This is a genomic window from Halostella litorea (assembly GCF_004785955.1).
Lineage (GTDB): Archaea > Halobacteriota > Halobacteria > Halobacteriales > Natronoarchaeaceae > Halostella > Halostella litorea.
This window is the reverse complement of sequence record NZ_SJER01000001.1, coordinates 876,969-1,092,044: the sequence shown is the minus strand read 5'-3', so window position 1 is coordinate 1,092,044 and position 215,076 is coordinate 876,969. Positions and strand designations below refer to the sequence as shown.

The window sequence follows — 215,076 nt, the reverse complement described above, 5'->3', positions numbered from 1 at the left end:
CGACCGGCGGCCGGTCGGCGCTGACGGTGCCGTACTCCGGGATCGACACCTGGAAGTCCGACAGCAGCTCCAGCAGGAACGCCTCGAACGCCTCGTCGGCGCGGTCGATCTCGTCGACGAGCAACACCGGCGGCCGGTCGCCATCGGACCGGAGCGCCCGCAGCAGCGGCCGTTCGAGGAGGTACTCCTCGCCGAACACCGAGCCGACGCCGGAGCCGGCCGCGCCCTCGTCCACGGCGGCCTCGCGCCCGCCGCCCCGCCCCCCGTCGCCCTGCACCGCGAGGAGCTGCTTCGTGTAGTTCCACTCGTACAGCGCGTTCTCGGCGGTCAGCCCCTCGTAGCACTGCAGCCGGATCAGCTCCGTGTCGAACCCCTTGGCAAGCGCCTTGCCGAGTTCCGTCTTCCCGCTGCCCGGCGGCCCCTCGACGAGCAGGGGTTGACCTAACTGCAGGGCAAGCGAGACGGTCGTCACGGTGCGGTCGTCGGCGACGTAGTCGGTCCGGTCGAACCGCTCCCGGAGGTCTTCCTCGGTCACGTCCCCGAACGACGCCGCGGCGAGCCGCTCGCTCACGCGTTCACCTCCTCCACGTACGCGGACGGCTCGGACTCGAAGGAGTCGGCACAGCCGTGACAGCAGAAGTGGTACGTCCGCCCGCCGTGCTCGACGGACGCCGCGGCGTCGTCCGGGTCGACCGTCATCCCGCAGACCGGGTCGACGGCTGGTTCAGAGCCGCCCGCGTCGTCCCCGTCATCTGCGGCCGCATCCGCGTCGCTGTCTGCGGTCTCGTCGTCGGTCGTCTCGGCCCCATCGGCTGCACTACCGACGGCCGCGCCGCCCGACACGCCCGCCCGCACGTCGACGACTTCCGCGAGCAGGCCGGCGGCGAGTTCGGCCGGCGTGCGGGCCTCGATGTTGACGCCCGCTGGGTTGGTGACCGCCGCGCGGACGCTCTCGGGGTCGGAGTCGAGCAGGTCCGCGGCGCGTGCGACCTCCTCCTCGGCCCGCGCGTCGCTGGCGATCAGCCCGACGTAGGGCGCGTCCGCGGCGACGCCGGCGGCGATCCCGCGGGCGTCGTACTTCCCCATCGACGCGACGACGACGAGCGGCGACGGGCCGACCGCGGCGGCGATCCCGTCCGGGTCGACCGTGTCGACCACGTCGGTCCCGTCGGGCACGTCGCCGGCGTCGGCCGCGTCCGCGACGACGCGGGTCACGTCCAGCGCCAACTCGTCCGCGAGCCGGGTCAGCGACCCCGCGACCGGCGAGTCACCGACGACGACGAGTTCGGTCGTCGGCGTCACCGGTTCGAGGAATATCTCCAGGACGCCGTCGCTGTGACACGTCATCGGGAACGCGTCGAGGCCGGGCCGGTCGACCGTCTCCGGGTCCGGCGCGATCCCGACCAGGCGCGGCGCGTCGGCCTCTATCGCCTCTCGGCCCTGCGTCGCGACGATGGACTGGGCGCAGGCCGCGCCGCCGACCCAGCCGTGCAGTTCGCCGTCGGCGGTGACGACCGCGCGGTCGCCGACGTTCGACGACACCGGCGGCTCCCGCCGGACGACCGTCGCCCGGGCGTACGGCTCGCCGCGCGCCCGCAGTTCCTCTTCCAGCGTCGATACGTCACCGTCGTCGATCCGGCTCCGGTCGCCGTTCGGTTCGCCGTCTGCTGTGTCGTCGGTGGTCATCGTGTGGTGGTGTCGAACGCCCGGCGGGGGCGGTGCCCCGGCCGGCGTGCTCCGTCAGTCGTCGGCCGGTTCCCCGTCGTCCTCGACGCTGAACTCGACGTTGTGGACGGGCTGGTGGCTCAGCCCGACCTCGTCCAGTTTCTCCCAGACCACGTCGGGCGTCATCGGCATCTCGACGTGGCTGATCCCCTCGTGGGCCATCGCGTCGACGACGGCGTTGACGATCGCCGGCGGCGAGCCGACGGTCGGCGACTCGCCGACGCCTTTCGCCCCGATCGGGTGGTGGGGCGACGGCGTGACGGTGTGGCCCGTCTCGAAGTTCGGGATCTCGTTTGCGGTCGGCAGCAGGTAGTTCATGAAGTCGCCGCCCGTGACGTTGCCGTTGTCGTCGTAGGTGACGTGTTCCAGGAGCGCCGTGCCGATCCCCTGTGCGAGGCCGCCGTGGATCTGCCCCTCGATGATCATGGGGTTGATCCGGTTGCCGCAGTCGTCGACGGCGACGAACTTCTCGAACTCGATCTCCCCGGTCTCGCGGTCTATCTCCACGACCACGATGTACGACCCGAACGGGTACGTCATCTCCGGCGGGTCGTAGTAGTTCACCGCCTCCAGCCCCGGCTCCTCGTCGCTGGGGTGGTTCATGTACGCGCCCGCTGCGATCTCGGTGATGGTGATCGACCGGTCGGGCGCGCCGGCGACGTGGAACTCGCCGGACTCGCGGTCCCACTCGATGTCCTCCTCGGCGGCCTCCAGTTCGTTGGCCGCGATGGACTTGGCCTTGTCCCGCACCTTGCGCGCGGCGACGGCGGCGGCCGCGCCGGCGACCGGCGTCGACCGCGAGCCGTAGGTGCCCAGCCCGTACGGCTCGGTGTCGGTGTCGCCGTGTTCGACGGTGATGTCGTCGACGTCCATGCCCAGTTCCTCGGCGACGATCTGTGCGAACGTCGTCTCGTGGCCCTGCCCCTGCGTCTGGACGCCGACGCGCAGGACGGCGTTGCCGGTCGGGTTCACCCGGAGGTCGGCGGAGTCGAACATCTCGATGCCGGCGATGTCACACTGCTTGCCGGGGCCGGCCCCGACCACCTCGGTGAACGAGGAGATGCCGATGCCGAGCAGTTTGTCGGCGTCCTCCTCGATGCGGCGCTGCTGTTCCTCGCGGTAGTGCTCGTAGTCGGCCATCTCCAGGGCCTTGTCCAGCGCCTTCCCGTAGTTCCCGGAGTCGTAGTTCCATCCCGTCGCGGACTCGTAGGGGAACGCGTCCGAGGGGATGAAGTTCCTCCGCCGGATCTCCGCGGGGTCGACGTCGAGTTCGTCGGCGAGCACCTTCACCATCCGCTCGATGAGGTACACCGCCTCGGTGACGCGGAACGAACACCGGTAGGCGACGCCGCCCGGCGCGGTGTTCGTGTACACCCCCGTCAGCGAGCCGTGGGCCGCCTCGATGTCGTACGACCCGGTGAAGATGTTGAAGAAGCCGGCCGGGAACTTCGAGGGCTGGGCCGCCGCGTTGTACGCGCCGTGGTTGGCGAGCACGTCGACCTTGACGCCCTCGATCACGCCGTCCTCGGTGGCGGCGAGTTCGCCCGTCATGTCGTAGTCGCGGGCAAAGCCCGTCGTCTGGATGTTCTCCGAGCGCTCCTCGATCCACTTGACCGGCTCCTCCAGCACGTACGACGCCGCCGCGGCGACGACGTACCCGGGGTAGATCGGCACCTTGTTGCCGAACCCGCCGCCGACGTCCGGGCTGACGATCCGGACCTTGTGCTCCGGGATGCCCGACACCTGCGAGAACAGGGTGCGGTGGGCGTGGGGTGCCTGCGAGGTCATGTGGACCGTCATCTTGTCCTTGCCGGGGTCCCAGTCGGCGACCGCGCCGCAGGTCTCGATGGGCGCGGGGTGGAGCCGCTGGTACAGCATGTCCTCCTCGACGGTCACGTCGGCCTCGTCGAAGACGCGGTCGGTCTCCTCCCGGTCGCCCGTCTCCCAGTCGAAGATGTGGTTGTCCTCCTGGTCCTCCAGTTCCTCGCGGACGAGCGGCGCGTCGTCCTCCAGGGCCTCCTCGGCGTCGACGACCGGGTCGAGCACGTCGTACTCGACCTCGACCTTCTGTGCGCCGTCCTTCGCCGCGTAGCGGTCCTCGGCGATGACCGCGGCGACCTCCTGGGACTGGAACTTCACCTTCTCGTTGACCAGCACGTCCTGCGTGTCGTCCATCAGCGTCGGCATCGTCGCCAGGTCGTGGGCCAGCAGGTCCTCCGCCGTGAGGACGGCGACGACCTCGTCCATCGCCTCGGCGCGGGAGCCGTCTATCTCCTCGATCCGGGCGTGGGCGTGGGGGCTCCGGACGATCTCGCAGTGGAGCATCCCCGGCTTCTTGATGTCGTCGACGTAGTCGCCCCGGCCGGTGATGAAGCGCTTGTCCTCCTTGCGGCTGACCTCCTCGCCCATCCCGCCGCGGCCGTGGCCGCAGTGTTTCTCCGGCTCCGGCCCGTCGTCCTCGGGGTGCTGGTACTCCGTGTCGGCCTCGGGCGCGCCCTCGCGGTCGCTGCTCATTCGCCGTCACCCCCGAGGTAGTCGCGGTCGAACTGGTCGTCGAACGACTCGCCCTCCGGCCCGCCACAGCAATCTTCCAAGCCGCAGAACGTGTCGGCGTCGCCGGCGGGGGCGTCCGCGCTCCCCGCCGAGGCGTCCGCGCCGCCGTCCGCGGCGACCGTGCCGCCGTCCGCCGCGGCGCGCGCGTCGAGTTCGTCGGCCGCGTACTCGATGGAGCGGACGATGTTCTGGTAGCCGGTACAGCGACAGAGGTTGCCGCTTATCGCGTCGCGGATCTCCCCCTCCTCCGGGTCGGGGTTCTCGTCCAGCAGCGCCTTGCCGGCTATGAGCATCCCCGGCGTGCAGTAGCCACACTGGAGGCCGTGCTCCTCGCGGAACCCCTCCTGGAGCGGGTGGAGGTCGTCGGCCGCCGGCAGGTCCTCCATCCCCTCGACGGTGAGTATCTCCGCGCCGTCGGCCTGCGCCGCGAACATCAGGCAGGACTTGATCGGCTCGCCGTCCTTCAACACGGTGCAGGCCCCGCAGTTGCCGGTGTCGCAGCCGATGTGCGTGCCCGTCAGGTCCAGGTCCTCCCGGATCGTGTGGACGAGGAGCCGCCGCGGCTCCACCTCGACCGTGTGCTCGGTACCGTTGACCGTCAGCGTGATCTCCGTTTCGTCGGTCACTGTGTAACCCTCCGTTTCACCGTCCCGGCGCGCTCGGCGGCGTCGCCGAGCGCGCGCTGGGTCAGGACGTTCACCATCCGCTCCTTGTACGCCGCGCCGCCGTGCTCGTCGGACTCGGGGTTGGACTGCTCGGCGGCGAGTTCGCCGGCCGCCTCGAACAGGTCCGCGCTCGGCCGCTCGCCCTCGAGGCGCTCCTCGGCGTCGGTCGCCCGGGCGTTGGTGATGTCGACCGCCGTCATCCCGATCCCCGCCGTCTCGATCCGGCCGTCGTCGTCGAAGACGAGTCGGGCGGCGACGCCGGCCATCGCGTAGTCGCCGGTCTTGCGCTTCAGCTTGTGGTACGCGCTCCCCTCGTTCGGCTCGGGGGTCGGGACGCGCACCTCGGTTATCAGCTCCTCCGGCTCCAGCGTCGTGTCGTACGGCAGGAGGAAGAACTCGTCGGCGGGGATCGTCCGCTCCCCGTCCGGCCCCGCGGCGACGACGTCGCCCTCGTGGGCGAGGAGGACGCTCCCCCAGTCGCCCTTCGGGTCGGCCTGCGCGACGGAGCCGACGACCGTCCCGCGGTTGCGGATCTGGGGGTCCGCGACCAGCGGGGCGGTGTCGGCGAAGCTCCCGTAGCGCTCGTCGATCAGGTCCGAGTCCGCCACGTCGGCGTGGCGGGCCAGCGCCCCGAGCCGCAGGTACCCCTCTGACTCCTCGAGGTAGTCGAGCGAGTCGATGCCGTTGATGTCGACGACGACGTCCGGGTTCGCCAGCCGGAACCGGAGCATGGGCACGAGGCTCTGCCCGCCCGAGAGGATCGTCGGCTCGTCGAGGCTCTCCAGCAGGCTCGTCGCCTCGTTGACCGTCGTCGGCTCGTAGTGTTCGAACGGTGCCGACTTCATCAGAACATCCCCCGGATCCTGTCGGTGACGCCCGAGTCGGTCTCCTCGACCTCGGTCATCTCCGACTCGATAGCGCCGAAGAAGTTGTTCACGATCTTGTTGGCGACCGGGTTGATGACGCGGCCGCCGAGCTGTGCGATGCGGCCCGAGATGTCGGCCTCCGTCCACCACTCGATGCGGGAGCCGTCGCCGTCCTCCAGTTCGTGGATGCGCATCCCCGACTCCATGCTGAAGCCGCTGCTGCTCGCGGAGCCGGAGCCGACGGCCGTCATCTCGAAGTTCTCCTCGTCGCGGTCCTCGATGGTGACCGTCGTCTCGAACTTGGGCTTCACGCTGCCGACGCCGACCTGCATCAGCGCCGCGTACTGCTGGCCCTCCTTGAACGCCCGGGCGGCGACGACCTCGGGGTCGGCCTCCGGGAGCGTCTCGACGTCCTCCTCGGGTTCGTAGCTGTCCCACTCGAAGTCGTCGTCCATCGGCGTGATGTACTTGCAGCCTTTCAGCGCGTTCCGGACCGCTATCGGGTCCGAGAGGACGACCCACGCCTTGTCCGGCGGGACGTCCTCGAGTTCGAACTCCCCGTCGAACTCCATCACCGACCGCCCCCGTTCGTTCCTGTCCGCCCGACCTGTGCCGCCGTCATCTTTTATAACCCTCCACTATGAGCATACTATTACCACGCTCCATGTTATACGGTACCACCGTAATAAGGTTACTGAAAGATAAGGACAGTTTCATCGGGCCGCGGCGGTTCAGGGCTACTACATGACCGACGGACACGACCACGGCGGGATGCGCACCTGGCGCGAGGGGGCCGAGGCCGTCCGGGACCTCCGCGCCCGCCGGCTCGACGACCGCGGCACGGAGACGGTGCCGATAGACCGGATCGCCGGCCGTGAACTGGCCGGACCGGTCAGCGCCCCCGAAGCGGTGCCCGCCCGGAGCCACGCGACGATGGACGGGTACGCCTTCGACGCGACCGGGGAGTACCCGTACGACCTCGTCGACGCCGAGGTGTTCCCGGACGACGAGCCGCCGTCGCTGGCCGCGGGCGAGGCCGTCCGGATCTTCACGGGCGCGCCCCTCCCACCCGCCGCCAACGCCGTGTTGAAACAGGAGGAGGCGACCGTCGAGGACGGGCGGCTCTCCGGGACGCCGACCGAACCGGGGACGTACGTGTACGAGCGCGGGAGCAACGTCGCCGAGGGCGAGCGGCTGTTCGACGCGGGCGAGCGCCTCGGGCCGAAGGACGCCCTGTTGCTCGGCGACTTGGGCCTCGACGAGGTGCCGGTGTACGAACGGCTCTCGGCGGGCCTCCTGGCGACCGGGACGGAGATCCACGAGGGGAAACACCGCGACCTTGACTCGCCGATGCTTGCGGGGCTCGTCCGCTCGTGGGGCCACGAGGCGACCTACGAGGGCACCGTCCCGGACGAGTACGAACGCGTCCGCGACCGGATCGCCGCCCTCGCCGCCGAGTACGACGTCGTCGTGACGACCGGCGGGACCAGCGTCGGCGACGCGGACTACGTCGTCCGCGCGCTGGAGGAACTGGGCGACGTGCTGTTCCACCGCGTCCGCCTGCGGCCGGGCAAGCCCATCGCCGTCGCCGAACTCCCGGACGCGGTCGTCTTCGCCATCCCCGGCAAGCCGGTCGGTGCCCACGCCGTCACGTCGCTGGTCGCCCGGCCGTACTTCGCCGACGCCGGCGACCTGCCGACCGTCTCTGCGACGATGGCCGCCGACGTGGGCATCTCGGTCCCCGGGTTCGCGTACGCCGTGCCGGTGACGCTCGCGGACGGCACGGCGACGCCGCTGGGGCACGCGGACTCGCCGCTCTCCGTCTACGAGGACGAGTTCGACCCGAGCGTGCTCTCCTCCAGCACGCGCGCCACGCGGGCGGACGGCTTCGTGCTCACCGAGTCGGCGCTGTCGGCCGGCGAATCGGTCGACGTCGTCCCCTACCCCGTCGTCGAGCGCTGACCGGCGGCGTTGGGGCCGTCGCTACTCCTCGCCGTCCGGCGCTTTCCGCACCACGATGTCGCCGTTCTCGACGTGCCACTCGACGCGGTCGCCCGCGCCGACGTCGAGGAAGTTCCGGACCGGCTTCGGCACCGTCGTGAGGTTCTTCTCCGAGACTTTGGTGTCCGTGAGGTTTCCCATCGGCCCGTGGTACGACCGTAGCGTACACATAGCTTGTGCTACGGCGGCCCGTAGTCGACCCCCTCTGCACGACTCGCCGGGACGCTGCGGCGGGTGCCCGCCGGACTCGCCGCCGGTCCCGCGTTCCGCCCCTTCCGGTCCGAAATTTTACGTCCGCTCCGCGATACGTGCGACCATGATCCTCTGTGTCGACCCGGACGACCGCGAGCGCGAGCGGACCGCCGAGGCGCTGGCCGCGGCGGGGTTCGATACCCGGACGGCCGGGTCCGTCGCGGAAGCCCGGGAAGTACTCGCCGACGGGCCCGCGCTCGACTGCCTCGTCGTCGAGCATGCGCTCCCCGACGGCACCGGGCTGGAACTCGTGCGGGCGGCCCGCGAGACGGCACCCGACGCCGCGTGTATCGTCTTCACCGACCGCGGGATCGAGGAGATCGACACCGCCGCCTTCGGCGACGTCGTCGCGGAGTACCTCCCGAAGGACGGGCCGGACGCGCGGGACGAACTCGTCGCGCTCGTCGAGGGGAGCCTCGCGTTCCACAGCCAGACCGCCTACCCGGTCCCGGAGAACGAGGACGCGCGGGTCGCCGCCCTCGAACGGTACGCGAGCGACCCCGACGCGCTCGGGGCGTCGTTCGACCGGCTGGCGGAGCTGGCGACCGCGCTGTTCGACCTCGACGCGGCCGCGGTCGGGCTCGTCGACGCACACGAACAGCGGTTCCTGGCCTGCCACGGCGTCTCGTTCGACCCGATCCCCCGCGAGGAGACGGTCTGTACGTACGCCATCCTCGACGGGGACGTGACGGTCTTCGAGGACGTCCGGGACGACCCGCGGTTCGAGGACAACGAGGGGCTGGCGGCCGCGAGCATCCGGTTCTACGCGAGCGCGCCGCTGGTGACGCCGGACGGGGAGGCGATCGGCACCTTCTGCGTCTACGACGACGCCCCGCGGGAGTTCTCCGACCGGGACCGCGAACTCCTGACGATGCTCGCCGACGAGGCGCTGGACCAACTGGAGCTGCGCCGGCGGCTGCGCGAGCGTGGGGGTGAGGGCGATGCCTGAGGCCCCGTACGAGTTCGACGGGCTCCCGGTGGAACCGGTCCGTCCCGGGACGACGCTGCTCGTCTCGGGGCCGATGCACGCCGGCTCCCGCCGCCTCGCGTTGCGACTGCTCGCGGGGTCGGCCGACGAGGGGCGGGTCGTCATCACCACCAACAGCCGGGCCGAGCGGATCGCCGACGACTGCGCGGGCGTCGGCGTCGACCTCGACCCGGACCGGGCCGCGATACTGGACTGCGTCGGCGGGGAGGACACGGACGTGTCCGCGCGGGTGTTTCCGGTGTCCGGCCCCTCGGACCTGACCGGGATCGGGATGCGCTTTTCCGACGTCTACCGGGACTTCGACCGCGATGGGGTCGAGCGCGTCCGAACGGCGCTTTGCTCCCTGTCGACGCTGCTCTCGTTCGGGGAGCTCAGGGCCGTCTCCCGGTTCGTCCACACCCTCGCCGGCCGCATCGACAGCGTCGACGGGCTCGGGGTGCTCCTCATCGACCCGGTCGTCCACGACGACCGGACGCTCAGCACGCTGGGGCAGTTCTGCACCGGCCGCATCGAGGTCCGTGACGGCGACGACGCCCCGGAACTGCGGGTCCGCGGGCTCCCGAACCAGCCCCGCGACTGGACGCCGTTCGACCTCTCGCCGGACTGACCGACCGCGGCGGCCGGCGGGCACGCGGACGGCGCCGCCGCTCGCGGGCGTGGTCTTCGCGCGTATCGAGCGCCGGCCTACACCGCCGAGTTCCAGCGGTGCGCGCCGCCGTCCGACGCCTTCTCGAAGTCGAGGTCGAAGCGGTCGGAGTCGAGCAACACCGGCCCCGGGACGTACGCGTCGTCCCCGTCGACGGGGGCGAGGAGGTCACGGCTCGCCATCGTCGACAGCACGTCCCTGACCGTCCGCTCGCGGCCCGCAGCGAGATTGGCCTCCGCCATCACGCCGTCCACGTCGACGCGCCCCTCCAACATCGCCAGCCGGATCGCGGCCACCCACGCCGGCTCGCGCTTCGTCTCCCGACACATCGGTGTCTCATGGCATGGCGGGCGCGGTAATATAACTTGGTACGGTCACGTCCCCGACTCGCCGGCGGTCGCGTCGGCCGGTCCGTCCCGTGTAACGGAAGGCTTAACAACATTCTTGGCCTCGGTTAATACATGACCGTCGCAAGCGTCTCGATGCCCGAGGAACTCCTCGACCGCATCGACGAGTTCGCGGAGGACCACGGCTACACCGGCCGGAGCGAGGTCGTCCGCGAGGCCGCCCGCAACCTGCTGGGCGAGTTCGAGGACAAGCGTCTGGAGGGCCGCGAACTGATGGGGATCATCACGGTGATGTTCGACTACGAGACGACCGCCGTCGAGGAGAAGATGATGCACCTCCGCCACGAGCACGAGGACCTCGTCGCCTCGAACTTCCACAGCCACGTCGGCGAGCACCACTGCATGGAGCTTTTCATCCTCGAGGGCTCGCTGGAGGAGATATCGACGTTCGTCGGCAAGATCCGCGCGACGAAGGACACGCTGAACGTCGACTACTCCGTCATGCCGGTCGACGAGTTCAGCCCGCTCTCCCCCGAGTAGCCCGGCCCCGTAGCTTCATTGCGTCCCGGTCCGTTGGCCGACGCGATGAGCGACTCCGAGGGCGACCGCTCGGCGGACGCCGTGTTCGGGCTGCTCGCGGACGACACCCGCGTCGACATCCTCCGGGCGGTCGCGGTCAAGCAGGCGGAACTGACCGGCGTCGGGTCGGGGCCGATGCGGCTGTCGTTCTCCGAGATATACGAGGCGGTCGACGTCGACAACACGTCCAAGCTGTCGTACCACCTGGGGGAGCTGACCGGCACCTTCCTCCGCAAGGACGAGGACGGGTACGCCTTCAGCCACGCCGGGGAGGAACTCGTCCGCTTCGTCCTCTCTGGCAACTACGACCGGCCGCCGGAGTTCGGCCCCGTCGAGACGTCCGGGACGTGCCTGTTCTGCGGGGCGGAGACGCTGGAGGCCCGGTTCCAGCACGAGATGTTCTTCATCGTCTGTACCGACTGTGAGGAGCCAGCGATGGGCTACTTCCTCAAGCCCGCGCAGGCGAAGGCCTTGGACGGCCAGGAACTCGTCCGGATGGCGATCCGGAAACAGACGTTCGACTACCGGCAGGTCAGGCGCGGGGTCTGCCCCACCTGTGCCGGGCCGCTGTCGACCGAGGTGATGGACGCAAGCGACTCGCCGCTGCCCGACGCGGACACGTTCCTCGCGGTGGACCGCTGCGAGGCGTGCCTGCGGCGCTACTCGGGGCCGCTGACCTACGGCGTCGCGCACCACCCGGCGTCGGTCGCGTTCCACTGGGACCACGGCATCGACGTGATGACCGAGGGGATCCGGCTGTTCAACGACCGCCTCCGCGACGGCCGCTGGACCTCGGAGCGCGTGGCGACCGACCCGGCCGAGTACGCGGTCGAACTGCGCGAGGGCGACGACGTGCTCCGCGCCCGCCTCGACGACACGGCGACGGTGACCCGCACCGAGCGCGTGCGCCGCCGCGGCGGCGCGGACGCCGATACCTGACGGGTTCGTTACAAAACCGTCGTTGAGCCAGTTCGGCCGCTGTGCGGACGCCACCCGCCCAGCGGCGCGTATCGGCCCGTATCCGCCCCGCGTGGCTCAAACGCGATTTTGAAACCATTCCGGTAATATATCAAAAACTCGATAATACTTATGGGCGTGTCGGCCGCCCTCACGAACGAGGAATGCCCATGAACTCGACCGAACGACCCGACCGCACGGCTGAGCGCTCCGCCGCGGCCGACCCGGTGCGGGACCGCCCGATGACGACCGACGAGATACGGGCCGCCTACGCCGACCAGGCCGACCGGCTGTACCGCTTCGACTTCGCCGACCGCCTCCTCGCGGGGCGGTACCGACGGCGGCAGTTCGGGGACGCCGAGGGCCGCGTCCTCGACGTCGCCTGCGGCACCGGCACGAACTTCCCGTACCTGCCCGCCTCCGTCGACCTCGTCGGCGTCGACGTCAGCCCGGAGATGCTGGCGAAGGCCGGCGACAGGCTCGACGGCCTCGCTCTCGACGGCACGCTGCGCCGGATGGATGCGCAGGACCTGGAGTTCCCGGACGACAGCTTCGACACGGTGATATCGGCGCTCTCGACCTGCACGTTCCCCGACCCCGTCGCCGCGCTCCGGGAGATGGAGCGCGTCTGCGACCCGGACGGCCGGATCCTGCTCGTCGAGCACGGCCGGAGCGACGTCGGCCCCGTCGCCCGATTCCAGGAGTGGCGCGAGGACGCCCACTACGCCTCGGCCGGCTGCCGCTGGACCCAGGAGCCGCTCGCGGTCGCCGCCGAGGCGGGCCTGTCGGTCCGCGAGGCCGAGACGAGCTTCCTCGGCATGATCACGACCATCGAGGCCCGGCCCGAGTGAGGCCGCCTCCCGACCGTGCTACCCACAATGCTCCGAACTTTCATCGACGACTGCATCGACGCCGTCACGACCCACAGCTGGCTCGTCGTGTTCCTGATGCTCCTGTTGACCGCCGGGATGGCCGTCGGCGCGACGGACCTGAACACGGGCAGCAACGCGAGCGGGAACGACATGCTCCCGTCGACGACGCCCGACGAGAAGGCGGAGTACGTCCAGCAGCAGTACGGCGCGGCCGACGGGAGCGACGGGACGGTCCGCGCCGCCGTGTACGTGCGCGCCGCGGACGGGAACGCGCTCTCGAAGGCCGCGCTGCTGGACGCCCTGCGCTACCAGCGGACCGTGACCCGCAACGAGTCGGTCGCGGCCGCGACGCCCGACGGCCGGTCCGTCGCCGGCGTCCCCAACGCCGTCGCCCGCCGGCTGGCGAACGACTCGGACGCGGACCTCGACGCACAGATCGCCGCCCTCGAAGCGGCGAGCCCGGAGGAGGTAAACGCCACCGTCCGCGGGACGCTCACTCGGGATTCCGAACTGCTCCGACTCCTCCCGAACGGCTACGAGCCGGGCACCGCGACGGCCGAGAGCCACCGGATGCTGTTCCCCCTCGCGGCGACCGAGGGCGGCGAGCCGCCGAGCGACGCGACCCGGGCGCTGTTCGCGGCCGCCGACGACCGGGAGGACCCCGAGTACTTCACGCTGGGCGAGCACGCGATGGCCCGGAACAGCGAGCGGCTGAACCAGAACACCGTCGCGTTCGTCCTCCCCATCGCCCTGACGCTCATCGTCGGCGTGCTCGCGTTCACCTACCGCGACCCGGTCGACGTGGTCGTCGGGCTGACCGGCGTCGTCGTCTCGGTCGTCTGGATGTTCGGGATCCTCGGCTGGCTCGGCGTCTCGGCCGGGGTCACGATGATCGTCGGGCCGGTCCTGATCGCGGGGCTGAGCATCGACTACGGCTTCCACGTGTTCACGCGCTACCGCGAGCAGTGCGGCCCCGACGAGGGCGTCCGGCCGCCGATGCGCCGCGCCGTCCGCTCGGTCGCGTTCGCGCTCGGCCTCGTCACGCTGACGACGGGCATCGGTTTCCTGTCGAACCTCGTCAACCCCGTCCCCGACATCCGCGCGCTCGGGGTCGGGATCACGCTCGGCGTCCTCTCGGCGCTCGTCGTGTTCCTGACGCTCGTCCCGGCGCTGAAGGTCGGGGTCGACGACCTGCTCGAACGGGCCGGGCTGGACCGCCGGAAGCGCCCGCTCGGGGAGAGCGCCCTCCTCCGGCCCCTGCTGCGGTCCAGCGTCGCCCTGGCGAAGCGGGCCGCGCCGGTCGTGGTCGCCGTCGCGCTCGTCGCCGGAAGCGCCGGCGCGGTCGCCTGGACGGCGCTGGACGAGCAGCCGTTCGACCGGCAGACCGAGCCCGCGGCGGAGTGGAAGACCGAACTCCCCGGACCGATGGCCTGGGAGGACGGCGAGTACGGCATGAACGACCTCTACGTGCAGGAGCGGTACCGCGCGGTCGCGGACGAGGAGACCGACCGCGTCCAGTTGCTCGTGGAGGGCGACGTGACCGACGACGCCGCGCTGGCGAGCGTCCGGCGCGGGGCCGAAGCGACCGCCGCCGACGCCCGGACGCCGGGCGCCCGCGTCGTCTCGCCGCTCTCGGTGATGCGCTCGGTCACGGACCGCAACGACGCGTTCGCGAAGACGTTCGCGGCGGCGGACACCGACGGCGACGGCGTGCCCGACCGGAACCTCGAAGCGGTGTACGACCACCTCTACGCGGTCGCGCCCGACGCGGCGAGTCGGGTGATCGAGCGGACGGACGGGGAGTACCGCTCGCTGCGCGTCGTCGGCCCCGCGGACGGCGGCGGGACGCTGGACGAGCGGGCGACCGCACAGCGCGACGCCGCGGCCGCCGTCGAGGCCGGCGACGCCGACCTGACCGCGACGGCGGTGAGCCGGTCGACGATCCGCCGGGCGGGCATCGCGGCGATCACCGACGGCGTCCTCCGGGTGATGGCGCTGGCGCTGGCGGCCGTCCTGCTCACGCTCGTCGCCGTCTCGTGGCGCGTCCACGGCAGCGCGTCGCTCGGCGTCGTCGCGGGCGTGCCGGTCACGCTGGTCGCCGGGCTGGTCATCGGCGGCATGTACGTCCTCGACGTCCCCCTGACGCTGCTGACGGCCCTCCTGATGAGCCTGGTGGTCGGCCTCGGCATCGACTACAACATCCACGTCGCCGACCGGTTCGCGGCGGAACTCCGCCGCGGCCGGGACGCGTTCGCCGCGCTGGAGACGGCCGTCGTCGGAACCGGCGGCGCGCTCCTGGGCAGCGCGCTGACCACGGCCGTCGCGTTCGTCTCGCTGCTGCTCCACCCCTCGCCCCAGTTACGGAACTTCGGAACGCTGGTCGTGCTCGCGCTGCTGGCCGCCCTCGTCGTGAGCGTGGTCGTCCTCCCGAGCATGCTCGCGCTCTGGGCGCGCGCCGGCAGGGCCGAGGCGGTCCGCGAGCCGTCGGAGGCCCCGGCGGCGCCGGCGACCGACGACTGACCGGCGCGGGTCGCGCGGCCCGGTTTCCTAGAGAAACGGCACGGCGAACGACGCCGTCGCGGCGCTGACGACCACCCACCCGGCGTAGTTCCACCACGGGACGCCCCGGCGGCGCGGCCCGGGCAGGTCGTCGGTATAGGTCCAGTGGCCCTCCTCGACGCCGCGGTGGTCGACGAGCAGGTCGTACGTCGCCGCCAGCGCCGCGGCGACTGCGACCGCGGGCCAGCCGTCGACCGCGAGCAGCGCGGCCCGGAACGCGGCGTACACCGCGCCCGTCCACCCGAACAGGACGTAGAGCGGGACGCCGACGACCTTCGGGCCGACGTGGTGGTCGAGCCACCCGGCGTTTATCACCGCTGCCTCGGCGACGAACGCGACGAGCGCCCCGCCGCCGAAGAACGCGGCCGTCGCGGCGGGCGGCCACGTGAACGCGGCGTGTGCGAGCGCGACGAGGCCGACCGCGGTCGTCGTGCCGGCGAAGGCTCGGTTGCTGGGCATGCGTCGACCTGCCGGGCCGCGCTACATAAATGTCAGTCGGCCGCGGAGGCGGCCGGCGCGTCGTAGCCCGACTTGACCGGCGGCGACAGCGCGAACAGGAGCACGGCCCCGACGATGAACACGCCCCCCAGCAGCGCCACCGCGTCGAGCGTCGACCACCACGTGGCGAGGACGCCGCTCCCCACGCGGAACGGGATGCCGGCGACCGAACGCAGCATCGCGACCGACGACAGCAGCGTCGCCCGGCCGACCGACTGCACCTGGTCGTTGATGTACCCCTGGTAGATCGGCCGGAGCACCGAACTGCCGCCCTTCATCGCGAAGAACATGGGGAACGCGAGCACGGGGACCAGCCCCGCCGCGACGTACGTCGCCGCGATGCCGACGGGGACGAGGAACATCGTCTTGCGCACGCCCAGCAGCGATTCGAGGTCGCTGGCGTAGTCGCTGCTCACCGCCGAGACGACGGTGAACGAGGCGTACAGGAACCCGATAGTCGTCGGCTCGGCCAGCCCCCAGCGTTCGAGCGTCGGCCCGACGCTGGCCTCCAGGGAGGTCTGTGCGATGGGCTGGATCCACATGTCCATCGTGAGGATCGCGCCGCTGAACAGCGAGAGGTAGACGACGAACGACCGGAGGCTCGGCGCGGCGAGTTGCTCGCGGATGACCGGGAGCGCGTCGACGATGGTCAGCACCTCCTCGTCGGTGTCCTCGTCGTCGTCGTAGGCCCGGTTCTGGGGGAGGCGGAGGACGAGCACGAGGTTCAAAAGCGCCACCGCGACGCCCGCGTAGAACGGGTAGAAGCGGTTCGTCGCGTAGAGGCCCCCGCCGGCGATCAGGGTGACGACGCTCACCCACTGGCCGATCGCCCGGCCGCGGCCCTGGACGCGGGTGAACTCGTCCTCGACGTCGTGCTCCGCGAGGGTGTCGTACAGCCACGCGGTCCCGCTCCCCGAGATGAACGTGCCGCCGAACGACAGCATCACGAACGTGAACGTGAAGCCGACGAAGTCGGTGGCCACGAGGTAGCTGGCGTTCGAGACGACCATCAGCGCGGAGCCGACCGCGAGGCTGTTCCGGCGACCGATGCGGTCGCCGACGTACCCCGTCGGCACCTCGCCGGTCACGACGACGACGGCCTGAATCGTCGCGATCAGGCCGATCTGGGCGAAGCTGAGGCCGTTCCACAGCAGGAACAGCGTGTACACGGGGTAGTGGAAGCCGGGGCGGGCGGTCGCACGGTAGAGGTAGTAGCGGGTGATGACCGCGGACTTGGAGAGGCGCGACATCGGCTGACTTCCGGACGGTTATTTCGAACCGATATAATGTTGGTGTGGATTTGGTTCGCACGCCCACGGTCGGCCGTCGCGGCGGCCCCGCTTCGAGCGCCACGCCTTATCCTCCGGGAAACGTACGTCTCCCCCATGGAAGCCGCGATCCAGCAGATCGGCGTCGAGTTCACGTCCCGGACGGTGACGTACGGCGGTGCAGCCACGATCGCCGTCCTCATCGCGCTGTCGGGCTTTTTCTCCTCCTCTGAGATCGCGCTGTTCTCGCTCCCCGAGTACAGGGTGGAGGCGATGGTCGACGAGGGCCGCCCCGGGGCGACGCTCGTCCGCGACCTCAAGGCCGACCCGAACCGGTTGCTGGTGACGATCCTCGTCGGGAACAACGTGGTCAACATCGCCATGGCCTCCATCTCGACGACGGTGCTCGCGATCCACTTCTCGCCGGCCGAGTCGGTGCTGCTCTCGACGTTCGGCATCACGGCGCTCGTGTTGCTGTTCGGCGAGAGCGTCCCGAAGTCCTACGCCGTCGAGCACACGGAGGGCTGGGCTCGGCGCATCGCGCGGCCCCTGCAGGTCTCGGAGTACGTCATGTACCCCCTGGTGGTGTTTTTCGACGCGCTCACCCGGGCGGTCAACCGCCTGGTCGGGACCGCCGGGGACCTCGAATCGCCGTACGTCACCCGCGCGGAGCTCCAGCAGCTGATCGAGTCCGGCGAGCGCGAGGGGGTCATCGAGCCGCAGGAACGGGAGGTGCTGCTCGGGATCTTCGAGTTCAGAAACCGGATCGCGAAGGAGGTGATGCGGTCCCGCCTCGACGTCACGGCGGTCGAGGCCGACGCGACCGTCGACGAGGCGATCGACGTCTGCGTCGACGAGGGCCACGACAGGATCCCCGTGTACCGCGACACGCTCGACACCGTCGTGGGAACCGTCGACCTGCCGACGCTCGTGCGCGCTCGACGCGACGGCGACGCGACCGCGGTCGGCGACGTCGCGTCCCCGGCCCTGCAGGTGCCCGAGACGAAGGACATCGACGAACTGCTGGCCGAGATGCGCGCGGCGGGCCACGACATGGCGATCGTCGTCGACGAGTTCGGCGCGACACAGGGGCTGGTCACGCTCGACGACGTCATCGAGGAGATCGTCGGAGAGGTCCTCGCGGGGGCCGAACGCCCGGCGATAGAGCCCCTCGGCGACCGACGGGCGCGGGTCCGGGGCACCGTCAACGTCCACGAGCTAAACGAGACGCTGGGGGTGGAACTCCCGGAAAAACCCGAGTACGAGACGGTCGCGGGGTTCGTCATCGACCGGCTCGGCCGGCTCCCCGAGGCCGGCGAGGTCGTCGAGCACGAGGGGGTCCGCGTCGAAGTCGAACGGATGGACCGGACGCGCGTCCGGTCGCTTCTGGTGACCGCGCCGCGGGCGGACGGCGACGGCGACTGACGCTCCCCGAGCGCGACGACGCCCGTGACCGACACCGCGTCGCCGAGGACCTACGCCGCCACGGCCAGCGGGAGGACCCGCAGGTCGCTCACGGCGGCCCTCAAAAGCGACCGCCGTCGCGGCCGAGGGCGCCGCCAGCCGAAGGTATATCCTTTCCATCGCCCTAGCGGCGTCCATGGATTCCCCGTTCGAGGTCCTCCGGGTCGACCCGACCGCGGACGAGGAGGAGGTCGAGCGAGCGTACCGCCGGCGGGTGCTGGAGACCCACCCCGACCAGAACGGCTCCGCGCGGGAGTTCCGCCGGGTGCAGGCGGCCTACGAGGCGATCCAGTCCGAGCGCCGGCTGCCCGACGCGCCGTCGATGGACGACGGCGGCGACGCGGACGACGAGCCGGCCCGGCCCGAGGGGACGCGCGTCGAGTACCTGAACTACGAGGTGCTCGACGACTACGGCTGGTCGCTCGACGACGACGACCTCTTCGAGAAGGCGGCCGCGGAGGGGCTCACCGACACGGAGCGGGGCCGGTTCCTGAACGACCCGCACGTGCCGCTCCTGGAGGGCGCGGAGAACTGCGGGTTCTCCTGGCCGTACTCCTGTCGCGGCGGGGCCTGCGCGAACTGCGCGGTCGCGGTCACCGAGGGCGAACTGGAGATGCCGGTCGACCACATCCTCTCCGACGAACTGGTCGACCGGGGGATCCGGCTCTCCTGTGTCGGGACGCCGGTCACGGACGAACTGAACGTCGTCTACAACGTCAAGCACCTGCCGGCGCTCGACGACCTCCTCCTGCCGGCGCGCTCGTTCGACGGCGCGGCGGGCAGCGACTGACGGGGCCGCCCGCCGAGGCCGGTCCTCCGGGGTCCGAGGTAGGCCTCCCGGATTGCCGGAAGGGGTACTCCGAAGCCGGCGACCCGAGAGGGGCCACCAATGAACGGACGCGGCTGGGACCTGCTCGGCGTGACGACGGCGGCGTTCTTCGCGACGATGGTCGCGCGCCTGTCGCTCTCGCCGCTCGTCCCCGACATCATCGACGCCTTCGCCGTCTCGAAGAGCACCGTCGGCCTCGCGCTGTCGGGGATGTGGGCGGCCTACGCCCTCTTCCAGTTCCCCGGCGGGATCCTCGCGGACCGTATCGGCGAACGGCGCGTCGTCCTGCTGGCGATGGGGGCGACCGGGACCGCGTGTGCCGTGCTCGCGGCCGCGCCGACGTTTCCGCTGTTTGCCCTCTTCGCCGTGGTGCTCGGGGCGTCGGCGGGGCTGTACTTCACCGCCGGGGTCGCGTTTCTCACGGGCCAGTTCGAGGACACCGGCCGCGCGCTCGGCGTCCACGAGATCGGCGCGTCCTCGGCCGGCCTCGTCGCGCCAGTCGCCAGCGCGTACGCCGCGACGCGTGTCGGCTGGTGGGGGGCCGGCCCCCTCGTCCCGGCGGCCGTCGCGGGCGTCGTGTTCGTCCTGTTCGCGTGGCGGGTGCCGGCGACGCCGCCGTCCGCGCCCGAGCAGTCGCTGTCCGACCAGGTCGACGTGAGCCGGCTGCTCGCCCTGCTCGGCCGGCCCAGCGTCCTCTTTACGACCGTGATCGCGATGGTCGGGTTCTTCACGTGGCAGTCGTTTTCCTCCTTCTTCCCGACCTTCTTGGAGGAGTACGCCGGCCTCTCGACGCCGCGTGCGAGCCTGGTGTTCGGCGTGACCTTCGCGATCACCATCGGGGCCGCGCCGGCGCTGGGCTGGGCGTCGGACGCCACCGGCCGGGACGCGGCGATCGCCGTGTCGCTGGTCAGCGGCGTCGCCGGCTACGCGCTGTTCCTGTTCCTCGACGGCCCCCTCGCCGTCGCGGCCGGGACCGTCCTCGTCGCGGTCGGGCTGAGCTGGCCCGGCGTCGTCAACTCGCGGTTCATGGACCACCTCGGCCCCGAGGAGCGGGGGACCGGGTTCGGGATGGTCCGGACGGTGGTGATGCTCGTCAGTTCGCTCGGCAGCGTCGTGACCGGCACCCTCGCCGAGCGCGTGAGCTGGCTCGCGGCCTACGGGCTGGTCGCGGCGTTGCTCGGGCTGCTCGTCGCGCTCCTCGTCTGCAATCGGGTGCTCGGGATCGACGCCTAATGTGGGTGGGCCGCGCCCGCCGGCGGCCGCTTCGGCGGCGGCTCAGACGGTCTCCGCTATCTCCCCGTCGATGAACCCGTCCTCCCACTCCCGGCGGTCGGCTATCTCCCGGCGGCCGCGGCCGGTCAGGCGGTACTCGTTTGTCCGGCGGTCCTTCTCGCTTTTCTCGACGAGGCCCTTCTCGACGAGCGTGTCGAGGTTCGGGTAGAGCCGCCCGTGGTGGATCTCGGACTCGTAGTACTCCTCCAGGACCTCCTTGATCGCGAGGCCGTGGGGCTCTTCCTCGCCTGCGATGGCGTACAGCAGGTCGCGCTGAAACCCGGTTAGATCGAACATTCTGTCCCCAGTATTCCAGTGGCGACATGTCTGCACTTAAACATAGGGGGTGAACGCACCCGCGAACGTCCGGCCCCGCGTTGTCGCGTTCAGTACGCATAAACCCGCGGCGGCCCCATCGCCGGGTATGACCGAGGATATCGTCGTCTCGCCGGAGTGGCTGGCGACCCACCGCGACGAGGTCCGGATCGTGGACGTGCGCGACGCCTGGGAGTACGACGGGATCGGCCACATCCCGGGGGCCGTCAACGTCCCGTTCGATCAGTTCCGGAGCGAGGGCGACGAGTCCGAGGGAATGTTGCCGGGCGCGGCGGCGTTCGCCGACCTGCTGGGCGAGGCCGGCATCGCGCCCGGGGACACGATCGTCGCCTACGACGACACCCACGGCGTGTTCGCCGCGCGCTTCCTGGTCACCGCGCAGGTGTACGGCCACGACGACGTGCGCCTGCTCGACGGCGACTACAGCGCCTGGAACCTCGACCACGCCACGACGACCGACGCCCCGGACGTGGAACCGACCGACTACGCCGTCGACCCGCCCGAGGACACGATCCTCGTCGACCACGAGGCCGTCGAGGCGGCGATCGACGGCGACGCCGTCATCGTCGACACCCGAGACGACTGGGAGTACGAGGAGGGCCACATCCCCGGCGCGGTGAACCTGGACTGGAAGGAACTCGTCGACGACGAGACGCGGGGGTTGAAACCGCGCGCGGAACTGGAGGCCGTCCTCGAATCGCACGGGATCACCCCCGACCGGCGCGTGGTGCTGTACTGCAACACCGCCCGGCGGATCAGCCACACGTACGTCGTCCTGCGGCACCTCGGCTACGGGGACGTCGCGTTCTACGAGGGGAGCCTCACCGAGTGGACCGACGTCGGCGGGCCGGTCGAAACCGGGTCGTAGGCGCCCGCGACCCATCGTGACGGCGAGGAAAACGGTGATATTTGTCCCGCGCCGTCGTTGGCCGTGTGACGGATGCCCCTCCAGAACACCCTCCGCCACGCGGGCGCCGCCGCCCGTCGGTGGGTCAGCCGCCGCCGCCTCCGCGTCTGCTTCGCGGTCGTCGTCGCGCTGTGCTCCGGCGTCCTCGGCTTCGCGGCGCTCACCGGGTCGACGACGGCGACGGCCGAGGCGGTCCCCGAGGCCCCGCCGACGGAGCACCACACCGTCGTCACCGAGTCCGCGCGGTACGGCACGATAATCGCGTACGCGCCGGACGGGAGCGTCGACTACTACAACAACAGCCACGCGAAGTACTTCGACGTCGACCCCGTCGAGAATGCGTCGATGACAGTCGAGTACACCGCCGTCGAGACGCTCGTGACCGAGAGCGAGCGCTGTGGCGACCCGCCCTGCACCCGGAACGTCATCGAGCGGGCGAACCTCTCGACCGGCGAGGTGACGGAGGTCGTCGCCCGGTACGACTACCGCGAGATCGCGGGCGAGTGGCACGACCACGTCCGGGTCAACGGGACGCACGTCGTCGTCGCCGACATGGCCGACGACCAGGTGTTCATGCTCGACACCGAGACGGGCGTCCGGGAGTGGGCCTGGAACGCCCAGAGCGAGTTCCCCGTCGAGGGCGGCGGCCACTACCCCGGCGACTGGACCCACCTGAACGACGTAAGCGTGCTGGACGACGGGCGGGTGATGGTGAGCCTGCGCAACCAGGACCAGGTCGCCTTCATCGACCCGGAGACGGGGCTGAACGCGTCGTGGACGCTCGGGGGCGACGGGAACCACGCCACGATGTACGAGCAGCACAACCCGGACTACATCCCCGAGGAGAGCGGCGGGCCGGCGGTCGTCGTGGCCGACTCGGAGAACGGCCGGGTCGAGGAGTTCCAGCGCGAGGCCGGTGAGTGGGTTCGCACCTGGGAGTGGTCGGATGCCCGGATGCAGTGGCCCCGCGACGCCGACCGCCTCCCCGGCGGCAACACGCTCGTCACCGACACGAACGGCGGCCGCGTCCTCGAAGTCGACCGCGGGGGCGAGGTCGTCTGGTCGGTCGAACTCTCGCATCCCTACGACGCCGAGCGCCTGGAGACGGGCGACGAGAGCGCCGGCGGCGAGAGCGCCCGGTCGCTCGGCCTCAAATCGCAGTCCCGCGGGAGCGGCGGCGGGCAGGGGTACGACTTCCGCGGGTTCGGCCCGGTCGTGAGCCTCCTGCGGGACCTGACGCCGCCCCGGGTCGTCAACGCCGTCATCTACGTCAGCCCGACGTGGATCGGCCCGGCGGAGATCGGTCCGACCGTGGTCGGCGTCGCGACCGGGGTGACCTGGGCCGGGCTTGAGGGCTGGTGGTTCGTCCGGTCGCGGGACGTCGGCGTCCGGTCGCCGGTGTACCGGAAGGAGGAGTGACCGGCCCGCGGCGGGCGTCGGCCCGCCCGGTATGACGGCGGCTACAGCGCGTCGTACACGGGGTAGACGAGCGTCCACAGCGACGCGAACGCCGCGCCGACGACGACCACCGCGGCGAGCACCGCCGTGTCCGGCCGCGGCCCGGATACGAGCGCCCACAGGGTAGCGACGGGGAGCCCGAGCGCCACCGCGAGGCTGCCGACCTCGACCGCGGCGAGCCGCGGGTTCGCGCGCAACTCCGCGAGCAGGCCCGGCTCCGCGTCCGCGTCGCCGACGTCCGGCCCCGCAACCGTCTCGTCGGCCCCGTCCCCGCCGCCCCCGGTCGCGTCGTCCATGCGCGCCCCTGCGGGTCCGACCCACAAAACGCTCCCGGCGTCCCAGCGAACAAAAGACCTACCTGCGATACGAGCGTTCGCTCCGACATGACCGAGGCCACCGCGGTGGATCTCGACTTCGGCGACGACGGCCTGATCCCCGCCGTCGCGCAGGACGCCGACTCCGGCGAGGTGCTGATGCTCGCCTACGTCTCGCCCGAGGCGTTCGAACGCACCCGCGAAACCGGGCGGGCACACTACTACTCGCGGAGCCGGGACGAACTCTGGGAGAAGGGGGCGACCAGCGGGCACGTCCAGCGCGTCGAGGAGGTGCGCGTCGACTGCGACGGCGACAGCGTGCTCTACCTCGTCGAGCAGGAGGGCGGGGCCTGCCACACCGGCTACGAATCGTGTTTCTACCGGACCGCCGACGGCGACGTCGTCGGCGAGCGCGCCTTCGACCCGGACGACGTGTATGAGTGACCCTGCCGACGACCTCGCGGCGGCCGACCGGGCGGTCCGCGACGCCGAGGCGGCCGTCGAGGAGGTGGGGACCGACGCGGTCGAGGCGGTCGCCGACGCCCACGGCGAACTGGTCGACCTGCTGGAGCGGTACGCCGACAGCGCGACCGGCACCGGCGACTTCAAGGCGTACGTGGAGTTTCAGGACGCCGTCGCCGACCTCGTCGAGGGGCTGCCGGAGGACCTGCCCGAGCGGGACGCCTTCGAGGCGGCGCTCGACGTCCTCGACCAGCGCCGCCTGAGCGAGGACGACTTCGCCGCCGCCCGCGAGGCGCTGGCCCCCGCGGCGGCGACGGCCCGCCTGCTGACGGAGCGCGAGGAGGCCGTCGCCGAGTACCGCGAGGCGCGGAAGGCCGCCGCCCGCCGCAAGCGGACCGTCGAGGGGCGCATCGACCACCTCGAACGCCTCGTCGAACTCGGGGAGGCCGACCTCGACGCGCCCGTCGAGCGCCTGCGGGAGCCGGTCGAGGCCTACGACGACGCCGTCCGCGAGGCGTTCGACGAGTTCCGGGCCGAGGCGAGCGCCCGCGAACTGCTCGAACTGGCCGTCGCCGCCGAGCGCTACCCGCTGGTGGACCTCGGCGCGCCGCCCGAGGACCTGCTCGGCTACGTCCGCGAGTCGCCGGCCGGCGAGGAGCCGGTGCCGACGCTGCTCGAGTACGCCGACTACTCGAAGTCGAAGCTCGACCACTACGTCGACGACGCTGCCGAACTCAAGCGCCGGGTCGCCACCCGGCAGACGTACCTCGAACGGCTGGACGCCGAGCCGCTGACGGTCGGGTGGCCGCCGCCGGCGGCCGACGACCTCTGGTGGCGCTCCCGGGAACTCGTCTCGCTGGTCTCCCGGTTCGCGCCGGAGCCGGTCGTCGCGAAGCTCCGCGACGTGCGGGCGCTGACCCGCGAGGACGACTACGAGCGCCTGCGGACCGCCGCCGTCGCCCGGGACCGGCTGGGGCCGGACGAGCGCGAGCGCCTCGCGGCCGGCGACGTGGCCGACGAACTCGCCGACCTCCGCGCGGAGCGCGACGCGCTGGCCGCGGCGCTGTCCGAGTATCCGGACCGCTGAGAACGGGTCGTTCGTTCGGCGCGCCGGGAGAACCGGCCGGTCAGGCCTCCGCCTTCGCGTCCTCCAGCCGCTCGGCCATCCCGTCGGCCAGGTCCGCGGCGCGGCGCCGGTCGCCGGCCTCCGCGTAGATCCGGACGAGCGGCTCGGTGCCGCTGGGGCGGGCGAGCACCCAGGCGTCGCCGTAGTCAAGCCGGTAGCCGTCGGTCGCGTTCAGTTCGGCGTCGGCGTCGGCGGCGCGGGCCTCGGCGGCCGACAGCATCGCCCGCCGCTCGGCGTCGCCCTCGTACTCGATGTTCCGCCGGACGTTGTAGTAGTCGTCGTACGGCGCGACGACTTCGCTGGCGGGGCGGTCGGCGACCAGTTCGAGGAAGCGGGCGGCGATGTACGCGCCGTCGCGGGACAGGCGGTAGTTCGGGAAGAAGACGCCGCCGTTGCCCTCGCCGGCGACCGGCACCGACGCCCCCTCGGCGCGGAGCTCCCGGATGCGGGAGATGATGTTCGTGCTGCCGATGGGGGTGAGTTCGAGCGACGCGCCGGCGTCGTCGACCACGTCGACGAGCCGCTGGGAGACGTTGACCGCGGAGACGGTCGTGTCGCCGGCTTCCAGTTCGGCGGCCGCCAGCGCGGCGAACGTAGCGTCGCCCTCGACGTACTCGCCGCGCTCGTCGTAGAAGATGGCGCGGTCGGCATCGCCGTCGTGTGCGACCCCCAGGTCGGCGTCCGTCGCGGCGACGAGCCGCCCCAGGTCGCCGAGGTTCTCCGGGACCGGCTCCGGGTCGCGGCCGGGGAAGTGGCCGTCGGGCTGTGCGTTGACGGTGACGACGCGACAGCCAAGCTCCCGGAAGAACTCGGGACTGGTGAGCGAGCCGGCCCCGTGGCCCGGGTCGACCGCGACGGTGAGGTCCGCGTCGGCGATCCGCTCGCGGTCGACGGCGGCGTGGAGCTCCTCGACGTACCGCCGCCGCGCCCCCTCGATCCGGCGGGCCTCGCCGGTCGCGTGCCACGGCACCGACGCCGCCTCCTCGGCCAGCAGGACCCCCTCGACGCGCTCCAGTTCGTCGACCGAGAGCTCGACGCCGTCGGCCCCGAACAGCTTCATCCCGTTGAACGCCGGCGGGTTGTGCGAGGCCGTGATCATCAGGGCCGGCACCCCCTCGGCCTCGGCGTACGCCTGCAGCCCCGGCGTCGGCAGGACGCCGAGCCGGTCGACGTCGGCCCCGACGCTCGCGAGGCCGCTCGCCGCGGCGTCCGCGAGCATCCGCCCGGTCTTTCGCGTGTCCCGTGCGACCGCCACCCGGTCCGCGCTCCAACGCGTCCCGGCCGCCTTCGCCACCCGGAGGAGGAACTCGGGGGTGACCGTCTCGTTGACCACGCCCCGGGTTCCGCTCGACCCGAACACTTCCATTACGTACCTGTCCGGATGCGTCCCTCAAAGTGGTTCCGAAGCGAATGCGGCCCGCGCCGACGCGTCGCCGGCGGTCCGGCCGAGGGCGGAACGCTTTCCGTGGTGGCCCGCGACGCTCCCGGCATGGTCAGCATCGACGAGAAGCGCGTGTACGGGGACCGGGACGGCGAGACGACGGCCTACGTCGCGAGCGGGCAGGGCGTCGCCGCCGTCTCCGTCTCCGACGACCTCGTCGGCGAGTACGGGATCGACCGGGCCTGCACGGCGCTCGACGTCGCCGCCGCGGACGGCCGGCTCGCCGTCGCGACGCCGACGGACGTGCTCGTCAAGGACGGCGAGGCCTACGACGCGGTCGGCTTCGGGCCGGCCGTGGCGGTCGGGATCGACGGCGACGCGCTGGTCGCGGTCGGCCCGGACTGGTCGGTCGCCCGCGCCACCGAGCCCGACGAGTGGGAGGCCGTCGGCGCGGTCGACAGCCCCGTCCGCGCCGTCGCCGGCGACCTGATCGCTGCGGAAAACGGCGTCTACCGCGTCCGGGACGGCGAAGTCGCCCACGCCGGGCTGGACGACGCCCGCGACGTCTCGGTCGCCGGGACGCCGCTGGCCGCGACGGGCGAGGGGCTCTACCGGCTCGGGGCGGGCTGGATGTCGCAGGCCGGGGGCGAGTTCAGGCTCGCCGCCGCGGACCGGGCGGCCGCACCCGGCGACCTCGACCGCGCCCACGCCGCCACGCGGGACCACCTGTACGCCCACGCGGACGGCGAGTGGGCGTCGGTCGACGTGCCAGTCCCCGACCCCGTCGCCGGCGTCGCGTACGCGCCCGGCGCGACGTACGCAGTCGCCACCGACGGCACCTTTCTCGCGGACGCCGGCGACGGCTGGCGGACCCAGCCGCTCGGCCTGACGGAGATCGGCGGCGTGGCGGTGCCGTAGCCGCGGCTGTCGACCTGCGTCGTCACCGCCAGAACGCGCTCACTTGAGTTCGATCTCCCCTTCGCCACAGACGACGACCGTGTGGCCCAGATACTCGAAGCCGACCGAGACCGGCGTCTCCGCGGTGTCGATCAGTTGCTCCAGTACTTCCGCGTCGAGAGCGTCGGCAAGCGGCGGCAGTTCGAGGGGACTGACCCCCTCCTCGTCGGCGACTCGCTCGGCGATTTCGACGACGAGTTCGCCCGTCCCCCGTGTTTCATCCGCCGGCGGTAAGCAGTTCATAAAATCGGTTCAATCCACCCTCAAATAAGGCTACTGGCCAATCGTTGAGGGTCGATCGGGTCACACCAGACCGGCCAGTTCGAACAGCCCGAACAGCACGTCGCCGTACGTCAGCGCGACCGCGAGGCCGGCGAACGTCGGCACGAGAAACGGGACGCCCGGCGAGACCCACACCGTCTCCGCGGCCGTGAGCACGTCGAGGCCCTCGCGGACGTCCCGCGCCGACGCGCCGTACGCGCCGTCGACGTCGGCCAGGAACGCCCGCGCCCCCCACGGGTCGTCGAACTCGTCGGCCGCGTCGGTCGAGTCTCCGCCGGCGGCGACCGCGTCGGGCACCGTCGGTTCGGGGGTCGCCGCGGTCACCGCGCCGTCGGTCGGCGGGTTCGGATCGTCCGGGAGCGTCGCCGGGTCGCGCAGGGCGTCGGGGTTCGCCCGGAGCGTCGCCAGGTCGACCCCGCGCCACCGGAGGTACATCCTGAGCGCGTCGAGGTCGACGCCGCGGCGGGTGCCGCCGTCCGGCGCGGAGAGCAGGCGGCCGTGGGTCTCCGGGACCGCCTCGACCGGCACGGGGCGGCCGAGGAACATGGTCGTCGACAGCCGGCCGGCGGCGGCGTTCCGTGCGGCCAGCACGAGGGGGGCCGCGGCCCCGAACAGCACCGTGTTCGTCAGGACGGTAAAGGAGAGCACGCCGACGTTCGTCCCCTGGACCGGAAGCGTCGCCCACGGCAGGTCGTAGGTCGGGTACGCCGGCAGGAGCAGGGCGACCGTCATCAGCGCCTTCGCGTCCGCGCCGCCGAAGCCGCCGGTCCACCAGAACAGGTAGGCGAGCGGGATCACGAGGCCGACGCTCACCGCCGTCGGCACGAGAAAGCCCCGCCAGGCGAACTCCCCGGCGGTCCAGGCCGTCCAGGCGTCCCACGAAAGCAAGGCGAGCGCGAACGCGGCAAGCGGCGCCCAGACGGCGTTCGACACCCGTCTGGTCGCGATGTCGCGGTACGCGGCCCACGCGAACACGGGGACGGCGAGCAGCCGCAACAGGTCCGTCGGGGCGGCGTCGACGAGGGGCCCGGGCACGTTCGGGTGGGTGGGGCCCGCCCTGTTAGTCGTTGCGCTTGGCGGCCGGACGGCTACTCGGCGGGTCGGAACGCGGAGAAAGGTCGAGAACTACGGCGCGGCCTCAGATGACGCGGTTCTGCAGGTAGTCGAGGTGCTTCGCGTTGTAGACGATCTTGACCTCCTCGGCGGCCGGGGAGCCGATGCAGGTCAGGCGGACGTTCTTCTCCTCGACCTCCTCGTCGGAGAGGATCTGCTGCATGTCCATGTCGATGTCGCCCTCCTTGACGATGGACGCGCAGTTCGCACACGCGCCGGCGCGACACGAGAACGGCCAGTCGTACCCCTGGGCCTCGGCGGCCTCGAGGATGTACTCGCCCTCGTTGACGTCGAGCGACCCGTAGTCCTCGTCGTCGAGGCCGGCGTCGGCCGCCTTCTCGAAGAGGTCGTCGTCGTCCATGTCCCAGCCCTGGTCGTCCAGCACTTCGTAGTTGAGGTATTCTACCGTGGGCATCACCCTGTGGGTTCGACCCCCTAAGTGTTAGAAGTTGCTGTTTTCGAGCCGGTTTCACGGGGCCGACTGGCACAGTCGTTCGCGGCGGCGACGGCCGCGGCTTCGGTTCGACGGGGCGAGATGCGGCCAGCGGTCACCCGACGATCCCGGGGACGAACTGGAACACGAGGAAGGCGGCGATGGTCGCGATGGCGGGCACGAGGTTCTGGAGGGCGATCACGCGCGCGGTCGTCGCCGGTTCGAAGAGGTCCGACGCCCGGGGGATGTCGTCGGCCTCCTCGTCGCCGATCGGCGGCACATCCCTCGGTTCGTCGGTCTCGTCGGGGTCCGGGGTCGGGTCGCCGACCGTCGCCGCCCCCTCGTCGGCCTCCGCGGCGAGCGCGCCGACGGAGATGCGTTCCGGCCCCTCGCCCCGCACCGTGTCGGCGACGGTCGCGGTGCGGGTCGCCCGGCCCCAGCCGAGGCCGAGGATGCTCATCGTCGCCACGACGACGAAACTCGCCGGGATGCCGAGCGCGGAGAGGACGGTGATCAGCGTCGCGCTCACCACCTCGACGACGAGCGCCGCCAGGAGGGGGAGTTCGGTGAGGTCGTTGCCCATCGTGTCGAGCGTGCGCCGGGCGATGGTGACCGCGCCGAGGCCGATCGCGCCGCCGGCCAGCAGGATGCCGGCGTCCATCGAGACCGAGCCGTTGCCGACCAGCGGCGCGACCGCGTTGGCGACGTTCGACGCCCCGGCCGAGAAGGCCATGTAACAGCCGATCACGATCACCAGCGCCGTCCCGACGAACTCCCGTGGGGTCGTGTTCGGCCCCAGCACGGGGCGGGGGACCCCGCCAGAGCGGTCGAGCGCGAGGAGGCTCCCCTCCGTCTGTGTCACCTCGAAGCGCCGGACCAGCGCGGGGTAGAAGTACCGGCCGATGACGCCGCTGACCCAGAAGGCGATGACGGGGGCGACGATCCACCACGAGACGATCTCGAGCATCACCGCCGCGTTCAGCTTCCCGGTGGCGACGCCGAGGCCGGCGATGGCACCGACCGCGGTCATCGACGTCGAGGCCGGGACGCCGACGACGTTCGAGAGGAACAGCGCGAAGCCGATGAAAAAGAGGACGGTGATGCTCACCGTCATCGAGAACAGGCCCGAGGGGACGATCTGACCGCCCATCGTCTCGACGACGTTGCGGCCGACGGTCCAGCCGCCAAGCAGGGCGAACCCCGCCATCAGGACGCCCGCGCCGAGCTTCGAGACCACGCCGCTGCCGACCGCCGGGCCGAAGGCGACGCCCGTGGAGGAGCCGCCGATGTTGAACCCGACGAAGGCGGCGACCGCGATGCCGACTGCGAGAAGTATCTCGGACACGGACGAACTAACGAGAGTGATAGGTATAACTCTTGCAGACCCGGACCGCCGTGGGCACGCGGTCGGCGCGGGGCGCGGCCCGGACACGGGGACGACGGCGTCCCGGTGGCTTTACCGCCCTCCCGCGCCGACGGGGACGCATGACTCCGTTCCCCGAGTTCGAGGTCGTGCCCGCTGTCGACGTGCAGGACGGCGAGGTGGTCCAGCTCGTCCAGGGCGAGCGCGGCACCGAGAAGCGGTACGGCGACCCCGTCGAGTCGGCCGAGCGCTGGGTCGACCAGGGCGCGTCGACGCTCCACCTGGTCGACCTGGACGGCGCGTTCGAGGGCGAGCGCGCGAACGCCGACGCGATCGGGCGGGTGATCGATGCGGTCGACGTCGACGTGCAACTGGGCGGCGGCATCCGCACCGCCGCGGACGCCCGGTCGCTGCTGGACCGGGGCGTCGACCGGGTCATCCTGGGTACCGCGGCCGTCGAGAACCCCGACGTCGTCGCGGAGATAAGCGAGACACACCCCGGATCGGTGACGGTGAGCCTCGACGCGAAGGACGGCGAGGTCGTCGTCTCGGGCTGGACCGAGGGCACCGGCCTCGACCCCGCGGCGGCCGCCGAGCGGTACGAGGAACTGGGCGCGGGCGCGATCCTGTTCACCGACGTGGACGTGGAGGGGCGGCTTGAGGGCGTCCAGACCGGCCCCGTCGAGCGGGTCGTCGACGCGGTCGACATCCCGGTCGTCGCCAGCGGCGGCGTGGCGACGCTCGACGACGTGCGTGCGCTGCGGGACGCCGGCGCGGCCGCGGTCGTGGTGGGGAGCGCGCTGTACGAGGGCCGGTTCAGCCTGCGGGAGGCCGCGGCCGCCGTGGAGTAGCCGCGGCGGGGGCTCCGGTCACTCGAACCGCGGGACGTACCACGAGCGGACCGCGAGCGCCGACACCGGGAGGCCGTCCGCGACGGTCGCGGGGGCGGCGTCGCTCGCGACGACGACCGCGGCCGCCGCGAGCCCAAGCGGGTCGTCGGACTCGTGCAGGTCGAGGGCGTCGAGGCGGTCGCGTGCGCGCCCCTCGACGGGCGCGGGCAGGTCGCAGGCGTCGACGACGCGCCCGACGAACCGCTTCGGCCCCGTCGCGGAGAGACAGAGGCCGAACGCCCGCACGAGGTCGTCGTACGCGCGGTTCACGAGGTGGTGGGGGAGGTCGCTGGCCTCGACGACCTCGCCTTTCGTCCGCGGGAGTTCGGCGAGCCTGATCGCCGCGTACGTCGCCGCCGCGCCCAGCGTCTCCGGGTCCCGCTCCGGGCAGGCGTCGGCGACGAACGCGCCGTGGAGCAGCCGGTTCGCGTCCTCGCGGGCCTCCGCCGGGAGCGAGAGCGCGTCGCAGACCCGGCTGACGGCGTACTCGCCGCGGAGCGTCGTTCCGTTGCGCGGCCGCTCGGCGCTTGGCACCTCGAAGTCGGTCGGCGCGGTCGCGGTCACGCGGCTCCCCTCCCGGCGACTGCCGCCGACGGCACGTCCAGTTCTGAATGGTTTTCAATCATGTTCGTCCACCGATGTCGCATGTTTCGGGTCGTATGAGTTGATATATGCTCTCTTGGTTTAGTTATTTCGGACGAAACGCGCGAACGGTGATCGACTGGCCGCCGTGTGCCGCGGCGGGTGGACGAACGCAATCACCTTGTACGGTCGGCGTCATGGACCGGTATGAGCGACCGCACGGCCGCCGTCACGCGCGAGACGGCCGAAACCGACATCGAGGTGACCCTGGCTGTCGACGGCGACGGCGAGTCGACCGTCGACACCGGGATCGGCTTTTTCGACCACGTGCTCGGGTCGTTCGCCAAGCACGGCCTGTTCGACCTGACCGTCCGCTGCGACGGCGACCTGGAGATCGACGACCACCACACCGTCGAGGACGTCGCCATCGTGCTCGGCGAGGCGTTCGACGAGGCGCTCGGCGACCGCGCGCGCATCGAGCGGTTCGCCGACCGCCGGGTGCCACTCGACGAGGCTGTCGCCGGCGTGGTCGTCGACGTGAGCGGCCGCCCCGTGTTTCGCTTCGACGGCGAGTTCTCGCAGGCGTCGGTCGGCGGGATGACCAGCCACATGGCGAAGCACTTCCTGCGCTCGCTGGCCGTGAACGCGGGGCTGACGCTCCACGCCGAGGTGACCGGCGAGAACGCCCACCACGAGATAGAGGCGCTGTTCAAATCGACCGCCCGGGCGCTCGACGACGCGACGCGGGTCGACGAGCGCCGCTCCGGCGTCGCCTCGACGAAGGGCGACCTCTGAGGCGGCCGGTTTCCGCAGTTCTCCCGCGAGTACCCGGCCGATAGCGCCCCGCTTCGCTCCCCGCGACGCGTCACCGCGGGACCAGATTTAAGTGGGTGTGTAAAGCACGCTTTACTGTAAAGGGTGTTTTACGACAAACGCCCTTTACGTCCACCGATGACGCACGCACGACGGCCCTCCGATCCGACGCATCGATCCGAGACCAGCGCGGGAGGCGACCGTGCCGGGGATGCGACCCCGGGCGGCTCCGACCAGCAGTCGTCCCGCAGCGGGGCGCGCTCCCGCCGGAGCCTGCTCGCCGCGCTCGCCGCCGCCGGCACCGCCGCGGTCGCGGGCTGTAGCGGCGGCGACGGGACGACGACGGACGCCGACACCACGACCGCGGGGACGACCGCGACGACGGCGAACCCGACGTCGGCCGAGACGACCGCCGGGGACTCGGAGCCGGCCATGCCGGCGACCGGCGACCTCCCCGACGAACTGGCCGGCGTCGACGAGGCGGTCCGCTCGTTCGTCGCCGACCGCGGGGTCACGGCGGCGGCGCTCGGCGTCTCGAACGACGGCGAAGTCGTGCTCGAACGCGGGTACGGCTGGGCCGGCGGCGAGGGGTCCGCGCCGCTGTCGCCGGACGCGCCGTTCCGGATCGCCAGCCTCACCAAGTCCATGACGGCGGCGGCGGTCCGCTCGCTGTTCGGCGACGGCCTCTCGCGGGACACGCCGGTCCTCTCGGTCCTCGACCTCGAACCGCCCTCCGGCGAACTCGGGGACGAGCGCCTGCGCGACGTGACCGTCGACCACCTCCTGTCCCACGCCGGCGGGTGGGACGCGAACGCGACGTTCGACCCCGTGTTCCACCACTTCGCCATCGCCGACGCGCTCGGCCTGTCCGGGCCGCCGGACACGTGCGACATCGCCCGCTACATGCTCGGCCAGCCGCTTCAGTTCGAGCCGGGGTCGCGCCACGTCTACTCGAACTTCGGCTACGCCTTGCTCGGCCTCGTCGTCGAGGCGGTGAGCGACACGCCGTACCCCGAGTACGTCCGCGGGACCCTGTTCGACGGGTCGCCGCCCGGCCCGCTGTACGAGGGCCGGACCCTGCCCGACGAGCGCCGCGACGCGGAACCGCCCTACGAGAGCGCCGCCCAGTGCCCGAACGCGATGGCGCTCGACCCGGCGGAGCGAGTGCCCTGCGCAGACGGCGGGTTCTACCTGCAGGGCGTCGGCGGCGCGGGCGAACTCGTGACGAACACGCGGACGCTGCTTGCCCTCCTCCGGGACCACCCCGTCGACGGGTTCGCCGCCGCCGAGGAGTACCCCCACGAACCGGCGTTTGGCTCCCTCCCCGGCACGTTCACGATGCTCCACGAGCGCGAGGACGGCGTCGCCGTGGCGGTCCTCCTGAACCGGCGCGGCCGGGGGTACGGTTCGATCGCCGACGTCGTGGGGAGCGCGCTTGACGACGTCGACGCGTGGCCGTGACGGTCAGCCGGTTCCGTCCCGTTCCACGGCCGTAAGCCGGGCTTTCCGGCCAGTAACGGCGGAATACCTCGCCCGCGCCGGCCCGATCCGCCCGGGTTCGACCCCCGCGCCGCGGAAACCCGTGGACTGCGGCCGGAAATGCCGTTCGCTGTCCCGTCCCATAGCTATACTCCTAGCCCCGACCGGTGCGTCCGTGGCTACGATAGTAGCCGCGCAGCGTAAGCCCCGAAGGCCGCTACGGTAAGGTACGATGAAACCCACGCTCACAACGGTACGTTCGACCTACGACGGGAAAGCGCAGATTAGCCCGGGGGTGCTACGGTCGTGATGTGGCAGGACCTCGTGTTCATGACAGGTAGCTCCCTCTCTATCGTCTTCCTCGCGCCGACGCTCCGCGACGCCGACGCGCGGGTGCCGCTCGGCACCAGCCTCCCCTCGATGGCGATCGGGCTGGTGTACGGCATGACGTTCGCGACGCTCGGCATGACGTTCTCCGCGCTCGGGGCGTTCGCCGCGGGATCGATGTGGTCGCTCATCGCCGTCTGCCGGTCCCCGACCGACGCGACGACGCTGACGCGCCGCGACGGCCTGCGGCTGTTCGGCCATGACCTCCGGCGCTGGGTCGACCGCCGCCTCCCCGAGGCGACGCCGACCGACTACTTCTGACCGCGCCGCCGGCCCAACCCCACACCACTAAGGGCCGTTCGGCCGACGGGCGAGACATGTTCGACGACATCATGGAGAAGTTCGAGGGCTCCCCGAGCCAGCAGGCGGTGATCCGCCTGCTCCTGGAGCGGGGCTTCTCCGTCAACGACGAGGGGCGGGTCGTCTCCGGGGGGATCGAGATCCCCAACACCGGGATCGCCCGGGAGATAGACGTCGACCGCCGGGTCGTCGACTCGACGACCGACGCCATCCTCGCCGACGACGAACTGCGGCGGATCTTCCAGAACATCTCCGCCATCCCGAGCCTGATGGACCTGGCCCCGGTGCTCGACCTGACGGTGCTGACGGTCGCGGTCACCGACGCCGAGCAGGAGGGGATCGTCGCGGAGATCACGGGGATGCTCGCCGACAGCGGCATCTCGATCCGCCAGACCATAAGCGAGGACCCCGAGTTCACCGACGAGCCGCGGCTCTACGTCATCACGGACGAGGAACTCCCGGGCGACCTCATCAACGACATCCGCTCGCTCACGTTCGTCCGCAAGATCGAACTGCAGTGACGCGCCCGCAGCGCCGGGGACGCGTCCGTCGCGGCCGCGCCTCGCTACGCTTTTGAACGCGCCGCCGGTAACGGGGGTATGGACCAGGGGACGCGCGGAGCGCTCGAATCCGCGGGCGTGTTGCTCGCGGCGCTGACCGGCGGGTTGCACCTGATGATCGGCCTCCCGCGGTTCACCCTCTACCTGATGGCCGGACAGCCGTTCCTCGACGTCCGGCAGGTGCTGTTCGTGCTCTCGGGGGTCGCCGTCTTCCTCGGCGTCACGCTGTGGTACATGGGGCTTCGCCGCGACGTGGTGTACGGGGCCGGTATCCTGTTGATGCTGGGCTACCTCGTCGGCTGGCTGGTGCTTGGCGGCCACGGCAACCAGTTCGCCTGGCAGGGCGGCCACCACGCCGGCAGCCCCCTCGTCACGCTGTTCGAACACCTCGTCTCGGAGTGGCAACTGCTCCTCACGAAACTCACGGAGTCCACGCTGCTCGTCGTCCTCGTCGCCCTGCTGTACGACGAACTGACCCGCGACGACGCCCGGGCGACGGACGCGCCCGCGAGCGGCGACGGGACGAACTCGGGCGACGCGGACGCGAACTGAGATGGCGGCCGACACGTACCGCACCGTCGCCGAGCGCGCGACCGCGGCGTTCGAGGTGCGCGGCTCGGAGTTCCTCGGCCACGTCGCGCCCGTCGGGGGCGTCGACGACGCGGAGGCGTTCGTCGAGGAGGTGCGCGCGGAGTACGACGACGCGACCCACAACGTACCCGCCTACCGCGTCCGCGCCGACCCGTTCCGCGAGTACTCGAACGACGACGGCGAGCCGTCGGGGTCGGCCGGCAAGCCGGCGCTGAACGTGTTGCAGGGCCGCGAACTGGAGAACGTCGCGGTCGTCGTCACGCGCTACTACGGCGGGACGAACCTCGGCGTCGGCGGGCTGGTGAGCGCGTACGGTCGGGCGGTCAAGGACGCCGTCGACGCGGCCGGGGTCGTCGAGCGCCGCCCGCACGAGACGGTGGTCGTGACCGTCGGCTACGACGACTCCGGCACCGTCCGGTCGACGCTGGAGAGCGCGGGCGTCGAGTTCGACGCGGCCTACGAGGCCGACGTGACCTTCGAGGTCCGCGTCCCGGTCGCGGCGGCCGACGACCTGCGCGACCGGCTCCGGAGCGCGACGAGCGGGCGGGCGCGCATCGAGTGACCGACGGAGAACGTAGTTTCGGGAGCGCTCCGGAGCCGTCCGGGGGTGCGTTTCGGGAGGAGATCGATACCGCCGACCTCGCCGCCCGCCCCGGGGTTCGACCCGAAACGCGGGGGTTCGACGCGCGTCGAATCAGTCGACGATGATCTCGTCGTCGCCGTCGTCGAGCGCGTCGCGGCCGGCCCCCATCTCGCGCTCGTAGCGGTCGATCCAGTCGGCGAAACACTCCGGGCAGAGCCGCTGGGAGTCGATCTGTGAGCGGTCGACGGTCAGCCGGACCGTCCGGGCGAGCGCGTCGGTGACGGAGTCGCCACAGCCGTCGCAGGCGTCTGTCATGGGAAGGCCGTGGGACCCCGTGACAATAGCCTTTTACGTCGTCCGGAACGCGCGGTCGCCGGCGTCGCCGAGGCCGGGGACGATGAAGCCGTCGTCGTCGAGGTGGTCGTCGATACTGACGGTGAGCAGGTCGGCCTCGGGGTACTGGTCGCCGACACGCAGGAGGCCGTCGGGCGCGCTCACGGCCGAGAGGACGATGAGGTGTTCCGGGTCCGGGGAGTTCTCGACGACGTGGTCGAGGACGGCACACATCGTGCTCCCGGTCGCGAGCATCGGGTCGGCGATGATGACGGTGTCCTCCTCGCGGATCTCGGGGAGCTTCACGTAGTCGATGGTGATCGGGAACTCGCCGTCGTCCATGCCGGCGTGCTCGTCGCGCGAGGCGCTGATGACGCCCTGTCGGGCGCGCGGGAACGCCTTGAGCAGCCCCTCGACGAACGGCGTCGCCGCGCGGAGCACGTTGATGATGACGACGTCGTCCAGCCCCTTCACGCGCTCGCCCATCGTCTCCTCCAGGGGCGTCCGGATCGAGACGTACTCCGTCTCCATGCGGCCGTCGATGATCTCGTACCCGCAGAGGCGGCCGAGCTTCACCAGCCCCTTGCGGAACGCCACCTGCTCGGTGTCGACGTCCCGGAGCTGCGAGAGGGTGTCCTTGGCGAGCGCGTGGTCGACGACGTACGCTTCGTCGCGGTCTTCGATGGTCATTGGACGGAACAGCGTCCGCCGAGGATTATAAGGTAACGGTTCGAAGCCCCTCGCCATGCGCACTGTCGAGGTCTCGCGGTTCGTCCGGGCGCTCCCCGCGGAGGTCGAGCGCGCGCTGACGCCGGCCGCGGTGGTCGAGTACGAGGGGAGCTTCGAGGCGCGGTCGGTCGAGGAGACCGACGACGGCTGGGTGGTCGACGTCGGCGGGGCGGGCGTCGCGTTCCCGCTCCGCTTCGAGGCCCGCGAGGACGGCCTGCACTACGAGCAGGCCGGCGACGGCGGGCCGCTGGCGCGGATGGAGACGACCCTCTCGCTCGCGCCCGAGAACGAGGGGACGCGGGTCACCGCCACCTCCACCGTCGCGGCCGGGATGCCGCTGGCGGCCGTCACCGACCGGATCGCCGCGTGGAAGCGCAAGGGGGAGCTACGGCGGGCGCTCCGCGCGCTGGACGAGGACCTGTCCTGACGGGTCCGCGGGCCGGTGCTGTGCGCCGCGGCCGCACGACTCCGCCGCCTACAAGCCGCTCCGCGAGGACTGCTGCGTATGGGGTTCATTGACACGGTCCGGGACGTGCTCGCCGCGTCGAACGCGTCCCCCGCACGGGGCGGCGCGGGCGACGAGTCCGCCGGCGCGTACTGGTGTCACGACTGCGACGAGCGGATCCGCGACGTGGACGCCCCCGGCGACGGGACGCCGGACTGTCCGGCCTGCGGCGACGCGATGGAGTTCGAGCGCTCGGCCGCCTCGACGGGGTGTGCCTGCTAGCGGACCACGATGAAGGTAAGCGCCATCAGCGCGAGCGTCAGCAGCGCGAAGTTGCGCCACGAAAACGCCGCCCCGCCGGCGAACTCGTAGCCGCGGAGGAGGACGTAGCTGAAAAACCCCGAGAGTATCGCGTTCATCGCCAGGTGCACGCGCGGGTCGCCGTCCGACGCCATACTCGGCGTGCCGTTCCGAGCGCCTTTTCTCTTCCGGCCGCGTTGCACGCACATGCAACTCCGGAACCGCCAGGGCCGCGCGGTCGACCCCGTTCCGTTCCTCGTGGTGACGCTGCTCGGCTTCCTGATCGTCTACTCCTTCGGCCCGCCGTACCTCGGCGCGCTCGGCCTCGCCATCGACCACGGCGTCGCGCTCTCGACCGGCGTCTTCCTCGCCATCGCGGCGGCCGCGTACCACCGCCTCGTCTGGTCGTACCGGCCCGACCGCCGGCGCGCCGTCCCCGGCGGCGTGCGCTTTGGCACGCTGTACTACGGCATCCTCGTCCTCGGCGCGCTCTGCGTGTTGCTCTCGCTGCCGCTGCTCGTCCGGTAGCCGGGACATGGGCCGGCGGAGCCGTCACCCTTTTAGCCACCCTCCGCGTCACGCGTCAACATGTCCCTGAACGAGCGCATCGCGGCGTACCGGGAGTGGCTCGCCGAGGTGTTACACGGTCTCTATCACGGGATGATCGAACACCCGGCGTACGAACTCATCGAGAAAGAGGCCGAGGACACGGACGACGCGCTCATGTTCGCCTGCTTCGCGGACGCCTTCGGCATCCCGAGCCCGGTGTCCTACTACACGGCCGAACTGCTCCCGTACCTCGGCGAGGAGTTCGCCCAGTGGGAGCGCCGGATGTGGGACCGCGAGTCGCTCGTCGAGCGCAAGGGCCAGCAGTACCACTTCTGAGATGGAGAAGTTCGTCTTCTTCGGCGGCAAGGGCGGCGTGGGGAAAACGACGGTATCGAGCGCGTACGCGACCCGCTGTGCGGACGCCGGGCTGAAAACGCTCGTTGTCTCGACGGACCCCGCCCACAGCACATCCGACGTGTTCGACCAGGCGTTCGACGACGACCCCAACCCCGTCGACGGCTACGAGAACCTGTGGGCGATGGAGATAGACCCCGACGAGGAGGTCGAGGCCCACATGCAGGAGATAAAGCGGACGATGAGCGACCAGGTCAGCCCCGCCGTCGTCAACGAGATAGACCGCCAGATCGAACTCGCCCACCGGACGCCGGGGGCCTACGAGGCGGCGCTGTTCGACCGCTTCATCGACGTGATGCGGTCCGCCGACGAGTACGACCGCGTCGTCTTCGACACCTCGCCGACCGGCGGAACGCTGCGCCTGCTCGCGCTCCCGGAGTTCCTCGAATCGTGGATCGAGCGCCTCGTCGACAAGCGGGCAAAGAGCATCGACCTCTACGAGAAGGCGGCGATCGGCGACCGGGACGCCCGCCGCAAGGCCGAGGAGGACCCGATCATCCGCCGGCTCACCGAGCGCAAGGAACTGTTCGAATTCGCGGGGGAGACGCTCCGCGAGGACGCCGCCTTCTTCCTCGTGTTGAACCCCGACGAGCTGTCGATCCGGGAGACGGAGCGGTCCCTCGACGACCTCGCGGAGTTCGACCTCCGGGTCCGCGGGCTGGTGGTCAACCGGATCGCGCCCCCGCCGGACGACGACGAGCAGGGTCGCGGCGCGCAGTTCCTGCGGCAGCGCCACCGGACCGACCGCGAGCGCCTCGCCACGATCCGCGAGACGTTCGACGAACCGGTCGTCGCCGAGATAGAGACGCGGATCGAGGAGGTCAAAGGCGACCTGCTGGCCGACGTCGCCGCGGAACTCGACATCGACGTCGCGCCGACGCCGACCTGACCACAAAGCATTTGCCCGCAGTTACTACCGCGTAACAGACACTTACGTCGCGTCGCCGGCCCCGAAAGCCCGGCCAGCCGCCAATTTTCGACCCGCGGGACGCGTATAACAGCAACAAAAGTTTAAATCATTGTTCATCATACACCGCCACGGGGCAGTATACCATGGTACAAGTCATCTGGCTGGTGCTCGGCGTGTTGACGATGTTCAGCGTGGGGTATCTGGGCTACTCCAGATACCTCGCGAACTTCGTCGAACTCGACGAGGGCAACGAGACACCGGCACACAAGTACGAGGACGGGCAGGAGTACGTACCGTCGAAAAAGCCCGTCTTGCTGGGGCATCACTATTCGAGCATCGCGGGCGGCGCGCCCATCGTCGGCCCGATCACCGCGGGCGTCGTGTGGGGGTGGGTTCCCGCGCTCCTGTGGATCGCCATCGGCAACCCGCTGATGGGGGCGGTCCATGACTTCGTGTCGCTGTCGGGCAGCCTGCGTCACGAGGGGAAGTCGATCGGCTACATCATCGGCGAGTACGTCGGCGAGCGCGGCAAGAACATGCTGTTGTGGTTCGCATTCCTGACGATCATCCTCGTCGTCGCGGTGTTCGCGCTGGTGGTCGCCATCGTGTTCAACGCCTACCCGCAGGCCGCGACTGCGAGCTTCATCTACATCGCGCTGGCGCTGGTGTTCGGGGTCTGGCTCTACCAGCTGGACCTGCCGTTCCTCGTCGGGACGGCGATCTTCGTCGCCGGCGTGTTCGGCGGCGTGTTCGTCGGGATCGAGTTCCCGCTCGCGCTGTTCCCGGCGGGTCCCGACGCCAGCTATCCCGCCGGAACTACCGTGCTGTTCTCGGGCGGCTCCGCCGTTCCGGGGTCGGGGCTGTTCGGCGCGAACGTCGCCGCGTGGATCCCGGTGATCCTCGTGTACGCGTTCATCGCCAGCGTCCTGCCGGTGTGGACGCTGCTCCAGCCGCGGGACTACCTCTCGTCGTTCCTGCTGTACACGGGCGTCGGCGGCGCGCTGCTGGCCATCATCGTCGGCACCGTCATGGGGTCGGCGAGCGAGCCGCTGACGGTCAACATCGACGCCTACTACGGCTTCATGGGGACGACGAGCCTGCCGCTGTTCCCGATGCTGTTCGTCACCATCGCCTGCGGGACCATCAGCGGATTCCACTCGCTGGTGTCGTCGGGGACGACGGCCAAACAGCTCGACAAGGAGACCGACGCCCGCCTGATCGGCTACGGCGGCATGCTCGGCGAGGGACTGCTCGCGACGGTCGCGCTCTCGACGGTCGCGCTCGTCGGCATCACGGTCGAGGGCGGCGGCATCGGCCAGGCGCTGCCCAACTTCGCGACCGGCGGCGGGATCATCCTCACGAGCTTCGGCATCCCCACGGACATCGGCGCGCCGTTCATGGCGCTCGTCCTGGTGAGTTTCCTCCTGACGAGCACCGACACGGCGATGCGGCTCGGCCGGTACATGATGGAGGAGATCGTCGGGACGCCCGAAACCGACGTGCAGACGTACGCCTCCAACCGCTACGTGAACTCCGGCCTTCAGGGCGTGCTCGCGTACCTGCTTGTCGCCAGCGGGCGCTGGCAGGACCTGTGGCCGCTGTTCGGCGGCGCGAACCAGCTGCTCGCCGCGCTGGCGCTGCTGACGGCGACGGTGTGGCTCGCCAACTGGTCCGACACAAAGCAGCTGATTAGCACCGGGGTCCCGATGGCGATCATGACGACGATCACCGTGCTGGCGCTGCTGTATCTGGCGTTCGTCCAGAACTTCCAGCAGAAGTTCCTCGACAGCGAGTGGATGGCCGAGGCGACGACGCTCAACATGGTGTCAAGCGCGATCCAGATCGTCATCGCGCTCGTCCTCGTGGGGCTTGCGTTATCGCTGGTGAAGATGGGGTACGAGAACGTCAGGGAGGCGAGATCCGGCCCCGCGCCCACCAGCACCGAACCGTCCGACGACTGACGCCGTAACCGACGCCGGTTTTTTTTTTCGCGCCGTCGCCGTCAGATCTGCAGGCGGCGAGCGATCAGGTCGAGCAGCCCCGGCTCCTCCCGCTCGATCGCTTCCCACGTCGTCAGCGCCTCGCGCACGTCCGCGACCTCGCTGGTGACGACCTCTCGCTCCTCGGGCGCGACCACGGCGAGGTTGACCTCGTAGTGGCCGTAGTAGCCGTACTTCAGGAGCGTCCGGTCGCGGAACCCGTCGACGTAGTCGCGAACGTCGTCGGGAACCTCCGGGACGACGGTCACGAACGTGAACTCCGTCCCGTAGTGCTCCTCGTCGGCCTCGACCCGCTCGTCGGCCAGGTCGTGCCCCAGGTCGACCAGCGACTCCAGGTCGCCGACCGACAGCGACTCCCGCCGGCCGAGGTACAGGTGCTCGTTGGCCTCGTGGTGGGCGTAGGAGAGCAACGGCGTGAAGAAGTGCTTCTGGCTCTCCATCCGCAGGCGGCCGTAGAGGTCGAACCGCCGGCCCCGCTCGCGCACGCCCTTCTCGAGGTCGTAGTTGAACATCAGGCGGTCGCTCACGCGGTCGACGTACTCGTCGTCCCAGTTGGGCACCTCCGACTCCGGCGGCGCGCCGTCCGGGGTCCCGTCGGACGCCTCGCTCATGGCTCGTAGGCGGCGACGTCGTCGACGGCCGGCGCGCCGACCGCGACCACGCGGGCCGGGCCGTCGGCGTCCTCGGCGACGTGCGCTCGCTGCGGGCTCTCCGGCTCGACGACGAACGCCTCGTTGGCCCCGATGACGTACGTCCCCTCGGGCGTCTCGACGCTCAACTCGCCCGAGACGACGTAGAACACCTCCTCCTGCTCGTCGTGGACGTGGTACGCGAGCGGGATCGCCTCGCCGGGCGCGGGTTCGTACACGTTGACGGCGACGTTCTCCAGGCCCGCCGCCTCGCTGATCGACCGCCGTACGCAGGGCCGGTCCGGGGTCGGATCGACCTCGTTCAGCGCCACGTGGTGATATCCCATGCGATCCCCTGTCGGGATACGCCCCTAATACGTCTTCGGCGGCGGCCGCCCGCGACCCCGGGAAAGGTTTAACCCCATCCTTCACGGACGATCCGGACGAAAGCCATGGACGACGACAGGACCGAGGCCTGCGGCCGCTGCAGCATGACGGCGGTCGTCGACGCCACCGACGGCGAGACGGGCGGGGACCCGTTCGAGGGCGACCGGATCGAGGTCGACCCGGACGAGATGCGAACCGCAGCGAAGCCCGCCGTCCTGCTCGGCCGGGTCAAGCGCCGGGTCGACGAACTCGCGACGAAGTTGACCTACGGCCGGTAGCGTCGCGGCCGCGCCGGTCGGCTCGCCCGCAAAGCGTTTAACCGTTGCCGCGCGTACGGTCGCCAAGCGCATGGAAGAGAGCATCTCGGGGTTCAAAGTCCGAGGTTCGTGGGGGGACGTCGTCGAGCACGGCGAGCGGCTCACCCGCGCGCTCCGGGACATGGACGTCAACGACTCCGGCCACGAGTACGCCGACGCCTTCGAGGAGTGGAACGAGTGGCGGCCCAAGTCCCACGAGCGCATCGAGGGCGACGTCAGCGAGAAGACCGCCGAACAGGCGAGCGTCGCCGAGGGCAAGGGGGAGAAGGCCGGCAAGAACCCGGACGAGGACATCCAGACCGCGGGCGAGAAGCTCACCGAGTCCTACGAGAAACTGGAGGACGACGACACCGAGGGCGCGGTGGGCAAGTGGGGCGAGTCCCTGGAGTACGTCGCCCGCGCCGCCGACTCCGCCGGGCGCAAGGCGCTGCGCGCGGTCGAGGACACCGTCTACCAGCGCGTGATGACACAGATCGCGCCGTACTACTTCGACAACGAACTCATAAGCGCCAACCTCCAGAACTCGACGAACGGCGACGAGGAAGTGTTTACCTTCGAGATAAACGTCAACGACGACGACCTGAAGGCGGCCGTCTCGGACCGCCTCGCCGAGTACGAGGACACCGTCGACCGCTGGCACGTCGACACCGAGAAGGAGACCGAGAACGTCGAGGCCGTCGAGGGCGTGGAGGCGCCGGAGGACGAGGAGCGGTCGAAGCCATCCTCGAACTGAACGGCGTTTCATCGCCGCGACCGTGAAGTGGTTTTGAAGAAGCCGTCTTCGAACTGAGCGCCGCCTGTCAGCAGCACCTTCGGTTTTCGCGGTGCCGCAGACGGTAGGCACTTGTAGGGCCCCCGAGTAGCCGAACGTCAATGGTAGCTGCCGGGACGCTCGCCACGGTCGTCGTAGCCGGGCTGGCCAGCCTCTTCATGGCGTGGGCGATCGGTGCCGGGTCGAGCGGCTCGACCCCCTTTGCCCCCGCGGTCGGCGCGAACGCCATCTCCGTGATGCGCGCGGGCTTTTTCGTCGGCATCCTCGGGTTCGCCGGCGCGGTGTTGCAGGGCGCGAACGTCTCCGAGGCGGTCGGCCGCGAACTGATCGGCGGCGTGACGCTGTCGCCGGTCGCGGCGGTCGTCGGGCTGACCATCGCCGCGGTGCTCGTGGCGTTCGGCGTGTTCGCGGGCTACCCCATCGCCACCGCCTTCACCGTCACCGGCGCGGTGATCGGCGTCGGGCTGGCGATGGGCGGCGACCCGGCGTGGGCGAAGTACCGCGAGATCGGCACGCTGTGGGTGCTGACGCCCTTCGTCGGCGGCGGGATCGCCTACGGGACCGCGAAGACGCTGCGCGACGAGCGCGTGCCCGAACGGGTCGCCATCCCGCTGCTCGCGGGGGTCGTCGCCGCCATCGTCGTCAACGTCAACTTCGTGGTGCTCGGCCCGGCCGGCGAGGCCGCAAGCGTGGCCGGGTCGATCGCGGGGTCGGTCGCCGACGGCGGCCTCGCCGCGCGCGTCGGGATCACGGTCGGCCTCGCGCTCGTCGCCGCCGGGGCGCTCGCCCGCGACATCGACGCCGACCCGGACGCCGGCCAGCGCCACTTCCTCCTCGTGCTCGGCGGCCTCGTCGCCTTCTCGGCCGGCGGGAGCCAGGTCGGCCTGGCGATCGGCCCGCTGTTGCCGCTCGTCTCCCCCGGCTCCGCCGTGGTGGTGCCCCTGACCGCGGTGCTGGTGTTCGGTGGCGTCGGCCTGCTGATCGGCTCGTGGACGGGCGCGCCGCGGATGATCAAGGCGCTGTCCCAGGACTACTCCTCGCTCGGCCCGCGGCGCTCGATCGCGGCGCTCATTCCCTCCTTCGCGATCGCACAGGCCGCCGTCCTGTTCGGCATCCCCGTCTCGTTCAACGAGATCATCGTCTCGGCGATCATCGGGAGCGGCTACGCCGCGGGCGGCAGCGGCGTCAGCGGCCGGAAGATGCTGTTTACCGTGCTGGCGTGGGTCGCCTCGCTGACGATCGCCGTCGTCGCCGGTTACGTGGGCTTTCTGGCGGTCGATACGGTCATCTGACCGGCGTCAGCGACGGTCGAACCCTTCGAACCGGGCCAGCCGGAACGGCTCGATGTCGTGGTCCGTCGTCCCGTCGACCGCGAGGTCGGCGAGTATCTCCCCGACGACGCTGGCGAACTTGAACCCGTGCCCCGAGAAGCCCGCGCCGACGGTGACCTGCGGGTGGTCCGGATGCCGGTCGAGGACGAAGTCGCCGTCGGGCGTGTTGGTGAATAGGCAGGTGGCCATCCGCATCGTCGGCCCCGCGCCGTCCGGGAAGTATCGCTCGGCGTACGCCCGGAGCAGTTCCTCGTCGGCGGGCGTGGGCTCGCGGGCCATCCGGTCGGGGTCGACGACCTCCTCGCGGTGGTTGAACTTGCCGAACTTGAACCCGGGCACGTCGTACCGGGGGAACCCGTAGTAGTGGCCGTCGTCGGTCGCGTGGACGAACACCGGGAACCGGGACGGGTCGAACCGCCCGGGCGCGGTCGGCCGGAGCCACGCGAGCACCTGCCGCTCGGGCACCGCGAGGTCCCCGAGTTCCGGGAGGAGTTTCCGCGTCCACGCCCCCGCCGTGACGACCAGGTGGTCCGCCTCGTACGTTCCCTTCCGCGTCGTCACCCGGACGCCGTCGTCCCCGAGCACCACGAAGTCGTCGACCGCCTCCCGCGCCCGGACGGTCGCGCCGTCAGCGTGTGCGGCCTCGACGTGGGCGACGATGCACTGCTCGGGGACGAGAAAGCCGCCGTCGGGCTGATACACCGCCCGGTGGCCCTCGGGGAGGCCGTACCCCGGGAACCGCTCGTTGACCGCGTCGGCGGCCAGCACCTCGTGGTCGATGCCGTGGCGCTCACAGGACTCTCTGGACCCCTCGAACACCCGGCTTCCGGGCGGGCCGGCGTCCAGGCCGCCCGTGACGTGCAGCAGGTCGCGGCCGGTGCGTTCCTCCAGTTCCCGCCAGCGGTCGTACGCGCTGCTGACGAGGGGGACGTACGCCGGGTCCTCGTACTGTGCCTTCCGAATGATGCGGGTGACCCCGTGTGACGACCCCATCTCGTGGGGGACGTCGTACCGCTCCAGACCGAGGACGTCGACCCCGCGGGCCGCCAGGGCGGCAACGGTCGCGCTTCCCATGCCGCCGACGCCGACGACGATCACCTCGTGGCGACTCGACATACGCCCCCGTCCGAACGCCGAAGGAAAACCCTTACTCAGGTGGGTGGTTCGGTACCGACCCGCGTGCTACGACTCCTCGGGCGAGAGCTCGTCGGGTTCGGTGTCGAGGTCCTCGTCCGCCGACTCGAGTTCCCGGATGCGGGCGTTGAGTATCCGGGTGTTCTCGACGCGCTCGACGGTGATCTCGACGCCGTCGTACTCGATGGACTCGCCCTCCTCGACGAGGCGGCCGGCGCGGTTGAAGATGAAGCCGGCGATCGTCTCGAACTCCTCGCCCTCCGGGAGGTCGATCTCCAGGGCCTCGTTTATCTCGTCGATGTTGACCTCGCCGCGGACGCGGACGGTCTCGTCGTCGAGGTAGTCGATCGGCTCCTCCTCGCCGCCCTCGAGGATCTCGCCGACGATCTCCTCTATCATGTCCTCCATCGTCACCAGCCCCTCCGTGGTGCCGAACTCGTCGATGACGATCACCATGTGCATGCGGTTCTCCCGCATCTCGGTGAGCAGTTCGTCGACGTTTTTCGACTCGGGGACGTGGAGGGTCGGCTTGATGAAGTCGTCGAGTTCGAGGTCGTCGGCGTCGGCCGCGCCGTAGTTCAGGTCCCGGACCAGGTCGCGGATGTGGGCGACGCCGATGATGTTGTCGAGGCTGCTCTCGTACACCGGCAGGCGGGCGTGGCCGCTCCGGACGCAGGTCTGGATCGCCTCCTCGACGCTGGCGTCCTTCGGGATCCCGGTCACGTCGAGCCGCGGCGTCATCACCTCCTTGGCGATGGTGTTGTTGAACCGGAAGATGCGCTGGAGCATCTCGCGTTCGTCCTCCTCGATGACGCCCTCGCGCTCGCCGGTCTCTATCATGTTCTGGATCTCGTCGCGGGTGACGTAGGACGTCTCGATCGCCGAGCGGCCGCCGGTCACCTTGTTGACGATCCGGGTGAGGTAGTCGAACGTGACGATGAGCGGCAGGAGGAGGTACTCCGAGAACTTCAGCGGCTTCGCGATCCGGAGCGCCCACGACTCCGTGTTCTCGACGGCGTAGGACTTGGGCGCGCTCTCGCCGAACAGCAACACCAGGGCGGTGACCCCGAACGTGGCCGCGAGCACGGCCTGCCCGCGCGAGACGTAGTAGCCCAGCAGCCCCGTGGCTATCGAGGACATCGCGATGTTGACGATGTTGTTCCCCACGAGGATCGTCACCAGCAGCCTGTGGGGGTCGTCCTTGAGCTCCTTGAGCGTCCCCGACCCCGGTTTCCCCTCCTCGACGAGCGCGTCGATCCGGTGGGCCGCCAGCGAGAACATGGCGATTTCCGAGGAGGAGAAAAACGCGGACAGCCCCATGAGCACGACCATCACGACGATCCCGACTGTCACCACGGTCGTCTGGTCGACCGGGACGCCGAGCGAGTCGAACGTCTGCAGCAGTCGCACCGTTGCGAGCCCAGATATACCCATCACCCCCGACCTAACTCTGCCCGGAAATTAACTCTTGTCACCTCTCCGGTCGAATTCGGGTGGCCTGTCCGGGCCGTCCCCCCGGCAACGCCCCTGCCGCGGGCGAAGGTCTTACGGCCGAACCGTCCCCATGGATCGGTATGAGCGACCCGACGATCACGTTCTACCGGCTGCAGGCGTGCCCGTTCTGCGAGCGCGTCACGCGCACGCTGGACGAACTCGGCCTCGACTACCGGTCGCGGTTCATCGAGCCGATGCACTCTGACCGCGACGTCGTCAAGCGGATCAGCGGGAAACGAACCGTTCCGGCCATCGTCGACGAGTCCACCGGCGTCACGATGAGCGAGAGCGCCAACATCGTGGAGTACCTCGAACGGACGTACGGCGACGGGGGTGGGGCCTGATGGACTTCGATGTCGTCGACCTGCCTGAGACGGACCACGTCGACGAGGGCGACGTCGCTCCCGACTTCGTCCGGCCGCTCGTCAACGACGAGTACTGGGAGGACGCGGCGCTGTCGGACGTCACCGACGACGGCCCCACCCTGCTCGTGTTCCACCCCATGGACGGCGCGTTCCCGGCGACCTACGTGTGGAACGAGGTCCGCGACCGCGGGTGGACCGACGACCTGACCGTCGTCGGCCTCTCCATCTCGTCGCCGTACGAGCATAAGGCGTTCATCGAGGACCGCGGGATCGACGCCCGCCTGTTCAGCGACCCCAAGGCGACCGTCGCCGTCGAGTACGGCATCGCCCACGACCTCGACGGCATGACCGGGGTCACCGAGCCCCGCCCGGCGGTGTACCTGCTGGACGCGGACCGCACCGTCGAGTACGCCTGGGTCGCCGCTGAGTGGCCCGACTTCCCGCCGTACGACGAGGTCGAGGACGCCATCGAGGGGATCTGAGGCGGCGACCGTCCGACCGCGTCGCCCCGTGACGACACGCTTTTCTGCCGACCGCGGCGACGTGCCGCCATGACCGACGTGTCGAGTGCCGCCGAGGCGATCGGGGACGGCGACCTCGTCGTCTACCCGACCGAGACGGTGTACGGGCTGGGCGCGGACGCGCTCGACCCCGACGCCGTCGAGCGCGCGTTCGCGGCGAAAGGACGGGACCGCTCGAAGCCGCTGTCGCTCGGCGTCCCCGACGTGGACGCCGCGCTGTCGTACGTCCGGCCGAGCGAGCGCGCGGAGCGGTTCATGCGCGAGTTCCTGCCCGGGCCGGTGACGGTGGTGTGCGAGCGGACCGACGACGTGCCGGACGCGCTCACCGCCGGCCGCGACCGGGTCGGGGTCCGCGTCCCCGACCACGACCTGGCGCGCGAACTCCTCGCCGCAGCCGGACCGCTGACGGCGACGAGCGCGAACGTGAGCGGACGGGGGAGCGTCACGCGCGTCGCGGACTTAGACGACGACCTGCTCGATGCGGTCGCCGTCGTGCTCGACGGCGGCGAGACGCCGGGCACGGAGAGCACCGTCGTCGACGTCGACCGGGACGAGGTGATCCGCCGCGGCGCGGACGCCGACCGGATCGAGGCGTGGCTGGAGCGGTAGCGGGGCCCGACCGTCCGTGCGGCCGTCGTGCGTGGCGACCGTCGCGCGCCCCGACCCCGCCGCGGCTACGACAGCAGCGAGCGGAGCGTTCGCGTCCTGACGCCGCAGTCGTCGCTGTACTCGCAGGGGTTGCACTTGTCGTGGTTCTCCAGGCGCGGCGGCGGGCCGTCGAGCGACTCGACGGTCCGGACCGCCGTGCGGTACGCCGCCTTCCGCCGTGTCGTCAGGCGCACCTCGCGGACGACGCCGTAGGCGGGGTACTCCACGTACGCCCGCTCGACCGGCCGCTCGCGCTCCCAGGCGAGCGCCTTGGCCGCGGCGACGGCGTGGACCGCGTGGGGCTCCCAGACCCCCTCGTCGGGCGGCGCTCCGGGCGAGACGACCGACGGGCAGGGCGGCCCCTCGATCACCTTGTGCGCGACGCCGCGACACTCCCGGCCGGAGAGCAACACGTCCCGCCGCGGCGGGTCCGCGAGCGCGGCCCAGTCGTCGGTCCGGTCGCGGGCGCGCCGGAGGTTGCGCCGGTAGCGCGCCGGCGGGGCTTCGGTGGGCAGGCCCGCGAACGCGGCGTCGGGCGCGTCGACCAGTTCCGGGTAGCGGTGGGCCAGATCCCGGCGCTCGGCGACGACCGCCGGCGGGTCGCGGTCGCTCCGGCGCGCGTAGTACAGTTTCCGCGGGCAGTAGGTCGCCGTCCGCAGGTCGCTGAAGGGGATCACGGCCCGTGGTGGCCGCGGGATGGTACAAAAAGGTGTGGCGGGCCGTCGCCGCGGCCGGTTGCCGACCGCCTCAGTCGTCGTCTTCCTCGGTGGTCGTCCTGTCGATGTCCTTCTCGCCGAGGTAGATCTCCGCGCCGTCCTGTGCGACCTTCTCGGCGAGGACGGCGCATTTCACCCGCATCGGGCTGATGTCGACGCCGAGCATGTCGATCACGTCGTCCCGATCCATCCCGTCGAGTTCCTCCAGCGTCTTTCCGCGGAGTTCGCCCGACAGCATGCTCGCGGACGCCTGGCTGATGGCACAGCCGTCGCCCCGGAACGCGACCGCCTCGATCGTCTCGTCGTCGTCCGCCAGTTTCACGTCCATCCGGATCTCGTCGCCGCACATCGGGTTCTCGCCGACGTGGGTGTACGTGGCGTCCTCGATCTCCCCGTAGTTGCGGGGGTTCTTGTAGTGGTCGAGGATCTGCTGCCGGTACATGTCCGAGCCCATTCCCATTGTTGTCGCCAGATACGGGCGGGCCGCGGAAAAGGATTCCGAGGGAGCGGGCCGCACGCGGGCCGCGCCGGGCGGAGCGGGGTCGCCGTTCGTCGACGCCGTCGGGCCTACACGTCCGCGAACGGGCCCTCTTTCGCCGCAGCGAGGCGGCGGAACTGGTCGTCCGACAGCGAGACGGCGGCCGCGCCGAGGTTCTCCTCCAGTTGCTCGCGGGTGCGCGCGCCGACGATGGGCGCGGTGACCGCGTCGTGGTGCGTGAGGTAGGCGATAGACACCTGCGCCGGGGTCGCGCCGACCTCGTCGGCGACCGTCCGGACGACGTCCAGCGCGTCGAAGTGCTCGGCGGTCAGGTAGTGGTCGCGCCAGCGGTCGCCGTCGGAGGCCGTCGAGTCCTCGGGCAGGTCCGCGTCGCGCTCGTACTTGCCGGTGAGAAAGCCCTGCGCGAGCGGGCTCCACGGGACGACGCCGATCCCGTAGTCCCGGCACATGTCGAGGTACGACCCCTCCGTCTCCCGGTCGATCAGGTTGTAGCGCGGCTGGGCGACCTTGAACGGCTCGTACCCCTTCCGGCGGGCGATCTCGTTTGCCTTCGCCACCTTCCAGGCGTTCGGTTCGAGCGTCGAGGTGCCGAGGTAGTTCACCTTCCCGTCCTCGACGAACCCGTTCAGCGTGCGCATGAACTCCTCGACCAGCGTGTCGTCGTCGAACCGGTGGGTGTACAGCAGGTCGACGTAGTCGGTGTCGAGTCGCTCCAGGATGCGGTCTATCTGCCGCCGGAGGTGCTTGCGGCCGAGGCCGCCGCCGTTGGGGTCGCCCTCGCGGGTCGGCCAGTACACCTTCGAGGCGATGACGAAGTCCTCGCGGTCGCGGTCGGCCATCCAGTTGCCGATCCAGCGCTCGCTCTTCCCGTCGCCGTACACGTCCGCGGTGTCGATGAACCGGCCGCCGCGGGCCGCGTAGGCGTTCAGCAGTTCGTACGCCCGCTCCTCGCCGATCTCGATCGCCCCGCTCGGCGTCTCGCGGCCGAACCGCCAGGTGCCGAAGGCGAGTTCGCTGACCCGCGTGCCGGTCGACCCGAGGGGTACGTAGTCGAGTTCCATCGCCCGCGTCTTCCGGGGCCGGCACAAGAAGTCCGTCGATGTCCGCCCGCGGCATCGCCGCCACGCTCCGGGCCCGTGGTCGCCGCGCGGACACGTAACTCCGAAAACGTTTTCACCCGGGTGGTCGGTAGGGGTTCGCATGGCACGGCTGCCCTCCACCGTTAGCCGTCGTACCGTCCTGTCAGGTCTCGCCGCCGCCCCGGTCGTCGGGTCGATCGCCGCGAGCGACCGCACCGCGGCCGTCGGCGCCGACCGGGCCGCCGCCCCGCGGATCGAACCCGCGGCGACGGTCGGCCTCGACGGCGTCGCCGAGGCCGTCGTCGGCGCGGACGGCGAAACCGTCTACTGCTCGCTGGCCGACGGGTTCGGGGTCGTGGACGCGAGCGACCCGGCCGCGCCCGAGGTGCTGTACGAGGAGCGCGGGATGGAACACGACGGCGACGGGCCGATGGCCGACGTGATGGACGTGAAGGTATCGGGCGACCGCCTCGCGGTCGCCGGGCCGAACGGTGGGTTCGGGAACGACTTCTCGGGCGTGTTCCTGTACGACGTGTCGGACCCGGCGAACCCGGAGCGGGTCGCCTTCCAGCCGACCGACCACGGGATCCACAACTGCTCGCTCGACGGCGACCGGCTCTACCTCACGGGAACCGGCCTGCCGAACTCGCCGGTCGTGATCTACGACGTGAGCGACGATAACCCGGAGAAGCTCACGGAGTGGTCCGCGGCCGACGCCGACGACGTCTGGGCCGACGTGTCCTCGAACTACGCGCAGTGTCACGACCTGTACGGCCGCGGCGACACGCTGTACATCGCCTACTGGGACGCGGGCACGTGGGTCGTCGACGTGTCGGACCCGGCGAACCCCCAGTTCCGGTTCCGCGTCGGCGGCCACGACCCCGAGTACCTCGCGTCGCTCGGGCGCAACCCCACGCCGGAGTTCTTCGAACTCCCGGGCAACAGCCACTACGTCCAGCCAGACGGCGACGGCTCCGCGCTGTTCGTCGGCAAGGAGGCCTGGAACCGCGGGGACAGCGACACCGTCGGCGGCCCCGGCGGCATCGAACTGTGGGACGGCACGGAGGACCCGTCGCTCAGAACCGTCCTCGCGCCGCCCCAGCCCTCCCCCGAGGTCGACGGGAGCGGCTGGACCTCCCACAACTTCGGCGTCGACGGCGACCGGCTGTACACGTCGTGGTACGACGGCGGCGTCCGCGTGTTCGACGTGAGCGACCTCGGCGCGCCGAAGGTGCTCGGCGAGTGGCGCGACCCGTCGAGCACCTCCTTCTGGAGCGCGAAGCCGCTGGCCGAGGGCTTCGTCGCCGGGAGCTACCAGAACCCGAGCAACTCCCGCGAGGAGCGCGCGGACGGCGTCGGCGCGACGCTGTACCTGTTCCCGGAGCCGGACGGCGAGGGCGCGACCGAGGCGCGGACGATGGAGCGCCGCGAGTTCCCGGAACCGGACCAGGGGACGACGACGGACCCCGGGACGACCACGACGGCCGGGACGACGACTACGACCGACCCGCCGACCACGACGACCGGGGGCACGACCACCGCCACCGACGGGACGACCGCCGGCGGCGGCACGACGCCCGACGACGGCTCCGGCGACGGCGGCGGTGACGGCGACAGCGACAGCGGCGGCCAGCCGGGCTTCGGGCTCCTGACGGCGCTGCTCGGCGGCGGCCTCGGGCTGCGGCGGTACGCGAAGCGGCGAGAGGAGTAGAACGGGTCGCCGGGTCGGCGACGCGGTTACGCGAACAGTTCGCGCGCGGCGTCGATGGCCTCGACCAGCCGGTCGACCTCCTCGCGGGTGTTGTACACGTAGAAGGAGGCCCGGACGGACGCCGGGATGCCCATCTCGTCGTGGAGCGGCTGGGTGCAGTGGTCGCCCGCACGGACGGCGACGGCGAAGTCGTTGCAGATGCTCGCGAGGTCGTGGGCGTGGACCCCCTCCAGGTTAAAGGAGACGAGGCCGCCCCGCTCCGCCCCCGGCTCCGGGCCGTACAGGTCGACGTCGTCGTACTCCGCGAGGCGGTCGTACGCGTACTCGGCCAGCGCCGCCTCGTGGCGCTCGATCCGCTCCATCCCGATGTCTTCGAGGTAGTCGACGGCCTCCGCGAGTGCGACGCCCTGCGCGATGACCGGCGTCCCGGCCTCGAACTTCCAGGGCACGTCCGCCCACGTCGAGTCCTCGAAGGTGACCTTCCGGATCATCCCGCCGCCGTAGTAGTGGGGCTCCATCTCCGCGAGCAGTTCCTTCTTGCCGTACAGGCAGCCGATCCCGGTCGGCCCGGCCATCTTGTGGCCGGAGAAGGCGTAGAAGTCGGCGTCGATCGCCTCCACGTCGACCGGGCGGTTCGGCACGGCCTGCGCGCCGTCGACGAAGGCGTAGGCGTCGTGGTCGTGGGCGATGTCGGCGATGTCGGCGACCGGGTTGACGGTGCCGAGCGTGTTCGAGACGTGGACGACGCTGACGAGTTCGGTGTCGTCGGTGATCAGCTCCCTCGCGTGGTCCATGTCGAGGCGGCCGTCGTCGTCGACCCGGACGTACTTCACGTCCGCGCCGGTGCGCTTGCCGATCTGCTGCCACGTCACCAGCGACGCGTGGTGCTCCATCTCGGTGGTGACGATCTCGTCGCCCGGGCCGAGTTCGTTCAGGCCCCAGGCGAAGGCAACGAGGTTCTCGGCCTCGGTGGTGTTTTTCGTGAACACCAGCTCCTCGCGGCCGCCGTTTGCCCCGACGAACTCGGCGACGCGGTCGTGGGCCTCCTCGTAGGCGAGCGAGGCCTCCTGGCTCAGGTGGTGGATGCCGCGGTGGACGTTGGCGTTCGTCGTCCGGTAGTAGTCGGCGATGGCGTCGACGACCCGGTCGGGGGTCTGGGTCGTCGCGGCGTTGTCCAGGTAGGCCACCTGCTCCCCGTCGAACTCCCGCTGGAGGATCGGGTACTCCTCCCGTATCGACGCGACGTCGAGCGGCGCGGACTCGCTGGTTTCCATTGCCGGATCGGAGGGGCTGGAGGCAGAACACTCCTTCGATCCCGTGGGTCGCGGTCCGGACGTGGATAAATATCTTTCCCCGCGTTGCGGGGCCAGCGACCGTCGTTTCCCCACTAAGGGGGACGCCCGCCACGTACGAATCGAGATGACTGCGATCGAAACCGACGGCCTGACGAAACGGTTCGGCGACCTCGTCGCCGTCGACGACGTGAGCCTCACCGTCGAGGAGGGCGAGGTGTTCGGCTTCCTCGGCCCGAACGGCGCGGGGAAGTCGACGACGATCAACATGCTACTGGACTTCGTCCGGCCCACCGAGGGCACGGCGACGGTGCTCGGCCACGACGCGCAGTCCGAGTCCCAGCGCGTCCACGAGCGCGTCGGCGTCCTCCCGGAGGGGTTCGACCTGTACGGCCGCCTGACCGGGCGCAAGCACGTCCGGTTCACCATGCGGGCGAAGGGCGTCGACGGCGACCCCGACGCGATCCTCGACCGGGTCGGCCTCGCCGAGGCGGCCGACAGGCCGGCCGGCGGCTACTCGAAGGGGATGCGCCAGCGCCTCGCGTTCGGCATGGCGCTGGTCGACGACCCCGACCTCCTGATCATGGACGAGCCGTCCTCGGGGCTGGACCCGACCGGGATCAACGAGATGCAGGAACTGGTCCGGGCGGAGGCCGAGCGCGGGACGACCGTGTTCTTCTCCAGCCACATCCTCGAACACGTCGAGGAGGTCTGTGACCGCGTCGGCGTCATGAGCGACGGCGAACTCGTCGCCGTCGGGACGCTGGCGGAGCTCAACGACCGGTTCGGCGGCGACGCCCGGCTGGACCTGACGCTCGATCCGATCCCCGAGCGGGCGGTCGAGCGGCTCCCCGACCTCGACGGCGTCAGCGGCGTCGACCGCGACGGGAGCGTCGTCTCCGTGCGCTGTACCGACCCGGCCGCGAAGGCGGCCGCGATAAACCGCATCGAGGACGCCGGCGCGACGGTGCGCGACATCGACGTCGAGGACCACGACATCGACGAACTGTTCGCGCGGCTCACCGGCGACGACCCGGCCGCGCTCGCCGACGCGGAGTCGGACGACGCTCCCGACGCCGACGCCCCGGAGGTGATGGCATGAGCGTCGGCGTCGTCGCCCGGAAGGACTTCGAGGACGCCCTCCGGTCGCGGATGCTCTGGTCGCTGACGGGCCTGCTCGTCCTGCTGGTCGGGATCGCCTACGTCGCGGTGTGGAACTGGGGCCACGACACCGCCGCCGAGGAGATGGTTGGGCTGCTCGCCCTGCCGCTGCAGGTGCTCGTCCCCATCTCCGCGCTGATCGTCGGCTACATGTCCGTCGTCGGCGAGCGCCGCTCGGGCAGCATCAAGCTCCTGCTCGGCCTGCCGCCGACGCGGGGCGACGTGGTGCTGGGGAAGCTGGTCGGCCGGAGCGGCGTCCTCGCCGCCGCGGTCCTGACCGCCTTCGCCGTCGCCGTCGCGCTCTCGCTGGCGCTGTTCGGCGCCCTCCCGCTCGCCGCGCTCGGCGGCCTGCTGCTGGCGACGCTGCTGCTCGGCTTCGCGTTCGTCGGCATCGCGGTCGGCGTCTCCGCGGCGAGCGCCTCCCGCGGCCGCGCCATGGCGGCGACCGTCGGGACCTACATCGTGTTCATCGGCTTCTGGAAGCTGCTGACCGCCGGCGTCTACTACCTGCTGAACGACAGCGCCCCGACGCTGCCCATCGAGGGCGGCTACCTGCTTCTGGAGCGGCTCAACCCGATGCAGGCGTTCGCCGTCGTCGCGACGGAGCTGTCCGGCGTCGACGTGTTCCCGGTGCTGTTCCAGTACGGCGTCGGCATCCCGTCGGTGGCCTCCAGCGACCTGTCGGCGGCCGTCGCCGGCGACCTGCCGTTCTACCTCGAACCCTGGTCGGCCGTCGCGGTGCTGGTCGCGTGGTTCGCCGTCCCGATGACGGTCGGCTACCTGCGGTTCCGCACGGCCGACCTCGGGTGAGGTTTATTCCGCTCCCGTCCCGAGGGGGCGTATGGCGACGAAACGCTCGCTCGGCGTGAGCCTCCTGTTGCTCGGCGTCGCGTTCGCGGGCGCGTTCCACGCCGTCGCGGCGCTGGCGTTCGACAGCGGCCTCTTCGTGGTCGGGCTCGGCGTGGCCGCCGCGGCGCTGCTCGGCATCGTCCTGTTGAACGTCTCGATCACCGGCCCGCCGAAGGAAGACGCCTGACGGGCGCTCAGACCAGCGACAGCATCTGGGCGTGCAGCGTCGACTCGACTTCGAGGACGTTCCCCTCCTCGACGAACCCCTCGTCGATCGCCAGTTCGACGGCCTCGCGGCCGACGATGTTTGCCACCGTCGCGCGGGCGAGGCTGTCGACGACGGCCGCCTCGTCGACGCGCTCGCCGCCGTAGAACTCCTCGGAGACGGTGATCGACACGTCGCCCTCCGCGAACGTCTCGCCGATCAGGCCGTCGTCACACACCGCGACGAGCAGCCCCTCCTCCGTGTCGCGCTCGTTGACGATCACTCTACCAGCTCCTGCTCGGCCTCCTTCCGGATCTCCTCGGCCTCCTCTGCGATCTCCTCGGCGCGCTCCCACTCGCCCAGTTCCTCCAGCGCGCGGGCCTTCTCCTCTAGGATGGTCGAGTTGCGCATCCCCAGCCGGATCGCGTTGTCGAGGCTGTTGAGCGCGTCCTCGGCCAGCCCGCGCTCCAGCAGGAAGAAGCCGCGGTTGTACCACGCCTGCGCGAACCGCTCGTCGATCTCGACGGCGCGCTCGGCGTGCTCTAAGGCCTGCTCGCTCTGCCCGGACTCCCACAGCGCGTACGCGAGGTTCGTCTCCGCGCTCGCGGCGTGCTCGCTGGAGTCGTCGATCGACAGCGCCTCGCGGTACGCGCCGATGGCGGCGTCCCACTCCTCCAGTTCGGCGTGGGCCGCGCCCTTGTTCGTCCAGGCTTCCTGCTCGACTAGGTCGTCGTCGGCGAAGCGGGCCGCGCGCTCGAACGCGTCGGTCGCCTGCTCGTAGCGGTTGATGCGGGTGTACTCCAGTCCGACGTCCACCAGCGAGTCCGCGTCGACCTGCTCGTCGGCGATGGCCGACTCGTCGAGCAGGTCCGATACGACCCGCGAGTCGACGGGGTCGACCTTGTCCGGGTCGACGTCGAGTTCCGGCGGGTCGAGGTCGAACTCGTCGTAGGGGTCGCTGAAGCCCTGCCCCTCGGAGAACTGATGGTCGTCGTGGTCCTCAGTCATGGCCAGCGTTAGGCCGGGAGCGCGGTTAAGCCCTACGAAGAAAGCCCTCGGCGCTCCCTGGCGGTCGCGCCTCGCCCTTTCAATGTCCGCCGCCAGAATCGCTGCGCGATTCTCGCTAAGGAACCGCCAGTCTGCGCGAGTCGCGGCGGTCGCCGCGACACGCTTCGAGCGCCTGCCCTCCCCCGGACGCTCGCACGCGGCGCGTCGGAGCGCCGCGTGCTCGCGCTGGCCGCCCGGCGAGTCGGCCGAGCTATGAAGCCCGGGCAGTTTTGTCACCAATACGGTCACCGATCCGATCACCACATCGGTTGCGACCAAAACAGTCAGCCCTGACCGATTGCCACGATCCGTGGGTGTGGTTTCAAGCTTCGCGCTGTCGTCGATCCACTATGCGACTGTTCGTCAGCGTCGACCTGCCGGACGAACTGGCCGACTCGGTCCGGGAGGTCCAGGAACTGTTCGAGGGGGCGGGCGGGCTGAACGTCACCGACCCCGAGCAGGCCCACGTGACGATGAAGTTCCTCGGCGAAGTCGACGAGAGCCGGCTGGACGAGGTGACCGCCGCCGTCGAGCGCGGGGTCGAGCGGGGCGTCGACGCCGCCGGGATCGACGGCGCGTTCCCGGCGCGTTTCGCCGGGCTAGGGGTGTTTCCGAGCCTCGACTACATCAGCGTCGTGTGGCTCGGCGTCGAGGTCGGAAGCGACGAACTGGCCGCGCTCCACGAGGGGATCGAGGCCGAGACGACGGCGGTCGGGTTCGACCCCGAGGACCACGACTTCACGCCCCACGTCACGCTCGCCCGGATGGAACACGCCGGCGGGAAGGAGCGGGTGCAGGACGTCGTCGAGAACCGCCACCCGACCGTCGGCGAGATGGCCGTCGACGAGGTGCGCCTGACCGAGAGCGTCCTGACCGACGACGGCCCGACGTACTCGACGGTCGAGTCGTTCCCGCTGTGATGGGGTTTCGCCGCCGGCCCGGCGGCCGCGGCCCCAAAGGAACAAGATTTTAAGCGGGCGTGGGGTAGTTGGGGCCACTATGGGTAAGAAATCGAAGGCCAAGAAAAAGCGGCTCGCGAAGCTCGAGAACCAGAACAGCCGGGTGCCGGCGTGGGTCATGATGAAGACGGACATGGAGGTCCAGCGAAACCCCAAGCGGCGCAACTGGCGGCGTAACGACACCGACGAATAATGAGCGCCAGCGACTTCGAGGAGCGGGTCGTCACCGTTCCGCTGCGCGACGCGAAGGCCGAGGCAAAGCACAAGCGCGCCGACAAGGCGATGACGCTCGTCCGCGAGCACCTCGCCCAGCACTTCTCCGTCGAGGAGGACGCCGTGCGACTGGACCCCTCGATCAACGAGGCCGTCTGGTCGCAGGGCCGCAAGAACCCGCCGAGCAAGCTCCGCGTCCGCGCCGCCCGCTTCGACGAGGAGGGGCGGGGCGTCGTCGAAGCAGAGTACGCAGAGTAACTTTGCTCCGCGCCGCGTTCTCCGGGTCGTCGTACGTCGGTGTGTTCGCACGCGCGACAGACCGGTGTCTGCTGATCCGCCCCGACGTCCCCGACGACCTGGTGGCCGACATCGAGGACGAACTCGACGTCCCGGCCGTCGAGACGACCGTCGGCGGCTCCAGTACGGTCGGCGCGCTCGCCACCGGCAACGAGAACGGGCTGCTCGTCAGCCGCCAGCTCCGCGACGTCGAGCGCGAGCGCATCGAAGCGGCCGTCGACGTGCCCGTCACGGAGCTGCCGGCCCGCATCAACTCCGTCGGCAACGTCGTGCTGGCCAACGACGCCGGCGCGTACGTCCACCCCGACCTGCCCCAGGAGGCGGTCCAGGTCGTCGAGGACGCGCTCGACGTGCCGGTCGAGCGCGGCGAACTCGCCGGCGTCCGCACCGTCGGCACCGCCGCGGTCGCGACGAACGACGGCGTGCTCTGTCACCCCAAGACGACCGACGGGGAGCTGGACTTCCTGGAGGACCTGCTCGACGTGCACGCCGACATCGGCACGATAAACTACGGCGCACCGCTGGTCGGCTCCGGCCTCGTCGCCAACACCCACGGCTACGTCGCCGGGCAGGACACCACCGGTCCCGAACTCGGGCGCATCGAGGACGCGCTCGGCTACATCGACTGAGGCGGACCGCTGTTTTTCGGACGGGCCACGCTATTGTCGACCGATCCGGAACTGTTCAGGGCAGTCCGCCCGGGGATCTTCTCGCCGCCGCCGGGCGACGCAGGTAGGAAGATACTTCCGGCGCAAGGTCGGAGGGAGAGGCATGAGCGAGTTTACTGTCAACGGCAAGTTCCAGAGTCGGGACGGCTGGTCCCGGTTCGAGAAGACGGTCGACGCCGAAAACGAGAACGTCGCCGAGGAGTACGTCTACTCCCGGCTCGGCAGCCACCACGGGCTCAAGCGCACCCAGATCGAGGTCTCGGAGGTCGAGGCACAATGATGGGCGGTGGCCAGCAGGAGCTCCAGCAGATCTCCCAGGAGATCCAGGAGATCCAGGAGGAGGTCGAGGCGCTCGAAGGCGAGGTCGAGGAGCTCCAGACCGAGAAGACCGAGATCGACGAGGCCATCGAGGCCATCGAGACGCTGGAGACGGGGTCGACGGTGCAGGTGCCGCTGGGCGGCGACGCGTACCTCCGCGCGGAAGTACAGGACATCGACGAGGTCATCGTCGGCCTCGGCGGCGGCTACGCCGCTGAGCGCGAGCAGGACGACGCCGTCGACACGCTGGAGAACAAGAAGGAACACGTCGACGACCGGATCGACGACGTGAACTCGGAGATCGCCGAGCTGGAGGCCGAAAGCGAGGAACTGGAGCAGCAGGCCCAGCAGATGCAACAGCAGCAGATGCAACAGCAGATGCAGCAGATGCAGGGCGAGGAAGACGGCGAGTAACGGGCGATGTTCGACAGCCTGAAGGACAAGCTCGGGAGCTTCCGCGACGACGCCGAGGAGGTCGCCGAGGAGAAGGCCGAGGAGGCCGACGCGGACGAGGTCGACCCCGAGGCGGACGCCGAGACGACCGCCGACGGCGAGCCGGCTCCCGACGACGTCGGCGATCCGGAGTCGGACGCGGCCGTCGAGGAGGCCGAGGAGGCGGTCGCCGAGGCCGAGTCCCCCGAGACGGCCACCGCCGCGGAGGCGGTCCCGCGCGAGGACGACGCGCCGCTGCCCGAGGACGACGGCGGCCCCGCCGAAGGATCCGACGACGCCGACGCGGACGACGCCGAGGGATCGGACGACTCCGGCGGCACCGGCTTCGCCCGCAAGGCGAAGGCGGTCGCGACCGGGAAGTTCGTCATCGAGGAGGAGGACCTCGAGGACCCCCTCTGGGAGCTGGAGATGGCGCTGCTGGAGAGCGACGTCGAGATGAGCGTCGCGGAGGAGATACTCGACACCCTCCGCGAGGAACTCGTCGGCGAGACCCGCGGGTTCACCGAGAGCACGGGGTCGGTCGTCGAGGACGCGCTGCGCGAGGCGCTTCTGGAGGTCATCAGCGTCGGCCAGTTCGACTTCGACGAGCGGGTCGCCGAGGCCGACAAGCCGCTGGTGATCATCTTCACCGGCGTCAACGGCGTCGGCAAGACGACGACCATCGCGAAGCTCTCGCGCTACCTCGAAGACCGGGGCTACTCCTCCGTGCTGGCGAACGGCGACACGTACCGCGCCGGCGCGAACGAGCAGATACAGGAGCACGCCGACGCCCTGGACCGGAAGCTCATCGCCCACCAGCAGGGCGGCGACCCGGCGGCCGTCATCTACGACGCCGTCGAGTACGCCGAGGCCAACGACGTGGACGTGGTGCTGGGCGACACGGCCGGCCGGCTCCACACCGACGAGGGGCTGATGGACCAACTGGAGAAGATCGGCCGCGTCGTCGGTCCGGACATGACGCTGTTCGTCGACGAGGCCGTCGCCGGACAGGACGCGGTCCAGCGCGCGAAGCAGTTCGACGAGGCCGCGGCCATCGACGGCTCGGTGCTCACGAAGGCCGACGCCGACCCGCAGGGCGGCGCGGCCATCTCCATCGCCCACGTCACGGGCAAGCCGATCCTCTTCCTGGGGACCGGCCAGGAGTACGACGACATCGAGCGGTTCGACCCGGACGAGATGGTCGAGCGCTTGGTCGGCGGGGAGTAGGTCCCCAGCGGGACCGCGGCGCGCGCCCGCGTACCGTTATCTTTTTGATACGTTGTCGCCGACTAGATCGGCAATCAACGGGGCGAGCGCCACTCATGCCAGAGAACCCGACCGTCCTCGTGGTCGACGACGAGGAGAAACTCGCCGACATGTACTCGCTGTGGCTGCGCAGCGACTACGACGTACGGACCGCAAACGACGCCCGCGACGCGGTGGGCGTGCTCGACGAGTCGGTCGACGTCGTGTTGTTGGACCGCCGGATGCCGGGGCTGTCCGGCGACCGGTTGCTCGACGAACTGCCCGCGGACCGGCCGTTCGGGGTGATCATGGTCTCGGCCGTCGACCCGGACTTCGACATCGTCGACATGGAGTTCGACGACTACCTCCCCAAGCCGGTACAACACGACGACCTGCGGGCGGCGATCGACCACCAGGTCGACGCGCTGGACCGCGACCGACGGCTCCGTCAGTACCTCGCCGCCCGCGCGAAACTCGGCGCGCTGGAGGCCCGGAAGCCGTCCCACGTCCTCGCCGAACACGCCGCCTACGACGACCTCCGGTCGACGGCCGACCGGCTGGAGTCGGGGCTGCGCGACTCGGTGCCCGAGTTCGACGACCTTGTCGACGGGTTCGCCGCCATCGACCGCGGGTCGTAGCCCGAGAAAAAGGCTTTAACGCGGTGGTGCCGTACGTCGGGGTAATAATGGTACTCGACGATCTCGGGAGTTCCCTGCGGGGCACCCTCGACAAGCTCCGCGGCAAGTCCCGAATCAGCGAGGAGGACGTCGAGGAGGTCGTCAAGGAGATCCAGCGCTCGCTCCTGCAGGCCGACGTCGACGTCTCGCTCGTGATGGACCTGTCGGACGGCATCAAGGAGCGCGCCCTGGAGGAGGAACCCCCCGCCGGCACCACCGCCCGCGAGCACGTCCTCCGCATCGTCTACGAGGAGATGGTCGACCTCGTCGGCGAGAGCACGGAACTGCCCTTAGAGGAGCAGACGATCCTGCTCGCCGGCCTCTACGGCTCGGGGAAGACGACCACCGCCGCCAAGATGGCGTGGTGGTTCTCGAAGAAGGGCCTCCGCCCCGCGGTCATCCAGACCGACACGGACCGCCCCGGCGCGTACGACCAGGCCAAGCAGATGGCCGAGCGCGCGGAGGTCGACTTCTACGGCGACCCCGACGAGGACGACCCCGTTGCGATCGCCGAGGCGGGCCTCGACGCCACCGAGGACGCCGACGTCCGCATCGTCGACACGGCCGGCCGCGACGGCCTCAACGAGGAGCTCATCGACCAGATCGAGGAGATCGAGGCCGCCGCCGACCCCGACCGCAACCTGCTCGTCATCGACGCCGCGATGGGCCAGAGCGCGAAGGATCAGGCCCAGGAGTTCGAGGAGTCGATCGGCATCGACGGCGTCGCCATCACCAAGTTAGACGGGACGGCGAAGGGTGGCGGCGCGCTCGCGGCGGTCAACGAGACCGGCTCCTCCATCGCCTTCCTCGGCACCGGCGAGGAGGTCAAGGACGTCGAGCGGTTCGAGCCGGACGGCTTCATCTCCCGCCTGCTCGGGATGGGCGACCTCAAGCAACTCACCGAGCGCGTCGAGCGCGCGATGGCGGAGAGCCGCGAGGAGGACGACGACGACTGGGACCCCGAGGACATGCTCCAGGGCCAGTTCACCCTCCGGGACATGAAAAAGCAGATGGACGCGATGAACCGCATGGGGCCGCTCGACCAGGTGATGGACATGATCCCCGGCCTCGGCGGCGGCATCAAGGACCAGTTGCCCGACGACGCGATGGACGTTACCCAGGAGCGCATGCGGAGCTTCGAGGTCATCATGGACTCGATGACCGAGGACGAACTGGAGAACCCCCGCAAGATCGGCCAGAGCCGCACCGAGCGCATCGCCCGCGGCAGCGGCCAGCCCGAGGACCGCGTCCGCGAACTGCTCCAGCAACATAAGATGATGGAACGCACCATCAAGCAGTTCCAGGGCATGGGCCAGGGCGACATGGACATGCAGCGCATGATGAAACAGATGCAAAACCAGGGCGGCGGCGGTGGCGGCGGCATGGGCGGCGGGGACTTTCCCTTCTGAGACGACCTTTTTCCCGCTCGGGTGCGCTCCGCGCACCGCTCGCGGCAAAAAGCTCGACCAAAAAGGCCGCGCTCGCCACGCTCGCGCGGTGAAACGCCGCCTTCGGCGGCGTATGCTTTCCAACGACGATCCGTATGACTCCGCGCCGGCCTGCCCTTCCCCGTCGGCGGACACGCGCCGCGGCCGTCGGGTCATGTCGGTGCAGCACTCCCGCGCGCCGGAGACGAAACTGTAATCCGGTTCGTGGGAGATTTCACGATAGAATGGTCGAAAACAAGACGATCAACGTCCTGACCCTGTGGTTCGTCGTTGCGACGTTCCTCCGAACGTCCTCCGGGTCGGCCGACAACCCGCTGCTGACCGGTTTCAGTTACCTCGCGCTCGTTCTCCTCTGGGCGATACCGGTGTACTTCCTCGGCCTGCTCTTCGTCGCCATCGGCTCCGACGACTGACCGCTACCGCGCGTTCAGCGTCTCGACGATGGCGTCCAGTTTCTCGTGGTGGGTGGCCGTTCGCGGCGCGGACAGCGGCGAGACGCTCACCTCGCCGTCGACGACGGCGCGGCGGTCCGACCCCTCGTCGTAGCGGTCACGCACCTCCTCGACGTTCGGGAACGGGTTCTCGTAGCCGACGGTGTGGGGCCAGAACTTGTCGCGGAGTTCGACGTAGCGCTCGCCGTCTGCGACTTCCACGTCGTCGGGCACCTCGGGGTCGTGGTCGACGAGCACGTCGAAGTCGCCGTCCGGATGCGTGACGCGGATGCGTGGGTCGGTCGCGCCGATGGGCGCATTAACGTTGAGCAGGTCGACCGACTCGAACACGTTCGCCTCCAGCGACCGCTCGACCAGTTCGCGGGCGACGCGGGCCGGTTCGTCGAAGTCGTAGTCGGCCGGCGGGTGCGGGAAGAACTCGACGTTGTGGTAGGCCGACACCGCGACGGCGGGCGTGCCGAGGAACGCCGCCTCCATCGCCGCGCCGACGGTGCCCGAGCGCCCGAGGACGTACGCGCCCATGTTCGGGCCGTGGTTACAGCCCGACACGACGAGGTCGAACTCCCGGTCCAGCCCGCGGAGGCCGTAGGCGACGCAGTCCGCCGGTGTGCCGGCGAGCGCGTAGCCGAACTCGTGGTCCGCCCGGGTGGCCGCGGAGGTGCGCTTGCGTCCGACGCCGGACTGGTTGTCGGCGGGCCCGACCACCGTCACGTCGCCGACGGCGGCGAGTTCGTCGCGGAGGACGGCCAGCCCGTCGCCGTCGATCCCGTCGTCGTTGGTGAGGAGGATATCGGTCACGGTGCAGTCGGATCCGCTCGCGCGCCCCTAAGGCTGCCGATACGTCGCGCCCGCGGGCCGGAGTCGCCCCGTTTTATCCACCCCCGGGCCGTGGAGCCGTCCATGAGCGTCCGCGAGGTGGCCGTCGACGCCTACCGGGAGGCGCTGCCGGTGCTGGCCGCGAGCGCGGTCGGGGGGCTGTTCGCGGGGGTCGTCCTCGGCGGGATGCGGGCGGAACTGCGCTCGGTCGCCGGCCTGCTCGTGATCGTGCCCGCCCTGCTGGCCACCCGCGGCAACGTGTACGGCGCGCTCGGCGCGAAGCTCTCGTCGGCGCTCCACCAGGGGCTCGTCGCCCCCACCTTCGACCCCGACGACGAGCGGCTGGTCGCGGCGGTCACCGCCGCGATGGCCAACGGCGTGCTCGTCAGCGCCTTCGCCGCGGTCGTCGCATATGCGGTTCTCCTGTCGCTGGGCCGGCCGAGCGCGTCGCTGCTCACGCTCGCGGCGATCGCCACGGCCGCGGGGCTGCTGTCGGGGGTCGCGCTGACCGTCGTCGTCGTCTCGGCCGTGTTCGTCGGCTACCGCCGCGGGCTGAACCCGGACACGCTCGTCGGCCCCGTCGTGACGACGACGGGCGACGTGTTCGGTATGGCGATGCTCCTGGTCGCGACAAGAACGGTTCTGGCGCTGGGGGGTGGCTGAATGCGGGCCGCGGGGGGTGGCTGAATGGCCGGCGACCGAAGCTCGACGTGGACGGTCCGGGGGATCGCCAGGGCGATGCTCCCGCTGCTTGCGGTCCTGACCGTCGTGGAGGTCGGCAGCGGCCTCGTGCTCGACACGTTCGAGAACCAGCTGCTGCGCTACCCCGCCCTGCTCGTGCTGGTGCCGGTCATCATCGGCACCGCGGGCAACCTCGGGAGCATCCTCGCGGCGCGGCTCTCGACGGCGTTTCACCTCGGCACGCTCTCCTTCGCGCCGGACGACGACCGGCTGCTCGGCAACGCCGTCGCCACGGTCGCGCTCGCGCTGACGACCTTCCCGGCGGTCGGCGCGAGCGCCTGGCTCGTCACCCTGGTCGTCGGCGGGACCGAACTCGGCTTCGGGACGGTCGTCCTCGTCGCCACGCTGTCGGGCGCCGTCCTCGCCGTGCTGGCCGTGGTCGTCACGCTGGTCGCCACCTACGCCGCCTACCGGCTGCAGCTCGATCCCGACGACGTGGTGATCCCGGTCGTGACGAACGTCTGTGACGTGCTCGGCGTGCTCGTGCTGTTCGGGGTCGTTCGCGTGCTGGTGTGAGCGCCCCGAGCCAGAAGGGTCAAGTCCACGGACTGCCCGAGTGCGGGTATGCGACGCCGCAGCTACCTGCGAGGGCTGTCGACGGCCGCCGTCGGCCTCGTCCTCGCGGGCTGTTCGAGCGGGGGAAGCGACGGCGACGACGGGGCGACCGACGGCGATGCGGCCGGCGGCGGTGGGGGCGCCACCGACACCACGGCGTCGGGCGGGAACCGGGAAGTCGACAGGGCCATCGCGGCCGCCATCGGCGAACTCAACACCGCGCTCGCCGAACTCTCCGGGGCACAGGACCGCTTTGCGGCCGACGAGTCGTTCGAGTTCGCGGGCGTCGCCGACCGGGCCGACGCCGCGCGCTCGGAACTCGACGGCATCGAGAGCGAACCGTCCGACGAGCAGGCGACCGCCGTCGCCCAGGTCCGGGCGTACGTGCGCGTCGTCGAGGCGATGAACGGGGCGTTCCTGACGCTCGTCGACGTCGAACCCGACGCCGCCGACGCCGAGACCGCGATCCGGGACGAGGAGTACGACCGCGCCGAGGGACTCGTGACGAACGTCGAGAACGCGACGGGCGAGGCCCAGACGCGGCTCGAAGCCGTCCGCGGGGACGTCGAGAACCTGCGCGCCGACGTGCTGGAGTCGCGCGACAGCGTCGAGGTATCCCGGATCCGGGAGGCGTACGCCCAGTTGCTGTCGCTGACGAACGGCTTCCACGCCCTCGCGGGGGCCAACGGCGACCTGATCGCCGGCCGGACCGCCATGTCGGCCGGCCGGGACCGCGCCGACGCCAACGAGTACGCGGCCGCGGAGACGGAGTTCGAGCGCGCCGGCGACCGGTTCGGGGCGGCCGGCGAGACGGCGACCGCCGCGCTCGACGCCCGCCCGCCGGAGCGCGTCACCGGGCCGCTCCAGCGCACGGCGTGTCGCAGCGGCCACCTCGTGACCGCCACCGAGCACTTCGTGGCGAGCGCGCGGGCCGCGGCCGACGGCGACCGGAGCGAAGCGGCCGACGAACAGGAGGCCGCCGAGGAGGCGGTGAACGCCGCCGAGGACTGCTGATCGACGGGCATTAGTCCGCGCCGGAACCACTTCCTTTCGTGCAGTGGATCGTCGAACTGCTGGCCGGGACAGTCGTCCCCCGGGTCGCCAAGATCACGCTTTTCATCGCCGTCGGCGTCGGACTCGCCAACCTCGCGGTGGAGTTCGGGGCCGTTCGCTACATCGCGGGGCTGGCCGCGCCGCTGACCGGCCCGGCGAACCTCCCGCGCGAGGTCGGCACCGCGATCCTCACGACCACGGCCTCGACGACCGCCGGCTACGGCATGCTCGCGGAGTTCCGCGAGTCCGGCACGCTCGACGACCGCGCGACGCTCGTCGCCGTCACCATCAACACCTTCTTCGGGTTCGTCCAGCACATCTTCACCTTCTACGCGCCCGTGCTGATCCCGATCCTCGGGACGGAGGTCGGCCTGCTGTACGTCGGCACCCGCGCCGCCATCGCCCTGGGCATCACCGTCGTCGGCGTGCTCGCCGGCGCGCTTTTCCTCTCCGAGGAGAACGTCGACCCCGTCGCCGTCCCGGACGACGTCGAGGGGCCCGACCCCGACGAGAGCACGCTCAGCGAGAAGGTCCGGGGCGCGGCCGCGAGCACGAAGGACAAGGTGCTCGACATCCTGCCCCGCCTGCTGGTCGTCTACCTCCTCGTCAGCGTGCTGGTGGCGAGGGTCGACCTCCGGGAGGCCACCGCGGTCGCCGAACCGCTGACCGACCTGCTGGGGCTCCCCGGGGCGGCGGTCCCCGTGATCGCCGTCTTCGCGTTCGACACGACCAGCGGGGCCGTCGCCATCGCGCCGTTCCTCGACGACCCGTTCACCCCGCGGACCGCGGTCGCGACGATGCTCGTCGGCGGCATCGTCTCCTTCACCGTCTCGACGTTCAAGCGGTCGATCCCGTTCCAGTACGGGATCTGGGGGGCCGAGTTCGGCTCGAAGGTGATCGCCGTGAACACGGCGCTGAAAGTCGCGTTCATCGCCGCCGCCCTCGTGGTGCTTCTGGTCCCGTGACCGCCTCGGCGAGCGCCCGGAACCGCTCGGCGGCCGTGCAACCGGGCGCAACCTCGCCGACGGGCGTCCCGGCCCGCTGTGCGCGCTCGACGACTGCGGCGTCCGGGATCGCCGTCACCGGCGCGCCGAGCGCCCGCGCCACGTCGTCGGTCGGCGGCGACGGCCCGGCCCGGTTCAGCGCGACGCGGGCCACGCCGGCGGCGAGTTCGCGGGCCAGTTCCCGCGTCCGGACCAGGTCGGCGACGGCGAACGCGTCCGGGCGGGCGACGAGCACCGAGCGGTCCGCCGCGAACAGCGGCAGGCCGGCGTCGGCCGTCATCCCCGCCGGGCAGTCGACCACGACGGTCCCGTAGGCGGCGGCAACGGCGTCGACGGCGTCGACCAGTTCGGTCGGGTCGGCGGCCCGCGCCCCCGCCAGCGTCCGCCCGCAGGGCAGCAGGTCGACGGCTCCGCCCTCCCGAACCGCCTCGACGGGGTCCGCCCGCCCCGCCAGCACGTCGTGGAGGTCCGGGCCGGTCGACTCGGGGAGGTCCGCCATCCCCAGGTCGGCGTCGACGACGACGGCGTCCAGTTCCGCGCCGAGGTTCAGCGCGACGGTCGACTTCCCGACGCCGCCCTTCCCGCCCGCGACGGCGAGGATCACGACAGCGTCCGGAGCGCCCCGACGGGGGCCGCGTCGGCGCTCGCCGCCGCCCGCTCGGCCAGCGCCGCGGCGCGTCGTTCGACGGCGCGGAGCGTCGCCGCGTCGTCGTCGACCCGTTCGACCGCCGTCTCGACGGCGTCGACCCCGCCCGCGTCGCCGACCGCCGCCGTCGCGTCCGCGAGCGTCTCGGCGTCGGCACAGGCCTCCGCGACGGTCACGCGCTCCTCGACCGCGGCGAGCCACTCGGCGACGGGCGGCGGCACGTCGGCGTCGGAGCCGCTTCCGGCGGGGTCGTCCCGGCCCGGGCCGTTCACCGCCGTCGCCGGCACGGTGTCCCGCGGCGGCGCGGCGCGACCGAGCCGGCGGACCAGCGCGTCGGCGTCCTCGCCACCGTCGCTCGCCGGTTCGTCCGGCAACACGCGCTCGTCCGTGACCACCTCGACCGGCGGCGACGCGGGCGGCGCGGTGGCGGCGAAGCCGACGCCCTCGCGCTCGCCGGCCGCGAGCACCAGTTCGACACCGCCGTCGTCCCACCCCTCGGCGGGCACGCCGCGTCGCCGCGGCGGCAGGACGGGGCCCTCGAGCGCGCTCTCCAGGCGCACCCGCCGCCGTACCTCCGTCCTGTTCGCCACGACCGCCGCGACGAGCGTCACGTCGCCCTCGCGTCGCGTCCGGCACTCGACCTCGACCATGGCGACGCTGGCCGCGCTCTCCTACTTAAACCGTGAGGACGGGCGCGTCGAGCGTGTCGGCCGCCGCGGCCGCGGAGTCGAAGCGGTCGCAGGCGAGGACGACAGGCGCGTCGACCGCCGCGACGCGGACGACGGCGAGCGCCGCGGTCACGGGGTCGCCCTCGAACCCAGCCGGCTCGTCGGCGACCCGTCCCTCGCCCGGGACGGCGGCCACGGCGTCGGCAAACGGCTCGGCGACGGCCGCCGAGAGGTGTTCGCGGGCGGCGCTCCGGAGGTTCCGCACCCGGTCCTCCAGCCGGAGCCGGCGGTCGCGGGCGTCCCGTGCCGCCCGCGCGGCCTCCCGGGCGTCACGGAGCGCCTGCTCGGCGGCGACGCGTTCGGTCCGCACCTCCGAGAGCTCGCGGATCGCCGCGGCCCGCTCGTCCGTGGCGTCGCCGGGCTCGCCGTCACGGCCGGCGAGCGCGTCGATCCGGCCGCGGAGTTCGGCGACGCGCTCGTCGAGCGCCGCCTCGCGTTCGCCCGCCTCGGCGACCCGCTTCCGGGCGGCCTCGTGATCGATCGGCGGCGGGTCGATGGCGGCCAGTTCCGCCCGGGCGTCGGCGAGCGCGTCGTCGACCGGGCTGGTCAGCCCCCGCGACCGCGCCGCGGCGGCCAACGCCGGCCGCACCGACGGCGACGCGTCGGCCGTCACCGGGGACACCCGCTCGTGGACCGCGCCCGGCTCGGGGCAGTCGATCCATTCGCCCTCGCGCACGGCCGCCGCGACCGTTTCGGGCGAGACGTCGCGGTCCCGGAGGGCTACCGCTCGGCCCTCCCGGACCTCGTCGGCCAGTTCGACCCTCACAGCTCCCGGTCGCGAAGCCGCTCCGGCGACGGGTGCTCCGTCCCGGCGGCGAACTTCGGGTACGGCGTGCTCGGCGCGTCCCGGGCCTCGTAGGCGGCCGCCGCCTCCCGGACGGCCGCCGGCGCGTCGGCGAACTCGTTGAACGGCTCCGTTCGCTCGACCTGCACGTCCCCACCGTGTTTCTCCCGGAGCCGAAGCGCGAGCAGCGCACCCAGCTCCGTCTCCTCGAACAGCGCCGCGCGGCCGAACCGCCGGACGACCGTCCCCTCGTGGCTCGAACAGGCGTTCCGCAGCGTCTGTCGCGCCGCCTGCGAGTAGGTGACGACGAGTAGCACACCCGGTGGATCGGGTGCATAAATTTAGTATTTTTCTACTGCAATCTACTGCCGGCGGACGGTGACGCCGCCGCCGTTGACGGTCACCACGGCGTCGAACAGCGTCTGCATCTGCGCGACGGTCGTCGCGTCGTGTGCGTCCGGGTCCAGGTGGAAGTGGCCCGTCGCGCCGAACGCGTAGAGCCGGCCGGTCAGCACGTGGAGGAACTCGTAGGCGGTCCGGACGTCGACGTACTGGAGCAACGCGGTGACGGAGTCGAAACAGACCGCGCTCCGGGCCTCGGAGCCGTCCCACTCGTTTAGCACCTCGCTCACGCGGATGCTGAGCCCCGTCAGGTCGTTCGGCGAGCCGACGTGGTCGACGTCGTCGGGCCTCGGCCCGTCGGGGTCGAGCCGCTCCGCGACGTCCCGCGAGGCGACGAGGTGCGACGACGCCGGCCGGCCGCCCGCCCGTGCTATCCACCGGCCGAGGCGGTCCTGTGGCCGGCCGGTAAACGAGACGAAAAGCAGGTTCGTCGACGCCGGGTCGGAGGGTGACAGCAGGTCGATACACGTGTCCCCGTCGTCGCCGCCGGTCGGCGAGAGGACGAGCACGGACGACGCTCCCTCGAGCGAGTCGATACGATCACTCATTAGCGAACCGAACTGATCGTTGAAATCGGTCGTCGGGGCAAAACCCTTCCGGTCACTCGTCGACGCGTTCGACGGTCACGTCGCGGTCCACGTCGGCGAGTTCGCGCACGCGGTCGCGGGCCTCGCGCCGGGACTCGGCGACGACGACCAGCCCCGCGGCCGGCCCGTCGCCCCGCGCCCGGTACGGCGCGAGGCCGCCCTCGAACTCGGTCGCGTACGTCCGAACCACGCCGACCACTTCGCGTTCGAGGCTCTCCAGGTCGGTCTCGCCGCGCTCGTACTCGGCGAGCGCGTCCTCGACGTTCCGGAGTGCGGCGATCCGGTCCATCTACGTCGTCCGGAGGTGGTCGGTCTGGGGCTCGTACACCTCGCCCTGCTGTTTCAGCTTCTCTATCTCGTGTTCGGCCTTGGAGTGGTCCATGCCGATCTCGTCGGTGCGCTCCAGCACCACGTCGATCGGCGCGCCCTCGTCGTACTCCTCCTCGATGTCGCCGATGAGCTGTTTGATGTTGCGGATGCGGTCGCGCTGGGTCTTGGAGGTGCCCGTCTCGACCACGTCGGCGTCGAACTGCCCCGTCTCCGGGTCGACGCCGATGTCCTGCAGGCAGGACCGGACGATCTCGATGACGCGCTCGGCGTCGGATTCCTCGACCGTGTCCGAGAGCCGGACCCGGGCGCTGGCCTCCGCGAGGCGGACGAGCGCCTCCAGCTTCCGGGCCGTGACGGGGACGGGGGCGTCCTCGTCCTGTCCCTTCGCCCGGAGGTCGACGTAGAAGTCCCGTATCGCCTCGCGGGCCGCGTCGGTCATCCGCGGGTGGCAGTTCTGCTTCGCGTAGGCGACGTACTTCCGGAGGAGTTCGGCCTCGATCTCGGGGTCGACCTCCTCGGTCACCTCCGCGACCTCGTCGCGGGTCACGTCCGGCGACGCCATCTCCGTGCGCTGGGTGTTCAGCTCCCCCGCGTAGTTCGTCGTCAGGATGTGCTCGGCGAGGTTGCGGTCCTCCTCCTCGTCGGGCTGGTCGGTGACGGTGAAGATCAGGTCGAACCGCGAGATGAGCGCCGGTTCGAGGTCTATCTGCTCGCCGATCGACTCGTACTGGTCGAAGCGGCCGTACTTGGGGTTGGCCGCGCCAAGCAGCGAGCAGCGGGACTTGAGCGTGGCGTTGATCCCGGCCTTCGAGACGCTGATCTTCTGCTGTTCGAGCGCCTCGTGCATCGCCGAGCGGTCGTCGGCGGCCATCTTGTCGAGTTCGTCGACCGCGGCGACGCCCTTGTCCGCGAGCACGAGGGCGCCGGCCTCCAGCGTCCACTGCTGGCCGTCGCCGAAGTCGTCGCGGACGGCGGCGGCGGTGAGGCCGGCCGAGGACGACCCCTTGCCCGAGGTGTAGACGGACCGCGGGGCGATGTTTTGGATATATGACAGCATTTGCGACTTGCCGGTCCCCGGGTCGCCGATCAACAGCATGTGCAGGTCGCCGCGGATCCGGGTCTCGTCGGGGAGGTGCTTGGTGACGCCGGAGAACAACTGGAGGATCATCGCGAGCTTCTCCTGCTCGTAGCCGTAGATGGAGGGGGCGATGGAGCCGACCATCCGCTCGTAGATGTCCGGCTCGTTGGAGAGGGAGACGATGGCCTGCTTGTCCTCCTCGGTGATGTTCATGTCCTCGAAGTCCTCCTCCTCGATCGTGACGGAGACGCCGTCCATGTACACGTCGAAGATCGGCGACTTCTCCTGCTGGTTTCCCTGCTGTTCGAGGTTGAGGACGCCCGTCGCCGCGACGTGGTCGCCCGGCGTCACCTCGCCGGTGATGTCGTCCTCGACGTGGACGTCGATGGCCTGGGGCGTCTCGCCGCCGCGCAGCCCCTCGGGGCTCTCCTGGATGCGGACCTTCTGTGCGTCGACGAACTCGGACTGGTCGAAGTTGATCTGGAAGGGGCCCTGCCGCTCGCAGCCCTGGCACTCGTGGGGCTCCTGGAAGTTACCGCTGGACTGGGGGACCCGCGTCAGCGTGCCACAGCGCTGGCACTCGAAGGCGGCCTCCTCTATCTTCGGCCGGACGTCGGTCGCCTTCCGGACGATGCCGCGGACGGCGACCAGCTTGTTGACGTGCCGGGACCGGATCTCCCGTATCTCCGTCGTCTCGGGGAGGTTCCGGATGCGGACGTGGGCCTGCCCGAGGCTCACGTCGACCGGGAGGTCGTACAGCCGGAGCGCCTCCTCGGCGTACTCCCGGAGCTGTTCGGGCTTCGAGAGGTAGTCGTCGGCCAGGTCGGGGTCGTAGCGGTACAGGTCCTGCCAGTCGACGTACAGCGAGCGCTGTTCGTTCGGGTAGCGCTGGGCGAGCGCGCCGATCTCGTCGCGGTAGTACGACCGGTAGAACTGCTCGAACGAGTCGACGAGTTCCGTGTTCTCCGCCTGGGCCATTCACCACCCCTTAGTTCGTTATCCCCTATGAAGGTTGGCAAACCCCGGAGCGGAAGTGATTCGACGGGGCGCCCGCGGCGGGCGGCGGTCGCCGTCACACCCCCCAGAAGTGGACGATCCCGCCGACCGTGACCACCGAGAGCAACATCTGGAGCGGCGCGCCGATCCGGAAGTAGTCGGTGAAGCGGTAGCCGCCGGGCCCGTAGACGAACAGGTTCGTCTGGTAGCCGATGGGGCCGAGAAACGCCGTCGAGGCGGCGAACGTGACCGCGAGGACGAACGCGAACGGGTTCGCGCCGATCCGCGCCGCCGTGTCGACGGCGACGGGGATCATCAACACGACGCTCGCGTTGTTGCTCACCACCTCCGTTATCAGCCCCGTCCCCATGTAGAACACCCACAGCACGCCGACCGCCGGCAGGTACTGGCCGGTCGCAGCCAGCGACGCGCCGAGCAGGGCAGCGCCGCCGCTTTGCTCCAGTGCGATCCCCAGCGGGATGACGCCGGCCAGCAGGAAGATCACGTCCCACTCGACGGACTCGTAGATCTCGTTTGGCCGCAGGACGCCCGTCGCCACCATCGCCACGACGCCCGCGAGCGCCGTCACGAGGATGGGGAACCCGCCGGCGAGGAACCGCTCGACCGCGGCGACGCCGGTCGCCCCGGCGACCCCGTCCCACGGCGTCGCCGCGACGCCGACGACGCCCGCCATGATCGCGACGGCGTGGGGGATCTTCTCGGTCCGGTAGTCCGGCCGCTCGGGCTCGTGGGCGACGATCAGTTCGTCGGTGCTCGCCAGCCGGTCGATCCTGCTCGGGTCGGCCTGGACGAGCAGCGTGTCGCCGACCCGGATCGGCCGCCCGTCCATCCCCTCGTGGACCGTCTCCCCGCGGCTCCGGAACGCGAGCACGCTCGCGTCGAACCGCTCGCGGAACGCCGCGCTGGCGAGCGTCTCGCCCAGCAGGGTCGACCCGCGGGGCACGACCACCTCGACGAGCGTCCGCGCGGTCGCCGCGTCCGGCTCCGGTGTCGGCTCCCCGTCCGGCGCGCCCGTCACGGTCACCCGCTTCCGCCCGGCGATCGCTTCGACGGCGTCCCGCCCCGCCCGGAGCCGGAGCCGGTCGCCCGCCCGGATCTCCTTCGGCCCGAGCGGCTGGAGGTACCGCTCGCCGTCGCGGACGACCTGGACGATCTCCGCGTCGAACTCCCCCGTCTCCGTCTCCTCGACCGTGTTCCCGACGAGCTGTGACCCCTCCTCGACGACCACCTCCGTCAGGTACTCGCCGACGCTGTACTCCCGGACGACGCTCTCCTCGGGCGGCACCCGCTCGGGCAGGAGCCGGTGGCCGACCGTGAGCAGGTACAGCCCCCCGACGAACAACACCAGGGCCCCGAGCTTCGTGAACTCGAACATCCCGAACGGGTGGCCGATGAGCCGCGCCGACACGTCGCTGGCGAGAATGTTCGTCGACGTGCCGATCAGCGTCAGCGTCCCGCCGAGCATCGACGCGTACGACAGCGGGATCAGCAGCTTCGACGGCGACGTGTGCCCCCGGTTTGCGACGTCCGAGACGACGGGCACCAGCACCGCCACGACGGGCGTGTTGTTGACGAACCCCGACGCCGGCCCGGCGACCCCGACGGTCGCCAGCAGTTGCCTGTCGAGGCTGTCGCCTGCGAAGGCGGCCATCTTCCGCCCGAGGATCTGGACGAGCCCGGTCCGGGCGACCCCGGAGCTCAGGATCAGCATCGCCAGCACCGTCACCGTCGCCGGGTTCGAGAAGCCGGAGATACCCAGTTCCGGCGTGATACCCGTCCACGGTTCGAGGACGATGAGCAGGACCATCACGAGGATGGCGGTCACGTCGACCGGCAGGGCCTCCGTGAGGAACAGCGCGAGCGTGAGGACGAGGACCGCAAACACCACCACGACGTCGACCGTCACGGTCGGGGACGGCTGGCTAACGAGGGGACCCGCCGCCCGCGGAACGGCCGGAGTCGTCACGGTACCTACGAACAACCCCGTCGACACGGATAAGCGCCGACTGCGTGCCGGGACGGACAGAGCCAAGGGCGCGCCGCGGCAACGTGGAGCCATGCCGATCGACGCGCTCCCCCGGATCGGGCTCGGGACCTACTCGGACGACAACCGCGACCAGTGGGACGACACCGTCGAGCGCGCGCTCGACGTGGGCTACCGCTACGTCGACACCGCGCAGGTGTACGAGAACGAGCGGTACGTCGGCGACGGGATCGCCGCGTCGGGGGTCGACCGCGACGAGCTATTCCTCGCGACCAAGACCGTCCACGTCGACGTCCCGCCGGAGGCGGAGGCGGTGCCCGAGGCCATCGACGGCTGTCTGGACCGCCTCGGCGTCGACGCCGTCGACCTGCTGTACGTCCACTGGCCCGCCGGCGTCTACGACCCCGACGTCGTCCTGCCGGCGTTCGACGAGGCGGTCGCCGACGGGCGGGTCCGCAACGTGGGGCTGTCGAACTTCGCGCCCGACCTGCTGGACGAGGCCCGCGAGGTCCTCGACGCGCCGCTCGCGGCCCACCAGGTCGAGATGCATCCGCTCCTCCAGCAGGACGAACTCGTCGACTACGCGCAGCGCCACGACCACTGGCTCGTCGCCTACTCCCCGCTCGCGCAGGGCGAGGTGGTCGACGTCCCCGTGCTACGCGACATCGCCGAGAAACACGACGCGACGCCCGCGCAGGTCAGCCTCGCGTGGCTGCTCTCGAAGGACAACGTCGCCGCCATCCCGAAGGCCAGCAGCGAGGCCCACCTCCGCGAGAACCTCGCCGCGCGGGACCTGGAACTCGACGACGAGGACGTGGCGCGGATCGAGGCCATCGACCGCGAGAAGCGGCTGATCGACCCCGACCACGGGCCCTGGAACCGGTAGCCGACGCTCGTCGCCTCAGTTTCCTACAGAACGAATGGGACCGCGCGGATTTGAACCGGAGGGAGACGGACCGCTCGCGGCGCTCACGGTTGCGACTCCCAGGGTTCGAATCCGGCGGACGTACCGTTCGCTCGTCACGTTCGTTCGCCGGAGCGGGGACCGCTCCGAGGGTTCGCTCACGCTGTTCGCGAACCCCTCGCAGAATCGGGATGGGACCGCGCGGATTTGAACCGCGGTCACGGGCACCCAAGGCCCGAAGTATACCAGGCTAACCCACGGTCCCGCACGACGTAGTTCGCCCGTCGCGGTGTAAAGGGTTTCGTTCACCGGCGGGGGTCACACGCCCCAGAGCGCCGCGATGCCGAGCGTCGTCGTCACGGCAAAGAGCAACTGGAGCGGGCCGCCGACGCGGACGTAGTCCGAGAAGCGGTAGCCGCCGGGGCCGTAGACGAACAGGTTCGTCTGGTAGCCCACGGGCGTCATGAACGCCGTCGAGGCGGCGAACGTGACCGCGAGGATGAACGAGAACGCGTCCGCGCCGATCCGGGTCGCGGCCTCGAAGGCGACGGGCACCATGAGCACGACGCTGGCGTTGTTGCTGACGACGTTGGTCAGTAAGGCGGTGACGACGTACAGCAGCCCGAGCACGGCGATCGGCGGCAAGGCGGCGGCGCTGTCGACCACCGCGTCGGCAAGCAGCGCGGCCGCGCCGGAGTTCTCCATCGCAAGCCCGAGCGGGATGACGCCGGCCAGCAGGACGATCACGTCCCACTGGACGGCGTCGTAGATCTCGCCGGGCTTCAGACAGCCCGACACCACCATCGCCAGCGCCCCGGCGAGGGCCGCCACCATGATCGGCAGGAAGTCCAGCGCGGCGACGCCGACGACGGCGGCGACGATCCCCAGCGCGACGGGGATCTTCGACTCGCGGAACGTCCGGCGCTCGATCTCGCCGGCCACGGTGAAATCGCGGTTGCGGTCCAGCCGCTCCAGGCTGTCGGGGGTCGCCTGCACGAGCAGCGTGTCGCCGATCCGGAGCGGGACGTGGTCCATGCGCTTGCGGACCACGTCGCCGCCGCGGCGGAGCGCGAGCACCGTCGCATCGTAGCGCTGCCGGAAGTTCGCCGAGACGAGCGTCTCGCCCAGCAGCGCCGACCCCGGCGGGATCACCACCTCGACGAGCGTCTGGGCAGCGGCGGGGGTCTCCAGTTCCGACTCGTCGACCTCGACCTCGGGCAGTAGGTCCAGCCCCTCCGAGTCGCTTATCTCCAGCAGCGTGTCGCGGTCCGTGCGGACGGCGAACACGTCGCCGGCCCGGATCGTCTTCGGCCCGAGCGGTTCGATGAACACGCGGTCGCCCCGGACGAGCTGGACGAGGTCGACGTCGTAGTCCAGTTCCCGCATCGTCGTCCGGACGGTCTGGCCGACGAGCGGGGAATCCTCGCGGACGACGACCTCCGTGAGGTAGTCGCCCATCTCGAACTCCGCGGTGAGGTCGGCCGCCGGCGGGATGCGCTCGGGAGTGAGCCACCGCCCGACGGTGAGCAGGTAGGCGGTGCCGACGACGCTCAACAGCAGGCCGAGCGCGGTGAACTCGAACATCCCGAACCCGCGGCCGAGGAACTCCGGGCGAGCCATGATGTCGCTGGCGAGGATGTTCGTCGACGTGCCGATCAGCGTCAGCGTCCCGCCGAACATCGACGCGTACGACAGCGGGATCAGCAGCTTCGACGGCGACGTCTTCCCCTCGTGGGCGAGGTCGGTGACCATCGGGAGCAGGATGGCGACGGCGGCGGTGTTGTTGATGAACCCGGAGATGGGGCCGACGACGCCGATGGTCGCGCCGAGCTGTTTCCCCTCGTCGTCGCCGGTGTAGGCCGCTATCTTCCGCCCGAGGATCTGGACGATCCCGGTCCGCTGGACGCCCTCGCTCAGGATGAACATGGCCAGCACGGTGATCGTCGCCGTGCTGGCGAAGCCGGAGACGCCCTGCTGGGGGGAGTCGAGCACGGCGACGGGCGCGTCGAGCAGGCCGACGCGGACGAACGCTCCGCTGACCGGTTCGACCAGCAGGAGCGCGACCATCACGCCGAGCGCCGTCACGTCGACCGGCACCGCCTCCGTCGCGAACAGGACGAGCGCGCCGAGGATGACGGCGAACACGACGGCGACGGCGGGGGTGATGGCTGCCACATCGGGGAGACGCGGGGTGGCGGAAAAAAGCCTGCGACGCGGACACGTCCGGTTTCGGAGCGGGACGCGGGATTGGATTTAACCCGGGCGGCCGCGAACACGCCGGCATGGTCCCCTCCCCCCGCGCCCTGCTGGTCGGCCGGCCCGCGCACCGCCGCCGGCTGTTCCTCGCGCTCGCCTGCGCCCCGGCCCTGCTCGTCGCGACGTACGCGGCGTACGCCGCCGGCCTCTTCGCGGTGTCGGGCTGCGTCGTGTTCATCCCCGGGCAGGCCCTGCTCGTCGGCGTCGCCGCCGCCGCCGTCGCCGGCTACGGCGGGGTCGGGCTGGTCGCCGCGTGGCTCGGGGCGTACGGCTCGCTGCTCGGATACAACGCGTACCACGCGTTCGTGGGGCTCCCCTCACGGACGCGCGGGGAACAGCTCGCGTACTTCCTCGAACTCGACGGGTTGGCGTTCCAGGGCGTCGTCGCGCTCCTGTTCGGCACGGTGGCGTTCGCCGCCGGCTACCTGCTCCGGACGTGCGTCGCGGTGCTGTGGGGGGACAGAACGGTCGGCGACCTCGGCTGACCGGTCGGCCCGGCGTTCAGAGGTCGTCCTCGTCCAGTTCGGCGTCGGCGACGAGCTCGTAGGGGTGTTTCTCCTTCCGGATCCCGTCCAGCAGGAGGAACGCCTGCCGGGGGTTCAGGAAGTGGCTCGTCACCGCCCGGCCGAGCGGCGTCGGCTCGAACCCGTCGATGAACTCGTACTCCAGCAGCTTGCCGACGGCGTGTTTCGTCGGCACCTCGCCGATCATGCGGTCGTTGAGCCGCTTTGCGCCCTTGCCCGCGACGGTGACGTTCGCCAGCGTCTCCTCGACGGCCGAGCTCTCGTCGTAGCGGGTGCGGACCGCCTCCATCTCGCCTTTGAGGAGCTTGAACGCCACCTCGTCCTCCGTCATCTCCATGCTCCCGTGGTAGCTCTCGTCGGGTTCGACCAGCACGTACACCTTCCCGGTGTCGTGGTAGTCGGGGCGGCCGGCGCGGCCGAGCATCTGGTGGAACTCTTGGACGGTGAGCCACTCGATGCCCATCGCCAGCCGGTCGAAGATCACCTGCGAGGCGGGGAAGTCGACGCCGGCGGCCAGCGCGGCGGTGGTGACGACCGCCGCCAGGTCCTGGTCGGCGAACTTCCGCTCGACTTTCTTCCGGCGGCCGTAGTCCAGTCCGGCGTGGTACGGCGCGGAGTCGTACTCCAGCTTCCGGCTGATCTCGTGGCAGCGCCGCCGCGAGTTGGTGAAGATGATCGTCTGCCCGCGGTACCCCTTCGAGGACTTCGAGTCGAACTCCCGGCGGACCAGCTTGTTCTCGATGCGGGGCTTCTCGCGGCCGTCGGCGAACGTCACGTGGCGCTCGATGGGGACCGGCCGCTCCTCGAACTCCACGAGGTTCGCCCGCAACTTGTCGGCGAGTTCGCTGGGGTTGCCGACCGTCGCGGAGAGGTACACCCACTGCGCGCCGCCGTAGTCCGCCCGCTCGTCGGCGCGCGTCTCGCAGTAGTGTTTGAGCCGGGAGATCAGGCCGTCGAGGCGGTGGCCCCGGTCCTCCTCCTGGAGCGTGTGGACCTCGTCGATGACGACGGTCCCGATGTCGCCCAGGTCCCGCCCCGTCCGGAGTGCGTGGTCTATCCCCTCGTAGGTGCCGACGATCACGTCGGCGTTGGGGTCGAAGCGGTTGCCGTCGTCCCGGACCCGGCTCGCGCCGACGCGGATGGAGACGTTCACCAGGTCGCCGTACTCGTCGCGGAAGTCCTCGTGTTTCTGGTTGGCCAGCGCGACCAGCGGGACGAGAAACAGCATCTTCCCCTTCCCGTTCAGCGCGCGGTCCAGCCCGGTCATCTCGCCGACCAGCGTCTTCCCGGTCGCCGTCGCGCTGACGACCAGCTGGTCGCGCCCGTCGAACAGGCCGTTCTCGACGGCGAGGCTCTGGACGGGCAACAGCTCCTCGAAGCGGTCCTCAAGCAGGCCCTGGACGCCGGGGTGGAGGTTCAGCTCGTCGACGCGGACGCTCTCTATCTCGTCGGTCGTCGCGCTGATCTCGTCGAACTTCGTCAGGTCCGGGTCGAGGTGGCCCTTCAGCAGGTTCGTGATCCGGTCCAGGTCCTGCACGTCGAGCAGCAGCTCCTCCAGCCGGTCGCGGGCCGCGCCGGTCATCTCGCCCTGGTAGGAGAGTTCGCGCTCCAGTTCGCGCTTGGCGCAGTCCGGGCAGATGTGCTCGCCGTCGGCCTCGATGGCGGTGTCGGCGGTTATCGGCGAGTACCGCCCGTTCGAGGCGCAGTAGCGGCAGGTCCGGACGGCCTTCGCGTCCAGCTGGTAGCCGTCGAGCATCGCCCGCAGGCGCTTTCGCGCGCCGGGCGAGGTCTGCTCGGAGATGCGGATGCGTTCCGCCCGGCGTGCGATCTCCACGAACTCGTCGGGGTCGCGGGGCTCCTCGCTGGAGCCCTGCTTGATCCGGAACTTCCCCGGGCGGGGGCCCGCTCCGGTCTCCTTCAGTTCGAGTTTGGCGCGGAACACCCTGTTCCCGTCGCGGGTGACCGCGACGACGAAGTCGTCGCCGGACTCGTGGAGGAACAGCGTGTCCACCTGCTGGACCTGCCGTGACACGGGATTCGGTAGGAGATGCGGGTATTTCAGGTGTTCGGAACGCTACGCGGTCGCGAAGCGCGGTCGGGTCGTGACGGTCGCGTCGCAGTCCGGACAGCGGTACACGTCGTGGGGGCGGTCGTCGCGTCGCTGTTCGACGACCCAGTCGCCGTCGGTCGGGTTCTCGTGGCCGCAGTCGGGACAGGCGAGGAGGGCCTTCCGCGAACGTTGCCCGCCGCTGATGGCGGTGGCCGGTTCGGTTTGATTCATCGGTAGTTCGTACGCGCTGAGCGGGTAAAAACCCCGTGACGGCGTAGGATCGATCCTGATGATCCGCCGGCGACCGGACGGCTCCATCGGCCAACAGGCTAACGTTGCGTGACGTGTTCTGAACCGGTAATGCCTGACTCGGGGGACGGGTGCGGGGCCGTATCCTTCGCGACCGAGGGCGACGACGTGCTCGTCCGCGACGGGGACGGGGAGCGGGCGCTCCGCCTGACCGCCGCCGGCCGGTCGAAACTGCGGCCCGCGGTGACCGACATGTTCGTCTTCCCTGTCGACGACGCGGTGGCGTTTACCGCCTCGGAGCTCCGGATCGGCCCGCACAGGAGCGTCCGCCTTCGCGACGGGGAGGGGACCGACCGCGGCCAGTTCGACACGACGCCCCGGACGGTGCCCGAGGGCACGCACTTCCTGGCGGTCGATGGCCCGGTCAAACTGTACGTCCGCGTCGCCGGCGCGTCGTTCTCGGCGTCGTACGCCCACGGGGAGACGCGGGACGCGCCGCTCGACGTCGCCTTCGACGGCCCGACCGAGGTCGCGGTCGGCGCGCGGGCGGAGCAGGCCCGTCCGGCGGCGACGATCACCGTCCCGGAGTCGCCGAAGGCGCTGCTCTCGGCGCTTTCCTACATGGGATCCTCGATGAAGGAGTTCTCGGCCGAGCGGTCGTGGCCGTCGCTGCGGGGCCACCCGCCCGCGCTCGCGGTCGGCGACGCCCTCGACGTCCCCGCCTGCCTGTCGGAGCCCGAGACGGGGGTGACGATCACCGTCCCGCCGACGTACGCGAACGCGTACCGGGTCGCGCCGCTGGCGTTCTACCTCGGCGCTTCGGTCGAGTCCGGCGACCGCGCCGAGTTGCGGCTCGACAACGGCTACGTCGAACCGCTCCGGACCGATGACCGCTCGCTCTCGGCGACCGTCGAGGCGCTGCTCGGCCGGTGTCTCCTGCTCGACTCGCTGGTGCGCGTCGGCGGCTACTACTCGCTCCCGCGACACGAGTACGACGAACTCGCGGGGCATCTCCCCTTCTACCCGCCGAACCTCTACGACGAGCCGATCGCCGACCAGCTCGTCGAATACCTGGAGGTGTCGGACGCGCTGATCGAGGCCCACCGCCCGCGGTGGCCGACGACCGCGGTGGTGCGCCCCCGGGCGGCGGACGCGGAACTGCTCCCGTCGCTGCTCGACTCGCTCGCGCCGGTCCGGGTCTCCGCGTCCGCTCCCGACGGGTCGGGCGACCCGTCTCCGAGGACGGCGTACGTCCACGGCGACCCGCCCGCCGGCTCCTGCCGGCTCGTGCCGGCGTCGTTCGAGCACGCGCGCGAGACGCCCCCGCCGACCCCCGACGAGGCGTCGGTGGCCGTCCTGACGGCCGACGCCGCCCGCGCGGCGCGGCTCCGCGCGCTCCTCGACGCCGAGCCGCTTGGGGCGCCGGCGGTCACCGTCCGCGCCCGGACCGACGGGCGCGCGCCGGCCGCGCTCGCGGCGGGCCACGACGTGCTCTACTGCGACCTCGGGGACGCGCCCGGCGACGTTCCGCGGGCGGCCGACGCGGCGGTCGACGCCCGGACCGTCCTCTTCGCCGGCGACGGGGCGCTGCCGGCGGCGGTCGACGCGGTCGAGGCCGGCGGCGTCGGCGGCGTCGCGGTCGAGCGCCCGTCCTCGCCCCGCTGCCTTCGGGCGCTGCTCGACGCGCTGGTCGCGGGCGTCCCGCTGTCCGAGAGCGTCGAACTCGCGGGCCTCGGCGACGACGCCCCGTTTCGGCTCGTCGGCCGGCCGTCGGTCGCGGCCGTCGGGCTCGACGGCGCGAACGTCCCGGCCCGTGTCGACGTCGACCCGGTCGGCCCGGACGAGCACGAGGTCACCGTCCGCCAACCCGTGACGGCGGACCAGCGGATCGGCACCTGCGCGCGGACCGACGGCTCGTGGTCGGCCGGGACCTACCAGCTCAACGGCGCGGCCGCGACGCAGCCGTTCCGGGTCTCGGCCGCCGAGGTTGCCGAACTGCTCCGGACCCCGGAGCTCGTCGTCCGGTTCAACGGCCGGACGTACGTGGGCGAACGCGACGCGTCGGCGGCGTTCGTCCGCGACGAGACCCGGCGGTATCTGCGGGCCCGGGGCTGATCCCGGTCACTCGGTCAGCCGGATCTCGTCGTCGCCGTTCGGGACCGCACAGAGGAACGCGCCCGGCTCGTCGCCCTCGTTGCGGTACCAGTGGACGACGCCCGCCGGGATCAGCAGGCTGTCGCCCGCACCGACGACCCGTTCCTCGTCGCCGACGCCGACGACGTACTCGCCGGCCAGCACGTGCTGCTCGTGTTCGACGGCGTTGGTGTGTTTCGGCACCTCCGCGCCCGGGTCGAGGGTGAACCGCCTGAGGGCGAAGTTCGGCGCGCCGTCGTCCGGGCCGACGAGCACGCCCTTCGAGAGGCCGTCGGCCGCGTCGACCGGCTCGTACGTCACGTCGTCCGCGCGGCGGATCAGCGGGTCGGGGGACATACCCGGAGGTACGCGCCGAGCGCCGTAGTCCTGTCGGCGACGCGCCGGGGCCGCTCGCCGGCCGGGTTCTGGATGGACCGCGTCCGTCCCGCGGGGACCGTTTTAATAGCCAGCCCGCGAATACCTTCCCGTATGCGAAGCTTTCGCATCGGGTCCCTGTTCGGGATACCGATCAAACTGGATCTGACTTTCCTGATCGTGTTGCCGCTGTTCGCCTACCTCATCGGCTCGCAGGTCGGGTCGACCGTCGAGGTGTTGAACACCGTCTGGAGCGCGGGCATCACGACGGCGCCGCTCACCGAGGGCACGACGCCGTGGGTGCTCGGGACGGCGGCCGCACTCGGACTGTTCGTCGGCGTCGTCCTCCACGAACTGGGCCACTCGCTCGTCGCGATGCGGTACGGCTTCCCGATCGACTCGATCACGCTGTGGATCTTCGGCGGGATCGCCTCCTTTAGCGAGATGCCCGAGGACTGGAAGCAGGAGCTACAGATCGCCATCGCCGGCCCGGTCGTCAGCGTGGCGGTGGGCGCGGTCTGTTACGTCGCCCTCGTCTCGCTGCCCGCGTCGCTGGACACCGTCAAGTTCGTCGTCGGCTACCTCGCGCTGCTGAACTTCGTCCTCGCGGCGTTCAACATGCTCCCCGGCTTCCCGATGGACGGCGGGCGCGTCCTGCGGGCCCTGCTCGCCCGTACCCGGCCGTACGCCCGGGCGACCCAGATCGCCGCGGAGGTCGGGAAGGGCTTTGCCCTCCTGCTGGGCCTCTGGGGCCTGCTCAACTTCCAGATCCTGCTCGTCGGCATCGCCTTCTTCATCTACATCGGCGCGTCCAGCGAGTCCCAGCAGGTGACGATGAAGGCGGCGTTCCAGAACGTCACGGTCCGGGACCTGATGACGCCCCGCGACGACCTCCACGTCGTCTCGCCCGACACCTCGATCGCGGAACTGATGCAGCGGATGTTCACCGAACGCCACACCGGCTACCCCGTGGTCAGGGGCGACGAACTCGTCGGCCTCGTCACGCTCGACGACGCCCGCGAGGTCCGGGAGGTCGAGCGGGACGCCTACACCGTCTCCGAGGTGATGACCCGCGACCTGCGCACCGTCTCGCCGGACACCGACGCGATGACGGCCATCGAGACGATCCAGCGCAACGGGATCGGCCGCCTGCCGGTCCTCGACGAGCGGGGCGAACTGGTCGGCCTCGTCTCCCGGACCGACGTGATGACCGCGTTCAACATCATCCAGTCGACGGGGTCGCTGGAGCCCGCCCGCGAGACGGGGACGGCCGACCGCGCGGATATATAGCGCTCCCGAGGGCTCATAGCAACCGCTTTTCCCCGGGAGGCGAGAGGCTGTGCCATGACCGACGACACGGTTCGCCTCGGGTTCGTCTGCGTCCAGAACGCCGGCCGCAGCCAGATGTCGACCGCCTTCGCCGAGCGGGAGCGGGACCGCCGCGGCCTCGGCGACCGCGTGGAGATAGTCACCGGCGGCACCCGCCCCGCCGACGCGGTCCACGACGAGGTGGTCGAGACGATGCGCGAGGTCGACGTCGACCTCTCGGACCGGACGCCCCGCGAGGTGTCGACCGAGGAACTGGACGCCTGCGACGTGGTGGCGACGATGGGCTGCTCGACGCTCTCGCTCGACGCCGACGTGGACGTCCGCGACTGGGCGCTGACCGACCCCGACGGGAAAAGTCCCGAGGAGGTCCGCGAGATCCGCGACGAGGTCCAGCGGCGGGTGCGGGCGCTGTTCGACGAGCAGTTCGGCGACGCGGCGTAGTTTCAAGTCCGCTACGGTCGTGTTCCCGGCCGTGCGCGACTACCACGTCCACTCCAACTACTCGGACGGCCGGTTCATCCCGGCGATGGTCGGGGCCGCGAGCGAGGCGGGCCTCGACGCGGTCGGGATCGCCGACCACTGCAACGTCTCGGCCCGCGAGGGGCCGCGGGCGGCCCGCGCGAAACTGGGGTTCAACCTCGACCGCACGTACGAGCGCCGCCGCCGCGGCATCGAGCAGGTCCGCGAGGCGGCCGACGTCGCCGTGTACGACGCCGTCGAGATGGACTACGCCCCGGCCGACGAGGGGCGGATCGCCGACTTCCTCGCCGAGGCGGACTTCGACTACGCCGTCGGGAGCGTCCACGAGGTCCGGGGGCTGAACGTCCAGCGCCCGTCGAACTTCGCGGGGATGGCCGACGCCGAACTGGACGCCGTCGTCGACGAGTACTTCGACGCGCTCGTCGCCCTGGCGGAGTCGGAGTTGTTCGACGTGGCTGCCCACCCGGACCTGATCGAGCGCGTGCCGCCGCTGCGGGGCCGGGCGACAGCGGCCCACTACCGGCGGGCGGCCGCCGCGTTCGCGGACTCCCGGACCGTCCCCGAGATAAACGCCGGGCGCGCCCTGCGGGAGGAGGCGCTCGTCCACCCCTCGCCGGCGTTCCTCGACGCGCTGTGCGACCGCGGCGTCGGCCTCACCGTCGGGACGGACTCCCACGCGCCCGGGGAGATCGGGGAGCGGGCGGCGTTCCTCGACGGCTTCCTCGCGGACCGCGGGATCGAACCGGTCGCGCCGCCCGCGCTCCAGTGACGGGCGGGTCGCCGGCGACGTCCGCCGACGCCTGCGTCGCCCCGCGGCTCCGATAACACTCGTGTCACCTGGTGTCGCGCCCGTCCGAGAAGCCGTATAAGCGCCGGCACCCTACGATCGGTATCGTGACTGCGACACCCGACAGCGGGGACCGAACCGCCGGTCTCCACCACGTGACGGCGATAGCGGGCGACCCCGGGGGGAACGTCGCGTTCTACGCGGACGTCCTCGGGCTGCGCCTCGTGAAGCGGACGGTGAACTTCGACGACGTCGAGACGTACCACCTGTACTACGGCGACGAGACCGGCACCCCCGGGACGGCGATGACCTTCTTCCCGTTCGAGCGCGGGACGCCCGGCAGCGTCGGCCGCGGGCAGGCGAGCGCGACGGCGTTCGCCGTCCCGTCGGGGTCGATCGACTACTGGCTCGACCGCTTCGAGGCCGAGGGCGTCGACGCCGACGAGCCGGTCGAGCGCTTCGGCGAGACGGTCGTCCCGTTCCGCGACCCGGACGGCCAGCCGCTCGAACTCGTCGCCGCCGAGAGCGACGTCGAGCCGTGGCCGACGGCCCGGTGCCGGCCGAGCACGCCGTCCGCGGGTTCCACGGCGTGACGCTGGACTCGCTCGACCCCGAGGCCACCGCAGGGGCGCTGTCGGCGCTCGGCTACGAGGCCGTCGCCGAGGACGGCGACCGAACGCGCTACCGCGCCGCCGGCGACCGCGCGGCCGTCGTCGACGTGCTCGACCGCCCGGACGCCCGGCGGGGCCAGCAGGGCGCCGGCACCGTCCACCACGTCGCCTTCCGCGCCCCGGACGAGGAGACGCAACTGGCGTGGCGCGAGCGTCTGGTCGAGGCCGGCTACCGCGTCACCGAGCAGAAAGACAGGCAGTACTTCAAGTCGGTCTACTTCCGGGAGCCGGGCGGAATCCTCTTTGAGATCGCGACCGACGGCCCCGGTTTCACCCGCGACGAGTCGGTCGACGAACTCGGTTCGGACCTCAAGCTCCCGCCGTGGCTGGCGGACTCGCGCGAGTCGATCGAGGCGGCGCTGCCGCCGCTGGGGAGGGCGGAGCGATGACCGGTCCGCACCAGGACCAGCCGCTCGTCTCGGCCGGCGCGGAACTCGACGAGGCGGACGCGGCGGTCGTGATGGTCCACGGCCGCGGCGCGACCGCCCGGAGCATCGTCGCGATGGCCGCCGAGTTCGACGCCGACGGCGTCGCCTACCTCGCGCCCCAGGCCGCGCGCAACACCTGGTACCCCAACTCCTTCCTCGCGCCGGTCGAGCGGAACGAACCCGGGCGCACCTCCGGCCTGCAGGCGGTCGAGGACGCGGTCGGGCGAGCGACCGACGCGGGGATCCCGGTCGAGCGCGTCGGCGTGATGGGGTTCTCACAGGGGGCCTGCCTCGCCAGCGAGTTCGTCGCGCGCAACCCGCGGCGCTACGGCTTCCTCGCCGCGCTCTCGGGCGGACTCATCGGCGAGACCGTCGACCCCGACGCGTACGAGGGCTCCGTCGAGGGGACGCCCGTCTTCCTCGGCTGCAGCGACGTCGACCCGCACATCCCGCTGGAGCGCGTCGAGGCGACGACGGCCGCCTTCGAGCGCCTCGACGGCGACGTGACCGAGCGCATCTACGAGGGGATGGGCCACGGCGTCAACGAGGACGAGATAGAGTTCGTCGGCGGGCTGGTCGCGGACATCGCCGACTGAGTTCGGCCTGCCCCGCCGCCCGGTGAAGCTATTTCCGCCGCGCCGTCCAAGGACTACGCATGACGTACTCCCACGTCAACTACGACGACGTCGACCCGGTCGCCGGCGGACTGCACTTCCTGCGCGACCCGCTGGGCTGTGAGAACCTCGGCGTGTCGGTCCTGAACTGCGAGCCGGGCTGGGAGGGGAAAGCCCACGACCATGCCGACGAGGGCCATGAGGAGGTGTACGTGCTCGTCGACGGCGCGGCGACGGTGACCGTCGACGGCGAGGACGTGGCGATGGAACCGGGCGACGCGGTCCGCATCCCGCCGGGGGCGGAGCGACAGGTCAGCAACGGCGACGCGGAGAGCACGTTCGTGCTGGCGGGTGCACCGTAGCGCGTCACACCGCCTCCCTACCGACACGCGACCTTCACAGTAGCTGGCGAGGCTATTTCTCCGGTCGGAGTAGCGTGATACTCCTGGTTAGTGCAGAGGGAGGACTTACCACCTGCTAAAGTCTCGGGATAGTACATGAGCGAGGAAAGCGAGACAGAGCCGAGCAAGAGAGACACGGGGGTAGGGATGGCGATTGGACTTGCAATCGGCGTCGCTATCGGTTCTGCTACGGATAATCTCGGACTGTGGCTCGCTATCGGAGTGGCACTTGGTGCTGCAATCGGAGCTGGACTGAGTAACCGGGAATAGAGGTATATGACTTTGAGCGATGAGTAGGCCCACTCAGTAACCGATCTTCGGGACCGGAGCCGACGACCAACGGGAAAGTATAGCGACCGCTAGAACTCCGTCACGACCTCGACGCCGACGGCGTCGAACTCGCTCATCGCGGCGAGGCGGTCCGAGACGTCGCCCAGCGCGACGGTGTCGGTGACCAGGGCCTCGGGGTCGACCCGGCCGTTCGCGATCAGGCGGAACAGTTCCTCGTAGCGGGCCGGCGGCATCCCGCGGGACCCCTCGACCGTCAGGTCGCGCTGGACCACGTCGTCGACGGGGAGCGGGATCTCGCCGCGGTCGTCGTCGCCGGTGAGGCCGACCTGCACGTGCGTCCCGCCGCGGGCCAGCGAGTCGACCGCCGTCCGGCAGGTGTCGGCGGTGCCGAGCGCGTCGACGGAGACGTCCGCGCCGCCGACCAGGTCCCGGACGCGGGTGGGCACGTCGTCGACGGCGTCGGCGTTTATCGTCTCGGCCGCGCCGACGTCGGCCGCCAGTTCCAGCGGCGCGTCGCGCACGTCGACGGCGACGGGCGTGCCGCCCAGCGCCGCCGCGACCTGCACGGCCGAGAGGCCGACGCCGCCGCAACCGACGACGACGACGCGGTCGCCGCCGCCCACGTCCGCGACCGCGTCGAGCGCCTCGAACGCCGTGACGAACCGGCAGCCGAGGCTGGCCGCGGCCGTCGCGGACACCTCGTCGGGGAGCGGGACGGCGTTGACGTCGGCCTCCGGGACGTGAAACGCCTCGGCGAACGCCCCCGGCGCGTCCGGGCCGAAGCCGAGCGCGGTGGCCCCCTCGCAGTAGTTCGTCCGGCCGCGCCGGCAGGCCGGGCAGGTGCCGTCGGCGAGGTTGAACGGGACGACGACGCGGTCGCCGGGTTCGACCGACTCGACGTCCTCGCCGACCGCGCGGACGACGCCCGCCGGTTCGTGGCCGAGCACCTGCCCCGTCGGGACGCGGTCGTCGACCCAGTCGCCGTGGCCCTGCCAGGCGTGCCAGTCGCTCCGGCAGATGCCACAGGCCTCCGTCTCGACGACCGCGCCGTCCGGGTCCGGGGTCGGCTCGGGCAGGTCGCGCTCCGCGAGCGGTTCGCCGTACGATTCGAGGACGAGCGCGCGCATGGCGGAGGGTGGTCCGCCCGCGGGATTAGTCGTTTGGGTGGCGGCGAATGGGACGGCCTGCCCCTGGCCGGCCCGCAACCGGCGTCACGGCGGTGTGAGGGTTAAGTCGCGCCGGGTCGAACCCCCGCTATGACCGCGGCCACCGGCGACGACCGCGAAACGGTGCTCGGGGACCTCGAACTGACGCGGGGCCTCGCGATCCAGATGAGCGCGCTGGGGACGCTCGGGTTCGTCGCCGCGGCGGCCGGGTTCAGCGCCCTCTTTCAGGCCGTCGCCGGCCATCCGGCGTCGTTTCAGTTCGCGCCGGCGGGCGTCGCCTGGTGGACCGACGCGCTGAACCTGCTGGTGCTGGCTGTTCTGGCGACGGCGTTTGTCGTCCCCCACGAACTGTTGCACGGGCTCGCGATCCGGTACTACGGCGGCCGGGCACGGTACGGCGTCGGGGTCGCCCACTTCATCCTCCCCTACGCCTACGCGACGACGGACCACGAGTTCAGCCGGAACCAGTTCATCGTCGTCCTGCTGACGCCGCTCGTCGTGCTGACCGCCGTCGGGGTGCCCGCGATGCTGGCCCTCGACTGGGGGTGGCTTATCGTCCCGCTGGCGGCCAACGCGGCCGGCGCGGTGGCGGATCTGTGGATGACGCTGACGCTGCTTGGCTACCCCGCCCACGTCCGCCTCGAGGACCACGCGACCGGCGTCAGGATCCTCGGCCGCCCGGCCGACCGCCCGGGGTCGCTGTCCGTCACGGCGCTCGTCTGGGACGCGCTCTCAGGGGCCGCCGTCGCGGCGGTCGGCGCGCTGTTCCTGCTCGCGGTCGCCGGCCCGTTCGTGCTGACGTCGCTCGGCGTCGGTTCGTTCACCGTCGGGACGCCAGGCACCCTCACGCACCTGTTTTCCTTCGTGAACAGGCCGTACGAGATATCCCTCACCATCGGCCCGGGGGTGCTCGCGCTCGGCGCGGCGGCCGGCGTGGCCTACGCGTTTGCCCGGAGCTATCGGCGGCGGGGCCGCGCGTCCGACGCCGCGGCGGCCGACGCGCCCGCCGACAGGTAACCCGCCGCGGGGGAGGGGCCGACCGCGCGTTGAGGCTGCCACTTTCTCAAGACCTTTCCCGCCGAGCGGCCGAGTCCGGATCGTGTTCCGCCCCCCTCGCCCGCCGAACCCGTTCCGGCTGGCGCTGCTGTGGATCGGCCTCGCGCTCGCACGCGTCGGCCTGCTCGACGCCCGCCGAGCGGAGCGGACGACCGACCTCGCGTGGCCGCGGATCGTCACCGGCGTCGCGCGGATGTCGAAGTCCGCGGCCGACGTGGCGATGGTCGGGATCGCCTTGGGGCCGGCGGCCATCGCCGGCGTCGGCTTCGCCACGCCGTTCTGGGGGCTCGCGTTCGGTCTCGGTGCGGGCGTCGCCGGCGCGACGATCGGCCTCGTCTCCCAGCGCTACGGGGCCGACGCCGACGACCGCCTGTCGTTGGCGGTGACGACCAGCGCGCTCGTCGTCCTCGCCATCGCGGTGCCCGTCGCCGCGCTGTACCTGGCCGTCCCCCACGAACTCGTCGCGCTGCTGGGCGCGGACCCCGCCGCCGCTGCCTACGGCGCGGACTACCTCGCTGTCGTCGCGCTCGGGGTGCCGGTCGCGGGGCTGAACCTGATCGGCAGCCGGACGCTCGTCGGGGCCGACGACGCGTGGACGCCCATGGTGCTCCGGACCGGCGGGGCCGCGATAAACGTCGCCGTCAACGCGGTGCTCGTCTTCGGCCTCGACATGGGCGTCGTCGGGGCCGCGGTCGGCACGGTCGCCGCGAACGTCCTCGTGTTGACCGCGTTCGCGGTCGGCTTCGCGGGCGGCCGCCTCCCGCTCGTCGGCGCGTTCCCGGTGACCGTCTCGCTCGCCGGCCCGTTCGTCACGGCGGCCGAGGTCCGCGACGTGATTTCGATCGGCATGCCGCTCGTGTTCACGAACGTCGCCCGGCGCGCCGCGCAGTTCCCGATGCTCGCCATCGTCGCGCTGTTCGGGTCGGACGTGGTCGCCGCCTTCGTCGTCGCCCGGCGGGTCCGGGACCTGCTCGACACGCCGGGCTGGGGGTTCTCGCTGGCCTCCAGCAGCCTCGTGGGGCAGGCGCTCGGCACCGGCGACGAGGCCGACGCCGAGACGTACGGCCGCGAGGTGCTCCGGTTCGGCGTCGCCGTCTACGTCGTCGGCGCGGCGGGCGTGTTGCTGTTCGCCGAGCAGGTCGGCCGGCTGTTCGTCGACGACCCGGCGATACTCCCGCTCGTGGCGACGTTCGTCGCCGTGGCCTGCGTCAGCGTCGTGTTCCGCGGCGTCAGCGGCGGCGCGACCGGCCCGCTCCGGGCCAGCGGCGACACGCGCTGGCCGTTCTACGGGCAGGCACTCGGCCTCTACGCGTTCTCGCTGCCGGTCGCCTACCTCGGCGCGGCGTCGGTGCCGGTCCCGACGGTCGGCACGCTGCCGGCGCTCGGCATCGGCGCGCTGTACGTCGCACTGGTGCTGGAGACGCTCGTCCCCGCCGTCGTCACGTACTACCGCTTCGCTGGCGGCCGCTGGAAGGCGGTCAGCCGGTCGTACCGCCCCGAGGGTTCGGCCGGGGATTAGCGCCGCGCCCCGCCGCCCGCGCGGCGTTCCGCGTTCGTCGGACTTTTGCCGCGCCCGCCGATACGTTCCGCCACCCACATGCGAGCCGCCGCCCCAGCCGTCCCCCGATCGCATGCCGCCCGTGCCGACCCGCGCGCCGCCCCGACGGTGATCTACGGATGACCCGCGGCGACGGCCCCGTCTCGCGCCTGGTCGGCGGGGTCCGCCGGCGCGTCGGGCGGGTGTTCAAGACCCGCGACGAGTTCGACCTCACCTCCGGCAGCATCGGCCGGCCGCTGTTCTACCTCTCCCTGCCGATCGTCGTCACGAACCTGCTCCAGACCGCCTACAACCTCGTCGACACGATCTGGCTCGGCCGGTACAGCACGGACGCGCTGGCGGCGATCAGCGTCGCCTTCCCGGTCGTCTTCTTCCTCATCTCGCTCGGCCTCGGCATCTCCATCGCCGGGAGCATCCTCGTCGCCCAGAACGTCGGCGCGGGCGACGAGGGCCGCGCGGAGTTCGCGGCCTCCCAGACGGTGACGTTCGCCGTCATCGCGTCGGTCGTGCTCGGTGCGGTCGGCTACTTCGCGGTCGGTGACATCCTCCGACTGCTCGGCACCGACGCCGACGTGTTGCCGGGCGCGACCGCCTACCTCGAGATCATCTCGCTCGGGATGGTGTTCATGTTCGCCTTCTTCGTGTTCATGTCGCTGATGCGGGGGTACGGCGACACCGTGACGCCGATGCTGGTGATGTTCGTGACGGTCGTGTTCAACATGGTGCTCGACCCGTTCCTCATCTTCGGCTGGGGGCCGTTCCCCCGCCTCGGCGTCGAGGGCGCGGCGTACGCCACCGTCACCTCGCGGGCGCTGGCAACCGGCATCGGGATGGCGATCATGCTCCGCGGCACGCGCGGCGTGCAGATACACCCCGCCCAGATGAAGCCGGACCTGGCCTACCTCCGCAAACTGCTTCGCGTCGGCGTCCCGGCCTCGGTCGAGGGGACCGGCAACGCCGTCGCGGTGAACCTGATGCTCGTCATCGTCAACACGTTCCCGACGGTCGTCGTCGCCGCCTACGGCGTCGGCGTGCGGATGTTCTCGGTGATCTTCCTGCCGGCCATCGCCGTCGGCAGGGGCGTCGAGACGATGGCCGGGCAGAACATCGGCGCGGACGAGGAGGACCGCGCGGAGACCGCCTCCCACTTCGCCGCCCGCGCGATGTTTTTCGTCCTCGCCGGGGCCGGCGTGCTGGTCTGGCTCGGGGCCGGCAACATCGTCGCCGTGTTCTCCGACGACCCGGAGGTGGTCGAGGTCGGCCGGCTGTTCCTGCGCTACGTCGCGCCGACCTTCGGCTTCACCGGCATCTTCCACGCCTACAAGGGCGCGTTCCGCGGGGCCGGGAAGACCCTCACGGCCGCGGCCGTCTCCATCGCCATGCTCGGCGGGATCCGCCTGCCGGTCGCGTGGTTCGCCTCCGGCCCGTACGGTCCCGAGGGCATCTGGCTCGCCTTCGCGGTGTCGAACGTCTGCGGCGCGGCCCTTGGCTACGCGTGGTACCGCCGGGGCACCTGGCGCGACGCCGACCTCACCGACGACCCCGTCGCCGCCGACACGGCCGACGCTGGGGACGCAGAACCGGAGGTCGAGGCGGAGGCGTAGCCGGGCATCACCGGTCCCGGTCCGCGTCGAGCAGCCGCGCTATCTCGTCCTCGTCCAGCAGGTCGACCAGCGACGCCTCCTCGGCCCGGTAGGCGTCCCACTCCTCGTCGTCGAGCCGTTCGCGGAGCCCTGACTCGCCCAGCCGCGATTCGAGCGCGTCGTCGACGTCCTCGGGGTCGTAGCCGGAGACTGGCATGGGTGCTACTCGTTCCCACAGTCACTTATCGCTCGGCGCGCGTTCGCTGACACGTCTGCAATCCGGCCGCACACCGAACTAGCCGCTCGCCGTGCGTTCGTCGGAAGAAGGTCCAGGTGCGAGAATTGAACCCGCGTCTCAGCCTCCACAAGGCTGAAGGATAGTCCACTACCCCAACCCGGACACATCTACGAGTAGCGGACGAGGAATTAAAATACGTTACGACTCCGGGCCGACGCGTGGTACGCGGCCACGGGCCTCGGTCGCCGCTAGCCCCGGACCTATGAACGAGGCGTCCGATCGTCCGGTATGCGCGCCGCAGCCTTCGCGGAACTGACCGGCCCGGATGGCGTGTCGATCGTCGAACAGCCGACGCCGGAGCCGGGGCCGGGCGAGGCGGTCGTCGACGTCGAAGCGTGCTCGATCAACCGCCACGACCTCTGGATACTGGAGGGGGACTCGGCGATGGTCGACGCCGACGACCTGCCGTTCGTGAGCGGGCTGGACGTGGCCGGGACGGTGCGCGACGTGGGCGACGGCGTCACGGGCGTCGCGCCCGGCGACCGCGTTTTGCTCTGTCCCAACCAGACCTGCGGGCACTGCCGGTTCTGCCGCGAGGGGCCGGAGAACCGCTGTGCGTCGTTCTCGCTGTACCACGGCGGGCTCGCGGAGTCGGCGCTCGTGACCGCCGACCGCCTGATCGCGCTCCCCGACGACGTCGACGCGACGGCGGCCGCGGCCCTGCCGACGGCGTACGTGACCGCCTACCACATGCTCAAGCTGGCCGACGTCGAGCCGGACGACCTGGTGTTCGTTCCCGGCGCGACGGGCGGCGTCGGCGTCGCGAGCGTCCAGCTCGCCGACGTGCTGGGCGTCCGCACGGTCGGCACCTCCTCGTCGGCGGCGAAGCTCGACCGGGTCGCGGCGCTGGGTGCCGACCACACGGTGCGGGGGACCGACCCCGACGACCTGCGCGAGGCGGTCGGCGACGTCGGCGAGCCCGACGCCGTCGTCAACCACCTCGGGGGCCCCTACACCGACCTCGGCCTCGACCTCCTCCGGCGCGGCGGGCGGATGGTCGTCTGCGGGCGCACCGCGGGCGGGCGATCCGAGATAGACATCCCGGACCTCTTCCTCGGCCACAAGCGGGTGATCGGCAGCACGATGGGCACCCAGGCCGACCTGCAGCGCCTCGTCGACCTGGTCGCGGCCGGGGACCTCTCGCCGGCGGTCGACGAGACGTACCCGCTGGCCGAGACCGGCGCGGCGTTCGCCGCGATGCGGGACCGCGAGACGGTCGGCAAGATCGTCGTCACGGACTGAGGCGGGGCGGCGGTCGACACCCGCCGCTGTGGCCCCGCTGGCGACCGCGGTACCTGTTGGCGAATCTTGATTACGGCCCCGGTCGTCGGTATCTAGTGCCATGCACTTCGACCGCGAGGAGTCGCTCTCGCGACTCAGGGAGACGGCGGAATCGGGCGAGCCGATCATCGGTGCGGGCGCGGGCACGGGGATGTCGGCGAAGTTCGCCGAGCGCGGCGGGGTCGACCTGCTCATCATCTACAACTCCGGGCGCTACCGGATGAACGGCCGCGGGTCGCTGGCCGGGCTGTTGCCGTACGGCGACGCCAACGAGATCGTCGTCGACATGGGCCGGCAGGTGCTGCCCGTCGTCGAGGACACGCCCGTACTCGCGGGCGTCAACGGGACCGACCCCTTCCGGGAGATGGACGTGTTCATCGAGGACCTCAAGCGCCGCGGGTTCTCGGGCGTCCAGAACTTCCCGACGGTCGGGCTGATCGACGAGGACAGCGGGTTCCGGCAGAACCTGGAGGAGACGGGGATGGGGTACGACAAGGAGGTCGAGATGATCAGCGAGGCCGCCGACCGGGGGATGCTCACCTGCCCGTACGTGTTCACCGAGGAGCAGGCCCGGACGATGGCCGAGGCCGGGGCCGACGTGGTCGTCTCGCACATGGGGCTGACGACCTCCGGCGACATCGGGGCCGAGACGGCGCTCGACCTGGAAACCGCCGCCGAGCGCGTGCAGGCCCACCACGACGCCGCGAAGGCGGTCAACGAGGACGTCATGGTGATCTGCCACGGCGGGCCGATCGCCTGGCCGGACGACGCCGAGTACGTCCTGCAGAACACCGAAGGCGTGGTCGGCTTCTTCGGCGCGTCCAGCATCGAGCGCCTCCCGACGGAGGAGGCCATCGAGAACCAGACGCGGGAGTTCAAGGAGATCGATCTCGGATGAGCGACGCCGAGACCGGGCGCCTCGTCGCGCCCGACGACGTCGAGAGCCAGGCGTTCGACTGGGGCGTCCTGAAGTGGCTGAGCACGCCCGAGGTGACCGGCGGCGAGCGGTTCAGCGCCGGCGTCGTGCGGCTCGAACCGGGCAAGGGTCACGAGCGTCACACCCACCCGGACAGCGACGAGATCCTCTACGTCATCAGCGGGACGGGCGAGCAGGAACTCGGCGACGAGCGGCGGGAGATCACGGCCGGCGAACTGGTGTTCGTCCCCGAGGGCGTCGAGCACGGCACCGAGAACACCGGCTGGGAACCCCTCGTGCTGCTGGCGGTGTACGCGCCGCCCGGCCCCGAGGCGGAGCTCCGGGACCTCCCGGGCTGTGAAGTCGTCCCGCCGGGCGAACTGCCCGCGGCGAACCGCGGCGAGGCGACGGGTGGTGAGCCGTGAGCGTCGTCATCGTCGGCACGTTAGATACGAAGGGCGAGGAGATCGGCTTCGCCCGCGACGTGATCACGGCCCAGGGCGTCGACGTGCACGTGGTCGACACGGGCGTCATGGGCGACCCCGTCTTCGAACCGGACACGAGCGCCGCCGAGGTGGCCGAGGCCGGCGGCGGGAGCCTCGCGGACCTGCGTGACAGCGGCGAACGCGGGGAGGCGATGGACGTCATGGGCCGGGGCGCGGCCGAAGTCGCCACGCGACTGTACGAGGCGGGCGACCTCGACGGGATCCTCGGGCTCGGCGGCTCGGGGAACACGTCCATCGCGACGGCCGCGATGCGGGACCTGCCGGTCGGGGTCCCGAAGGTGATGGTGTCGACGATGGCGTCGGGCGACGTGGAGCCGTACGTCGGCGCGACGGACGTGACGATGATGTACTCCGTCGCCGACATCGAGGGCCTGAACCAGCTCTCCCGGCGGATCATCGCCAACGCAGCCCTGGCGGTCGTCGGGATGGTCACGCACGAGGCCGACGTCGAGGTCGAGGAGAAGCCGACCGTCGGGCTCACGATGTTCGGCGTCACGACCCCCTGCGTCCAGACCGCCCGCGAGTACCTCGAATCGGAGGGCTACGAGACGATCGTCTTCCACGCCACCGGCACCGGCGGGCGGGCGATGGAGGACCTCGTCCGCCAGGGGATCATCGACGGCGTCCTCGACGTGACGACCACGGAGTGGGCCGACGAACACGTCGGCGGCGTGCTCAACGCCGGGCCGGAGCGGCTGGACGCGCCCGGCGAGGTCGGGATCCCGCACGTCGTCTCCGTCGGCGCGCTCGACATGGTGAACTTCGGGCCGCGCGACTCGGTCCCCGAGGCGTTCGCGGACCGGACGTTCCACGAGCACAACCCGCAGGTGACGCTGATGCGGACGACGCCCGAGGAGACGGCGGCGATCGGCGAGATCATCGCGGGGAAGCTCAACGACGCCGACGGTCCGGTCGCGGTGTATCTCCCGCTCGCGGGCGTCTCGATGCTGGACGTCGAGGGCGAGGACTTCCACGACCCGGAGGCCGACGAGGCGCTGTTCGACGCGCTCCGGGAGCACCTGACCGACGACGTGGACCTCGTCGAGATGGAGACCGACGTCAACGACGACGAGTTCGCGCTGGCGATGGCCCGCCGGCTCGACGAACTCATGCGGGAGTCTGGGCGGGCCTGAGCGGCAGCGCCCGCCGGCCATCGCGGCTCAGTCGTCGCCGGGGACGCCCTCCGGACCGCTCGCGCTCCCCCAGTCGAGGAAGCCGTCGACGGTCGCGCGCTCGGCGATCCGCGGGCGGTACACCCATGCGTTGAGCAGGACGATCGGCACCATGATCGCGGCGACGACGGCGTACCCGACGTGGAGGTTCGGGAGGTCGAGCACCGCCCCGGAGTAGATGAGCGGGAAGGCGATCCCGCCGACGGTGCCCACGCCGCCGACGATGCCCGCGACCGACCCGGAGCTGTTCGGGAACATCGCGGGCACCTGCGCGAAGATGGCTCCCTCGGCGAACGCACAGGACATGCCGACGAGGAAGCCGGCGACGACCGTCACCAGCACCACGCCCGACAGGCCCGCGGCGGTCATGACCAGCAGCGCGACGACGATGAAACACAGCGAAAGGAAGGTCCACTGCTCGCGGTAGCGCCCCGTGAACACGGGCAGGATGTTCATCTCCTTCCGGGCAAGCACGTCGCTGACGTAGCCGCCGATGGGGCGCAGGAGCCCGGCGGCGATCGAGAACGTCCCCGCGAACGTGCTCGCGAGCACCAGGTCCCCCGTCGAGAACGCCCGCTGGTAGTACGTCGTCAGCCAGCTCGCCATCGACAGTTCGAGGCCGAAGCTCATCACGTACGCCAGCGCGGCCACGACCGTCCCGTAGCGGGTGGCGGTGTGAACCCACTGCTTCAGCGTCGCGCTGTCGGCGGTCGCCTGCCGGCGCTCCTCGCTTTTCGCGGCCTCGCCCAGCGCGTAGTAGACGACCGCCAGCAGGACCGCGACGACCCCCGTGTAGAAGAACGCCGCCCGCCAGTTCGACTGGAAGATCGGCCCGCTCCACTCCGGGCCGAAGGCGCGGGGCAGGACCAGCGCGCCGCCCGCGGCCCCGGCGTTGCCGACCCCCGCGTAGATCCCCTCCGCGGTGCCGAGCTGTTCCTCCGGGAACCACTCCGCGACGTGCTGGATGCCGACGACGAACGTGATCCCGGCCGTGGCGACGATCAGCCGCTCGACGAAGAAGACGGCGTAGGACTGCGCGAACGCGCTCGCCATCGAGAAGACGCCGACGTACGCGAGCACGATGGCGAACACCGTCGGCGCGCCGTACTTGTCCGAGAGCCACCCCGTCAGCATCCGGCCAAACGGCGCGAGCCAGATGGCGGCGCTCGCGAGGATCCCGATCTCCGCGGTCGACAGCCCGAACTCCGCGGCCATCGGCCCGGTGAAGGGGGCAAACGAGAACCAGATGAGAAACGAGAAGTTGAACCCGACGGTGGCGAGCACGAGCGTCCGCCACTTCGTCATCGGTATCAGCCCCACGCTCACCACCCCGCGGGCCGCCGTGCCGGCGGCCGCCGCGGCGGGTCGGTACCGTTCGTCGAGACACACGAATTGTGCACGATCGGGCTCATTTTGGCTATATCGGTAGATAATCGGGGAATACAAAACAGTAACCGTTGACAAACGTCCCGAAATACCGCTCTCTCCGCGGGTGCGGTCGATCCTCCATCGGATATGGCCACCTTAAGGACGTATTCCCGGCCGCGCGTCGCCGGCCGCCGGTATCCGGGAGGCTTTTGCTCGCGTCGCCCCTACGACGGTCCAACTGTGGCCATCACGGACAAGATCTACGTCAAGAACCACCGGCAGCTGAGCTCCCAGCTCGACACGAACATCCCGAAGGGGGCGTTCAAGGGGGCGACGCTGGACGTGCTGTTTACCGGCGACGGGCTGGAGAAGTTGAACGAGGCGACCCGCGACAAGGTGCTCGACTTCGCGGAGGACTTCCTCGACTGTAGCTGCGACAACAACCCCTACTGCGGCCACCCCGAGGAGAAGTTCGTCCGCTACCTGCTCGAACTGCGCGCCCAGGGGCTGGGCCCCTCCGCCATCGTCGACGTGATGGGTGACGACTACATGCTGTACGCCTACGAGGGCGACGTGCTCTCCTTCCTCGACAACGGCGTGCGGACGCTGGAGGCGGCCGAGGAACTCGCCGAGGTGGAGGGCAACGACGAGATGCGGCGGCGGATCCGCGAGGAGAAGAAGACGCTGTCCGGCTAGGTGAACCGGTAGGACTGCTCGTCCTCGTCGTCCCCGCCGTCTAACTCCTCCAACTGGATCACGTCCTCCTCGTCGCTCTGTTCCTCTAACCGCTGGCGGAGCTCCGTGACGTAGCGTTTGTGTTCCTCCAGTTGCTCGCGGAGGTGTTCGGCCTCCAGTTCGAGCCGTTCGTGCTCGCGGACGAAGCTCTTCGGCACCTCGACTTTCGGCGGGAACGTCGAATCGTCCTCCTCGCCCTCGTTTAGCTCGTGCTCCGGGACGACCCGTACCTGGCCGTCGTGGGCAACGAGCGTGTCCACGTAGTCGCGGAACACCGCCGACAGCGAGAGGTCGCGCTCCTCTGCGATCTCCCGCAGCGTCTCGAAGGCGTCCTCGTTGACGCGAAAGGAGATCGTCTTGTTCTTGTTGCCCATCTCTCCCCGAGGATCAAATCTCAATCCACTTAATCGTTTGTCAGACGTTCGCATCAGCGGCGGGGCGGCCGGCCGCGCCCCTACAGGTAGCCGGCGAACGCCTCGACCACCTTCCGCTCGGCGCGCCGGAGGTGGTCCTCGGCCGTCCGTCGCTCGACGCCGACCGACTCGGCGACCGCCGCCGTCGTGGTCTCCCGCGGGAGATCGTAGTAGCCCCCCTCGACGGCGGTCAGTAGCACCTCGCGCTGGCGTGCGGTCAGTTGGGGCACCACGCCGCCGGGGTCGAGCAGCGGCCCCTCCCCGGTGACGGCGTCGACCCCGCGTTTCGACTCGACGGCGACCTCGTGGCCGTCGTCGACGAGGTCGCGGTACACGCGGCCCAGCGCGTCGCCCGAGAGCGCCAGCACCCGGGAGACGCGTTCGCCGTCGGCGTACCGCAGCGGCGGGAGGAGCAGGCAGCCGTGCCGCCCGACGTAGCGCTCGACGTTGTCCGACCGCCGGGCGGCGAGACACTCCTCGGTCACGGCGACGTGTTCGCCGCCGTCCCGCACCCGGTCGGCGACTCCCACCGTCGCCGCGACGTCCGCGAGCGCGGCGTCGGCGTCGTCGCCGACCGCCCGGACGAGGTCGCAGTGGTCGTTGCACCACAGGTCGACGCGGACCTCGCGGCCGGCGGTCGGGATCGGCTGTTCGGTGTCGCCGACGCGGAAGGTGGCCTCGTACACGTGCGGGGGTCGCCGCCGCGATCATATAAAACCCACTCCGCATGGAGTCCCGTAGCTTTCTCCGTGGGACCGCGTACCAGCGTGCATGGGAGACCAACGACAGCGCGGGGCAAACGGCGTCGGCGCGCCGAGCGAGCAGTGGCGGGAGTACCAGGGCGCACCGACGGGCACGGACGTCGAGTGCGAGGGCTGGCGACAGGAGGCGGCCCTGCGCGTTCTGAACAACAACTTGGACCCCGAGGTCGCGGAGAAGCCGGAGGAGCTGGTCGTCTACGGCGGCACGGGCCGGGCTGCCCGGAGCTGGGACGCCTACGACGCGATACTGGCCGAACTCCGCGACCTGGGCGACGAGGAGACGCTGCTGGTCCAGAGCGGCAAGCCGGTCGGGCGGTTCCGGACCCACGAGATGGCCCCGCGGGTGCTGATCGCCAACTCGAACCTCGTCGGGAAGTGGGACGACTGGGAGCACTTCCACGAACTGGAGGCGAAGGGGCTGATCATGTACGGCCAGATGACCGCGGGGTCGTGGGCGTACATCGGAACCCAGGGGATCATCCAGGGCACCTACGAGACGCTCGCGGAACTCGCCCGCGACGAGTACGACGGCGACCTCGGCGGCCGGATCGTCGCCACGGGCGGCCTCGGCGGCATGGGCGGCGCACAGCCCCTCGCGGTGACGATGAACGGGGGCGTCTGCATCGCCGCCGAAGTCGACGAGGCCCGCATCGACCGCCGGATCGAGACGGGCTACTGCATGGAGAAGGCGACGGACCTGGACGACGCCATCGCCCGCGCCCGCGACGCGGCCGAGGCCGGCGAGCCCTACAGCGTCGGCGTCCACGTCAACGCCGCGGACATGCTGGAGGCGATGCTGGAGCGGGACTTCGTCCCGGACGTGGTCACCGACCAGACGAGCGCCCACGACGAACTCGAGGGGTACTACCCGAGCGGCTACACGGTCGCGGAGGCCGACGACCTGCGCGAGCGCGACCCCGAGCGCTACCGCGCGGAGAGCCTCGACACGATGGCGCGCCACGTCGACGCGATCCTCGACCTGCAGGAGCGGGGCGCGACGGCGTTCGAGTACGGCAACAACATCCGCGGGCAGGTGCAGGAGCACCGCGGCGCGGCGGACGCGTTCGACTTCCCCGGGTTCGTCCCGGCGTACATCCGCCCGCAGTTCTGCCGGGGCCGCGGCCCGTTCCGCTGGATGGCGCTGTCGGGCGACCCCGCCGACATTCACCGCACCGACGAGGCGGTCAAGGAACTGTTCCCCGAGAAGGAGTCGCTGCACCGCTGGATCGACCTGGCACAGGAGCGAGTCGAGTTCCAGGGGCTCCCGGCGCGGGTGTGCTGGCTGGGCTATCAGACCGGCGACGCGACCGGCCCCGACGGCGAACCCCTCACCGAGCGCGCCCGCTTCGCTCTGCGGATCAACGACCTGGTCCGGGAGGGGGAGATCGGCGCGCCGGTCGTCGTCACCCGTGACCACCTCGACGCGGGCAGCGTCGCCAGCCCGAACCGCGAGACGGAGGCCATGCGGGACGGCTCGGACGCGGTCGCGGACTGGCCGATCCTGAACGCCCTGCTGAACTGCGCGGCGGGGGCCGACATCGTCGCGGTCCACGACGGCGGCGGCGTCGGCATCGGCAACGCGCTCCACGCGAACAACCACGTCGTGCTGGACGGCACGGATCTGGCCGAGCGCAAGGCCCGCCGGGTGTTCACCACGGACCCCGGGACGGGCGTGATCCGCCACGCCGACGCGGGGTACGACGAGGCCGTCGAGGAGGCCCAGGAATCGAACGTCGCGGTGCCGATGCGGGACCGATGAGCCTCGACGCACCCCCTGACTGGCGGGGTCCCTCGACCGACCCGGCCGACGAGCAGTTCGGCGACGTCGTCGAGCCGACGACGCTCGCCGCGGCGGACGAGTACGACGCCGTTCTCCTGGGCGAGCCGTACGACGGCGCGGTGATCGGCCGCCGCGGTGCGGCCGAGGGCCCGGCGGGGCTCCGGGACGCGCTGGCGGGCGTGAAGACCCATCACTTCGACGCCGGGCCGGTCGGCTCGGTCGGCGACCTCGGGGACGTGGCGGTTCCGGACGGGCCGGACGCCGGCGACGTGGCCGCCGTCCAAGAGGCCGTCGCCGAGACGACGCGGACCGTCCACGAGGCCGACGCGCTCCCCGTCTTCCTCGGCGGCGACAACTCCCTGACCGTCCCGAACGCCGCGCCGCTGCTGGACCGGGGGAGCGTCGGCGTCCTCAACTTCGACGCCCACCTCGACTGCCGCGAGGTCCGTGACGGGCCGACCAGCGGGACGCCGTACCGCCAGCTGTTCGACCGCGGCCTCGACGCCTACGCCGCCGTCGGCGCGCGCCACTTCGAGACGTCGACGGCCTACGCCGAGTTCGTCCGCGAGCGGGGCGGCGAGGTCGTCACCGCGGAGGAGGTCGGCGACGGCGTCGTCGACGCGGTCGACCGCGCGCTGGAGGCGGTCCGGGGCGTGGACGCGCTGTACGTCAGCGTGGACCTCGACGTGCTCGACGCCGCCGCCGCGCCGGGCGTGAGCGCGCCGACGCCGGGCGGCCTGACGACGCGGGAACTGTTCCGCGCGCTCCGCCTCGTCGCGGCGGACGACCGCGTCGCCGGGTTCGAGGTGGTCGAGTGCGCGCCGCCGCTGGACGTCGGGACGCTGACCGCGGACGCCGGCGCGCGCGCCGTCGCGCACTTCCTCGCGGCCGCGGGGGTGGGCCGATGACCGACCTCGTGGTCCACGACGCGGCGGCGGTCGTGGTCGGCCCGGACGGCGACGGCGGCCTCGACGCCCGCGAGAACGCGGCGGTCGCCGTCGACGACGGCGAGGTGGTCGCAGTCGGCGACACGGATGCCGTGACCCGCGAGCACCCGCCGGAGAACGCCGACCGCGCCGTCGACGCCGCGGGGCGGGCGGTCGTCCCCGGCTTCGTCGACCCGCACACGCACGCCGTCTTCGCCGGCGACCGGGCCGACGAGTTCGCCGCGAAGCTCCGCGGGAAGTCGTATCAGGCGATCCTCGCCGAGGGCGGCGGCATCCTGCGGTCTGTCCGCGCGACCCGCGAGGCGAGCGACGAAACGCTGCTCGCGAACCTCCGCGCGCACCTCGACGCGATGCTCGCACACGGCACGACGACGGTCGAGGTGAAGTCGGGCTACGGGCTCGACACGGAGACCGAACTGCGGCTGCTGGACACGATCGGCAGGGCCGCCGAGGGGCACCCGGTCGACGTGGTGCCGACGTTCATGGGCGCACACGCCGTGCCCGAGGGCCGCGACGCGGACGACTACGTCGACGAGGTGGTCGACGAACAGATCCCCGCCGCGGCGGAGCAGGGCGTCGCCGAGTTCTGCGACGTCTTCTGCGAGGCCGACGCCTTCTCGGTCGCGCAGTCCCGCCGCGTGCTCGACGCGGGCCGCGACGCGGGGCTGACGCCGAAGGTCCACGCCGAGGAGTTCACCCGCCTCGGCGGCGCACAACTGGCCGCCGAGGCGGGCGCGGCCAGCGCCGACCACCTGCTCCACGCGACCGTCGAGGACGCCCGGGCCCTCGCCGACGCCGGCGTCGTCCCGACCTTGCTCCCCGCGACGGCGTTCGGCCTCGGCGCGGAGTACGCCGACCCCGGACCGTTCCGCGAGGCCGGGTCGCCGGTCGCGCTCGCCACGGACTTCAACCCGAACTGCTTCTCGCGGAGCCAGGCGTTTACCGCGACGCTGGCCTGCGTCGAGATGGCCATGACGCCCGCCGACGCCCTGCGCGGGATCACCCGCGACGCCGCGCTCGCCGTCGACCGGACGGACGGGACCGGCACGCTCCGCGAGGGCGCGCCCGGCGACCTCGTCGTCCTCGACGCGCCGTCGCACCTGCACGTCCCCTACCGCTTCGACGGGTCGGTCGCCGACCTCGTCGTCAAGTCGGGGGTGGTCGCGCATGAGTGAGGTCGTCCTCGACGGCGAATCGCTGACGCCCGAGGACGTGGCGGCGGTCGCCCGGGACGGCGCGACCGTCCGGGTCGCCGACGACGCCCGGGAGGCGGTCCGCGAGTCCCGCGAGCGCGTGGCGGACGTGCTCGACAGCGGCGAGACGGTGTACGGCATCAACACCGGCTTCGGCGAACTCGTCGACGAGCGCATCCCGCCCGAGGACGTCGAGCAACTCCAGACGAACCTCGTCCGCAGCCACGCCGCCGGCGCGGGCCGCGACCTGGAGCGCGCGGAGGTCCGGGCGATGCTTCTCACCCGGGTCAACGCCCTCGTCAAGGGATACTCGGGGATCAGGGAGGTCGTGATCGACCACCTCGTGACGATGCTGAACGAGGGGGTCCACCCCGTCGTGAAGTCCCGCGGCAGCCTCGGCGCGAGCGGCGACCTCGCGCCGCTCGCCCACATGGCGCTGACCCTGATCGGCGAGGGCGAGGCCCGCGTCGAGGGCGACGACGGCGCGGTCGAACGGCTCGCCGGCGACGCCGCGCTCGCCCGCGCGGGGCTGGAGCCGCTGACGCTGCGGGCCAAGGAGGGGCTGGCGCTCATCAACGGCACGCAGTTGACGGTCGGCCTCGCCGCGCTGGCCGTCGTCGACGCCGAGCGGGCCGTCCGGGCGGCAGACGCAGCGGGCGCGCTGACGACCGAGGTGACGCTGGGCACGACCGCGGCCTGCGACGAAGCGATCCAGGCCGTCCGCCCGCACCGCGGCCAGCGGGTGAGCGCCCGGAACGTGAAACGGCTCACGGAGGGGTCGGGCATCGTCGAGTCCCACCGCAACTGCGACCGCGTGCAGGACGCCTACTCGATCCGCTGTCTCCCGCAGGTCCACGGGGCGGTTCGGGACGCCGTTTCCCACCTCCGAAGCGCGGTCGAGACCGAACTGAACAGCGCGACGGACAACCCGCTCGTCTTCCCGCCCGAGGCCGTCGACGACCGCGCGAGCGGCACGGACCGCGCCGCCGTGCTCTCGGGCGGGAACTTCCACGGCGAACCGCTGGCGCTCCGGCTGGACTACCTCACGAGCGCCGTCACCGAACTGGCGGCGATCTGCGAGCGCCGCGTCGACCGGCTGCTCAACCCGAACCTGCAGGAGCCACACCTCCCGGCGTTCCTCGCGCCCGAGAGCGGCCTCCAGTCCGGCTACATGATCGCCCAGTACACCGCCGCCGCGCTCGTCAACGAGTGCCGCTCGATCGGCCGTCCCTCGACCGGCAACACGCCGGTCAGCGGCGGCCAGGAGGACCACGTCAGCATGAGCGGCCAGTCCGCGCTCGACGCGCGCCGGGCGGTGGAGAACGCGACGACCGTCGTCGCCGTCGAACTGCTGTGTGCGGCCCAGGCCGCGGAGTTCGTCACGCCCGAGGCCGTGCGGGCGGCGACGCCCGGCAGCGACGGCCCGGACCCGGACGCCGACCTCGACCACGGCGTCGGCACTGCGCGCGTCTACGAGGCGGTCCGGGAGGTCGTCCCGCCGCTCGACCAGGACCGCCCGCTCCACGAGGACATGGACCTCGCGCGGGCCGTGGTCGGGGCCGGCGCGCTCGACGCGGCGCTCGGCGATCTGGTCGAGTGAGGGCCTCGCGGCGATGAAAGGCGACGCCGCGGCTTCGGGACCGACCGCGGCGACGGACGGGGCGGAAACCGCCCCCACGATTACAGGTCGCGGTCGGTCGTCGACGCGTGGGCCGGGATATCGGCCTGGCAGCTCGGACAGCGACGGTTCACGGTGTTGTTCACCAGCCGACCGCAGTCGGGGCATTCCGCGACGTTCGAGTCAACCATCCAATACCACTCGGCACGACGTATTGTTTGATAAATTATTCGGTTCCGAGTAGTGTTTGGCGGCAGTTACTCCGCCTCGACCTGCGAGTCGTCGGCCTCGCCGGCCTCGTCTAAGCTCTCCAGGGCGGTGACGACGTCCCGGCGGTAGTTCTCGACCGGGAGGTCGTACTGCTCCTCGGCCATGCCGGCGTACTCGTTGGTCTCGGCGTCGAACGCGTCGACCCGGTCCATCGTGCGCTCGGCCGTCTCGACGACCCAGCGGTCACGCGTCGCGGCGTCGACGACGGTGATGGACTCGGGGCGGACGGAGACGTTGACCGTCCCGTCGTCGGTCTCGTAGGTCCGGGGCTTGCCGACGACGGCGACGTACTCCGGCGGTTCGAGGTCCCGCAGCATGCCCGCGGCGTCGGGCTGGTACTGGCCGGCGTACATGAAGAACGTCCCGGTGGGGTCGACCACGCGGCCGCGCCAGTACTCGCTGTCCTCGCCGACGTCCTCCTTCTCGGTGAGGGTGCCGACCACGAACACGCGGTTGGCGCGCTCGCCCGTCGGCAGGAGCGCGTAGTTGGGGGCGCGCTCGTCGTCGGACTCCTTGAACGTGAAGCCGGCGTCGTTGAACTCGCTGGCGAAGACGCGGCGCGCGACCTCGCGGGTGGGTGCGTCGCTCATCTCAGATCGACCTCGCTTTGATGAGGGCGTCCTCGTGGTCGACCGGCCCGTCGAGTTCCTCGACGTCGTCGGCCAGGACGTAGCGGCCGAACACCGGCCCGGCGACGCGGTAGTACCGGCCGAGCACGTCCTCGGCCATCTCGTCCGCGACGACGGTGGTGTCGAGCGCGTCCATCGCCATGTCCTTGGCCTCCGCCAGGCTCATGCCGGTGAGGTCCTCGGTGGCTTCCTTGTCGAAGATGACCTCGTGGGCGTCCTCGCCGTCGTCCAGCACGCCCTTGATCCGGAGGTCGAACTCGCCCTCGACCTCGCCGTGTTCCTGGCACCGGCCGTTCTGGAGGACGCGGGTGCAGTCCTCCTCGGGACAGCGCTTGATGAGGCCGCTGCCGCTCTGGATGTCGACCAGCGCGCCCGCGACCTCCTCGGTGTCGTCGCCGACCTCGATGTCCTCGTCCAGTTCCTCGATGAGCGTCGTGCTGTTTAGCTTCACCGAGAACTGGCCCTGGTACTCGTCGGTGACGACGTTCTCCAGGCGGTACACCTTGCCCTCCTCCAGTTCGGGGAGGTCCGATTTGGCCCACTTGGTGAACTTGATCGTGCCGGTCGGGTCGCCGATGAGCCCGACCTGCGCGACCGCGTCGCTCCGGGGGTCCCAGAGGTCGACGACCTTCGCGGTCACGTCGATCCACTCCTCCGGGGCGTCGACGTCCGCGAGGCCGATCTCCGCGTTGCTCCCGCCGCTTCCGAGCGCGTCGCGGTCCATGTCGGCCTCGTCGAGGTAGTGGTTCGTCACGCTGCGGCGCGCCTCGTCGACGGGTACTTTGTACTCGTCGACCAGCGTCGAGAGGCGGTCCTCGACGTCGTCGACGTCGATGTCCAAGTGGTCCGAGAACTGTTCGTGTACGTCTTCCGCGTGTTCGCGTAGCGTCATTGTTGCCTCGTGTCTCCGCCTGTTTTCGTCGGGAGACGGTCGACGGTTGGTCGCCTTCGCATAAAAACCCTCGCAGAGCGCGGCGGAAGTGAAACCGGCGGCACCAGCCCGTGAACCCGGTGCGTGCGAGGTAGTTCCGGGAACATACCGAGTGGCCGTCTTCGGATGCCGGACGGCGACGAGTGGTGACCGGTCGGTTACCGAATGCCGAGCCTAACCGCGGTAAGGGCGTCAGAACAAAACCCGTCAGCGACGTCGCTACGCCCGATCCGAGGGTGGGGGAGACACACGACGTCGACGCGATAGAGGTCGCACTGCCGACCGCAGACAGCGCGAGCACGCTGGACGGGACGCTGGCGAGGCTCCGGGAGTCCGTCGCGGCGGCGGACGTGGCGGTGGCGCGCCTGCTGCTGGTCGACGACGAGAGCGACGACGACACCCGCGCCATCGCCCGGCGGCACGGGGACGAGGCGGGGTGGCCGGTCGAGGTCCGGTCGCTTCCCTGTTCGCTCCCGCGTGCCCGGGAGCTAGCTATCGACGCCGTCGGGACGGACTGGTTCCTCTTCCTCGACGACGACGTCCGCGTGAGCGAGTCGTACGTCGGCGACCTGCTCGACGCGACGGCCCCGTCGGTCGGCGGCGTGCAGGGGCGGAAGGCAACGCGGACCGAGAGCCCGTCCGACTGGGTCCGCCGCCGCTCGCGGCGCGCGGGCACCCACGCCACCCTGCTCCGCCGCGCGGCGGTGCGGGACGTCTCGTTCCCGCCGGACCTCCACGTGCTGGAGGACGAGTACCTCCGCCGGCACGTCGAGACCCGGGGCTACCTGTGGGTGTTCAACCACCGCGCCCGCTTCGAACACGCCAACCAGGGCCGTCACCCGATCGGCTGGCAGGAGGGGTATCTCGGCGCGAAGTACGGCCTCTCGCGGTTCCACGACGTCGCGCTGAACGTCCCCTTCGCGGCCGCGACGGGGCGGAACCCGCTCCCGTACGCGAAACGCGCCGCCGGCTGGGTCGCCGGCAGGGTCGCCCGTTCCGCCGGAGGTGAGACCGGTGTCGACCCCGCGAACGCTTGACGTCGGCTGCGGCGACAACAAGCGCGACCCCGACGCCGTCGGGCTGGACGTGCGGCCGTACGACGCCGTCGACGTGGTGTACGACGTGACCGTCACGCCATGGCCGTTTCCCGACGGCACGTTCGACCGGGTGAACGCCTACTCGGTCCTCGAACACCTGCCGAACCTCCCGGCGGTGATGGCCGAGATCCACCGTGTCTGCCGCGACGGGGCCGTCGTCGCGGGGAAGGTCCCGCACTGGTCGGACCGCAACGCGTACGTCGATCCCACGCACGTCGCCCACCCGCGCGCACCCGCCGCCGACGGCGGCGACCCCGTGACCCACCCGCGAGCGAGCGGCGAGGACGGGGACACCCTTCCCGGCGCGCCGCCGGTGACCATGGTCGCCGGCTTCGACGAGCGGACGTTCGAGTTCTGGGACCCGACGACCGAACTCGGGTCGCGGGGGTACTTCGACCCCGAGTTCCGCGTCCGCCGCGCCCGCCGCGTCCGCCGGCTGCAGTTCTGGAAGTCCCGCCCGGTCGAGTTCGAACTGGAGGTGGTGAAGTGACCACGGTCGTCCTCGGCTGGGACGGGCTGGACGCCGAACTCGTCGAGGCGTTCGGCCTGGGCGGCGCGTTCGGCGCGCACGGGCACCGCATCGACACATTCGACAACCCGGTGCTCGGGAAACCCCACACCTACGAGCTATGGCCCTCGATTGTCACGGGCGCGCCGCCCGCCGAGCACGGCGTCCATGCGGCCACTGACGACGAGGGCGTCGCCTGGGGCAACCCGGCCATCGCGGCGACCGCCCGCCTCGCGCGCCGCGTCGTGCCAGAGCAGTTGCGGACCCGGGTCGGCGCGGCGCTCCGCCAGCGCGGGGCCGGACTCGACTTCAAGACGGCCGACTGGTACCGCGAGCGCGGCGTCGACACGGTGTTCGACGGCCGGACCGCGCGGGCCGTCACGGTGCCGAACTACGTGACCGAACGCGACCGGCGGCTCGGCCTCGACGCGGACCGGGGCGCGGCGCTCGGCGACTTCCTCGCCGTCGGCGAGGGCGACGACGAGGGGACGGTCCACGCCCCACGCGTCTCCGTCCCCGAACTGGAGGAGCGGCTGGTCGGCGAGGCGACCGAGAAGCTCGGCGTCGTCCGGGCCTGCGCGCAGCGCGAGTACGACATCGTCTTCGTCTGGCTGGGCTATCTGGACACGGTGGGCCACCTCGCGCCGGTCGTCGACGAGTCGGGCTGGCAGGAACGCGGGTACCGCCTCGCCGCCGCGCTAACGGGGGAGGTCGCCGACGCGCTCGCGCCGGACGACGCCCTCGTCTGCGTCTCCGACCACGGCCTCCGCGACGGCGACCACACGCACGACGCGTACCTCGCCGCCGACGACCCGGCGGCCGTCCGGGGCGTGGAGTCGGTGCTCGACGTGCGCGAGGGGATCGAACGCGTCACGCCGGCCTCTGGAGAGCGGACCGACCCGCCGGTTCGTGAGCGGTTCCGCGGCGAGGGGTCCGCCGCCTCGCAGGACGCCGCGGAGGTCCGCGACCAACTGGAGGATCTGGGCTACCTCTGACCCAGCGACCCACGGGTACGGCGTGGCGCCCCGGCGGGAAACCTATGTGGCTCGCCGCCGACCGTTCGGGTATGTTCGGATCCCCGGAGGGATCGCCGTGAGCGACGACGGCCGCGTCTCGCGGTTCATCAGGTCGACCGCCCGCAAGGCCGGCGAGCAGTACGGCGAGGCGAAGCGGGCGTACCGCTCGGCGCGCCTCCAGCACGGCCTGCCGACCGACGACGCCGGGCGCGCGCGGATCGTCTGCCGGCGCTACGCGGAGAAGCGGACCGCGAAGATAGACGACCGCGGCCGCCCGGCCTGCTACGAGGCCGGCCACCCCGACTGCGAGGGCTGTGCGGAGGACGTCCGCGAGGGGCGGGTCGAGACGTGGTGACGGCGCTCGCCGACCGCACGCTCGTCGCGGTGGTTCTGGCTGGCGGCACGGGCACGCGGCTCTACCCCGCCAGCAGGAGCGACCGCCCCAAGCAGTTCCGGTCGTTCGGCGGCGACCGGTCGCTGCTCGCCCGGACCGCCGACCGCGTCGCGTTCGCCGACGAGACAGTCGTCCTCACCCGCGAGGCGTTCGCCGACGACGTGCCCGACCACGCGCCCGACGCCGACGTGCTGGTCGAACCCGCCCCGCGGGACACCGGGCCCGCGCTCGCCTACGCCGCGGCCCGCCTCCGCGAGCGCTTCGACGACGCCGTCCTGCTGTGCGTCCCGAGCGACCACCACGTCCGGGGTGACTTCGCCGGGGCCGCGCGCCGCGCCGCCCGCGTCGCCGACGACACGGACGGCCTCGTCGCCATGGGCGTCGAGCCGACCCGTCCCGCCACCGGGTACGGTTACGTCGAGCCCGGTCCCGAGCGCGAGACGGCGACCGGCGACGCGTACGCGCCGGTCGCGCGGTTCCGGGAGAAGCCCGACCGTGGGACTGCGGCGGATCTCGTCGCCGACTGCTACTGGAACGCCGGCGTCTTCGCGTGGACGCCAGACGCCTTCCTCCGGGAGTGCCGGGACACGCCGCTCGGCCCGATAGCGGCGGCCGCCGACGGGGACGCTGCCGACCCGGCCGCGCTCCGGGACGCCGTCGAGGCGGTCGACCCGGTCAGCGTCGACTACGCCGTCATGGAGCGAACCGACGACGCGTACGTGGTCCCGGCGTCGGTGGAGTGGGACGACCTCGGGTCGTGGGACGCGCTGTCGCGGGTGCTGGAGACGGACGCGGCCGGCAACGCGGTGCTTGGCGACGCGCTGACGGTCGACGCCGCGGACAACGTGGTCGCGACCGACGGCGAGACACACGTCGCGGTGGTCGGGGCAGAGGGCCTCGTCGTCGCGGCGTACGGGGACCGCGTGCTGGTCGCCCCGACGGACGAGGCCCAGCGCGTCCGAGAGGTCGTCGAGCGCCTCCGCGAGGAGGGCGCGTTCTGACGCCCGGGGGCCCACGACCGCCCGCAGTCGGCTACCGCCGCACCACGAACACGACGATCCCGAACACCAGCAGCCCGACGCCCCACCACGTCGATTGGCCCGGCAGGTACGCGAGCAGCAGCGTGACGAGTCCGGAACTGATCAGCGACCACCCGATAGTGGTTCGGTAGCTCACGGTCGGACTTCCACGGCGAGAAGGTCGTTCGTTTGGCCGCAATCGGTCCGTTCGCCGTCCGCTCTCAGGAGCGCAGGCGGCCGCCGTCGACCGGCACCGCCGCGCCGGTGACGAAGCTCGCGCGGTCGCTGGAGAGGAAGGCGACGGCGTCGCCCAGTTCCATCGGGTCGCCGACGCGCCCGAGCGGGATGTCCGACGACCAGTCCTGCAACCCCTCCTCGTAGCTGTCGTACTCGCCGCGGTCGAGCGACTGCTCGACGAGTTCCTGGATGCGCGGCGTCTCGTGTGCGCCCGGCAGGACGGCGTTTGCCCGCACGTCCGGCGCGAACTCCCGGGCGACGGTCTTGACGGTGCCGATGACCGCCCGCCGGACGGCGTTCGAGAGGATCAGGCCGTCGATCGCCTCGCGGACGCTCGTGGAGGTGATCGAGACGACGCTCCCGGCGTTGCTGGCCTCGAGGTACGGGTGTGCCTCCTGCAGCGTCCAGACGTGGCTCATCACGAGCATGTCGTAGGCGTCGTACCAGTCCGCCTGGTCCATGTCGAGGAAGGCCCCGCTCGGGACGCCCCCGGCGGAGGTGACGACGTGGTCCAGCCCGCCGAACGCGTCGACCGTCTCCTCGACCAGGGCGGCGACCTCGTCGCGGTTCGTGATGTCGGCCGGGAGCGCGCGCACCTCGCCGTCGGCGACCGATTCGACGTCCGCCTTCGCCGAGTCGAGGCGGTCCTCGCTCCGGCCGCAGATGGTCACGTTCGCGCCCTCGCGGGCGAGCGCCTTCGCGCTTGCGAGCCCGAGGCCGCTCGAACTCGCGGTGACGAGCGCCGCGTTGCCGTCGACGTTCAGGTCCATACCCGGCCCAACGCGGCCCGGTCACTAATCTCTCCGGGCTCCGGCAGGTCGCGGCCGGCCCCTCCTCGTCCGGCGGGCCGGCTCACTCCGGCTGGCGGACGCGGACGCTGCCGTCGCTCGTGACCCCGACGAGCAGCGCCGTGCTCACCTCGCGGCCGGTGACCGCGTCGCCGGCGGCGTCGCTGACTATCTTCATCAGGTCCGGGGCGGTGTAGCTCACCTTCACGCCGGCCTCGTCGCAGGCGTCGTAGACGCGCTGGGGCACGTCGTACAGGTCCGTCCCGGGGGCGACCTCGATCTGGACGGGCGCTTTCAGCGCCTCCGCGAACGCGACCGTCTCCCGGGCCTTCTCGACGTTTCGCCGCGCGCTCGCCTCGACGCTGGAGACGTTCGCCCGCGAGGTGCCCAGCAGGTCGGCGATCGCGGACTGCGCCGCGCCGCGCTGTCGCAGCGCCAGCACCTCCGCTTGCCGGCGGGTCAGCACGCTCTCGGCCGGGTCGAAGCCGACCCGGTCCAGCAGGTCGTCGACGTCGCCCTCGATCGCGTCCACGGCGTCGTCACCCTCGCTCATCGCCCGTCGATTACGGCCGCAGCGCGAAAAACGGTCGGGACTGTCCACGCGGCCGGCGACGGGGCGGCAGGGGCCCTCACGAGCCCCAGAAGTTGTCCCGGCTCCCGAGCTGTTCGCGGGGGCCGCCACGGTCGTCCTCGTCGTCCGTCTCGGCGGCGTCGGTTGCGTCCGCGTCGTCCTCGTCCTCCTCGTCGGGCTCCTCCATCGGGAGCCGTTCGACCTCCTCGGCGCGGGCGTGGTTCGAGTGCACCTCCGTGATGCGCACGCGGGCCCGGGCCTCCGGGAGGACGCCGTCGACGAGGACGATGAAGCCGTCCTCGGTCCGGCCGACGCCGGCCCCGCTCTCGTGGATGTCCTCGACGTCGACGACGAGTTCCTCCTTCTGTTTCACCGGCTGGGTCTTCAGGTCCTCTATCGGCTGGCTGTAGTGGTTGCACCACTCCTTGCCGCCGCGGTCGCCGTAGTGTTGACATCCCATCCCCTCGATCCGCTCGGAGAAACTGGGGCAGTCGTCGGCGAGTGGACAGTCCGCCATGGAGTACGGTATTTCACCGGACGGTTAAACGCTTGCGGCTTCTCCGACCCCGATCCGCGGCGTCTCCGGCGGGAGCGGCGGTCGGACCGTCCGGTCGGGACCGACCGCGCGCCCGCGAGTCGCGGTCGGCGTCAGCCGTTCAGCAGGTCGCGCGTCGCCGCCTCCAGCACTTCGAGGCCGGTCTCGACCGCGTCGAGTTCCACGAACTCGTCGCGGGTGTGTGCCCGCGCGAGGCTGCCCGGCCCCCAGGTGACCGCTTCCATCCCGGCGTCGTTGACGAAGTTGCGCACGTCCGTCGCGGCCCGGATGCCGTACGGGTCCGGGGCGACCCCCGCGATCTCGGCTGAGTGGGCCCGGAACGTCTCGGCCAGCGGGCTGTCGACCGGGACCGCCGCCGACTCGTAGGTCGTGTCCCGCTCCCACGTCACCTCGACGCCGTGCTCACGCTCGACCGCGGCGAGCAGGTCCGCGACCTCGCGGTCGACGGCCTCGATCGATTCGTCGGGCAGCACCCGGCGGTCGAGCGTGATGTGCGCCGCGCCCGGGAGGATGCCGCGGTTCGACCCGACGCCGGCCTCGAACGCCGTCACGGTGGCGTATGCCGGCCCGACGAGGTCGTCCACCCGCTCGCGCAGTTCGGCGTCGTACTCCGCGATCGCGTCGAGCACCGGCTCGGCGTTGCGGACCGCGTTCGACCCCTGGTCCGGGCGGCTCGCGTGGGACGCCTCGCCGCCGACGGTGACCTCGTACCAGCCCAGCCCCTTCGCGCTCGTCGCCGTCCGCATCCCCGTCGGTTCGAGGACGACGCCGTAGTCGCCGTCGTAGCCCGCGTCGAGGAGGCTCTTCGTCCCCGGGTCGCCGGTCTCCTCGCCCATGGCCGCGTGCACGACGACGCTGCCGTCGAGGGACCCGCTCTCCAGTTCGTCCCGAAGCCGCTCCGCGGTGAGCATCGCGATCGCGATCCCGGCCTTCATGTCGACGGTCCCGCGGCCGTACATCCGGCCGTCCTCGACGGTCGGGTCGTACGGGTCGTGTGCCCACTCCCCCGGCTCGTCGGCCGGCACCACGTCGAGGTGGCCGTTCAGCACCACCGTCGGGTCGCCGTCGCCGACCGTCGCGACCGCCTGCGGCCGGTCCTCGTCCGGTTCGAACACCAGCGATGCGTCGATGCCGCGCTCCTCGAACCAGTCGGCGACGAACCGGGCACACGGCCCCTCGTTGCCCGGCGGGTTCTCGGTCTCTATCGCCACCAGTTCCGCGATCAACCGTTCGAGCCGCTCCCGCGGCGGTGTCTCGGCCATGCTATCCCCGATTTCGGGGGACGTGAAAAGTCTGTCCGCCGCGGCGTCGCAACCCTTTTTCCCCGCCACACCAACCCGTCGACATGACCCGCCGCGTCCCCGAACTCGCCCTCGTCGTGGGGCTGGTGCTCTCCGGCTCGTTCGTGGCGGCCGTCGTCGCGCTCGAACCCGGGTTCCTCGCCGACCCGGCGAGCCTGCTGGTGACGGTCGCCATCGCCGTCGCCGTCCTCTACCCCTTCGCCGGCTTCGCCGCCGTCCGGATGGACGACCCGACGTGGCTCCTGCCGCCGGACCCCCTGCTCGCGCTGTCGCTCGTCGCCGCCGCCGGCGTCGCGCTCCTCGGCGCAGTGGGCGCGAGCGCGTCGGTGGCGCTGGCCGTGGCGGTGCTGGTCGCCGGGCCGCCCGCGGCCTACAACGCGTCCCACGGCGGCCGCCTGCGGTCGCTCCGGCCCGCCCGGGCGCTCGGCGGGGGGACCGTCGCCGGCGTCGCGGTGTTCGGCCTGGGCGCGGCGACCGGCGCGAACCCGCTGGTGTACGGGCTCGTCGCCGCCGCCTTGCTGTTGCTCGGCGGCGCGTACTACACCGACCGCGTGCCGGGTCGGCGCGCCGAGCGCCGGGCCGGAGCCGTCGTGTCGGCCGGGTTCGCCGCCTGCGCCGCCGAGTACGCGCTGTTCGCGCTGTGAGCCGCCGCGACCCCGGTGACTCAAACGGCCACTGTGCTCTCTGTGACCTTTTTCCCCGCCGGGGCCGACGGTCCATCCCGTGAACGAACTCCCCGAACGGGTCCGGGCGGTCGTCGACCGCCGCGCCGGCCCCATAGTCGCCGCCCTCGTCGCGCTCGGAGTCCTGTTGCTCGCGGCCAACGGGCCGTTCTCGTCGGTCCGGAGCCTGCGGCTCGTGCAGTTCGTCGACCGCGCCCTCGTCGCGGCCGTCGCGGCCGTCGCGTACGTCCGCGCCCGCTCGACCCCTCCGTCCTGGGACGCGGTCGCCGTCGCCGCCTGGGTGTTTCTCGCGGTTCCCGTCGCCGGCACGCTGGGGTACTTCGCGTTCGGCGGCGGGCCGGGGTCCTACCCCGGTCCGATGGGCGAACTGGTAAACGACGTCCTTCGATTTCTCCTGAGCGTCGCCGCGGTCGGCGGGCTCTGTGCGGCCGCCGGCGCGGCCCTGCGCCGTGACCGGCGGGCGGCGGCCGCCCTGGCGCTGCTCGCCGTGCCGGTCGGGCAGTTCCTCGTCTACGGCGCGGTGGTGCTCGCCGGGGCGTGAGCGGTCCGGTCGGCCGGCGCGGCTCCTACTCCCCGACCGCGTCCTCGAACACGACGACGATCCGCGGCTCCGACACGCTCGACTCCGGTGGACACGAGTCGGCGCGCTCGACGGGGATCGTCCCGTTCCCGACAGCGGCCCGCTCCTCCTCGCCCAGCCACGTCCACAGTTCCACCTCGGCGCTGCCGCCGCCGCCGACGCTGTCGGGCGTCCCCCAGTAGTCGGCACCGCTGCGCAGCTCCACCGGGCGGTCCTGCCGGTCGGGCGCGTACACGCAGGCCGTCGCCCGCGGGAAGTCGGTCGTCTCGCGGAAGACGAACCGGTTCTCGGCCGTCACCGTACCGAGCATGACCCCGTCGCGGTCGTCGACGGCCGCCTCGTCGGCGACGGCGGCGCTGTAGACGACCCCGCCGACGGCCAGGTCGACTGCGACGAGCACCACCGCGACGACGACCACGGCGGCGACGACGGTCCGCGCCGTCCCGGCCTCGATCCGCAGGCCGCGCTCGCGATGGAGGTAGCCGAGGGCGACGAACAGCGCGGAGGACGCGGCCAGCGCGACGAACACGCCCGTGTCGCCGAAGTCGAACCGCCCGAGCGTGTAGGCGACGAAGGCGACGTACGCCGCGGCCGAAAGCACGTACAGCACGGCGTCGAGGCCCGCCCGCCGGACGGCGCTCGCCGCGGCGAACAGCGCGAGGAAGCCAAAGAGGAACAGCAGCGCCTTCACCGTCAGCGAGAGGTCGAACACGAGGTCCCGCGCGAAGTACGCCAGCGCGGCGACGCCGAAGACGATCCCGACGGCGTACAGCACTTTCGAGCTGTCGAACTCGAACCTCACGACGTCGACACCCCGATTTCGATGGATCGCATCGTCCGGGGGAACGCTCCGGATTCGGATAAAACGGTGGGCTTAGGTGTCCAAGAACGGATACTTCCCGCCCCTACGCCAGCGGCGTCCGCTCGACGACGGTCCCAGTACGACCTTTTCCTTCGTCGGGTGGCCTCGCGGGCTCGGCCACCGCTCCTCGCAAAAGCTCGACCAAAACATCCGCTCGCTCCCTGCGGTCGCTCCCGGCCTACGCCAGCGGCGTCCGCTCGACGACCGTCCCGTCGACGCTCGGGTACTGCTCGACGATCTCGCCCTCCTCCAGATCGCCCTCCTCGACCATCTCCTCCAAGAGCCACCACGCCAGTTCGACGTGGTCGGACTTCACCGAGTAGAACTCCTCGGGCACGCCGAGTTCCGCCAGCCGTTCCTCGGTCTCCCAGGTCTTGCCGTAGACGAGGGTGCCGTCGTCGGTCACCTCGTCGAACTCCCGGCGGATGTTCCGGGCCATCCGCTTCATGCGGTTGCGGTGCTGGGCGGCGTCCTTGAACACGCTGGTACAGAAGTAGACGCGCTCGTGGTCGCCCATGGCGTCCAGTATCTCCTTCGAGCCGTCGACGGCGCTCATGTGGCCGTCCTGCAGTTCGTACCCCTTCTCCTGCATCCGGCGGTAGTTGCCGTCGGACATCTCGAACTCGTTGATGTTGCAGAACTCGGCCGCGCCCTCGTCGAGGAAGTCGAGGAACTCCTGCTCGGCGCGGATGCCGGGTATCTCGAACGCGGGGGTCAGCCCCTCCTCGCGGGCGATGTAGAGGATCTCCTCCCACTCGGTGCCGTGCATGTCTCCCCACAGTTCCAGCGGCGGGTGGAACCGTATCTCGTCCAATCCGGCCTCAGAGAGGCGGCGCATGTTCTCGCGGCCGCCGGTGATGCCGGTGTAGAGGTGGGTGTGGTGGTCCTCGCCGAACTCGTCTTTCAGCAGCGAGAGGTAGTGACAGGTCCGGTCCAGCGCCTCCTGGGGCTCGCCGCCGGTGATCGAGGTGCCCAGGGCGTCCATCCGTTTGGCCTCCGTAATGACGTCCTCGTCGGACTCGACCTTCCGCTCGTTGGCGTACACGTCGGTGACGTTCTTGCGGTTCTCGCCGAGCGGGCAGTAAAAGCAGTCGCGCTGGTCGCAGTAGCCGTAGACGAACATGACCATCTTCCCGCCTTTGGCGCACTGCTCGCAGCCCTTCGAGATCATTCGTTGAACACGGATACCGGCCGCAGCGCTAAAAGCGGACCGGAACGCCACCGTTCGGGCGGCCGCCCGGCGGTCCCGGGCTGACCCCCAAAGGCAGATAAACGATACCCGCCAACTGTCAGGCGATGCTGCTGGTGCTCTGTGTCGACCTCGACGACGACCTCGGCCGGAAGACCGACGTTGAGACGCCGGTCGTCGGCCGCGACGCCGTCGAGGACGCCGCCGTGGCGCTGGCGACGGCCGACCCGGAGGACAGCGACGTGAACGTGCTGTTCCAGGGGGTCCACGTCGCCGACGAGGTGACCGACGAGGCGGTCGAGGTCGCCGCGGTCACCGGCAACGACGGCGGCGACGTGAGCGCCAACCGCGAGGTCGGCGAGGAGGTCGACGAAGTGCTCGCCGGCCTCTCGACCGGCGAGGGCGTCACCGCGCTGATCGTCACCGACGGCGCGCAGGACGAGAGCGTCGTACCGGTGATCCGCTCGCGGGTCACCGTCGACGGCGTCAGGCGGGTCGTCGTCCGGCAGGCCCAGGACCTGGAGTCGGTGTACTACACGATGAAGCAGGTGCTGAACGACCCCGAGACCCGCGGGACGATCCTCGTCCCGATGGGGATCCTGCTGCTCATCTACCCGCTCGCGGTCATCGCGAGCATGCTCGAACTGCCCGGCGGCGTGGTGTTCGGGGTGGTCTCCGCGCTGCTCGGCTTCTACCTCCTCTCGCGGGGGCTGGGCCTGATGCAGGCCGTGGACACGCTCATCGGGCGGGCGCGAAACAGCCTCTACGCCGGCCGCGTGACGATCATCACGTACCTCGTCGCCGCCGCGCTGCTCGTTATCGGCGGGGTCAGCGGGCTGAACCAGTTGGAGTCGGTCCGGGCGGGCACCGCGGACACGCTGGGCGCGCTGGAGGTGCTCGCCGCGCTCGTCCACGGCGCGGTCCAGTGGTTCGCGGCCGCCGGGATCACGACCAGCCTCGGCCAGATCACCGACGAGTACCTCGCGGACCGGCTGGAGTGGCGCTACCTGAACGCGCCCTTCTACGTCGTCGCCATCGCGGTCGTGCTGGAGGCGGTCAGCGCCTACTTCCTGAGCCTGACGAACCTCTCGTATCTCGCGGCGGCGCTGACCGGCGGCACCCTGCTGGGGCTGGTGAGCACGCTGGCCTTCGCCGTCGCCGAGTCGCGGTTCCCCAGGGACGCCGAGCGCGACCGGGACCCGGCCTGACGCGCCGACGGCCAGCGCGGGCCGCCGCTCGCTCTGTCGTCACCGCTCCCGGACGACGACGAACCTCGCCAGGTCCCGCAGGTACTCCCGGGCCTGCGTGTCCTCGGTGTCGACCCGGTCCAGCGCCGCCAGCGCGCGGTCGGCCTCCTCGCGGGCGCGCTCGTTTGCCTCCTCGGGCGTCAGGTCGGTCACCTGCACGACCGACGGGCGGTCCATCTCCGCGTCCAGCCCGGTCGGCTTCCCGAGGTCCTCCGCGTCGGCGGTCGCGTCCAGCACGTCGTCGCGGATCTGGAAGGCGACGCCGACGCGCTCGGCGTACTCGCCGAACGCCTCGACGGCGAAGGGGTCGGCGTCGGCGGCGATAGCCCCGAGTTCGGCGGCCGCCCGGAACAGCGCCCCCGTCTTCCGGCGGGCTAGCTCCATGTACTCCGCCTCGTTGGTCGGCTTCGCGACGAGTTCGGTCGCCTCGCCCTCGCCGAGTTCGACCATCGCCTCGGCGACCACCTGCATCGCGGCCGGGCTGGCCGAGAACAGCGCGAACGCCTCGCCGAGCAGGCCGTCGCTGGAGACGATCGCGGGCCCGTAGCCGTACTTCGCCCACGAGCTGTCGACGCCGCGGCGGACGTCCGACCGGTCGATGATGTCGTCGATCACGAGCGAGGCGTTGTGCACCAGTTCGACGCCGACGCCGAAGTCGACGGCGTCCTCGGCGTCGCCGCCCGCGGCCTCGCAGGCGAGCAGCGTCACCATCGGCCGCACGCGCTTGCCCCCCGACAGCGCGACGTGGCGGACCTCGTCTTCGAGCTCCGACGGCTCGACCCCGTCGACGACCGCGCCGAGGCGGTCCTCGACGAGCGACTGCCGGCGTTCGAGGAACTCCATTGTCGTGGTGTCAGGCCCGGTGCCGCAAGTACGTGACGGATCCGCCCGTCCGACAGTGAACTCAAGCCGCTGGCGTCCCTAGCGCGTCCATGAGTTCCACCGACGTGCTCGTCGTGGGCGGCGGCGCTACTGGGGTCGGGATCGCTCGCGACCTCGCGATGCGGGGCGTCGACGCGACGCTGGTCGAGCGGAACGGCCTGAACGGCGGGACGACCGGGCGCTCGCACGGCCTGCTCCACAGCGGCGCGCGCTACGCCGAGAACGACCCCGAGGGCGCACGCGAGTGCATCCGTGAGAACCGGGTGCTCCGGGAGATAGCGCCCCACTGCCTCGGCGGCGACGGCGGCTACTTCGTCTCGCTGGCCGACGACGACCCGGACTACTTCGACGAGAAGGTCGCGGCGTGCCGGGACCTGGATATCCCAGTCGACGTGCTCGGCGCCGACGCCGCGCGGGAGGCGGTTCCCGACCTGGCGGCCGACGCCGAGCGCGTCGCGGCGGTGCCCGACCGGGTGATCCACCCCTCCGCGCTCGTCGCCGCGACGGCGGCCGACGCCCGGGAGCACGGCGCGACGATCCGACCGCACGCGCCGGTGACGGACCTGCTCGTCGAGGGCGGCGCGGTCGCGGGCGCGACCGTCGAGACCGGAGCCGGCACGGAGACGGTCCGCGCGGACCACGTCGTCAACGCCACGGGCGCGTGGGCCGGCGAACTCGCGGCGATGGCGGGGGTCGAGGTGGCGATGCGGCCCGCCCGCGGCGTGATGGTCGCCGTCGACTACCCGGGCCTGCCGGTCGTCCTCAATCGCTGCCGGCCGCCCGCGGACGGCGACATCGTCGTCCCCCACGACGGCCAGGCCGTGCTCGGGACGACCAGCGTCGACGTGGCCGACCCGGACGACTACCCCCGGGAGGACTGGGAGGTCGAGCGCTGCGTCGAGGAGTGCGCCCGTCTGCTCCCGCCGGTCGCCGACGCCGCCGTCGAGCGCACCTGGTGGGGCGTCCGCCCGCTGTACGGCCCCGACGAGGACGAGCGGCCGGGCGGCCGCGGCATCTCGCGGGGCTTTTTCGTCTTGGACCACGCCGACCGCGACGGCGTCCCCGGCTTCACCACCGTCGTCGGCGGAAAGCTCACCACCCACCGCGAGATGGCCGAGGCGGTGGCCGACCGCGTCTGCGGCCGCCTCGGCGTCGACGCCGCCTGTCGAACCGCCGACGAGCCGTTGCCGTTCCGCGACGACCCCGCGGAACTGGCCGCCGCGGTCGACGAGTTCGACGCGGCTGCGCCGTCGGACGCGGACGTCGTGGGACGATAGCGGCCGGTACGAGTCGGACGGTCGTCGAGCGGCGGCGAAAAGAGACGGTGGGATGATCCGCCGAACCCGGGTCTCGGGATCGGGCCGTCGCGTCAGTAGCCTTGGAACTGCCGCTGCTCGTCGCGCTGCTGGCGCCGGGCCGAGTGTCGCCCGCCCGCGTTGCGACCCTGCTGGCGGCCGTGTTCTTCCTGCTGGCTCCCCTGACGGCCTCGCTGTGAGTGGCGACCCCGCTGCTGCCCTCCCTGTTGCTCCTGCCGTCGTCCGCCCTGCTGCCCGAACTGCTGGCCACCCTGCTGCCCTCGCTGGCCGCGGTTCATCTGCGACTGGCGGCCGCCCTGTCGCTGACCGCCCGACTGCTGTCCCATCTGCGCTCCCTGCTGCCGGCGCTGCTGTCCGCCGTGGTCGCCCTGTTGCCGCTGCTGGCTCTGCTGGCCCATCCGGCGCTGTCCGCCCTGCTGGCTCCCGTGTCGCTGTCCCTGCTGGTGACGCTGCCCGCCTCGGTGCTGTTGGCCGCCTTGCTGATGCTGTTGGCCGCCTTGCTGGCTCCCTCGGCCGGACTGCTGTGCGCGCTGGCGGGCGTGTTGCTGCCCCTCCTGCCCGCGGCCGCCGCCCTGCTGGCCACGGTGGTGCTGGCCCTGCTGGATCTGTCTCGACTGCCCCTGTTGACCCTGCTGCTGACTCCGGTGCTGTTGCTGACCGCGTCCCTGCTGTTGCTGCTGTCGATGCTGTCGGCCTCCCTGCTCCTGTCGCCCGCTCTGCTGGCGCTGGCTGCGTCGCTGGTGTTGCTGACCGCCCTGCTGATGCTGCTGACTGCCCTGCTGGTGCTGACCCTGACCTGTGCTTTGCTCCCGTCGCCGGGACTGTCGACCGCGCCCGCGGCCGCTGTGCTGTCGTGCCATTGCGATCCGGTCGAACGGCGGACGGCCGGATTAACCGGGCCGGTCGTTCGCCGCTGTTTCCGCGAAAGTACCAGTCCGCGTGGACGGTAAGCCGTCCCGCTCCGCGAGTAACGCGAGCCACCGTGGGGTAAGCTGAGTCAAACCCCGTCGAGCCGACCGTTTCCGACTCGGGTCGCTGAGGCGACCGCTCGTCGCAAAACGTGGGTGAAAAGACCGCCGAACGCTACTCGAACTCTTCGATCAGCGCCGGCACGACGTCGAACAGGTCGTCGACGATGCCGTAGTCCGCGAGGTCGAAGATGGGGGCGTTCGGGTCCGTGTTGATGGCGACGATGGTGTCGCTGCCTTTCATCCCGGCGACGTGCTGGACCGCGCCGGAGATGCCGATGGCGATGTACACGTCGGGGGTGACGACCTTGCCGGACTGGCCGACCTGCCGGTTCTTCGGCAGCCAGCCGTTGTCGACGATCGGCCGGGACGAGGAGAGCGTCGCGTCGAGCGCGTCCGCCAGTTCCTGAACGAGTTCGATGTTCTCCTCCTCCTCGATGCCGCGGCCGACGCTGACGAGCACGTCCGCCTCGCTGATGTCGACGTCGCCGCCGCCGGCCTCCTCGAAGCCGGTGACCGTCGAGCGGACCGCCGACTCGTCGATGTCGGCGTCGAAGGCCGTCACCTCGGCGTCGCCGGCGCCCTCGGCGGGGGGCCACTCCGCGCCGCGGATCGTGACGACCGCGCGGTCGGCGTCGAGTTCGACCGTCGTCTCGACCTTCGAGCCGTACATCTCGCGGGTGGCGACGAGGCCGTCGCCCGAGGCGTCCAGGTCGATGACGTCCGTGACGACGGGGAGGTCGAGGCCGTTCGCCACGGCCGGCGCGTAGTCGAGGCCGTTGACGCTGTTGGGCGTCACGACGTAGCCCGCGTCGGTCGCGTCGTACAGCTGTTCGACGGCCTGGGCGTACACGCCGTGGTTGAACTCCTCGCCGTGGTCGACGGTGTGGAGTTGGTCGACGCCCTCGCGGTTCAGGTCCTCGGCGAACGCGTCGACGTCGCCGCCGATGACGGCCACGTGGAGGTCGCCGCCGGTCTCGTCGGCGAGTTCGCGCCCGGCGGTGACGACCTCGTAGCTCACGTCGCGCAGGTCGCCGCGGCGGTGCTCGGAGACGGCGAGGACGTCCGTCATTCCGCCACCCCCTTGTCGCGGAGCATGTCGGCGAGCTGTCCGGCCTCCTCCTCGGGGCTGCCCTCGAAGTACGTCGCGTCGCTCTCCGTTTCGGGCTCGTACATCCCCGTCAGCTCGAGCTCGCTCTCCACGTCGGCCGCCGAGAGGCCCAAGTCGTCGAGGTCCTTGGGCGCTATCTCCTTGCTCTGGGCCTGTCGGATGCCCCGCAGGCTGGCGTAGCGCGGCTCGTTGATCCCCGTCTGGATCGTCAGGACGGCGGGCAGCTCCACGTCGGTCACCTCGTCGACGCCGCCCTCCAGTTCGCGGTGGACGTGGGCGACGCCGCCGTCGGCGTCGAGGTCAAGCTGGTTGACGACCGCGGCCCACTCGAAGCCGATCTCGTCGGCCAGGGCGACGCCGGTCGCGCCGAACGCGTCGTCGCCGGCCTGCACGCCCGAGAGCACGAGGTCGGGGTCCTCCTCCGCGACGACGGCTTCGAGCAGGCGGACCTTCGCGCCGACGTCGAGCAGGTCGACGCCCTCCAGCGCCTCGTCCCACACCCGGACCGCGCGGTCAGCGCCCTTCGCCAGCGCCATCCGGATCGTCTCCTCGCTGCGCTCGGGGCCGATGGTGACCGCGACGACCTCCACGTCGTCGCCGGCCTCGGCGATCTGGACCGCCTCCTCGACGGCGTAGTCGTCCCACTCGTTCAAGTCGTACGCTAGGTACTGCGAGCCGATCTCGGTCCCCTCTATCTCGAAGTCGTCCTCGACTTCGGCGACCTCCTTGACCGTTACGAGAACCTTCATCAACGTTCTTGTTCTACCGTGCCGGAGATAAACGTTTTCGAAACACGGCGTGGCGGAGAAGGCGTTTCCCGGCCGTCGCGCCGCCGTTCGGGCAACCGGCTGCCGGCCGGCGCGCGAAGCGGCCATGTCGGGGCCCCCGAGCGCCGGTGGCCGATCAGAGGTCCAACCGCCGGATCCCGACGCCGGCGGCCGTCAGGAGCGCCCCGACCACGAGCCACCACCCCGACCGCGCTGCGGCGGCCGCCGGCGACTCCGTGCTCGCGGTCGCTACGACCTGATACACCTGCAGCACGAAGAGACCGACCGCCAGCAGGCCGGTCCCGTAGGCGCTGGCCGCCAGCGCCTCCTGCCCGCTCCTCCGCGTGTAGAGGTACGCGGCCAGCCCGACGGCCAGGGGTATCGGGAGGAGCCCCAGATGGTCGCCCGCGGCCAACTCGACGCACAGCAGGAAGGTAAGCGAGACGCCGAGGGCGAGCGTCGCGCGGCGGGGAACGCTCGCGTGTACGTAGTCGGCGACGCGGCCCGTCGCGGTTCGGACTCGGCTCATACCGGGTACACGAGGCCCCGGACAAAGACCTCTCGGTCGTTCGAGGTACTGGCCGGCCCGGTCAGTCGATGTCGCCGACGTCCTCGTCGGGCAGGGTGATCAGGTTCTCGCGGCCGATCCGGAGCTTGTCGATCCGGTCGTCGTCGTCCATCGAGGAGAGCAACTGGGACACCTTCGCGTTCGACCAGCCGGTCTCGGAGACGATCTTCGCCTGCTTCATCCGACCGCCGTTCTCCTCCAGTAGCCGGGTGACGCGCTCCTCGTCGGAGAGCAGCGTCTCGTCGATCCCCTCGTCCTCGGCGGCGTCGTCCTCCGCGTCGGCCGCGGCGTCGGCACCGTCGGCGTCCGGCGGCGCGTCCGCCTCCGGCGCGGTCGCTGCCGACGAGGGGGCGTCCGCGGCGATCCCGTCCCCATTCGCGACGGTCTGCCGGCGCGCGAGGAGGTAGCCGCCGGTGCCGACCGCGACGACCAGCGCGACGACGCCGACGCCCAGTAGCGCCATCGGGATCGGCTCCTCCCGGTCGTCGTCGCCGGGGTCGGTCGTCCCGGGGGTGGTGGTGCCGCCGTTGTTCCCGTCAGGGCCGCTCGGCGTGTAGACGATGGTTATCTCGTTGTCGTCGAACTCGTACGGCCCGTTCCACTCGAACGTCCCGTTCTCGTGGCCCCGCGGCGCGGTCGACGGGATGTACCCCTCGGGGGGTTCGACGACGAGGCGCTGCCCGTCGTCCAGTCGGGGGAGCCACGTCCCGTCGGTGCCGTTGAACGCGTCGCCGACGAGGACATCGCCGTCGCCGTCCACCGCGGCGAAGTCGGTCCAGGTGAAGTGAAACGCGATGATCCCGGTGTCGTTCTCGACCCGGCCGGTGTAGCGCCCGTTCCGGATCGTCATGTTGCGGCCGGTCGCGGCGCTGGCTTCCTCGGCGAACTCGCTGAACGTCTGTTCGGTCACGGGCGGGGATTCCTGCCCGGAGACGATCCGGTCCCTGTACTCGCGGAACGCCTCGATTTCGGTCTCGTTGTGGAGGTGCTGGCGGAACTCGACGGTCCAGTTGGCGTGGCCGCGTTCGGTGATCCGGACCCGGAACACTGTCTCGGGGTCCGCGGGGTCGGCCGCCGCCGCGGGCGGGCCGGCGTCGTGGGTGGGCGTCGCGGCGGGACCGGCGTCGGCGGGCGGCGACGACGCTGCCGCTGCGACCGCACCGATCGGGGCGAGGACCAGGGAGACGAGGAGGGCAAACGAAACGGCGGCACGTAACCGCATACGTAGCCACTGGTTCCCCCGGGGAGAAAATGCTTTCTATCACCGATAAAACGTCAGCGCCGGCTTTGAACGTTCTCCGCGGCGTTCGTTGTGTCACCGTTCGTTCGGGAACCGGCGCTGACGGGGGCAATCGCCGCTTTCCATCGGCGTCGACCGGGCAAGGTCGGCTTTCCCCTCCGAGTGCCGACTGGTTTTTGTATCAGTAGCCTGTAGGCCAGCCCGATGAAGCGCATCACGGCCCTGGCGATGGTCCTGCTTCTCGCCGTGCCGGCCCCCGTTCTCGCCGCCCCGGCGGGCGGATCCCTCCAGACGACCGCCGCCGACCGCATCGCGGACGACGCCGACGAGTCGAACACCACGTCGCGGCTGACCCTCTCCGGCGACGTGACCTCCCGGGTCGGGAGCCAGTCCCCCGACATGGCGCAGGTGGTCGGCGACGCCAGCACGGACGTCGAGAACCGGGTTCGCACGCAGGCGGCCAACCTGTCGATCCGGACGGCGTCGTCCGCGACGGCGCGCGCGGCGGCCGCCGAGGAACTGCTCGACGACATCGAGGCCCGAACCGACCGGCTCCACCGCACCGAGCGGGCCGCGGTCCGGGCCTACGCGAACGGGTCGTCGTCGGCGACGGAACTGCTCCGGACCCTCGCGTCGGTCCATGCTAGCGCGGAGTCGCTCGACGAGGCGCTGTACGCCCACGCGCGGCTGTCGGCGTCGATCGAGGGCTACGAGGCGGACGACCGCCGCGGCGCGGTCCGGACGCAACTCGACCTGCTCCGGTCCCCCGCGCGGGCACAGCTCGGCGAGGCGTTCGCCGGATCCGGGGATGCGGAGTCGGTCGTCCAAGTCGCCGCCTCGGAGTCGGGGGTCGTCGTCGGGACGCTCGCCGGCGACCAGTACCACCGAGAGGCGATCCGGTACGACAACCGCAACGACAACACCACCGACACGTACGACGGCGACCTCGCCGCGGTGCTCGACCACGTCCGGACGGACCTGTACCCGTGGGCCGCCGCCAACCAGCAGGGCGACCTCGGGCTCTCCGGCGTGTACGACGGCCGCCATCGCCTGACGATCCCCCACGACCAGGGGACCCTGACGATATACATCGACGGCAACACCCGGTCGGTGTTCCGCGAGTTCCAGGCGCTCGACGTCGACGAACTCCCGCGCGAGACGGCCGTCGACGACACCGAGGGCGACCTGCGGGTGCGGATAGAGCGGACGCCCGGCGACGGCCCGATCCGGTTCAACGCCACCGACGCCGCCGGCGACCCGGTCGACGCGACGGTGCGCATCAACGGCGACCGCGTCGGCACCACCGGCGACGACGGCTACCTGTGGACCCTGCCGCCCCGATCGTACTACCTCACCACGGTCTCCGCGGACGGCGCGACGGTGAACGCGACCGTCGGCATCTGACCCGGCGGCGACCCGGACCGTCCCGCCACACGTTTTTGTGCGAGGCCGCGGCCACGCCCCGGCGTGTCACGGCGTTCCCCGATTGGGTTCCGTTCCGCGGGCGGGTCCCGCGGCGTCGCGCCGGTCGTCGGCGTCGCGCTGTTGCTCGTCTGTACCGTCGTCCTCGGCGGTGCCGTCGCGCTCGCGGCCGTGGAGCGGCCGGCCGACCCGCCCCCGACGGCGGCGTTCGCCCTCTCGGCGGACGCGGACGCCGACCGGATCGCGGTCACGCACCGCGGCGGCGACGCCGTGGACGTGACGGACCTGCGCGTCCGCGTCGAGGTTGAGGGCGAGCCACTCGACCGACAGCCTCCGGTGCCCTTCTTCGCTGCGCGGGGGTTCCGCAGCGGGCCGACCGGGCCGTTCAACCCCTCCGGCGGGACGGTGTGGCGGACGGGCGCGGAGGCGTCGCTCGCGGTGGCGAGCACGAACGCGCCGGGGATCGACCCCGGGGACGAGGTGTCGGTCAGGCTGTCGGTGCGGGGGAAAACGGTGGCGACGCTCTCGGCGACGGCGTGAGAGAACGGCTGGACGGGGAGCCGGCGCGCCGACTTCGCCGCGGCGTCACTCGGGAGCGCGGCCGACCGTCGTGATCGCCACGTCGGGGTCGTAGCTCGGCCCCATCAGCCGGTGTTCGACCTCCTCGAAGCCGGCCTCGGAGAACATCCGGTCTGCCTCCTCGTCGTCGTAGAACAGCATGATGCTGTCGGCGACCTTCTGCATGATCCCCGTCTCGGGGTAGTTCGGCCCGACGACGAGCACCTGCCCGCCCGGCTTCAGGACGCGCCGGAACTCCCGGAGCGCCCGGACCGGGTGGGGCCAGTACTCGATGGAGCCCGACGACCAGATCACGTCGAAGCTCCCGGTCTTGAACGGCAGGCGCTCGGCGTCGCCGCGGTAGAACCGGACCGGCCCGTCGGTCCTGCCGAACTTCGCCCACGCCTTCTCCATCTGGTGGACGCTCTGGTCCAGCCCGTGGACCTCGTCGACGTGGTCGAGCAGGCCCTCGGTCCCGAACCCGGTGCCACAGCCGACGTCCAGCACCCGGTCGTCGGGGTCGAGGTCGAGCATCCCGATGGCCTCGGTCCGCATCTCCTCGTTCCAGATGAACGGGTTCACCTGGTCGTACACCTTCGAGAGGTACTTGTAGAACAGCCGCGCCCGGGCCTTGTTCTCGAGGATTCCCATCGGTAACCTGTTCGGTCGCCCGGCAAATAACGCTGCTGTTCCGGCCCGCGCCGGACCGTACCGCCCGCCGGCCCCGCCGCCGCGTTCGCCCGTGAGCCCCGCCCGGTCGCCGGTGCCTTTCGCAACTACCTTATAGACGCTTCCGCAAGTCACGCCCGATAACAGTATGCCGAGGCCAGAGGTTCTGGAACGAATACAGGACGTCGAACAGGAGGCCGACGAGATCGTCGAGCTGGCCGAGGACGAGCGCGAGGAGCGCATCGCCGAGGCCCGCGAGGAGGCCGCGGAGATCCGCGAGGACGCGGAGGAGGAGGCCCGCGAACTCCGCGAGCGCCGCCTCGAGGAGGCCCAGGAGGGGATCGAGGACGAGCGCGAGGCGATCCTCGAAGAGGGGGCCGACGCCCGCGAGGAGCTCGTCGAACGCGCCGAGTTCAGGAAAGACGAGGTGATCGAGTACGTCGTCGACACGTTCACGGAGGCGGTGCATGCTCAGACCTGAGCGGATGAGCAAGGTGTCCGTGACGGGCTCGAAGGCCGTCATGGGCGACGTGATCGAGGCCGTACACGACCTGAACCGGCTCCACCTGAGCGACTACGACGGCTCGTGGGAGGGCTTTACCAACGGCGACCCCGTCGAGGGCGCCGACGACGCCTCGGAGAAGCTCGTCACGGTCCGGTCGCTCGAGAGCATCCTCGACGTCGACGAGGCCGACGCCGGCCCGAGCCGGATCGTCACCGACGAGGCGCTCGACTCGGAGCTGGAGGAGATCCGCGTCGAGGCCAACGAGCTCGACGACCGCCTCGACGAGATCGACGACGAGCTCCGCGCCGTCGAGGAGGAGATCGACTCGGTCGAGCCGTTCGCGGACCTGGGCATCGACCTCGACCTGCTGTCGGGGTACGACACCCTGCAGGTGGCCGTCGGCAAGGGCGACGAGGCGGCGGTCGCCGCGGCCGTCGAGGACGCCGACGCGGTCGAGGCGTTCGAGACGTTCACCGGCGACCGCGTCGTCGCCGTCTTCGCCTACATGGCCGACGGGGCCGACGAGGACGCGCTGGAGGACGCCCTGGTCGGCGTCGACTTCGCGGGCGTCGAGGTGCCCGACGCCGAGGGCAGCCCCGCGGAGTACGTCGAGGAACTGCGCCACGAGAAACAGCGCCTGGAGTCGGAACGCGCGACCGTCGAGGACGAACTGGAGGAGCTCCGCCTCGACGCGGCCGGCTTCCTGCTGGCCGCCGAGGAGAAGCTCACCATCGAGGTCCAGAAGTCCGAAGCGCCGCTCCAGTTCGCCACGACGGAGAACAGCTTCGTCGCGGAGGGGTGGATCCCCACCGAGGAGTACGACCGGCTCGTCTCGGCGCTTGAGACGTCGGTCGGCGACCGCGTCGAGGTCGACGAACTGGAGCGGGCCGACTACCGCGAGGGCCACCCGACCGGCTCCGAGCCTGTCGGCGACCACGCGGCCGCCGGCGAGGGCGCGGAGGCGGCGACTGACGGCGGCGCGGTGACGGTCGGCGACGAGCCGCCGGTCGTCCAGCAGAACAACAAGGCCGCGCGGCCCTTCGAGTTCCTCATCGAGATGATCAACCGGCCGAAGTACACGGAACTCGACCCGACCATCGTGCTGTTCCTGACGTTCCCGGCGTTCTACGGCTTCATGCTCGGGGACCTCGGGTACGGCCTGCTGTACATCGGCGTCGGCTACCTGCTGGTCAGCCGGTTCGACGACGCGGTGTTCCGCAGCCTCGGCGCGATCGGCATGTGGGCCGGCGGCTTCACCGCGCTGTTCGGTATCCTGTACGGCGAGATATTCGGCCTGCACGTGCTCGGCGAGGTGCTGTTCGGCGGGAGCCCGCCGATGCACAAGGGCCTCCAGCCCGCCTACCTGCAGTACGGGCAGACGTGGCTGGTCGTGAGCATCCTGCTCGGTCTGTTCCACCTGACCGTCGGCTACGTGTTCGGGTTCATCAACGACCTCGAACACGGCGTCGCCGACGCCTACCTGGAGAACGGCTCGTGGGCGACGCTGATGCTCGGCGTCTGGATCTGGATCTTCAGCCGCTCGGCGCAGGGGCCGAAGCCGGAGTTCCTCTTCACCGTGCTGAACGAGGGGCCGGAGGCCGCGTACGCGCTCGGCTTCAACGGCCTCCCGGCCGAGGTCGGCGTCAACGTCGGCCTGTCGCTGGCAGCCGTCGGTTTCATGACGATGGTGTACGGCGAGATCCAGCACTACGGCGTGGCCATCGGTAGCCTCGTCGGCGGCCTCGAGAGCTTCAGCGTGCTCGGCGACGTGCTGTCGTACCTCCGGATCGGCGCGGTCATCCTCGCCAAGGCGGGGATGGCGTTCGTGGTCAACCTGCTGTTCTTCGGCGTGTACGTCGTCGAGGGCGACCACGGCGCGGAGTGGCACTTCGGCACGGCCCACTCGCCACAGCACATGCTCCACGAGGGGACCTACCACGGCCACGAGGTCACCGAAGTGATGTTCGAGGGGCTGATGCACATGGGCGTCGGCGGCGTCATCGCCGGCGCCGTCGTGTTCGTCGTCGGCCACCTCATCGTCCTGCTGCTCGGCGTCACGAGCGCCGGCCTGCAGGGGATCCGCCTCGAGTACGTCGAGTTCTTCGACAAGTTCTACGAGGGCGGCGGCCGCGTGTTCGAACCGTTCGGCTACGAGCGCAACCACACGGCCGAGGACTGACGGGGCGTCGCCGCGCCCGTCCGTCCGTCGGACCACCCCGCCGCGGGAAACCGAAACTATAATAGCCGTCGAAACCCGGATAGAGCGGTCTAGACGGGCGATCGCGGCGGTTTCGTTTGGGAAGTTTTATGAACACTGGCGGGCGAAGTGGAGCCTGTTCGGTTGCAACTACGAGGTACACACAACATGTTCGAAGCTCTCGCCGACATCGGTCCGCTCGCACTGGACAACCTGAACGAAACCGCCCTGCAGCTGCAGGGTGACGCCCAGCCCGCCCTCACGAAGGACGGCGCGGCCGCCATCGGTATCGGCCTGGCCGCCATCGGCGCGGGGTACGCCGAGCGCGGTATCGGTGCCGCCGCCGTCGGCGCCCTCGCGGAGGACTCCATCTCCACAGGTATCGGGATCGTCCTGACGGTCCTGCCGGAGACGCTGGTGATCTTCGCGCTGGTCGCGCTCTTCGTCTAAACCGCCCCCACTTTCTCACAATGAGTTTGGACACAGTCGTTGAGGACATCCGAGACGAAGCCCGCGCGCGTGCGGAGGAAATTCGCGCGGCGGGCGAAGAGCGCGCCGAGGAGATAGTCTCCGAGGCCGAGGCCGACGCCGAGGAGACGCTCGCCGAGGCCGAGCGCGAGGTCGAGGCCGAGATCGAGCAGGAGCGCGAACAGCGCCTCTCCAGCGCGAAGCTAGAGGCGAAACAGGAGCGCCTGGAGGCCCGCCGCGACGTGCTCCAGGAGGTCCGCGAGGCCGTCGAGGACGAGATCGCCGGTCTCCCGGACGACGAGCGCGAGGAGCTCACCCGCGCCCTGCTCGACGCCGCCGCCGTCGAGTTCGACGAGGGGTCGGACGTGCTCGTCTACACCCGACCCGACGACGAGGCGCTCGTGACGGGCGTTCTGGAGGACTACGACGGCTACGAGCACGCCGGCGAGGTCGACTGCCTCGGCGGCGTCGTCGTCGAGAGCGACGCCAGCCGCGTCCGGGTCGACAACACGTTCGACTCGGTGCTGGAGGACGTGTGGGAGGACAACCTGAAAGAGATCAGCGCCCGCCTGTTCGAGGAGCAATGAGCGCGACCGGTTCGAACCCGGAGTACGTGAACGCTCGCGTCCGGGCTCGCCGGGCAAAGCTGTTCGGCGACGAGGACTACCGCAAGCTGGTCCGCATGGGGCCGGGCGAGATCGCCCGCTTCATGGAGGAGACCGAGTACGAGTCCGAGATAAACGCCCTGGGGTCGCGCCACGACGGCGTCGACCTCATCGAGTACGCGCTGAACCGGAACATGGCGAAGCACTTCGACGACCTGCTTCGCTGGGCCGGCGGGACGGTGTACGACCGGATCGCCAGCTACCTCCGGAAGTTCGACGCCTGGAACGTGAAGACGGTGCTGCGGGGCATCTACTCCGGCGCGGAGCCGGAGGCGATCCGGACGGACTTCATCGGCGCGGGCGAGTTCGACGACGCCCTGCTCGACCGGCTGGCCAACGCCGGCTCGGTCGAGGACGTCGTCGACCTGCTCGACGGCACCATCTTCGGCGAGCCGCTCGACGCGGCCTTCGAGGAGTACCAGGAGTCGGGCGTCCTCGTCCCGCTGGAGAACGCCGTCGACCGCGCGTTCTACGAACACCTGCTCGACGACGTCTCCGGGTCGGACGAGGCGACGCAGCTGTACGTCGAGGTGCTCCAGGCGGAGATCGACTTCCGGAACGTCCGGAACGCGCTCCGGCTGTCCCGCAGCGGCGCGGAGATGGACCCGGCGGAGTACTACATCGCGGGCGGCAAGCTGTTCGACGAGAGCGAGCTGTCCCAGCTCGTCGCCGACACCGACCTGCTTGTCACCCACGTCCGCGACAGCGACTACGGCGACGAGCTGTCGGCGGCGCTGGACGGCCTGGAGGACGCAGACAGCCTCATGGGCTTCGAGCACGCCCTCGACCGGGCGCTGCTGGAGTACTCCCGTGCGCTGTCGAACCGCTTCCCGCTCTCCATCTGCCCGGTGCTTGCGTACATGCTCGCCAAGGAACGGGAGGTCGAGAACGTCCGCGCCGTCGCCCGCGGCAGGGAGGCGGGACTGAGCGACGCGGAGATAGAGGAGGAGCTGGTGATAGTATGAGCCAGGAGATCGCCGTCGTCGGCAGTCCCGAGTTCACGACCGGCTTCCGGCTCGCCGGCGTCCGCGAGTTCGAGAACGTCCCGGACGACGAAAAGGCGGCGGAGCTGGACGACGCCGTCGAGCGCGTGCTCACGGACGACGACATCGGGATCGTCGTTATGCACGCCGAGGACCTAGACCACCTGTCCCGAACAGTGCGGCAGGACGTCGAGACGAGCGTCGAACCGACCGTCGTCACGCTCGGCGGCGGTGCCGGGAGCGGAGGACTGCGCGACAAGATCAAGCGCGCGATCGGTATCGACCTGATGGAGGAAGACTAACGCAACTATGAGCCAAGCAACAGAGACCGACGACGTCCGCGAGGACGGCGTCATCGACAGCGTGAGCGGTCCCGTCGTGACCGCCACGGACCTCGACGCCCGGATGAACGACGTGGTGTACGTCGGCACGGAAGGGCTGATGGGCGAGGTCATCGAGATCGAAGGGAACGTCACGACCATCCAGGTGTACGAGGAGACCTCGGGCGTCGGCCCGGGCGAACCCGTCGAGAACACGGGCGAGCCGCTGTCGGTCGACCTCGGCCCCGGGATGCTGGACTCCATCTACGACGGCGTCCAGCGCCCCCTCGACGTGCTGGAGGAGAAGATGGGCGCGTTCCTCGACCGCGGCGTCGACGCGCCGGGGATCGACCTGGAGAAGACCTGGGAGTTCGAGCCCGAGGTCGAGGAGGGCGACGAGGTCGAGCCCGGCGACATCGTCGGTATCGTCCCCGAGACCGTCACCATCGACCACAAGGTGATGGTGCCGCCCGACTACGAGGGCGGCGAGGTCGTCTCCGTCGAGTCGGGTAACTTCACCGTCGAGGAGCCGGTCGTCGAACTGGCAAACGGCGAGGAGGTCCAGATGCGCCAGGAGTGGCCGGTCCGCGAGGCCCGCCCCGCGCTGGACAAGAAGACGCCGACCGAGCCGCTGGTGACGGGCCAGCGCGTGCAGGACGGCCTGTTCCCGCTCGCGAAGGGCGGGACGGCGGCCATCCCCGGTCCGTTCGGCTCGGGGAAGACCGTCACCCAGCAGCAACTCGCCAAGTGGTCCGACGCCGACATCGTCGTCTACATCGGCTGTGGCGAGCGCGGCAACGAGATGACCGAGGTCATCGAGGACTTCCCGGAACTGCCGGACCCACAGACCGGGAACCCGCTGATGGCCCGGACCTGCCTCATCGCCAACACGTCGAACATGCCCGTCGCGGCCCGCGAGTCCTGCATCTACACCGGGATCACCATCGCGGAGTTCTACCGCGACATGGGGTACGACGTGGCGCTGATGGCCGACTCCACCTCGCGGTGGGCCGAGGCCATGCGCGAGATCTCCTCCCGGCTGGAGGAGATGCCCGGCGAGGAGGGCTATCCCGCCTACCTGGCGGCCCGCCTCTCCGAGTTCTACGAGCGCGCCGGCTACTTCGAGAACATCAACGGCACCGAGGGCTCGGTCTCCGCGGTGGGCGCGGTCAGCCCGCCGGGCGGCGACTTCTCGGAGCCGGTGACCCAGAACACGCTGCGCATCGTGAAGACGTTCTGGGCGCTCGACGCCGACCTGGCCGAGCGCCGGCACTTCCCGGCGATCAACTGGAACGAGTCGTACTCGCTGTACAAAACCCAGCTCGACCCCTGGTTCGAGGACAACGTCGCCGCCGACTGGCCGGACGTGCGCCAGTGGGCCGTCGACGTCCTCGACGAGGAGGACGAACTGCAGGAGATCGTCCAGCTCGTCGGCAAGGACGCGCTGCCGGACGACCAGCAGCTCACGCTCGAGGTCGCCCGCTACCTGCGCGAGTCGTTCCTCCAGCAGAACGCGCTGCACGACGTGGACACGTACTGCCCGCCGGAGAAGACCTACCGCATCGTCTGTGGCATCAAGACGTTCCACGACGAGGCGTTCGAGGCGCTTGACGCGGGCGTCCCGGTCGACGAGATCGTTGACATCGAGGCGCTGCCGCGCCTCAACCGCATCGGCACGACCCCGGACGACGAGGCCGACGAGTTCGTCTCCGAGATCGAAGACGACATCGCAGAACAGCTTCGGGAGCTGTACTGAACCATGAAAGAGTACAAAACCATCACGGAGATCAGCGGCCCGCTGGTGTTCGCCGAGGTCGACGAGCCGATCGGCTACGACGAGATCGTCGAGATCGAGACGCCGAACGGCGACACCAAGCGCGGTCAGGTACTGGAATCGAGCGAAGGCATCGTCTCCATTCAGGTGTTCGAGGGGACCGAGGGGATCGACCGCAACTCGTCGGTGCGCTTCCTGGGCGAGACGATGAAGATGCCCGTCACGGAGGACCTGCTCGGGCGCGTCCTCGACGGCTCCGGCAACCCGATCGACGGCGGGCCGGAGATCGTCCCCGACGAGCGCCGCGATATCGTCGGCGCGGCGATCAACCCCTACGCCCGCGAGTACCCCGAGGAGTTCATCCAGACCGGCGTGTCGGCCATCGACGGCATGAACACGCTGGTCCGCGGTCAGAAGCTCCCCATCTTCTCGGCGTCGGGCCTGCCCCACAACGACCTGGCGCTCCAGATCGCGCGGCAGGCGACGGTGCCCGAGGAGGACGAGGAGGGTGACGACGACGAGGGCTCCGAGTTCGCGGTGATCTTCGGCGCGATGGGGATCACCCAGGAGGAGGCCAACGAGTTCATGGACGACTTCGAGCGCACCGGCGCGCTGGAGCGCTCCGTCGTGTTCATGAACCTCGCGGACGACCCCGCCGTCGAGCGGACGGTCACGCCGCGGATGGCCCTGACCACCGCCGAGTACCTCGCGTTCGACAAGGGGTACCACGTGCTGGTCATCCTCACCGACATGACCAACTACTGCGAGGCGCTGCGCGAGATCGGCGCGGCCCGCGAGGAGGTGCCGGGCCGCCGTGGCTACCCCGGGTACATGTACACCGACCTCGCCCAGCTGTACGAGCGCGCCGGCCGCATCGAGGGCCGCGAGGGGTCGGTGACGCAGATCCCCATCCTGACGATGCCCGGCGACGACGACACGCACCCGATCCCCGACCTGACGGGGTACATCACCGAGGGGCAGATCATGATGGACCGTGACCTCAACAGTCAGGGGATCGAGCCGCCGACGAACGTGCTGCCGAGCCTGTCGCGCCTGATGGACGACGGTATCGGCGAGGGGCTGACCCGCGCCGACCACGGCGACGTCTCCGACCAGATGTACGCCGCGTACGCGGAGGGCGAGGACCTGCGCGACCTGGTGAACATCGTCGGCCGCGAGGCGCTGTCCGAGCGCGACAACAAGTTCCTCGACTTCGCCGACCGCTTCGAGGAGGAGCTGGTCCAGCAGGGGTTCGACACGAACCGCGACATCGACGAGACCCTGGAGCTTGGCTGGGACCTGCTGTCGATGCTCCCGAAGGAGGAGCTCAACCGCGTCGACGAGGAGCTCATCGAGGAGCACTACCGCGAGGACGAGCCGGCCGGCACCGAGGAAGTCGCCGCCGACTGACGCTCGCGTCCAGTCGCTTTTTCCGACCCGGTTTACGTATCCGATCGCGCCCGCCCGGGCCCGCGAGCGCGTCGTCCGCCTCCGGCCGACTCCGACCGATCGGTTCCGATACGGTCGGCCATGTAGTTCAATATATTGAACATAGCAACCGATTAGTGTATTTCGGTGGCTCTCTCGACCATGCCCGAATCGACAACGGCGACGCGGCGGACGGTACTTTCGAGTGGCGCGGCCGTGGGGACGCTCGCGACTGCGGGCTGTCTGAGCGGGCTCACCGGCGGCAGCGGCGGCCAGACCTACACTGTCGGCCACGGCGAGTACGAGACGGAGGTCGACTCCTCGTCGTTCCCCGACGAACTGCAGATCTACTGTGTTCAGACCGGGTGGTCGAACTGGGGGGCCGTCATGGAGGCCTTCGAGGAGGAGTACGACCTCCCGCTGTACGACGCACAGGGGTCCTCGGGCGAGGCCCTCGAGGACATGCGCGCCAACGCGCAGAACCCGACGCACTCGGCGTACAACGGCGGCTACTCGTTCGGTCTGCAGGCGATGAACGACGACCTGACGACCGACTACAAGCCGGCGAACTGGGACGTCGTCCCCGACGATCTGAAGACCGCCAACGGCCACGTGACCGCGACTCGACAGATGACGACCGCGGTGACCTACCGGGCCGACGTCTACGAGGAGCGGGGGCTGGACGCCCCGGAAACCTGGGAGGACCTGAAACACCCCGACATCGCGCAGGACCTGGCGTTCACGCCGCCCCACACCGCCAACGGGCAGGCGTCCGCGCTGTCGGTCAACCGGGCCTACGGCGGCGACCTGAACGACCTCGACCCGGTCATCGAGTACCACGAGGCGATCGCCGAACACGGCGCTGACTTCCGGCGTAACGTGGAGGGGCCGATGACCGCGGGCGAGATCTCGACGGTCGTCGAGTACGACTACACCGGACTGAACCTCAAGTACAACAACGACGAGTTCGACGAGGACCAGATCGAGGTCGCGGTCCTGGAGGGTCCCAACGGCAATCCGGGTGCGATGAACGTCCCGTACGGCTACGCCATGCTGCGGGACGCGCCCAACCCGGAGGCGGCGAAGCTGTTCATGGACTACGTGCTGACCGAGGACTGTCAGGAGCTGTTCTTCGACGCCTACGTCCGCCCGATCCGGGCGAACGAACTCGACCAGCCAGACGAGTTCCCGGACCAGTCGTCCTACGAGTCGGCGGGGTTCACCGTCGACCAGGAGACGCTCGTCGAGAACCAGGAGACCATTCAGGAGGAACTCGTCGACCGGACGCCGCTGGAGGGGGCCCAGTGATCGCGGATGTCCGTCCGGGAATCGGCCAGCGCGTCGGTCCGGCGGGCCGCGACGCTCGCGTCGACGACCGTTCGGCCGACGACCGAGCGCGAGCGCGAGCGGCGGCGGATCGCGGTCCTCTGTCTCCCGTTTTTCGCGCTCGCGCTCGTCGCGGGCTTCGTTCCGCTGGCGATGCTCGCCCGGATCAGCCTCGTGGAGGACCCGATCTGGATAGAGGGCTGGTCGCTCGGGGCCTGGGAGACGCTCGCGACGACCGCCGAGTACCGGTGGGTGGCCTGGAACACGCTGTGGTTCGTCGGGCTGGCGACGGGCGTCAGCGTCGCGCTCGGCGTCGCCGTCGCACACGTCCTCGAGAAGTACGACCTGCCCGGCGAGCGGCTCGTCGTCGCGGCGGTATCGTTCCCGATCGCGTTGCCGGGGATCATCGTCGCGTACCTGATCATCGTCCTGCTGGGCCGGCAGGGACTGGTGACGAACGCGGTCGCCGTCGCGACCGGCGGGGCCCCGCTCGATCTCGCGACCGCGACCGCGATCACCGGTCTCTTCCTGGGGTACGTCTACTCGTTGCTCCCGCGGGCGACCATGGTGTTGCGCGGGACCTACGCGGAGGTCAACACGCAGGCCGAAGAGGCGGCGCGCACGCTCGGCGCGAGCCGGTGGCAGACGTTCTACCACGTCACCCTTCCCGAAGTCCGGCCCGGGATCGTCGCGGCCGCGATCCTCACCTTTCGCTCCGGGCTCGCGATCTTCGGGACCGTGTTGATCCTACAGAGCCACCGGGTCGTTACGCTCCAGATACATCACGAGACGAGCGTCGGCTCGTACAACCCGGACGTCGCGGCCGCGATCGGGATCGTCTACGTGGTCTTTATCGTCGCGTTCACGTTCGTCGGGCTGCGGTTCGTCGACGACGACGCGGTGGAGATCTGAGATGCCCGGGCCGACGGAGCTAAACGAGGACGGCGGCGACGCGGGGTCGACGCTCGAATCGGGCCGTGGCGACCCGCGCCCGGACGGCGGCACTACCGAGGGAGCCGCCGATCCGTGGTCGCGGTCCGGGTCGGCGCTGTCGACGGTGGTCGGCCGCCCGGTGCTGGTCGCCGTCGTCTCGGTTGTCGTCGCGTTCCTGACCGTCCCCGTCCTCGTGACGTTCGTGTCGTCGTTCGCGCGGTCCGCGTCCGGCGTACTCCCGCAGGGGTTCGTCACGTTCGACCACTGGCTGAAGGTGCTCGGGTTCGGCGAGCGGGGCGTGCGGACCAACGCGATCCCGGGACTCGCCTTCAGCCTCGCCATCGCGACCGGCGGCATGGTCCTGAACGTCGTCGTCGGCGTCCCGGTCGCGTACGCACTCGCGCGTTACGACTTCTACGCTCGAAACTGGGTCAACACGTTCGCGATCCTGCCGCTCGTCCCGGGGCTGATCCTCGGGATCGCGTTCGTCCAGACCTACCCGGAACACGGCCGCTCGGCGCTGGGGCTGATCGCCGGCTACTGTCTCCTCAAGTCGCCGTACATGGTGCTGACTGTCCAGAGCTCGTTCCAGTCGATGGACCTGGTCCGGCTCGAGGAGAGCGCCCGGTCGCTCGGGGCCTCGTGGCCGCGGACGTTTCTGACGATCATCGTCCCCCACGCCAAACGGGGGATCGTCGCCGGCTGTATCATCACCTGGACGCTCGCGGCGGCGGAGTTCAACTTCACGTACATGGTGGCAAGCGGGAGTCCGGACCCGTTCGCGATCTTCCTCTACCGGAACATCTCGAACGCGACGCACCTGCAGTCGGCCGCGGCCGTGTCGGTCTACTTCGCGATCGTCGTGGCCGCCATCCTCGGCCTCCAACTGCTCGGCAACAGGGGGTTCTCGACCGCACAACGATGAGAACGAGACACGCTACCCGTCGGCCCGACCGCATCGCTCGCAACCGCCCAACGAGGGCGCGCCCCGGAGGTGACCGCCCGTGAGCGAGGTCACCCTCGAGTCGCTGACGAAAGCCTACGGCGACGAGGCGGCCGTCGACGGGATCGACCTGACGATCCGCGACGGCGAGATCCTCGGGATCGTCGGCCCCTCCGGCTGCGGGAAGACGACGACGCTGCGGACCATCGCCGGCTTCGAGACGCCGACCGACGGCCGGGTGCTGTTCGACGGCGTCGACGTCACCCACGTCCCGCCCGAGGAGCGAAACGTCGGGCTGGTCTTCCAGTCCTACGCGCTGTTCGACACCATGACGGTCCGCGAAAACGTCGCCTTCGGGCCGAAGATGCGGGGGGTCCCGAAAGACGAGCGCCGGGAGCGGGCCGCCGAACTGCTCACCCTGCTCGACATCGACGAGCTAGCCGACCGCCGACCGGCGACGCTGTCGGGCGGCCAGCAACAGCGGGTGGGCCTCGCGCGAGCGCTCGCGATCGAACCCCGCGTCCTCCTGCTCGACGAGCCGATGACGGGGCTGGACGCGGAACTGAAGTCGCGGCTTCGCGACGAGATCGGCGACCTCCTGGCCGACCTCGACGTGACCGCCCTCTATGTCACCCACGACCAGGAGGAAGCGATGGCCATGTGCGACCGGATCGCCGTCCTCTCGGACGGGACCCTTGAGCAGATCGGCGAGCCCGCGGAGATCTACCGGCGGCCGGCAAACGCCTTCGTCGCCAACTTCGTCGGGAGTTCCACCCTGCTTTCCGGCGTCGCGGAGAACGGCCACGTCGACCTGGGCTTCGCCGAACTGCCCGTCGCCGCGGACGCGGACGGCCCGGTGCAGGTCGCGGCCCGCCCCGCGGCGTTCGATCTGGGCGGGGGACCGATCCAGGTCGAAGTGACCGACGTGACCTACCTCGGGGACCGAACCCGCCTCGTGGCGGCGCTGCCCGACGGAACCACGGTGACGCTCCACGCCGACGGGATCGACGGCTACCGGGTCGGGGAGTCGGTGTCGCTCTCGATCGACGACCGGCGGGTGCACGTCATCGAGTAGGAACGGTCACCGCGCGGGTGATTCGGGAGTCGGGCCGGTCTCCGGGCGACGCGACGACCTGGCCCTCCGGCGGGGCGAGCCGCTTTTCACAGTTCGTACGACAGCGTCACGGAGTCGCTGACGTCGCCCGCGCGGATCAGCCCGTCCATCGTCAGGCGAAACGTTCCCTCCCGTATCGCGTTGGCGACCGCGGTCCCGCTGTCGGCGTAGTCGATTATCAGTTCCATGCTCTTGCGGGCCGTCTCCCCGGGTTCGAACGTGTTGAACGACGGCTCGGCGGTGACGACCCGCTCGCCGTTTATCATCACGTCGAACTCCCCGGACGGGCTGGGCACCTCCCGCTCGGTCGGGTTGGTCACCTCCAGCAGCACCGTCAGCGTCGCGCTTCGCGCCCCGGCGTCGGGCCGGCGCACGTCGTAGATGCGTATCTCCAGTTCGTCGACCGGCGGGGGCGGGGTCTCGGTCGCGAGCGCCGCCTGGCCTTCGTCGCGTCCGCCGAGACAGCCCGAAAGCGGCAGCGCGAGGCCGACGCCGGCCGCCAGCACCGCGCGCCGCGATCTGCGTCCTGGCATCGTATGCACAGGTCGGGTAGCCAACACGTAAATCGTTTGCGACGACGCCGCGGCGGGCGAACGGTCCTGTGTGGGGGTCGCTGACGCCGGATCTGTAAACAGTTATCCGTGCGGGCGCGCAAAGCCTACCCAACATGGCCAAGGACGTCAAACCCACTCGGAAGGAGCTGATGCAGATCGAGGACCGCATCGAACTCTCCGAGCGGGGCCACGACACGCTGGAGAAAAAGCGCGACGGCCTCATCATGGAGTTCATGGACATCCTCGACCAGGCGCAGGACGTCCGGGGGAACGTCGAGTCGAACTACGAGGACGCCCAGAAGAAGATGGACATGGCCCGCGCGATGGAGGGCGACGTGGCCGTCCGGGGGGCCGCCGCGGCGCTGAAGGAACACCCCGAGATCACGACGGAGTCCCACAACATCATGGGCGTCGTCGTCCCGCAGATCGAGTCGAGCAAGGTGAAAAAGAGCCTCGACGAGCGCGGCTACGGCGTCGTCGGCACGAGCGCCCGCATCGACGAGGCCGCCGAGGCCTACGAGGAACTGCTCGACTCCATCATCCTCGCGGCCGAGGTCGAGACGGCGATGAAGAAGATGCTGGACGAGATCGAGAAGACCAAGCGCCGCGTCAACGCCCTGGAGTTCACGCTGCTGCCCGAACTGTACACGAACCAGGAGTACATCGAGCAGAAGCTAGAGGAGCAGGAGCGCGAGGAGATCTTCCGCATGAAGAAGATCAAGGACAAGAAGGAGGAGGACGAAGCCGAGGCCCGGCAGGCGGCCGAGGAGGCGGAGCGCGAGCGCGTCTCGGCGGACGACTGAACCGGCTCCGTCGCCCCGCTGGCGTACCTTTTTGTCCCGTTCGGCCGTCGCCCCGGTATGGACTGCCCGGACTGCGGCGCGTCGACCGTCAGTTTCGCCGTTCCCGACGACCTGCGGGAGTACGCGCCGGGCGACGGCGACGCGGCGGCGATCTGCACCGACTGCCTCCGGGTCCACCCGGCGGCAGCGCCCGACGGGACGCCGGCGTTCGACGCGGTGAGCGACGCGTTCCCGTCGTCGCCGAGCGCCGCGGTGCCGGTGGCCCTGTTTCTCGGCCTGCTCCCGTCGCTGGCGCTCAACCGGGCGGCGATCACCGAACTCGTCGGGCGGGTCGAGGCGGCCGGGGCCGACCCGCTGTTGCTCTGTGACCGGCTCGCCGCGGACCCGGCGCTGTCGCCGGCGGTGGCGCTCGAACGTCGCCGCCACCAGCTGGAACAGCTCCTGTGAGGGCCGGTCACCCGGAGAACGCCGGCGAGAGGTCGACCGCACGGCTCCGGTAGCTCCGGTACACGTCCCAGGCCCACGCGGCCGCGGCGGGGCGGTCGTTGGCGACGACGCCCCGGAGGTCGCCGTCCTCGTCGTAGGTGACGACGCGGGTCTTCCAGCCGTCGTCCGTCTCGCCGAGGAGCAGCCCGAACGGGACCCCATCCGTCGAGAGCGGCCTGAACCCGCGCGCGGTCAGCGCGGCGACCCGGTCGCCCATCCGCGGCAGCAGCTCCTCGGCCAGCCGCGCGTCGAACACGACCTCGACAGTCGCCCCGCGGTCGACCGCGTCGGCCAACACGTCGAGGGTCCGGGACCGGGTGACGACCTGTGCGAACGCGTACAGCCGGTCGGCCTCGCGAAACACCGAATGCACCGAGGCCACTGACTCGCTCCGGGTCGTCGGCTCTGCCTCGGCGACCTTCGCGTTCCGGAGCAAGCGCAGGTCGAGCGGCGCGTCCGCGGGGAGCGGGGCCAGCACGTCCGACGCGGCCCGCAGGTCGCGGCTCACCGCGAGCACGCCGTCGGTAAAGGCCGCCGCCAGCCGCCCGACGGCGGTCAGCCGGTAGCCGCGGTCGGTTTCCTCGACCAGCCCCTCGGCCCACAGCTCCCGGATGGCGCGGTCGACCGTGGACCGTGACACGCCTATCGTCTCGACCAACGCCCGCTTTTCGCGTGGCTTCCCCCGGAGCGCGACCAGGAACTCGCGTCGGTCACACAGCGTCCGTACTACCTCCGCGTCGTCACGGCCCATTCGTCCCCCGGTTCTCCGACCAGCCTGTTATGGGTGGCGGCCGACGCCCGGGGCTACGGCGGCCGTAACGGCGTCGCCGTCGCCCGGTACTCCTCGAAGACGGCGTCGGCCCAGTCGACGGCCGCGGGCGCGTCGTTGACGACGATCCCCCGGAGCTCCGAGTCGGGCCCGTACGCGGCGAGCACGGCGTGTGCGTCGCCGTCGTCGTGGGCGACGGCGAGCCCGAATGGGACCGTATCGGTCTCGTACAGGTCGAACGCGGCCCCCCCGCCCGCCGCGCGGACGACCTCCGGATGCGTCGCTCGAAGCTGGTCGGCCACGTGATCGGCAAGCACCATCTCCACCCGCAGGTCGCCCTCGACCGCCGCCGCGCTGATCCGTTCGACCGTCTCCGGGGCCGTCACCGCCGCCGACAGCCCCCGGAACTCCGTCGCGTCGGTGACCAGGTCCGTGAGCCGTTCGACCGGGCGAAACGGCGTCGGCGGCTCCGCCAGGCGGACCGTCGCGCCGCGGAGGAGGTCGAGCGACACGGGGGCCTCCGGCGGGAGCGCGGCCAACACCGGGGCGGCGTCGCGGAGGGCTTCGACGGAGCCGACGAACTCCCGGTAGCTCCGGGCGGCGAGCCGGCCGGTCGCGGAGGCGGTGTACTCCCCGTCGGCCCGCGTGACGAAGCCGGCGCCCTCGAGTTCGCGGAGGGCGCGGTCGACGGTCGACCGGGACACCGACAGGTCCTCGGCCAGCGTCGCCTTGTCCGTGCGCTCCCCGTCCAACCTGTCCAACACGCCGAACCGCCGCGTGACGAGCCCGACGACGTCCGGCTCCGCGTCCGCCCGTGTCATCACGTCGGACTGTCAGACGCTCCGATACATAAACCCAGCCCCTGTGCCCCGGGGCGACCCGGGGGCGTTTACACGCCCGTCGAGTACCGCAGGAGTCCGGCGACGCCGCCGAAGGCGTCGTACAGCTGCTCGCCCTTCTCGAAGTCCGTCGAGATGAACTTCGTCTCGGTGCCCCGCTGCTCGGCGATGGCGATGAGGTGGTCGATGGCGTCCTCGCGCTCGGCCTCGTCGGCGGGGACCTCCTCGCCGCAGTCGCTGCAGGTGTGGTCGGGCGTGTTCTTCCGGCGGTCGATCACCTCCCGCTCCTCGTGGCCGTTGGGGCACTCGTAGGTGACGACGTCCTCGCGGAGGTCCTCGCTGATGAGCAGCGTCTCCACGGAGCCCATGATGAGGTTTCGCCGCGTCTGGTCGAACCCGTAGGTGGCCTCCTCGCCCTCGTGGAGCTCCCTGAAGAAGTCCTGCATCAGGTTCTTGTCCTTCATCACCTCGGCGTCGGCCAGGGCGTCCTCCGCGGCGTCGACGAGGTCGTACAGGCCGGACTCGTCGGTGTAGGAGACGTCGAACTTGCCAAGCACCTTGTCCTGAAGCTCGTGGTGGAGGTAGTCGCCGTCGAGGAACTCGTCTTTGGTCGGCGACGGGCCGCCGACGAGGATGCCGTCGAGTTCGTGGCGCTCCTCGACGAACAGGTCGTTTGCCATCCCCGCGACCTCCTGGTAGAAGTTGTCGATGGCCTCCAGGCGCAGGCGGGCGAACCGCTGGGCGGACTGGCCGCCCTTGCGCTGCTTGCCCGGCACCAGCGAGGAGGCGGACTTGACGGGCTCGACGCGCTTGCCCCGGAGCCAGCCGACGTTGGCCTCGCGCCGGTCCAGCACGATGAGGCCGTACAGGCCCTTGTCCGCCAGCATCTCCTCCAAGGGCTCGGTGAGGAACTCCGAGTCGCAGTGGTAGCGGAACGACTCGATGCCCATCGGCGGGCTCTCCAGGACCTTCGTGATCATGTCGGTCTGGCCGCCGCCGGAGTCGACCGCGCCGGAGAAGATGACGACGCCGTTCTCGGGCGGGTAGGTGTCGAAGTAGCGCAGGCGGGACTTGATAGAGGAGAGGGCGTCCTGCACGTTCGTCCGGGTCTGCTTGGACTTGATGTTGCTCGCCTCGCTGTGCTCCTGTGTGACGTGCTGGACGACGGAGCTTATCAGCTTGTCATCCGGGATGTATATCGTGACGAGCTGCGTCCCCGACCCCTCGTACTCCTTCAGGTCCTCGATGACCTTCCGGAACTCGTATTTCTTCCGGTCGGATTGCTCGCTCTCCTGCTGGCTCATTATCGCTTATACGCCCCGGAGCGGCTAAGTATTCTTTGTCTTTCGCGGCCGGCTCCGGACCTGCCGGGGACGCGCCGTGGCGCTGGGGCCGGTTCGTGCGTCGCTTCGACCGTTCGGGAGTCTGACGGTGTTTTATTAGCCGCCCACCTCTTGGCTCACGTAGTAACATGGCATCGCACACAGTGTACGCCGTCGCGAGCGGCAAGGGCGGCGTCGGGAAGACGACGACGACGGTGAACGTCGGGACGGCGCTGGCCGGGGCCGGCAACACCGTCGCCGTCGTCGACACGGACATGGGCATGGCGAACCTCGCGGGGCTCGTCAGCCTCTCGCCCGACGCGACGACGCTCCACGAGGTGCTCGCCGGCGAAGCGTCCGTCGAGGAGGCGTCGTACGAACTCGCCGACGGGATCGTCGCGGTCCCGAGCGGCGCGGACCTGGAGAGCTACGCGGACGCCGACGCCAGGGGCCTGGGCGACGTCGTCGACCGCCTCCGCGAGGAGTTCGACTACGTCCTGCTCGACGTGGGGGCGGGGATCAGCCACGAGTCGGTGCTCCCGCTCGGCCTCGCGGACGAGGTCGTCCTCGTGACGACGCCCGAGCCGGCGTCCGTCCAGGACGCCTCGAAGACGGCCGACCTGACCGAACGCGCCGACGGCCGCGTCGCCGGGCTCGTCATCAACCGCGTCCGCGACGACCGGAACTTCGACTTCGAGGGGATCGCCGAGCGCGTCGGCGTCCCGCTGCTCGGCACCGTCCCGGAGGACGACGCGGTCCGGGACTCGGTGTACACCGGGACGCCGGTCGTCGTCGACGCGCCGGAGAGCCCGGCCGCGACCGCGTACCGACGGCTGGCCGAGCGCCTCGTGAGCGACGGCGACCCCGGCGCGGCCGCGGACGCCGACACCGACGCGGACGACGGCGACGCGGACGCCGCTGCTTCGGACGAAGCCGACGCCGACGACGCGTCACACTCGGAGGTGTCGAGCGCGATAGAGGACGTGGACGACGGTGAGGCGGAAATCCCCGATGAGGGCGACTCCGAGGACTCGCCCGCCGCGGACGCCACGGCGTCAGACGCCGACGACGCGGAGGGGGACGCGAGCGCCGCGACGAGCGAACCGGCCGCGGAGGCCGACGACAGCACGGAGGCGTCCGACGACGCTACCGGAGCGGCCGACGCGGCGGGGGGCGACGAGTCGGCGGCGCGCGACCCGACCGACGACCCCGACGACCCGGCGGAAGGCGACGGCGTGACGATCCCCGACGCCGAGGGCGGCGACGACGCCGACGCGGACGCCGACGAGGCCGACGGGGACGGGATCTCCTTCGACGAGGACGGCGAGGCCGTGCCATTCAGCGACCGGTCGCCGCCGGGAGCGGACGACGCTGACGACGCGGACGGCGACGAGGACGACGACGAAGACGAGGACGAGGACGGCGGCGGCGGCCTGCTCGGCGGCCTGCTCGGGTGACGCTCCGCGCGACTCCGGCGGTATCGGCGTTCCCCCGAACGTCTTCGCGCGAAACGGGAAGCTTGAACACGGAGTCCCGTCAACCGACGGGTATGTCCGACACCGACAACTCGCTTCCGCTCGGCTGGATACTGCTGTTCGCGGTGCTCGCTCTGGGTGGGCTGGTGCTGGCAGTGAACTTCGTCGGCGGCAGCGTCTTCTGACGCCGCCGGCCCCTCCGGCCTACATCGACTCGGGCGCTTCCACGCCGAGCACGTCGAGCGCGTTGCCGACGGCGTGTCTCGCGGCGGTGACGAGCGCGAGGCGGGCGTCCCGAAGCTCCGGGTCGACGTCGTCGGCCAGCACCGGGCACTCGCGGTAGAAGGCGTTGAACCGCTCGGCGAGCGTCCGGGTGTAGGTGGCGACGACGTGCGGTTCGAGGTCCTCGGCGGCCTCCTCGACGACCGCCGGGAAGCGCGCGACCGCCCGGAGCAGGTCCCGCTCGTACTCGGTGTCGAGCAGGTCGGCGTCCACGTCGCCGACCTCGGCGGCGTCGCCGGCCTCGTTCAGGATGCCACAGCACCGCGCGTGGACGTACTGGACGTACGGCGCGGACTGGGCCTCGAAGTCGAGGGCGCGCTCCCACTCGAAGGTGATCGCCTTCGTCGGCTGCTTCGAGACGATGTCGTAGCGGACCGCGCCGACGCCGACCTGACGGGCGATGCGCTCGACGTCCCCGTCGGTCAGGTCGTCGTCGCGGATGCGGTCGTCGAGCCGGTCCTCGACCTCGTCGCGGGCGCGGTCGATGGCCTCGTCCAGCAGGTCGTCCAAGTCGACGCCGGTCCCCTCACGGGTGCTCATCTTCCCCTCCGGGAGGTTGACGTAGGAGTACAGCACCTGCTCCAGCTGGTCGGTGTCGTTGCCGAGCAGTTCGAGCGTCGTGCGGAGCTGGTCGGCCTGCAGCCGGTGGTCCTCGCCCAGCACCGTCACCGCCCGGTCGTAGTTGTCGAACTTCCACTCGTGGTGGGCCAGGTCCCGGGTGGGGTAGAGGCTGGTGCCGTCCGAGCGCAGGAACACGAGGTTCTTGTCGATGCCGTGCTCGTCCAACTCAAGCTGCCAGGCGTCCTCCTCGTAGACCGCCTCGTCGAGGGCCTGCATGCGGTCGACCACGTCGTCGGTCGAGCCGTCGAACATGAACCGCGTCTCCTTGACGAACTCGTCGAACTCCGCGGGGAGCCGCGCAAGACACTCCCGCATCCCGCCCAGCACCTGGTCGACGACCTCGCTGACGCGCTCGTAGGTCCCCTCGTCGCCTTCCTCCAGGCCCTGCATGATCGACTCGATCTCGGCCTCGGCCGCCTCGACTGCCGCCTCGTCGGCCTCGTCGAGGTAGGCGTTGCCCTTGCGGTAGTAGCGCACGAGGTCGTACTCGATCCGGTCGCGCTCGGGGTCGTCCGCCAGGTCGCCCTCGTCGAAGCGCTCGTAGGCCCACGTGAACACGGCCATCTGCCGGCCGGCGTCGTTGACGTAGTAGTGGCGGTCCACGTCGTAGCCGGCGTAGTCCAGCGCGTTGGCGACGGCGTCGCCGACGATGGGGTTGCGAGCCCGGCCGACGTGGACCGGGCCGGTCGGGTTCGCGCTCGTGTGCTCGACGACGACGGAGGTGTCCTTCGGGTCGAGGCGGCCGTACCCCGCCTCCCGCGCCGCGTCGAGCGCGTCGGCGAAGTACCGGTCGTTCGGCAGGAAGTTGACGTACGGCCCCTGCGTGTCGACGCGGGCGACGTACTCGCAGTCGCCGACGTCGACGGCGTCGGCCACGTCGGCGGCCACCTTCGGCGGCGGCGCGCCGACCTCGCCGGCCAGCCGGAAGGCGACGCTCGAAGCGAGCACGGCGTCGACGTCTTCCGGCGGCTCCTCGATGCCGAGGTCGTCGGTCGGGAGGTCGAGCGCGGCCAGCGCGTCGGCCAGCGCGGCCTCGACCTCCTCGCGGACGGCTAGGAACATACCCGCCCGTTTTCGGGCCGGGAGTATAGGGGTGACGGGTTGGCGCGACGCCGGGGCGCGTTCGGCGCTCCGTCGGGGAAGCGCCGGCCGCGTCCGAACGTTATTACTGTCCACCCTCCGAGGGAACGGGTATGCAGTACATCTGGGTGACGGCCGCGGCCGGCGGCGTCGTCCTGCTGCTCGTCGCGGCGCTCGTGTTCCGCCGGCGGCGGACGGCGGACGAGCGCGCGTCCCGCCGGGCACACGAGGCCGCACAGGAGCGCGAACCGCCGGTCGAGATCGGCGAGTCCTACGAGTTCGGCGTGGCGGAGTTCACCGACCACCACTCCGGCGAGCGCGTCGCCGTCGGGAAGGTCGAGGGGTTCGTCCTGTTCGTCGAGGACGTCCCGGACTCGGTCTCGGCGGGCGACGCCATCCGCGCGAAGGTGCTGTCGTTCAACCGCGAGCGGACGTCGGCGGACGCGACGTTCGACGGGCGGGCGTGACTCGCGGGCCGCCCCCGGCCCGGAAGGAAGAAGGTTTCACGCTCCGGCTCCACCCGTACCCACGATGAGCGACTCGGACGGGCCGAAACAGGTCGGCGACCCCGACTACCACAGCGAGAACCACACGGCCGCCCAGACTTGTGGCTGGACGGCGAACGCCCTGCGCGGCGAGGGGAAGTGTTACAAGTACATCTTCTACGGCATCGAGTCCCACCGCTGCATGCAGATGACGCCCGTCGTCAAGTGCAACGAGCGGTGCGTGTTCTGCTGGCGCGACCACGCCGGCCACGCCTACGAACTGGGCGACGTGGAGTGGGACGACCCCGCCGCCGTCGCGGACGCGAGCGTCGAACTCCAGAAGAAGCTGCTGTCGGGCTTCGGCGGCAACGACGAGGTGCCCCGCGAGGTGTTCGAGCAGGCGATGGAGCCCCGCCACGTCGCCATCAGCTTAGACGGCGAGCCGACGCTGTACCCGCATCTCCCGGAACTGATCGAGGAGTTCCACGACCGCGACATCACCACGTTCCTCGTCTCCAACGGGACGAATCCGGAGATGCTGGCGCGCTGTGACCCGACGCAACTGTACGTCAGCGTCGACGCGCCCGAACGGCACACGTTCGACGAGGTGGTGAAGGCGGTCGACGACGACGCGTGGGAACGGCTGGTCGACACGATGGACGTGCTGGCCGACAAGGAGGACACCCGGACCGTCCTGCGAACGACGCTGGTGAACGGGCAGAACATGCGGGACCCGGACTGGTACGCCGGCTTCTACCGCCGGGCCGACCCCGACTTCGTGGAGCTGAAGGCGTACATGCACGTCGGCCACTCGCAGGGGCGACTCGACCGCGACTCGATGCCGGACCACGAAGAGGTGATGGCCTTCGCCGAGGACGTGGCCGAACACATGCCCGACCACGACGAGGTCCGCGGCGTCCCCGAGTCCCGCGTCGCCCTGCTCGCCCGCGAGCAGGACACCTGGGTGCCGAAGCTGAAGAAGGGCAGCGAGTTCTGGGAGCGCGACCCCGTCGTCGGCGACTGACTCCTGGGACGCCGTCGACCGGTGCGTTTAGGTGACTTCACCCCCGAGTTATGACAACGGCGGTTCCGTTCACCACCGTTCCAAATCTGGAACGCGTTCCACCTTCGTTATCCTTATGCCGCGCGGCCGACTACCCTCAGGTATGTCAGACACGGCGTCGCTCGCGGTCGGTCCCGACGAGCTGGCGGTGCTGAAGCTGCTCGCCATGGACGGCGGGCTGGGCGGCGAGTTCAAGACCTCCTGCGGGTCGGTCGCCGGCCGGCTGGACGCGTCGGACCAGACGGCCTCCCGCCGGCTCCAGCGCCTGGAGGACGCCGGCTACGTCGAGCGCGACACCGTCTCGGACGGCCAGTGGGTGACGATCACCGACGCCGGCGAGCGCGCGCTCCGCGAGGAGTACGAGGACTACCGCCGCGTGTTCGAGACCGAGGCGGACGTCGAACTCGCCGGCACCGTCACCGGCGGGATGGGCGAGGGCCGCCACTACATCTCGCTGCCCGGCTACATGGAGCAGTTCGTCGACCGGCTCGGCTACGAGCCCTTCGCCGGCACGCTGAACGTGTCGCTGACCGACGACAGCGTCCGCCGGCGGTCGGCGATGGCCGCGCTGGACCCCGTCCACATCGACGGCTGGGAGGACGAGGAGCGCACGTACGGCCCCGCGGTCTGTTACCCCGCCACGATCGAGACGGCGGCGGGCGAGACGTACGAGGAGTGCCACGTGATCGCGCCCGAACGCACCCACCACGACGAGGACCAGGCGGAGCTGATCGCGCCGGTCAAACTGCGCGACGAGATGGGGCTGGACGACGGCGACCGCCTGACGCTGCGGGTGACCGACCGATGAGCCAGCGTCACAGCGCCGTCGAACGGGCCGTCGAGGCGTTCCGCGCCGGGAACCCCGTGCTGGTCCACGACGCGGCCGACCGCGAGGGGGAGACGGACCTGATCTACCCGGCGGACGTCGTGACGGCCGACGACGTGGCCCGGATGCGGAACGACGCCGGCGGGCTGGTGTGTACGGCCCTGTCCGACGCGGTCGCGGAGGCGTTCTCCCTCCCGTTCCTCGCGTCGGCGGTCGACCACCCCGTCACGGGCGACCACGAACTGGGGTACGACGACCGGTCGTCGTTCTCGCTGACGGTGAACCACCGCGACACGTACACCGGGATCACGGACAACGACCGCGCCCTGACGATCAGCGAAATCGGCGCGGCGGCCGCCGACCCGGACGCGGTCGACTTCGCGGAGCGGTTCCGGTCGCCCGGCCACGTCCATCTCCTGCGGGCCGCCCCGGGCCTGCACGCCGACCGCCGCGGCCACACCGAGTACGCCGTCGCGCTGGCGCTGGCGGCCGACCGGCCGCCCGCCGCCGTGGTCTGTGAGATGCTGGACGACGAGACCGGCGAGGCACTCGGCCCCGAGGCCGCCCGGCGGTACGGCCGCCGGACGGGGACGCCGTTCGTCGAGGGCGACCGGCTGGCCGAACAGCTCCCGACGGCCTGACGACGCGGCCGCGCGGGCCGGCCTCACCCGCCGGTCACTCGTGGACCGCGATGCCCGTCCGGTTGAGGTAGGCCCGGAACGTCTCGGCGTCGCCGGTGATGATCCGGCCGATGTTGGCGGCGTACGGGGAGATGGTGTACTGCCCGCCCTGTGCCTGCGGCGGGTTCGGTTCGGGGATGAAGGCGCGGCCGTCGTCGACGCTGACGACGACGTGGTACTCGACCGGCGAGTCCGCGTAGTACACGTAGTAGCCAAACCGGGCGTTCGACCCCTGGATCTGGGCGGCCCAGTGGGGGTCGTAGCGCTTGTCGAGTTGGTCCTCCCGGCTCAACCGGAGCGCGACGTCGGGCTTGTACGTCCACGTACCCCGGTTCGCGAACTGGATCCAGTCGTGGAACGCCGAGGCGTCGATCATCTCCCGGACCTCCTCGTACTGCGTCATACTCCCCGTTTCCGAACCCCATTACATAAATGTAATTACAACTGTCGCGGGAGCGTGGCCGGCGCGGCGGCGTCGAAGTGACCGACGCCGACGCCATCGGCCGGCGGGCCGGCGCGGTGAAACGGCCGTGTCGAAAACCGCGAACACTCATTAGGATCGGTGATAACTACCCGAACATGAGCTTCGCAGAAATGGACGTGGACACGATCTGGATGGACGGCGAGTTCGTCGACTGGGAGGACGCCCAGATTCACGTGCTCACGCACGGCCTCCACTACGGGAGCGGCATCTTCGAGGGCGTGCGCTGTTACGACACCGAGGAGGGGCCCGCGCTCTTCCGGTGGGAGGAGCACCTGGACCGGTTCTACGACTCCGCGAAGCCCTACGACATGGAGATCGACTTCTCCCGCGAGGAGCTGACGGAGGCGACCGAGACGCTGATCCGCGAGCAGGACCTGGAGTCCTGTTACATCCGCCCGATCGCCTTCTACGGGTACGACAGCCTCGGCGTCAGCCCGGGCGACTGCCCGACCCGGGTCGCTATCGCCTGCTGGCCGTGGGGGACGTACCTCGGCGAGGACGCCCTGGAGAACGGCGTCGAGGTCATGATCTCCTCGTGGCGCAAGCACGCCTCCAGCCAGATCCCCACGAACGCCAAGACGACCGGACTGTACGTCAACAGCATGCTCGCCGGCGAGGAGGCCCGGCGCAACGGCTACACCGAGGCGATCGTCCTGAACAAGGAGGGGCAGGTCGCCGAAGGCCCGGGCGAGAACCTGTTTCTCGTCCGCAACGGCGAGCTGTACACCCCCGGGCTCGCCGAGAGCATCCTCGACGGGATCACCCGCCAGAGCGTGATCGAGGTCGCCCGCGACCTGGGCTACACCGTCCACGACGACGCCACCATCTCGCGGGGCGAACTCAACACGGCCGACGAGCTGTTCTTCACGGGCACCGCCGCGGAGGTCACGCCGATCCGGCAGGTCGACAACGTCGAGATCGGGTCGGGCACCCGCGGCCCCGTCACCGAGGAGATCCAGTCCGCGTTCTTCGACATCGTCGAGCGCCGCACCGACGACTACGACGAGTGGTTCAGCTACGTGTAACCGCCCTCAGTCGTCGGTCTTCTGCCCCTCGCTCCCGTCGTCACGTGCGCTCTCGATGACGTCGATCGGGATCCCCGGGTCGCCGCGGTCCGAGTCGCCGAACCCGGCGCTCAGGATGCGGGTGAGCGCGTCCTCGACGCGCTCGTCGGTCTCCTCGATGTCGTCGGGGTCGACCTCGATGACGAAGCCGGTGGTGATGTTCGGCGCGGTCGGCAGGAAGATTATCTCGCGGCCGTCCTCGGTCGTGCGCCCGGTCTTGAACGCGGTCATCCGCAGGCCGGGGACCGGTTCGAGCTTCACGGGCGTCTGGAGCTGTTCGGTGCCGCCGAGGGCGGTCTCGGCGGCCATCTTGGAGGCGTTGTACACGACGCGGAGCCCCGGCACCCTGTTTGCCACGTCGTCGACCGCCGCCTCGAAGAACCCGCCGATCGCGGTCCGCATGAGATAGCCCACCGCGAACACGAGGATGACGAAGACGGTGAGGCTCACCAGCACCCGGAGGGGGTCGATGTAGTCGGTGCTGATGCCGTACGTCCGCAGCAGTTGCTCGCTGACGATTATCTCGGGCGTGATGGAGGCGATCAGCCCGTACACCCAGGCGATGACGTACGCCGAGATGATCACGGGGACGAGAACGATGAGCCCGCTCGCGAAGTCCCGCTTCCAGGAGGCCATGTACGTCTCCCTTCAGAAGCGGGGCTAATCAGCGCTTCCCATTCACCCGGTCAGGACGGCCCGGGCGGCAAACAGCAGGTTCTCCTTGCGCTCGGCGACCCGCCGGTAGAAGTACGAGAGCCACCTGTCGCCGTAGGGGACGTACTGCCACACCTCGTGGTCGGCGGCGAGGTCGTACTGGGCGTCCTCGCGGACCCCCATCAGCATCTGGATCTCGAAGTCGGTGCCGTGCTCGTCGTGCAGTTCGGTCGCGTACTCGATCATCTCGGGGTCGTGGCTCCCGACCGCGACGCCGCCGTCGTAGCGCTCGAACGCGAGTTCGAGCAGCTCGCGGTACGCCTCGTTCACCCGCGCCTTGTCCGTGTACGCGACTTCGCTCGGCTCGTCGTACGCCCCCTTGACGAGCCGGACCTTCCCGGGCACGTCGGCGAGGCGCGCGACGTCCTCCCGGGTGCGTTCGAGGTTCGCCTGCAGGCAGACCCCGACGCCGCCGTCGTGCTCCCGGGCGAGGTCCTCGTAGGCCGCGAGCGTCGCGTCCGTCGTCGTGTGGTCCTCCATGTCGACCCAGACGAACACGTCCCGCTCGGCGGCGTGGTCGACGACCGCCGACAGGTTCTCCCGAAAGGTCTCCTCGCCGACGTCCAGGCCGACCTGCGAGGGCTTGACCGAGATGCAGACGTCGCCGCCCGCCCCGGCGATGTCCTCGACCAGGTCGCGGTACGCGTCCCGGTCCGCGGCCGCCGGCCCGGGCGCGTCGTAGTGCTCGCCGAGCAGGTTCAGGATGGCCCCGACGTCACGGTCGTTGAGCCGTCGCGCGTGGTCGAGCGCCTCGGCGGGCGTCTCGCCCGCGACGAACGTGCTCGCGATCGGCGGGATCATGGTCGAAAGTTGACGGCCGTCCCTTTTAATTCGTTACAAATCACCCGTCCGCCGCCGCGACCCCGCGCGGTCTCCGGGTCCGCCCGACCCACCACGCACGGCCGTCTCGTCCGCCGAAACCACGGAGCATTAAGACCCGGGGACTTCTGTCGGCGCGTATGGAAGTCGTCGACGCCATCGTCCTCGCGTTCTGGGTGATGCTGCCCGCGTACGTGCCGAACAACGCCGCGGTGCTGGCCGGCGGCGGCCGCCCCATCGACGGCGGGCGGACGTGGGGCGGCCGGCGCGTCCTCGGCGACGGCAAGACCTGGCGTGGCACGCTCGTCGGCACGCTCGCCGGCGCGACGCTGGCGCTCGTCCTCTCGGCCGTCGCCGGCGACGTGGGCAGCGCCGTCGGCGTCGACCTGCCGACGTTCCCTGCACCCGCCGTCGTCGCGCTCCCGCTGGGCGCGATGCTTGGCGACATCGGCGCGTCCTTCCTCAAGCGTCGCACCGGCCGCGAGCGCGGGGCCGCGTTCCCCGGCCTCGACCAGCTCGATTTTACCGTCGGCGCGCTCGGGGTGACGCTCGTCGCCGCGCCCGGCTGGACGACGGAGACGTTCACGCTCCCCGTGCTGGCCGTGATCTTCGTCCTGACGCCCCTGCTCCACGTGACGACGAACGTCGGCGCGTACTACCTCGGGCTGAAAAGCGAGCCCTGGTGAGACGACCTTTTTTGACGCTCGGGTGCGCCTCCGGCGCACCGCTCCCGGCAAAAAGCTCGGCCAAAAAGGCCGGACGCGGCCGGCGGCCGCGTCCGGGGAAACGGCGGCGAAGCCGCCGTATGCTGACCGCTGAACGGCCTCCGACACCGCCGCGGACGCCAGCCCTCCCCCGTCCTCGCGCGACCGTTCGCGTGCCGCGGCGGCTTCGCCGCCTCGCATCGCTCACCCCGCGCTCGCGGCCCATGATCTGTTCAGTCGCATCGTGCTACCGGCACCCGACCGCGTTCCACGGCGCTTAAGCCCCGCCGTCGCCCGCTAACGCCTATGGCAAACGCGGACCTCATCGAGGCGCTCCGGGCCGCCGACGCGGTGCAGTTCGGGGAGTTCGAACTGTCCCACGGCGGGACGAGCGACTACTACGTCGACAAGTACCTCTTCGAGACGGACCCGCGCTGTCTCGAACTGATCGCCGCGGCGTTCGCCGAGCGCGTCGGCGACGCGAAACTGGGCGGCGTGGCGCTGGGCGGCGTCCCGCTCGTCGCCGTGACCGCGGTGAAGGCCGGCAACCCCTACGTCATCGCCCGGAAACAGCAGAAGGAGTACGGCACGGCGAACCTCATCGAGGGGCGACTCGACGAGGGCGAGGAGGTCGTCGTGATCGAGGACATCGCCACGACCGGCCAGAGCGCTGTCGACGCCGTCGAGGCGCTCCGGGACGCCGGCGCGACGGTGAACCGGGCGCTGGTCGTCGTCGACCGCGAGGAGGGCGGCCGGGAGAACCTCGCGGACCACGGCGTCGAACTGGAGGCGCTGGTCACCGCCGAGGAACTGCTCGCCGCCCGCGACTAGGCGAACCGGCTGTACAGCGTCCACGCGACCGCCACCGCCGCGAACCCGACGCCCAGCGCCGTCGGAACGAGCCCGCTGTCGCCGCTGAACCGCCAGCCGAAGACGGCGAAGCCGACGAGGCCGATCAGGAAGGCGGCGGCCGCGAGGACCTGAAGCACCGGATGGGTGGATCTGCGACCGAACATACCCGGACGTACGCCGCCGGACCTGATAAATCGGCCGCCCCGTTTCAGGCCCTGAAGACGGCCCGTGGCGGCCGCTCGGCGGTTCGATGCCCCGGGACTCGCCGCCGGCGGCCGGCCGCGGCATCGCAACGCTTTTTCACTCCCCTCGCAAAGAGGTGACCACGATGGCAGGTGTCCACTTTACAGGTCGGGCCTTCGCCCGCAACTAACAACCACCGACACCTGTCCGTTCTCTCGCTGGCGTCCGTCGACCAGCCAGGGGTGTAACCATGTCACAGGAACCAGACTCACAGGGAGACAGGATCGCAGTGGTACTACCGGACGGCTCCGAACTCGAAGTCGACCGGGGCGCGACCGTCGAGGACGTCGCGTTCGAGATCGGCCCGGGGCTGGGCCGCGACACCGTCGGCGGCCGGATCGACGGCGAACTCGTCGGCAAGGAGGTGCCGATCCACGAGGACGGCGCGGCGATCGAGATCGTCACCGCCGACAGCGACGAGTACGTGCGCGTCCTGCGCCACACCGCCTCGCACTGCCTCGCGCAGGCCGTCCAGCGCCTCTACGACGACGTCGACCTCGCCATCGGGCCGCCGACCGACGACGGCTACTACTACGATTTCGACGGCCTGGACGTCGACGAGGAGGACCTCGACGACATCCTCGCGGAGATGGAGGAGATCATCGCGGCCGACTACGACGTCGAGTACGAGGAGGTGTCGGTCGACGAGGCCCGCGAGCGCCTGGAGGGCCAGCCGTACAAGCTCGAACTGCTGGAGGAACTCGCCGAGGAGGGCGAGACCGTCTCGTTCTACAGCCAGGGCGAGTGGGAGGACCTCTGTAAGGGGCCCCACGTCGACTCCACCGGCGAGATCGGCGCGGTCGACCTGCTGGAGATCGCGGCCGCCTACTGGCGCGGCGACGAGGAGAACCCGATGCAGACCCGCATCTACGGCACCGCCTTCGAGACCGAGGAGGGGCTGGAGGAGTTCAAGGAGCGCCGCCGCGAGGCCGAGCGCCGCGACCACCGGAAGATCGGCCGCGAGATGGACCTGTTCTCGATCCAGGACGTCACCGGCCCGGGGCTCCCGCTGTACCACCCGGCCGGGAAGACGATCCTCCGCGAACTGGAGTCGTTCGTCGAGTCGCTCAACCTCGATGCCGGCTACGAGTACGTCGAGACGCCCCACGTGTTCAAGACCGACCTCTGGAAGGAGAGCGGCCACTACGAGAACTACCGTGACGACATGTTCGTCTTCGACGTCGGGGACGACGAGTTCGGGCTCAAGCCGATGAACTGCCCGGGCCACGCGACGATCTTCGACGACAGCTCCTGGTCCTACCGCGACCTGCCGATGCGCTACGCCGAGAACGGGAAGGTGTACCGCAAGGAACAGCGCGGCGAACTCTCGGGTCTCTCGCGGGTCTGGGCCTTCACCATCGACGACGGGCACCTGTTCGTCCGCCCCGACCAGATCGAACGGGAGGTAGAGCAGACCATGGACATGATCGACGAGGTGCTCTCGACGTTCGACCTCGATTACGAGGTCGCGCTCGCCACCCGCCCCGAGAAGAGCGTCGGCTCCGACGAGATCTGGGAACGGGCCGAGTCTCAGCTGGAGTCGGTCCTCGAATCGCGGAACTTCGACTACGACGTCGAGGAGGGCGACGGCGCGTTCTACGGCCCGAAGATCGACTTCGCGTTCGAGGACGCCATCGGCCGACGGTGGGACGGCCCCACGGTCCAGCTCGACTTCAACATGCCCGAGCGGCTCGACCTGAGCTACACCGGCGAGGACAACGAGGCCCACAAGCCGGTGATGATCCACCGCGCGCTGTACGGCAGCTACGAGCGCTTCTTCATGGTGCTCATCGAGCACTTCGCGGGCAACTTCCCGCTGTGGCTCGCGCCCGAGCAGGTGCGGGTCCTGCCGATCAGCGACGATAACCTCGGCTACGCCCACCGCGTCAAAAACGAGTTCGACGGGTTCCGCGTCGAGGTCGACGACCGCGACGGCACCATCGAGCGCAAGATCCGAGCGGCCCACGACGACCGCGTCCCCTACATGATCATCGTCGGCGGCGACGAGGAAGAGGACGGGAACATCTCCGTGCGCGACCGCGAGGAGCGCCAGGAGTACGACGTCGGGATCGACGAGTTCCGCGACCACCTGCGGTCCGAGCGCGACGAGAAGCGCACCGACGCGGACTTCCTGGCCTGACGGCCCGGCACCCACCCCTGTCGCGCCGGCGGACACGGCGGTCGCGGACCCCGCCGCACACGTTCGTGGTTTTCTCGACGTGCGACCGATCCGGTGTATTCATGTTTGTGCAACCGTGATCAGAGACATGAACCGCGCAGAGAAGGCCGGCCTGCAGTTGCAGGCGGTCTCGGTGTTGCGGATGCTGAAGGAGTCGCGGACGTACGACGAACTCGCGGAGGTGACCGACCTCCCGGCCGGCGACCTCAACCGGTACGTGAACGGGCACGTGCTCCCGAGCGCCGAGCGCGCCCGCGAGGTGGTCGACGGTGTGGGCCGCGAGGCGCTGTCCCGGGAACTGGAGGAGCGCGTCCGGGTCGACGACGAGGGGTACGTCGACAACTCCGGCGTCGTGTTCGACCAGTCGTTTCTCGACCTGATCGCGCCCGTCGCCGCCGGCGCGTTCGACTTCGAGCGGCCGGACGTGGTGCTGACCGCGGCAACCGACGGCATCACGCTGGCCGCGGCGATGGCGAGTTACTTCGGCGCGCGCTCGGCGTACGCCAAGAAGTCCAAGGAGACGGCCGTCGAGGAGTTCATCGAGTCCCGCCAGCGCCTCCAGTCGGGGATCGAACTCACCTACTACCTCCCGACGTCGGCCATCGAGCCCGGCGAGACGGTGCTGGTCGTCGACGACCTCATCCGCTCGGGCGAGACGCAGGAACTGCTGCTCGACATCGCCGCCCGCGCTGACGCCGAGGTCGGCGGCGTGTTCGCGCTCATCTCGGTCGGGGACGAGGGCATCGCCCGCGCCCGCGAACTGACCGACGCGCCGGTCGGCGCGCTGACCACGTACTAGGGGTTTCGCCCCCCTAGCTTCGCCCGGGTGGCCCGGATCGTCTCGGTGACGTCACCGTCCTCGTCGACGCGCTCGGCCAGCGACGCCGTCGCGTTGAGCAGCCACTCAGCGCGCTCGGCGATCCGGCGGACGTCGCCCGGCCCGACGCCGTAGCGCTCGGCCAGCGCCCCCTCGTCTTCGCCGTGGATCCAGTCGTCGAGCAGGCGGGCGGTCTTCAGCGACGGGAGCCACGCCTGGAAGTCGCCGTCGAAGTCGTGGACGGGCTTTGCCAGTTCGTCGGCGTTGTCCATTGCGTACCGCGTCAGCCGCCCGGCCTCGCTGTTGCGGACGTACGACCCCCGCATGTCCGGGGTGTCACAGACGAGTTCGAGGACGGTCAGCGACGTGACCCGGTCCATCGCAGTCGCGCGCTCGATGGCCGCGAGCACGTCCGCGCCGGTCAGCGGGTCGACGTACACGCGGGAGACGAGCGCGCCCAGGTCCGTCGCCGCGAGCGCGTCCCCGTCGTCGACCATGCCGTTGTCGTCGAGGTACGCGAGCGCGTCGTCGACGGCCCCGGCGAGGTCGGCGTCGGGCTTCTGGTGGGCGTAGAACGTCGAGCCGAGCACGTCCAGCAGGTCCTCGCGGGAGCGGGCGAACCCGCTGGCGACGGTGGCGAGGACGTGCGTGCGCAGCGCGTCCTCGCGGGCCAGTTTCGACGTGACGGCCTCGGGGTCCGCGCCGACGTAGCGCTCCCGGAGGTCGTCGGCGTCGTCGCCGTCGGCGACCAGCACCGCCTCGCCGTACGGGTCCAGCCCGGGCCGCCCGGCGCGGCCGAACATCTGGTGGACCTCGAGCACCGGCAGGGGCCGGACGCCGTCGTCGGTGTAGCGGACGGTGTCGCGGACCACGACGCGGCGCGCGGGGACGTTCACCCCCGCGGCCAGCGTCGGCGTCGCCACGATGACCGACAGGTCGCGGTCGCGGAACGCCGCCTCGACGGTCGTCCGGTGGTCCGAGCGCAGGCCGGCGTGGTGGAAGGCGACGCCGGCCGCGGCGCAGTCGGCCAGGTCGGTTCCCGTCCCGGTGGTGGCGGACTCGCGGAGTTCCGCGGCGACGGCGTCGCCCGTCGACTCCGGCACGACCGCCGCGGCGACGAGGTCGCGGGCGAGTTCCTGGGTCCCCTGTCGGGAGTTGACGAACACGAGACACTGGCCGCCCTGTTCGACCGCGTCGCGGACGAGCGCGACCGTCGGGGCGTCGTCCGCGGTGGGGACCGTGCGTGCGTCGCCGTCCTCGAAGGTGATCGCGCCCTCGTCGTACACGCCCGCCCGGAGGTCGACCGGCCGCCACGTCGACGTGACCAGTTCGGCGTCGAGCCAGTCGGCGACCGCGTCGGCGTTGGCGACGGTGGCCGACAGGCCGACGACCTGCAGGTCGGGCGCGAGGCGCTGGAGTTTCGCGATCGTCACCTCCAGCGTCGGGCCGCGGTCCGGCGAGTCGAGCAGGTGGATCTCGTCGACGACCGCACAGCCGACGTTCTCGACCCAGTTCGCGCCGTTGCGGATCGCCGAGTCGACCTTCTCGCTGGTGGCGACGACGACGTCGTGCTCCCCGAGTTCCTCGTCGGGCGCGTCGAAGTCGCCCGTGGCGATGCCGACGCTGACGCCGGGCAGGTCCGCGAACGCCTCGTACTTCTCCGCGGCCAGCGCCCGGAGCGGGACGATGAAGAGGGCGGTCCCGTCGGCCGTCAGCATCGCCAACTGGGCCACGAACGTCTTCCCGCTGGCGGTCGGGACGGCGGCGACCACCGACTCGCCGTCCGCGACGCCGGCCTCGACGGCCGCGGCCTGGGGCGGGTACAGCTCCTCGATCCCCTGCTCGCGGTAGTGCTCGACGAAGTCGGGGTCGAGCGGGAGGTCGCCGACGTGCATTCGTCCACCGTTCGGGCGGCTCGATACATAAACCTGCGCGCCGCCCGCGCCGCGAGCGGGGGTCGTCCGGGGTGCCGTAGCGACGACCCACGGCTGATAGCGGTTGCTCTCGTCGATCACCGGTGTCCGATCGCTCTTGTCGGTGATCGCCGAGAAGCAGTGAGAGCAAACATTCCGACATCATAGTCCCACATATTTCGCCGTGTGACCTGTTACTCCCTAACTTGCATATTATTCGGTAAGAAAATATGTAAATAATTAAGTGATAGCCGGGACTTGGACAATTGTTCACATGGCACTAAGCGATACGCTGTCGGAGTATTTCGACTTCGACGGCCACGACACGGACCTCAGCACGGAGATACTGGCCGGGGTGACGACGTTCCTCACGATGTCGTACATCATCGTCGTCAACCCCTCGGTCATGGCACAGACGACCAACGCGGACGGCGAGGTGACCTCGCCAGGCATCGCGATCGACGGCTACAGCGACGTGGAGGTGATCCAGATGCTCGCCGTCGTTACGATACTGGCGTCGGCGGCGGCGATCTTCGTCATGGCGTTCTACGCCAACCGGCCGTTCGGGCAGGCACCCGGCCTCGGGCTGAACGCCTTCTTCGCGTTCACCGTCGTGGGCGCGATGGGGGTCCCCTGGCAGACGGCGCTGGCCGCCGTCGTGACGGAGGGTGTCATCTTCATCGTCCTGACGGCAGTCGGGGCTCGCGAGTACATCATCGGGCTGTTCCCCGAACCGGTGAAGTTTTCGGTCGGCACCGGTATCGGCCTGTTCCTCGCGCTCATCGGGCTGGAGGCGATGCACGTCGTCGTCGGCGCGGACCAGGCCGGCACGATCCTCGCGCTGGGGGATCTCGCGTCCGACCCCGTCGCCGTGCTGTCGGTCGTCGGGCTGTTCCTGACGCTCGCGCTGTACGCCGCAGGGGTCCGCGGGTCGATCATCCTCGGCATCCTCCTGACGACGGTCGCGGGCTGGGGGCTGACGATGGGCGACGTGGTCGCCGAGGGCGTGCTCGCGCCCGCCAGCCTGCCGAGCGCGCAGTACGACATCACGCCCCTTGCGGGCGCGTTCGTCGAGGGCTTCCAGAACGTCGAGGCGTTCACGTTCGCGCTGGTCGTGTTCACCTTCTTCTTCGTGGACTTCTTCGACACCGCCGGCACGCTCGTCGGCGTCGGCCAGGCGGGGGACTTCCTCGACGAGGACGGCAACCTGCCCGACATCGACAAGCCGCTGATGGCCGACGCGGTCGGCACCACCGTCGGCGGCATCCTCGGCACGTCCACGGTGACGACGTACATCGAGTCCGCGACGGGCGTCGAGGAGGGCGGCCGCACCGGCATGACGGCGCTGGTCATCGGCGTCCTCTTCCTGCTCTCGCTGGCGATCGTCCCGCTCGCGGCGGCGATCCCCCAGTACGCCTCCCACATCGCGCTGGTCGTCGTCGCCATCATCATGCTGGGCAACGTCACCGACATCCAGTGGGACGACGTCACCCACTCGATCCCCGCCGGGATGACGATCATCGTCATGCCGCTGACGTTCTCCATCGCGTACGGCATCGCCGCCGGCATCATCAGCTACCCGGTCGTGAAGGCGGCGAAGGGGCAGGCACGCGACGTGTCGGTCGGCCAGTGGCTGCTGGCCGCCGCGTTCGTGTTCTACTTCTTCGTCCGCACCAGCGGCATCCTCACCGGCCAGTTGTAGACCGGCGACGCCCGGGCGTGCGTCCCGGGCACACACCGTCCGGGCGCTTTTTTGTCCGGACCGCCTACGACCGGTCGATGCCGAACCTCGAACTGTACGAACTCCAAGGCTGTCCGTACTGCGCGAAAGTCAAGACCAAGCTCGACGAACTCGGCCTCGACTACGAGTCCCACATGGTGCCCAGTTCCCACAGCGAGCGCACCGAGGTCGAGGAAGTGAGCGGCCAGACGGGCGTCCCCGTGCTGGTCGACCCCGACCACGGCGTCGAGGGGATGCCCGAGAGCGACGACATCGTCGAGTACCTGGAGGAGACGTACGGCGACGGCGCGGCCTGATAGTGGTTGCTCTCACTGTTTACCGGCGATCGCCGGTACCGGTGCGGGCGAGCGCCGGTAATTAACGAGAGCAAACACTATGAGACGGACCGACGCGTCTTCGCGGACTCGCCGACCATAGCACTCCGGACGGTCGTAGCTGCCGGACCGATGGGGAAACGTTTCGGCGGTCGCGGCCGACGACCGAACGAATGTCGCTCGATAGGTCCCTCCCGCTCGCCGTCGCGTTCGGACTCCTCGCCGGCGGGCTGGTCCGCGAGTTCCTCCTCACGCACTGGTTCCCGGCGCTCGGCGTCGCGGCTGTCTACGCCGGCGCGGCGTACTTCTACCTCGCGTTCGACCTCTCCCTGCTCGGAACGCAGGTCGAGTTCACCTCCCGTCGGGACAGGGTCGGCTACGCGGTCGGGCTGTTCGGACTGAGCGTGAGCCCGCTCGCGTTCGGGGAGTACGCCGGCCTGAGCGAGCCGACGGTGTTCGGGCTGATCGTCTGGCTCATGGGCGCGATAGCGTTCCTCCTACTGTCGACGGCGGCCGCACACGAGTAGACGGCAGGGGCGGATACATACTCGTCCACGACGAACGACCTGTATGGAGCCGTCACACGTCCTCGTCCCGCTGGACGGGTCGCCGCTCGCCGACGACGCGCTGGCCCACGCCCTCGCGGTCCACGATTGCCGGATAACCGTGCTGAACGTCGTCACGCCGATAGACGCCGGAATGAGCGAAGGGGGCGTGCTGGCGGCCGACGACGAGCGCCGCGAGGCCGCCCGCGACCGGGCCGAGCGGCTGGTCGAGCGCGCCCGCGACCGCGCCGAGGCGGCGGACCGCACCGTCGAGACGGTCGTCGAGTCCGGCGACCCCGCCGAGACCGTCGTCGACTACGCTGAGACCCACGACGTGGACGGGATCGTCATGGGGAGCCACGGCGGCGAGCGCAGCGACCTGACGCGGCGGCTGCTCGGCACGGTCGCGACGGCTGTCGTGAGCGAGGCCCCGGTGACGGTGACCGTCGTCCGCTAGCCGCCGAGCACGGCGGCGAAGGCACGGTAGAGGGCGAACCCGACCGCCGTCGAGGAGACGAGCGTGATCAGCCAGAACGCGACGGTCCAGCCGATCTTCGACCGGGAGACGCCCGCCGAACCGCCCGCCAGTCCGCCGCCGATCACGCCCGAGATGATGATGTTGTTGAAGGAGATGGGGATGCCGAGCGCGATGGCGAGTTGGGCGATGACGAACCCGGGGACGAGCGCGGCGATGGAGCGCCGCAGCCCCAGTTGCGCGTACTCGCGGGAGGTGGCCTGCAGCAGCCGCGGCGCGCCCATCCACGCCCCGGCGAGGATGCCGGTCGCGCCGAGCGCGAGCAGGACGATCCCGGGGAGGCCGAGTTCGACCCGCACGAGCGTCTCCAGCGGCCCGGTGGCGAGGCCGACCTGGCTGCCGCCGCTGGAGAAGGCGACGACGCTGCCGAGCGCGAGCAGGAACCACCGGATCCCCGCGTCGACCGACCTGCGCATCCGGCGACGGATGGCGACGAAGCCGCCCGCCGCGAACGCGAGCGTCGTGAGCCCCTCGACGACCCCGACCCCGCCGACCGTCGGCCCGCCGAGCAGGCGGGCAACGAAGCCCGCGACCGTGCCCTGCGGCCCCGGCGACGGGATCACGCCCAGCGAGACGTTCGCCAGGATGCCCGCGACGAGGCCGGCGAGCAGCGGCACGCCGACGGCGTCCGGCACGTCGTCCCGGCGGAGGAGCTTCGCCGTCAGGTAGGCGATGCCGCCGGACATGAACGGGACGGCGAGCCAGAACAGCCCCAGGCGGCGGTACGTGTCCCAGGCCGGCGTCCCGCCCAGCGACAGGCCGACGCCGACGACCGCCCCCGAGGTGGCGAAGGCCGCCGGGATCGGGTAGCCGGAGTAGACGCCGACCGTCATGAACGCCGCGGCGGTGAGCAGGCCCGCGGAGGCGGCGAGCGGCGAGAGCGTGACGCCGCGGACCAGCCCCGTCCCGACCGTCTCCGAAATGCTTCCGCCCTGCGTGAGCGCGCCCAGTGCGGCGAATACGCCGATGAGGAAGGCGGCCCGCATTGTCGGGACGGCGTTGGCCCCGACGGCCGGGGCGAACGGCGGCGAGTTGCTGTTCGCGCCCAGCGACCACGCCATGAACAGCCCCGCGACCGCGGCGAGCGCGACCAGCGCCGGGGACGCGACGGCCATCAGCGTCTCCGGAACCCGGCGATCAGCCCCCGGAGGCCGGTGCGAGCGGCCTCGGACGCCCGGGCGATCAGCACGGTTCGGTCCGTCCGATCGGCGACCGCCCGGGGGACCGAGCCGACGAGGCGCGCCTGCAGCGTCCCGGCTCTCGTCGCGCCGAAGACGACGAGGTCGCTGTCGTCGGCCGCGGCCACCAGCGCGTCGATTGCGTCGTCGGCCTCGCCGACGGTCGCTGTCACTTCGACCGCCGGCCCCGGCGCGGCCTCGACCGCCGCGCGGCCGTTCGCCGCCCACTCGGCCGCGCGGTCGCGGTCGTCCTCGGGCGCCGCCACGGCGAGGGCCGTCACGCTAGCGTCGTTCGCGGCGGCGACCGCCTTCGCCATCGCCGCCGCCGGGCGGACGTGCGGGCCGCCCGCCACCGGCAGCAACACGTCGTCGACGCCGTCGGCGATCCGGCCGATCCGCTCGACGTACACGTCACAGGGGGCCCGGCGGAGCAGGGCGTCGACGCTGGTGCCGAGGACGACGTCCGACCGCCGCCGGCCGCCGCCGTGCCAGCCGACCAGCAGGGCGGCGGGCCCCATCTCGGCGACGGCCCGCAGCAGGCCGTCCTCGACGGAGCGGGCCACCAGCACCTCCGCGTCGACCGGCACGTCCTCGGGGGCGACCCTCGACGCGCGGTCGAGCAGCGCCCGCCTGTCGCCGGAGTACTCCTCGATTATCGTCTCGTCGGAGAACACGCCGAAAGGCGAGTCGTGGGACTTGACCACGACGCTGACTATCCGCACGCCGCCGTCCATGGTCCGCGCGAGGTCGCTCGCGCTCCGGACCAGTTGCTCGACGTGCTCGGGGTTGCTCACCGCGACCAGCACTTCCGGGCGGTCCATCGGTTACATTTCGACCCGGCCGCACAAAAGCTTCGCGTGGGTGACGGGACTGCGACGCCCTCCCGAGCCGGTCAGGCCGGTTCGCCGCCGGAGCGCTCGCGGATGAGGTCCCGGAGGGTGTCGGCGTCGCTGATGTCCTCGGCCTCCTCGCGCTCGATGATCGCGGTGCCCTCGACGGAGTCGCGCTTGGCGCTGTCGACGAAGTAGACCGAGCGGGTGCCGGTGACGCGGCCGAGCGAGCCCATGATGCGGGCGCGCTTCTCGGCGGTGCGGGTGAACTCGGAGTGGCCCGTCAGCACCGTCCCCTCGCCCGACCCGTCGTCCTCGCTGACGGCCTTGAACGGGGCGCGCAGCGTCGGGTGGACGTCGAAGCCGGCGCGGGTCATGACGGCGACGATGCGCTCGTCGTCGGGGTCGGCCTCGGGGTCGTCGGGCGTCGGCTCGGCCTCGTGGACCTCTTCGGCCCCGTCGAGCACGGACACCGGGCTGGTCAGCGGCGCGTCGAACATCTCCTCAAGCTCCATGGCCACCTCGACGGAGGCGTTCATCCCGTCCTCGTACTTCGAGACGGTGCGCCGGGAGACGCCGAGTTCGGAGGCCAGTTGGCCGAGGCTCCACCCCTTCTCCTCGCGCTCGTCGGCGAGCACGTCGCTGTCGATGTTGACGTAGAGGCCGCCGGGTGCGGCGTAGATGAGCGGCGGCACCTCCTCGACGAACAGGTTCAGGGCCGTGTCGGGGCTCATCACCGGGACGCCGTGCCGGAAGTACACCACGTCCGGCTCCAGGTCCTCGTCGCGGGTGCGCAGCCCGATCACCATCGGCGTGCCGTTGAGGTACGTGCCGAGGCGGCGCATCTCCGCGCCGGTCGCGCCGTCGAACGCGTCGATGTTGGCGAGGATCTTCAGCAACACGAGGTCCTCGCCGCGCCGTGCGGCGATGTCGAAGCTCTTCGGGCGGATCGCACACCGGTCGCTCACCGTGAAGCCGGCGTCCTCCAACATGGCCGTGACGTTGCCGACCAGAGCGGACCGGGACATACCCGTACGTAAGCGATTCATCGCATATAGGCGTTGTGCCGAAGCGATCCCGCCCCTTGCGGGCGGTTTTCCGAACCCGGGGCGATAGCTTCTTGTATCCGGCGCGAACCCGAAAGCGGTTACACGGCCCCCGGCCCTAGCCGACTGCGATGACCGTCGTCGGCATCGACGACACCGACTCCCGCGAGCGCGGGATGTGCACGACGTACCTCGCCCGCGAAGTCGCCGCCCGGATCCGCGCGGCCGGCGGGACCGTCGAGCGACTGCTCCTCGTGCGCCTGAACCCCGCCGTCGAGCACAAGACGCGGGGCAACGCCGCGCTCGCCGTCCACGCCGACGTCGCCCCGGATACCGCCTTCGCGGCCGCCCGCGAGGAACTCGACGCCGCCGCGGAGACCGACGACCCGAACACGAACCCCGGACTCGTCGTCGCGCCGGGCGACCCGGACGACGTGCCCGACGACGTGGCCGCCTTCGCCCGCGACGCGATGCGGGACCACCACGAGGTGGCGGACGCGACGGCGCTGGCCGACGCCCGCGGCTACCGCCGCGCCGGGTGGAAGAACGCCCGCGGCACGGTCGGCGCGCTGGCCGCGGTCGGCGCGTGGCGCGCCGTCCCGGAGTGGACCTACGAGTACATCTCCTACCGCTACCCCGACGCCCGCGGGACGCCACGTGACGTGGACCTCGACTCGGTGTTCGCCGCGGCGGACGACGCCTACCCGGAGGCCTGGGACACGGTCGACCGCGGCGAGGGCCAGGCCGTCTGCGTCCCGCACACGCCCGGCCCCATCCTCCACGGGATCCGCGGCGACGACCCCGACGTTGTGCGGTGGGTCGCCGAGCGGATCGGGAGCGAACCGGTCGAGTCGACCGCGCTGTTTCTGACGAACCAGGGGACCGACGCCCACCTGCGGGACGCAGCGCTGGCCGACGCCCGCGACGGCCGCTCGTACCGCGTCGACGGGACGGTCGCCGACCCGCCCGAAACCCGGGAGGGCGGCCACGTGTTCTTGACGCTGGCCGACGGCGACGCCGAACTCCCCTGTGCCGCCTTCGAGCCGACCAAGCGGTTCCGCGACCGCGTCCGCGCGCTCCGCGCCGGCGACCGGGTCACCGCCTGCGGCGAGGTGAGCGGCGGGACGCTCAAACTGGAGAAGTTCGCCGTCCGCGACCTGAACGAGACCGAACTCGTCACGCCCGACTGCTCGGACTGCGAGCGCTCGATGGAGAGCGCCGGTCGGAACCAGGGCTACCGCTGCCGGGACTGCGGGACGACTGCGCCCGGCAAGGTCGAGCAGGCGGTCGAGCGTGACCTGGAACCGGGGTGGTACGAGGTGCCGCCCTGCGCGCGGCGGCACATCGCGAAACCGTTGGTACGGGGCGGATTCGACGCGCCGACGCATCCCGAGCGGTGAGGCGGACGCGAGCGACGGCTGGAGCGAGCGCTTTTTCGCCCACGTTTTTCGAGGAGTGGTCGCCATCGGCGACCCGACGACGAAAAAGGTGGTCGCGAAACCGCTGGTGCGAGGCGGTTTCGACGGGCCGACGCATCCGGAGCGGTGAGGAGGACGCGAGCGACGGCCGGAGCGAGCGCTTTTTCGCCCACGTTTTTCGAGGAGCGGTCGCCATCGGCGACCCGACGACGAAAAAGGTGGTCGCGAAACCCTTGGTGCGGGGTGGGTTCGACGGGCCGACGCATCCGGAGCGGTAGCGCTTGCCCGGGCCGAAACCCGCACGTATTTTCCCGCCGGGGACCGGACGACCGGCATGGACGAGAGCGAACGCGCGGACGTGGCCGTCGCCGCCGCGCGCGAGGGCGCGAGCGTCGCCGCCGACTACTTCCGGACGGACCTCCCCGTCGAGATGAAAGACGGGAAGACCGACGTGGTGACCCGGGCCGACCGCGAGGCCCAGGAGCGGGTCATCGAGACGATCCGCGAGACGTTCCCCGACGTCACGGTCGTCGGCGAGGAGGAGGACGCGCCGACGGTCGTGCCCGACGACGGTCCCTCCTTCGTCGTCGACCCCATCGACGGCACGAACAACTTCGTCCGCGGGATCCCGGTCTGGTGTACGAGCGTCGCCGCCGTCGTCGACGGCGAACCGGTCGCCGCCGCGACGGTCGTCCCGCCGACCGGCGACGAGTACGTCGCGGCCGACGGGCCGACGCGACTGAACGGCGAGCCGGTGTCGGTCAGCGACCGGATCGACCCCGAGGCGAGCACCGTCTCGCCGACGCTGTGGTGGGACCTCGACCGGCGCGACGAGTACGCCGCGGCGGCGACCGGCGTCGTCGAGCGCTTCGCCGACCTGCGGCGCTACGGCTCGGCACAGGTGACGTTCGGCTACGTGGCGAGCGGGGCGCTCGACGGGTCGTTCTCCAACCTCCGTGGGAACCCGTGGGACACCGTCGCCGGGGCGCATCTCGTCCGGCAGGCCGGCGGCCGCGTCACGGACCTGGAGGGGAACCGGTGGCGACACGACAGCCGCGGCGTCGTGGCCTCGAACGGGGAGATCCACGACGAACTGCTCGCGGTCGCCCGCGAGACCGAGGCCGCGCGGAACTGACGCGGCCGGCCGCGGGACTACGCAGTCGAGAACGGGAAAACGGGAACCGCGTTACTTCCAGACGGACTCGGCCATCCGCTGTGGGAACTCCTTGAGCAGCGTCAGGAAGCCCTTGCCCTCGTTCCCGCCACGCAGGTACGAGCGGGTACGCTGGCTGATCATCTCGACGGAGATGACGAGCACGAGGATGACGAGGATCGTCGCCATCATGTTCGTGTAGTGGAACAGGCCGCGCTCGTTGAGGAGCACGTACCCCAGGCCGCCGCCGCCGATGAGCCCCATCGTGACGGCGATCCGGGTGTTGATCTCGAAGATGTACAGCGTCCACGCGATGAACGGCGTGAACACCTGCGAGAGCATGCCGAAGATGACCGTCTGGGGCTTGTCGGCCCCGGTCGACTCGATCCCCTCGATGGGGCCGTCCTCGATCTCCTCCAGTTCGTCGGTGAAGAGGCGGCCGAGGTTCCCCATCGTGTCGGTCCCGATGGCGAGCGTCGCCGTAAACGGCGTCACGCCGCCCAGCGGGATGTAGATGAGCGCCCACACGAGCGCCGGGATGGCGCGGATGGTGGACATCATGCCGCGGAAGATGAAGTTGAAGGGGAACGGCGTCACGCGCTCGGAGCCGAGTACGCCGAGGATGAGTGCGCCGGGGAAGCCGAGCACGGTGCCGGCAAAGCCCATCGCGAGCGTGACGATCGCCTCCTGGAAGAGGTTACGTTCCTGGATGAACTCCCAGTACGCGCCGACGTCGATGAAGGGGACGCCGTAGTATTCGCCGGGCGGGAAGAAATCGCCCAGCGCGGAGGTGAACTCCGGCCAGTACCGGATGATCTCCCCGATGGTGAACCCGACCACCGACAGCGCGCGCTGGAACAGGAAGAAAAAGACGATCAGCCCGACGGCCGCCAGCAACCGGCGGGCCGTCCGGGACCGCTTGAGCGCGTATAGCTGGTCCTCGGCCGGCTCCACCGAACTGGCTCCGAAGCCGAACCGTTCCAGCAGCCCGCCCTCGGAGTCGTCGTCCGTGCTCATGCTACCGCCCCTTCCTTGTCGGGGTCGCGGGTGATGCTCGTCTCCTTGCCGTAGATCCGGTCGACGGCGTCGATGGTGAGGTCGTCGAGGTCACCGTCGAACACCTTCTTCCCGTCCTTGAGCCCGATGAACCGGTTCCCGAACTCGCGGGCGATGTTCACCTGGTGGAGGCTGGCGATGGTCGTGATGTCGCGCTCGTCGGCCGCGGTGCGGAGATAGCCCATCACGTTCTCGGCGCTGGCCGGGTCGAGGCTGGCGACCGGCTCGTCGGCCAGCAGGGTCGTCGGCTGCTGGACCAGCGCGCGGGCGATGCCGACGCGCTGTTGCTGGCCGCCGCTCATGCTGTCGACGCGCTGGCCGGCCTCCTCCAGCAGGCCGACGGTTTCGAGCGCGCGGAGCGCTTCCAGTTTGTCCTCGCGGTCGTTCCACTGCAGGAGGCTGCGGAGGAACCCGGTGCGGTTGAGGGACCCGGAGAGCGCGTTCGAGTACGCGCTCATCTGCTCGATGATGTTGTGTTGCTGGAACACCATCGCGATGTCGTCCCGGGGGCCGACGACCTCCTCGCCGTCGATCGCGATCCGGCCCTCGGTCGGCTTCGTGAGCCCGTTGAGACACCGCAAGAGCGTGGATTTCCCCGCGCCGGAGGTACCGAGGAGGATCACGAACTCCCCGTCGTCGACGGAGAAGGAGACGTCCTCGAGCGCGTGAACGTCCCCGTATGACTTGCTTAGGTTTTCTACTCGGATGGTTCCCATCGTTGGCTTTCTAATCGTGAGGGATAATGAATGCTGTTAACTCGTACGAAACTGGCAAAAATGTCGAACGGGTTACTGCCCCAGCTCGACGCCCAGCGTGTCGATGACGTTCTGGACCGGCTGGTAGTCGTCGACCGAGCCCTCGGACAGCCCGGTGAACCAGAGTTCCTCGTCGGCGTCCTCGTCGATGAGGTCGTCCTCCTCGGCGGCCAGCAGCGCGTCGACGACGCGGCCTTTCACGTCGTCGTCGAGCCCGGACCGGACCAGGATCGGGGCCCGCGGGATCGGGTCCGAACAGGACAGCAGCTGAAGCTCCTGTTCGTCCGTCGCGGAGCCCGCGCCGTCGGCCTCGGCCGACATGTCCATGAACTGGTCGGGGAACTGGTCGGCGGGGACGTTCGCGGCGGTCGAGAACGCGCCGGTGCCGGCGGCGACGACCGGGTCGCGGTTGATGAGGGTCTCGCGCGCGGTGGAGTGGTCGGACCACTGGCCCGTGAAGTCCTCGGCGTCGCCGTTGGGCGCGTTGCCCGTGTCGAGCCCCGCCTCGTTCAGCATGTACAGCGGGAACAGCGACCCGCTGGTCGACAGCGAGTCGGCGAAGGCGACCGTCTCGCCCTCGACGTCGGCCAGTTCGTCGATGTCATTGTCCGGCAGGGTCGTGATGAGCGAGAAGTAGCGGGCCGCGCCGTAGGCGATGCGGATACCCGCCACCTCGGCGATGTCCTGGTTGCCCGCCTGGAGCGCGATGGCGGGCGCGGCGTCGGCGACGTCCGTCTGGTCGCTGTCGAGCGCCTGAAGCACCGCGGCGTAGTCCGCCGCGACGGAGGACTCGATGGTTACGTCGGCCTCGTCCTCGAGGTAGTCGAACATCGGTTTATACTGTGCCTGGACGTCCACGTCGGACTCGGCGGGCGTCAGCGAGAACGTGATGGTACTGGAGTCGCTGCCGCTTCCGCCGGTGAGGTCACCGATACACCCGGCGCTAAACGCGACAGTCCCGGCTGCACCGACACCCTTGAGGAAGTTACGACGATCTGTCATAGGGACGTGCGAAAATCCGAAGGTTACCTATTAAACTTTGCTATTACCTATATATATCCCGTGAAAGTCACCAATTCAGAACCGGGCGACCCGGACGTTACAGGGTCTTCATCCCGCTCCCGGTGAGGGGGACGACCACGTCGTCGGACTCGGCGACGACGCCGCGACGGCGGTACTCCGAGAGCGCCGCCGGGGCGATGGCGCTCGTCGGTTCGACGTAGAAGCCGGCGCGGTGGAGCCGGTCCAGGCTCCCCTCGACGGCGGCGGCGTCCAGCGCGACGGCGTCGCCGCCGGTGTCGCGGATCGCGTCGACGATCTGGTCCTTCCGGGCGGGCTCTTTGATGTGGACGCCGTCGACGAGTTCGTTCGGCTCGGCCGGCTCCTCATCGCGGTCCAGCGCGGCGGTCAGCTCCGCCCCCGGGTCCGGCTCGTCGGGTGGGTCGCTCCCGATCGCCTCGGCGATGGGCGCGTAGCCGGTGCCCTGGGCGGCCAGCAGCCGCGGCACGTCGTCGGTGACGCCGGCCTCCCGGAGCGCGCGGAAGCCGCGGTACGCGCCGAGCAGGAGCGTGCCGTGGCCGAGCGGCAGGACGACGGCGTCGGGCACTGCCCACTCGCGCTGGGCGGCCACCTCGAAGGCGAACGTCATCGTGCCGGCGTAGAACGCGGGGTTCCAGGCGTGGCTGCCGTACCACCCCTCGCCGCTCTGTCCCGGGGCGTCGCCGAGGCTCGCGGCGCTCTCGTCGCCCTCGACCGCGGCGAGACAGGCCTCGGTGACGGCCTCGCGGTCGCCCTCCACGCGGACGGGGCGCGCGCCGGCGCGCTGGATGGCGACCAGCTTGGACTGCTTGATGTCCGCGGGGACGTATATCTCCGCGTCCAGCCCCGCGCGGGCGGCGTAGGTGGCGATGGCGGCCCCGGCGTTGCCCGACGAGTCCTCGATGACGGTGTCGACGCCGAGTTCGACCGCCCGCGAGAGCAGCGTCGTCGCGCCGCGGTCCTTGTAGCTCCCGGTCGGGAACACGTACTCCAGCTTGAACTGGGCGTCCCACTCCTCGGCCGGCACGAGCGGCGTGAACCCCTCGCCGAGGCTCACCTGCCGGCTCACCGGCAGGAACTCGAAGAACGTCCACAGCCCGCGGCGGGTGTCGAGCTTCGAGAACGGCGGCGGGCTCCCCTCCGGGAGGGGTTGGGCGGCGAAGTCGAGCGCGTGGCCGCAGGCACAGCGCCACGGCTCGTCCGGCCCGGCCTCGTACTCGTTGCCGCAGGCGTGGCAGCGCAGGTCGGCCGGCATCAGTACTCGTCCACGTCGGTGGCGACCGAGCAGACGTACTCGCCGGTCGCGACCTGGGGCAGTCGGCGGGAGCGCCAGAATATCCCGCTGCTGTCGGCCGTCACCTCCGCCTTCCGCCGGCCGAACGTATCCGTCACGCGAAACAGCGTCTCGCCGGCGCTCACGCGGTCGCCCAGTTCGTGCTCGTACCGGACCAGCCCGCCGACGGGCGAGCCGAACTGGTCGAAGCCGCTCGCGCGCACCTGCGGGTCGAAGTCGGCTTGGCCGTCCAGAAACCCGTAGTGCCGGAGGACGTTGAACACCCCCTCGACGCCGACGCGGACGCTCTCCTCGTCCCAGCCGACCGAGCCGCCCAGTTCGGGGTCGACCGTCGGGATGCCCTCGTCGGGGGCGGCCCGCGCGAGCTGGCCGTCCGGCCCCTTCTGGTCCAGCACGTAGCCCGCGCCGAACGCCTTCGCCAGCTCCAGGCACTTCGAGTGGGCGCGGTGGCGCTTGCCACACCGGACGCGCACCTCGTTTATCATCCGGCTCGTCGACCCCTGGTGGAGGTCGAGGATCAGGTCCGCCCGCGTCGCCGCCTCGAACGTCGCCGCCGCGATGCGCTCGCTCGACGTGCCCGACTCGTCGCCGGGGTACGCCCGGTTCATCTTCGTGTCGTCGATCGGGTTGCGGTGTTCGGCCACCTGGAACCCGTGGTAGTTGACGATCCCGACGACCAGCACCGTGCCGGCGATCTCGGCGGGGTCGAGCCGCGGGACGACCCGCTGGACCACGCCGACGCCGTTCAGCTCGTCGCCGTCGCTCGCCGCCTGCACGTACAGGGTCTTGCCCGACGCCGCGCCGTTTATCACCGCGACGGGGAGCTCCGCCGGGCTCCCGTCCCGGGTCTCGCCGACGCGGAGCCGCCCCGTGTCCATCTCGCCAGGGGCCGCGCTCGCGGTTCCCAACGTCGTCATTGACGGATCGTCGGCGCGATCCGCCTTAGGGGTTCGGACTTTCGTCCGTCGGACGCGCGCCCGGAACGACGCCGATTTGTCGCCGGAGCGCGTACGCCCGCCCGTGCCCGACGACGTCCCCGACCGGCCGCCGATGGTGCAGTTCATGCGGGCGCTGGACGTGCCCCGCAACGCGAAGATAAGCGCCGTCGCCGGCGTCGGCTTCGCCGCCGTCCTCTATGGCTTTTTCGTCGTCGCGCCCGCCGTCCTATCGGGCGTGCCGGCCCGCGGCCGCTCGCCCCTGCTCTACCTCGCGCTCGCGTTCGTCGCCGCGGTGACGTCGGCGATGCTGTTCGTCACCGTCCTGACGCTCGTCTCGGCCGTGCGGCTCGCCCGCGAGGACGGCGGCGAGTAGGAACTCAGCTCACGAGCGCCGCCAGCCGCTCCGCGCCCGTCCGGGTCCCCTTCGCGAGGAGCACGTCGCCGCCGTTGAGCCGCGTCGCCGGCCCCGGCGAGACCACCCAGTCGTCGTCGCCCTCGCCCGGCCGGCGGACGGCGATGACGCGGGTGCCCGTCTCCGTCTTCACCTCGCGCTCGCCGAGCGTGACGCCGTCCAACTCGCTCCCGGGGTCGACGGTCAGCCGGACGATCACCTCGTCGCTTTCGAGCACCGCCTCGGTGACGACCGGGTGCGCGCCGATCCCCCGCAGGACGCCCTCGGAGATGTCGAGGGCGGCGTCGCTTATCTCCTCGGTGCTGGTGCCGATCCGGACCAGCCCGCGGAGCGCGACGGGGTCGTCGACGCGGGCCGCCGCGCGGAGCGTCCACGCCTCGAACCGGGACTGGAGGGCGTCGACCTCCGCTTCGAGTTCGGCCACCTCGGCGGCGACGTCCTCGCTGTCGAACAGTACCGAGCCGTACGCCAGGTCGACCGCAAGTTCGCTCATGTTTTTCATGAGGACGATGGAGTCGACCGCGCGGTCGAGGTCGTCGATGCCCGCGGCCTCGGGCTCCGGCGGGGCGTAGGCGGTCCGGGTCGCCGTCGCGTAGACGGTCGAGATGCCGTCGTCCGGGCCGCGCAGCAGGACCACGTCGTCGGCCTCGACCCGGGTCCCGCGGTCGGGGTTCAGCAGCCAGTCGCCGCCGCGCCGGATGGCGATCACCCGGACCCCGGTCTCGGTTTCGAGGTTGATGTCGCCCAGCGTCCGGCCGGCGTACTCGCTGTCGGCGTCGACGGTCGCCCGGACCAGCGTCTCGACGGCGTCGGGCAGCGCCGTCCGCAGGGCGTCGGGGAGGCCGATCTCCTCCAAGACGACCGCGGCGATGTCGCCCGCGGCGTCGCTTATCCCCTCGGCCGCCCCGACGACGCCCAGCACCGGGGCGAGCTGTTCGGCGTCGTCGACGCTCCGCGAGGCCATCAGCAGGCTCATCCGCGCCCGAAGCTGGAGCACGTCCATCCGCTCCTCCAGCGTGAGCACCTCCTCGGCGAGGTCGTCGCTGCCCAGCAGCACCGCCGAGTACGAGAGGTCGATAAGCAGCTCCGCGGTGTCTTTCATCTCCGCGAGCAGCTCCTTGACGCTCGCGGGTTCGTACTCGACGGCACCGGGCGCGTCCATGCCTCGCCCTTGCATCCCTCCCGAGAAAAGCGTTGCCGGTCCCCGAGTGGCCGGCGGGACGCGGGCCGAACTGTGCGCCCGGGTGACCGTCCCCGCCGGACCCCCGGGCGGCCGCGACGCGGGGGATTCGCGCCGTTTCCCGGCGTTTCCCGCCGGTATCCCGACGTATCGTCGGGTCGGTCACGCGGGAAACGGTAATGCTTTTCCGGCATGGTGAGCAACTCACACGGTATGTCTGACGAGCTGAAGAAGGGGCTCGAGGGTGTGCTTGTCGCGGAGTCCGGACTGAGCCACATCGACGGCGACGAGGGACGACTCGTCTACCGCGGCTACGCCATCGAGGACCTGGCCAGGCAGGCGAGCTACGAGGAGGTCCTCTACCTGCTCTGGCACGGCCGCCTCCCCGACGCCGACGAGCTCGCCGACTTCGCCGACGAGATGACGGCCGAGCGCGAGGTCGACGACGGCGTGCTGGCGACCGTCCGCGAACTCGCCGAGCAGGACGAGGACCCCATGGCCGCGCTCCGGACGGCGGTGTCGATGCTGTCGGGGTACGACCCGGACGACTCCGACCACGAACCGGACGACCGCGAGGCCAACCTCCGGAAGGGTCGCCGGATCACGGCGAAGATCCCGACGCTCCTCGCCGCCTACAACCGGATCCGCAACGGGCAGGAGCCGGTCGACCCGCGCGAGGACCTGGACCACGCCGCGAACTTCCTCTACATGCTCAACGGCGAGGAGCCCGACGACGTGCTCGCCGAGACGTTCGACATGGCGCTGGTGCTCCACGCCGACCACGGTCTGAACGCCTCCACGTTCGCCGCGATGGTCACCTCCAGCACGCTGGCCGACCTCCACAGCGCGGTCACCTCCGCCATCGGGACGCTGTCGGGTAGCCTCCACGGCGGCGCGAACCAGAACGTGATGCGGATGCTGAAGGAGGTCGACGACAGCGACAAGGACCCGGTGAAGTGGGTGCGCGACGCGCTCGACGAGGGCCGGCGCGTCCCCGGGTTCGGCCACCGCGTCTACAACGTCAAGGACCCCCGCGCGAAGATCCTCGGCGAGGAGTCCGAGGCGCTCGGCGAGGCGGCCGGCGACACGAAGTGGTACGAGTACAGCGTCGCCATCGAGGAGTTCATGGCCGAGGAGAAAGGCATCGCGCCGAACGTCGACTTCTACTCCGCCTCCACGTACTACCAGATGGGCATCCCGGTCGACATCTACACCCCCATCTTCGCGATGAGCCGCGCCGGCGGCTGGATCGCCCACGTCCTCGAACAGTTCGAGGACAACCGCCTCATCCGGCCGCGCGCCCGGTACGTCGGGTCCGAGCGCGAGGAGTTCGTCCCCGTCGACGAGCGCTGAGCGGCCGTCGTTTTTCCGGTCGGCGTCGCCCCGGTAACGTCCCGCATCGCACACACCTCGGCCCGCACTGTCCCGAGTAGCCGCTCTTTACCGTCGTTCGGGCCCGTTTCAAAACCGTCCGCTGGCTTCGCTACCGGCCGGTACCGTTCGATTTCGTGTGCGCCCCGGATCGCCACGGACGGCCGTTCCCGCCCGTCTCGTAAGCGTCAGCTACTCGCTACGTCGTCCGACTAGAGGCCCTATAACCAAGTCCACGAAGCGTCTGTGGTGAATCGGGGGGCGGGGGGAAACTCCCGGCCGCGGACGCGACGCACACCACCATGAGTACGAACACGCCGACGACCGATTCGAAGTCGCCCGGGGAGGAACTGCACGCCGTCACGGTCGAGAACGACGGCCGGCCGGACGAGTGCACGCTCTACCCGAGGGGGAGCACCGGTATCGACCGCATGTCCCGGTGGATCACGGTCGAAGCCGACGCCGTCGTCGACTTGGACGCGGTGCGATAGCCGCCTCCGACCGTGTGAACGGTTCGCGAACGACGCCCGCGTGTCGGGCGTCAGACGGGCGCACGACGCCGGTTCGACCGGCGTGCCTTCCTGCGGTTACACTTTCACTCCGCGCACCTGAGGTTTATGTTCACTCCGCCGCCTCCGTAGGACGCACGCCACACGCACCGTGCACTTCCCCTCTTTCCCCTTCGAACCGCCCGTCAGTCGCTACGCCGGGGCGTCGGGCCGTATCCTAAATCATTACTCACCCGGGCCGGAACGGGTACCCATGCTCGACATCGGCGACGTTCGCGAAGCGCGCGAGCGGGTATCGGAGACGGCCCGCCGGACGCCGCTTGACTACTCCCACACGTTCTCGTCGATGACCGGCGCGGACGTGCACCTGAAACTCGAGAACTTCCAGCGGACGGGGTCGTTCAAGATCCGCGGCGCGACGAACCGCATCAAAACGCTTACGGACGACGAAAAATCCGCGGGAGTCGTCACGGCCAGCGCGGGCAACCACGCGCAGGGCGTCGCCCTCGCGGCCTCCCGGGTCGGGGTCGACTCGAAGATCGTGATGCCGGAGAACGCGCCCATCTCGAAGATCAAGGCCACGCAGAGCTACGGGGCGGAGGTGGTGCTCCACGGGGCCGACTACGACGAGGCCGCGGAGCGCGCCCACGAGATCGAACGCGCGGAGGGGCGCACGTACGTCCACGCGTTCGACGACGAGAAGGTGATGGCCGGCCAGGGGACGATCGGGCTGGAGATAGTCGAGGACCTCCCCGAGGTCGACACCGTGGTCGTCCCCATCGGCGGCGGCGGCCTCATCTCGGGGATATCGACCGCGGTCAAGGCCTACGACCCGGACGTCCGGGTCGTCGGCGTCCAGGCGGCGGGCGCGTCGTCGGTCGCCACGTCGCTGGAGAAGGGGTCGATCCACGAACTCGACGCCGTCGACACGATCGCCGACGGGATCGCCACCCGGAGCGTCGGCGAGCGGCCGTTCGAGGTGATCCGCGAGCGGGTCGACGAGGTGGTGACGGTGCCCGACGCCGACATCGCGATGGCGATCACCAACCTGCTCGAACGCTCGAAGACGATGGTCGAGGGCGCGGGCGCGGTCCCCCTCGCGGCGCTGCTCGAAGGGCACTTCGAGTACGACGAGGACGAGGTCATCGTCCCCGCGCTCTGTGGCGGCAACATCGACCTGAACATGCTCACGACGGTGATAATGCGCGGGCTGGTCGAAACCGGTCGGTATCTGAAGCTCCGGACGGTGCTGGTGGACGAACCGGGGTCGCTGGAGAACCTGATCGAGATCATCGCCGACATGCGCGCGAACATCTACGCCATCCAGCACGACCGGACCTCCCGCGAGATCGGCATGAGCGACACCGAGGTCGAACTCGACCTGGAGACCCGCGGCCCCGACCACGTCGACCGCCTGCTTGCGGAGCTGCGCGACCGCGGGTACGAGGTCGACGTGCTGGTGTAGCCCGGTTTTAAGCCCCCGCCGGCCGTCACATTGCGCATGAAACGCGTCATCGGCACCCCCGACGCCCCCGCCGCGGTGGGCGCGTACAGTCAGGCGACGACCGACGGGTCGCTCCTGTTCACGGCCGGCCAGATCCCCATGACCGCCGACGGCGACCTGCTGGCCGACGAGTCGATCACGGTCCAGACCCGGCAGTCCCTGGAGAACGTCACCGCGATCCTCGAGGAGGAGGGCCTCACCGTCGAGGACGTGCTGAAGACGACGGTGTACATGGACGACATCGACGACTTCGAGGCGATGAACGAGGCCTACGAGGAGTACTTCCTCGACAACCCGCCGGCCCGGAGCGCCGTCGAGGTCGCCGCCCTGCCGAAGGGCGTCGGCGTGGAGATAGAGGCGATCGCCTCGGCGGAGTGAGCCGGACGCCCGCTCGCATGCGACCTCGCGTCAAGTCGAGCCTCCTCTGGGGCGTCGTCGGCGCGCTCTCGTTTCTGGTGCTGTACCAGGGCTACCTGTTGGTCGACGGGACGAGCGTCCCGATCCCCGGAGTCGCGGCCGTGACGATGGCCGTCGCCGCGGGGGCTGCCGGCCTCTCCTATCTCGGGGAGGGCTGGCTGGCCGACCGGAACGGAAGGGTTTAAACGGTCCTCCCGATTACACCTGAGTGCGTGCCAGGATGGCCGAACGGCAAGGCGCACGCCTGGAAAGCGTGTTCCCTTTCGGGATTCTGGGTTCAAATCCCAGTCCTGGCGTTTTCGGGTTTTCAATTCGTCGAGACCTGTCTCCGTCACGGGTCGGCCGATAAAATACCGTCGCCGGTCAGCGGCGGCCGGCGCTGACCGTCGGCGACGGACCGGCCGTCGCGGCGATCGGGGTCGGCGGAACGGCGGCGACGTGGCGCGTGGAGCGTGTGAGCGATACGGTACGGTGGCCGCTGATGTCGCCGGGCGGCTCCGCCGCGGGTCCGGGTCGGCGCTGTCACCGCCTGACTTCGACGGGGTTCTCGACAGCGATCCACTGCCCGGAGCGCGCCGGGTCCCGGATCTCGAACCACCCGCTTTCGCAGACGACGGCTTCGCAGTTGTCGGTCATACCAACCGGGTGACCTGGCCCGTCACCCGAACGCGGCTACGTCGGAACGCCCCTTCAGTACACGCCGGGTAACGGCGCTCGCCGGCCCGAAGGGCCCGACTACCGCCGCGAACGCCGGGGTTTTGGTCCGGCGGCCCCAACCGCCGCCAATGTGTGGCCGCTACAGCCTCTTCGCCCCCCGTGAGGACCTGATCGACCTGCTCGACGCCGAGCCGACGGCGGCGATAGAGCCGCGGTACAACATGGCCCCCGGCGAGGAACTGCCGGTCGTCCGCGACGCCGCGTCGGACCGGGTCGAGTTCCTGCAGTGGGGGCTCGTGCCCCCGTGGGCCGACGACGACGGGTCGGGGCTCATCAACGCCCGCGCGGAGACGGTGGCCGACAAGCCGAGCTTTCGGGACGCGTTCGAGCAGTCCCACGCGGACGGCGGGCCGCGGGCGGGGCGGTGTCTCGTCCCCGCCGACGGCTTCTACGAGTGGGTCGAGACCGACGGCGGCAAGCGCCCCTACCGCGTGGCGTTCGAGGACGACCGTCCGTTCCTCATGGCCGGCCTCTGGGCGACGTGGGAGACGGAGGTCGAGCAGGTGGGCCTCGACGCCTTCGGCGACGGCGAGCCGGAGACGGGGACGCGGCGCGTCGACTCCTTTGCGGTCATTACCACCGAACCAAACGACCTCGTCGCCGACCTCCACCACCGGATGGCGGTCATCCTCGACGACGGCGCGGCCGAGCGGTGGCTCACCGCCGCGCCCGACGAGGCGCTCGACCTGCTCAAGACGCATCCCGCAACCGAGATGCGGGCGTACCCGGTGTCGACGGCGGTGAACGACCCCGCGAACGACTCGCCTGCGGTCGCCGAACCGGTCGACGATGATAGTATATAAATACCGCAGGAGCGCCGCGAGCGCGGCGGAGAGATCCGCGGTACCACGTCACACGATATTGGGGGATGGTCGCTTACGTACGGCGGTTATGGACCGCAGGCCCACGCCGCCAGCGGCGGCCGGCTAATCCGACAAAGCAAGCTTTATATAGAATCACATTCATACTTCGGAGTGACTATGAGCCAGCGAATGCAACAGGGCCAGCCGATGATCGTAATGAGCGAGGAGTCCCAGCGGGTGAAGGACCAGGACGCGCAGAACTACAACATCTCCGCTGCGCGTGCGGTCGCGGAGGCCGTCCGCTCCACGCTCGGCCCGAAAGGGATGGACAAGATGCTCGTCGACTCGATGGGCGACGTCACCATCACGAACGACGGCGTCACCATCCTTCAGGAGATGGACATCGACAACCCGACGGCCGAGATGATCATTGAGGTCGCCGAGACCCAGGAGGACGAGGCCGGCGACGGGACGACGACGGCCGTCGCCATCGCTGGCGAGCTTCTGAAGAACGCCGAGGACCTCCTCGAGCAGGACATCCACCCGACGGCGATCATCAAGGGCTTCCACCTCGCGAGCGAGCAGGCCCGCGAGGAGGTCAACGAGGTCGCCGAGGACGTCGACGCCGACGACGAGGACCTGCTGCGCTCCGTCGCCGAGACGTCGATGACCGGCAAGGGCGCCGAGCTGAACAAGGAGCACCTCTCCCAGCTCATCGTCGACGCCGTCTCGGCGGTCACCGTCGACGACACCGTCGACCTGGAGTTCCTCAACATCGAGACCCAGACCGGCCGCTCGGCCGGCGAGTCCGAGCTGATCAACGGCGGCACCGTCAGCAAGGACCCCGTCCACGACGACATGCCCAAGTCCGTCGAGGACGCCGACATCCTCCTGCTCGACCAGGCCATCGAGGTCGAGGAGACCAACGTCGACACCGAGGTTTCCGTCACGGACCCCGACCAGCTCCAGCAGTTCCTCGACCAGGAGGAGGAGCAGCTCAAGGAGAAGGTCGACAAGATCGCCGCCTCCGGCGCTGACGTCGTGTTCTGCCAGAAGGGCATCGACGACCTCGCCCAGCACTACCTCGCGAAGGAGGGCATCCTCGCCGTCCGCCGCGCGAAGAAGTCCGACATCGAGTTCCTCAAGGAGGTCGTCGGCGCGAACATCGTCTCCGACCTGAGCAGCCTCTCCGCGGACGACCTCGGCTACGGCGACGTCACCCGCGACGACGAGGACGAGCTGTTCTACGTCACCGGCGACGACGCCCACGGCGTGACGCTCATCCTCCGTGGCTCGACCGACCACGTCGTCGACGAGCTGGAGCGCGGCGTCAACGACGCGCTCGACGTCGTCGCACAGACCGTCTCCGACGGCCGCGTGGTCGCCGGCGGCGGTGCCATCGAGGTCGAGGTCGCCAGCCGACTGCGCGACTTCGCCGACGGCGTCGAGGGCCGCGAGCAGCTCGCCGTCGAGGCCTTCGCCGACTCGCTGGAGCTCGTCCCGCGCGTGCTCGCCGAGAACGCCGGTCTCGACTCCATCGACACGCTCGTCGACCTGCGCGCCGACCACGAGGCCGGCGACGTCCGCGCGGGCCTGAACGTGTTCTCCGCCGGCGTCGAGGACACGTTCGAGGCCGGCGTCGTCGAGCCCGCACACGCCAAGGAGCAGGCGCTGTCCAGCGCCACCGAGGCCGCGAACCTCGTGCTCAAGATCGACGACATCATCTCCGCCGGCGACCTGTCGACCGACAAGGGCGACGACGAGGCCGGCGGCCCCGGCGGTGCCGGCGGCATGGGCGGCATGGGCGGCGGCATGGGCGGCATGATGTAGAGCCGGCCGGAACCCACATCACACAGCCGTTCACACCGCTCGCACCGCTCGCGTAGCACGTTCCCGGACGTTTCCGACTGCTACAGTTCTTTTCGGTAAAACACCCGCTCGTACTCCCCGATCCGTCCGCGACCCGTCTCCTCGTAGCCGAAGGACTCGTACAGCCGCTTCGCCCCCGTCTGCCGGTCCAGCGTGTCCAGCACGAGCGTCTCGTAGCCGAGTTCCGTGGCGCGATCTTCGAGGGCGGCGAGGATCGCGGTGCCGTATCCCTGCCGCTGGCGGTCCGGGTCGACGCGCATCCGTGTCACCTCCGCGGTCCGCCGGTCCTCGTGGAGTTCGCGGACCCGGTCGCCGTCGCCGGGGTCGAACCGCCGGATCGACAGGTCGTCGGCCATGCGGCGTCGTTCTCGTCACTGCCGGAAAAGCGGCGGTGGCGGCGGCAACGAGGAGTTGGTGAAGCAGTCGCTGTGACCGCGAGCGCGTGCCGCGAACGGCCGCGCGAGACGCTCCCCGAGCGCTGGGCGAGGGCTCAGTCGTGGATGTCGAGCTCGAACTGCTCGTTCTCGCTGGCGGCGTCCAGCACGACGCTCGTGTTGCTCTCGTTGATGTCGGGGTCCGTCAGCAGCTTCTTGATCTGGTCGTTCATCCCGTCGGTGTCCTGGAACTTACCGATCGCGATGATGTCGTAGTTGCCCGTGACCTCGTAGACGCTTATCATCTGCTTGTGGCCCTCCAGTCGCCCCGTGATGTCGGGGAGGGCGTTCCCCTCGACTTTCAGCTGGATGATCGCCGTCACGTCGTAGCCGAGCGCGCTGTAGTCGACGACCGGTGTGTAGCCGTCGATGACTCCGTCCTCCTCCAGGTCCGAGAGGTGGTTCGACACCGTCGTCACCGAGACGTCCAGTTCCTCCCCGAGGCTCCGCAGGCTGGCCCGGCCGTCGTTCAGGAGTGCATTCACTAGCTCCGCGTCGAGATTTTCGTACGTCATTACTTCGGGGGTCGTTCTCCAGCCATTAGAATTTAACGAATATCCAATTTCATCCGCGATGGGGAAGAATTGCGCAGAGGGACAGGACTTTAGTAGTAGGCATATTTGGATACGGTGACGAGAAAGATGACAACCGGAAATCTCGCAGAGGAGGCCGAGGGCCTCACGGCGGAGGAGGAAGCGGTACTTGAGGAGATCGAGGAGGAGAACGTCAAGTTCGTCCGGCTGCAGTTCACCGACATCACCGGCACGGTCAAGAACGTCTCCATCCCCGCGGGGCAGGTCGAGAAGGCGTTCAAGGAGGGCATCTGGTTCGACGGGTCCTCCATCGAGGGCTTCGTCCGCATCCAGGAGTCGGACATGCGCCTCGAACCCGACCCCGAGACGTTCGCCGTCCTGCCGTGGCGCTCCGACGACGACGCGGCGAGCGCCCGCCTCATCTGTGACGTGGCCAACACAGACGGCACGCCGTTCTCCGGCGGCCCGCGCCAGGTCCTGAAGAGCGTGCTGGAGCGCGCCGAGTCGATGGGCTACGAGGTGTCGATCGGCCCCGAGCCCGAGTTCTTCCTGTTCGAGAAGGACGAGAACGGCAAGGCGACGACGACGCCCCACGACTCCGGCGGCTACTTCGACCTCGCGCCCAAGGACCTCGCGTCCGACGTGCGCCGCGAGATCATCTTCACGCTGGAGGACATGGGCTTCGAGATCGAGGCCAGCCACCACGAGGTCGCCGAGGGCCAACACGAGATCAACTTCAAGTACGACGACGCGCTCGGCACGGCCGACAACATCGCCACGTTCCGCGCGGTCGTCCGCGCCGTCGCCGAGCAGAACGACCTCCACGCGACGTTCATGCCCAAGCCGATCGGCGAGATCAACGGCTCCGGCATGCACAGCCACATCTCGCTGTTCGACGAGGACGGCAACGCGTTCGCCGACGAGGACGACGAGTTCAACCTCTCGGAGGTCGCCTACAAGTTCATGGGCGGCGTCCTCGACCACGCCCAGGCGTTCACGGCCGTCACGAACCCGACCGTGAACTCCTACAAGCGCCTCGTCCCCGGCTACGAGGCCCCGGTGTACATCGCGTGGTCGGACGTCAACCGCTCGGCGCTCATCCGCGTCCCCGACGCCGCGGGTGCGAGCGCGCGCTTCGAGATCCGCAGCCCCGACCCGTCGTGCAACCCCTACCTCGCGCTCGCGAGCGTCATCGCCGCGGGCCTGGACGGCATCGAGAACGACGCCGACCCCGGCGACCCCGTCCGCGAGGACATCTACGAGTTCGACGACGAGAAGCGGGAGGAGTACGGCATCGAGACGCTCCCGCCGAACCTGGGCGCCGCGGTCGATGCCCTGGAGGAGGACGAGGTCATCACCGAGGCGCTGGGCGACCACGTCAGCGAGAAGTTCGCGGAGGCGAAAAACGCCGACTTCGCGGACTACAAGACCCACGTCAGCTCCTGGGAAGAGGAGAAGTACTTGGAGAAGTTCTAAGCCGGACGACCCGCGCTTTTTTTCGCCCGGGCGACCGCGCTCGGCGCGGCGACGATGGTACCGACGGCAAGCGCCGCGACCGCCGCGACGACGAGGTGCGGCGGCGAGAGCAGATACCACCCCCCGACGAGCGCCGCGAGCGCGCCGGCGCTCGCCAGCGCGTAGCCCAGACCGACGGTCGACCGGGGCCACGGCGTCGCCGGCACGTCCGCGACCCGCCACGCGACCAGCCCGCCGGCCGACGCGCCGAACGCGGCGAGCGGTTCCTCCGCGCCGCCGCTGGCCACCACGCCCGCGAGCGCGACGGCGGTCGCCGCGCCGAACGCGACCGTCGCCCCGTCGTCCGCCCGCGCCGCCGCGACGGCGACCGCCGCGAGGTACGCCGCGCCCACGGCGACGCCGGCGACGACGTCGACGAGGTAGTGGACGCCGAGGACGAGCCGCGAGAGCGATATCAGGACGACCAGCCCGCCCGCCGCGGCGAACCGCTGGCGGCGGGTCCCGACGTCGCTCCACAGCGCGAGCGCCCCCCAGACCGCGGCGCTGCCGACGGCGTGCCCGCTGGGGAAGCCGTAGCCGTCGGCGCTTACGGTTTCGGCGTACACCGGTTCGAACACGGCGGGCACCACGGCCGGCAGCGCGGGCGGGGCGACCGGCGGCCGCGGGAGCGCGAAGGCGTACTTGAGCGCGTACGTCAGCGCGATAGCGCCGAACGCGACGCCGATGACGCGGGCGGCGCGCTCGCGGTTCCCGTACCAGTACAGCAGCGTGAGCACGAGGACGTACAGCCACACGTCGCCCAGTTGCGTGAGCAGGGCGAACGCGGCCGCGACGCTCTCCGGGATCAGGTCGCGGAGGGCGTCGACGGCCGCGCCGCCACGGCTCATGACCGCCAGTCGCCCACCGCGTTCCGCAGGCGGCCGGGCAGGCCGAGCACCGAGAGGCCCGCCCCGACGAGCACCATCAGAACGTAGAGGCCCAGCGTCGACAGCCAGACGACGAGCATGGCGAGGATCGCCCACCCGCCCGAGAGCAGGTAGAACGCGCCGATGGTCATCGCGGTGCCGTACAGCAACACGAGGTAGGGGCCCCAGCCGCGGGCGTGGCCGCGGCGGACCCGCCTGCGGACGTACCGCTTCAGGTCGCTCTCTATCTCCTCGCGGTGGACGGTGCGGTCCTCGACGTCGTCCTCGAACGCCGCCAGCTCCTCCCGGAGCCGTTCGACCTCCGCCTCGAGGTCGTCCGTGTCGTCGTCCGCTCCGCCGTCGCCCGCGCCGGGCGCCCCGACGGGGTCGTCAGCCGACTGGGCACCGGTCGCGGCCGTGTCGTCCTCCTCGATCATCGGTCGGGTCGTCCGTAACTGTCTACCGCCCCGGTGTTGTACTTGCCGGTCCGCGCGGTCCGCGTAGCCGGTCAGGACGGCGTTGACGACCGCGCCGAGCACGAGCAGGACCGCGCCGACGTACAGCCACGTCACAAGCAGGAGGACGCCGCCGAGCACGCCGTAGGCGGCGTATGTGTCGGCGTTGGCGGCGTACAGGCGAAACGCGGTGCCGAGCACCGTCCACCCTGTCGCCGCGACGACCGCGCCGGGAACGGCCTCGCGGAGCGACAGCGGGACGTTGGGGAACACGTAGTACAGCGGGAGGAAGGCGACGACGAGCGCGACGAAGCCGACGAGCGACGCCAGTTCGCCCACGAGCGGCCCGTGGAGCACGGCGACCGCCGCGGCGACGCCCGCGACCGCGGCGCTGCCCGCGCCGACGGCAAACAGGACGACCGCCCCGTCCCGGACCTCGGTGAGCAGCGACCCCTCGCCGGTCGTGCCGAACACCTGCGAGAACGCCCGGTCGAGGCCGCGGAACACCTTCAGGCCGCCCCACAGCAGGCCGACGAGGCCGACGACCGTCGCGCCGCCGCGCCCGGCCTCCGCCGTCAGCGCCCCCCGGACCAGGTCCGCGCCCGCCGGCGTGAGCACCTGCCCGGCGGCGTCGACGACCCGCTCGGCGAGCGCGTCCCCGCCGAGGACGCTCGCGACGACCAGCGCGAGCAACAGGAGCGGCACGGCCGAGACGAACGCGTAGTACGCGACGGCGGCCGCCAGAAACGTGACCTGTCGGTCCTGTACGACCGAGACGACGCGACCGCCGAACGCGACGGTCTCCCTGACTCGCTGGTGCACCCGCGACCGTTCGTCCTCCGGACACTAATCGCTCGCGCTCCCGCGGGGCGGCCGCTACTCGTGTTCGGTCGCCTCGCGGATCGCCGCCACGTCGGCGTCGGTCTTGAACGTCGTCCCGCCGTAGTGGGCCCGCGAGGCGTCGTACCCCGCCTCGCGCAGTCGGTCGAGGAAGGCGTCCATCCCCGCGGCGGGGCGGCTCCACTGCTTGCAGAGGCGGTGCTGGTCGTAGTGGGTCGGCTCGTCGAGTTCGCCCGCCAGCGTGTCGAGCAGGTCGCGCGCCCGCCCGGCGGTGCCCATGTCGTCGCTCACCGCGTCGCGGACGTCGCCGACGAACTCGCGGTCCCGCAGGGAGCCGAGCCAGATCGGCCCGGCCGTCGTGACGCGGGTGCTCCCGCAGTGCGGACAGTCGTCGAGCGGGTCCGCGATCAGCCCGCGCTCCGTCTCGCGGTAGAGGCAGTCCTCGCAGTGGTAGACGTGGCCGAGTTCGTCGACCGCGGCGTTGGCGTCGGTCGCGCGGTGCTCCAGTTCGAGGTACGTCCGGGCGTAGTGGTTCGTCGCGTGCGACAGCAGCGGCCTGACACCCACGTCGTACCGCGCGGCGGTCCGGGCGAGCGCCGAGACGAGCACGCGCAGCCCCATCTCGCCGTGGTAGTCGGTGTTTCGCGGCACCGCGCCGTACTTGCGGACGCCGCTGTCGAAGTGCGCGCCACAGAGCGGCGCGGTGTCGGTCGCGGTCACGCAGACCAGGTTCCGCGCGTTGGCGAAGGCGGCGTCGGCGAAGGGGATCGGCGTCCCGAACGGGTCGATGTCGACCACGTCGAACAGCTCCTCGTGCATGAGCGCGTTCGCGTCGCGCCGGACCGCCTCGCCGTCGAGGTCGTTCGCGGCGAGGTTGCGCTCGCACAGCGCGACGGCGTCGGCGTCGACGTCACATAGCGTCGCGTCCCACCCCTCCGCGGCCGCCCGGACCCCCCGGATGCCGCTGGCCGCCATCGCGTCGAGGTACGAGTCGGCCCGCGGCTCGCGCTCGCCGTACGCCCGCAGGACGGCGACGGTGAGGTCCCTGTTCAGCTCCTGTACCGGGTTGAAAAACACCGCGTCGTCGATGCCCTCGCTCTCCTGCTCGGGGACCTCGACCTCGACACCGCCTTCCCGGACGTGCATACCAACCCTCGCCGCGCCGCCGCCGTAAGCCATGCGGATCGGCCGTTGGGACGCCGGCCGACGCTCGCGGCGCGCGACCGGCCAGCCGGTCCCACGTATCGCTGGTCGACCACCGCCTCGACGCTCCCTCGACCAACGCGCCCGGGCGGGACTGAAAGGGGCCGCGCGCTCGCCAGCCGAGACGACGCAAGCACGCGAGCGAAGCGAGCGCGCACAGCGAGTCGCAGGCGGCGAGCGCGCGGGGGCTTTCGAGATCGTCGTATTCGTCGGTCCCGCTGCTGCGTTTGCGGTCCACACCCCGGCACCCGACCCGCGACACCGAACCTGTTTTGTCGGGGGGCTCCCTACTCCGGTGCAGTGATCGGGACCGACGGCGGCCGCGGCCCGGGGTGGCGAGGGTGACCCGCGTCGAGGAGTGGCAGGCCGCGCTGGCCGACGCCGGCGAACTGACGCCCGACGCCGTCAGCCGCATCACCGCGGTCCACGGCGACCGCGGCGTCCGCGCCATCGAGGCGGTCTCGGAGGGCCGGGTGAAGGAGTACCGCGACTTCACGGTCGTCGTCGGCCACCGCGAGGAGTACGTCGTCGAGAACGGCGGCTGCACCTGCAAGGACAGCGAGTACAACCTCGACCCGGAGGACCCGACCGAGCTGTGCTGGCACACGCTCGCCGTCGCCATCGCCGAGCGGATCGGCGCGGTCGAGCACCACGACATGTGGTACTCGGAAGTCCGCGAATTCATCTAGGGAAAGCCCTCGGCGCTCCTTGGCAGTCGCGCTCGCCCTTTTCATGTCCACCGGAGGACGCTCCGCGTCCTCCGGGCCTTCGCTCACTTCGTTCGCGAAGACGCCGCCAGAATCGCTGCGCGATTCTCGCTAAGGCCCGCTAGTCTGCGCGAGTCGCGGTGGTCGCCGCGACACGCTTCGAGCGCCTGCCCTTCCCCGGACGCTCGCCGCGGCGCGGAGGCGCGCCGCGCGCTCGCGCTGGCCGCGTGGAAACGTCGGGCTACGCTATCTCCACCGCAACCTCGTTCGTCCGGAGGACCGACGGCGTCCCAGGGGCGTCGTACCGCATGAGGAACGGCTCGCCCTGCGGTTGCAGTTCGTGGGCCGCGACCGCGTCGAGCAGGTCGCGCTCGTGCCGCCGGACGCGCTCGGCCGTGGCGGTCCACGAGAAGCGCTTGACGGCGAGCTTCCGGGTGTCCTCGACGACCAGCGACACCTCGGAGTCCGTCGGCTCCGGTGCCGTGTCCGGCGTGTACTCCGCGGGGAGGTAGAACGCCATCGTCACCTCGCCGCCGGCCTCGGACGAGCGGACGGGCGCGGTCATCGCTATCTCCGTCCCCTCCGTCCGCACCGGCGCGGTCATCGCGACCTCGTCCCCGCGCCGGTTCTCGCCCGTGATGTACCGGAAGAGCCGCCGGAACGCCGCCCGCTCGCTCTCCGCGGTCGTCTCCGCGAGGACCGTACGCGGGTAGCGCCGTATCTCGACGCCGCCGACCGTCCGGACGGTCGCGTAGCGCACGCGCTCGGTCGTCTTCGCGCGGTACAGGCTCCGGCCGACCCACGCCGCCGCGAGGCCGCCGGCCGCCGCCAGCGCCCACTTGGTTGTGCTGCGCATGGGTGCCGTACGGGCCGCACGGACAAAACCGCGACCGTCGACGGGCTACGCGTCGGCGCAGATGCCGACGAAGTTCCGCAGGATAGTCAGCCCCGTCTCGCCGCTCTTCTCGGGGTGGAACTGCGTGCCGAACACGTTGCCGGCCTCGTTGGCGACGATGCTCGGGAACGCGGTCCCGTAGTCCGTCGTCGTGACGACCGCGTCGGGGTCGTCGGGCTCGGCGTAGTAGGAGTGGACGAAGTAGGCGTGTTCCCCGTCGACGCCGTCGACGAGCGGGTGGTCCCGCTCGACCGAGAGCTCGTTCCAGCCCATGTGGGGCACCTTGCGGTCCCCGCGGAACCGGACGTTCGTGCCGGGGACGAGGTCGAGGCCGCGCACGTCGCCCTGGCCGGCGCGCTCGGCCTCCTCGCTGCTGGTCAGCAGCATCTGCATCCCGAGGCAGATGCCGAAGACGGGCTGGCCGCGCTCGGCGGCGGCGACCAGCGGCTCGCGGTACGGCCCGGCGTTCTCCATGCCCTCGCGGAACGCGCCGACGCCGGGCAACACGATCCCGTCCGCCTCGGGGAACGTCTCCGGGTCGTCGGTCAGCGTCACGTCGGCCCCGGCGCGCTCCAGCCCCCGGGTCACGCTCCGGAGGTTCCCGAGGCCGTAGTCGACGACGACGACCGACGCCGTCGCCTGGGTCGCCGCCTGCGTCTGCTGGCTCATGCTCCGACGTAGGCGGAGGCGGGGCAAGTCGCTTTCCCTTACACCAGCTCCCGGAGTTCCGTCAGGTCGGCGACCGTGTGGGTCGGCTCCCGGTCCAGCGCCTCCGGGTCGTGGTGCGGGCGGTCGACGTACACGGAGTCGATCCCAGCGGCGTGGGCCGCCGCCACGTCGGTCGCGCTGTCGCCGACGTACAGCGCCGTCTCGGCCCCGAGCGCGGCCAGCGCGTCCTCGATCAGGTCCGGTTCGGGCTTCTTCCGGCGGACGCCCGCGACCGACATCTCGCGGCCGATCGCCGGGTCGAACCGGTCGGCCAGCCCGTGGTGGTCGACGACGAACTCGACCGTCTCGTCCTGGTTGTTGCTGACGATGGCGCAGTCCGCGCCGATGTCGTCGACGACCGCCACGTCGTCGTACAGCGCCTTCTCGCCGCTCTCGATGACCCGCCGCTGTGCGTCGAGGACGCGGCGCTCGCGGCGCTCCCAGAACGCCTCGTGGTCGACGCCGTACTCCCGGCAGATGGCCGCCATCTCGTCCATCCGCCCGCGGAGGAAGTACTCGACGTGTTCGGGGTCGGGGTCGTCGACGCCCACGTCCCGGAACGCCGCCCGGATCGCGGGCGTCATCGTCGCCGGGGTCGTCCGCTCGACTATCACGCCGTCGTTGTCGAACAGCACCGCGTCGTACAGGGACTCGGGTGGCATCTATCGGCGGCTAGGGACCGCGCGGCGATATATCCCGCGCTCGGCGGCCGGGACTCGTCGCCCCTCAGAACTCGCCGAGGCGGGACTGGCCGCCCCCGCCGGTTTCGACGCCGGCGAGGTCGGCGGCGGCCGCCAGCGTCTCGTCGAACGTGCCCCGCTGGCTCCGGTCGTACAGCGTCGCCGCGGGGTGGACCGAGACCAGCACGCGCCGCGGCTCCCCGGCGATCCGCACGTCCGTCAGGTCGCCCGCCTCCTTCGTCACCGCCACGTCGCGGCCGAGCATGTGCTCGCTTGGCACCTTCCCCAGCGTGACGACGACGGCGGGGTCGACGGCGGCTATCTCCGCCTCCAGGTACTCGCGGCAGTTCGACAGCTCCTCGCCCGTCGGGTCGCGGTTGTCCGGCGGCCGGCACCGGACGCAGTTGGTGATCCGGACCGTCTCGCGGTCGAGGCCGGCTTCCAGCAGCGCCTCGTCGAGCACGTCGCCGCTGCGGCCGACGAACGGCTCCCCCCGCTCGTCTTCGTTCGCGCCGGGCGCTTCGCCGACGAACAGCACGTCGGCGTCGGCCGGGCCGGTCCCGTTGACGATCCGGCTCCGGGACGCACAGAGTGCGGGGCAGCGCTCGCAGTCGGTGACGCTGAAGTTCTCTGAACTCATCGGTGTGATTCGGGTCCTCTTCGTGGCCGGTGGCGTGGCGCGACCAAAAGCGTCCGGGTTTGCGGCCTCCGTCCCCCGCCCTCGTTTCGACCACGGCCATTCAAGTCGCTCGCACGGTTACCTCCGGCCGACCTGTGTCGACCGTATCCGTCGGACTGGGCGCGTTCGCGCTGGCCCTCCTCGGCCTCGGATACGCGCTCGCGTTTCGCGTGGAGACGGCGCTGGCCCTCCAGGAGCGGTACGCGGAGTCCGTGAGCTGGAAACCGCCCTCCGAGGATCCCGAGCACTACGAGGACCTGCGCGAGCAACGGGCGTGGACGTTCAGACTCGGCGGGGCCGTTCTCCTCGCGGTCGGGACGTTCCTGCTCGCGGTGACGCTGTACGGGACGTTCTTCGCCGCCTCGCCGGGGTGAGACGGGACGCGCCCGTCACTCGACGTACTCGTCGCCCGCCCGCGCCGCCAGCCGCGCCACGCGGAGCGGTTCGGGGCGGCCGCCCGCCGGCGTGAATGCGCGGACGACGCGGGCGGCCTCGTCGCCGTCCAGCCCGACGCTCCGGGCGAACACCGCCCCGTCGCCGACGTCGACGCGCCGGCGCGGCGGCAGCGCCTCGTAGGCCGCCAGCCGGCGGTCCAGCGCCGCGCCGTCGAACTCGTCGCGGAGCGACGGTTCGAGCCCCTCGCTGTCCTCGAACGTGACCGAAAGCACCGGGCGGCCGGTCGCCTCTTGGAGGCGCTTCAGGTCGACGACGTTGTACCACGCGAGCGCGACGCCGGCGACCAGCACGTAGCGGACGTCCTCGCGGTCCAGTCGCTCCCAGAGGTCGACTATCCCGGCGGTCGCGTCGCTCCCGCCCACGGTGCACGAAGAAAAGGCGAGTCCGTCGACGACGCGGGACGCCCGGACCACCGCGCCGGCCAGCGTGCTCCGGTCCCCTCGGTACGACTCGGCGACGCCGAGCGCCCGCGTCCCCTCCTTCATCAGCTCGCGTCGCGCTCCTTGATGTCCTTGAGGCGGTCGATCAGTTCGTCGCTCGACGCGCCGATCTCGTACTCCACGTCGCCGTCGTGGTCGTTGGTTCCGGTCGATACCCCGTCCTCGTCGTCGATGTCGGCCTCGATGTTCTGGTTCTCCTGCTCCGATTCGTCGTAGCTCCCGAAACCCATGCTACGTGTTCAACTAACCGCTTGTGCCTAAAAAATTCCCCGCAGGGAGTCACCCCGGTGGTACTACCGCCCGATCCCGCACCGTTTTGCCGTTCGCTCCCCCACTGCCGCCCATGGAAGTCGTCAACGTCACCGCCGAGGCGGACACGTTCACCTGCAACGCGTACCTCGCGCTCGGCGAGCGCACGACGCTCGTCGACGCGGGCGCGATGCCGGGCGTCGTCGACCGGATACGCGAGGAGACCGACGACGTGGACGCGGTCGTGCTCACCCACCAGCACGGCGACCACGTCTCGGAACTGGACGCGGTGGTCGAGGCGTTCGACCCCGAAGTGGTCGCGTACGGCGACCACCCACGCCGGACGCGGGCGGTCGAGGACGGCGACGCGGTGACCGTCGGCGACGAGCGGACGGAGGTCGTGTACACCCCCGGCCACGCCGACGACCACGTCTCCCTTGTCGGCCCTGAGAGCATTTTCAGCGGCGACGTAGTGGTCCACGACGACGGCGCGTTCGACTACGGGAGCTTCGGCCGGACCGACTACGCCGGCCAGTCCCGCGAGGAACTCATCGACAGCATCGAGCGGATTCTGGACCGGTTGCCCGACGGCGTCGAGCACATGTACGCCGGCCACGGCGGCGTGTTCCACGGCGACGTGCGGGACGTGATCGAGACGGCGCTCTCGCGGGCCGAGCAACGCGAGCCGAAGTACCCCGACGAGTAGCGCCGCTGGCGGGCGGGGAAAACGGAGAAAGCCGCCGGATCAGGCGCTGCGGGACTCCTTTGCCTTCGGGCGGAGCTTCCCGTAGCCGCACTTCCGGCACTTGTCGGTCCGCTTGGGGTTGCGGGCGTTACAGCGCATGCAGATCATCTTGTCGAGGATTCGACTCTCCGCTTTCTCGAACGTAGCCATACCCGCCCGTTGCCAGCGACCGGATAAAAGGGTTTCCGAGTGCGTTCGCTACTCATCGGCCAGATACTCGTCCTGAACGGCGACCACGTCCGCGGAGTCCTCGCAGTCGGCGTACCGGGCGAGCGGTTCGGCGTTCAGTTCGAGGAACGTCTCGCCCCAGGTGAACTTCGCGAGGATCCGCTCGGCGTGGTCGCGCTCCCCGAGGATCGAAAGCGCGGCGGCCAGCGCCTCGACGGTCGTCAGCCGGAACGGCTTCCCGTAGTTGACGGGGTTGGCGGCGACGAGGAAGGGGAGCGCCCGGTGCTCGCCCGGCAGGTCGAACCGCGCCTCGCCGGCCGTCTCCCACGAGCAGTCCAGCGCGACCAGCCGCCCGGCGTCGGCGTCGGCCGGCGACAGCGCCCGCTCGGCGTGGGGGTTCAACACGACGCCGTACGGCGTCGCCCCCGTCGACCGGTGGAGGTCGGCGAGGTCGAACCGCGCGAGCTTCCGGGCGGTGCACTTGTCGGGGTCGTCGTCCCCCTCGTACAGCACGTGCAGGTCCACGCCCCGGGCTACGCGGCTACCCCGGAAAAAGCGCTCGGAGCGTCGCTGGCGCGCTACCGCGTTTCCGATCACCGCCGCAGGACGCCGACGGCGACGCCGAGCGAGGGCAGGGTGACCAGCAACAGGGCGAGGACTCCGCCGAACAGGTACGACACGACGTTGAGTCCGAACAGCGTCGTCAGCACGACGGCCTTCTGGTTGAGGCTGAGCACGCCGGGGGTTCGCCCATGCGGGACAAACCGTCTTCGGTGGGGCCGCGTCGCGGCGACCGACGGGTTTTCCACCGCCGCCGCCCCAACGTCGGGCATGCCAGACGCCGAGGCGACCGTCCGGGCGTACTACGCCGCGCTCGACGCGGGCGACTACGGGGAGTTCGAATCGCTGCTCGCGCCGGCGTTCGTTCAGCACCGGCCGGACCGGACGTTCGAGGGCCGCGAGGCGTTCGTCGCGTTCATGCGCGACGACCGGCCGATGACCGACACGACCCACGAACTGCGGACGGTGTTCGCCGCGGGCGACGAGGTCGCCGCCCGGGGCCGCCTGCTCGACGCCGACGGCGCGACGCTGTTCCGGTTCGTCGACGTCCACGAACTGGGCGCGGACGGCCGGATCGAGCGGCTGGAGACGTTCACGCGGTGACGCTCCCCGGCGTCGGAACGCGCGAACCGACGGAACGTTTTTCGATCCGGGCGTTCAACTAACTACTATGCGGGAAATAGCTGTACGAAAGCTGGGCGTGCTCGGATCGCTCGGGGTCCTCGGCGTCCCCGCGGACGAACCGGCGCTGTTCGGGCTGTTCGCGCTCTTCGTGTTGTTCGCGAGCGACCGGACGATCACGGTCCCCGTGCCGGGCGGGTCCGCAGACGGACACTGACCGACGGATCGTCGGGTGTCTGCGGGCTTACTCCCGCTCGCCGGCGCCGAGCGCGCTCTCGCCGACCGGGTCGCCGCCCTCGATGACCTCCTGCCCGCCCATGTACGGGCGGAGCGCCTCGGGGACGGTGACGGTGCCGTCCTCGTTCTGGTAGTACTCCATGACCGCGACCATCACGCGCGGGACGGCCAGCCCCGACCCGTTGAGCGTGTGGAGGTACTCGGCGCTCTCGTGGCGCTCCGGCCGGTAGCGGAGGCCGGCCCGGCGCGCCTGGAAGTCCTCGAAGTTCGAGACGCTGGAGACTTCCAGCCAGCGGCCGCCCTCCGCGGGGCCGTCCGCCATGTCGTCGCCGGGGGCCCACACCTCGATGTCGTACTTCTTGGCCTGGGTGAAGCCCATATCGCCGGTGCACATGTCCAGCACGCGGTAGGGGAGGCCGAGGCGGTCGAGGATCTCCTCGGCCTCGCCCAGCAGCCCTTCGAGGCGGTCGTAGCTCTCCTCGGGGCGGACGAAGTTGACGAGTTCGACCTTGTGGAACTGGTGGACGCGGACGTACCCCCGCGTCTCGGTGCCGTGCTCGCCCGCCTCCCGGCGGAAGTTCGGCGAGAACGCCTGGTGTTTGACGGGGAGGTCGTCGTCCAGCAGGATCTCGTCGCGGTACATGTTCGTCACCGGCACCTCCGCGGTCGGCAGGAGCCAGAGGTCGTCGTCGCCGTACTCGTCGTCCTGGCGCGCGCCGACGCGGTAGGCGTCCTCGGCGAACTTGGGGAGCTGGCCGGTGCCGCGCATCGACTCGCTGTTGACGGGGATCGGCGGGAGCACGTCCTCGTACCCCTGCTCGCGGTGGACGTCCAGCATGAACTGGACCAGCGCGTGTTCGAGCCGCGCGCCCGCCCCCTTGACGAACTGGAAGCCGCCGCCGGTCACCTTCGCGCCGCGCTCGAAGTCGAGCACGTCCAGTTCCTCGCCGAGGTCGTAGTGGGGAACGACCTCGTCGGGCAGGTCCCGCAGGTCGTCGAACCCCTCACGGTAGCGCTCGACGTTGTCGCTCTCGTCCTCGCCGACGGGGACGCTCTCGTGGGGGACGTTCGGGAGTTCGAGCAGGCGCTCGTCGAGTTCGTCGGCCAGTTCGTCGGCCCGCTCCTCGACCTCCTCGAGTTCGGCCTTGAGCTCCCCCGAGCGCTCGATAGCCTCCTGGGCTTTCTCCTCCTTGCCTTCCTGTTTCAGCTCCCCGATGCGGCTCGACACCTCGTTGCGCTCGTGGCGCAGGTCGTCGCCGCGGGCCTTCAGTTCGCGCCACTCCTCGTCGAGGGCGAGTATCCCGTCGACGTCGACGCCGTCGACCCCCTTCCGGTCGACCGCCGTCCGGACCTCGTCGGGGTTCTCGCGCAGGTACGTCCGGTCGAGCATTCTTGCCCGTGGATTCTCGACGCCGTGGCAAAACCGTGTCGGAACTGTGGGACGCCGTCACGGTCGACGGCCGCGCGGCCGCCGCGGGACCACCCCACGCTTATGCGCGGGCGGCCCCCAGTAGGGACGATGACCGACACCATCGCGGCGTCCCGACGCGGCGTACTGGCGGCGACGGCGGCGGCGCTCGCGCTCCCGGCGACGGCCGCCGCCCGCCCGTCGTCCCGCGACGCGCAGGCCGAGACGATCAGGCTGGAGAGCGACCTCTCCGGGTGGCAGGGGGTCGCGCCCGAGTCCATCGCGGGCGAGGAGAACCCGACGCTGCAACTGGAGCCGGGCGTCGAGTACGAGATCGTCTGGGAGAACGCCGACGGCGTCAGCCACAACCTCTACGTCGAGGACGCCAGCGGCGACGCGGTCGCGAACACGGAGTCGGTCGGCGAGGAGGGAGCGACGCGCTCGGTAACGTTCACCGCGACCGAGGCCGTCGCGTCGTACCGCTGTCGGATCCACGGCTCGATGACGGGCGACGTACAGGTCGGGTCGGAGACGACGACCCCCGGAACGACCGCGGACAGCGGGACTTCCGACACGACGACGTCGGACGCGACGACGGCCGGCGGGGCAACCACGGCCGACAGCACGACGACGGACGGCGGGGCGACAACGGACGACGGCACGACGATGGCCGGCGACGAGACGACGACGGCCGACGGTTCGGGCGACTCCGGTGGGACGGACGGCGACAGCGACGGCGGCGGCCAGCCCGGTTTCGGCGTCGCCGCGGCGGTCGCGGGGCTGGTCGGCGCGCTCGGCCTGCGCCGCCGTCGGCGGTAACGGGACCGGCCCCCGCGGCACGAGGTTTTTTGCCGTCCGGGGGCGGGGCTTGACCCATGGAAGCGGGAGACGTTCGGCGGGTGACCGCGGGCGACTGTACGGACCTGTACTACGTCGACACCGGGATGTACGACACCGCGGAGTACGGGTCGGTGTACGTGGTCGACGACGAGCGGCCGGCGATAGTCGACACCGGGATCGGGACGAACTACGAGCGCGTGCTGGCGGCCCTGGAGGAGGCCGGCGTCGCCCCCGAGGAACTGGCGGTGATCGCGGTCACGCACGTCCACCTCGACCACGCCGGCGGTGCGGGCTTCCTCGCGGACGCCTGCCCGAACGCGGAGGTGTACGTCCACGAGCGCGGCGCGCGCCACCTCGCGGACCCCTCGCGGCTGTGGGAGGGGACGAAACGGGCGGTCGGCGACCAGATCGAGTTCTACACGGAGCCCGACCCGGTGCCGGAGGACCGGATCACCGAGATCACCGACGGCGACGCGATCGACCTCGGCGAGCACGCGCTGGTCGCCCACCACGCGCCGGGCCACGCCCCCCACCAGGTCGTGTTCGAGGACCCCGCGAACGACGCGGTCTTCACCGCCGACGCGGCGGGCATCTGGGTGCCCTCCATCGACGAGGTGCGGGAGACGACGCCGCCGCCGCAGTTCGACCTGGAGGCGGCGCTGGCCGACGCCGAGATGCTGGTGGCGATGGAGCCGGAGACGCTGCTCTTTGCCCACTTCGGCCCCGTCGAGGCCGACGGCCTGCTCACCGAGTACACCGACGTGCTCACCGACTGGGTCGGGGCCGTCGAGCGGAAGCGCGCGGAACTGGACGACGACGGGGCGGTGGTCGACCACTTCGTCGAGCACACGTCGATGGACCGCGTGTGGGGCGAGCGGAAGGCCCGCGGCGAGACGGCGATGAACGTCCGCGGCGTGCTGGCGTACCTGGACCGCGAGGACGGCGCGTGACGGCGCTCCGCCGGCGGCCGGACCGCCTGCTCCGCCGCCCAGCGCCGGCCGAGTAAACGCCAGCACACTCCCCCGCGGTTCCATCATGATTTATCCTCCGCGGGCTCCCTTTCGGTTCGTATGCATTGGCGGGACGCGGAACGCGAGTACACCGACGAGGTAATCGGGGACACGACGCTGCCGCGGATGTTCGAGGACGCCGCGGAGCGGCACCGGCAGCGCCCGGCCCAGCGGTACAAGGGCGGGGTGTACGACCGCTCGCTCGTCGGCTCCGTCCTCACGGCGGCTCCGGCGGGGGAGTTCCGGACGCTGTCGTACGCCGACATGCGCTCCATCGTGCGGAACCTGGCGACGGGGTTTCGCGACCTCGGCGTCGCCGGGGGCGACCGCGTCGGCATCTACGCCGCCACCCGGATGGAGTGGGCGCAGTGTGACTTCGCCCTGCTCGCCGCCGGCGCGGCCGTGACGACGGTGTACCGCGGGTCGTCGCGGTCGCAGGTGCGCTACCTGCTCGACGACCCGGACGCCGACGCGGTCGTCGTCGAGGGGCGCGACCAGCTCGACTCCGTGCTGGCCGTCGAGGACGATCTGGACCTCTCCTTTGTCGTGACGATGGACGCCGTCGACAGCGACCGCGACGACGTGTACACCCTCGCGGAGGTCCACGAGCGCGGCGCGACGGCGTACGACCCCGACGAGTACGAGTCGTGGGTCGACGCCCGCGACCCCGAGGACCTGGCGAGCCTGATCTACACCTCCGGCACCACCGGCCAGCCGAAGGGGGTGAAGCTCACCCACCGGAACTTCCGGTCGAACGTCAACGGGATCCGCAGGCGGTACGCGCCGCGGCCGGACCGCGAGGCCGGCGGCGGGACCATCGACGAGGAGACCCGGACCGTCTCCTTCCTGCCGCTGGCGCACGTGTTCGAGCGGACCGCGGGCCACTTCGTCATGTTCGCCAGCGGGGCCTGCGTGGCCTACGCCGAGAGCCCCGACACGCTCCGCGAGGACTTCCGGGCCGTCGAACCGACGTCGGCGACGAGCGTGCCGCGGGTGTACGAGAAGATATACGACGCGATCCGCGAGCAGGCCAGCGAGTCGGACCTCAAGGAGCGGATCTTCGAGTGGGCGACCGACGTGGGCCGCGAGTACCACGAAAGCGACAGCCCCGGCGTCGGCCTCCGGGCGCGGAAGGCCGTCGCCGACCGCCTCGTGTTCGACCAGGTGAAGGACGCGCTCGGCGGCGAGATCGAGTTCCTCATCAGCGGCGGCGGGAGCCTCTCGCCGGACCTCTGTGCGCTGTACCACGGGATGGGGCTGCCGATCTACGAGGGGTACGGGCTCACCGAGACGTCGCCGGTCGTCGCCGTCAACCCGCCGGACGCGCCGGAGGTCGGCACCATCGGGCCGCCCCTGCCGGACGTGGACGTGCGGATCGACGACTCGGTCGTCTCCGCGGAGCAGTTCGCCGACGCCGAGGGGGAGGTCGGCGAACTGTTCGTCCGGGGACCGAACGTGACCGAGGGATACTGGAACAAGCCCGAGGAGACCGACGCGGCGTTCGTCGAGGCTGACGACGGCGGCGACCCGTGGTTCCGCACCGGCGACATCATCCAGCGCCGCCACGACGACTACCTCGTCTTCCGCGAGCGGGCCAAGCAACTGCTCGTCCTCTCGACGGGGAAAAACGTCGCGCCGGCCCCCATCGAGGACGCCTTCGCCTCCAGCGACGTGGTCGAGCAGTGTCTGGTGATGGGGGACGGCGAGAAGTTCGTCAGCGCCCTGCTGGTGCCGAACGTCGAGCGGGTGCGGGCGTGGGCCGACGGGGAGGGGATCGACCTGCCCGAGGAGCGCGCCGCCCTCTGTCGGGACGACCGGGTCCACGAGTTCGTCCAGGCGGAGGTCGACCGGATCAACGAGCGGTTCGAGTCCCACGAGCGGATCAAGCAGTTCCGCCTCGTCCCCGAGGAGTTCTCCGAGGACAACGACCTGCTCACGCCGACGATGAAGAAGAAACGCCGGAACATCCTCGACCGGTTCGCCGACGAGATAGAGTCGATCTACGGCGGATAGCCCGTCACGCGTCGGTTTCTCCGCTCTCCTGTCAAGAAACAATAAAACAATTTATAATGTGGTAGGTTGACTGATACGTCGACCATGGCCTGGCAGGACGCCGAACGCGAGTACACGGACGAGGTGATCGGAGAGACGCCGCTCCCCCGGGCGTTCGAGGACGCCGTCGAACGACACGGGTCGCGCCCGGCCCAGCGGTACAAGGGCGGTATCTACGACCGCGCGCTCACCGGGACGGCGGTCGACCCCGCCCCCGACGGCGAGTACGCGACGCTGACCTACGACGAGATGCGGGGGATCGTCGCGCGGCTGTCGGCGGGGTTCCGGGCGCTGGGCGTCGACCCCGGCGATCGCGTCGGTATGTTCGCCGACACACGGATGGAGTGGGCGCAGTGTGACTACGCGTTGCTCTCGGCCGGCGCAGTCGTGACGACGGTGTACAAGAGCTCCTCGCCCGCCCAGGTGCGCTACCTGCTCGACGACCCCGGCGCGACCGGCGTCGTCGTCGAGAACGAGGAACTGCTGGAGCGGGTGCTGTCGGTCAGCGACGCGCTCGACCTGCGTTTCGCCATCGTGCTCGACGACGTCGGCCCGGAGCACGCCGACGAGGAGGGCGTGTACACGCTGGACGAGGTGTACGAGCAGGGGGCCGAGCGGTTCGACGAGGACGACTACGCGTCGTGGATCGACGCCGTGGAGCCCGACGACCTGGCGAGCCTGGTGTACACGAGCGGGACGACCGGCCAGCCCAAGGGGACGAAGCTCAGCCACCGGAACCTCCGAGCGAACGTCAACCAGCTCCGCAAGCGCTACGGCCCCCGACCCGACAAGCCGAGCGACATGGCGGTCATGGACGAGGAGACGACCACGGTTTCGTACCTCCCGCTCGCCCACATCTTCGAGCGGACGACCGGCCACTTCTACCCCTTCTCCAGCGGCGGTTGTGTGGCCTACGCCGAGAGCCCCGACACGCTGAAGGAGGACTTCAAGACGGTCCGACCCGACGGGGCGACCAGCGTCCCGCGGGTGTACGAGAAGATATACGACGCGATCCGCGAGCAGGCCAGCGAGTCGGACTTCAAGGAGCGGATCTTCGAGTGGGCGACCGAGGTGAGCCGGGCGTACTACCGCGCCGACAAGCCCGGCTACGGCCTCCGGGCGAAGCTGTGGCTGGCCGACAAGCTCGTGTTCAGCGACGTGAAGGCGGCGCTGGGCGGCAACATCCGGTGGCTCTCCAGCGGCGGCGGGACGCTCTCCGAGGAGCTCTGTACCCTCTACCACGGGATGGGGCTGCCGATCTACGAGGGGTACGGGCTCACCGAGGCGGCACCCGTCGTCTCGACGAACCCCATCGAGGAGCCGAAGATAGGCACCATCGGCCCGCCGCTCCCCGGGGCCGAGGTACGGCTGGACAAGTCGGTCGTCCCGGAGTCGGAGTTCACCGACACGCTCGGCGACGTGGGCGAGTTGCTCGTGCGGGGGCCGAACGTGACCGAGGGGTACTGGAACAAGCCCGAGGAGACCGACGCGGCGTTCGTCGAGGCCGAGGACGGCGGCGACCCGTGGTTCCGCACCGGCGACATCGTCCAGCGCCGCCCCGACGGCTACCTCGTCTTCCGCGAGCGGGCCAAACAGATCGTCGTGCTCTCGACGGGGAAAAACGTCGCGCCCACGCCCATCGAGGACGCCTTCGCCGCCAGCGACGTGATAGAGCAGGTGATGGTGACCGGCGACGGCGAGAAGTTCATCGGGGCCCTGGTCGTCCCGAACTTCGATGCGCTGCGCGCCGCCGCCGAGCGGGAGGGCGTCGACGTGCCGGACTCCCCGGAGGCGATGTGCGACCACGAGGCCGTCCGCGAGGTGATCGAACGCGAGGTGGAGGCGGTCAACGAGCGGTTCGAGCCTCACGAGCGCATCAAGCGGTTCCGGCTCGTCCCCGAGGAGTTCACCGAGGACAACGACCTGCTCACCCCCTCGATGAAGAAAAAGCGCGGGCCGATCCGCGAGCGCTACGACCACCTCGTCGAGGAGATGTACGGCGACGACGGGACGGCGACCGGGCGGACGCCGGAACCGGCGGATTGACCGGAAACGCCCGCCGAAATGGGTGGGCTTTTCCCTCGGTCGTTCGTTGTATCGCCCGATGACCCGGCCGAGCCCGCACGCGACGGACGGAGTCGGCGCTGCTACGCTGCCCCCGGACGGTGATCCCTCATGATGGCGATCCTCTCGGCGAGTCCCGACAGCGGGCCGAACTTCCTCGCCATCACCGCGCTGATCATCGGCCTGGGCGTCGTCTCGCAGATGCTCGCCGCGCGCTACCGCGTGCCCAGCGTCATCTTCCTCATCACGGCCGGCATCGTCGCCGGCCCCGAGGTGCTCGGCCTGTTCGACCCCGACGCCTTCGGCAACGCGGTGTCGGCTATCGTCGGCGTCAGCGTCGCCATCATCGTGTTCGAGGGGGCGTTCAACCTCCGGATCGACAAGCTCCGGGAGGCGCCGTCGGCGGCCGTCCGCCTGGTGACGATCGGCGCGGTGATCGCCTTCCTCGGGACGACGGCCGCCGTCCGGTTCGCCCTCGGTGCCGAGTGGGGCATCGCCATGGTCGTCGGGGCGCTGCTCGTCGCGACGGGGCCGACGGTCGTCACGCCCATCCTGGAGGTCGTCGCCGTCCGGGACCGCGTCGCCGCGGTGCTTGAGACCGAGGGGATCGTCAACGACGTGTCCGCGGCCATCTTCGCGGTCGTCGCCTTCGAGGCGCTCTCGCTGTCGGACCCGACGCCGGTCGACTACGGTTACCTGTTCGTCGAGCGGCTCGGCGTGGGGCTGCTGGTCGGGCTGGTCGTCGCGGGCGTGCTGTGGTACGTCCTCAGCTACCTGGACCTCTCGCCGGGCAACGCCCCCCAGACCGCCCGCCTGCTCGTCCTCGCGGGTGCCATCGTCGCCTTCGGCGTCGCGTCGACGATCCGGAGCGAGGCCGGCGTCGCCGCCGTCGCCACCGCGGGGGTCGTGCTGGGGAACCTCGACATCCCCTACGAGGACGACATCGAGGAGTTCAAGGGCGACGTGACGCTGCTTGTCCTCTCTTTCGTCTTCATCGTCCTCGCGGCGCTGCTGGACTTCGACAAGCTCCTGGCGCTCGGCGCCGGCGGCCTCGTCGTGGTCCTCGTGGTGACGCTCGTGTTGCGGCCGCTGCTCGTGTTCCTCTCGACGACCGGGGACCGGTTCACCAGCGGCGAGAAGCTGTTCGTCAGCTTCGTCGGGCCGCGCGGGATCATCCCCGCGTCGGTCGCCACCCTGTTCGCGCTCGAACTGAGCAACGCCCAGTCCGCGCCGTACAACCCGGCCGGCGCGGACATCCTCGTGGGGACCGTCTTCCTCATCATCCTCGTCACCGTCGTGTTCCAGGCCGGGCTCGCCAGGCAGATAGCGGAGTACTTCGAAGTGATACCAATGCGCGTACTCATCGTCGGAGGCGGGAAGGTGGGCCGGTCGCTCGCCGAACGCCTCGAAGACCGGGGAGAGAACGTCGTCCTCATCGAGGAGGACGTCGACATCGTAGAGCGGTCCCGCAACGAGGGATACACCGTCCACCACGGCGACGGCACGGACACGGAGGTGTTGCGCGCCGCCGGGGCGGAAAACGCCAAGATCGTCGCCGCGGCCACGGGCGACGACGACGCGAACCTGCTGGTGGCACAGCTGGCCAGCTCGAAGTTCGACGTCGACACCGTCCTGGCCCGCGCGAACAACCCGGACAACGTCGACGCGTTCGAGGATCTCGGCGTCCGGACCATCTCCGCGTCCATGGCAACCGCGTGGGCGATGGACAACGTCATCGAGCGGCCCGGGCTGTCGAACTGGATGACCGAACTCGGTCGCACGGGCGACGTCCAGGAGATCGAGGTGACCGCCGAGGACCTGGTCGGCAAGACCATCGAGATGCTCGACGACGAACTCCCCAACGGCGTCCTCATCGCCCTGGTCGGCCGGGAGGGGGACCACCACGTGCCCGACGGGGACTTCACGCTCCGGAAGGGTGACCACATCACCTTCCTCGGCCGGACCGAGGCGGTCCGCGAGGCGCTGAAGCGCTGTCACCCGCACGACTGAGCCGCCCCGGCTCCCCGCGGAGCCCCTTCGACGCCGTCAGTCGGCGGTCGCCGGCTCCTCCGTGACCTCCAGGAACGCGTCCTCCAGACTCCGGCGCTCGCCGGACTCGGCCTGTCGTTTCAGCTCCTCCGGTGCGCCCTCCGCGACGAGCCGCCCGTCGTGGAGGACGCCGACGCGGTCGGCCAGTTCGTCGACGACCGGGAGGATGTGCGTCGAGAGGAAGACGGTCATCTCGCGGTCCGCGAGTTCGGCGATCGTCTCCCGCATCGTCCGGGCCGCCCGCGGGTCCAGCCCGCTGGTCGGCTCGTCGAGGAACGCGACCGCCGGCCGGTGGAGGACGGCCTGGATCACGCCGGTCTTCTGTCGCATCCCCTTCGAGTACTCCCCGATCCGCTTGTCCGCGTCGTCGTCGAGGTCGAACCGCGCCAGCAGGCTGTCGATGCGCTCGGCGGCCTCGTCCTCCGGCAGGTCGCGGAGCCCGGCGACGTACTCCAACTGCTCGCGCCCCGTCAGTTCGTCGTACAGCGGCGGCTCCTCGGGGAGGTAGCCGATGTGAGGGGTCACGCGGTCGCGGTTCCGGACGTCGTGGCCGGCGACTTCCGCCGTCCCGTCGGTGGGGCGGACGAGCGTCGCCAGCATGCGCATCGTCGTCGTCTTCCCCGCGCCGTTCGGGCCGAGGAAGCCGTACACGGTGCCGGCGGGGATCGAAAGCGAGAGGTCGTCGACGGCGAGCGTGTCGTCGTAGCGTTTCGTGAGGGCGTCGGTGCGGATCGCGGGGCCGTCGCTCATGGAGTCGGGTTGGGCGACGGAAACAATGAACGTTGGGCTTAGGCGTAGCGTTCGAGGTCGGGGCGGTCGAGGTCCTCAAGCACCTCGCCGGCCGTCTCGTCGAGCAGGCTCCGGCCCTCGGCGGTGATGCGGCGGCCCTCGCCGTCCGCGGTCTCGACGAGGTCCTCCGCCTCTAGGTCCTGCAGGATGGTTCGGATGACGTTCTTGCTGCCGTCGGAGCGCTTGGCGGGGGAGACGCGGTAGCGGTTCGAGCCGCGCTTCGCGCCGCCGTACTCGGTGGCGAGCCGCTCGATGCCGACCGGGCCGTCGGTGGCGACCTTGCGGAGCAGGCTCGCGGCCCGCACGGCGTAGAAGTCGTCCTGTTCGGGGGGCAGCTCGCGGTCGACGCCGGTCTTCGCGAACTCGGCCCACTGCGGTTCCTCGACTCGGTCCGCCAGGTCGTCGGCGAGCGCGTCGATGAGCGCGTCCGCCGGCACGTCGTACAGCGTTGTCATGGCTTCCGTTTCCGCCGCGCGGCATTTAAGCGCATCGTATTGGGACCGCCCGGTCACTCCGCGTCGGCCGCCCCCGACGCGACGGCGACGCCGCCGCCGATGGCCGTCGAGAGCAGGTACGTCGCCGCCCGGTGGACGACGACGGCGGCGCTGACGGTCGCGAGGGGCAGCCCGGTCGTCGGCACGAGCAGCGCCGCCAGCACGGCCTCGATGCCGCCGAGGCCCCCGGGTAGCGGCGTCACCCCGGCGACGCTCCCCAGCGGGACCGCGAGCATCACCGCGCCGAACGAGACCGGGTGGCCCAGCGCGTACAGCGAGAGCCACAGCGAACACATCTGGGCGAACCAGCCCAGCGCGGAGAATGCCAGCGCGAGCAGGAGCGTCCGGCGGTCGGCCCCGACGCGCTCGATGGTCCGGAAGAACCCGTCGATGCGGCGTTCGAGCGCGTCGGCCGTCGGCGGCGACCGGCGGGGTATCAGCCGGCCGACCAGCTGGACGACCGGCGTCACGACCCGCACGGCGGCCCGCTCGACGCGGTAGCGGTGCCGCCAGCCGACGTACGCGACCGCCGGGAGCGCGACCGCGAGCGCCCCGACCGACGCGGCGGCGTACTCCAGCCGCGCGTCGAACGTCACCTCCGTCGCCATGTACGCGACGCCCATGAGGGCGAAGCCGATCGAGGGGACGAAGTTCAGCGCGTCGACGCTCGCGATGGCGGCCAGCGACGTCTCGTACTCGCTGTCGGTCGCCCGCGAGATGAGCAACGCGGTGACGGGCTCGCCCCCGGCCTGCCCGAACGGGGTGACGTTGTTCGCGAACATCGCCCCCGAGAACACGAGAAACGAGCGCGGGACCGACAGCGGGATGCCGAGGCCCCCGAGCACCGTCCGGAGCGCGAGCCCCCACGCGAGCAGCCAGCAGAGCGCGACGGCGACGACCAGCCCGACGACCGGGAGGCTCGCCTGCCCGAGCGCCGCGACCACGTCATCGACCCCGGCGACCCAGAGCAGGGCGGCAAGCATCGCCGTCGCGCCGACGAACCCGGCGACCTTCGCGCGCGTTCCGCCGTCCATGTCCGTCGTTCGGGGCGTCGGCCAGTTGAACCCACCGACTGACCGCGGCCGACACCGGACGGTTTTTCGCCCGCGACCCGGATGCTCCCGTATGGACGAACGGACGGCGCTCTCGCTGCTCGGCGAGGCCGTCGGCGGGGCCGGGGACGACGCCGCCGTCGTCGACGGACAGGTGCTGACGACGGACATGCTCCACGACCGGACGGACTTCCCCGACGGGACGACGCGCTACACGGCCGGCTGGCGGTCGGTCGGCGCGTCGCTGTCGGACGTGGCGGCGATGGGGGCCGACCCGACCGCCGCGGTCGCCGCCTACGCCGCCCCGGCGTTCGACCGTGACGAACTCCGCGCGTTCGTCGACGGGGCGACCGACGTCTGCGAGCGGGTCGGCGCGTCGTACGTCGGCGGCGACCTGGACGAACACGGGGAGTTCACCGTCGCGACGACGGCGCTGGGCGACGCCGACGCCCCGGTCCGCCGGCGCGGCGCGAGCCCCGGCGAGCGCGTCTGCGTCACCGGCACGTTCGGCCGGAGCGCCGCGGCCCTGCGGCTGTTCGAGCGCGGCGACGTCGACCGGGCCAACGAGCTGTTCCGGTTCGAGCCGCGGGCGGCCGCCGGCCGGGCCGTCGCCCCGCACGCGACAGCGATGATGGACTCCAGCGACGGGCTGGCCCGCTCGCTCCACCAGCTCGCCGAGGCGAGCGACTGCGGGTTCGCCGTCGAGGCGGCGGCCGTCCCAGTGGACGACGCCGTCGACGCGGTGGCGGCCGACGCGGCCGAGCGGCGGGAACTCGGCCTCTTCTTCGGCGAGGACTTCGAACTCGTGTTCACCGTCCCCGAGGACGCGCTCCCGGCCGTTCAGGCGGCGTCGCCGACGCCGGTGTCCGTCGTGGGGCGGGTCACCGACTCCGGCGTCACCATCGACGGCGAGCCGCTCCCGGACCGCGGGTTCACACACGGTGAGTAGCCGGTTCGCGCCCGCCGCGCCCCGCCCTCAGCCGGCGTACGCGATCGGCACCGGCGTGAAACAGAGCGCCCCGAGGACGAAGGTGAGCGCGCCGATCGCCATCCGCGTTGCGTCGATCGACTCGTCGCGGACGGGCGTCGCCGGGCCGGCGAAAGCGATGGCGGAGGCGAACAGCCCCCAGAAGGCCCACAGGAAGGTGGCGTTGCTCGCCGCGTCGGCGACGTAGTGCAGGTAGCCGGCCAGCGCGAACAGCCCCGCGGGCACCAGCGCGGCGATGGTCTCCTGCCGGTTGCCGGCCATCGCCCGGACGATGTGGCCGCCGTCCAGTTGCCCCACGGGCAGCAGGTTCAGGAACGTGACGAACATCCCGACCCAGCCGCCGACGACGACGGGGTTGACCGACTGGCCGGCCGGGAAGTACAGTTGCTGTCCCGTCAGCTCCGCTAGCGCAACGAGCAGCGGCGGGTACCCGAGGTCGTACGGCATCGCGCCCGCGGGGATATCGACGGGCGGCAAGTACAGCCCGACGGTGGTGACCGCGACGGTCGCCACCAGTCCCGCCAGCGGCCCGGCGACGCCGATGTCGAACAGCGCCTTCCGGTCCGGCATCTGCCCTTTCATCCGGATCACCGCGCCCATCGTCCCGACGAGCGTCGGGACGGGCAGGAAGTACGGCAGCGACGCGTCGACCCGGTGATACCGGCTCATGACGTAGTGGCCGAGTTCGTGGACCCCGAGCACGCTCATGATGGCGACGCTGAACGGCCACGCGCGAAACAGCGCCAGCGGGTCGGCGCCGAGGTCGAAGCCGTACCACCACACCGCGCCGGTAAACAGCGTCGAGAACACCGTCGCGACCGCCAGTACGACGTT

Annotated in this window: 236 protein-coding genes, 3 tRNA genes and 2 pseudogenes (2 of these 241 running past the window's edge); 137 read left to right on the top strand and 104 right to left on the bottom strand. The window is 70.8% G+C overall.

The features are described 5' to 3' along the window. The 6 genes in view from EYW40_RS11210 to EYW40_RS11185 are tightly spaced (at most 54 nt apart) and all read right to left on the bottom strand, a layout consistent with a single transcriptional unit that may run on beyond the window. On the bottom strand, positions 1-571 hold the 5' portion of the coding sequence (locus tag EYW40_RS11210) for an AAA family ATPase (protein WP_135821687.1). The gene continues 398 nt to the left of window position 1, outside the view; the window shows 571 of its 969 coding nt (coding positions 1-571); the start codon lies at positions 569-571; the stop codon falls past the left edge of the window. After that, complete coding sequence (locus tag EYW40_RS11205) at positions 568-1,686, bottom strand: XdhC family protein (RefSeq protein ID WP_135821686.1); 1,119 nt, start codon at positions 1,684-1,686, stop codon at positions 568-570. The genes EYW40_RS11210 and EYW40_RS11205 overlap by 4 nt, the downstream gene beginning before the upstream one ends. A 54-nt stretch (positions 1,687-1,740) precedes the next feature. After that, positions 1,741-4,239, bottom strand: a complete 2,499-nt coding sequence (locus EYW40_RS11200; RefSeq protein ID WP_135821685.1) for an aerobic carbon-monoxide dehydrogenase large subunit — start codon at positions 4,237-4,239, stop codon at positions 1,741-1,743. Then, positions 4,236-4,904, bottom strand: coding sequence for a (2Fe-2S)-binding protein (locus EYW40_RS11195; protein ID WP_135821684.1), 669 nt, complete (start codon positions 4,902-4,904; stop codon positions 4,236-4,238). Before EYW40_RS11195 ends, EYW40_RS11200 begins: the two co-directional genes overlap by 4 nt. After that, a complete protein-coding gene (locus EYW40_RS11190; RefSeq protein ID WP_135821683.1) occupies positions 4,901-5,788 on the bottom strand; it encodes an FAD binding domain-containing protein in 888 nt (295 codons plus the stop codon). The genes EYW40_RS11195 and EYW40_RS11190 overlap by 4 nt, the downstream gene beginning before the upstream one ends. After that, entirely contained in the window at positions 5,788-6,381 is a 594-nt protein-coding gene (locus EYW40_RS11185; protein ID WP_202614503.1) for an SRPBCC family protein, read from the bottom strand. Before EYW40_RS11185 ends, EYW40_RS11190 begins: the two co-directional genes overlap by 1 nt. A 172-nt stretch (positions 6,382-6,553) precedes the next feature. On the opposite strand from EYW40_RS11185, the gene EYW40_RS11180 reads away from it, so the two are divergent. Continuing rightward, the gene (locus EYW40_RS11180) at positions 6,554-7,771 is read left to right on the top strand and encodes a molybdopterin molybdotransferase MoeA (protein WP_135821681.1); all 1,218 of its coding nucleotides are present in this window, start codon (positions 6,554-6,556) and stop codon (positions 7,769-7,771) included. Between the two features lie 21 nt (positions 7,772-7,792). Here the strand turns inward: EYW40_RS11180 and EYW40_RS11175 are convergent, their stop codons facing one another. Beyond that, a complete protein-coding gene (locus EYW40_RS11175) occupies positions 7,793-7,951 on the bottom strand; it encodes an AbrB/MazE/SpoVT family DNA-binding domain-containing protein (protein WP_202614502.1) in 159 nt (52 codons plus the stop codon). 175 nt (positions 7,952-8,126) lie between these two features. On the opposite strand from EYW40_RS11175, the gene EYW40_RS11170 reads away from it, so the two are divergent. Then, positions 8,127-9,011, top strand: a complete 885-nt coding sequence (locus EYW40_RS11170) for a GAF domain-containing protein (RefSeq protein ID WP_135821679.1) — start codon at positions 8,127-8,129, stop codon at positions 9,009-9,011. Continuing rightward, complete coding sequence (locus EYW40_RS11165) at positions 9,004-9,657, top strand: RAD55 family ATPase (RefSeq protein ID WP_135821678.1); 654 nt, start codon at positions 9,004-9,006, stop codon at positions 9,655-9,657. The genes EYW40_RS11170 and EYW40_RS11165 overlap by 8 nt, the downstream gene beginning before the upstream one ends. A 77-nt stretch (positions 9,658-9,734) precedes the next feature. On the opposite strand, the gene EYW40_RS11160 is transcribed toward EYW40_RS11165, so the two are convergent. After that, positions 9,735-10,025: a hypothetical protein gene (locus EYW40_RS11160; protein WP_135821677.1), complete on the bottom strand. Its 291-nt coding sequence runs from the start codon at positions 10,023-10,025 to the stop codon at positions 9,735-9,737. Positions 10,026-10,157: 132 nt separating this feature from the next. On the opposite strand from EYW40_RS11160, the gene EYW40_RS11155 reads away from it, so the two are divergent. The 4 genes from EYW40_RS11155 (at position 10,158) to EYW40_RS11140 (ending at position 14,971) form a co-directional block, all read left to right on the top strand. After that, the gene (locus tag EYW40_RS11155) at positions 10,158-10,583 is read left to right on the top strand and encodes a CopG family ribbon-helix-helix protein (RefSeq protein ID WP_135821676.1); all 426 of its coding nucleotides are present in this window, start codon (positions 10,158-10,160) and stop codon (positions 10,581-10,583) included. A 45-nt stretch (positions 10,584-10,628) separates the two neighbouring features. After that, complete coding sequence (locus EYW40_RS11150) at positions 10,629-11,561, top strand: ArsR/SmtB family transcription factor (protein WP_135821675.1); 933 nt, start codon at positions 10,629-10,631, stop codon at positions 11,559-11,561. Positions 11,562-11,749: 188 nt separating this feature from the next. Continuing rightward, positions 11,750-12,430, top strand: a complete 681-nt coding sequence (locus tag EYW40_RS11145) for a class I SAM-dependent methyltransferase (RefSeq protein WP_237560596.1) — start codon at positions 11,750-11,752, stop codon at positions 12,428-12,430. 27 nt (positions 12,431-12,457) lie between these two features. Further along, positions 12,458-14,971 carry an efflux RND transporter permease subunit gene (locus EYW40_RS11140; protein ID WP_135821674.1) on the top strand — a complete coding sequence of 838 codons (2,514 nt, stop codon included), beginning with the start codon at positions 12,458-12,460 and terminating at the stop codon, positions 14,969-14,971. Between the two features lie 27 nt (positions 14,972-14,998). Here the strand turns inward: EYW40_RS11140 and EYW40_RS11135 are convergent, their stop codons facing one another. Together EYW40_RS11135 and EYW40_RS11130 are read right to left on the bottom strand one after the other, a co-directional pair. After that, positions 14,999-15,469, bottom strand: a complete 471-nt coding sequence (locus EYW40_RS11135) for a carotenoid biosynthesis protein (protein WP_135821673.1) — start codon at positions 15,467-15,469, stop codon at positions 14,999-15,001. A gap of 32 nt (positions 15,470-15,501) precedes the next feature. Further along, a complete protein-coding gene (locus tag EYW40_RS11130; protein WP_135821672.1) occupies positions 15,502-16,758 on the bottom strand; it encodes an MFS transporter in 1,257 nt (418 codons plus the stop codon). A gap of 135 nt (positions 16,759-16,893) precedes the next feature. Between EYW40_RS11130 and EYW40_RS11125 the strand changes: the two genes are divergently transcribed. The 3 genes from EYW40_RS11125 (at position 16,894) to EYW40_RS11115 (ending at position 20,302) form a co-directional block, all read left to right on the top strand. Continuing rightward, positions 16,894-18,201, top strand: coding sequence for a hemolysin family protein (locus EYW40_RS11125; RefSeq protein ID WP_161973196.1), 1,308 nt, complete (start codon positions 16,894-16,896; stop codon positions 18,199-18,201). A gap of 175 nt (positions 18,202-18,376) precedes the next feature. Then, a complete protein-coding gene (gene fer / locus EYW40_RS11120) occupies positions 18,377-19,030 on the top strand; it encodes a ferredoxin Fer (RefSeq protein ID WP_135821670.1) in 654 nt (217 codons plus the stop codon). Positions 19,031-19,129: 99 nt separating this feature from the next. Next, a complete protein-coding gene (locus tag EYW40_RS11115) occupies positions 19,130-20,302 on the top strand; it encodes an MFS transporter (protein WP_135821669.1) in 1,173 nt (390 codons plus the stop codon). Between the two features lie 42 nt (positions 20,303-20,344). Here EYW40_RS11115 and EYW40_RS11110 read toward each other — a convergent pair whose 3' ends face one another. Continuing rightward, complete coding sequence (locus tag EYW40_RS11110) at positions 20,345-20,638, bottom strand: PadR family transcriptional regulator (protein ID WP_135821668.1); 294 nt, start codon at positions 20,636-20,638, stop codon at positions 20,345-20,347. A 127-nt stretch (positions 20,639-20,765) separates the two neighbouring features. On the opposite strand from EYW40_RS11110, the gene EYW40_RS11105 reads away from it, so the two are divergent. Both EYW40_RS11105 and EYW40_RS11100 read left to right on the top strand, forming a co-directional pair. Further along, the gene (locus EYW40_RS11105) at positions 20,766-21,545 is read left to right on the top strand and encodes a sulfurtransferase (protein ID WP_135821667.1); all 780 of its coding nucleotides are present in this window, start codon (positions 20,766-20,768) and stop codon (positions 21,543-21,545) included. A 72-nt stretch (positions 21,546-21,617) separates the two neighbouring features. Continuing rightward, complete coding sequence (locus EYW40_RS11100; RefSeq protein ID WP_135821666.1) at positions 21,618-23,003, top strand: arylsulfotransferase family protein; 1,386 nt, start codon at positions 21,618-21,620, stop codon at positions 23,001-23,003. Between the two features lie 41 nt (positions 23,004-23,044). Here the strand turns inward: EYW40_RS11100 and EYW40_RS11095 are convergent, their stop codons facing one another. Next, positions 23,045-23,338 carry a hypothetical protein gene (locus tag EYW40_RS11095; protein WP_135821665.1) on the bottom strand — a complete coding sequence of 98 codons (294 nt, stop codon included), beginning with the start codon at positions 23,336-23,338 and terminating at the stop codon, positions 23,045-23,047. 87 nt (positions 23,339-23,425) lie between these two features. Here EYW40_RS11095 and hisI point away from each other — a divergent pair, with 87 nt between their 5' ends. Next, positions 23,426-23,800, top strand: coding sequence for a phosphoribosyl-AMP cyclohydrolase (hisI, locus tag EYW40_RS11090; RefSeq protein WP_135821664.1), 375 nt, complete (start codon positions 23,426-23,428; stop codon positions 23,798-23,800). Then, positions 23,793-24,905, top strand: a complete 1,113-nt coding sequence (locus EYW40_RS11085; RefSeq protein ID WP_135821663.1) for a DUF7118 family protein — start codon at positions 23,793-23,795, stop codon at positions 24,903-24,905. Before hisI ends, EYW40_RS11085 begins: the two co-directional genes overlap by 8 nt. Positions 24,906-24,945: 40 nt before the next feature. Here EYW40_RS11085 and glmM read toward each other — a convergent pair whose 3' ends face one another. Continuing rightward, positions 24,946-26,310 (bottom strand): phosphoglucosamine mutase, encoded by a 1,365-nt coding sequence (gene glmM, locus EYW40_RS11080; protein ID WP_135821662.1) that lies wholly within the window; start codon positions 26,308-26,310, stop codon positions 24,946-24,948. Between the two features lie 123 nt (positions 26,311-26,433). Between glmM and EYW40_RS11075 the strand changes: the two genes are divergently transcribed. Next, positions 26,434-27,243: an HVO_0234 family beta-propeller protein gene (locus tag EYW40_RS11075; RefSeq protein ID WP_135821661.1), complete on the top strand. Its 810-nt coding sequence runs from the start codon at positions 26,434-26,436 to the stop codon at positions 27,241-27,243. Between the two features lie 39 nt (positions 27,244-27,282). Here EYW40_RS11075 and EYW40_RS11070 read toward each other — a convergent pair whose 3' ends face one another. From EYW40_RS11070 to EYW40_RS11055, 4 genes are all read right to left on the bottom strand, one after another. Then, positions 27,283-27,525: a HalOD1 output domain-containing protein gene (locus tag EYW40_RS11070; RefSeq protein WP_135821660.1), complete on the bottom strand. Its 243-nt coding sequence runs from the start codon at positions 27,523-27,525 to the stop codon at positions 27,283-27,285. 60 nt (positions 27,526-27,585) lie between these two features. After that, positions 27,586-28,599 carry an A24 family peptidase C-terminal domain-containing protein gene (locus EYW40_RS11065; RefSeq protein ID WP_135821659.1) on the bottom strand — a complete coding sequence of 338 codons (1,014 nt, stop codon included), beginning with the start codon at positions 28,597-28,599 and terminating at the stop codon, positions 27,586-27,588. Between the two features lie 103 nt (positions 28,600-28,702). Then, positions 28,703-29,092, bottom strand: a complete 390-nt coding sequence (gene fer, locus EYW40_RS11060) for a ferredoxin Fer (protein ID WP_135821658.1) — start codon at positions 29,090-29,092, stop codon at positions 28,703-28,705. A 133-nt stretch (positions 29,093-29,225) separates the two neighbouring features. Beyond that, a complete protein-coding gene (locus tag EYW40_RS11055) occupies positions 29,226-30,455 on the bottom strand; it encodes an inorganic phosphate transporter (protein ID WP_135821657.1) in 1,230 nt (409 codons plus the stop codon). 140 nt (positions 30,456-30,595) lie between these two features. On the opposite strand from EYW40_RS11055, the gene hisA reads away from it, so the two are divergent. After that, positions 30,596-31,324, top strand: coding sequence for a 1-(5-phosphoribosyl)-5-[(5-phosphoribosylamino)methylideneamino]imidazole-4-carboxamide isomerase (hisA, locus tag EYW40_RS11050; RefSeq protein WP_135821656.1), 729 nt, complete (start codon positions 30,596-30,598; stop codon positions 31,322-31,324). 18 nt (positions 31,325-31,342) lie between these two features. Here the strand turns inward: hisA and EYW40_RS11045 are convergent, their stop codons facing one another. After that, positions 31,343-31,927 (bottom strand): transcription initiation factor IIB family protein, encoded by a 585-nt coding sequence (locus EYW40_RS11045; protein WP_135821655.1) that lies wholly within the window; start codon positions 31,925-31,927, stop codon positions 31,343-31,345. Positions 31,928-32,152: 225 nt separating this feature from the next. On the opposite strand from EYW40_RS11045, the gene hisB reads away from it, so the two are divergent. The 6 genes from hisB (at position 32,153) to EYW40_RS11015 (ending at position 36,637) form a co-directional block, all read left to right on the top strand. Then, entirely contained in the window at positions 32,153-32,740 is a 588-nt protein-coding gene (hisB, locus tag EYW40_RS11040; RefSeq protein WP_135821654.1) for an imidazoleglycerol-phosphate dehydratase HisB, read from the top strand. Positions 32,741-32,896: 156 nt separating this feature from the next. Further along, positions 32,897-34,219 (top strand): serine hydrolase domain-containing protein, encoded by a 1,323-nt coding sequence (locus tag EYW40_RS11035; RefSeq protein WP_135821653.1) that lies wholly within the window; start codon positions 32,897-32,899, stop codon positions 34,217-34,219. A gap of 324 nt (positions 34,220-34,543) precedes the next feature. Then, entirely contained in the window at positions 34,544-34,885 is a 342-nt protein-coding gene (locus tag EYW40_RS11030; protein ID WP_135821652.1) for a hypothetical protein, read from the top strand. A 56-nt stretch (positions 34,886-34,941) separates the two neighbouring features. Then, positions 34,942-35,445, top strand: a complete 504-nt coding sequence (locus tag EYW40_RS11025) for a TrpY family transcription regulator (protein WP_135821651.1) — start codon at positions 34,942-34,944, stop codon at positions 35,443-35,445. Positions 35,446-35,523: 78 nt separating this feature from the next. Beyond that, complete coding sequence (locus EYW40_RS11020) at positions 35,524-36,036, top strand: hypothetical protein (protein ID WP_135821650.1); 513 nt, start codon at positions 35,524-35,526, stop codon at positions 36,034-36,036. 1 nt (position 36,037) lies between these two features. Next, the gene (locus EYW40_RS11015; protein ID WP_135821649.1) at positions 36,038-36,637 is read left to right on the top strand and encodes an IMPACT family protein; all 600 of its coding nucleotides are present in this window, start codon (positions 36,038-36,040) and stop codon (positions 36,635-36,637) included. Between the two features lie 132 nt (positions 36,638-36,769). Here EYW40_RS11015 and EYW40_RS11010 read toward each other — a convergent pair whose 3' ends face one another. Both EYW40_RS11010 and upp read right to left on the bottom strand, forming a co-directional pair. After that, positions 36,770-36,973 carry a DUF7569 family protein gene (locus EYW40_RS11010; RefSeq protein ID WP_135821648.1) on the bottom strand — a complete coding sequence of 68 codons (204 nt, stop codon included), beginning with the start codon at positions 36,971-36,973 and terminating at the stop codon, positions 36,770-36,772. 33 nt (positions 36,974-37,006) lie between these two features. Further along, the gene (gene upp, locus EYW40_RS11005) at positions 37,007-37,681 is read right to left on the bottom strand and encodes a uracil phosphoribosyltransferase (RefSeq protein ID WP_135821647.1); all 675 of its coding nucleotides are present in this window, start codon (positions 37,679-37,681) and stop codon (positions 37,007-37,009) included. Between the two features lie 55 nt (positions 37,682-37,736). On the opposite strand from upp, the gene EYW40_RS11000 reads away from it, so the two are divergent. Both EYW40_RS11000 and EYW40_RS10995 read left to right on the top strand, forming a co-directional pair. Beyond that, on the top strand, positions 37,737-38,147 hold the full coding sequence (locus EYW40_RS11000; RefSeq protein ID WP_135821646.1) for an SRPBCC family protein: 411 nt from the start codon (positions 37,737-37,739) through the stop codon (positions 38,145-38,147). 78 nt (positions 38,148-38,225) lie between these two features. Beyond that, positions 38,226-38,447 carry a zinc-ribbon domain-containing protein gene (locus tag EYW40_RS10995; protein ID WP_135821645.1) on the top strand — a complete coding sequence of 74 codons (222 nt, stop codon included), beginning with the start codon at positions 38,226-38,228 and terminating at the stop codon, positions 38,445-38,447. Here EYW40_RS10995 and EYW40_RS19995 read toward each other — a convergent pair. Next, complete coding sequence (locus tag EYW40_RS19995; RefSeq protein ID WP_202614501.1) at positions 38,444-38,620, bottom strand: DUF8107 family protein; 177 nt, start codon at positions 38,618-38,620, stop codon at positions 38,444-38,446. The genes EYW40_RS10995 and EYW40_RS19995 overlap by 4 nt on opposite strands. 52 nt (positions 38,621-38,672) lie before the next feature. On the opposite strand from EYW40_RS19995, the gene EYW40_RS10990 reads away from it, so the two are divergent. From EYW40_RS10990 to EYW40_RS10975, 4 genes are all read left to right on the top strand, one after another. Beyond that, on the top strand, positions 38,673-38,993 hold the full coding sequence (locus EYW40_RS10990) for a hypothetical protein (RefSeq protein ID WP_135821644.1): 321 nt from the start codon (positions 38,673-38,675) through the stop codon (positions 38,991-38,993). A 60-nt stretch (positions 38,994-39,053) separates the two neighbouring features. Continuing rightward, positions 39,054-39,350 carry a DUF7990 family protein gene (locus EYW40_RS10985; RefSeq protein WP_135821643.1) on the top strand — a complete coding sequence of 99 codons (297 nt, stop codon included), beginning with the start codon at positions 39,054-39,056 and terminating at the stop codon, positions 39,348-39,350. 1 nt (position 39,351) lies between these two features. Then, positions 39,352-40,317 carry an ArsA family ATPase gene (locus EYW40_RS10980; RefSeq protein ID WP_135821642.1) on the top strand — a complete coding sequence of 322 codons (966 nt, stop codon included), beginning with the start codon at positions 39,352-39,354 and terminating at the stop codon, positions 40,315-40,317. 164 nt (positions 40,318-40,481) lie between these two features. Further along, entirely contained in the window at positions 40,482-42,299 is a 1,818-nt protein-coding gene (locus EYW40_RS10975; RefSeq protein WP_135821641.1) for a carbon starvation CstA family protein, read from the top strand. 41 nt (positions 42,300-42,340) lie between these two features. Here the strand turns inward: EYW40_RS10975 and EYW40_RS10970 are convergent, their stop codons facing one another. Together EYW40_RS10970 and EYW40_RS10965 are read right to left on the bottom strand one after the other, a co-directional pair. Continuing rightward, a complete protein-coding gene (locus tag EYW40_RS10970; RefSeq protein ID WP_135821640.1) occupies positions 42,341-42,949 on the bottom strand; it encodes a DUF8052 family protein in 609 nt (202 codons plus the stop codon). After that, positions 42,946-43,314: a cupin domain-containing protein gene (locus EYW40_RS10965; RefSeq protein WP_135821639.1), complete on the bottom strand. Its 369-nt coding sequence runs from the start codon at positions 43,312-43,314 to the stop codon at positions 42,946-42,948. Before EYW40_RS10965 ends, EYW40_RS10970 begins: the two co-directional genes overlap by 4 nt. Before the next feature lie 105 nt (positions 43,315-43,419). Here EYW40_RS10965 and EYW40_RS10960 point away from each other — a divergent pair, with 105 nt between their 5' ends. The 3 genes from EYW40_RS10960 to EYW40_RS10950 all read left to right on the top strand — a co-directional run bounded on the left by EYW40_RS10960 (position 43,420) and on the right by EYW40_RS10950 (position 45,735). Further along, complete coding sequence (locus EYW40_RS10960; RefSeq protein WP_135821638.1) at positions 43,420-43,632, top strand: DUF8007 family protein; 213 nt, start codon at positions 43,420-43,422, stop codon at positions 43,630-43,632. 70 nt (positions 43,633-43,702) lie between these two features. Next, positions 43,703-44,404 carry a DUF5828 family protein gene (locus tag EYW40_RS10955; protein ID WP_135821637.1) on the top strand — a complete coding sequence of 234 codons (702 nt, stop codon included), beginning with the start codon at positions 43,703-43,705 and terminating at the stop codon, positions 44,402-44,404. A 140-nt stretch (positions 44,405-44,544) separates the two neighbouring features. Next, positions 44,545-45,735, top strand: a complete 1,191-nt coding sequence (locus EYW40_RS10950) for an inorganic phosphate transporter (RefSeq protein WP_135821636.1) — start codon at positions 44,545-44,547, stop codon at positions 45,733-45,735. Positions 45,736-45,741: 6 nt separating this feature from the next. Here EYW40_RS10950 and solA read toward each other — a convergent pair whose 3' ends face one another. Together solA and EYW40_RS10940 are read right to left on the bottom strand one after the other, a co-directional pair. After that, positions 45,742-46,890 carry an N-methyl-L-tryptophan oxidase gene (solA, locus tag EYW40_RS10945; RefSeq protein ID WP_135821635.1) on the bottom strand — a complete coding sequence of 383 codons (1,149 nt, stop codon included), beginning with the start codon at positions 46,888-46,890 and terminating at the stop codon, positions 45,742-45,744. Between the two features lie 66 nt (positions 46,891-46,956). Beyond that, positions 46,957-48,342 (bottom strand): hemolysin family protein, encoded by a 1,386-nt coding sequence (locus tag EYW40_RS10940; protein WP_135821634.1) that lies wholly within the window; start codon positions 48,340-48,342, stop codon positions 46,957-46,959. 140 nt (positions 48,343-48,482) lie between these two features. Here EYW40_RS10940 and EYW40_RS10935 point away from each other — a divergent pair, with 140 nt between their 5' ends. The 3 genes from EYW40_RS10935 to EYW40_RS10925 all read left to right on the top strand — a co-directional run bounded on the left by EYW40_RS10935 (position 48,483) and on the right by EYW40_RS10925 (position 49,897). After that, the gene (locus EYW40_RS10935) at positions 48,483-48,746 is read left to right on the top strand and encodes a glutathione S-transferase N-terminal domain-containing protein (RefSeq protein ID WP_135821633.1); all 264 of its coding nucleotides are present in this window, start codon (positions 48,483-48,485) and stop codon (positions 48,744-48,746) included. Continuing rightward, entirely contained in the window at positions 48,743-49,249 is a 507-nt protein-coding gene (locus EYW40_RS10930; protein WP_135821632.1) for a redoxin domain-containing protein, read from the top strand. Before EYW40_RS10935 ends, EYW40_RS10930 begins: the two co-directional genes overlap by 4 nt. Before the next feature lie 69 nt (positions 49,250-49,318). Then, the gene (locus EYW40_RS10925; protein WP_135821631.1) at positions 49,319-49,897 is read left to right on the top strand and encodes an L-threonylcarbamoyladenylate synthase; all 579 of its coding nucleotides are present in this window, start codon (positions 49,319-49,321) and stop codon (positions 49,895-49,897) included. Positions 49,898-49,962: 65 nt separating this feature from the next. Here the strand turns inward: EYW40_RS10925 and EYW40_RS10920 are convergent, their stop codons facing one another. The 3 genes from EYW40_RS10920 to EYW40_RS10910 all read right to left on the bottom strand — a co-directional run bounded on the left by EYW40_RS10920 (position 49,963) and on the right by EYW40_RS10910 (position 52,212). After that, a complete protein-coding gene (locus EYW40_RS10920; RefSeq protein WP_135821630.1) occupies positions 49,963-50,613 on the bottom strand; it encodes a CRISPR-associated protein Cas4 in 651 nt (216 codons plus the stop codon). A gap of 70 nt (positions 50,614-50,683) precedes the next feature. After that, positions 50,684-51,112: a Fe-S cluster assembly sulfur transfer protein SufU gene (sufU, locus tag EYW40_RS10915; protein ID WP_135821629.1), complete on the bottom strand. Its 429-nt coding sequence runs from the start codon at positions 51,110-51,112 to the stop codon at positions 50,684-50,686. A 107-nt stretch (positions 51,113-51,219) separates the two neighbouring features. After that, positions 51,220-52,212, bottom strand: coding sequence for an aldo/keto reductase (locus EYW40_RS10910; protein WP_135821628.1), 993 nt, complete (start codon positions 52,210-52,212; stop codon positions 51,220-51,222). 139 nt (positions 52,213-52,351) lie between these two features. Here EYW40_RS10910 and EYW40_RS10905 point away from each other — a divergent pair, with 139 nt between their 5' ends. Further along, positions 52,352-53,941, top strand: a complete 1,590-nt coding sequence (locus EYW40_RS10905) for an LVIVD repeat-containing protein (RefSeq protein ID WP_135821627.1) — start codon at positions 52,352-52,354, stop codon at positions 53,939-53,941. A 26-nt stretch (positions 53,942-53,967) separates the two neighbouring features. On the opposite strand, the gene EYW40_RS10900 is transcribed toward EYW40_RS10905, so the two are convergent. Continuing rightward, complete coding sequence (locus EYW40_RS10900; RefSeq protein ID WP_135821626.1) at positions 53,968-55,215, bottom strand: aminotransferase class V-fold PLP-dependent enzyme; 1,248 nt, start codon at positions 55,213-55,215, stop codon at positions 53,968-53,970. Between the two features lie 145 nt (positions 55,216-55,360). Between EYW40_RS10900 and EYW40_RS10895 the strand changes: the two genes are divergently transcribed. The 3 genes from EYW40_RS10895 to EYW40_RS19625 are packed head-to-tail and all read left to right on the top strand — an operon-like array spanning position 55,361 to position 57,430. Then, positions 55,361-56,335, top strand: coding sequence for an ABC transporter ATP-binding protein (locus EYW40_RS10895; RefSeq protein WP_135821625.1), 975 nt, complete (start codon positions 55,361-55,363; stop codon positions 56,333-56,335). Next, entirely contained in the window at positions 56,332-57,204 is an 873-nt protein-coding gene (locus EYW40_RS10890; RefSeq protein ID WP_135821624.1) for an ABC transporter permease subunit, read from the top strand. Before EYW40_RS10895 ends, EYW40_RS10890 begins: the two co-directional genes overlap by 4 nt. A 31-nt stretch (positions 57,205-57,235) precedes the next feature. Further along, a complete protein-coding gene (locus EYW40_RS19625; RefSeq protein ID WP_161973195.1) occupies positions 57,236-57,430 on the top strand; it encodes a hypothetical protein in 195 nt (64 codons plus the stop codon). 7 nt (positions 57,431-57,437) lie between these two features. Here EYW40_RS19625 and EYW40_RS10880 read toward each other — a convergent pair whose 3' ends face one another. Beyond that, positions 57,438-57,731: a DUF424 domain-containing protein gene (locus EYW40_RS10880; protein WP_135821623.1), complete on the bottom strand. Its 294-nt coding sequence runs from the start codon at positions 57,729-57,731 to the stop codon at positions 57,438-57,440. Further along, entirely contained in the window at positions 57,728-58,456 is a 729-nt protein-coding gene (locus tag EYW40_RS10875; RefSeq protein ID WP_135821622.1) for a tetratricopeptide repeat protein, read from the bottom strand. The genes EYW40_RS10880 and EYW40_RS10875 overlap by 4 nt, the downstream gene beginning before the upstream one ends. Before the next feature lie 389 nt (positions 58,457-58,845). On the opposite strand from EYW40_RS10875, the gene thpR reads away from it, so the two are divergent. The 10 genes from thpR to EYW40_RS10825 all read left to right on the top strand — a co-directional run bounded on the left by thpR (position 58,846) and on the right by EYW40_RS10825 (position 65,165). Continuing rightward, positions 58,846-59,415, top strand: a complete 570-nt coding sequence (gene thpR / locus EYW40_RS10870) for an RNA 2',3'-cyclic phosphodiesterase (protein WP_135821621.1) — start codon at positions 58,846-58,848, stop codon at positions 59,413-59,415. Positions 59,416-59,494: 79 nt separating this feature from the next. Next, the gene (locus EYW40_RS10865) at positions 59,495-59,647 is read left to right on the top strand and encodes a 50S ribosomal protein L39e (protein ID WP_121816662.1); all 153 of its coding nucleotides are present in this window, start codon (positions 59,495-59,497) and stop codon (positions 59,645-59,647) included. Beyond that, positions 59,647-59,925, top strand: coding sequence for a 50S ribosomal protein L31e (locus tag EYW40_RS10860; protein WP_135821620.1), 279 nt, complete (start codon positions 59,647-59,649; stop codon positions 59,923-59,925). Before EYW40_RS10865 ends, EYW40_RS10860 begins: the two co-directional genes overlap by 1 nt. A gap of 2 nt (positions 59,926-59,927) precedes the next feature. Continuing rightward, complete coding sequence (locus EYW40_RS10855; protein ID WP_135821619.1) at positions 59,928-60,593, top strand: translation initiation factor IF-6; 666 nt, start codon at positions 59,928-59,930, stop codon at positions 60,591-60,593. Between the two features lie 142 nt (positions 60,594-60,735). Further along, a complete protein-coding gene (gene rpl18a / locus EYW40_RS10850) occupies positions 60,736-60,912 on the top strand; it encodes a 50S ribosomal protein L18Ae (protein ID WP_135821618.1) in 177 nt (58 codons plus the stop codon). Next, positions 60,912-61,364 (top strand): prefoldin subunit alpha, encoded by a 453-nt coding sequence (gene pfdA, locus EYW40_RS10845; RefSeq protein WP_135822059.1) that lies wholly within the window; start codon positions 60,912-60,914, stop codon positions 61,362-61,364. Before rpl18a ends, pfdA begins: the two co-directional genes overlap by 1 nt. 6 nt (positions 61,365-61,370) lie before the next feature. Next, on the top strand, positions 61,371-62,609 hold the full coding sequence (ftsY, locus tag EYW40_RS10840) for a signal recognition particle-docking protein FtsY (protein ID WP_135821617.1): 1,239 nt from the start codon (positions 61,371-61,373) through the stop codon (positions 62,607-62,609). Positions 62,610-62,704: 95 nt separating this feature from the next. Continuing rightward, positions 62,705-63,265 (top strand): response regulator, encoded by a 561-nt coding sequence (locus tag EYW40_RS10835; RefSeq protein ID WP_135821616.1) that lies wholly within the window; start codon positions 62,705-62,707, stop codon positions 63,263-63,265. A gap of 47 nt (positions 63,266-63,312) precedes the next feature. Continuing rightward, positions 63,313-64,713 carry a signal recognition particle protein Srp54 gene (locus tag EYW40_RS10830; RefSeq protein ID WP_135821615.1) on the top strand — a complete coding sequence of 467 codons (1,401 nt, stop codon included), beginning with the start codon at positions 63,313-63,315 and terminating at the stop codon, positions 64,711-64,713. A gap of 263 nt (positions 64,714-64,976) precedes the next feature. After that, positions 64,977-65,165, top strand: coding sequence for a hypothetical protein (locus EYW40_RS10825; protein WP_135821614.1), 189 nt, complete (start codon positions 64,977-64,979; stop codon positions 65,163-65,165). A 3-nt stretch (positions 65,166-65,168) separates the two neighbouring features. Here the strand turns inward: EYW40_RS10825 and surE are convergent, their stop codons facing one another. Beyond that, the gene (gene surE, locus EYW40_RS10820; protein ID WP_135821613.1) at positions 65,169-66,002 is read right to left on the bottom strand and encodes a 5'/3'-nucleotidase SurE; all 834 of its coding nucleotides are present in this window, start codon (positions 66,000-66,002) and stop codon (positions 65,169-65,171) included. Between the two features lie 102 nt (positions 66,003-66,104). Here surE and EYW40_RS10815 point away from each other — a divergent pair, with 102 nt between their 5' ends. The 4 genes from EYW40_RS10815 to EYW40_RS10800 are packed head-to-tail and all read left to right on the top strand — an operon-like array spanning position 66,105 to position 69,334. Next, positions 66,105-66,683 carry a magnesium transporter gene (locus EYW40_RS10815; RefSeq protein ID WP_135821612.1) on the top strand — a complete coding sequence of 193 codons (579 nt, stop codon included), beginning with the start codon at positions 66,105-66,107 and terminating at the stop codon, positions 66,681-66,683. 24 nt (positions 66,684-66,707) lie between these two features. Then, positions 66,708-67,277: a magnesium transporter gene (locus tag EYW40_RS10810; RefSeq protein ID WP_135821611.1), complete on the top strand. Its 570-nt coding sequence runs from the start codon at positions 66,708-66,710 to the stop codon at positions 67,275-67,277. 48 nt (positions 67,278-67,325) lie between these two features. Beyond that, entirely contained in the window at positions 67,326-68,330 is a 1,005-nt protein-coding gene (locus EYW40_RS10805) for a hypothetical protein (protein WP_135821610.1), read from the top strand. Positions 68,331-68,368: 38 nt separating this feature from the next. Further along, positions 68,369-69,334 carry a nucleoside recognition protein gene (locus tag EYW40_RS10800; protein ID WP_135821609.1) on the top strand — a complete coding sequence of 322 codons (966 nt, stop codon included), beginning with the start codon at positions 68,369-68,371 and terminating at the stop codon, positions 69,332-69,334. Here the strand turns inward: EYW40_RS10800 and EYW40_RS10795 are convergent. From EYW40_RS10795 to EYW40_RS10760, 8 genes are all read right to left on the bottom strand, one after another. Further along, positions 69,297-69,977 carry a MinD/ParA family ATP-binding protein gene (locus EYW40_RS10795; protein WP_135821608.1) on the bottom strand — a complete coding sequence of 227 codons (681 nt, stop codon included), beginning with the start codon at positions 69,975-69,977 and terminating at the stop codon, positions 69,297-69,299. The two genes, EYW40_RS10800 and EYW40_RS10795, sit on opposite strands and share 38 nt — an antisense overlap. Further along, positions 69,974-70,669 (bottom strand): DUF7857 domain-containing protein, encoded by a 696-nt coding sequence (locus EYW40_RS10790; RefSeq protein ID WP_135821607.1) that lies wholly within the window; start codon positions 70,667-70,669, stop codon positions 69,974-69,976. The genes EYW40_RS10795 and EYW40_RS10790 overlap by 4 nt, the downstream gene beginning before the upstream one ends. A gap of 25 nt (positions 70,670-70,694) precedes the next feature. After that, positions 70,695-71,513 (bottom strand): DUF7856 family protein, encoded by an 819-nt coding sequence (locus tag EYW40_RS10785; RefSeq protein ID WP_135821606.1) that lies wholly within the window; start codon positions 71,511-71,513, stop codon positions 70,695-70,697. Next, positions 71,510-71,848, bottom strand: coding sequence for a DUF7855 family protein (locus EYW40_RS10780; protein WP_135821605.1), 339 nt, complete (start codon positions 71,846-71,848; stop codon positions 71,510-71,512). Before EYW40_RS10780 ends, EYW40_RS10785 begins: the two co-directional genes overlap by 4 nt. A gap of 45 nt (positions 71,849-71,893) precedes the next feature. Next, positions 71,894-72,481 carry a DUF7504 family protein gene (locus tag EYW40_RS10775; protein WP_135821604.1) on the bottom strand — a complete coding sequence of 196 codons (588 nt, stop codon included), beginning with the start codon at positions 72,479-72,481 and terminating at the stop codon, positions 71,894-71,896. A 52-nt stretch (positions 72,482-72,533) separates the two neighbouring features. Continuing rightward, positions 72,534-72,809, bottom strand: a complete 276-nt coding sequence (locus EYW40_RS10770) for a DUF7854 family protein (protein WP_135821603.1) — start codon at positions 72,807-72,809, stop codon at positions 72,534-72,536. Continuing rightward, the gene (locus tag EYW40_RS10765; protein WP_135821602.1) at positions 72,810-74,906 is read right to left on the bottom strand and encodes a minichromosome maintenance protein MCM; all 2,097 of its coding nucleotides are present in this window, start codon (positions 74,904-74,906) and stop codon (positions 72,810-72,812) included. It lies immediately after the preceding gene. 94 nt (positions 74,907-75,000) lie between these two features. Beyond that, positions 75,001-76,851 carry an SLC13 family permease gene (locus EYW40_RS10760; RefSeq protein WP_237560594.1) on the bottom strand — a complete coding sequence of 617 codons (1,851 nt, stop codon included), beginning with the start codon at positions 76,849-76,851 and terminating at the stop codon, positions 75,001-75,003. Between the two features lie 151 nt (positions 76,852-77,002). Here EYW40_RS10760 and EYW40_RS10755 point away from each other — a divergent pair, with 151 nt between their 5' ends. Continuing rightward, positions 77,003-77,815 carry an aldo/keto reductase gene (locus EYW40_RS10755; protein WP_135821600.1) on the top strand — a complete coding sequence of 271 codons (813 nt, stop codon included), beginning with the start codon at positions 77,003-77,005 and terminating at the stop codon, positions 77,813-77,815. Positions 77,816-78,025: 210 nt separating this feature from the next. Here the strand turns inward: EYW40_RS10755 and EYW40_RS10750 are convergent. Both EYW40_RS10750 and EYW40_RS10745 read right to left on the bottom strand, forming a co-directional pair. Continuing rightward, positions 78,026-78,098, bottom strand: a tRNA-Pro gene (locus EYW40_RS10750). A 53-nt stretch (positions 78,099-78,151) separates the two neighbouring features. Then, entirely contained in the window at positions 78,152-80,008 is a 1,857-nt protein-coding gene (locus EYW40_RS10745; protein WP_135821599.1) for an SLC13 family permease, read from the bottom strand. 107 nt (positions 80,009-80,115) lie between these two features. Here EYW40_RS10745 and EYW40_RS10740 point away from each other — a divergent pair, with 107 nt between their 5' ends. Beyond that, positions 80,116-80,574 (top strand): hypothetical protein, encoded by a 459-nt coding sequence (locus tag EYW40_RS10740; RefSeq protein ID WP_135821598.1) that lies wholly within the window; start codon positions 80,116-80,118, stop codon positions 80,572-80,574. 16 nt (positions 80,575-80,590) lie between these two features. Here EYW40_RS10740 and EYW40_RS10735 read toward each other — a convergent pair whose 3' ends face one another. Both EYW40_RS10735 and EYW40_RS10730 read right to left on the bottom strand, forming a co-directional pair. Further along, positions 80,591-82,645 (bottom strand): DEAD/DEAH box helicase, encoded by a 2,055-nt coding sequence (locus EYW40_RS10735; protein ID WP_135821597.1) that lies wholly within the window; start codon positions 82,643-82,645, stop codon positions 80,591-80,593. 42 nt (positions 82,646-82,687) lie between these two features. Beyond that, positions 82,688-82,894, bottom strand: coding sequence for a DUF8106 domain-containing protein (locus tag EYW40_RS10730; RefSeq protein WP_135821596.1), 207 nt, complete (start codon positions 82,892-82,894; stop codon positions 82,688-82,690). A gap of 129 nt (positions 82,895-83,023) precedes the next feature. On the opposite strand from EYW40_RS10730, the gene EYW40_RS10725 reads away from it, so the two are divergent. Further along, complete coding sequence (locus tag EYW40_RS10725; RefSeq protein ID WP_135821595.1) at positions 83,024-85,027, top strand: hypothetical protein; 2,004 nt, start codon at positions 83,024-83,026, stop codon at positions 85,025-85,027. Positions 85,028-85,033: 6 nt separating this feature from the next. On the opposite strand, the gene EYW40_RS10720 is transcribed toward EYW40_RS10725, so the two are convergent. Next, positions 85,034-85,402 carry a cupin domain-containing protein gene (locus EYW40_RS10720; protein ID WP_135821594.1) on the bottom strand — a complete coding sequence of 123 codons (369 nt, stop codon included), beginning with the start codon at positions 85,400-85,402 and terminating at the stop codon, positions 85,034-85,036. A gap of 132 nt (positions 85,403-85,534) precedes the next feature. Here EYW40_RS10720 and EYW40_RS10715 point away from each other — a divergent pair, with 132 nt between their 5' ends. The 7 genes and pseudogenes from EYW40_RS10715 to EYW40_RS19990 all read left to right on the top strand — a co-directional run bounded on the left by EYW40_RS10715 (position 85,535) and on the right by EYW40_RS19990 (position 90,400). Further along, positions 85,535-86,710, top strand: coding sequence for a CBS domain-containing protein (locus EYW40_RS10715; RefSeq protein WP_135821593.1), 1,176 nt, complete (start codon positions 85,535-85,537; stop codon positions 86,708-86,710). Between the two features lie 54 nt (positions 86,711-86,764). Further along, positions 86,765-87,190, top strand: a complete 426-nt coding sequence (locus EYW40_RS10710) for a low molecular weight phosphatase family protein (RefSeq protein WP_135821592.1) — start codon at positions 86,765-86,767, stop codon at positions 87,188-87,190. A gap of 31 nt (positions 87,191-87,221) precedes the next feature. Continuing rightward, positions 87,222-87,998, top strand: a complete 777-nt coding sequence (locus tag EYW40_RS10705) for a PHP domain-containing protein (RefSeq protein WP_135821591.1) — start codon at positions 87,222-87,224, stop codon at positions 87,996-87,998. A gap of 122 nt (positions 87,999-88,120) precedes the next feature. After that, positions 88,121-89,076 (top strand): annotated as a pseudogene (locus EYW40_RS20455) (ring-cleaving dioxygenase). Then, on the top strand, positions 89,073-89,711 hold the full coding sequence (locus tag EYW40_RS10695; RefSeq protein WP_135821590.1) for an alpha/beta hydrolase: 639 nt from the start codon (positions 89,073-89,075) through the stop codon (positions 89,709-89,711). Before EYW40_RS20455 ends, EYW40_RS10695 begins: the two are co-directional and overlap by 4 nt. 59 nt (positions 89,712-89,770) lie before the next feature. Beyond that, positions 89,771-90,091 carry a cupin domain-containing protein gene (locus EYW40_RS10690; protein WP_135821589.1) on the top strand — a complete coding sequence of 107 codons (321 nt, stop codon included), beginning with the start codon at positions 89,771-89,773 and terminating at the stop codon, positions 90,089-90,091. A gap of 135 nt (positions 90,092-90,226) precedes the next feature. Then, positions 90,227-90,400: a glycine zipper domain-containing protein gene (locus EYW40_RS19990; protein WP_202614498.1), complete on the top strand. Its 174-nt coding sequence runs from the start codon at positions 90,227-90,229 to the stop codon at positions 90,398-90,400. A gap of 89 nt (positions 90,401-90,489) precedes the next feature. Here the strand turns inward: EYW40_RS19990 and EYW40_RS10685 are convergent, their stop codons facing one another. After that, positions 90,490-91,548, bottom strand: a complete 1,059-nt coding sequence (locus EYW40_RS10685) for an alcohol dehydrogenase catalytic domain-containing protein (RefSeq protein ID WP_135821588.1) — start codon at positions 91,546-91,548, stop codon at positions 90,490-90,492. A 129-nt stretch (positions 91,549-91,677) separates the two neighbouring features. On the opposite strand from EYW40_RS10685, the gene EYW40_RS10680 reads away from it, so the two are divergent. The 3 genes from EYW40_RS10680 to EYW40_RS10670 all read left to right on the top strand — a co-directional run bounded on the left by EYW40_RS10680 (position 91,678) and on the right by EYW40_RS10670 (position 95,805). Further along, entirely contained in the window at positions 91,678-92,604 is a 927-nt protein-coding gene (locus tag EYW40_RS10680; protein WP_135821587.1) for a DUF3267 domain-containing protein, read from the top strand. Between the two features lie 79 nt (positions 92,605-92,683). Next, a complete protein-coding gene (locus EYW40_RS10675; RefSeq protein ID WP_375137157.1) occupies positions 92,684-94,162 on the top strand; it encodes an MATE family efflux transporter in 1,479 nt (492 codons plus the stop codon). Positions 94,163-94,320: 158 nt separating this feature from the next. After that, positions 94,321-95,805: an MATE family efflux transporter gene (locus tag EYW40_RS10670; RefSeq protein ID WP_135821586.1), complete on the top strand. Its 1,485-nt coding sequence runs from the start codon at positions 94,321-94,323 to the stop codon at positions 95,803-95,805. A 7-nt stretch (positions 95,806-95,812) separates the two neighbouring features. Here EYW40_RS10670 and EYW40_RS10665 read toward each other — a convergent pair whose 3' ends face one another. Next, on the bottom strand, positions 95,813-96,001 hold the full coding sequence (locus EYW40_RS10665; protein ID WP_135821585.1) for a DUF8027 family protein: 189 nt from the start codon (positions 95,999-96,001) through the stop codon (positions 95,813-95,815). A 110-nt stretch (positions 96,002-96,111) separates the two neighbouring features. Beyond that, positions 96,112-96,184, bottom strand: a tRNA-His gene (locus EYW40_RS10660). Positions 96,185-96,310: 126 nt separating this feature from the next. On the opposite strand from EYW40_RS10660, the gene EYW40_RS10655 reads away from it, so the two are divergent. The 4 genes from EYW40_RS10655 (at position 96,311) to EYW40_RS10640 (ending at position 99,918) form a co-directional block, all read left to right on the top strand. Continuing rightward, positions 96,311-97,324 (top strand): alcohol dehydrogenase catalytic domain-containing protein, encoded by a 1,014-nt coding sequence (locus EYW40_RS10655; RefSeq protein ID WP_135821584.1) that lies wholly within the window; start codon positions 96,311-96,313, stop codon positions 97,322-97,324. 100 nt (positions 97,325-97,424) lie between these two features. Beyond that, complete coding sequence (locus EYW40_RS10650) at positions 97,425-98,261, top strand: phosphoenolpyruvate hydrolase family protein (protein WP_135821583.1); 837 nt, start codon at positions 97,425-97,427, stop codon at positions 98,259-98,261. Next, positions 98,258-98,704 (top strand): cupin domain-containing protein, encoded by a 447-nt coding sequence (locus EYW40_RS10645; RefSeq protein WP_135821582.1) that lies wholly within the window; start codon positions 98,258-98,260, stop codon positions 98,702-98,704. The genes EYW40_RS10650 and EYW40_RS10645 overlap by 4 nt, the downstream gene beginning before the upstream one ends. Then, positions 98,701-99,918, top strand: coding sequence for a Tm-1-like ATP-binding domain-containing protein (locus EYW40_RS10640; RefSeq protein WP_135821581.1), 1,218 nt, complete (start codon positions 98,701-98,703; stop codon positions 99,916-99,918). The genes EYW40_RS10645 and EYW40_RS10640 overlap by 4 nt, the downstream gene beginning before the upstream one ends. 27 nt (positions 99,919-99,945) lie before the next feature. Here the strand turns inward: EYW40_RS10640 and EYW40_RS10635 are convergent, their stop codons facing one another. After that, positions 99,946-101,262 carry an MFS transporter gene (locus EYW40_RS10635; protein WP_135822057.1) on the bottom strand — a complete coding sequence of 439 codons (1,317 nt, stop codon included), beginning with the start codon at positions 101,260-101,262 and terminating at the stop codon, positions 99,946-99,948. Positions 101,263-101,565: 303 nt separating this feature from the next. Between EYW40_RS10635 and EYW40_RS10630 the strand changes: the two genes are divergently transcribed. Next, entirely contained in the window at positions 101,566-102,021 is a 456-nt protein-coding gene (locus EYW40_RS10630; protein WP_135821580.1) for a DUF5814 domain-containing protein, read from the top strand. Here the strand turns inward: EYW40_RS10630 and EYW40_RS10625 are convergent. Together EYW40_RS10625 and EYW40_RS10620 are read right to left on the bottom strand one after the other, a co-directional pair. After that, positions 102,018-102,434: a DUF8146 domain-containing protein gene (locus tag EYW40_RS10625; protein ID WP_135821579.1), complete on the bottom strand. Its 417-nt coding sequence runs from the start codon at positions 102,432-102,434 to the stop codon at positions 102,018-102,020. The two genes, EYW40_RS10630 and EYW40_RS10625, sit on opposite strands and share 4 nt — an antisense overlap. 80 nt (positions 102,435-102,514) lie before the next feature. Beyond that, positions 102,515-103,159, bottom strand: a complete 645-nt coding sequence (locus tag EYW40_RS10620; protein ID WP_135821578.1) for a helix-turn-helix domain-containing protein — start codon at positions 103,157-103,159, stop codon at positions 102,515-102,517. Between the two features lie 85 nt (positions 103,160-103,244). On the opposite strand from EYW40_RS10620, the gene hutU reads away from it, so the two are divergent. Genes hutU through hutH form a run of 4 tightly spaced genes read left to right on the top strand, consistent with a single transcriptional unit; the run spans position 103,245 to position 108,754 of the window. Further along, positions 103,245-104,993 carry a urocanate hydratase gene (gene hutU, locus EYW40_RS10615; RefSeq protein ID WP_135821577.1) on the top strand — a complete coding sequence of 583 codons (1,749 nt, stop codon included), beginning with the start codon at positions 103,245-103,247 and terminating at the stop codon, positions 104,991-104,993. Beyond that, positions 104,990-105,922: a formimidoylglutamase gene (gene hutG / locus EYW40_RS10610; RefSeq protein WP_135821576.1), complete on the top strand. Its 933-nt coding sequence runs from the start codon at positions 104,990-104,992 to the stop codon at positions 105,920-105,922. Before hutU ends, hutG begins: the two co-directional genes overlap by 4 nt. After that, a complete protein-coding gene (gene hutI / locus EYW40_RS10605) occupies positions 105,919-107,136 on the top strand; it encodes an imidazolonepropionase (RefSeq protein ID WP_135821575.1) in 1,218 nt (405 codons plus the stop codon). Before hutG ends, hutI begins: the two co-directional genes overlap by 4 nt. Beyond that, complete coding sequence (gene hutH, locus EYW40_RS10600; RefSeq protein ID WP_135821574.1) at positions 107,129-108,754, top strand: histidine ammonia-lyase; 1,626 nt, start codon at positions 107,129-107,131, stop codon at positions 108,752-108,754. The genes hutI and hutH overlap by 8 nt, the downstream gene beginning before the upstream one ends. 275 nt (positions 108,755-109,029) lie before the next feature. Here the strand turns inward: hutH and EYW40_RS10595 are convergent, their stop codons facing one another. Beyond that, positions 109,030-109,632 carry an RPA family protein gene (locus EYW40_RS10595; protein WP_135821573.1) on the bottom strand — a complete coding sequence of 201 codons (603 nt, stop codon included), beginning with the start codon at positions 109,630-109,632 and terminating at the stop codon, positions 109,030-109,032. Position 109,633: 1 nt separating this feature from the next. Further along, a complete protein-coding gene (locus EYW40_RS10590; RefSeq protein WP_135821572.1) occupies positions 109,634-110,563 on the bottom strand; it encodes a replication factor A in 930 nt (309 codons plus the stop codon). A gap of 275 nt (positions 110,564-110,838) precedes the next feature. On the opposite strand from EYW40_RS10590, the gene EYW40_RS10585 reads away from it, so the two are divergent. From EYW40_RS10585 to EYW40_RS10560, 5 genes are all read left to right on the top strand, one after another. Then, complete coding sequence (locus EYW40_RS10585; protein ID WP_135821571.1) at positions 110,839-111,639, top strand: glycosyltransferase family A protein; 801 nt, start codon at positions 110,839-110,841, stop codon at positions 111,637-111,639. Continuing rightward, positions 111,617-112,189 carry a methyltransferase domain-containing protein gene (locus EYW40_RS20195; RefSeq protein ID WP_237560592.1) on the top strand — a complete coding sequence of 191 codons (573 nt, stop codon included), beginning with the start codon at positions 111,617-111,619 and terminating at the stop codon, positions 112,187-112,189. Before EYW40_RS10585 ends, EYW40_RS20195 begins: the two co-directional genes overlap by 23 nt. After that, the gene (locus tag EYW40_RS10570) at positions 112,186-113,202 is read left to right on the top strand and encodes an alkaline phosphatase family protein (protein ID WP_135821570.1); all 1,017 of its coding nucleotides are present in this window, start codon (positions 112,186-112,188) and stop codon (positions 113,200-113,202) included. The genes EYW40_RS20195 and EYW40_RS10570 overlap by 4 nt, the downstream gene beginning before the upstream one ends. Positions 113,203-113,299: 97 nt before the next feature. Beyond that, the gene (locus tag EYW40_RS10565; RefSeq protein ID WP_135821569.1) at positions 113,300-113,578 is read left to right on the top strand and encodes a DUF7091 family protein; all 279 of its coding nucleotides are present in this window, start codon (positions 113,300-113,302) and stop codon (positions 113,576-113,578) included. Beyond that, on the top strand, positions 113,572-114,618 hold the full coding sequence (locus tag EYW40_RS10560; RefSeq protein ID WP_237560591.1) for a mannose-1-phosphate guanylyltransferase: 1,047 nt from the start codon (positions 113,572-113,574) through the stop codon (positions 114,616-114,618). The genes EYW40_RS10565 and EYW40_RS10560 overlap by 7 nt, the downstream gene beginning before the upstream one ends. 31 nt (positions 114,619-114,649) lie before the next feature. On the opposite strand, the gene EYW40_RS19985 is transcribed toward EYW40_RS10560, so the two are convergent. From EYW40_RS19985 to EYW40_RS10540, 5 genes are all read right to left on the bottom strand, one after another. Next, positions 114,650-114,793 (bottom strand): hypothetical protein, encoded by a 144-nt coding sequence (locus tag EYW40_RS19985; protein WP_202614496.1) that lies wholly within the window; start codon positions 114,791-114,793, stop codon positions 114,650-114,652. A 64-nt stretch (positions 114,794-114,857) separates the two neighbouring features. After that, positions 114,858-115,643 (bottom strand): SDR family oxidoreductase, encoded by a 786-nt coding sequence (locus EYW40_RS10555; protein WP_135821568.1) that lies wholly within the window; start codon positions 115,641-115,643, stop codon positions 114,858-114,860. 82 nt (positions 115,644-115,725) lie between these two features. Then, positions 115,726-116,214, bottom strand: a complete 489-nt coding sequence (locus EYW40_RS10550; RefSeq protein ID WP_135821567.1) for a Tfx family DNA-binding protein — start codon at positions 116,212-116,214, stop codon at positions 115,726-115,728. A gap of 76 nt (positions 116,215-116,290) precedes the next feature. Next, positions 116,291-116,749: a TRAM domain-containing protein gene (locus EYW40_RS10545; protein ID WP_135821566.1), complete on the bottom strand. Its 459-nt coding sequence runs from the start codon at positions 116,747-116,749 to the stop codon at positions 116,291-116,293. A gap of 131 nt (positions 116,750-116,880) precedes the next feature. Further along, positions 116,881-118,050 (bottom strand): M20 family metallopeptidase, encoded by a 1,170-nt coding sequence (locus EYW40_RS10540; protein ID WP_135821565.1) that lies wholly within the window; start codon positions 118,048-118,050, stop codon positions 116,881-116,883. An 83-nt stretch (positions 118,051-118,133) separates the two neighbouring features. Here EYW40_RS10540 and EYW40_RS10535 point away from each other — a divergent pair, with 83 nt between their 5' ends. Both EYW40_RS10535 and EYW40_RS10530 read left to right on the top strand, forming a co-directional pair. Then, positions 118,134-118,733 carry a hypothetical protein gene (locus EYW40_RS10535; RefSeq protein ID WP_135821564.1) on the top strand — a complete coding sequence of 200 codons (600 nt, stop codon included), beginning with the start codon at positions 118,134-118,136 and terminating at the stop codon, positions 118,731-118,733. 79 nt (positions 118,734-118,812) lie between these two features. Then, positions 118,813-119,313 (top strand): hypothetical protein, encoded by a 501-nt coding sequence (locus EYW40_RS10530; protein WP_135821563.1) that lies wholly within the window; start codon positions 118,813-118,815, stop codon positions 119,311-119,313. A 25-nt stretch (positions 119,314-119,338) separates the two neighbouring features. On the opposite strand, the gene EYW40_RS10525 is transcribed toward EYW40_RS10530, so the two are convergent. Further along, on the bottom strand, positions 119,339-120,154 hold the full coding sequence (locus EYW40_RS10525; protein WP_135821562.1) for a hypothetical protein: 816 nt from the start codon (positions 120,152-120,154) through the stop codon (positions 119,339-119,341). A 238-nt stretch (positions 120,155-120,392) separates the two neighbouring features. After that, positions 120,393-121,385, bottom strand: coding sequence for a radical SAM protein (locus tag EYW40_RS10520; RefSeq protein ID WP_135821561.1), 993 nt, complete (start codon positions 121,383-121,385; stop codon positions 120,393-120,395). A 125-nt stretch (positions 121,386-121,510) separates the two neighbouring features. Here EYW40_RS10520 and EYW40_RS10515 point away from each other — a divergent pair, with 125 nt between their 5' ends. Next, entirely contained in the window at positions 121,511-122,611 is a 1,101-nt protein-coding gene (locus tag EYW40_RS10515; RefSeq protein WP_135821560.1) for a DUF373 family protein, read from the top strand. Between the two features lie 39 nt (positions 122,612-122,650). Here the strand turns inward: EYW40_RS10515 and EYW40_RS10510 are convergent, their stop codons facing one another. Further along, complete coding sequence (locus EYW40_RS10510) at positions 122,651-123,493, bottom strand: polyprenyl synthetase family protein (protein ID WP_135821559.1); 843 nt, start codon at positions 123,491-123,493, stop codon at positions 122,651-122,653. Between the two features lie 89 nt (positions 123,494-123,582). Between EYW40_RS10510 and EYW40_RS10505 the strand changes: the two genes are divergently transcribed. Then, positions 123,583-124,809, top strand: coding sequence for an FAD-dependent oxidoreductase (locus EYW40_RS10505; protein ID WP_135821558.1), 1,227 nt, complete (start codon positions 123,583-123,585; stop codon positions 124,807-124,809). Between the two features lie 218 nt (positions 124,810-125,027). After that, a complete protein-coding gene (locus tag EYW40_RS10500) occupies positions 125,028-125,798 on the top strand; it encodes a hypothetical protein (RefSeq protein WP_135821557.1) in 771 nt (256 codons plus the stop codon). 133 nt (positions 125,799-125,931) lie between these two features. Here the strand turns inward: EYW40_RS10500 and EYW40_RS10495 are convergent, their stop codons facing one another. From EYW40_RS10495 to EYW40_RS10480, 4 genes are all read right to left on the bottom strand, one after another. Then, the gene (locus EYW40_RS10495; RefSeq protein ID WP_135821556.1) at positions 125,932-126,888 is read right to left on the bottom strand and encodes an electron transfer flavoprotein subunit alpha/FixB family protein; all 957 of its coding nucleotides are present in this window, start codon (positions 126,886-126,888) and stop codon (positions 125,932-125,934) included. Then, a complete protein-coding gene (locus EYW40_RS10490) occupies positions 126,885-127,676 on the bottom strand; it encodes an electron transfer flavoprotein subunit beta/FixA family protein (RefSeq protein WP_135821555.1) in 792 nt (263 codons plus the stop codon). The genes EYW40_RS10495 and EYW40_RS10490 overlap by 4 nt, the downstream gene beginning before the upstream one ends. Positions 127,677-127,830: 154 nt before the next feature. Continuing rightward, positions 127,831-128,223 (bottom strand): hypothetical protein, encoded by a 393-nt coding sequence (locus EYW40_RS10485; RefSeq protein ID WP_135821554.1) that lies wholly within the window; start codon positions 128,221-128,223, stop codon positions 127,831-127,833. A 61-nt stretch (positions 128,224-128,284) separates the two neighbouring features. Beyond that, on the bottom strand, positions 128,285-129,484 hold the full coding sequence (locus EYW40_RS10480; RefSeq protein ID WP_135821553.1) for a helix-turn-helix transcriptional regulator: 1,200 nt from the start codon (positions 129,482-129,484) through the stop codon (positions 128,285-128,287). Between the two features lie 222 nt (positions 129,485-129,706). On the opposite strand from EYW40_RS10480, the gene EYW40_RS10475 reads away from it, so the two are divergent. Together EYW40_RS10475 and EYW40_RS10470 are read left to right on the top strand one after the other, a co-directional pair. Beyond that, positions 129,707-130,906, top strand: coding sequence for a DUF7094 domain-containing protein (locus tag EYW40_RS10475; protein ID WP_135821552.1), 1,200 nt, complete (start codon positions 129,707-129,709; stop codon positions 130,904-130,906). A 63-nt stretch (positions 130,907-130,969) separates the two neighbouring features. Further along, positions 130,970-131,464, top strand: a complete 495-nt coding sequence (locus tag EYW40_RS10470; protein WP_237560590.1) for a type IV pilin N-terminal domain-containing protein — start codon at positions 130,970-130,972, stop codon at positions 131,462-131,464. A 45-nt stretch (positions 131,465-131,509) separates the two neighbouring features. Here EYW40_RS10470 and EYW40_RS10465 read toward each other — a convergent pair whose 3' ends face one another. Further along, complete coding sequence (locus EYW40_RS10465) at positions 131,510-132,133, bottom strand: methyltransferase domain-containing protein (RefSeq protein ID WP_135821551.1); 624 nt, start codon at positions 132,131-132,133, stop codon at positions 131,510-131,512. A 166-nt stretch (positions 132,134-132,299) separates the two neighbouring features. Between EYW40_RS10465 and ahaH the strand changes: the two genes are divergently transcribed. The 12 genes from ahaH (at position 132,300) to EYW40_RS10405 (ending at position 144,768) form a co-directional block, all read left to right on the top strand. After that, positions 132,300-132,632, top strand: a complete 333-nt coding sequence (gene ahaH / locus EYW40_RS10460; protein ID WP_135821550.1) for an ATP synthase archaeal subunit H — start codon at positions 132,300-132,302, stop codon at positions 132,630-132,632. Continuing rightward, complete coding sequence (locus EYW40_RS10455) at positions 132,619-134,835, top strand: V-type ATP synthase subunit I (protein ID WP_135821549.1); 2,217 nt, start codon at positions 132,619-132,621, stop codon at positions 134,833-134,835. The genes ahaH and EYW40_RS10455 overlap by 14 nt, the downstream gene beginning before the upstream one ends. Before the next feature lie 186 nt (positions 134,836-135,021). Further along, entirely contained in the window at positions 135,022-135,303 is a 282-nt protein-coding gene (locus EYW40_RS10450; RefSeq protein WP_135821548.1) for a hypothetical protein, read from the top strand. 20 nt (positions 135,304-135,323) lie between these two features. Next, positions 135,324-135,908, top strand: coding sequence for a V-type ATP synthase subunit E (locus tag EYW40_RS10445; protein WP_135821547.1), 585 nt, complete (start codon positions 135,324-135,326; stop codon positions 135,906-135,908). Further along, on the top strand, positions 135,905-136,951 hold the full coding sequence (locus EYW40_RS10440) for a V-type ATP synthase subunit C (RefSeq protein ID WP_135821546.1): 1,047 nt from the start codon (positions 135,905-135,907) through the stop codon (positions 136,949-136,951). The genes EYW40_RS10445 and EYW40_RS10440 overlap by 4 nt, the downstream gene beginning before the upstream one ends. Continuing rightward, on the top strand, positions 136,948-137,271 hold the full coding sequence (locus EYW40_RS10435; RefSeq protein WP_135821545.1) for a V-type ATP synthase subunit F: 324 nt from the start codon (positions 136,948-136,950) through the stop codon (positions 137,269-137,271). Before EYW40_RS10440 ends, EYW40_RS10435 begins: the two co-directional genes overlap by 4 nt. Positions 137,272-137,278: 7 nt before the next feature. After that, positions 137,279-139,045 (top strand): ATP synthase subunit A, encoded by a 1,767-nt coding sequence (locus tag EYW40_RS10430; protein WP_135821544.1) that lies wholly within the window; start codon positions 137,279-137,281, stop codon positions 139,043-139,045. A 3-nt stretch (positions 139,046-139,048) separates the two neighbouring features. Beyond that, on the top strand, positions 139,049-140,473 hold the full coding sequence (locus EYW40_RS10425; RefSeq protein WP_135821543.1) for an ATP synthase subunit B: 1,425 nt from the start codon (positions 139,049-139,051) through the stop codon (positions 140,471-140,473). 180 nt (positions 140,474-140,653) lie between these two features. Further along, a complete protein-coding gene (locus tag EYW40_RS10420; protein WP_135821542.1) occupies positions 140,654-141,799 on the top strand; it encodes an extracellular solute-binding protein in 1,146 nt (381 codons plus the stop codon). Between the two features lie 6 nt (positions 141,800-141,805). Continuing rightward, complete coding sequence (locus EYW40_RS10415) at positions 141,806-142,729, top strand: ABC transporter permease (RefSeq protein ID WP_135821541.1); 924 nt, start codon at positions 141,806-141,808, stop codon at positions 142,727-142,729. A gap of 1 nt (position 142,730) precedes the next feature. Continuing rightward, entirely contained in the window at positions 142,731-143,675 is a 945-nt protein-coding gene (locus EYW40_RS10410) for an ABC transporter permease (RefSeq protein WP_135821540.1), read from the top strand. 79 nt (positions 143,676-143,754) lie between these two features. After that, positions 143,755-144,768, top strand: a complete 1,014-nt coding sequence (locus EYW40_RS10405; RefSeq protein WP_135821539.1) for an ABC transporter ATP-binding protein — start codon at positions 143,755-143,757, stop codon at positions 144,766-144,768. An 86-nt stretch (positions 144,769-144,854) separates the two neighbouring features. On the opposite strand, the gene EYW40_RS10400 is transcribed toward EYW40_RS10405, so the two are convergent. After that, positions 144,855-145,340 (bottom strand): hypothetical protein, encoded by a 486-nt coding sequence (locus EYW40_RS10400; protein WP_135821538.1) that lies wholly within the window; start codon positions 145,338-145,340, stop codon positions 144,855-144,857. A 134-nt stretch (positions 145,341-145,474) separates the two neighbouring features. Here EYW40_RS10400 and EYW40_RS10395 point away from each other — a divergent pair, with 134 nt between their 5' ends. After that, the gene (locus tag EYW40_RS10395; RefSeq protein WP_135821537.1) at positions 145,475-146,164 is read left to right on the top strand and encodes a V-type ATP synthase subunit D; all 690 of its coding nucleotides are present in this window, start codon (positions 145,475-145,477) and stop codon (positions 146,162-146,164) included. A gap of 57 nt (positions 146,165-146,221) precedes the next feature. Next, the gene (locus tag EYW40_RS10390; protein WP_135821536.1) at positions 146,222-146,611 is read left to right on the top strand and encodes a DUF6276 family protein; all 390 of its coding nucleotides are present in this window, start codon (positions 146,222-146,224) and stop codon (positions 146,609-146,611) included. 7 nt (positions 146,612-146,618) lie between these two features. On the opposite strand, the gene EYW40_RS10385 is transcribed toward EYW40_RS10390, so the two are convergent. The 3 genes from EYW40_RS10385 to prf1 form a co-directional block, all read right to left on the bottom strand. Further along, positions 146,619-147,401: a helix-turn-helix transcriptional regulator gene (locus tag EYW40_RS10385; protein WP_135821535.1), complete on the bottom strand. Its 783-nt coding sequence runs from the start codon at positions 147,399-147,401 to the stop codon at positions 146,619-146,621. A gap of 53 nt (positions 147,402-147,454) precedes the next feature. Further along, entirely contained in the window at positions 147,455-148,240 is a 786-nt protein-coding gene (locus tag EYW40_RS10380) for a helix-turn-helix transcriptional regulator (RefSeq protein ID WP_135821534.1), read from the bottom strand. A 68-nt stretch (positions 148,241-148,308) separates the two neighbouring features. After that, entirely contained in the window at positions 148,309-149,562 is a 1,254-nt protein-coding gene (gene prf1, locus EYW40_RS10375) for a peptide chain release factor aRF-1 (protein WP_135821533.1), read from the bottom strand. 167 nt (positions 149,563-149,729) lie between these two features. Between prf1 and minD the strand changes: the two are divergent. After that, positions 149,730-150,569: pseudogene (gene minD / locus EYW40_RS20450) on the top strand (cell division ATPase MinD); the annotation flags it as partial. 690 nt (positions 150,570-151,259) lie between these two features. On the opposite strand, the gene argS reads toward minD, so the two are convergent. Beyond that, entirely contained in the window at positions 151,260-153,020 is a 1,761-nt protein-coding gene (argS, locus tag EYW40_RS10365; RefSeq protein WP_135821532.1) for an arginine--tRNA ligase, read from the bottom strand. A 131-nt stretch (positions 153,021-153,151) separates the two neighbouring features. Between argS and EYW40_RS10360 the strand changes: the two genes are divergently transcribed. The 4 genes from EYW40_RS10360 to ribB all read left to right on the top strand — a co-directional run bounded on the left by EYW40_RS10360 (position 153,152) and on the right by ribB (position 156,053). Beyond that, positions 153,152-153,505 (top strand): hypothetical protein, encoded by a 354-nt coding sequence (locus tag EYW40_RS10360; protein ID WP_135821531.1) that lies wholly within the window; start codon positions 153,152-153,154, stop codon positions 153,503-153,505. A gap of 64 nt (positions 153,506-153,569) precedes the next feature. After that, a complete protein-coding gene (gene twy1 / locus EYW40_RS10355) occupies positions 153,570-154,547 on the top strand; it encodes a 4-demethylwyosine synthase TYW1 (protein WP_135821530.1) in 978 nt (325 codons plus the stop codon). A gap of 142 nt (positions 154,548-154,689) precedes the next feature. Continuing rightward, the gene (locus EYW40_RS10350) at positions 154,690-155,394 is read left to right on the top strand and encodes a DUF120 domain-containing protein (protein WP_135821529.1); all 705 of its coding nucleotides are present in this window, start codon (positions 154,690-154,692) and stop codon (positions 155,392-155,394) included. Then, complete coding sequence (gene ribB / locus EYW40_RS10345; protein WP_135821528.1) at positions 155,391-156,053, top strand: 3,4-dihydroxy-2-butanone-4-phosphate synthase; 663 nt, start codon at positions 155,391-155,393, stop codon at positions 156,051-156,053. Before EYW40_RS10350 ends, ribB begins: the two co-directional genes overlap by 4 nt. A gap of 34 nt (positions 156,054-156,087) precedes the next feature. Here ribB and EYW40_RS10340 read toward each other — a convergent pair whose 3' ends face one another. Further along, a complete protein-coding gene (locus EYW40_RS10340; protein WP_135821527.1) occupies positions 156,088-156,495 on the bottom strand; it encodes a hypothetical protein in 408 nt (135 codons plus the stop codon). A 176-nt stretch (positions 156,496-156,671) separates the two neighbouring features. Here EYW40_RS10340 and EYW40_RS10335 point away from each other — a divergent pair, with 176 nt between their 5' ends. Then, positions 156,672-157,601, top strand: a complete 930-nt coding sequence (locus EYW40_RS10335) for a branched-chain amino acid transaminase (protein WP_135821526.1) — start codon at positions 156,672-156,674, stop codon at positions 157,599-157,601. Positions 157,602-157,607: 6 nt separating this feature from the next. Here the strand turns inward: EYW40_RS10335 and EYW40_RS10330 are convergent, their stop codons facing one another. Next, positions 157,608-158,276: a DUF502 domain-containing protein gene (locus EYW40_RS10330; protein ID WP_135821525.1), complete on the bottom strand. Its 669-nt coding sequence runs from the start codon at positions 158,274-158,276 to the stop codon at positions 157,608-157,610. Between the two features lie 42 nt (positions 158,277-158,318). Beyond that, positions 158,319-159,155 carry a proline dehydrogenase family protein gene (locus EYW40_RS10325; RefSeq protein WP_135821524.1) on the bottom strand — a complete coding sequence of 279 codons (837 nt, stop codon included), beginning with the start codon at positions 159,153-159,155 and terminating at the stop codon, positions 158,319-158,321. A 158-nt stretch (positions 159,156-159,313) separates the two neighbouring features. Between EYW40_RS10325 and EYW40_RS10320 the strand changes: the two genes are divergently transcribed. Both EYW40_RS10320 and pyrE read left to right on the top strand, forming a co-directional pair. After that, complete coding sequence (locus EYW40_RS10320; protein ID WP_135821523.1) at positions 159,314-159,859, top strand: CDP-2,3-bis-(O-geranylgeranyl)-sn-glycerol synthase; 546 nt, start codon at positions 159,314-159,316, stop codon at positions 159,857-159,859. Positions 159,860-160,183: 324 nt separating this feature from the next. Continuing rightward, positions 160,184-160,708, top strand: a complete 525-nt coding sequence (gene pyrE / locus EYW40_RS10315) for an orotate phosphoribosyltransferase (protein ID WP_135821522.1) — start codon at positions 160,184-160,186, stop codon at positions 160,706-160,708. Here the strand turns inward: pyrE and EYW40_RS10310 are convergent. Further along, positions 160,705-160,893: a hypothetical protein gene (locus tag EYW40_RS10310; protein WP_135821521.1), complete on the bottom strand. Its 189-nt coding sequence runs from the start codon at positions 160,891-160,893 to the stop codon at positions 160,705-160,707. The two genes, pyrE and EYW40_RS10310, sit on opposite strands and share 4 nt — an antisense overlap. Positions 160,894-161,162: 269 nt before the next feature. Between EYW40_RS10310 and thrS the strand changes: the two genes are divergently transcribed. Beyond that, positions 161,163-163,112, top strand: a complete 1,950-nt coding sequence (gene thrS / locus EYW40_RS10305; protein ID WP_135821520.1) for a threonine--tRNA ligase — start codon at positions 161,163-161,165, stop codon at positions 163,110-163,112. Positions 163,113-163,239: 127 nt separating this feature from the next. After that, on the top strand, positions 163,240-163,950 hold the full coding sequence (locus tag EYW40_RS10300; RefSeq protein ID WP_135821519.1) for a phosphoribosyltransferase family protein: 711 nt from the start codon (positions 163,240-163,242) through the stop codon (positions 163,948-163,950). Here EYW40_RS10300 and EYW40_RS10295 read toward each other — a convergent pair. Further along, entirely contained in the window at positions 163,947-165,863 is a 1,917-nt protein-coding gene (locus EYW40_RS10295; protein ID WP_135821518.1) for a DEAD/DEAH box helicase, read from the bottom strand. The two genes, EYW40_RS10300 and EYW40_RS10295, sit on opposite strands and share 4 nt — an antisense overlap. Positions 165,864-166,155: 292 nt before the next feature. Between EYW40_RS10295 and EYW40_RS10290 the strand changes: the two genes are divergently transcribed. The 4 genes from EYW40_RS10290 (at position 166,156) to EYW40_RS10275 (ending at position 168,938) form a co-directional block, all read left to right on the top strand. Continuing rightward, positions 166,156-167,583 (top strand): NCS2 family permease, encoded by a 1,428-nt coding sequence (locus EYW40_RS10290; RefSeq protein WP_135821517.1) that lies wholly within the window; start codon positions 166,156-166,158, stop codon positions 167,581-167,583. A 77-nt stretch (positions 167,584-167,660) separates the two neighbouring features. Beyond that, entirely contained in the window at positions 167,661-167,918 is a 258-nt protein-coding gene (locus EYW40_RS10285) for a glutathione S-transferase N-terminal domain-containing protein (RefSeq protein ID WP_135821516.1), read from the top strand. A gap of 191 nt (positions 167,919-168,109) precedes the next feature. Then, positions 168,110-168,463, top strand: coding sequence for a hypothetical protein (locus tag EYW40_RS10280; protein ID WP_135821515.1), 354 nt, complete (start codon positions 168,110-168,112; stop codon positions 168,461-168,463). Positions 168,464-168,506: 43 nt separating this feature from the next. Then, a complete protein-coding gene (locus EYW40_RS10275) occupies positions 168,507-168,938 on the top strand; it encodes a universal stress protein (protein WP_135821514.1) in 432 nt (143 codons plus the stop codon). On the opposite strand, the gene EYW40_RS10270 is transcribed toward EYW40_RS10275, so the two are convergent. The 3 genes from EYW40_RS10270 to EYW40_RS10260 all read right to left on the bottom strand — a co-directional run bounded on the left by EYW40_RS10270 (position 168,935) and on the right by EYW40_RS10260 (position 172,052). Beyond that, on the bottom strand, positions 168,935-170,131 hold the full coding sequence (locus tag EYW40_RS10270) for an inorganic phosphate transporter (RefSeq protein ID WP_135821513.1): 1,197 nt from the start codon (positions 170,129-170,131) through the stop codon (positions 168,935-168,937). The two genes, EYW40_RS10275 and EYW40_RS10270, sit on opposite strands and share 4 nt — an antisense overlap. After that, positions 170,131-171,015, bottom strand: coding sequence for a universal stress protein (locus EYW40_RS10265; protein ID WP_135821512.1), 885 nt, complete (start codon positions 171,013-171,015; stop codon positions 170,131-170,133). Before EYW40_RS10265 ends, EYW40_RS10270 begins: the two co-directional genes overlap by 1 nt. Before the next feature lie 71 nt (positions 171,016-171,086). Continuing rightward, complete coding sequence (locus EYW40_RS10260; RefSeq protein ID WP_135821511.1) at positions 171,087-172,052, bottom strand: transcriptional regulator; 966 nt, start codon at positions 172,050-172,052, stop codon at positions 171,087-171,089. 149 nt (positions 172,053-172,201) lie between these two features. On the opposite strand from EYW40_RS10260, the gene EYW40_RS10255 reads away from it, so the two are divergent. Further along, complete coding sequence (locus EYW40_RS10255) at positions 172,202-173,470, top strand: tRNA(Ile)(2)-agmatinylcytidine synthase (RefSeq protein ID WP_135821510.1); 1,269 nt, start codon at positions 172,202-172,204, stop codon at positions 173,468-173,470. Positions 173,471-173,822: 352 nt separating this feature from the next. Continuing rightward, positions 173,823-174,623: an inositol monophosphatase family protein gene (locus EYW40_RS10250; RefSeq protein WP_135821509.1), complete on the top strand. Its 801-nt coding sequence runs from the start codon at positions 173,823-173,825 to the stop codon at positions 174,621-174,623. A 51-nt stretch (positions 174,624-174,674) separates the two neighbouring features. Here EYW40_RS10250 and phnE read toward each other — a convergent pair whose 3' ends face one another. The 5 genes from phnE to EYW40_RS10225 all read right to left on the bottom strand — a co-directional run bounded on the left by phnE (position 174,675) and on the right by EYW40_RS10225 (position 179,701). Further along, the gene (gene phnE, locus EYW40_RS10245; RefSeq protein WP_135821508.1) at positions 174,675-175,658 is read right to left on the bottom strand and encodes a phosphonate ABC transporter, permease protein PhnE; all 984 of its coding nucleotides are present in this window, start codon (positions 175,656-175,658) and stop codon (positions 174,675-174,677) included. Continuing rightward, on the bottom strand, positions 175,655-176,413 hold the full coding sequence (gene phnC, locus EYW40_RS10240) for a phosphonate ABC transporter ATP-binding protein (protein ID WP_135821507.1): 759 nt from the start codon (positions 176,411-176,413) through the stop codon (positions 175,655-175,657). Before phnC ends, phnE begins: the two co-directional genes overlap by 4 nt. 72 nt (positions 176,414-176,485) lie before the next feature. Continuing rightward, positions 176,486-177,454: a phosphate/phosphite/phosphonate ABC transporter substrate-binding protein gene (gene phnD, locus EYW40_RS10235; protein ID WP_135821506.1), complete on the bottom strand. Its 969-nt coding sequence runs from the start codon at positions 177,452-177,454 to the stop codon at positions 176,486-176,488. 97 nt (positions 177,455-177,551) lie between these two features. Further along, positions 177,552-178,745 (bottom strand): pyridoxal-phosphate dependent enzyme, encoded by a 1,194-nt coding sequence (locus tag EYW40_RS10230; protein ID WP_135821505.1) that lies wholly within the window; start codon positions 178,743-178,745, stop codon positions 177,552-177,554. Continuing rightward, positions 178,745-179,701, bottom strand: coding sequence for a succinylglutamate desuccinylase/aspartoacylase family protein (locus tag EYW40_RS10225; protein ID WP_135821504.1), 957 nt, complete (start codon positions 179,699-179,701; stop codon positions 178,745-178,747). The genes EYW40_RS10230 and EYW40_RS10225 overlap by 1 nt, the downstream gene beginning before the upstream one ends. Before the next feature lie 103 nt (positions 179,702-179,804). On the opposite strand from EYW40_RS10225, the gene EYW40_RS10220 reads away from it, so the two are divergent. Beyond that, positions 179,805-180,095: a DUF7536 family protein gene (locus tag EYW40_RS10220; protein ID WP_135821503.1), complete on the top strand. Its 291-nt coding sequence runs from the start codon at positions 179,805-179,807 to the stop codon at positions 180,093-180,095. A gap of 4 nt (positions 180,096-180,099) precedes the next feature. Here the strand turns inward: EYW40_RS10220 and EYW40_RS10215 are convergent, their stop codons facing one another. Then, entirely contained in the window at positions 180,100-181,296 is a 1,197-nt protein-coding gene (locus EYW40_RS10215) for a potassium channel family protein (protein WP_135821502.1), read from the bottom strand. A 231-nt stretch (positions 181,297-181,527) separates the two neighbouring features. On the opposite strand from EYW40_RS10215, the gene citZ reads away from it, so the two are divergent. The 8 genes from citZ to thsB all read left to right on the top strand — a co-directional run bounded on the left by citZ (position 181,528) and on the right by thsB (position 188,465). Further along, positions 181,528-182,667: a citrate synthase gene (gene citZ, locus EYW40_RS10210; protein ID WP_135821501.1), complete on the top strand. Its 1,140-nt coding sequence runs from the start codon at positions 181,528-181,530 to the stop codon at positions 182,665-182,667. Positions 182,668-182,987: 320 nt separating this feature from the next. Beyond that, positions 182,988-183,176 (top strand): DUF7511 domain-containing protein, encoded by a 189-nt coding sequence (locus EYW40_RS10205; RefSeq protein ID WP_135821500.1) that lies wholly within the window; start codon positions 182,988-182,990, stop codon positions 183,174-183,176. Between the two features lie 271 nt (positions 183,177-183,447). Beyond that, positions 183,448-184,659: a threonine ammonia-lyase gene (ilvA, locus tag EYW40_RS10200; protein WP_135821499.1), complete on the top strand. Its 1,212-nt coding sequence runs from the start codon at positions 183,448-183,450 to the stop codon at positions 184,657-184,659. Positions 184,660-184,695: 36 nt separating this feature from the next. Continuing rightward, a complete protein-coding gene (locus EYW40_RS10195; RefSeq protein WP_135821498.1) occupies positions 184,696-185,076 on the top strand; it encodes a Rid family detoxifying hydrolase in 381 nt (126 codons plus the stop codon). A gap of 17 nt (positions 185,077-185,093) precedes the next feature. Continuing rightward, entirely contained in the window at positions 185,094-185,300 is a 207-nt protein-coding gene (locus EYW40_RS10190; RefSeq protein ID WP_135821497.1) for a DUF7981 family protein, read from the top strand. 29 nt (positions 185,301-185,329) lie between these two features. Beyond that, positions 185,330-185,411, top strand: a tRNA-Ser gene (locus tag EYW40_RS10185). 489 nt (positions 185,412-185,900) lie between these two features. After that, the gene (locus tag EYW40_RS10180; RefSeq protein ID WP_135821496.1) at positions 185,901-186,635 is read left to right on the top strand and encodes an SOS response-associated peptidase; all 735 of its coding nucleotides are present in this window, start codon (positions 185,901-185,903) and stop codon (positions 186,633-186,635) included. 189 nt (positions 186,636-186,824) lie between these two features. Beyond that, positions 186,825-188,465, top strand: coding sequence for a thermosome subunit beta (gene thsB, locus EYW40_RS10175; protein ID WP_135822054.1), 1,641 nt, complete (start codon positions 186,825-186,827; stop codon positions 188,463-188,465). A gap of 80 nt (positions 188,466-188,545) precedes the next feature. On the opposite strand, the gene EYW40_RS10170 is transcribed toward thsB, so the two are convergent. Next, positions 188,546-188,860 (bottom strand): GNAT family N-acetyltransferase, encoded by a 315-nt coding sequence (locus tag EYW40_RS10170; protein ID WP_135821495.1) that lies wholly within the window; start codon positions 188,858-188,860, stop codon positions 188,546-188,548. Between the two features lie 134 nt (positions 188,861-188,994). Continuing rightward, the gene (gene lrp, locus EYW40_RS10165) at positions 188,995-189,453 is read right to left on the bottom strand and encodes an HTH-type transcriptional regulator Lrp (protein WP_135821494.1); all 459 of its coding nucleotides are present in this window, start codon (positions 189,451-189,453) and stop codon (positions 188,995-188,997) included. A 126-nt stretch (positions 189,454-189,579) separates the two neighbouring features. On the opposite strand from lrp, the gene glnA reads away from it, so the two are divergent. Continuing rightward, on the top strand, positions 189,580-190,947 hold the full coding sequence (gene glnA / locus EYW40_RS10160; protein WP_135821493.1) for a type I glutamate--ammonia ligase: 1,368 nt from the start codon (positions 189,580-189,582) through the stop codon (positions 190,945-190,947). Here glnA and EYW40_RS10155 read toward each other — a convergent pair. Genes EYW40_RS10155 through EYW40_RS10145 form a run of 3 tightly spaced genes read right to left on the bottom strand, consistent with a single transcriptional unit; the run spans position 190,944 to position 194,293 of the window. Further along, positions 190,944-191,834 (bottom strand): phosphatase PAP2 family protein, encoded by an 891-nt coding sequence (locus tag EYW40_RS10155; RefSeq protein ID WP_135821492.1) that lies wholly within the window; start codon positions 191,832-191,834, stop codon positions 190,944-190,946. The two genes, glnA and EYW40_RS10155, sit on opposite strands and share 4 nt — an antisense overlap. Further along, on the bottom strand, positions 191,831-193,129 hold the full coding sequence (locus tag EYW40_RS10150) for a YihY/virulence factor BrkB family protein (RefSeq protein WP_135821491.1): 1,299 nt from the start codon (positions 193,127-193,129) through the stop codon (positions 191,831-191,833). The genes EYW40_RS10155 and EYW40_RS10150 overlap by 4 nt, the downstream gene beginning before the upstream one ends. A 54-nt stretch (positions 193,130-193,183) precedes the next feature. Further along, positions 193,184-194,293 (bottom strand): tRNA (guanine(26)-N(2))-dimethyltransferase, encoded by a 1,110-nt coding sequence (locus EYW40_RS10145; protein ID WP_135821490.1) that lies wholly within the window; start codon positions 194,291-194,293, stop codon positions 193,184-193,186. A 389-nt stretch (positions 194,294-194,682) separates the two neighbouring features. Here EYW40_RS10145 and EYW40_RS10140 point away from each other — a divergent pair, with 389 nt between their 5' ends. Then, a complete protein-coding gene (locus EYW40_RS10140) occupies positions 194,683-195,039 on the top strand; it encodes a hypothetical protein (RefSeq protein ID WP_135821489.1) in 357 nt (118 codons plus the stop codon). A 259-nt stretch (positions 195,040-195,298) separates the two neighbouring features. Here EYW40_RS10140 and EYW40_RS10135 read toward each other — a convergent pair whose 3' ends face one another. The 4 genes from EYW40_RS10135 to EYW40_RS10120 all read right to left on the bottom strand — a co-directional run bounded on the left by EYW40_RS10135 (position 195,299) and on the right by EYW40_RS10120 (position 197,980). After that, positions 195,299-195,913, bottom strand: coding sequence for an SOUL family heme-binding protein (locus EYW40_RS10135; RefSeq protein WP_135821488.1), 615 nt, complete (start codon positions 195,911-195,913; stop codon positions 195,299-195,301). A gap of 45 nt (positions 195,914-195,958) precedes the next feature. Further along, on the bottom strand, positions 195,959-196,621 hold the full coding sequence (gene hisH / locus EYW40_RS10130; protein ID WP_135821487.1) for an imidazole glycerol phosphate synthase subunit HisH: 663 nt from the start codon (positions 196,619-196,621) through the stop codon (positions 195,959-195,961). 38 nt (positions 196,622-196,659) lie between these two features. Continuing rightward, positions 196,660-197,322: an HAD family hydrolase gene (locus EYW40_RS10125; protein ID WP_135821486.1), complete on the bottom strand. Its 663-nt coding sequence runs from the start codon at positions 197,320-197,322 to the stop codon at positions 196,660-196,662. A gap of 64 nt (positions 197,323-197,386) precedes the next feature. Further along, positions 197,387-197,980: a uracil-DNA glycosylase gene (locus EYW40_RS10120; RefSeq protein WP_135821485.1), complete on the bottom strand. Its 594-nt coding sequence runs from the start codon at positions 197,978-197,980 to the stop codon at positions 197,387-197,389. A gap of 134 nt (positions 197,981-198,114) precedes the next feature. Between EYW40_RS10120 and EYW40_RS10115 the strand changes: the two genes are divergently transcribed. Then, positions 198,115-198,393: a hypothetical protein gene (locus EYW40_RS10115; RefSeq protein ID WP_135821484.1), complete on the top strand. Its 279-nt coding sequence runs from the start codon at positions 198,115-198,117 to the stop codon at positions 198,391-198,393. A gap of 15 nt (positions 198,394-198,408) precedes the next feature. Here EYW40_RS10115 and EYW40_RS10110 read toward each other — a convergent pair whose 3' ends face one another. Together EYW40_RS10110 and EYW40_RS10105 are read right to left on the bottom strand one after the other, a co-directional pair. Further along, a complete protein-coding gene (locus EYW40_RS10110; protein WP_135821483.1) occupies positions 198,409-198,960 on the bottom strand; it encodes an endonuclease dU in 552 nt (183 codons plus the stop codon). After that, entirely contained in the window at positions 198,960-199,145 is a 186-nt protein-coding gene (locus EYW40_RS10105) for a DUF5786 family protein (protein WP_135821482.1), read from the bottom strand. The genes EYW40_RS10110 and EYW40_RS10105 overlap by 1 nt, the downstream gene beginning before the upstream one ends. Before the next feature lie 113 nt (positions 199,146-199,258). On the opposite strand from EYW40_RS10105, the gene EYW40_RS10100 reads away from it, so the two are divergent. Beyond that, on the top strand, positions 199,259-199,870 hold the full coding sequence (locus tag EYW40_RS10100; RefSeq protein WP_135821481.1) for an MBL fold metallo-hydrolase: 612 nt from the start codon (positions 199,259-199,261) through the stop codon (positions 199,868-199,870). A gap of 39 nt (positions 199,871-199,909) precedes the next feature. On the opposite strand, the gene EYW40_RS10095 is transcribed toward EYW40_RS10100, so the two are convergent. From EYW40_RS10095 to EYW40_RS19620, 3 genes are all read right to left on the bottom strand, one after another. Beyond that, entirely contained in the window at positions 199,910-200,059 is a 150-nt protein-coding gene (locus tag EYW40_RS10095) for a 50S ribosomal protein L40e (RefSeq protein WP_135821480.1), read from the bottom strand. Positions 200,060-200,107: 48 nt separating this feature from the next. Next, positions 200,108-200,602, bottom strand: a complete 495-nt coding sequence (locus EYW40_RS10090) for a DUF367 family protein (RefSeq protein WP_135821479.1) — start codon at positions 200,600-200,602, stop codon at positions 200,108-200,110. A 68-nt stretch (positions 200,603-200,670) separates the two neighbouring features. Continuing rightward, on the bottom strand, positions 200,671-200,814 hold the full coding sequence (locus EYW40_RS19620) for a hypothetical protein (protein ID WP_161973194.1): 144 nt from the start codon (positions 200,812-200,814) through the stop codon (positions 200,671-200,673). A 94-nt stretch (positions 200,815-200,908) separates the two neighbouring features. Here EYW40_RS19620 and EYW40_RS10085 point away from each other — a divergent pair, with 94 nt between their 5' ends. Both EYW40_RS10085 and EYW40_RS19615 read left to right on the top strand, forming a co-directional pair. Further along, positions 200,909-201,241, top strand: a complete 333-nt coding sequence (locus EYW40_RS10085) for a nuclear transport factor 2 family protein (RefSeq protein WP_135821478.1) — start codon at positions 200,909-200,911, stop codon at positions 201,239-201,241. Positions 201,242-201,308: 67 nt separating this feature from the next. Further along, on the top strand, positions 201,309-201,476 hold the full coding sequence (locus tag EYW40_RS19615; protein WP_161973193.1) for a hypothetical protein: 168 nt from the start codon (positions 201,309-201,311) through the stop codon (positions 201,474-201,476). A gap of 27 nt (positions 201,477-201,503) precedes the next feature. On the opposite strand, the gene serS is transcribed toward EYW40_RS19615, so the two are convergent. After that, a complete protein-coding gene (serS, locus tag EYW40_RS10080) occupies positions 201,504-202,886 on the bottom strand; it encodes a serine--tRNA ligase (protein ID WP_135821477.1) in 1,383 nt (460 codons plus the stop codon). Positions 202,887-203,015: 129 nt separating this feature from the next. Between serS and EYW40_RS10075 the strand changes: the two genes are divergently transcribed. The 5 genes from EYW40_RS10075 to EYW40_RS10055 all read left to right on the top strand — a co-directional run bounded on the left by EYW40_RS10075 (position 203,016) and on the right by EYW40_RS10055 (position 210,880). After that, positions 203,016-203,723 carry a cupredoxin domain-containing protein gene (locus EYW40_RS10075; RefSeq protein WP_135821476.1) on the top strand — a complete coding sequence of 236 codons (708 nt, stop codon included), beginning with the start codon at positions 203,016-203,018 and terminating at the stop codon, positions 203,721-203,723. A gap of 56 nt (positions 203,724-203,779) precedes the next feature. Beyond that, complete coding sequence (locus EYW40_RS10070; protein WP_135821475.1) at positions 203,780-204,694, top strand: MBL fold metallo-hydrolase; 915 nt, start codon at positions 203,780-203,782, stop codon at positions 204,692-204,694. Positions 204,695-204,814: 120 nt separating this feature from the next. After that, positions 204,815-206,767 (top strand): AMP-dependent synthetase/ligase, encoded by a 1,953-nt coding sequence (locus EYW40_RS10065; protein WP_135821474.1) that lies wholly within the window; start codon positions 204,815-204,817, stop codon positions 206,765-206,767. An 84-nt stretch (positions 206,768-206,851) separates the two neighbouring features. After that, on the top strand, positions 206,852-208,852 hold the full coding sequence (locus EYW40_RS10060; RefSeq protein ID WP_135821473.1) for an AMP-dependent synthetase/ligase: 2,001 nt from the start codon (positions 206,852-206,854) through the stop codon (positions 208,850-208,852). Positions 208,853-208,981: 129 nt separating this feature from the next. Beyond that, positions 208,982-210,880 carry a cation:proton antiporter domain-containing protein gene (locus EYW40_RS10055; protein ID WP_237560589.1) on the top strand — a complete coding sequence of 633 codons (1,899 nt, stop codon included), beginning with the start codon at positions 208,982-208,984 and terminating at the stop codon, positions 210,878-210,880. A 36-nt stretch (positions 210,881-210,916) separates the two neighbouring features. On the opposite strand, the gene EYW40_RS10050 is transcribed toward EYW40_RS10055, so the two are convergent. The 3 genes from EYW40_RS10050 to EYW40_RS10040 are packed head-to-tail and all read right to left on the bottom strand — an operon-like array spanning position 210,917 to position 213,236. Next, positions 210,917-211,669, bottom strand: coding sequence for an ABC transporter ATP-binding protein (locus tag EYW40_RS10050; RefSeq protein ID WP_135821472.1), 753 nt, complete (start codon positions 211,667-211,669; stop codon positions 210,917-210,919). A 38-nt stretch (positions 211,670-211,707) separates the two neighbouring features. After that, complete coding sequence (locus EYW40_RS10045; RefSeq protein ID WP_135821471.1) at positions 211,708-212,163, bottom strand: 30S ribosomal protein S19e; 456 nt, start codon at positions 212,161-212,163, stop codon at positions 211,708-211,710. A gap of 53 nt (positions 212,164-212,216) precedes the next feature. Further along, positions 212,217-213,236 (bottom strand): lysylphosphatidylglycerol synthase transmembrane domain-containing protein, encoded by a 1,020-nt coding sequence (locus tag EYW40_RS10040; protein WP_135821470.1) that lies wholly within the window; start codon positions 213,234-213,236, stop codon positions 212,217-212,219. Positions 213,237-213,327: 91 nt separating this feature from the next. Here EYW40_RS10040 and thiL point away from each other — a divergent pair, with 91 nt between their 5' ends. Beyond that, on the top strand, positions 213,328-214,203 hold the full coding sequence (gene thiL / locus EYW40_RS10035) for a thiamine-phosphate kinase (protein ID WP_135821469.1): 876 nt from the start codon (positions 213,328-213,330) through the stop codon (positions 214,201-214,203). 27 nt (positions 214,204-214,230) lie between these two features. Here thiL and EYW40_RS10030 read toward each other — a convergent pair whose 3' ends face one another. Next, a protein-coding gene (locus tag EYW40_RS10030) for a site-2 protease family protein (RefSeq protein WP_202614493.1) crosses the window boundary here: on the bottom strand, positions 214,231-215,076 show its 3' portion. The gene runs 258 nt beyond the window's last position; the window shows 846 of its 1,104 coding nt (coding positions 259-1,104); its start codon lies off the right edge, out of view; it ends in the stop codon at positions 214,231-214,233.

What these genes read in the sequence shown, in the direction of transcription:
- EYW40_RS10125 (WP_135821486.1), bottom strand. Translation starts at nt 197,322, where the DNA reads ATGCCACCCGAGTCCCTGTACGACGCGGTGCTGTTCGACAACGACGGC.
- citZ (WP_135821501.1), top strand. Translation starts at nt 181,528, where the DNA reads ATGTCTGACGAGCTGAAGAAGGGGCTCGAGGGTGTGCTTGTCGCGGAG.
- EYW40_RS10740 (WP_135821598.1), top strand. Translation starts at nt 80,116, where the DNA reads ATGGTCCCCTCCCCCCGCGCCCTGCTGGTCGGCCGGCCCGCGCACCGC.
- rpl18a (WP_135821618.1), top strand. Translation starts at nt 60,736, where the DNA reads ATGAGCGAGTTTACTGTCAACGGCAAGTTCCAGAGTCGGGACGGCTGG.
- ftsY (WP_135821617.1), top strand. Translation starts at nt 61,371, where the DNA reads ATGTTCGACAGCCTGAAGGACAAGCTCGGGAGCTTCCGCGACGACGCC.
- EYW40_RS10955 (WP_135821637.1), top strand. Translation starts at nt 43,703, where the DNA reads ATGGAAGAGAGCATCTCGGGGTTCAAAGTCCGAGGTTCGTGGGGGGAC.
- EYW40_RS10925 (WP_135821631.1), top strand. Translation starts at nt 49,319, where the DNA reads ATGACCGACGTGTCGAGTGCCGCCGAGGCGATCGGGGACGGCGACCTC.
- hisB (WP_135821654.1), top strand. Translation starts at nt 32,153, where the DNA reads ATGAGCGACCGCACGGCCGCCGTCACGCGCGAGACGGCCGAAACCGAC.
- EYW40_RS11025 (WP_135821651.1), top strand. Translation starts at nt 34,942, where the DNA reads ATGTTCGACGACATCATGGAGAAGTTCGAGGGCTCCCCGAGCCAGCAG.
- EYW40_RS10455 (WP_135821549.1), top strand. Translation starts at nt 132,619, where the DNA reads ATGCTCAGACCTGAGCGGATGAGCAAGGTGTCCGTGACGGGCTCGAAG.
- EYW40_RS11000 (WP_135821646.1), top strand. Translation starts at nt 37,737, where the DNA reads ATGCGCACTGTCGAGGTCTCGCGGTTCGTCCGGGCGCTCCCCGCGGAG.
- EYW40_RS10360 (WP_135821531.1), top strand. Translation starts at nt 153,152, where the DNA reads ATGCAGTACATCTGGGTGACGGCCGCGGCCGGCGGCGTCGTCCTGCTG.
- EYW40_RS10895 (WP_135821625.1), top strand. Translation starts at nt 55,361, where the DNA reads ATGACTGCGATCGAAACCGACGGCCTGACGAAACGGTTCGGCGACCTC.
- EYW40_RS10950 (WP_135821636.1), top strand. Translation starts at nt 44,545, where the DNA reads ATGGTAGCTGCCGGGACGCTCGCCACGGTCGTCGTAGCCGGGCTGGCC.
- EYW40_RS10670 (WP_135821586.1), top strand. Translation starts at nt 94,321, where the DNA reads ATGACCCGCGGCGACGGCCCCGTCTCGCGCCTGGTCGGCGGGGTCCGC.
- EYW40_RS10195 (WP_135821498.1), top strand. Translation starts at nt 184,696, where the DNA reads ATGAAACGCGTCATCGGCACCCCCGACGCCCCCGCCGCGGTGGGCGCG.
- EYW40_RS10480 (WP_135821553.1), bottom strand. Translation starts at nt 129,484, where the DNA reads ATGCGGTTACGTGCCGCCGTTTCGTTTGCCCTCCTCGTCTCCCTGGTC.
- EYW40_RS10320 (WP_135821523.1), top strand. Translation starts at nt 159,314, where the DNA reads ATGGAAGTCGTCGACGCCATCGTCCTCGCGTTCTGGGTGATGCTGCCC.
- EYW40_RS10645 (WP_135821582.1), top strand. Translation starts at nt 98,258, where the DNA reads ATGAGCGACGCCGAGACCGGGCGCCTCGTCGCGCCCGACGACGTCGAG.
- EYW40_RS10465 (WP_135821551.1), bottom strand. Translation starts at nt 132,133, where the DNA reads ATGGGAATCCTCGAGAACAAGGCCCGGGCGCGGCTGTTCTACAAGTAC.
- EYW40_RS11135 (WP_135821673.1), bottom strand. Translation starts at nt 15,469, where the DNA reads ATGCCCAGCAACCGAGCCTTCGCCGGCACGACGACCGCGGTCGGCCTC.
- EYW40_RS10180 (WP_135821496.1), top strand. Translation starts at nt 185,901, where the DNA reads ATGTGTGGCCGCTACAGCCTCTTCGCCCCCCGTGAGGACCTGATCGAC.
- EYW40_RS10860 (WP_135821620.1), top strand. Translation starts at nt 59,647, where the DNA reads ATGAGCGCCAGCGACTTCGAGGAGCGGGTCGTCACCGTTCCGCTGCGC.
- EYW40_RS10940 (WP_135821634.1), bottom strand. Translation starts at nt 48,342, where the DNA reads ATGGGTATATCTGGGCTCGCAACGGTGCGACTGCTGCAGACGTTCGAC.
- hutG (WP_135821576.1), top strand. Translation starts at nt 104,990, where the DNA reads ATGAGCCTCGACGCACCCCCTGACTGGCGGGGTCCCTCGACCGACCCG.
- EYW40_RS10720 (WP_135821594.1), bottom strand. Translation starts at nt 85,402, where the DNA reads ATGTCCCCCGACCCGCTGATCCGCCGCGCGGACGACGTGACGTACGAG.
- EYW40_RS10505 (WP_135821558.1), top strand. Translation starts at nt 123,583, where the DNA reads ATGAGTTCCACCGACGTGCTCGTCGTGGGCGGCGGCGCTACTGGGGTC.
- EYW40_RS10205 (WP_135821500.1), top strand. Translation starts at nt 182,988, where the DNA reads ATGAGTACGAACACGCCGACGACCGATTCGAAGTCGCCCGGGGAGGAA.
- upp (WP_135821647.1), bottom strand. Translation starts at nt 37,681, where the DNA reads ATGACCATCGAAGACCGCGACGAAGCGTACGTCGTCGACCACGCGCTC.
- EYW40_RS10155 (WP_135821492.1), bottom strand. Translation starts at nt 191,834, where the DNA reads ATGAGCCGTGGCGGCGCGGCCGTCGACGCCCTCCGCGACCTGATCCCG.
- hutU (WP_135821577.1), top strand. Translation starts at nt 103,245, where the DNA reads ATGGGAGACCAACGACAGCGCGGGGCAAACGGCGTCGGCGCGCCGAGC.
- EYW40_RS10625 (WP_135821579.1), bottom strand. Translation starts at nt 102,434, where the DNA reads ATGGGCAACAAGAACAAGACGATCTCCTTTCGCGTCAACGAGGACGCC.
- EYW40_RS10425 (WP_135821543.1), top strand. Translation starts at nt 139,049, where the DNA reads ATGAAAGAGTACAAAACCATCACGGAGATCAGCGGCCCGCTGGTGTTC.
- EYW40_RS11180 (WP_135821681.1), top strand. Translation starts at nt 6,554, where the DNA reads ATGACCGACGGACACGACCACGGCGGGATGCGCACCTGGCGCGAGGGG.
- EYW40_RS10065 (WP_135821474.1), top strand. Translation starts at nt 204,815, where the DNA reads ATGCATTGGCGGGACGCGGAACGCGAGTACACCGACGAGGTAATCGGG.
- EYW40_RS19995 (WP_202614501.1), bottom strand. Translation starts at nt 38,620, where the DNA reads ATGGCGTCGGACGGCGACCCGCGCGTGCACCTGGCGATGAACGCGATA.
- EYW40_RS10715 (WP_135821593.1), top strand. Translation starts at nt 85,535, where the DNA reads ATGCGAAGCTTTCGCATCGGGTCCCTGTTCGGGATACCGATCAAACTG.
- thiL (WP_135821469.1), top strand. Translation starts at nt 213,328, where the DNA reads ATGGACGAACGGACGGCGCTCTCGCTGCTCGGCGAGGCCGTCGGCGGG.
- argS (WP_135821532.1), bottom strand. Translation starts at nt 153,020, where the DNA reads ATGTTCCTAGCCGTCCGCGAGGAGGTCGAGGCCGCGCTGGCCGACGCG.
- EYW40_RS11185 (WP_202614503.1), bottom strand. Translation starts at nt 6,381, where the DNA reads ATGGAGTTCGACGGGGAGTTCGAACTCGAGGACGTCCCGCCGGACAAG.
- EYW40_RS10295 (WP_135821518.1), bottom strand. Translation starts at nt 165,863, where the DNA reads ATGCACGTCGGCGACCTCCCGCTCGACCCCGACTTCGTCGAGCACTAC.
- thsB (WP_135822054.1), top strand. Translation starts at nt 186,825, where the DNA reads ATGCAACAGGGCCAGCCGATGATCGTAATGAGCGAGGAGTCCCAGCGG.
- EYW40_RS10170 (WP_135821495.1), bottom strand. Translation starts at nt 188,860, where the DNA reads ATGGCCGACGACCTGTCGATCCGGCGGTTCGACCCCGGCGACGGCGAC.
- EYW40_RS11170 (WP_135821679.1), top strand. Translation starts at nt 8,127, where the DNA reads ATGATCCTCTGTGTCGACCCGGACGACCGCGAGCGCGAGCGGACCGCC.
- EYW40_RS11095 (WP_135821665.1), bottom strand. Translation starts at nt 23,338, where the DNA reads ATGGACGACGCGACCGGGGGCGGCGGGGACGGGGCCGACGAGACGGTT.
- pyrE (WP_135821522.1), top strand. Translation starts at nt 160,184, where the DNA reads ATGGCAAACGCGGACCTCATCGAGGCGCTCCGGGCCGCCGACGCGGTG.
- EYW40_RS10110 (WP_135821483.1), bottom strand. Translation starts at nt 198,960, where the DNA reads ATGAAGGAGGGGACGCGGGCGCTCGGCGTCGCCGAGTCGTACCGAGGG.
- EYW40_RS10310 (WP_135821521.1), bottom strand. Translation starts at nt 160,893, where the DNA reads ATGTTCGGTCGCAGATCCACCCATCCGGTGCTTCAGGTCCTCGCGGCC.
- EYW40_RS10520 (WP_135821561.1), bottom strand. Translation starts at nt 121,385, where the DNA reads ATGATCTCGAAGGGCTGCGAGCAGTGCGCCAAAGGCGGGAAGATGGTC.
- lrp (WP_135821494.1), bottom strand. Translation starts at nt 189,453, where the DNA reads ATGACGTACGAAAATCTCGACGCGGAGCTAGTGAATGCACTCCTGAAC.
- EYW40_RS10960 (WP_135821638.1), top strand. Translation starts at nt 43,420, where the DNA reads ATGGACGACGACAGGACCGAGGCCTGCGGCCGCTGCAGCATGACGGCG.
- EYW40_RS11200 (WP_135821685.1), bottom strand. Translation starts at nt 4,239, where the DNA reads ATGAGCAGCGACCGCGAGGGCGCGCCCGAGGCCGACACGGAGTACCAG.
- EYW40_RS10825 (WP_135821614.1), top strand. Translation starts at nt 64,977, where the DNA reads ATGGTCGAAAACAAGACGATCAACGTCCTGACCCTGTGGTTCGTCGTT.
- EYW40_RS10430 (WP_135821544.1), top strand. Translation starts at nt 137,279, where the DNA reads ATGAGCCAAGCAACAGAGACCGACGACGTCCGCGAGGACGGCGTCATC.
- EYW40_RS10815 (WP_135821612.1), top strand. Translation starts at nt 66,105, where the DNA reads ATGAGCGTCCGCGAGGTGGCCGTCGACGCCTACCGGGAGGCGCTGCCG.
- EYW40_RS10900 (WP_135821626.1), bottom strand. Translation starts at nt 55,215, where the DNA reads ATGGAAACCAGCGAGTCCGCGCCGCTCGACGTCGCGTCGATACGGGAG.
- EYW40_RS10045 (WP_135821471.1), bottom strand. Translation starts at nt 212,163, where the DNA reads ATGACAACGCTGTACGACGTGCCGGCGGACGCGCTCATCGACGCGCTC.
- EYW40_RS10280 (WP_135821515.1), top strand. Translation starts at nt 168,110, where the DNA reads ATGTCGCTCGATAGGTCCCTCCCGCTCGCCGTCGCGTTCGGACTCCTC.
- EYW40_RS10335 (WP_135821526.1), top strand. Translation starts at nt 156,672, where the DNA reads ATGAGCTTCGCAGAAATGGACGTGGACACGATCTGGATGGACGGCGAG.
- phnE (WP_135821508.1), bottom strand. Translation starts at nt 175,658, where the DNA reads ATGAGCACGGACGACGACTCCGAGGGCGGGCTGCTGGAACGGTTCGGC.
- EYW40_RS10190 (WP_135821497.1), top strand. Translation starts at nt 185,094, where the DNA reads ATGCGACCTCGCGTCAAGTCGAGCCTCCTCTGGGGCGTCGTCGGCGCG.
- EYW40_RS10710 (WP_135821592.1), top strand. Translation starts at nt 86,765, where the DNA reads ATGACCGACGACACGGTTCGCCTCGGGTTCGTCTGCGTCCAGAACGCC.
- phnD (WP_135821506.1), bottom strand. Translation starts at nt 177,454, where the DNA reads ATGACAGATCGTCGTAACTTCCTCAAGGGTGTCGGTGCAGCCGGGACT.
- EYW40_RS10490 (WP_135821555.1), bottom strand. Translation starts at nt 127,676, where the DNA reads ATGAAGGTTCTCGTAACGGTCAAGGAGGTCGCCGAAGTCGAGGACGAC.
- EYW40_RS10120 (WP_135821485.1), bottom strand. Translation starts at nt 197,980, where the DNA reads ATGAGTTCAGAGAACTTCAGCGTCACCGACTGCGAGCGCTGCCCCGCA.
- EYW40_RS10340 (WP_135821527.1), bottom strand. Translation starts at nt 156,495, where the DNA reads ATGACGCAGTACGAGGAGGTCCGGGAGATGATCGACGCCTCGGCGTTC.
- EYW40_RS10535 (WP_135821564.1), top strand. Translation starts at nt 118,134, where the DNA reads ATGACCCGCCGCGTCCCCGAACTCGCCCTCGTCGTGGGGCTGGTGCTC.
- EYW40_RS11140 (WP_135821674.1), top strand. Translation starts at nt 12,458, where the DNA reads ATGCTCCGAACTTTCATCGACGACTGCATCGACGCCGTCACGACCCAC.
- EYW40_RS10730 (WP_135821596.1), bottom strand. Translation starts at nt 82,894, where the DNA reads ATGAATCAAACCGAACCGGCCACCGCCATCAGCGGCGGGCAACGTTCG.
- EYW40_RS11125 (WP_161973196.1), top strand. Translation starts at nt 16,894, where the DNA reads ATGGAAGCCGCGATCCAGCAGATCGGCGTCGAGTTCACGTCCCGGACG.
- EYW40_RS10980 (WP_135821642.1), top strand. Translation starts at nt 39,352, where the DNA reads ATGGAGAAGTTCGTCTTCTTCGGCGGCAAGGGCGGCGTGGGGAAAACG.
- EYW40_RS11075 (WP_135821661.1), top strand. Translation starts at nt 26,434, where the DNA reads ATGGTCAGCATCGACGAGAAGCGCGTGTACGGGGACCGGGACGGCGAG.
- EYW40_RS10985 (WP_135821643.1), top strand. Translation starts at nt 39,054, where the DNA reads ATGTCCCTGAACGAGCGCATCGCGGCGTACCGGGAGTGGCTCGCCGAG.
- hutH (WP_135821574.1), top strand. Translation starts at nt 107,129, where the DNA reads ATGAGTGAGGTCGTCCTCGACGGCGAATCGCTGACGCCCGAGGACGTG.
- EYW40_RS10230 (WP_135821505.1), bottom strand. Translation starts at nt 178,745, where the DNA reads ATGCCGGCCGACCTGCGCTGCCACGCCTGCGGCAACGAGTACGAGGCC.
- EYW40_RS10255 (WP_135821510.1), top strand. Translation starts at nt 172,202, where the DNA reads ATGACCGTCGTCGGCATCGACGACACCGACTCCCGCGAGCGCGGGATG.
- ribB (WP_135821528.1), top strand. Translation starts at nt 155,391, where the DNA reads ATGAGCCAGCGTCACAGCGCCGTCGAACGGGCCGTCGAGGCGTTCCGC.
- fer (WP_135821658.1), bottom strand. Translation starts at nt 29,092, where the DNA reads ATGCCCACGGTAGAATACCTCAACTACGAAGTGCTGGACGACCAGGGC.
- EYW40_RS10910 (WP_135821628.1), bottom strand. Translation starts at nt 52,212, where the DNA reads ATGGAACTCGACTACGTACCCCTCGGGTCGACCGGCACGCGGGTCAGC.
- EYW40_RS10685 (WP_135821588.1), bottom strand. Translation starts at nt 91,548, where the DNA reads ATGCGCGCGCTCGTCCTCGAATCGTACGGCGAACCGCTCGCGGAGCGC.
- EYW40_RS10275 (WP_135821514.1), top strand. Translation starts at nt 168,507, where the DNA reads ATGGAGCCGTCACACGTCCTCGTCCCGCTGGACGGGTCGCCGCTCGCC.
- EYW40_RS10590 (WP_135821572.1), bottom strand. Translation starts at nt 110,563, where the DNA reads ATGACGCTACGCGAACACGCGGAAGACGTACACGAACAGTTCTCGGAC.
- EYW40_RS10040 (WP_135821470.1), bottom strand. Translation starts at nt 213,236, where the DNA reads ATGGACGGCGGAACGCGCGCGAAGGTCGCCGGGTTCGTCGGCGCGACG.
- EYW40_RS11160 (WP_135821677.1), bottom strand. Translation starts at nt 10,025, where the DNA reads ATGTGTCGGGAGACGAAGCGCGAGCCGGCGTGGGTGGCCGCGATCCGG.
- EYW40_RS10415 (WP_135821541.1), top strand. Translation starts at nt 141,806, where the DNA reads ATGTCCGTCCGGGAATCGGCCAGCGCGTCGGTCCGGCGGGCCGCGACG.
- EYW40_RS10995 (WP_135821645.1), top strand. Translation starts at nt 38,226, where the DNA reads ATGGGGTTCATTGACACGGTCCGGGACGTGCTCGCCGCGTCGAACGCG.
- hisH (WP_135821487.1), bottom strand. Translation starts at nt 196,621, where the DNA reads ATGAGCCAGCAGACGCAGGCGGCGACCCAGGCGACGGCGTCGGTCGTC.
- EYW40_RS10400 (WP_135821538.1), bottom strand. Translation starts at nt 145,340, where the DNA reads ATGCCAGGACGCAGATCGCGGCGCGCGGTGCTGGCGGCCGGCGTCGGC.
- EYW40_RS11205 (WP_135821686.1), bottom strand. Translation starts at nt 1,686, where the DNA reads ATGACCACCGACGACACAGCAGACGGCGAACCGAACGGCGACCGGAGC.
- EYW40_RS11145 (WP_237560596.1), top strand. Translation starts at nt 11,750, where the DNA reads ATGAACTCGACCGAACGACCCGACCGCACGGCTGAGCGCTCCGCCGCG.
- EYW40_RS10990 (WP_135821644.1), top strand. Translation starts at nt 38,673, where the DNA reads ATGCAACTCCGGAACCGCCAGGGCCGCGCGGTCGACCCCGTTCCGTTC.
- EYW40_RS10390 (WP_135821536.1), top strand. Translation starts at nt 146,222, where the DNA reads ATGGACTGCCCGGACTGCGGCGCGTCGACCGTCAGTTTCGCCGTTCCC.
- EYW40_RS10075 (WP_135821476.1), top strand. Translation starts at nt 203,016, where the DNA reads ATGACCGACACCATCGCGGCGTCCCGACGCGGCGTACTGGCGGCGACG.
- EYW40_RS11115 (WP_135821669.1), top strand. Translation starts at nt 19,130, where the DNA reads ATGAACGGACGCGGCTGGGACCTGCTCGGCGTGACGACGGCGGCGTTC.
- EYW40_RS10260 (WP_135821511.1), bottom strand. Translation starts at nt 172,052, where the DNA reads ATGTCCCGGTCCGCTCTGGTCGGCAACGTCACGGCCATGTTGGAGGAC.
- EYW40_RS10325 (WP_135821524.1), bottom strand. Translation starts at nt 159,155, where the DNA reads ATGATCCCGCCGATCGCGAGCACGTTCGTCGCGGGCGAGACGCCCGCC.
- hutI (WP_135821575.1), top strand. Translation starts at nt 105,919, where the DNA reads ATGACCGACCTCGTGGTCCACGACGCGGCGGCGGTCGTGGTCGGCCCG.
- hisI (WP_135821664.1), top strand. Translation starts at nt 23,426, where the DNA reads ATGACCGAGGCCACCGCGGTGGATCTCGACTTCGGCGACGACGGCCTG.
- EYW40_RS10105 (WP_135821482.1), bottom strand. Translation starts at nt 199,145, where the DNA reads ATGGGTTTCGGGAGCTACGACGAATCGGAGCAGGAGAACCAGAACATC.
- EYW40_RS10270 (WP_135821513.1), bottom strand. Translation starts at nt 170,131, where the DNA reads ATGGCCGTCGCGTCCCCGGCGCTGGTCGCGCTCGCCGCGGTCGCGGGG.
- EYW40_RS10680 (WP_135821587.1), top strand. Translation starts at nt 91,678, where the DNA reads ATGACCGCGGCCACCGGCGACGACCGCGAAACGGTGCTCGGGGACCTC.
- EYW40_RS10835 (WP_135821616.1), top strand. Translation starts at nt 62,705, where the DNA reads ATGCCAGAGAACCCGACCGTCCTCGTGGTCGACGACGAGGAGAAACTC.
- EYW40_RS10300 (WP_135821519.1), top strand. Translation starts at nt 163,240, where the DNA reads ATGAACCGCGCAGAGAAGGCCGGCCTGCAGTTGCAGGCGGTCTCGGTG.
- EYW40_RS10495 (WP_135821556.1), bottom strand. Translation starts at nt 126,888, where the DNA reads ATGACGGACGTCCTCGCCGTCTCCGAGCACCGCCGCGGCGACCTGCGC.
- prf1 (WP_135821533.1), bottom strand. Translation starts at nt 149,562, where the DNA reads ATGAGCCAGCAGGAGAGCGAGCAATCCGACCGGAAGAAATACGAGTTC.
- EYW40_RS10265 (WP_135821512.1), bottom strand. Translation starts at nt 171,015, where the DNA reads ATGGACCGCCCGGAAGTGCTGGTCGCGGTGAGCAACCCCGAGCACGTC.
- EYW40_RS10290 (WP_135821517.1), top strand. Translation starts at nt 166,156, where the DNA reads ATGGCACTAAGCGATACGCTGTCGGAGTATTTCGACTTCGACGGCCAC.
- EYW40_RS10070 (WP_135821475.1), top strand. Translation starts at nt 203,780, where the DNA reads ATGGAAGCGGGAGACGTTCGGCGGGTGACCGCGGGCGACTGTACGGAC.
- EYW40_RS10790 (WP_135821607.1), bottom strand. Translation starts at nt 70,669, where the DNA reads ATGGTCGAGGTCGAGTGCCGGACGCGACGCGAGGGCGACGTGACGCTC.
- EYW40_RS10440 (WP_135821546.1), top strand. Translation starts at nt 135,905, where the DNA reads ATGAGCGCGACCGGTTCGAACCCGGAGTACGTGAACGCTCGCGTCCGG.
- EYW40_RS10450 (WP_135821548.1), top strand. Translation starts at nt 135,022, where the DNA reads ATGTTCGAAGCTCTCGCCGACATCGGTCCGCTCGCACTGGACAACCTG.
- EYW40_RS10250 (WP_135821509.1), top strand. Translation starts at nt 173,823, where the DNA reads ATGGACGAGAGCGAACGCGCGGACGTGGCCGTCGCCGCCGCGCGCGAG.
- EYW40_RS10060 (WP_135821473.1), top strand. Translation starts at nt 206,852, where the DNA reads ATGGCCTGGCAGGACGCCGAACGCGAGTACACGGACGAGGTGATCGGA.
- EYW40_RS11085 (WP_135821663.1), top strand. Translation starts at nt 23,793, where the DNA reads ATGAGTGACCCTGCCGACGACCTCGCGGCGGCCGACCGGGCGGTCCGC.
- serS (WP_135821477.1), bottom strand. Translation starts at nt 202,886, where the DNA reads ATGCTCGACCGGACGTACCTGCGCGAGAACCCCGACGAGGTCCGGACG.
- EYW40_RS10890 (WP_135821624.1), top strand. Translation starts at nt 56,332, where the DNA reads ATGAGCGTCGGCGTCGTCGCCCGGAAGGACTTCGAGGACGCCCTCCGG.
- EYW40_RS10875 (WP_135821622.1), bottom strand. Translation starts at nt 58,456, where the DNA reads ATGACTGAGGACCACGACGACCATCAGTTCTCCGAGGGGCAGGGCTTC.
- EYW40_RS10655 (WP_135821584.1), top strand. Translation starts at nt 96,311, where the DNA reads ATGCGCGCCGCAGCCTTCGCGGAACTGACCGGCCCGGATGGCGTGTCG.
- EYW40_RS10135 (WP_135821488.1), bottom strand. Translation starts at nt 195,913, where the DNA reads ATGCGCAGCACAACCAAGTGGGCGCTGGCGGCGGCCGGCGGCCTCGCG.
- EYW40_RS10695 (WP_135821590.1), top strand. Translation starts at nt 89,073, where the DNA reads ATGACCGGTCCGCACCAGGACCAGCCGCTCGTCTCGGCCGGCGCGGAA.
- EYW40_RS10805 (WP_135821610.1), top strand. Translation starts at nt 67,326, where the DNA reads ATGCGACGCCGCAGCTACCTGCGAGGGCTGTCGACGGCCGCCGTCGGC.
- EYW40_RS10935 (WP_135821633.1), top strand. Translation starts at nt 48,483, where the DNA reads ATGAGCGACCCGACGATCACGTTCTACCGGCTGCAGGCGTGCCCGTTC.
- EYW40_RS10055 (WP_237560589.1), top strand. Translation starts at nt 208,982, where the DNA reads ATGATGGCGATCCTCTCGGCGAGTCCCGACAGCGGGCCGAACTTCCTC.
- EYW40_RS11070 (WP_135821660.1), bottom strand. Translation starts at nt 27,525, where the DNA reads ATGAACTGCTTACCGCCGGCGGATGAAACACGGGGGACGGGCGAACTC.
- EYW40_RS10545 (WP_135821566.1), bottom strand. Translation starts at nt 116,749, where the DNA reads ATGGCGGACTGTCCACTCGCCGACGACTGCCCCAGTTTCTCCGAGCGG.
- EYW40_RS10540 (WP_135821565.1), bottom strand. Translation starts at nt 118,050, where the DNA reads ATGGCCGAGACACCGCCGCGGGAGCGGCTCGAACGGTTGATCGCGGAA.
- sufU (WP_135821629.1), bottom strand. Translation starts at nt 51,112, where the DNA reads ATGGGAATGGGCTCGGACATGTACCGGCAGCAGATCCTCGACCACTAC.
- EYW40_RS10765 (WP_135821602.1), bottom strand. Translation starts at nt 74,906, where the DNA reads ATGGCCCAGGCGGAGAACACGGAACTCGTCGACTCGTTCGAGCAGTTC.
- EYW40_RS10755 (WP_135821600.1), top strand. Translation starts at nt 77,003, where the DNA reads ATGCCGATCGACGCGCTCCCCCGGATCGGGCTCGGGACCTACTCGGAC.
- solA (WP_135821635.1), bottom strand. Translation starts at nt 46,890, where the DNA reads ATGTCGAGTCGCCACGAGGTGATCGTCGTCGGCGTCGGCGGCATGGGA.
- EYW40_RS10810 (WP_135821611.1), top strand. Translation starts at nt 66,708, where the DNA reads ATGGCCGGCGACCGAAGCTCGACGTGGACGGTCCGGGGGATCGCCAGG.
- EYW40_RS10445 (WP_135821547.1), top strand. Translation starts at nt 135,324, where the DNA reads ATGAGTTTGGACACAGTCGTTGAGGACATCCGAGACGAAGCCCGCGCG.
- EYW40_RS10385 (WP_135821535.1), bottom strand. Translation starts at nt 147,401, where the DNA reads ATGGGCCGTGACGACGCGGAGGTAGTACGGACGCTGTGTGACCGACGC.
- EYW40_RS10475 (WP_135821552.1), top strand. Translation starts at nt 129,707, where the DNA reads ATGAAGCGCATCACGGCCCTGGCGATGGTCCTGCTTCTCGCCGTGCCG.
- EYW40_RS10905 (WP_135821627.1), top strand. Translation starts at nt 52,352, where the DNA reads ATGGCACGGCTGCCCTCCACCGTTAGCCGTCGTACCGTCCTGTCAGGT.
- EYW40_RS10690 (WP_135821589.1), top strand. Translation starts at nt 89,771, where the DNA reads ATGACGTACTCCCACGTCAACTACGACGACGTCGACCCGGTCGCCGGC.
- EYW40_RS11100 (WP_135821666.1), top strand. Translation starts at nt 21,618, where the DNA reads ATGCCCCTCCAGAACACCCTCCGCCACGCGGGCGCCGCCGCCCGTCGG.
- EYW40_RS10830 (WP_135821615.1), top strand. Translation starts at nt 63,313, where the DNA reads ATGGTACTCGACGATCTCGGGAGTTCCCTGCGGGGCACCCTCGACAAG.
- EYW40_RS10770 (WP_135821603.1), bottom strand. Translation starts at nt 72,809, where the DNA reads ATGGACCGGATCGCCGCACTCCGGAACGTCGAGGACGCGCTCGCCGAG.
- EYW40_RS10420 (WP_135821542.1), top strand. Translation starts at nt 140,654, where the DNA reads ATGCCCGAATCGACAACGGCGACGCGGCGGACGGTACTTTCGAGTGGC.
- ahaH (WP_135821550.1), top strand. Translation starts at nt 132,300, where the DNA reads ATGCCGAGGCCAGAGGTTCTGGAACGAATACAGGACGTCGAACAGGAG.
- EYW40_RS11105 (WP_135821667.1), top strand. Translation starts at nt 20,766, where the DNA reads ATGACCGAGGATATCGTCGTCTCGCCGGAGTGGCTGGCGACCCACCGC.
- hisA (WP_135821656.1), top strand. Translation starts at nt 30,596, where the DNA reads ATGACTCCGTTCCCCGAGTTCGAGGTCGTGCCCGCTGTCGACGTGCAG.
- EYW40_RS10485 (WP_135821554.1), bottom strand. Translation starts at nt 128,223, where the DNA reads ATGAGCCGAGTCCGAACCGCGACGGGCCGCGTCGCCGACTACGTACAC.
- EYW40_RS10650 (WP_135821583.1), top strand. Translation starts at nt 97,425, where the DNA reads ATGCACTTCGACCGCGAGGAGTCGCTCTCGCGACTCAGGGAGACGGCG.
- EYW40_RS11015 (WP_135821649.1), top strand. Translation starts at nt 36,038, where the DNA reads ATGGCGGCCGACACGTACCGCACCGTCGCCGAGCGCGCGACCGCGGCG.
- twy1 (WP_135821530.1), top strand. Translation starts at nt 153,570, where the DNA reads ATGAGCGACTCGGACGGGCCGAAACAGGTCGGCGACCCCGACTACCAC.
- EYW40_RS10635 (WP_135822057.1), bottom strand. Translation starts at nt 101,262, where the DNA reads ATGACGAAGTGGCGGACGCTCGTGCTCGCCACCGTCGGGTTCAACTTC.
- EYW40_RS11165 (WP_135821678.1), top strand. Translation starts at nt 9,004, where the DNA reads ATGCCTGAGGCCCCGTACGAGTTCGACGGGCTCCCGGTGGAACCGGTC.
- EYW40_RS10380 (WP_135821534.1), bottom strand. Translation starts at nt 148,240, where the DNA reads ATGACACGGGCGGACGCGGAGCCGGACGTCGTCGGGCTCGTCACGCGG.
- EYW40_RS11020 (WP_135821650.1), top strand. Translation starts at nt 35,524, where the DNA reads ATGGACCAGGGGACGCGCGGAGCGCTCGAATCCGCGGGCGTGTTGCTC.
- EYW40_RS10435 (WP_135821545.1), top strand. Translation starts at nt 136,948, where the DNA reads ATGAGCCAGGAGATCGCCGTCGTCGGCAGTCCCGAGTTCACGACCGGC.
- EYW40_RS10865 (WP_121816662.1), top strand. Translation starts at nt 59,495, where the DNA reads ATGGGTAAGAAATCGAAGGCCAAGAAAAAGCGGCTCGCGAAGCTCGAG.
- EYW40_RS19625 (WP_161973195.1), top strand. Translation starts at nt 57,236, where the DNA reads ATGGCGACGAAACGCTCGCTCGGCGTGAGCCTCCTGTTGCTCGGCGTC.
- EYW40_RS10085 (WP_135821478.1), top strand. Translation starts at nt 200,909, where the DNA reads ATGCCAGACGCCGAGGCGACCGTCCGGGCGTACTACGCCGCGCTCGAC.
- EYW40_RS10665 (WP_135821585.1), bottom strand. Translation starts at nt 96,001, where the DNA reads ATGCCAGTCTCCGGCTACGACCCCGAGGACGTCGACGACGCGCTCGAA.
- phnC (WP_135821507.1), bottom strand. Translation starts at nt 176,413, where the DNA reads ATGGGAACCATCCGAGTAGAAAACCTAAGCAAGTCATACGGGGACGTT.
- thpR (WP_135821621.1), top strand. Translation starts at nt 58,846, where the DNA reads ATGCGACTGTTCGTCAGCGTCGACCTGCCGGACGAACTGGCCGACTCG.
- EYW40_RS10515 (WP_135821560.1), top strand. Translation starts at nt 121,511, where the DNA reads ATGCTGCTGGTGCTCTGTGTCGACCTCGACGACGACCTCGGCCGGAAG.
- thrS (WP_135821520.1), top strand. Translation starts at nt 161,163, where the DNA reads ATGTCACAGGAACCAGACTCACAGGGAGACAGGATCGCAGTGGTACTA.
- EYW40_RS19990 (WP_202614498.1), top strand. Translation starts at nt 90,227, where the DNA reads ATGAGCGAGGAAAGCGAGACAGAGCCGAGCAAGAGAGACACGGGGGTA.
- EYW40_RS10550 (WP_135821567.1), bottom strand. Translation starts at nt 116,214, where the DNA reads ATGAGCGAGGGTGACGACGCCGTGGACGCGATCGAGGGCGACGTCGAC.
- EYW40_RS10215 (WP_135821502.1), bottom strand. Translation starts at nt 181,296, where the DNA reads ATGGACGCGCCCGGTGCCGTCGAGTACGAACCCGCGAGCGTCAAGGAG.
- EYW40_RS10595 (WP_135821573.1), bottom strand. Translation starts at nt 109,632, where the DNA reads ATGAGCGACGCACCCACCCGCGAGGTCGCGCGCCGCGTCTTCGCCAGC.
- EYW40_RS19615 (WP_161973193.1), top strand. Translation starts at nt 201,309, where the DNA reads ATGCGGGAAATAGCTGTACGAAAGCTGGGCGTGCTCGGATCGCTCGGG.
- EYW40_RS10050 (WP_135821472.1), bottom strand. Translation starts at nt 211,669, where the DNA reads ATGAGCGACGGCCCCGCGATCCGCACCGACGCCCTCACGAAACGCTAC.
- EYW40_RS11130 (WP_135821672.1), bottom strand. Translation starts at nt 16,758, where the DNA reads ATGTCGCGCCTCTCCAAGTCCGCGGTCATCACCCGCTACTACCTCTAC.
- EYW40_RS10395 (WP_135821537.1), top strand. Translation starts at nt 145,475, where the DNA reads ATGGCCAAGGACGTCAAACCCACTCGGAAGGAGCTGATGCAGATCGAG.
- EYW40_RS10095 (WP_135821480.1), bottom strand. Translation starts at nt 200,059, where the DNA reads ATGGCTACGTTCGAGAAAGCGGAGAGTCGAATCCTCGACAAGATGATC.
- EYW40_RS10510 (WP_135821559.1), bottom strand. Translation starts at nt 123,493, where the DNA reads ATGGAGTTCCTCGAACGCCGGCAGTCGCTCGTCGAGGACCGCCTCGGC.
- EYW40_RS10775 (WP_135821604.1), bottom strand. Translation starts at nt 72,481, where the DNA reads ATGAGTGATCGTATCGACTCGCTCGAGGGAGCGTCGTCCGTGCTCGTC.
- glnA (WP_135821493.1), top strand. Translation starts at nt 189,580, where the DNA reads ATGACAACCGGAAATCTCGCAGAGGAGGCCGAGGGCCTCACGGCGGAG.
- EYW40_RS11110 (WP_135821668.1), bottom strand. Translation starts at nt 20,638, where the DNA reads ATGTTCGATCTAACCGGGTTTCAGCGCGACCTGCTGTACGCCATCGCA.
- EYW40_RS10350 (WP_135821529.1), top strand. Translation starts at nt 154,690, where the DNA reads ATGTCAGACACGGCGTCGCTCGCGGTCGGTCCCGACGAGCTGGCGGTG.
- EYW40_RS10975 (WP_135821641.1), top strand. Translation starts at nt 40,482, where the DNA reads ATGGTACAAGTCATCTGGCTGGTGCTCGGCGTGTTGACGATGTTCAGC.
- EYW40_RS10965 (WP_135821639.1), bottom strand. Translation starts at nt 43,314, where the DNA reads ATGGGATATCACCACGTGGCGCTGAACGAGGTCGATCCGACCCCGGAC.
- EYW40_RS11175 (WP_202614502.1), bottom strand. Translation starts at nt 7,951, where the DNA reads ATGGGAAACCTCACGGACACCAAAGTCTCGGAGAAGAACCTCACGACG.
- pfdA (WP_135822059.1), top strand. Translation starts at nt 60,912, where the DNA reads ATGGGCGGTGGCCAGCAGGAGCTCCAGCAGATCTCCCAGGAGATCCAG.
- EYW40_RS10970 (WP_135821640.1), bottom strand. Translation starts at nt 42,949, where the DNA reads ATGAGCGAGGCGTCCGACGGGACCCCGGACGGCGCGCCGCCGGAGTCG.
- EYW40_RS10225 (WP_135821504.1), bottom strand. Translation starts at nt 179,701, where the DNA reads ATGACGACGTTGGGAACCGCGAGCGCGGCCCCTGGCGAGATGGACACG.
- EYW40_RS10725 (WP_135821595.1), top strand. Translation starts at nt 83,024, where the DNA reads ATGCCTGACTCGGGGGACGGGTGCGGGGCCGTATCCTTCGCGACCGAG.
- EYW40_RS10145 (WP_135821490.1), bottom strand. Translation starts at nt 194,293, where the DNA reads ATGCACGTCCGGGAAGGCGGTGTCGAGGTCGAGGTCCCCGAGCAGGAG.
- EYW40_RS10410 (WP_135821540.1), top strand. Translation starts at nt 142,731, where the DNA reads ATGCCCGGGCCGACGGAGCTAAACGAGGACGGCGGCGACGCGGGGTCG.
- EYW40_RS10330 (WP_135821525.1), bottom strand. Translation starts at nt 158,276, where the DNA reads ATGGCCTCCTGGAAGCGGGACTTCGCGAGCGGGCTCATCGTTCTCGTC.
- glmM (WP_135821662.1), bottom strand. Translation starts at nt 26,310, where the DNA reads ATGGAAGTGTTCGGGTCGAGCGGAACCCGGGGCGTGGTCAACGAGACG.
- EYW40_RS11035 (WP_135821653.1), top strand. Translation starts at nt 32,897, where the DNA reads ATGACGCACGCACGACGGCCCTCCGATCCGACGCATCGATCCGAGACC.
- EYW40_RS11010 (WP_135821648.1), bottom strand. Translation starts at nt 36,973, where the DNA reads ATGACAGACGCCTGCGACGGCTGTGGCGACTCCGTCACCGACGCGCTC.
- EYW40_RS10285 (WP_135821516.1), top strand. Translation starts at nt 167,661, where the DNA reads ATGCCGAACCTCGAACTGTACGAACTCCAAGGCTGTCCGTACTGCGCG.
- EYW40_RS11190 (WP_135821683.1), bottom strand. Translation starts at nt 5,788, where the DNA reads ATGAAGTCGGCACCGTTCGAACACTACGAGCCGACGACGGTCAACGAG.
- ilvA (WP_135821499.1), top strand. Translation starts at nt 183,448, where the DNA reads ATGCTCGACATCGGCGACGTTCGCGAAGCGCGCGAGCGGGTATCGGAG.
- EYW40_RS11155 (WP_135821676.1), top strand. Translation starts at nt 10,158, where the DNA reads ATGACCGTCGCAAGCGTCTCGATGCCCGAGGAACTCCTCGACCGCATC.
- EYW40_RS10555 (WP_135821568.1), bottom strand. Translation starts at nt 115,643, where the DNA reads ATGGACCTGAACGTCGACGGCAACGCGGCGCTCGTCACCGCGAGTTCG.
- EYW40_RS11150 (WP_135821675.1), top strand. Translation starts at nt 10,629, where the DNA reads ATGAGCGACTCCGAGGGCGACCGCTCGGCGGACGCCGTGTTCGGGCTG.
- fer (WP_135821670.1), top strand. Translation starts at nt 18,377, where the DNA reads ATGGATTCCCCGTTCGAGGTCCTCCGGGTCGACCCGACCGCGGACGAG.
- EYW40_RS10100 (WP_135821481.1), top strand. Translation starts at nt 199,259, where the DNA reads ATGGAAGTCGTCAACGTCACCGCCGAGGCGGACACGTTCACCTGCAAC.